This is a genomic window from Kribbella sp. NBC_01245 (genome assembly GCF_036226525.1).
In the GTDB taxonomy this organism is placed as follows: domain Bacteria; phylum Actinomycetota; class Actinomycetes; order Propionibacteriales; family Kribbellaceae; genus Kribbella.
The window spans coordinates 2,589,472-2,820,157 of sequence record NZ_CP108487.1; the positions used below are offsets into that span (position 1 = coordinate 2,589,472).

202 protein-coding genes and 2 pseudogenes (2 of these 204 running past the window's edge) are annotated in these 230,686 nt (G+C 67.4%); 96 read left to right on the forward strand and 108 right to left on the reverse strand.

Annotation, left to right across the window (positions count from 1 at the left end):
• A protein-coding gene (locus OG394_RS11390) for a Gfo/Idh/MocA family protein (RefSeq protein WP_328995155.1) crosses the window boundary here: on the reverse strand, positions 1-395 show its beginning. Its footprint begins 607 nt before the window's first position; 395 of the gene's 1,002 nt are visible here — the first part of the coding sequence; it begins with the start codon at positions 393-395; its stop codon lies off the left edge, out of view.
• A gap of 128 nt (positions 396-523) precedes the next feature.
• Between OG394_RS11390 and OG394_RS11395 the strand changes: the two genes are divergently transcribed.
• Positions 524-1,264 (forward strand): GntR family transcriptional regulator, encoded by a 741-nt coding sequence (locus OG394_RS11395; RefSeq protein WP_328995156.1) that lies wholly within the window; start codon positions 524-526, stop codon positions 1,262-1,264.
• On the opposite strand, the gene OG394_RS11400 is transcribed toward OG394_RS11395, so the two are convergent.
• The 6 genes from OG394_RS11400 to OG394_RS11425 all read right to left on the reverse strand — a co-directional run bounded on the left by OG394_RS11400 (position 1,261) and on the right by OG394_RS11425 (position 7,987).
• Positions 1,261-2,376: a glycosyltransferase family 4 protein gene (locus tag OG394_RS11400; RefSeq protein ID WP_328995158.1), complete on the reverse strand. Its 1,116-nt coding sequence runs from the start codon at positions 2,374-2,376 to the stop codon at positions 1,261-1,263. The genes OG394_RS11395 and OG394_RS11400 overlap by 4 nt on opposite strands.
• Positions 2,373-3,632, reverse strand: coding sequence for a M48 family metalloprotease (locus tag OG394_RS11405; RefSeq protein ID WP_328995160.1), 1,260 nt, complete (start codon positions 3,630-3,632; stop codon positions 2,373-2,375). The genes OG394_RS11400 and OG394_RS11405 overlap by 4 nt, the downstream gene beginning before the upstream one ends.
• 18 nt (positions 3,633-3,650) lie before the next feature.
• On the reverse strand, positions 3,651-5,018 hold the full coding sequence (locus OG394_RS11410) for a hypothetical protein (protein ID WP_328995161.1): 1,368 nt from the start codon (positions 5,016-5,018) through the stop codon (positions 3,651-3,653).
• 49 nt (positions 5,019-5,067) lie between these two features.
• A complete protein-coding gene (locus OG394_RS11415) occupies positions 5,068-6,147 on the reverse strand; it encodes a C40 family peptidase (protein ID WP_328995162.1) in 1,080 nt (359 codons plus the stop codon).
• A 204-nt stretch (positions 6,148-6,351) separates the two neighbouring features.
• Entirely contained in the window at positions 6,352-6,633 is a 282-nt protein-coding gene (locus OG394_RS11420) for a hypothetical protein (protein ID WP_328995163.1), read from the reverse strand.
• Positions 6,634-6,676: 43 nt separating this feature from the next.
• A complete protein-coding gene (locus OG394_RS11425; RefSeq protein WP_328995164.1) occupies positions 6,677-7,987 on the reverse strand; it encodes an NYN domain-containing protein in 1,311 nt (436 codons plus the stop codon).
• 189 nt (positions 7,988-8,176) lie between these two features.
• Between OG394_RS11425 and OG394_RS11430 the strand changes: the two genes are divergently transcribed.
• The 3 genes from OG394_RS11430 to OG394_RS11440 all read left to right on the forward strand — a co-directional run bounded on the left by OG394_RS11430 (position 8,177) and on the right by OG394_RS11440 (position 12,286).
• On the forward strand, positions 8,177-9,958 hold the full coding sequence (locus tag OG394_RS11430) for a DEDD exonuclease domain-containing protein (RefSeq protein WP_328995165.1): 1,782 nt from the start codon (positions 8,177-8,179) through the stop codon (positions 9,956-9,958).
• A 63-nt stretch (positions 9,959-10,021) separates the two neighbouring features.
• The gene (locus tag OG394_RS11435; protein WP_328995166.1) at positions 10,022-10,309 is read left to right on the forward strand and encodes an Lrp/AsnC family transcriptional regulator; all 288 of its coding nucleotides are present in this window, start codon (positions 10,022-10,024) and stop codon (positions 10,307-10,309) included.
• A 72-nt stretch (positions 10,310-10,381) separates the two neighbouring features.
• Positions 10,382-12,286, forward strand: coding sequence for a DUF2510 domain-containing protein (locus OG394_RS11440; RefSeq protein WP_328995167.1), 1,905 nt, complete (start codon positions 10,382-10,384; stop codon positions 12,284-12,286).
• 955 nt (positions 12,287-13,241) lie between these two features.
• On the opposite strand, the gene OG394_RS11445 is transcribed toward OG394_RS11440, so the two are convergent.
• Positions 13,242-14,195: a hypothetical protein gene (locus OG394_RS11445; RefSeq protein ID WP_328995168.1), complete on the reverse strand. Its 954-nt coding sequence runs from the start codon at positions 14,193-14,195 to the stop codon at positions 13,242-13,244.
• A 231-nt stretch (positions 14,196-14,426) separates the two neighbouring features.
• Here OG394_RS11445 and OG394_RS11450 point away from each other — a divergent pair, with 231 nt between their 5' ends.
• The gene (locus tag OG394_RS11450; RefSeq protein ID WP_328995169.1) at positions 14,427-15,131 is read left to right on the forward strand and encodes a hypothetical protein; all 705 of its coding nucleotides are present in this window, start codon (positions 14,427-14,429) and stop codon (positions 15,129-15,131) included.
• A gap of 30 nt (positions 15,132-15,161) precedes the next feature.
• On the opposite strand, the gene trpD (OG394_RS11455) is transcribed toward OG394_RS11450, so the two are convergent.
• From trpD (OG394_RS11455) to OG394_RS11465, 3 genes are read right to left on the reverse strand one after another with little or no spacing between them, the layout of a single operon-like run.
• Positions 15,162-16,208, reverse strand: a complete 1,047-nt coding sequence (trpD, locus tag OG394_RS11455; protein ID WP_328995170.1) for an anthranilate phosphoribosyltransferase — start codon at positions 16,206-16,208, stop codon at positions 15,162-15,164.
• 17 nt (positions 16,209-16,225) lie between these two features.
• Positions 16,226-16,654, reverse strand: a complete 429-nt coding sequence (locus OG394_RS11460; RefSeq protein ID WP_328995171.1) for an Rv3143 family two-component system response regulator — start codon at positions 16,652-16,654, stop codon at positions 16,226-16,228.
• Positions 16,655-16,673: 19 nt separating this feature from the next.
• Positions 16,674-17,591, reverse strand: coding sequence for a cytochrome c oxidase assembly protein (locus tag OG394_RS11465; protein WP_328995172.1), 918 nt, complete (start codon positions 17,589-17,591; stop codon positions 16,674-16,676).
• Positions 17,592-17,622: 31 nt separating this feature from the next.
• Between OG394_RS11465 and ctaE the strand changes: the two genes are divergently transcribed.
• Genes ctaE through qcrB form a run of 4 tightly spaced genes read left to right on the forward strand, consistent with a single transcriptional unit; the run spans position 17,623 to position 21,958 of the window.
• Positions 17,623-18,336, forward strand: a complete 714-nt coding sequence (gene ctaE / locus OG394_RS11470; RefSeq protein ID WP_442914284.1) for an aa3-type cytochrome oxidase subunit III — start codon at positions 17,623-17,625, stop codon at positions 18,334-18,336.
• A 41-nt stretch (positions 18,337-18,377) separates the two neighbouring features.
• Positions 18,378-19,226 carry a cytochrome bc1 complex diheme cytochrome c subunit gene (gene qcrC, locus OG394_RS11475; RefSeq protein WP_328995174.1) on the forward strand — a complete coding sequence of 283 codons (849 nt, stop codon included), beginning with the start codon at positions 18,378-18,380 and terminating at the stop codon, positions 19,224-19,226.
• Complete coding sequence (qcrA, locus tag OG394_RS11480) at positions 19,216-20,244, forward strand: cytochrome bc1 complex Rieske iron-sulfur subunit (RefSeq protein ID WP_328995175.1); 1,029 nt, start codon at positions 19,216-19,218, stop codon at positions 20,242-20,244. The genes qcrC and qcrA overlap by 11 nt, the downstream gene beginning before the upstream one ends.
• Before the next feature lie 4 nt (positions 20,245-20,248).
• Complete coding sequence (qcrB, locus tag OG394_RS11485) at positions 20,249-21,958, forward strand: cytochrome bc1 complex cytochrome b subunit (RefSeq protein WP_328995176.1); 1,710 nt, start codon at positions 20,249-20,251, stop codon at positions 21,956-21,958.
• Positions 21,959-22,444: 486 nt separating this feature from the next.
• Here the strand turns inward: qcrB and OG394_RS11490 are convergent, their stop codons facing one another.
• The 6 genes and pseudogenes from OG394_RS11490 to ctaC all read right to left on the reverse strand — a co-directional run bounded on the left by OG394_RS11490 (position 22,445) and on the right by ctaC (position 28,066).
• Positions 22,445-22,921 (reverse strand): hypothetical protein, encoded by a 477-nt coding sequence (locus tag OG394_RS11490; RefSeq protein ID WP_328995177.1) that lies wholly within the window; start codon positions 22,919-22,921, stop codon positions 22,445-22,447.
• 145 nt (positions 22,922-23,066) lie between these two features.
• A pseudogene (locus OG394_RS40050) lies at positions 23,067-23,264 on the reverse strand (discoidin domain-containing protein); the annotation flags it as partial.
• 386 nt (positions 23,265-23,650) lie between these two features.
• Complete coding sequence (locus OG394_RS11500) at positions 23,651-24,907, reverse strand: L,D-transpeptidase (protein ID WP_328995179.1); 1,257 nt, start codon at positions 24,905-24,907, stop codon at positions 23,651-23,653.
• Between the two features lie 149 nt (positions 24,908-25,056).
• A complete protein-coding gene (locus OG394_RS11505; protein WP_328995180.1) occupies positions 25,057-25,452 on the reverse strand; it encodes a cytochrome c oxidase subunit 4 in 396 nt (131 codons plus the stop codon).
• Positions 25,449-27,221 carry an aa3-type cytochrome oxidase subunit I gene (gene ctaD, locus OG394_RS11510; RefSeq protein WP_328995182.1) on the reverse strand — a complete coding sequence of 591 codons (1,773 nt, stop codon included), beginning with the start codon at positions 27,219-27,221 and terminating at the stop codon, positions 25,449-25,451. Before ctaD ends, OG394_RS11505 begins: the two co-directional genes overlap by 4 nt.
• Complete coding sequence (ctaC, locus tag OG394_RS11515) at positions 27,218-28,066, reverse strand: aa3-type cytochrome oxidase subunit II (RefSeq protein WP_328995183.1); 849 nt, start codon at positions 28,064-28,066, stop codon at positions 27,218-27,220. The genes ctaD and ctaC overlap by 4 nt, the downstream gene beginning before the upstream one ends.
• A gap of 105 nt (positions 28,067-28,171) precedes the next feature.
• Here ctaC and OG394_RS11520 point away from each other — a divergent pair, with 105 nt between their 5' ends.
• From OG394_RS11520 to OG394_RS11540, 5 genes are all read left to right on the forward strand, one after another.
• On the forward strand, positions 28,172-29,299 hold the full coding sequence (locus tag OG394_RS11520) for a cysteine desulfurase family protein (RefSeq protein ID WP_328995184.1): 1,128 nt from the start codon (positions 28,172-28,174) through the stop codon (positions 29,297-29,299).
• Entirely contained in the window at positions 29,296-29,514 is a 219-nt protein-coding gene (locus OG394_RS11525; RefSeq protein ID WP_328995185.1) for a sulfurtransferase TusA family protein, read from the forward strand. The genes OG394_RS11520 and OG394_RS11525 overlap by 4 nt, the downstream gene beginning before the upstream one ends.
• 14 nt (positions 29,515-29,528) lie before the next feature.
• Entirely contained in the window at positions 29,529-30,266 is a 738-nt protein-coding gene (locus OG394_RS11530) for an SIR2 family NAD-dependent protein deacylase (protein WP_328995187.1), read from the forward strand.
• A 42-nt stretch (positions 30,267-30,308) separates the two neighbouring features.
• Positions 30,309-30,854, forward strand: coding sequence for a GNAT family N-acetyltransferase (locus OG394_RS11535; protein WP_328995189.1), 546 nt, complete (start codon positions 30,309-30,311; stop codon positions 30,852-30,854).
• A 180-nt stretch (positions 30,855-31,034) separates the two neighbouring features.
• Complete coding sequence (locus OG394_RS11540) at positions 31,035-31,238, forward strand: hypothetical protein (RefSeq protein WP_328995190.1); 204 nt, start codon at positions 31,035-31,037, stop codon at positions 31,236-31,238.
• A gap of 343 nt (positions 31,239-31,581) precedes the next feature.
• Here the strand turns inward: OG394_RS11540 and OG394_RS11545 are convergent, their stop codons facing one another.
• A complete protein-coding gene (locus tag OG394_RS11545; RefSeq protein WP_442914290.1) occupies positions 31,582-32,736 on the reverse strand; it encodes an IS30 family transposase in 1,155 nt (384 codons plus the stop codon).
• Positions 32,737-34,295: 1,559 nt separating this feature from the next.
• Between OG394_RS11545 and pulA the strand changes: the two genes are divergently transcribed.
• Positions 34,296-40,007 carry a pullulanase-type alpha-1,6-glucosidase gene (gene pulA / locus OG394_RS11550; protein ID WP_328995191.1) on the forward strand — a complete coding sequence of 1,904 codons (5,712 nt, stop codon included), beginning with the start codon at positions 34,296-34,298 and terminating at the stop codon, positions 40,005-40,007.
• Here pulA and OG394_RS11555 read toward each other — a convergent pair.
• On the reverse strand, positions 39,981-40,706 hold the full coding sequence (locus OG394_RS11555) for a M50 family metallopeptidase (RefSeq protein ID WP_328995192.1): 726 nt from the start codon (positions 40,704-40,706) through the stop codon (positions 39,981-39,983). The genes pulA and OG394_RS11555 overlap by 27 nt on opposite strands.
• Before the next feature lie 177 nt (positions 40,707-40,883).
• Here OG394_RS11555 and OG394_RS11560 point away from each other — a divergent pair, with 177 nt between their 5' ends.
• The 3 genes from OG394_RS11560 to OG394_RS11570 are packed head-to-tail and all read left to right on the forward strand — an operon-like array spanning position 40,884 to position 44,336.
• Positions 40,884-42,242: a serine hydrolase domain-containing protein gene (locus OG394_RS11560; RefSeq protein WP_328995193.1), complete on the forward strand. Its 1,359-nt coding sequence runs from the start codon at positions 40,884-40,886 to the stop codon at positions 42,240-42,242.
• A gap of 33 nt (positions 42,243-42,275) precedes the next feature.
• A complete protein-coding gene (locus OG394_RS11565; protein WP_328995194.1) occupies positions 42,276-43,463 on the forward strand; it encodes a M20 family metallopeptidase in 1,188 nt (395 codons plus the stop codon).
• A 9-nt stretch (positions 43,464-43,472) separates the two neighbouring features.
• The gene (locus OG394_RS11570) at positions 43,473-44,336 is read left to right on the forward strand and encodes an exodeoxyribonuclease III (RefSeq protein ID WP_328995195.1); all 864 of its coding nucleotides are present in this window, start codon (positions 43,473-43,475) and stop codon (positions 44,334-44,336) included.
• On the opposite strand, the gene OG394_RS11575 is transcribed toward OG394_RS11570, so the two are convergent.
• The gene (locus OG394_RS11575) at positions 44,326-46,143 is read right to left on the reverse strand and encodes a glycoside hydrolase family 76 protein (protein WP_328995196.1); all 1,818 of its coding nucleotides are present in this window, start codon (positions 46,141-46,143) and stop codon (positions 44,326-44,328) included. The two genes, OG394_RS11570 and OG394_RS11575, sit on opposite strands and share 11 nt — an antisense overlap.
• 1 nt (position 46,144) lies before the next feature.
• On the reverse strand, positions 46,145-48,946 hold the full coding sequence (locus tag OG394_RS11580; protein ID WP_328995197.1) for an AbfB domain-containing protein: 2,802 nt from the start codon (positions 48,944-48,946) through the stop codon (positions 46,145-46,147).
• 205 nt (positions 48,947-49,151) lie between these two features.
• Here OG394_RS11580 and OG394_RS11585 point away from each other — a divergent pair, with 205 nt between their 5' ends.
• The gene (locus OG394_RS11585) at positions 49,152-50,090 is read left to right on the forward strand and encodes a LysR family transcriptional regulator (RefSeq protein ID WP_328995198.1); all 939 of its coding nucleotides are present in this window, start codon (positions 49,152-49,154) and stop codon (positions 50,088-50,090) included.
• Here the strand turns inward: OG394_RS11585 and OG394_RS11590 are convergent.
• Positions 50,035-51,579, reverse strand: coding sequence for an MFS transporter (locus tag OG394_RS11590; protein ID WP_328995199.1), 1,545 nt, complete (start codon positions 51,577-51,579; stop codon positions 50,035-50,037). The two genes, OG394_RS11585 and OG394_RS11590, sit on opposite strands and share 56 nt — an antisense overlap.
• A gap of 139 nt (positions 51,580-51,718) precedes the next feature.
• Positions 51,719-52,741 (reverse strand): class I SAM-dependent methyltransferase, encoded by a 1,023-nt coding sequence (locus OG394_RS11595; protein WP_328995200.1) that lies wholly within the window; start codon positions 52,739-52,741, stop codon positions 51,719-51,721.
• An 88-nt stretch (positions 52,742-52,829) separates the two neighbouring features.
• On the opposite strand from OG394_RS11595, the gene OG394_RS11600 reads away from it, so the two are divergent.
• Both OG394_RS11600 and OG394_RS11605 read left to right on the forward strand, forming a co-directional pair.
• On the forward strand, positions 52,830-53,426 hold the full coding sequence (locus OG394_RS11600) for a helix-turn-helix domain-containing protein (RefSeq protein ID WP_328995201.1): 597 nt from the start codon (positions 52,830-52,832) through the stop codon (positions 53,424-53,426).
• 240 nt (positions 53,427-53,666) lie between these two features.
• The gene (locus OG394_RS11605) at positions 53,667-54,827 is read left to right on the forward strand and encodes an NAD-dependent formate dehydrogenase (protein ID WP_328995202.1); all 1,161 of its coding nucleotides are present in this window, start codon (positions 53,667-53,669) and stop codon (positions 54,825-54,827) included.
• 93 nt (positions 54,828-54,920) lie between these two features.
• On the opposite strand, the gene OG394_RS11610 is transcribed toward OG394_RS11605, so the two are convergent.
• Positions 54,921-55,688 (reverse strand): class I SAM-dependent methyltransferase, encoded by a 768-nt coding sequence (locus OG394_RS11610; protein WP_328995203.1) that lies wholly within the window; start codon positions 55,686-55,688, stop codon positions 54,921-54,923.
• Positions 55,689-56,096: 408 nt separating this feature from the next.
• Between OG394_RS11610 and OG394_RS11615 the strand changes: the two genes are divergently transcribed.
• A complete protein-coding gene (locus OG394_RS11615; protein WP_328995204.1) occupies positions 56,097-57,131 on the forward strand; it encodes a hypothetical protein in 1,035 nt (344 codons plus the stop codon).
• Positions 57,132-57,155: 24 nt separating this feature from the next.
• Here OG394_RS11615 and OG394_RS11620 read toward each other — a convergent pair whose 3' ends face one another.
• From OG394_RS11620 to OG394_RS11630, 3 genes are all read right to left on the reverse strand, one after another.
• Entirely contained in the window at positions 57,156-58,019 is an 864-nt protein-coding gene (locus OG394_RS11620) for a hypothetical protein (RefSeq protein ID WP_328995205.1), read from the reverse strand.
• 171 nt (positions 58,020-58,190) lie between these two features.
• Positions 58,191-58,553 carry a HesB/IscA family protein gene (locus OG394_RS11625; protein WP_328995207.1) on the reverse strand — a complete coding sequence of 121 codons (363 nt, stop codon included), beginning with the start codon at positions 58,551-58,553 and terminating at the stop codon, positions 58,191-58,193.
• Positions 58,554-58,730: 177 nt separating this feature from the next.
• Positions 58,731-59,825, reverse strand: coding sequence for a glycerate kinase family protein (locus OG394_RS11630; protein WP_328995208.1), 1,095 nt, complete (start codon positions 59,823-59,825; stop codon positions 58,731-58,733).
• Positions 59,826-59,920: 95 nt separating this feature from the next.
• Between OG394_RS11630 and OG394_RS11635 the strand changes: the two genes are divergently transcribed.
• Together OG394_RS11635 and nadA are read left to right on the forward strand one after the other, a co-directional pair.
• Positions 59,921-60,547 carry a hypothetical protein gene (locus OG394_RS11635; RefSeq protein WP_328995209.1) on the forward strand — a complete coding sequence of 209 codons (627 nt, stop codon included), beginning with the start codon at positions 59,921-59,923 and terminating at the stop codon, positions 60,545-60,547.
• Between the two features lie 56 nt (positions 60,548-60,603).
• Positions 60,604-61,794, forward strand: a complete 1,191-nt coding sequence (gene nadA / locus OG394_RS11640; RefSeq protein WP_328995210.1) for a quinolinate synthase NadA — start codon at positions 60,604-60,606, stop codon at positions 61,792-61,794.
• Here nadA and OG394_RS11645 read toward each other — a convergent pair.
• The 5 genes from OG394_RS11645 to OG394_RS11665 form a co-directional block, all read right to left on the reverse strand.
• Entirely contained in the window at positions 61,763-62,929 is a 1,167-nt protein-coding gene (locus tag OG394_RS11645) for a glycosyltransferase family 4 protein (RefSeq protein ID WP_328995211.1), read from the reverse strand. The two genes, nadA and OG394_RS11645, sit on opposite strands and share 32 nt — an antisense overlap.
• 237 nt (positions 62,930-63,166) lie before the next feature.
• Positions 63,167-64,612 (reverse strand): right-handed parallel beta-helix repeat-containing protein, encoded by a 1,446-nt coding sequence (locus OG394_RS11650; protein ID WP_328995212.1) that lies wholly within the window; start codon positions 64,610-64,612, stop codon positions 63,167-63,169.
• A gap of 192 nt (positions 64,613-64,804) precedes the next feature.
• The gene (locus OG394_RS11655; protein ID WP_328995213.1) at positions 64,805-66,190 is read right to left on the reverse strand and encodes a mannitol dehydrogenase family protein; all 1,386 of its coding nucleotides are present in this window, start codon (positions 66,188-66,190) and stop codon (positions 64,805-64,807) included.
• On the reverse strand, positions 66,187-67,089 hold the full coding sequence (locus OG394_RS11660) for a PfkB family carbohydrate kinase (RefSeq protein ID WP_328995214.1): 903 nt from the start codon (positions 67,087-67,089) through the stop codon (positions 66,187-66,189). Before OG394_RS11660 ends, OG394_RS11655 begins: the two co-directional genes overlap by 4 nt.
• 14 nt (positions 67,090-67,103) lie before the next feature.
• Positions 67,104-68,087 (reverse strand): LacI family DNA-binding transcriptional regulator, encoded by a 984-nt coding sequence (locus OG394_RS11665; protein ID WP_328995215.1) that lies wholly within the window; start codon positions 68,085-68,087, stop codon positions 67,104-67,106.
• A gap of 114 nt (positions 68,088-68,201) precedes the next feature.
• Between OG394_RS11665 and uxaC the strand changes: the two genes are divergently transcribed.
• Positions 68,202-69,581: a glucuronate isomerase gene (gene uxaC, locus OG394_RS11670; RefSeq protein ID WP_328995216.1), complete on the forward strand. Its 1,380-nt coding sequence runs from the start codon at positions 68,202-68,204 to the stop codon at positions 69,579-69,581.
• Positions 69,582-69,984: 403 nt separating this feature from the next.
• Positions 69,985-71,145: a glycosyltransferase family 4 protein gene (locus OG394_RS11675; protein ID WP_328995217.1), complete on the forward strand. Its 1,161-nt coding sequence runs from the start codon at positions 69,985-69,987 to the stop codon at positions 71,143-71,145.
• Here the strand turns inward: OG394_RS11675 and OG394_RS11680 are convergent.
• Genes OG394_RS11680 through OG394_RS11690 form a run of 3 tightly spaced genes read right to left on the reverse strand, consistent with a single transcriptional unit; the run spans position 71,142 to position 72,821 of the window.
• Entirely contained in the window at positions 71,142-71,558 is a 417-nt protein-coding gene (locus OG394_RS11680; RefSeq protein ID WP_328995218.1) for an adenylyltransferase/cytidyltransferase family protein, read from the reverse strand. The genes OG394_RS11675 and OG394_RS11680 overlap by 4 nt on opposite strands.
• 7 nt (positions 71,559-71,565) lie before the next feature.
• Positions 71,566-72,393 (reverse strand): CDP-alcohol phosphatidyltransferase family protein, encoded by an 828-nt coding sequence (locus tag OG394_RS11685; protein WP_328995219.1) that lies wholly within the window; start codon positions 72,391-72,393, stop codon positions 71,566-71,568.
• Positions 72,390-72,821, reverse strand: a complete 432-nt coding sequence (locus tag OG394_RS11690; RefSeq protein ID WP_328995220.1) for an adenylyltransferase/cytidyltransferase family protein — start codon at positions 72,819-72,821, stop codon at positions 72,390-72,392. The genes OG394_RS11685 and OG394_RS11690 overlap by 4 nt, the downstream gene beginning before the upstream one ends.
• A 569-nt stretch (positions 72,822-73,390) precedes the next feature.
• On the opposite strand from OG394_RS11690, the gene OG394_RS11695 reads away from it, so the two are divergent.
• Entirely contained in the window at positions 73,391-75,127 is a 1,737-nt protein-coding gene (locus tag OG394_RS11695; RefSeq protein ID WP_328995222.1) for a right-handed parallel beta-helix repeat-containing protein, read from the forward strand.
• Between the two features lie 146 nt (positions 75,128-75,273).
• Here OG394_RS11695 and OG394_RS11700 read toward each other — a convergent pair whose 3' ends face one another.
• Complete coding sequence (locus OG394_RS11700; RefSeq protein WP_328995223.1) at positions 75,274-76,437, reverse strand: glycosyltransferase family 4 protein; 1,164 nt, start codon at positions 76,435-76,437, stop codon at positions 75,274-75,276.
• Positions 76,438-77,065: 628 nt separating this feature from the next.
• Here OG394_RS11700 and OG394_RS11705 point away from each other — a divergent pair.
• A pseudogene (locus OG394_RS11705) lies at positions 77,066-77,677 on the forward strand (right-handed parallel beta-helix repeat-containing protein); the annotation flags it as partial.
• Between the two features lie 190 nt (positions 77,678-77,867).
• Here OG394_RS11705 and OG394_RS11710 read toward each other — a convergent pair.
• Positions 77,868-79,262 carry an O-antigen ligase family protein gene (locus tag OG394_RS11710; protein ID WP_328995224.1) on the reverse strand — a complete coding sequence of 465 codons (1,395 nt, stop codon included), beginning with the start codon at positions 79,260-79,262 and terminating at the stop codon, positions 77,868-77,870.
• Positions 79,259-80,875 (reverse strand): Wzz/FepE/Etk N-terminal domain-containing protein, encoded by a 1,617-nt coding sequence (locus tag OG394_RS11715; RefSeq protein ID WP_328995225.1) that lies wholly within the window; start codon positions 80,873-80,875, stop codon positions 79,259-79,261. Before OG394_RS11715 ends, OG394_RS11710 begins: the two co-directional genes overlap by 4 nt.
• Positions 80,876-81,171: 296 nt before the next feature.
• Here OG394_RS11715 and OG394_RS11720 point away from each other — a divergent pair, with 296 nt between their 5' ends.
• Together OG394_RS11720 and OG394_RS11725 are read left to right on the forward strand one after the other, a co-directional pair.
• A complete protein-coding gene (locus OG394_RS11720) occupies positions 81,172-83,373 on the forward strand; it encodes a LamG-like jellyroll fold domain-containing protein (protein ID WP_328995226.1) in 2,202 nt (733 codons plus the stop codon).
• Between the two features lie 147 nt (positions 83,374-83,520).
• Positions 83,521-85,062, forward strand: a complete 1,542-nt coding sequence (locus tag OG394_RS11725) for a fibronectin type III domain-containing protein (protein ID WP_328995227.1) — start codon at positions 83,521-83,523, stop codon at positions 85,060-85,062.
• Here OG394_RS11725 and OG394_RS11730 read toward each other — a convergent pair.
• The 7 genes from OG394_RS11730 to OG394_RS11760 form a co-directional block, all read right to left on the reverse strand.
• Positions 85,035-86,222 carry a hypothetical protein gene (locus OG394_RS11730; protein ID WP_328995229.1) on the reverse strand — a complete coding sequence of 396 codons (1,188 nt, stop codon included), beginning with the start codon at positions 86,220-86,222 and terminating at the stop codon, positions 85,035-85,037. The two genes, OG394_RS11725 and OG394_RS11730, sit on opposite strands and share 28 nt — an antisense overlap.
• 68 nt (positions 86,223-86,290) lie before the next feature.
• Entirely contained in the window at positions 86,291-87,073 is a 783-nt protein-coding gene (locus tag OG394_RS11735; protein WP_328995230.1) for a WecB/TagA/CpsF family glycosyltransferase, read from the reverse strand.
• Position 87,074: 1 nt separating this feature from the next.
• Positions 87,075-88,061 (reverse strand): GDP-mannose 4,6-dehydratase, encoded by a 987-nt coding sequence (gene gmd / locus OG394_RS11740; RefSeq protein ID WP_328995231.1) that lies wholly within the window; start codon positions 88,059-88,061, stop codon positions 87,075-87,077.
• Positions 88,058-89,002, reverse strand: coding sequence for a GDP-L-fucose synthase family protein (locus OG394_RS11745; RefSeq protein WP_328995232.1), 945 nt, complete (start codon positions 89,000-89,002; stop codon positions 88,058-88,060). Before OG394_RS11745 ends, gmd begins: the two co-directional genes overlap by 4 nt.
• On the reverse strand, positions 89,002-90,546 hold the full coding sequence (locus OG394_RS11750) for a sugar transferase (protein ID WP_328995234.1): 1,545 nt from the start codon (positions 90,544-90,546) through the stop codon (positions 89,002-89,004). Before OG394_RS11750 ends, OG394_RS11745 begins: the two co-directional genes overlap by 1 nt.
• A 255-nt stretch (positions 90,547-90,801) precedes the next feature.
• Entirely contained in the window at positions 90,802-91,077 is a 276-nt protein-coding gene (gene pspAA / locus OG394_RS11755; protein WP_328995235.1) for a PspA-associated protein PspAA, read from the reverse strand.
• Entirely contained in the window at positions 91,077-91,883 is an 807-nt protein-coding gene (locus OG394_RS11760) for a PspA/IM30 family protein (protein WP_328995236.1), read from the reverse strand. Before OG394_RS11760 ends, pspAA begins: the two co-directional genes overlap by 1 nt.
• A 174-nt stretch (positions 91,884-92,057) precedes the next feature.
• Here OG394_RS11760 and OG394_RS11765 point away from each other — a divergent pair, with 174 nt between their 5' ends.
• The 15 genes from OG394_RS11765 (at position 92,058) to OG394_RS11835 (ending at position 107,708) form a co-directional block, all read left to right on the forward strand.
• Complete coding sequence (locus tag OG394_RS11765) at positions 92,058-92,645, forward strand: DUF3043 domain-containing protein (RefSeq protein WP_328995237.1); 588 nt, start codon at positions 92,058-92,060, stop codon at positions 92,643-92,645.
• Between the two features lie 17 nt (positions 92,646-92,662).
• Positions 92,663-93,673, forward strand: a complete 1,011-nt coding sequence (locus tag OG394_RS11770) for an aldo/keto reductase family protein (protein WP_328995238.1) — start codon at positions 92,663-92,665, stop codon at positions 93,671-93,673.
• Positions 93,670-93,882, forward strand: coding sequence for a hypothetical protein (locus OG394_RS11775; RefSeq protein ID WP_328995239.1), 213 nt, complete (start codon positions 93,670-93,672; stop codon positions 93,880-93,882). Before OG394_RS11770 ends, OG394_RS11775 begins: the two co-directional genes overlap by 4 nt.
• An 81-nt stretch (positions 93,883-93,963) precedes the next feature.
• Positions 93,964-94,635: an SCO2322 family protein gene (locus OG394_RS11780; RefSeq protein ID WP_328995240.1), complete on the forward strand. Its 672-nt coding sequence runs from the start codon at positions 93,964-93,966 to the stop codon at positions 94,633-94,635.
• Positions 94,636-94,639: 4 nt separating this feature from the next.
• Complete coding sequence (locus tag OG394_RS11785) at positions 94,640-95,743, forward strand: CbiQ family ECF transporter T component (protein ID WP_328995241.1); 1,104 nt, start codon at positions 94,640-94,642, stop codon at positions 95,741-95,743.
• Positions 95,740-97,353 carry an ABC transporter ATP-binding protein gene (locus tag OG394_RS11790; protein WP_328995242.1) on the forward strand — a complete coding sequence of 538 codons (1,614 nt, stop codon included), beginning with the start codon at positions 95,740-95,742 and terminating at the stop codon, positions 97,351-97,353. The genes OG394_RS11785 and OG394_RS11790 overlap by 4 nt, the downstream gene beginning before the upstream one ends.
• Entirely contained in the window at positions 97,350-98,168 is an 819-nt protein-coding gene (locus OG394_RS11795) for an ECF transporter S component (protein WP_328995243.1), read from the forward strand. Before OG394_RS11790 ends, OG394_RS11795 begins: the two co-directional genes overlap by 4 nt.
• Positions 98,161-98,862 (forward strand): bifunctional adenosylcobinamide kinase/adenosylcobinamide-phosphate guanylyltransferase, encoded by a 702-nt coding sequence (locus OG394_RS11800; RefSeq protein ID WP_328995244.1) that lies wholly within the window; start codon positions 98,161-98,163, stop codon positions 98,860-98,862. The genes OG394_RS11795 and OG394_RS11800 overlap by 8 nt, the downstream gene beginning before the upstream one ends.
• A 116-nt stretch (positions 98,863-98,978) precedes the next feature.
• The gene (locus OG394_RS11805) at positions 98,979-100,289 is read left to right on the forward strand and encodes a jacalin-like lectin (RefSeq protein ID WP_328995245.1); all 1,311 of its coding nucleotides are present in this window, start codon (positions 98,979-98,981) and stop codon (positions 100,287-100,289) included.
• Between the two features lie 137 nt (positions 100,290-100,426).
• Positions 100,427-101,233: an adenosylcobinamide-GDP ribazoletransferase gene (locus OG394_RS11810; protein ID WP_328995246.1), complete on the forward strand. Its 807-nt coding sequence runs from the start codon at positions 100,427-100,429 to the stop codon at positions 101,231-101,233.
• Between the two features lie 100 nt (positions 101,234-101,333).
• Positions 101,334-102,509 carry an ROK family transcriptional regulator gene (locus OG394_RS11815; protein ID WP_328995247.1) on the forward strand — a complete coding sequence of 392 codons (1,176 nt, stop codon included), beginning with the start codon at positions 101,334-101,336 and terminating at the stop codon, positions 102,507-102,509.
• Positions 102,510-102,910: 401 nt separating this feature from the next.
• On the forward strand, positions 102,911-103,969 hold the full coding sequence (locus tag OG394_RS11820) for an ABC transporter substrate-binding protein (protein WP_328995248.1): 1,059 nt from the start codon (positions 102,911-102,913) through the stop codon (positions 103,967-103,969).
• 318 nt (positions 103,970-104,287) lie between these two features.
• Positions 104,288-105,112 (forward strand): ATP-binding cassette domain-containing protein, encoded by an 825-nt coding sequence (locus OG394_RS11825; RefSeq protein WP_328995250.1) that lies wholly within the window; start codon positions 104,288-104,290, stop codon positions 105,110-105,112.
• Positions 105,109-106,392: a sugar ABC transporter permease gene (locus tag OG394_RS11830; RefSeq protein ID WP_328995252.1), complete on the forward strand. Its 1,284-nt coding sequence runs from the start codon at positions 105,109-105,111 to the stop codon at positions 106,390-106,392. Before OG394_RS11825 ends, OG394_RS11830 begins: the two co-directional genes overlap by 4 nt.
• An 86-nt stretch (positions 106,393-106,478) precedes the next feature.
• Complete coding sequence (locus OG394_RS11835; RefSeq protein ID WP_328995253.1) at positions 106,479-107,708, forward strand: low temperature requirement protein A; 1,230 nt, start codon at positions 106,479-106,481, stop codon at positions 107,706-107,708.
• 386 nt (positions 107,709-108,094) lie between these two features.
• On the opposite strand, the gene OG394_RS11840 is transcribed toward OG394_RS11835, so the two are convergent.
• The 10 genes from OG394_RS11840 to gcvT all read right to left on the reverse strand — a co-directional run bounded on the left by OG394_RS11840 (position 108,095) and on the right by gcvT (position 121,295).
• Entirely contained in the window at positions 108,095-108,661 is a 567-nt protein-coding gene (locus OG394_RS11840) for a DUF1707 and FHA domain-containing protein (RefSeq protein WP_328995254.1), read from the reverse strand.
• An 85-nt stretch (positions 108,662-108,746) separates the two neighbouring features.
• On the reverse strand, positions 108,747-109,427 hold the full coding sequence (locus OG394_RS11845) for a TNT domain-containing protein (RefSeq protein ID WP_328995255.1): 681 nt from the start codon (positions 109,425-109,427) through the stop codon (positions 108,747-108,749).
• Between the two features lie 143 nt (positions 109,428-109,570).
• Positions 109,571-110,596, reverse strand: a complete 1,026-nt coding sequence (locus tag OG394_RS11850) for an ABC transporter ATP-binding protein (protein ID WP_328995256.1) — start codon at positions 110,594-110,596, stop codon at positions 109,571-109,573.
• An 8-nt stretch (positions 110,597-110,604) separates the two neighbouring features.
• Entirely contained in the window at positions 110,605-111,699 is a 1,095-nt protein-coding gene (locus tag OG394_RS11855; RefSeq protein WP_328995257.1) for an ABC transporter ATP-binding protein, read from the reverse strand.
• A gap of 11 nt (positions 111,700-111,710) precedes the next feature.
• Entirely contained in the window at positions 111,711-112,700 is a 990-nt protein-coding gene (locus OG394_RS11860) for an ABC transporter permease (protein WP_328995259.1), read from the reverse strand.
• A 92-nt stretch (positions 112,701-112,792) separates the two neighbouring features.
• Entirely contained in the window at positions 112,793-114,541 is a 1,749-nt protein-coding gene (locus tag OG394_RS11865; RefSeq protein WP_328995260.1) for an ABC transporter substrate-binding protein, read from the reverse strand.
• Between the two features lie 40 nt (positions 114,542-114,581).
• Positions 114,582-115,595: an ABC transporter permease gene (locus OG394_RS11870; RefSeq protein WP_328995261.1), complete on the reverse strand. Its 1,014-nt coding sequence runs from the start codon at positions 115,593-115,595 to the stop codon at positions 114,582-114,584.
• Between the two features lie 313 nt (positions 115,596-115,908).
• Positions 115,909-118,746 (reverse strand): AfsR/SARP family transcriptional regulator, encoded by a 2,838-nt coding sequence (locus tag OG394_RS11875; protein ID WP_328995262.1) that lies wholly within the window; start codon positions 118,744-118,746, stop codon positions 115,909-115,911.
• Positions 118,747-118,748: 2 nt separating this feature from the next.
• The gene (locus OG394_RS11880) at positions 118,749-119,957 is read right to left on the reverse strand and encodes an AfsR/SARP family transcriptional regulator (RefSeq protein ID WP_328995263.1); all 1,209 of its coding nucleotides are present in this window, start codon (positions 119,955-119,957) and stop codon (positions 118,749-118,751) included.
• A 231-nt stretch (positions 119,958-120,188) separates the two neighbouring features.
• Positions 120,189-121,295, reverse strand: coding sequence for a glycine cleavage system aminomethyltransferase GcvT (gene gcvT / locus OG394_RS11885; RefSeq protein WP_328995264.1), 1,107 nt, complete (start codon positions 121,293-121,295; stop codon positions 120,189-120,191).
• A 138-nt stretch (positions 121,296-121,433) separates the two neighbouring features.
• On the opposite strand from gcvT, the gene OG394_RS11890 reads away from it, so the two are divergent.
• Positions 121,434-122,927: a leucyl aminopeptidase gene (locus OG394_RS11890; protein WP_328995265.1), complete on the forward strand. Its 1,494-nt coding sequence runs from the start codon at positions 121,434-121,436 to the stop codon at positions 122,925-122,927.
• A 51-nt stretch (positions 122,928-122,978) separates the two neighbouring features.
• On the opposite strand, the gene OG394_RS11895 is transcribed toward OG394_RS11890, so the two are convergent.
• Positions 122,979-123,296: a hypothetical protein gene (locus OG394_RS11895; RefSeq protein ID WP_328995266.1), complete on the reverse strand. Its 318-nt coding sequence runs from the start codon at positions 123,294-123,296 to the stop codon at positions 122,979-122,981.
• A 145-nt stretch (positions 123,297-123,441) separates the two neighbouring features.
• Here OG394_RS11895 and lpdA point away from each other — a divergent pair, with 145 nt between their 5' ends.
• The 3 genes from lpdA to OG394_RS11910 all read left to right on the forward strand — a co-directional run bounded on the left by lpdA (position 123,442) and on the right by OG394_RS11910 (position 127,784).
• The gene (gene lpdA / locus OG394_RS11900; protein WP_328995267.1) at positions 123,442-124,830 is read left to right on the forward strand and encodes a dihydrolipoyl dehydrogenase; all 1,389 of its coding nucleotides are present in this window, start codon (positions 123,442-123,444) and stop codon (positions 124,828-124,830) included.
• Positions 124,831-124,950: 120 nt separating this feature from the next.
• On the forward strand, positions 124,951-126,864 hold the full coding sequence (gene sucB / locus OG394_RS11905; RefSeq protein ID WP_328995268.1) for a 2-oxoglutarate dehydrogenase, E2 component, dihydrolipoamide succinyltransferase: 1,914 nt from the start codon (positions 124,951-124,953) through the stop codon (positions 126,862-126,864).
• 14 nt (positions 126,865-126,878) lie between these two features.
• The gene (locus OG394_RS11910; RefSeq protein ID WP_328995269.1) at positions 126,879-127,784 is read left to right on the forward strand and encodes a TIGR01777 family oxidoreductase; all 906 of its coding nucleotides are present in this window, start codon (positions 126,879-126,881) and stop codon (positions 127,782-127,784) included.
• Positions 127,785-127,875: 91 nt separating this feature from the next.
• On the opposite strand, the gene OG394_RS11915 is transcribed toward OG394_RS11910, so the two are convergent.
• Both OG394_RS11915 and OG394_RS11920 read right to left on the reverse strand, forming a co-directional pair.
• Positions 127,876-129,624, reverse strand: a complete 1,749-nt coding sequence (locus OG394_RS11915) for a DUF222 domain-containing protein (protein ID WP_328995270.1) — start codon at positions 129,622-129,624, stop codon at positions 127,876-127,878.
• A gap of 84 nt (positions 129,625-129,708) precedes the next feature.
• The gene (locus tag OG394_RS11920) at positions 129,709-131,076 is read right to left on the reverse strand and encodes a protein kinase domain-containing protein (protein ID WP_328995272.1); all 1,368 of its coding nucleotides are present in this window, start codon (positions 131,074-131,076) and stop codon (positions 129,709-129,711) included.
• Positions 131,077-131,176: 100 nt separating this feature from the next.
• On the opposite strand from OG394_RS11920, the gene lipB reads away from it, so the two are divergent.
• Both lipB and OG394_RS11930 read left to right on the forward strand, forming a co-directional pair.
• Positions 131,177-131,905 carry a lipoyl(octanoyl) transferase LipB gene (gene lipB / locus OG394_RS11925; protein WP_328995273.1) on the forward strand — a complete coding sequence of 243 codons (729 nt, stop codon included), beginning with the start codon at positions 131,177-131,179 and terminating at the stop codon, positions 131,903-131,905.
• 25 nt (positions 131,906-131,930) lie between these two features.
• On the forward strand, positions 131,931-133,502 hold the full coding sequence (locus OG394_RS11930; protein WP_328995274.1) for a hypothetical protein: 1,572 nt from the start codon (positions 131,931-131,933) through the stop codon (positions 133,500-133,502).
• 248 nt (positions 133,503-133,750) lie between these two features.
• Here the strand turns inward: OG394_RS11930 and OG394_RS11935 are convergent, their stop codons facing one another.
• The 6 genes from OG394_RS11935 to OG394_RS11960 form a co-directional block, all read right to left on the reverse strand.
• Positions 133,751-134,716, reverse strand: a complete 966-nt coding sequence (locus tag OG394_RS11935; RefSeq protein ID WP_328995275.1) for a LysR family transcriptional regulator — start codon at positions 134,714-134,716, stop codon at positions 133,751-133,753.
• A gap of 108 nt (positions 134,717-134,824) precedes the next feature.
• Positions 134,825-136,048 carry an ABC transporter permease gene (locus tag OG394_RS11940; protein ID WP_328995276.1) on the reverse strand — a complete coding sequence of 408 codons (1,224 nt, stop codon included), beginning with the start codon at positions 136,046-136,048 and terminating at the stop codon, positions 134,825-134,827.
• Positions 136,045-136,944: an ABC transporter ATP-binding protein gene (locus OG394_RS11945; protein WP_328996826.1), complete on the reverse strand. Its 900-nt coding sequence runs from the start codon at positions 136,942-136,944 to the stop codon at positions 136,045-136,047. Before OG394_RS11945 ends, OG394_RS11940 begins: the two co-directional genes overlap by 4 nt.
• A 58-nt stretch (positions 136,945-137,002) precedes the next feature.
• On the reverse strand, positions 137,003-137,128 hold the full coding sequence (locus OG394_RS11950; RefSeq protein WP_328995277.1) for a hypothetical protein: 126 nt from the start codon (positions 137,126-137,128) through the stop codon (positions 137,003-137,005).
• A 108-nt stretch (positions 137,129-137,236) separates the two neighbouring features.
• Entirely contained in the window at positions 137,237-137,935 is a 699-nt protein-coding gene (locus tag OG394_RS11955) for a response regulator transcription factor (RefSeq protein ID WP_328995279.1), read from the reverse strand.
• Positions 137,932-139,263, reverse strand: coding sequence for a sensor histidine kinase (locus tag OG394_RS11960; protein WP_328995280.1), 1,332 nt, complete (start codon positions 139,261-139,263; stop codon positions 137,932-137,934). Before OG394_RS11960 ends, OG394_RS11955 begins: the two co-directional genes overlap by 4 nt.
• Positions 139,264-139,331: 68 nt before the next feature.
• Between OG394_RS11960 and lipA the strand changes: the two genes are divergently transcribed.
• Genes lipA through OG394_RS11975 form a run of 3 tightly spaced genes read left to right on the forward strand, consistent with a single transcriptional unit; the run spans position 139,332 to position 142,272 of the window.
• A complete protein-coding gene (lipA, locus tag OG394_RS11965) occupies positions 139,332-140,267 on the forward strand; it encodes a lipoyl synthase (protein ID WP_328995281.1) in 936 nt (311 codons plus the stop codon).
• Positions 140,268-140,304: 37 nt separating this feature from the next.
• The gene (locus OG394_RS11970; protein WP_328995282.1) at positions 140,305-141,003 is read left to right on the forward strand and encodes a DUF4191 domain-containing protein; all 699 of its coding nucleotides are present in this window, start codon (positions 140,305-140,307) and stop codon (positions 141,001-141,003) included.
• Between the two features lie 9 nt (positions 141,004-141,012).
• Positions 141,013-142,272, forward strand: a complete 1,260-nt coding sequence (locus OG394_RS11975) for a cyclopropane-fatty-acyl-phospholipid synthase family protein (RefSeq protein WP_328995284.1) — start codon at positions 141,013-141,015, stop codon at positions 142,270-142,272.
• A gap of 5 nt (positions 142,273-142,277) precedes the next feature.
• Here OG394_RS11975 and OG394_RS11980 read toward each other — a convergent pair whose 3' ends face one another.
• Complete coding sequence (locus OG394_RS11980) at positions 142,278-142,739, reverse strand: RDD family protein (protein ID WP_328995285.1); 462 nt, start codon at positions 142,737-142,739, stop codon at positions 142,278-142,280.
• A 169-nt stretch (positions 142,740-142,908) separates the two neighbouring features.
• On the opposite strand from OG394_RS11980, the gene glnA (OG394_RS11985) reads away from it, so the two are divergent.
• From glnA (OG394_RS11985) to OG394_RS12000, 4 genes are all read left to right on the forward strand, one after another.
• Positions 142,909-144,333 (forward strand): type I glutamate--ammonia ligase, encoded by a 1,425-nt coding sequence (gene glnA / locus OG394_RS11985; protein ID WP_328995286.1) that lies wholly within the window; start codon positions 142,909-142,911, stop codon positions 144,331-144,333.
• Positions 144,334-144,564: 231 nt separating this feature from the next.
• The gene (locus OG394_RS11990) at positions 144,565-144,924 is read left to right on the forward strand and encodes a YciI family protein (protein ID WP_328995288.1); all 360 of its coding nucleotides are present in this window, start codon (positions 144,565-144,567) and stop codon (positions 144,922-144,924) included.
• Between the two features lie 134 nt (positions 144,925-145,058).
• Positions 145,059-145,424, forward strand: coding sequence for a hypothetical protein (locus OG394_RS11995; protein WP_328995289.1), 366 nt, complete (start codon positions 145,059-145,061; stop codon positions 145,422-145,424).
• 44 nt (positions 145,425-145,468) lie between these two features.
• Positions 145,469-146,170, forward strand: a complete 702-nt coding sequence (locus OG394_RS12000; RefSeq protein ID WP_328995291.1) for a class I SAM-dependent methyltransferase — start codon at positions 145,469-145,471, stop codon at positions 146,168-146,170.
• Here OG394_RS12000 and OG394_RS12005 read toward each other — a convergent pair.
• A complete protein-coding gene (locus OG394_RS12005) occupies positions 146,167-146,820 on the reverse strand; it encodes a 2'-5' RNA ligase family protein (protein ID WP_328995293.1) in 654 nt (217 codons plus the stop codon). The genes OG394_RS12000 and OG394_RS12005 overlap by 4 nt on opposite strands.
• Before the next feature lie 78 nt (positions 146,821-146,898).
• On the opposite strand from OG394_RS12005, the gene OG394_RS12010 reads away from it, so the two are divergent.
• Positions 146,899-147,270: a nuclear transport factor 2 family protein gene (locus OG394_RS12010; RefSeq protein WP_328995294.1), complete on the forward strand. Its 372-nt coding sequence runs from the start codon at positions 146,899-146,901 to the stop codon at positions 147,268-147,270.
• A gap of 24 nt (positions 147,271-147,294) precedes the next feature.
• Here the strand turns inward: OG394_RS12010 and OG394_RS12015 are convergent, their stop codons facing one another.
• Positions 147,295-148,068 carry a phytanoyl-CoA dioxygenase family protein gene (locus OG394_RS12015; protein WP_328995295.1) on the reverse strand — a complete coding sequence of 258 codons (774 nt, stop codon included), beginning with the start codon at positions 148,066-148,068 and terminating at the stop codon, positions 147,295-147,297.
• 301 nt (positions 148,069-148,369) lie between these two features.
• Between OG394_RS12015 and OG394_RS12020 the strand changes: the two genes are divergently transcribed.
• Both OG394_RS12020 and OG394_RS12025 read left to right on the forward strand, forming a co-directional pair.
• Complete coding sequence (locus OG394_RS12020) at positions 148,370-149,122, forward strand: N-acetylmuramoyl-L-alanine amidase (RefSeq protein ID WP_328995296.1); 753 nt, start codon at positions 148,370-148,372, stop codon at positions 149,120-149,122.
• Positions 149,123-149,347: 225 nt separating this feature from the next.
• Positions 149,348-151,585 carry an RICIN domain-containing protein gene (locus OG394_RS12025; protein ID WP_328995297.1) on the forward strand — a complete coding sequence of 746 codons (2,238 nt, stop codon included), beginning with the start codon at positions 149,348-149,350 and terminating at the stop codon, positions 151,583-151,585.
• Here the strand turns inward: OG394_RS12025 and OG394_RS12030 are convergent.
• Entirely contained in the window at positions 151,582-152,103 is a 522-nt protein-coding gene (locus tag OG394_RS12030; protein WP_328995298.1) for a GNAT family N-acetyltransferase, read from the reverse strand. The two genes, OG394_RS12025 and OG394_RS12030, sit on opposite strands and share 4 nt — an antisense overlap.
• A 25-nt stretch (positions 152,104-152,128) precedes the next feature.
• Between OG394_RS12030 and OG394_RS12035 the strand changes: the two genes are divergently transcribed.
• On the forward strand, positions 152,129-152,653 hold the full coding sequence (locus tag OG394_RS12035; protein ID WP_328995299.1) for a hypothetical protein: 525 nt from the start codon (positions 152,129-152,131) through the stop codon (positions 152,651-152,653).
• A gap of 395 nt (positions 152,654-153,048) precedes the next feature.
• Here OG394_RS12035 and OG394_RS12040 read toward each other — a convergent pair whose 3' ends face one another.
• Positions 153,049-153,273 carry a hypothetical protein gene (locus OG394_RS12040; RefSeq protein WP_328995300.1) on the reverse strand — a complete coding sequence of 75 codons (225 nt, stop codon included), beginning with the start codon at positions 153,271-153,273 and terminating at the stop codon, positions 153,049-153,051.
• A gap of 177 nt (positions 153,274-153,450) precedes the next feature.
• Here OG394_RS12040 and OG394_RS12045 point away from each other — a divergent pair, with 177 nt between their 5' ends.
• From OG394_RS12045 to OG394_RS12055, 3 genes are all read left to right on the forward strand, one after another.
• On the forward strand, positions 153,451-153,852 hold the full coding sequence (locus OG394_RS12045; protein WP_328995301.1) for a hypothetical protein: 402 nt from the start codon (positions 153,451-153,453) through the stop codon (positions 153,850-153,852).
• Between the two features lie 108 nt (positions 153,853-153,960).
• Positions 153,961-154,317 (forward strand): helix-turn-helix domain-containing protein, encoded by a 357-nt coding sequence (locus tag OG394_RS12050; protein WP_328995302.1) that lies wholly within the window; start codon positions 153,961-153,963, stop codon positions 154,315-154,317.
• Positions 154,318-154,325: 8 nt separating this feature from the next.
• Complete coding sequence (locus tag OG394_RS12055; RefSeq protein ID WP_328995303.1) at positions 154,326-154,865, forward strand: endonuclease V; 540 nt, start codon at positions 154,326-154,328, stop codon at positions 154,863-154,865.
• 505 nt (positions 154,866-155,370) lie between these two features.
• Here OG394_RS12055 and OG394_RS12060 read toward each other — a convergent pair.
• The 4 genes from OG394_RS12060 to OG394_RS12075 all read right to left on the reverse strand — a co-directional run bounded on the left by OG394_RS12060 (position 155,371) and on the right by OG394_RS12075 (position 157,848).
• The gene (locus OG394_RS12060) at positions 155,371-155,784 is read right to left on the reverse strand and encodes a HEAT repeat domain-containing protein (RefSeq protein WP_328995304.1); all 414 of its coding nucleotides are present in this window, start codon (positions 155,782-155,784) and stop codon (positions 155,371-155,373) included.
• A 54-nt stretch (positions 155,785-155,838) separates the two neighbouring features.
• Positions 155,839-156,156 (reverse strand): hypothetical protein, encoded by a 318-nt coding sequence (locus OG394_RS12065; RefSeq protein ID WP_328995305.1) that lies wholly within the window; start codon positions 156,154-156,156, stop codon positions 155,839-155,841.
• Between the two features lie 343 nt (positions 156,157-156,499).
• Positions 156,500-156,844, reverse strand: coding sequence for a DUF7674 family protein (locus OG394_RS12070; protein ID WP_328995307.1), 345 nt, complete (start codon positions 156,842-156,844; stop codon positions 156,500-156,502).
• Complete coding sequence (locus OG394_RS12075; protein WP_328995309.1) at positions 156,841-157,848, reverse strand: RHS repeat-associated core domain-containing protein; 1,008 nt, start codon at positions 157,846-157,848, stop codon at positions 156,841-156,843. Before OG394_RS12075 ends, OG394_RS12070 begins: the two co-directional genes overlap by 4 nt.
• On the opposite strand from OG394_RS12075, the gene OG394_RS12080 reads away from it, so the two are divergent.
• Complete coding sequence (locus OG394_RS12080; RefSeq protein ID WP_328995311.1) at positions 157,747-158,262, forward strand: ATP-binding protein; 516 nt, start codon at positions 157,747-157,749, stop codon at positions 158,260-158,262. The genes OG394_RS12075 and OG394_RS12080 overlap by 102 nt on opposite strands.
• 335 nt (positions 158,263-158,597) lie before the next feature.
• Here OG394_RS12080 and OG394_RS12085 read toward each other — a convergent pair whose 3' ends face one another.
• Genes OG394_RS12085 through OG394_RS12095 form a run of 3 tightly spaced genes read right to left on the reverse strand, consistent with a single transcriptional unit; the run spans position 158,598 to position 163,514 of the window.
• Entirely contained in the window at positions 158,598-158,981 is a 384-nt protein-coding gene (locus tag OG394_RS12085; protein WP_328995312.1) for a hypothetical protein, read from the reverse strand.
• A complete protein-coding gene (locus tag OG394_RS12090) occupies positions 158,966-160,681 on the reverse strand; it encodes an RHS repeat protein (protein WP_328995313.1) in 1,716 nt (571 codons plus the stop codon). Before OG394_RS12090 ends, OG394_RS12085 begins: the two co-directional genes overlap by 16 nt.
• Positions 160,665-163,514 carry a golvesin C-terminal-like domain-containing protein gene (locus OG394_RS12095; RefSeq protein WP_328995314.1) on the reverse strand — a complete coding sequence of 950 codons (2,850 nt, stop codon included), beginning with the start codon at positions 163,512-163,514 and terminating at the stop codon, positions 160,665-160,667. The genes OG394_RS12090 and OG394_RS12095 overlap by 17 nt, the downstream gene beginning before the upstream one ends.
• A 193-nt stretch (positions 163,515-163,707) precedes the next feature.
• On the opposite strand from OG394_RS12095, the gene OG394_RS12100 reads away from it, so the two are divergent.
• On the forward strand, positions 163,708-164,034 hold the full coding sequence (locus OG394_RS12100) for a pyrophosphatase (RefSeq protein ID WP_328995315.1): 327 nt from the start codon (positions 163,708-163,710) through the stop codon (positions 164,032-164,034).
• Positions 164,035-164,077: 43 nt separating this feature from the next.
• Here the strand turns inward: OG394_RS12100 and OG394_RS12105 are convergent, their stop codons facing one another.
• The 6 genes from OG394_RS12105 to OG394_RS12130 all read right to left on the reverse strand — a co-directional run bounded on the left by OG394_RS12105 (position 164,078) and on the right by OG394_RS12130 (position 169,566).
• The gene (locus OG394_RS12105) at positions 164,078-164,938 is read right to left on the reverse strand and encodes a GDSL-type esterase/lipase family protein (RefSeq protein WP_328995316.1); all 861 of its coding nucleotides are present in this window, start codon (positions 164,936-164,938) and stop codon (positions 164,078-164,080) included.
• A gap of 453 nt (positions 164,939-165,391) precedes the next feature.
• Entirely contained in the window at positions 165,392-166,234 is an 843-nt protein-coding gene (locus tag OG394_RS12110) for an HAAS signaling domain-containing protein (RefSeq protein WP_328995317.1), read from the reverse strand.
• Positions 166,231-166,560 (reverse strand): PadR family transcriptional regulator, encoded by a 330-nt coding sequence (locus OG394_RS12115; protein WP_328995318.1) that lies wholly within the window; start codon positions 166,558-166,560, stop codon positions 166,231-166,233. The genes OG394_RS12110 and OG394_RS12115 overlap by 4 nt, the downstream gene beginning before the upstream one ends.
• Positions 166,561-166,643: 83 nt before the next feature.
• Entirely contained in the window at positions 166,644-168,284 is a 1,641-nt protein-coding gene (locus OG394_RS12120) for a DUF6297 family protein (protein WP_328995320.1), read from the reverse strand.
• The gene (locus OG394_RS12125) at positions 168,281-168,910 is read right to left on the reverse strand and encodes an ABC transporter ATP-binding protein (RefSeq protein WP_328995321.1); all 630 of its coding nucleotides are present in this window, start codon (positions 168,908-168,910) and stop codon (positions 168,281-168,283) included. The genes OG394_RS12120 and OG394_RS12125 overlap by 4 nt, the downstream gene beginning before the upstream one ends.
• Positions 168,907-169,566, reverse strand: a complete 660-nt coding sequence (locus OG394_RS12130) for an O-methyltransferase (RefSeq protein WP_328995323.1) — start codon at positions 169,564-169,566, stop codon at positions 168,907-168,909. Before OG394_RS12130 ends, OG394_RS12125 begins: the two co-directional genes overlap by 4 nt.
• Before the next feature lie 105 nt (positions 169,567-169,671).
• On the opposite strand from OG394_RS12130, the gene OG394_RS12135 reads away from it, so the two are divergent.
• Complete coding sequence (locus OG394_RS12135) at positions 169,672-170,655, forward strand: carbohydrate kinase family protein (protein ID WP_328995324.1); 984 nt, start codon at positions 169,672-169,674, stop codon at positions 170,653-170,655.
• Here the strand turns inward: OG394_RS12135 and OG394_RS12140 are convergent.
• Positions 170,645-172,144 carry a methionine--tRNA ligase gene (locus OG394_RS12140; RefSeq protein ID WP_328995326.1) on the reverse strand — a complete coding sequence of 500 codons (1,500 nt, stop codon included), beginning with the start codon at positions 172,142-172,144 and terminating at the stop codon, positions 170,645-170,647. The genes OG394_RS12135 and OG394_RS12140 overlap by 11 nt on opposite strands.
• Before the next feature lie 899 nt (positions 172,145-173,043).
• Here OG394_RS12140 and trpD (OG394_RS12145) point away from each other — a divergent pair.
• Positions 173,044-174,054: an anthranilate phosphoribosyltransferase gene (gene trpD / locus OG394_RS12145; protein WP_328995327.1), complete on the forward strand. Its 1,011-nt coding sequence runs from the start codon at positions 173,044-173,046 to the stop codon at positions 174,052-174,054.
• 22 nt (positions 174,055-174,076) lie between these two features.
• Here trpD (OG394_RS12145) and OG394_RS12150 read toward each other — a convergent pair whose 3' ends face one another.
• Together OG394_RS12150 and OG394_RS12155 are read right to left on the reverse strand one after the other, a co-directional pair.
• Complete coding sequence (locus tag OG394_RS12150) at positions 174,077-176,611, reverse strand: polynucleotide kinase-phosphatase (protein ID WP_328995328.1); 2,535 nt, start codon at positions 176,609-176,611, stop codon at positions 174,077-174,079.
• Positions 176,608-177,999 (reverse strand): 3' terminal RNA ribose 2'-O-methyltransferase Hen1, encoded by a 1,392-nt coding sequence (locus OG394_RS12155; protein ID WP_328995329.1) that lies wholly within the window; start codon positions 177,997-177,999, stop codon positions 176,608-176,610. Before OG394_RS12155 ends, OG394_RS12150 begins: the two co-directional genes overlap by 4 nt.
• Positions 178,000-178,061: 62 nt before the next feature.
• Here OG394_RS12155 and OG394_RS12160 point away from each other — a divergent pair, with 62 nt between their 5' ends.
• The 3 genes from OG394_RS12160 to ybaK all read left to right on the forward strand — a co-directional run bounded on the left by OG394_RS12160 (position 178,062) and on the right by ybaK (position 179,637).
• Positions 178,062-178,553: a suppressor of fused domain protein gene (locus OG394_RS12160; protein WP_328995330.1), complete on the forward strand. Its 492-nt coding sequence runs from the start codon at positions 178,062-178,064 to the stop codon at positions 178,551-178,553.
• Positions 178,554-178,775: 222 nt separating this feature from the next.
• On the forward strand, positions 178,776-179,096 hold the full coding sequence (locus OG394_RS12165) for a hypothetical protein (RefSeq protein WP_328995331.1): 321 nt from the start codon (positions 178,776-178,778) through the stop codon (positions 179,094-179,096).
• A 43-nt stretch (positions 179,097-179,139) separates the two neighbouring features.
• Entirely contained in the window at positions 179,140-179,637 is a 498-nt protein-coding gene (ybaK, locus tag OG394_RS12170; protein WP_328995333.1) for a Cys-tRNA(Pro) deacylase, read from the forward strand.
• On the opposite strand, the gene OG394_RS12175 is transcribed toward ybaK, so the two are convergent.
• Both OG394_RS12175 and OG394_RS12180 read right to left on the reverse strand, forming a co-directional pair.
• Positions 179,532-180,149, reverse strand: coding sequence for a hypothetical protein (locus tag OG394_RS12175; protein ID WP_328995335.1), 618 nt, complete (start codon positions 180,147-180,149; stop codon positions 179,532-179,534). The genes ybaK and OG394_RS12175 overlap by 106 nt on opposite strands.
• A 36-nt stretch (positions 180,150-180,185) precedes the next feature.
• Positions 180,186-180,869: a hypothetical protein gene (locus tag OG394_RS12180; RefSeq protein ID WP_328995336.1), complete on the reverse strand. Its 684-nt coding sequence runs from the start codon at positions 180,867-180,869 to the stop codon at positions 180,186-180,188.
• 60 nt (positions 180,870-180,929) lie between these two features.
• On the opposite strand from OG394_RS12180, the gene OG394_RS12185 reads away from it, so the two are divergent.
• The 3 genes from OG394_RS12185 to OG394_RS12195 are packed head-to-tail and all read left to right on the forward strand — an operon-like array spanning position 180,930 to position 184,446.
• Complete coding sequence (locus tag OG394_RS12185) at positions 180,930-182,858, forward strand: sensor histidine kinase (RefSeq protein WP_328995339.1); 1,929 nt, start codon at positions 180,930-180,932, stop codon at positions 182,856-182,858.
• Positions 182,849-183,490 (forward strand): response regulator transcription factor, encoded by a 642-nt coding sequence (locus OG394_RS12190; protein ID WP_328995340.1) that lies wholly within the window; start codon positions 182,849-182,851, stop codon positions 183,488-183,490. Before OG394_RS12185 ends, OG394_RS12190 begins: the two co-directional genes overlap by 10 nt.
• Positions 183,487-184,446, forward strand: a complete 960-nt coding sequence (locus OG394_RS12195; protein ID WP_328995341.1) for a hypothetical protein — start codon at positions 183,487-183,489, stop codon at positions 184,444-184,446. The genes OG394_RS12190 and OG394_RS12195 overlap by 4 nt, the downstream gene beginning before the upstream one ends.
• A gap of 1 nt (position 184,447) precedes the next feature.
• On the opposite strand, the gene OG394_RS12200 is transcribed toward OG394_RS12195, so the two are convergent.
• Both OG394_RS12200 and OG394_RS12205 read right to left on the reverse strand, forming a co-directional pair.
• Positions 184,448-186,529: a phosphocholine-specific phospholipase C gene (locus tag OG394_RS12200; RefSeq protein ID WP_328995342.1), complete on the reverse strand. Its 2,082-nt coding sequence runs from the start codon at positions 186,527-186,529 to the stop codon at positions 184,448-184,450.
• A gap of 198 nt (positions 186,530-186,727) precedes the next feature.
• Complete coding sequence (locus OG394_RS12205) at positions 186,728-187,798, reverse strand: 3-deoxy-7-phosphoheptulonate synthase (protein ID WP_328995343.1); 1,071 nt, start codon at positions 187,796-187,798, stop codon at positions 186,728-186,730.
• Positions 187,799-188,197: 399 nt separating this feature from the next.
• Here OG394_RS12205 and OG394_RS12210 point away from each other — a divergent pair, with 399 nt between their 5' ends.
• The 4 genes from OG394_RS12210 to crcB all read left to right on the forward strand — a co-directional run bounded on the left by OG394_RS12210 (position 188,198) and on the right by crcB (position 190,072).
• Positions 188,198-188,692 (forward strand): hypothetical protein, encoded by a 495-nt coding sequence (locus OG394_RS12210; protein ID WP_328995345.1) that lies wholly within the window; start codon positions 188,198-188,200, stop codon positions 188,690-188,692.
• Between the two features lie 70 nt (positions 188,693-188,762).
• Complete coding sequence (locus OG394_RS12215) at positions 188,763-189,305, forward strand: histidine phosphatase family protein (protein WP_328995346.1); 543 nt, start codon at positions 188,763-188,765, stop codon at positions 189,303-189,305.
• Positions 189,298-189,693: a fluoride efflux transporter FluC gene (locus OG394_RS12220; RefSeq protein ID WP_328995347.1), complete on the forward strand. Its 396-nt coding sequence runs from the start codon at positions 189,298-189,300 to the stop codon at positions 189,691-189,693. The genes OG394_RS12215 and OG394_RS12220 overlap by 8 nt, the downstream gene beginning before the upstream one ends.
• A gap of 31 nt (positions 189,694-189,724) precedes the next feature.
• Positions 189,725-190,072, forward strand: a complete 348-nt coding sequence (crcB, locus tag OG394_RS12225; protein WP_328995348.1) for a fluoride efflux transporter CrcB — start codon at positions 189,725-189,727, stop codon at positions 190,070-190,072.
• 42 nt (positions 190,073-190,114) lie between these two features.
• Here crcB and OG394_RS12230 read toward each other — a convergent pair whose 3' ends face one another.
• Positions 190,115-190,741 carry a TetR/AcrR family transcriptional regulator gene (locus OG394_RS12230; RefSeq protein WP_328995349.1) on the reverse strand — a complete coding sequence of 209 codons (627 nt, stop codon included), beginning with the start codon at positions 190,739-190,741 and terminating at the stop codon, positions 190,115-190,117.
• A 152-nt stretch (positions 190,742-190,893) separates the two neighbouring features.
• Here OG394_RS12230 and OG394_RS12235 point away from each other — a divergent pair, with 152 nt between their 5' ends.
• Together OG394_RS12235 and OG394_RS12240 are read left to right on the forward strand one after the other, a co-directional pair.
• Entirely contained in the window at positions 190,894-191,877 is a 984-nt protein-coding gene (locus OG394_RS12235; protein ID WP_328995350.1) for an alpha/beta hydrolase family protein, read from the forward strand.
• A gap of 202 nt (positions 191,878-192,079) precedes the next feature.
• Complete coding sequence (locus tag OG394_RS12240; RefSeq protein ID WP_328995351.1) at positions 192,080-192,373, forward strand: WhiB family transcriptional regulator; 294 nt, start codon at positions 192,080-192,082, stop codon at positions 192,371-192,373.
• Between the two features lie 264 nt (positions 192,374-192,637).
• Here OG394_RS12240 and OG394_RS12245 read toward each other — a convergent pair whose 3' ends face one another.
• The 6 genes from OG394_RS12245 to OG394_RS40055 all read right to left on the reverse strand — a co-directional run bounded on the left by OG394_RS12245 (position 192,638) and on the right by OG394_RS40055 (position 197,464).
• Positions 192,638-193,174: a PLD nuclease N-terminal domain-containing protein gene (locus tag OG394_RS12245; RefSeq protein ID WP_328995353.1), complete on the reverse strand. Its 537-nt coding sequence runs from the start codon at positions 193,172-193,174 to the stop codon at positions 192,638-192,640.
• Between the two features lie 243 nt (positions 193,175-193,417).
• Positions 193,418-194,311 carry an ABC transporter permease gene (locus tag OG394_RS12250; protein ID WP_328995354.1) on the reverse strand — a complete coding sequence of 298 codons (894 nt, stop codon included), beginning with the start codon at positions 194,309-194,311 and terminating at the stop codon, positions 193,418-193,420.
• Positions 194,298-195,176, reverse strand: coding sequence for an ABC transporter ATP-binding protein (locus OG394_RS12255; protein ID WP_328995355.1), 879 nt, complete (start codon positions 195,174-195,176; stop codon positions 194,298-194,300). Before OG394_RS12255 ends, OG394_RS12250 begins: the two co-directional genes overlap by 14 nt.
• 97 nt (positions 195,177-195,273) lie before the next feature.
• Entirely contained in the window at positions 195,274-196,329 is a 1,056-nt protein-coding gene (locus tag OG394_RS12260) for an ABC transporter substrate-binding protein (protein ID WP_328995356.1), read from the reverse strand.
• 85 nt (positions 196,330-196,414) lie between these two features.
• Positions 196,415-197,323, reverse strand: a complete 909-nt coding sequence (locus OG394_RS12265) for a sulfite exporter TauE/SafE family protein (RefSeq protein WP_328995357.1) — start codon at positions 197,321-197,323, stop codon at positions 196,415-196,417.
• Positions 197,324-197,377: 54 nt separating this feature from the next.
• Positions 197,378-197,464, reverse strand: a complete 87-nt coding sequence (locus tag OG394_RS40055) for a putative leader peptide (RefSeq protein WP_442914302.1) — start codon at positions 197,462-197,464, stop codon at positions 197,378-197,380.
• A gap of 241 nt (positions 197,465-197,705) precedes the next feature.
• Here OG394_RS40055 and OG394_RS12270 point away from each other — a divergent pair, with 241 nt between their 5' ends.
• Both OG394_RS12270 and trmB read left to right on the forward strand, forming a co-directional pair.
• Positions 197,706-200,936, forward strand: a complete 3,231-nt coding sequence (locus OG394_RS12270) for a family 78 glycoside hydrolase catalytic domain (protein WP_328995360.1) — start codon at positions 197,706-197,708, stop codon at positions 200,934-200,936.
• 50 nt (positions 200,937-200,986) lie between these two features.
• Positions 200,987-201,679 (forward strand): tRNA (guanosine(46)-N7)-methyltransferase TrmB, encoded by a 693-nt coding sequence (gene trmB, locus OG394_RS12275; RefSeq protein ID WP_328995362.1) that lies wholly within the window; start codon positions 200,987-200,989, stop codon positions 201,677-201,679.
• 37 nt (positions 201,680-201,716) lie between these two features.
• Here trmB and OG394_RS12280 read toward each other — a convergent pair whose 3' ends face one another.
• Both OG394_RS12280 and OG394_RS12285 read right to left on the reverse strand, forming a co-directional pair.
• On the reverse strand, positions 201,717-202,730 hold the full coding sequence (locus OG394_RS12280; protein ID WP_328995364.1) for an SGNH/GDSL hydrolase family protein: 1,014 nt from the start codon (positions 202,728-202,730) through the stop codon (positions 201,717-201,719).
• Between the two features lie 192 nt (positions 202,731-202,922).
• Positions 202,923-205,829 carry a bifunctional [glutamine synthetase] adenylyltransferase/[glutamine synthetase]-adenylyl-L-tyrosine phosphorylase gene (locus OG394_RS12285; RefSeq protein ID WP_442914303.1) on the reverse strand — a complete coding sequence of 969 codons (2,907 nt, stop codon included), beginning with the start codon at positions 205,827-205,829 and terminating at the stop codon, positions 202,923-202,925.
• A gap of 125 nt (positions 205,830-205,954) precedes the next feature.
• On the opposite strand from OG394_RS12285, the gene OG394_RS12290 reads away from it, so the two are divergent.
• Positions 205,955-206,323, forward strand: coding sequence for a hypothetical protein (locus OG394_RS12290; RefSeq protein WP_328995366.1), 369 nt, complete (start codon positions 205,955-205,957; stop codon positions 206,321-206,323).
• Between the two features lie 237 nt (positions 206,324-206,560).
• On the forward strand, positions 206,561-207,244 hold the full coding sequence (locus tag OG394_RS12295; RefSeq protein WP_328995367.1) for a peptidylprolyl isomerase: 684 nt from the start codon (positions 206,561-206,563) through the stop codon (positions 207,242-207,244).
• A gap of 86 nt (positions 207,245-207,330) precedes the next feature.
• Here OG394_RS12295 and OG394_RS12300 read toward each other — a convergent pair whose 3' ends face one another.
• The gene (locus OG394_RS12300; protein WP_328995368.1) at positions 207,331-208,722 is read right to left on the reverse strand and encodes an aminotransferase-like domain-containing protein; all 1,392 of its coding nucleotides are present in this window, start codon (positions 208,720-208,722) and stop codon (positions 207,331-207,333) included.
• Here OG394_RS12300 and OG394_RS12305 point away from each other — a divergent pair.
• Together OG394_RS12305 and OG394_RS12310 are read left to right on the forward strand one after the other, a co-directional pair.
• Positions 208,721-209,947, forward strand: a complete 1,227-nt coding sequence (locus OG394_RS12305; RefSeq protein WP_328995369.1) for an aminotransferase class V-fold PLP-dependent enzyme — start codon at positions 208,721-208,723, stop codon at positions 209,945-209,947. The genes OG394_RS12300 and OG394_RS12305 overlap by 2 nt on opposite strands.
• Complete coding sequence (locus OG394_RS12310) at positions 209,944-211,197, forward strand: MFS transporter (RefSeq protein ID WP_328995370.1); 1,254 nt, start codon at positions 209,944-209,946, stop codon at positions 211,195-211,197. Before OG394_RS12305 ends, OG394_RS12310 begins: the two co-directional genes overlap by 4 nt.
• Here the strand turns inward: OG394_RS12310 and glnA (OG394_RS12315) are convergent.
• A complete protein-coding gene (gene glnA / locus OG394_RS12315; protein ID WP_328995371.1) occupies positions 211,194-212,534 on the reverse strand; it encodes a type I glutamate--ammonia ligase in 1,341 nt (446 codons plus the stop codon). The genes OG394_RS12310 and glnA (OG394_RS12315) overlap by 4 nt on opposite strands.
• Before the next feature lie 137 nt (positions 212,535-212,671).
• On the opposite strand from glnA (OG394_RS12315), the gene OG394_RS12320 reads away from it, so the two are divergent.
• Together OG394_RS12320 and OG394_RS12325 are read left to right on the forward strand one after the other, a co-directional pair.
• Positions 212,672-213,073, forward strand: coding sequence for a thiol-disulfide oxidoreductase DCC family protein (locus OG394_RS12320; RefSeq protein ID WP_328995372.1), 402 nt, complete (start codon positions 212,672-212,674; stop codon positions 213,071-213,073).
• Positions 213,074-213,210: 137 nt separating this feature from the next.
• The gene (locus OG394_RS12325; protein WP_328996827.1) at positions 213,211-213,609 is read left to right on the forward strand and encodes a hypothetical protein; all 399 of its coding nucleotides are present in this window, start codon (positions 213,211-213,213) and stop codon (positions 213,607-213,609) included.
• Here the strand turns inward: OG394_RS12325 and OG394_RS12330 are convergent.
• Together OG394_RS12330 and OG394_RS12335 are read right to left on the reverse strand one after the other, a co-directional pair.
• On the reverse strand, positions 213,541-214,470 hold the full coding sequence (locus tag OG394_RS12330; protein ID WP_328995374.1) for an HTTM domain-containing protein: 930 nt from the start codon (positions 214,468-214,470) through the stop codon (positions 213,541-213,543). The genes OG394_RS12325 and OG394_RS12330 overlap by 69 nt on opposite strands.
• Positions 214,467-214,946: a hypothetical protein gene (locus OG394_RS12335; protein WP_328995376.1), complete on the reverse strand. Its 480-nt coding sequence runs from the start codon at positions 214,944-214,946 to the stop codon at positions 214,467-214,469. Before OG394_RS12335 ends, OG394_RS12330 begins: the two co-directional genes overlap by 4 nt.
• Before the next feature lie 51 nt (positions 214,947-214,997).
• On the opposite strand from OG394_RS12335, the gene OG394_RS12340 reads away from it, so the two are divergent.
• The 4 genes from OG394_RS12340 to OG394_RS12355 all read left to right on the forward strand — a co-directional run bounded on the left by OG394_RS12340 (position 214,998) and on the right by OG394_RS12355 (position 220,657).
• The gene (locus OG394_RS12340; RefSeq protein ID WP_328995378.1) at positions 214,998-215,651 is read left to right on the forward strand and encodes a peptidoglycan recognition protein family protein; all 654 of its coding nucleotides are present in this window, start codon (positions 214,998-215,000) and stop codon (positions 215,649-215,651) included.
• Positions 215,652-215,691: 40 nt separating this feature from the next.
• Positions 215,692-217,464: an NAD+ synthase gene (locus tag OG394_RS12345; RefSeq protein ID WP_328995379.1), complete on the forward strand. Its 1,773-nt coding sequence runs from the start codon at positions 215,692-215,694 to the stop codon at positions 217,462-217,464.
• Positions 217,465-217,646: 182 nt separating this feature from the next.
• Positions 217,647-220,013 (forward strand): 3-methyl-2-oxobutanoate hydroxymethyltransferase, encoded by a 2,367-nt coding sequence (panB, locus tag OG394_RS40060; protein ID WP_442914285.1) that lies wholly within the window; start codon positions 217,647-217,649, stop codon positions 220,011-220,013.
• Positions 220,014-220,141: 128 nt separating this feature from the next.
• Positions 220,142-220,657: an NUDIX hydrolase gene (locus OG394_RS12355; RefSeq protein WP_328995380.1), complete on the forward strand. Its 516-nt coding sequence runs from the start codon at positions 220,142-220,144 to the stop codon at positions 220,655-220,657.
• A gap of 40 nt (positions 220,658-220,697) precedes the next feature.
• On the opposite strand, the gene OG394_RS12360 is transcribed toward OG394_RS12355, so the two are convergent.
• Positions 220,698-220,874 (reverse strand): hypothetical protein, encoded by a 177-nt coding sequence (locus OG394_RS12360; protein ID WP_328995381.1) that lies wholly within the window; start codon positions 220,872-220,874, stop codon positions 220,698-220,700.
• Between the two features lie 56 nt (positions 220,875-220,930).
• Positions 220,931-221,686 carry a helical backbone metal receptor gene (locus OG394_RS12365; RefSeq protein ID WP_328995382.1) on the reverse strand — a complete coding sequence of 252 codons (756 nt, stop codon included), beginning with the start codon at positions 221,684-221,686 and terminating at the stop codon, positions 220,931-220,933.
• 1,003 nt (positions 221,687-222,689) lie between these two features.
• Between OG394_RS12365 and OG394_RS12370 the strand changes: the two genes are divergently transcribed.
• Positions 222,690-223,358 carry a histone H1-like repetitive region-containing protein gene (locus OG394_RS12370; protein WP_328995384.1) on the forward strand — a complete coding sequence of 223 codons (669 nt, stop codon included), beginning with the start codon at positions 222,690-222,692 and terminating at the stop codon, positions 223,356-223,358.
• Positions 223,359-223,424: 66 nt separating this feature from the next.
• Here the strand turns inward: OG394_RS12370 and OG394_RS12375 are convergent, their stop codons facing one another.
• A complete protein-coding gene (locus OG394_RS12375) occupies positions 223,425-223,616 on the reverse strand; it encodes a hypothetical protein (RefSeq protein WP_328995385.1) in 192 nt (63 codons plus the stop codon).
• Between the two features lie 123 nt (positions 223,617-223,739).
• Here OG394_RS12375 and map point away from each other — a divergent pair, with 123 nt between their 5' ends.
• Positions 223,740-224,588, forward strand: a complete 849-nt coding sequence (map, locus tag OG394_RS12380) for a type I methionyl aminopeptidase (RefSeq protein ID WP_328995386.1) — start codon at positions 223,740-223,742, stop codon at positions 224,586-224,588.
• Here the strand turns inward: map and OG394_RS12385 are convergent, their stop codons facing one another.
• Both OG394_RS12385 and OG394_RS12390 read right to left on the reverse strand, forming a co-directional pair.
• The gene (locus OG394_RS12385) at positions 224,589-226,091 is read right to left on the reverse strand and encodes a S10 family peptidase (RefSeq protein WP_328995387.1); all 1,503 of its coding nucleotides are present in this window, start codon (positions 226,089-226,091) and stop codon (positions 224,589-224,591) included.
• Positions 226,092-226,106: 15 nt separating this feature from the next.
• Positions 226,107-227,675, reverse strand: coding sequence for an alkaline phosphatase D family protein (locus OG394_RS12390; RefSeq protein ID WP_328995388.1), 1,569 nt, complete (start codon positions 227,673-227,675; stop codon positions 226,107-226,109).
• A gap of 319 nt (positions 227,676-227,994) precedes the next feature.
• Between OG394_RS12390 and OG394_RS12395 the strand changes: the two genes are divergently transcribed.
• On the forward strand, positions 227,995-229,581 hold the full coding sequence (locus OG394_RS12395; protein ID WP_328995390.1) for a TROVE domain-containing protein: 1,587 nt from the start codon (positions 227,995-227,997) through the stop codon (positions 229,579-229,581).
• A 4-nt stretch (positions 229,582-229,585) separates the two neighbouring features.
• Here OG394_RS12395 and OG394_RS12400 read toward each other — a convergent pair whose 3' ends face one another.
• Positions 229,586-230,686, reverse strand: partial view of a winged helix-turn-helix domain-containing protein gene (locus OG394_RS12400; protein ID WP_328995392.1) — the 3' portion only. The gene runs 201 nt beyond the window's last position; the window shows 1,101 of its 1,302 coding nt (coding positions 202-1,302); the start codon falls outside the window, past its right edge; the stop codon is at positions 229,586-229,588.

The following is a 230,686-nucleotide window of genomic DNA, read 5'->3' on the forward strand; positions in this document are numbered from 1 at the left end:
GCCGCGGCCGCCTTGCGATAGCCGAAGTCGAACCGCCGCTGGAACCCGATCTGCACCAGCACGTCACCGGCCTCGACCGCCTCGACGACGGCCTTGGTCCCGGCGAGATCGACCGCGAGTGGCTTCTCGCAGAACGTCGTGATGCCCTTGGCCAGCCCCTTGCCGAGCAACTCGGCATGGGCGGACGTGGCCGCCGCGATGACGAATCCGTCCAGTCCGCTGGTGAGCAACGAGTCCACGTCCGGGGCGAACTCGGCCCCCAGTTCCTTCGCCACCACCTCGGCCCGATCGGGATCCGCGTCGGTGATGACGACCTGATCGACCGCGGCCAATGCTGCCAGTGTCGCTGCGTGGAAGGCGCCGATCCGGCCGGCACCGACCAGTCCGATTCGCATACTCCGATTACCTCTCGCCGAAGGGCTGACTGGCGTCAACACTGGTGGGCCGTGACAGTGATGTCAATAGTTTGTTAGAACATCTTCACGTCGTGACATACATACCCTCGAGATGTAACCTCATCGCCATGGCAGCCCTCCCGGTGCGCATCGATCGGACCAGTCCGGTGCCGCTCTACCACCAACTGGCCGAGCAACTCGAGGCCGCGATCAGCGGCGGCGTCCTCAAGCCGGGCGACGCCTTCGAGAACGAGGTCGCACTGGCCGACCGCCTCACGCTCTCCCGGCCGACCGTGCGCCGGGCCATCGCCGAGCTCGTCAACCAGGGCCTGCTGGTCCGCCGTCGCGGCGTCGGCACCACCGTCGCCAACCGGATGGTGCACCGCCGCGTCGAGCTCACCAGCCTGTACGACGACCTGGTCCGCGAAGGCCGTACCCCTCGGACCGAACTGCTCAGCCTGCAATCCGACGCCATCCACGAACCGGCCGCCCTCGCCCTGGACCTGCCGGCCGATACGCCGCTGGTTGCGATGGTCCGCCTGCGCTACGCCGGCGACGCCCCTCTCGCGATCCTGCGGAACTGGCTGCCCGCGTCGATCGGCGCGGGTCTGACGCCCGAGGGGTTGTGCGCGGACGGCCTGTACGCGCTGCTCCGCGAACAAGGCATCCGCCCAACCGTCGCCCGCCAGCGAATCGGCGCCCGCAACGCCACCGCGGCCGAGCGCCGCCTGCTGCACACGTCAAAAGCCGAACCGCTACTCACGATGACCCGCAGCGCGTACGACTCGGACGGCAAGCCAGTCGAATACGGCAACCACTGCTACCGCGCCGACCAATACGCCGTCGACGTCATGGTCTCCGAACGCTAACGGAGCAGTAGTTGCAGGGTCTGAGCCGTCATTGGCCAGGTCCAGGAGTGGTGGATTCGTTGGCGGCCTTGTTCGCCCATTGCTTTGGCCTTGATCGGGCTTTGCAGTAGCTCGAGCAAATGCGCGGTGAGGTTATCCGCGGTCACCACGTATCCAGTTCGCCCGGCCTCGACGGTTTCCGGCGCGCCTCCAGAAGAACCGATCAACACCGGTTTTCCACAGGCCGCGGCCTCCAGCGCGACAATTCCGAGCGCTTCCGGCTCTAAACCCAACCGCCTCGTGCGGCAAGGTAAAGCGAAAACGTCCGCCGCGTCCTGATAAGGCGGAATCTCCGCAAACGGAACCGGCCCGGTAAAAATCACCGACTCCCCCACGCCGAAACGCTCGACCAATCCCTCGAGCCGTCCGCGATCTGGCCCGCCGCCGACGAGCAGCAAGACCGCATCCGGCACCACGGCCAGCACCTCCGGCCAGGCCCGGATCAACGAGTCCTGCCCTTTGCGCGGCACCAGCCGCGATACGCAGGCGACCACCGGCCGGTTGCCCAAGGCAAGCTTCGCGCGAACCTCGGCTCCACCACACCCCGGATAGAACCGCCGAACGTCCACCCCTGGCCGCAAGCGCTGCATCCGCCCACGCGCCTCCACCGACAACGCAGGAGCAATACGAGACGCACACCAGTCGGACACAGTCGTCACCACGTCGGCCGAATTCCCGATCCGCCGCAGCGCCTGCCGCGATCCGGGGAGCGCGGCCCACCACGTCTCGTGCCCATGCGTGATCGCGACGATCTTCCGCGCCCCCGCCTTCCGAAGCGCCGGCCCCATCAAACCAAGTGGAGCGGCAGCACCGAAGATGACCCGATCCGCCTGATACTCCCGCAGTACGTCGGCCGCGTGCCGTCTGACCCGAGGCGTCGGCACCAGCATCGTCGTACGGTCGCGCACGACGGGGAACGGCAGGCGCGCGTCGTACGCGCGATCGCCCGGCATCGTCGACGTGAAGACGACCAACTCGTCGCTGGGCAAGTAGTCGCACAGCGCCCGTACGAACGTCTCGATGCCACCTTGGCGAGGCGGGAAGTCGTTCGTGACTACGAGGATGCGGCTCATTTCGGGACCAGCGGCGGTACCTGGATGCCGTTCTGCGCACCCCAGGCACGACTCATCGCGATCCGCTCGGGCGGTGTCGGATGACTCGCGAACAGGATGTACCGCCAGCGGGCGGGTTCGAGGCCCGACAGGTTGGTGATCGACAGGCGGTGTTGCATGTCGGCGAATCCGGCCGGGTCCCTGGTCAGGTTGAGCGAGTGCAGATCAGCGCGGGCCTCGATCCGCCGGCTGACCAGATTCTGCACCGGCCCGGCGAGCGTCGTACCGGCGGTGATCATGGCCAGCAGCAGCGCGGTCCGGCGCGGATCGGCGATCCTTGCCCCGAGCAACACCCGGAGCAGGACGATCGCGAAGGCAGCGGCCAATGCCCCGATCAGGGTGCCGTGCAGTACGTCGTCCTCGGCCGCGTGCCCGAGTTCGTGCGCGACGATCAGCCGGACCTCTTCCGGCGGCGCCGCCTTGAGCAGCGTGTCGTAGACGACCAGGCGACGAGTCGAGCCGAAACCGGATACGTAGGCGTTCAGTGACGTCGTACGACGGGATGCGTCCGCGACGAGCACGTCCTTGACCGGCACACCGTCATCGGCCGCGAGCTTCATGAACGCATCGCGCTGTGCCCCGGCCGGCATCGAGGTGAACTCGTTGAACTGCGGCTCGATCAGCACCGGATAGGCGAACGAAACGACGATCACCAGCAACGCCGCCAACGCCGCCGCGGGCGCCCACCACCAACGGCGCCACTTCCGCGCCAACGCGACGACGATGAGCAGCACGATGATCACGCCCAACGTGCCGATGACCCAGCTGACCGCGCGATCCCGGGTCCACGAACCCCAGTCCTGCGTCGACAGACCCCAACGACGTAGCACCCGCTCACCCGCGATGTCGGTCGGCAGAGTGATGACGTTGGCCAGCAGACCCAGTACGACGGCCACGAGCGGGAGTACGACGTACCAGCGCTTGAGGCGGATCGTGTCGTAGATGCGCCGGCCGAGCGGGGTGAACCCGATGACAAGCGGTACGAGCAAGGAGAGGATCCACGATACGGTTGACAGCGGCAACAACTCGGACCGGAACCGCTGCTGCCGGTCGATCTCCTGGGCGGTGAAGTCGAGCGCGGCATCCGCAGGCGGTATCCCCTTCAGCGAGACCCAGGGCGTGGTCCAGACGATCACCGCGACCAGGGCGATGGCCAGGGCTAGTGCGGCCCACCTCGGCGCGTTCCGGTCTTTGGCGACGGGGGCGGCTGATGTCATGCGGCCTATTCTGCGGCCTCAGCCGCCGGCTAGACGCTCCAGGTACCGCTGCCAGTCCTGCACGAACTCCTGCTCGGTAGTCCCCAGCACATCCTTAAAGGCCTTCGCCAGACCGTCCTGGCTCTTGGAGGCGTGCACTGCGCGGTAGAACTGGACCAACTTCGCCTGACCTTCTGTCTCGGCAATAAGTCGGCAAGCGAGCCAGCTCGACTCGTAGGCGACAGCAAGATCCGCAGACGCCGCTGCGAAGGCCTCAGGGGAAGGAAGGCTCTTGGGCCCCTTGCCGGCTCGAACCGCCTTGAAAAGCTCGGCGGCCGCAGAATCCGTATTGACGTCCACTGCGGTGAATGCCACGTAGTCGGCGAACCCCTCGGCCAACCAGAGCGGCACTGGCGAAGCGGTCGCGTTCGAGGCGATGTGAGTCGTCTCGTGCGTGAGGACGATCCGGCGCCCCTGGCGGCCCAGCTCGCCGAAGAGCTTTGGATTCGCGACCATCCGGACCGGCGCGTTCGGCGTTGGTTGGTCGAGCTCGGCCATCGTCACCGCGGCGATCTGCCCGTAGGTGTTCGCCTGGGCGCCGAGGAGTTGCTCCATCTGGACCTGCTTGGCCGGCAGGAAGAGCACGGCCTTGCGCCGCCACTTCCGCCCCCAGACCTCGGTGACCGAATCGACCGCCTGGTCGACCAGATTCGCATAGGCGTCGAGGTCGGCGGTCTCGTGCAGGCTGACCACCAGGCTGTGATCGCCCTCGACCAGATGCAGCTCCCCCATCGCCCAGATCGGCCGGCGCTGACCGCTGACGAACCGCTCCGAGAACGAGGCGGCGTACGTCGTCGTGCCGCGCGTCACCATCGTCACGGGCAGAATCGCTCGCGCCGGTTTGGCGTCGAAACCCTGCAGCTGCCAGGTCACCTCGACCTGCGCGAGCCACGCCTCGGTGACGCCGAGGGCCTGCAAGCGATCCGGTTCGATCGCGCCCGGGTCGTCGCTGACGTAGCGCATCCGGAAGACGGCGAGTGGAAGGTCTCGCAGGTTGTTGTAGACGACGCGCGCCTCGTCGCGGAAGGCGTTCGAGCGTGGGTCGACGACGGCCAGGAAGCCCGCGCGATCTCCGTTGTCGACGGCATCCGCCATCGCCTGGAGCACCGCGCCGCCGACCGTGGCACGTCGTACCCCTTCAGCAGCCTCATCCGGCGAGCTGACCGTACTGGTCGGAGACGGCCCGGCTCCGGGTGGAGGGCTGTCCTGGTCCCGGCCGATCTGCCGGATGCCGACGTACCCGGCCGACGCCGCGAGGCCGATGGCCAAGCCGAGCGCGACCCGTCGGGTGAGCAACCCGACGGTGGCGCGGTCAGCTGTGTCCTGCTCGTCGATCACTTCCGTCACTGTAAAGCGTCCTCCGGACAGTGATCGCCAACGGCCTGCCGCTGGCGGACTAGCCCGGACGGGTGGCGCCGGCGTAACCGCTCATGTAGTCGATGTCGTCGATCGCGACCGGTTTGCCCGGACGCGGCGCGTGCACCATCCGGCCGTTGCCGATGTACATGCCGACGTGGTGGATCGGGCTGCCGTAGAAGACCAGGTCACCAGGCATCAGCGCGCTGCGCCTGACCCGACGGCCTTCGCTGATCTGTGCCCGCGAGGAGTGCGACAGCGAGACGCCGGCCTTGCCCCAAGCGGTCATGGTCAGACCGGAGCAGTCGAACGAGCTCGGACCATCGGCGCCCCAGACGTAGCGGTCACCGAGCTGGTCCATCGCGTACTCAACGGCGATCTTGGCGCGGCCGGACGCCGGGATGTTGATCTCTTCGCCCATCCGGCCCTTGTCGCGGCTGGCGCGCAACTCGCGGAGCTTGCGCTCTTCCTCCCGGGCCTCGGCCGCGAGCTTGTCGCGCGCGGTCTTGTCGAGGCGGGCGACGACCTGCTCGGCGTCGGCCAGTGCCTTATCGGCCTGCGCCTTCAGCTGGTCCTGCTTGGCCTGAACGCTCTGCAGGGCGGCGAGCTCGGTGCGCTCACCGGACTGGAGATCGGCCAGCTTGCCCTGCGCGGTCTGGAAGCGCCGCAGCGTGGCGGACTGCTGACCGGCGAACGCCTGGGCCGTGGAGGCCTGGGCGAGGAACGTGTCCGGGTCGTCGGACAGAAGCAGCTGGGCCGTCGTGGTCATACCGGTCTGCTGGTAGCCGGCCACCGCGAGGGCGCCGATCTGAACCTTGATGCCGTTGACCTGGGCCTGCTGCTTCTTAATGCCGGTGGAGATCGCCTTGACCTTGCGCGTCGCCGCCTTGATGTCGTCGCGCAGATCGTTCGCAGCCTCTCCGGCGATTTCAGCCTTCTCTTGGAGAGCGGCGACCTGAGCGCGAGCCTGCTCCAGTGTCGGCTGGGGTTCGGCGGCGGCCGAGCCCGGCACGAGCATGACTCCGATCAGTGCGGTGCTGGTGATGGCGGCGAGGGCGAGACCTCTGGTGCGGTACGTGCGGCCGGTGGACACAGCCCGGTAGGTTCCCTTCCGACTCATGCCGTCCCCGTAGGCCATCACCGCTCGGTGGCCCAACATCGGCGTTTGCTACCCGGCCTCCCCGGGAATGGGGAGGCGCCAGCGAGTAACGAGTGGTAACAGTAGTAACCGATTCGTGACCGGGGCAATTCGGCCCCCTGGTTTGATGGAAACTTAACGCTCCAGGGGCACCGAAGGTCACGGTCAGCTCACGGAAACCTTTGTCTAGGCGTGGCGGCGGGTCGGGCCGTGCTCCGGGGTGTCGTCGTAGTCGAGGGGGTTGTCCACCGCGTGCACCAGGCGCAGGGGTGGGACCAGCCCCGATTCGGCCAGCGCGTCCAGGGCGGCCAGCTCCTCGTCGTCGATGACCAGGCTCTGATGCCGCTCGGCGTGCAAGCCGAGCACCACACTGACCACGCAGTCCCGGCACTCCGGGCCTCTCATCACACAGGCGTCGCAGTCGATCAGCATGTCGTCCTCCAAGGTGGGGAAGGACCGGAGTTGCATCCGGTTGAGAAGGACGCTAAAGACCCCCACCGACAGTTTTCGTTCAGCCGCGGGCTAGGCGAGCTGTAAGGGTGCTGGCGGCGAGCGCGCGGGCGCCCATCGCGATGATGCTGTCGGCGACTTCGCGATCGCTGGACACGACGACGACCGGGCGGCCCGCGGGCTCGGCGCGAACCAGTTGCCGGATCACCTCATCGGCCGTCACCCCGGCCGGGCTGAACCGCACCCGGACGCCACGGGGTGGATTGAGCTGAACCGGCCCGGACAAGGTCGCCCCGTCGAACACGGCCGTCACCTCGATCCGCCGCTGGGCCACCAGCGCGCCCAGTGCCGTCACAAGGCGCTGCCGCTGGGAGTGCAGGGGCGCACTCGGCCAAGCGGTCTTGGTGACGTTGTAGCCGTCGACAACGAGATGCACCTGCGGTAGCGCGAGTAGCTCGTCCAGGAGGCTGGGGTCGTCGTCGGGCGCAGAACGGCCTACAGACTCCACAGACGGCTCAACGCCTGCAACTGTGTCTGCCGGCCGGAGCTCTCCCCCAGGTGGCAGCGCCAGCTCACGACGCAAACCGCTCGCGGCCTCGATAACCGTGTCCAGCAAGAGCCTCGTGCGTACTGATGCGAACTCCCGCTCCTGCCCCGCCGTACGACGTGCCGCATGCTCAATCGCCTCAAGCTCGGTAATCCGGGCCCGGAGCTTGCGTAGCTCGCGCTCTGACTCCGCACGGGCGGCGTCGACCCGGTCGTCGGCGGTGTCGGCGGCAACCGTTCGATCGGCGAGGTCCGACTGGAGACCGGCGATGCGCTGGCGGGCTTCGTTGAGTTTGCGGCGCAGGGTGACGTTTTCGGCCTTCACCTCGGCCAGCTGTTCCCGAAGGCGTTCGCGGACCTGACGCGTCTCCGTACGGGCCTGGTCGAGCTGCTCACCCAGCCGCGCGATGGCCTCGTCATCCGCCTTCGGCTCGGCCTTGGGCAGGTCGGCGGCCTCGGCCACGCGGGCCTGCCAGTCGTCCGGCCTGAGCAGGTACGCCAGGGCGGCCACCTCGGCCGGGTCGGCGGACGGAGTCGGCACGGCCTCCGCGACGGCATCGCCGAGCTCCGGATGCTCGCGACGGACCTCGAACGCGATCAGCCGGCGGAAATGCTCGTCGGTGTCCAGGATCGGCCCGAGCACCGACGCGGACAGCTTGGCTCGTTTGGCCGGGGCGAAACTCGCGAACCGTCGCAAGGGCGCGGGGATATCCGTCGCCGGCATCGCGCCGAGCGCCTGCGCGGCCAGCGCCAGCACTCGCTGGCGGACCGGTTCGGGAAGAATCGTGGCGTTGGACCCGGCGTTGGCCGCTACCTCGGACACCATGCCTCGTGCCAACCGTGGGTCCCCCGAACGCGGTTCCCCCAGGGCACAGCGCGGCCGGCACGAGACGGCGGACGGCCTTGCGGCCGGGCCGATCGAGCGGTGAACACGCGTGTACCCATGCAGAGAGCGTAGTCGGTCCCGGCCCGTGTCTCGCGAAGATTGTCGGTGGCACCCTCTACGGTCCTCGCCATGAGCAGTCCAGGCGCACCGGCGGCGGCCGCACAGACACGGATTCGCGGCGTCCAGCCGAGCTTCGACGAGCTCGGCACCCCGCTGCGCGACGTGACCTTCTGCGTGGTCGACCTGGAGACCACCGGTGGCGCACCCGGCGATTCGGGCATCACCGAGGTCGGCGCGGTCAAGGTTCGGTCGGGCGAGATCCTCGGCGAGTTCCAGACCCTGGTCAATCCGCACGACCCGATTCCGCCGTTCATCGCGGTGCTGACCGGGATCACCAACGCGATGGTGGCGACGTCACCCCGGATCGGGTCGGTGCTGCCCGCGTTCCTGGAGTTCGCGCAGGGCTGTGTGCTGGTGGCGCACAACGCGCCGTTCGACGTGGGCTTCCTGAAGCATGAGGCGCAGGCGCACGGGTTCGCCTGGCCCGATTTCGCGGTCGTCGACACGGCCCTGCTGGCCCGGCGGGCGCTCGGCAAGGACGAGGCGCCGAACTGCAAACTCGGCACCCTCGCGCGCTACTTCCGCTCCGGGACGACGCCGAACCACCGCGCCCTGTCCGACGCGCGTGCCACCGTCGACGTACTGCATGGGCTCTTCGAGCGGGTGGGCTCGCTCGGGGTGCAGACACTGGAGGACCTGCATTCGTTCTCGTCGCGGGTGACGACCGCTCAACGTGGCAAACGGCATCTCGCGGAGCCGCTGCCGCATGCGCCTGGCGTTTACCTGTTCACCGACGACCGGGGCGAGGTGCTGTACGTCGGCAAGTCGAAGGACCTGCGCACCCGTGTGCGGAACTACTTCACCGCATCCGAGACCCGGACCCGCATGGGCGAGATGATCGGCATCGCCACCGCCGTGCGCGGGATCGAGTGCGCGACCCCGCTGGAGGCCGAGGTGCGGGAGCTGCGGCTGATCGCCGAGCACAAACCGCGCTACAACCGGAAGTCCCGGTTCCCCGAGCGGCAGCACTGGCTCAAGGTCACGGTCGAGCCATTTCCGCGGCTGTCCATGGTGAAACAGGTGCGCGATGACGGCGCCGGCTACCTCGGGCCGTTCAGCCGCAAGCGCACGGCCGAGCGGGCGATGGCCGCGCTGTACGAGACGTTCCCGATCCGGCAATGCACCGAGCGGATGTCCCGGCACCCCAACCGCAGCACCTGCGTGCTGGTCGAGATGGGCCGCTGCGTCGCGCCGTGCGACGGCCGGATCGACATGGCGGCGTACGGCGTGTTGGTGGCCGAGTTGCGCGCGACGCTGGCCGTTGACCCGACACCGGTGGTGCTGGCGCTGACCGCTCGGATCGAACGGTTGTCGGCCGACGAGCGGTTCGAGGACGCGGCCGTGCACCGGGACCGGCTCAGCGCCTTCGTCCGCAGCAGCGCCCGGATGCAGCGGATGGCCGCGGTGACGAGTTGCGCCGAGATCTGCGCTGCCCGGCGGCTGGACGACGGCGCCTGGGAGCTACACGTCATCCGCCGGGGCCGGCTGGCCGCGGCGGGGGTCAGCCCGGTCGGGACCCATCCACGCCGCGTGCTGGAGATGCTGCAGGCGTCGGGAGAGACCGTGCTGCCCGGGATCGGCCCGGTCGCGACGGCCTCCCCGGAGGAGATCGAGACGGTGCTGCGCTGGCTGGAATCACCCGGAGTAAGGCTGGTGGAGCTGGACGGCGAGTGGACCAGTCCGGCCACTGGTGCGGGGCGGTACCTGCGCCGACTGGACAATGCCCGCGCCGGGGCCGATCATCACGAACCGGGCGAACGACGGCGTGCGCTGCGCCCGGTCGGGCCGTAGTGGCCTGCGCCTGGGCGGGAGCGCCTATGCTCAGCGCCAAAGCAATCCGGACGAGAGGACGACATGGTCACCGCGATCGTGTTCATCAAGGCCGATGTGGCCAGGATCCCCGAGGTCGCCGAGCAGGTGGCCGCCATCGAGGGCGTCAGCGAGGTCTATTCGGTGACCGGATCGCTCGACCTGATCGCGATGATCCGGGTCGCGCACCACGATGACCTGGCCACGGTCATCCCCGACCACGTCAACCGGGTGCCCGGGGTGCTCAGCACCGAGACCCACATCGCGTTCCGCACTTACTCGACCCACGACCTCGAGGCGGCCTTCAGCCTCGGTGCGGATGACGGGATCTGATGCATTTCAGGCGGGCCTGGCCAGGCCCGCAAGAGGCCAACGCCTGACACGAGCCTTGGATACGGTGAACCTATGAGTAATCCTCCCGCCGGTTGGTACCCGGATCCCACCGGGCAGCCGAACACCATTCGCTGGTGGAACGGGACTCAGTGGACCAATAAGACGGAGAAAGAGGACAGCGCCGGCACCACCCCGGCCGCTCCCACCGCCAAGTCCACCAAGAGCACTACCGCCGCCGCGGGCGGGTCTGCCACCGCCGGGACTGCCGCCGGGAAGGTGACAAGCAGCACATCGGGCGCTGCCGCGGATAAGGCCGCCACTACGCAGAGTGCGGGCAGCTCGCAGGGCGGCGCGAAGGCCGCGGCGAAGGCGACCACTCCGGCGAATAGCTCGGCGGCCTCCTCGGCGACCGAGGGCAAGAAGGTCGTGCAGGAGCCGGCCAAGGCTGAGGTGAAGGCTGACTCCAAGGCGGCTGACGCGGGTAAGGCCGAGCCGGCCAAGGTCCAGCCGGTCAAGGCGGAGGCTGCCAAGACGGAGCCGGCCAAGGTTGAGCCCAAGGCGGAGCCGGTTAAGGCGAAGGTGACTCCGGTTAAGGCGGTTCCGGCTGAGCCGGTGGCCAAGGCGGAGGAGAGCAAGTCGGCTGCGGCTAAGGGTGATGAGACCAAGGCTGCTGAGGCCAAGGCGGCTGAGAGTAAGCCGGCGGTCGCCAAGCCTGTCGCGGCGGATGCGGCCGCGAAGGCCGTACCGGATGTTGCGGCGGACAAGAAGCCGGCCGCGAAGAAGCCGGCGGCCAAGGAGCTGGTCGAGAAGGACTCGGGTGCCGAGGACGACGAGCTGGAGGGCTCGGAGGAGTCGGGCAAGGGTGTGACGAAGGCTTCGCCTTGGTCTGGCGGGGCCGCTACGCCGTGGTCTAGCGGGGGTAGTGCGTGGACTCAGCCCGGGAAGGATACGGACGACTCGACGCTGCAAGGCGACGCGACGACCGGTGCCGCGGCTTCGGCCGGCGTGGGAACCGGTGCGGGCGAGAAGGCCTGGACGCCGACTGCCGACAGCGCGACGCCCTGGAACCAAGGGGCTGCCGCTCAAACCAAATCCAGCACCACTGAGCAAACGACCGGCCAGGGTGCTGTTGGGCCTTGGGATCAGGGCGGGGAGCAGTTCCACGGGCAGATCCCGGTGCAGCCGGTTCCGACGACTCAGCCGCCGTTGTCGCCTTTGTCGCCCCCTTTCCAGCGGCCGGATCGGTCCAAGGAGAAGGGCTTCCCGCTCATCCCGGTGATCGCCGGGACCGTGGTCGCGGTGCTCGTCATCGTTGCCGGCGTCTGGTACCTGTTCGGCCGTGGCGACGGTAAGCCCACCGCCGACCCGACCAGCAGCTCCTCAACGCCAGGTCAGACGACGGGGACTCCGACCGGTACGCCGACCAGTGGCGAGTCCATCCCGCCCGGCCAGTCGCGCAATCCCGCCATCCACCAGGGCAACCGGATCGCCTCGAACGCGATCTCGTTCCCGCGCTTGCGCCCGCCGTGGTCGGACCGGCTCCGCTTCGTCTCGCAAGTGGAGGACTCCAACGGCCAGCGCGTGCTGCTGCAGGCCAAGTTCGACGGCACCAACGACTGGTACGCGAACATCTTCGTCGGCGCGCTCAGCACCGCCGTGCTCTTCAACGGCAACCCGCAGGCGAGCGCGTCAGACCTGGCGCTGCAACTACGCAGCAGCCTGTACGGCGACATCCCGATCACCGCGAAGGTCACTCGCAACGGCGCGATCACCCGGACCGGTAAGCAGGGGTGGTTCGTCCAGCAGACCATCACCGCGTCCTCGTCCAAACTGACCTCGCCGACCCTGCTGCTGACCGTGGCGGTGTTCGATCTCGGCGATGGCACGGCGGTCGCGTACGTGAGTGACGTCCCGACCAACCGCAACGACCTCAAGGTCTTCGAGGGCCTTGTCTACAAGGCGGTCAACGTTGGCTGAGCATTCCGAAATCGTCCCCGAATTACCCGACCCACCGGCGGAACCGTCAATCCGGCCGGTGGGCGAAGGCCGTCGCGCTCCCGCACACCGAGCGCCCGGTCCCGAACGGCTGCCCGCCCAAGACCCGTCCCCGCCAGGCGGCGGTACGGACGCAGGCGGCGCGGATACCGGCAACACGACTGCGGCCCAGGCCGCCGTCCAACCACGCCCCACCGCCCGCCACAGCGCCCCGATCCCCGGCTCCCCCATGCCCACTGCGCCCGCTACAACCCCAGCCTCGATGGGCCCAGCTTCGGCGGAATCCTCGCCTGGCCCAGTCGGTTCGGCCTCCACGCCCGCCCGCTCCGGCGAGGACGAGGTAGGCGCCACCGAGCCGGTCCGCCTGCGCCTGGCCCCCGAGCCGACCCCTGAGTCCGAGCCAACCGTGGCTGGGAATGCGGCGGCTGGGGTTGGTTTTAGTGAGGTGGAGGTTGAGTCGAGTGAGGTTACGCCGCGGCGTAAGGAAGTGCTGACTCGCGGGCAGCGCCTTGCCCAGCAGCGGCAGGGCCAGGGCGCCCAGGCGGCCATCCCGCGCGGCCCGTTGCCGAACCAGGAGCACGTCTCCCGCACCGAATCGCCCTCGCAGACTTCCACGCACAACCCGATCCGCGATCCGATCCCGACCTCCCTCCCGAACCTGAGCGATACCGGAACCCAGCAGGCAGTCCCCGCGTACGAAAGCTCCCCTGCCGGGATCACCTCGGCGGAGCTGCCCAAGGCGCCGGAGCTGCCGTCCGGACCGCCGAGTTCCGGGTTGCCCGCAGCCGCGGGTGCGTTGATCTCGCCGTACGACACGGGTTCCCTCGCCAACCTCGCGGCCTCGTCCGCAAACGACCCTCTCGCCGCGCAAAGCCCTCCCCCAGCACCACAACTCCCGCTCAACCCAGCGGAAGCAACGGCCCCGCAGACCCCGGCTTCAGCCGGTAGTCCCGCGGCTCATGTCGGAGAACCTGCGGCCAGTACGGCGGCGGCTGCTGCCGGTGGACGGCCTGCGGATGCGACGGCGGGTGCGCCCGTGGCAGGCCGCGCGCAGGAGGTTCGACCAGGCGCGGCGGTTACACCTCAGCAGGTCGTACCGCCGCAGGCTCAGAGCCCAGCCACCGGTATGCCGTTGAGCACCGAGCCGCCTCGGCCAGGTGCACCAGTCCAGTCCGGACCGCCTCGGCCGGACGTACAGCCTCAACTTGGCGGGCACGTTCAGCCTGGCGGGCAGGCTCAGGGCGGTCCGGGGGCGCAGCCGGGTGGAGTGCGACCGGGGAATCTCGCAAGACCAGTCCAGACCGGCCCACCAGCTTCCGCGGGAGCAGCGATTCCCAACCGAATGCCCGCGCAAAGTACGCCAGCGCAGGGAACGCCCGCACAAGCCCCACCCCCAGGCCAGGTCCACCCAACCAAGCCGGGCCAACCCGTTCAGCCGGTAGCCGGTGCGCCGATGGGTCCGGGTAGTCCCGGACGTCCGGGTCCGGCCGGTCAAGCAGGTGGGCCTGCGGGTCCTGGCGTACCGCCTCAGGTGCCCGGACAGCCCAGGCCCGCGCAGGCCGGTATGCCTGGCGCTGCTCAGCCTGGCATGCCTGGGGCGGCTCAGGCCGGTATGCCGGGGGCGGGTCAGCCTGGCATGCCTGGATCGGGTCAGCCTGGTCAGGTTCGTCCGCCGGTTCAGCCGGGACAGCCGGGACAGCCGGGGGCGCCGGTTCAGGGTGGTCCGGTTGGGATGCAGCAGGGCGCGATGCCCGGTGGGCGTCCGCCGGTAGCCGGGCCTGGGCCTGGTGTCGGCGTACCGGGCGCTCAACCGGCAAAGCGACAGAACTGGCAGCAGTCCGGCCCGCAGCAGCCCGCCACGCAGGCGATGGCGCCGGCTCCTGGCGGTCAAGGGACACGTCCGCCCGCGGGTGGGCAGCAGCCTTGGCAAGGCCAACCGCAGAATCCGCAACAGCAGCCCCAAGGCCGTCCGCTCGCCTGGCAGCCAACCGGCCCGAGCGGTCAACCAGGCCCAGGCGGTCGCGGCCCAGATGGCGGTGGCCCCGGCGGATACGACCCCAGCGGTAGTGGGCCGGGCGGTAGTGGGCCGGATGGGAGTGGGGAGGTTGTGCGGCGGTGGCGGGTGCCTGGGTTTGCCGGGGCGCTCGGGATCTTGGTGGCGGCGGCGGTCGCGACGATCATGGTCGTCTCGTGGATCTGGACCAAGACCGACGAGTTGACGCCGGTTTCGTTGCCTTCGGCAAAGGGCACGCCGCTGCAGACGCTCGACCCGTCCGCCAAACCGACGATTCCGCCGGAGCCCGAGGGCAACTACGTCGGCTCGTACATGGTCGCGTGGAACAACGACAAGATGGCAGGGATGTCCTCGGCTTGGAAAGAGGACTACAACCGCATCAGCCTGTACGGCGGTACGGGGCTCTGGCTCACCGTGCACACGAAGTACGACGGCAAGTCCGACTGGGGTAACCATGTCGCCTTCGGCGGCCTGCCGAAGAACATCCCGTACAAGTCGACCCCGGCCGGGATGCGGGAGGCCGCGGCGCAGGTCGGCGGCCGGCTGCTGAACCGGTTGTACCCGGGCGACAAGACCAAGCCGACCAACGTCGTCCACAAGTCGACCCTGGTCAACGGGCGTCGCGTCCACGAGATCACCGCGCGGTTCCCGGTCAAGGTGCCGAAGCTCAAGGAGACGTACTCGATCATCGCGATCGCGGTCGTCGACCGGGGCGACGGTACGGCGATGGTCTCGATCGCGGACCTCTGCGGCACCACACCGCAATGGCTGACGGTCTGGCGTCAGCGCGTCGCCGCGATGATCATCAACTAACTCGCGATGGTCATCAACTAGCTGAAGGACCTACCGGACCTCGGCGCAGGCCGCGATCCAGCGCGTCAGGGCCGACTTGGCGGCGCCGGAGTCGATCGACTCGGCCGCCCGGTCGAGCCCGGCGCGGAGGCGCTCGGTGATCGGGCCGGTGCTCGCGTCGTAGGCGGCGAGGGCCGCGGCGGAGTTCAGCAGTACGACGTCCCGAACCGGGCCGCGTTCGCCGTCCAGCAAGGCGCGAACGACCTTCGCGTTGTACGACGCGTCGGCACCCTTGAGCGCCTCGGCGGGCACGGCCTCGATACCGAGTTCGCGCGGATCCAGCGTGACCGGCCCCTCGACGGCACCACCCGAAACCGACCAGATCTGCGAAGTGGTCGTCGTGGTGAGCTCGTCCAATCCGTCATCGCCATGGAACACCAGCGCGTCGATCCCCCGCCGGGCCAGCACGCCCGCGATCAGACCGGCGACCCGGCCATCCGCAACACCGACAGCCTGGGCCGACGGGTTGCCCGGGTTCGCCAGAGGCCCGAGGAAGTTGAACGTGGTGGGGATTCCGAGCTCCCGACGCGGTACGGCGGCGTGCCGTAGCGCGGGGTGGAACGCAGGGGCGAAGCAGAAGGTGATGCCCGCGCGCTCCGCGACCGCTGCCACCTGCGCGGCCGAGAGGTCCATCGGAATACCGAGCTCCTCGAGCACATCCGCCGTACCGCAGGCCGATGAGGCAGCGCGGTTGCCGTGCTTCAGGATCTTGGCCCCGGCCCCCGCTGCGACCAGAGCCGACATCGTGGAGATGTTGACCGTGTGAGCCTGGTCTCCGCCGGTGCCGACCACGTCGAGCGTGCGGCCGGGAACGTCGATCGGAGTGGCGAAGGCGCGCATGGTCGCGACCAGGCCCTCGATCTCGCCGACCGTCTCGCCCTTGGTCCGCAGCGCGATGACGAACCCGGCCAGCTGAGCCGGGGAGGCGGACCCGGAGAGGATCTCCCCCATCGCCCAGGCGGTCGCGGCCGGTTCGAGCTCGTGCCCGCGAACGAGCGGGCCCAGCACCTGCGGCCAGGTGTACGACGCGTCAGACATGGCGGGCCCCTACTGGATCAGGTGGTCGCGGGCAAAGAGGCGAGCCGGGTGCGCAGCAGACCGGCGGTCGCCTCGGCCAGCCGGATCGGGTCCAGCGGGTGCGAGACGGCGGCCTCGGCGCGGGACCAGGTGGCGAGCCACGCGTCCTGCGGGCGGCCGGTCAGCACCAGCACCGGCGGGCAGCGGAAGATCTCGTCCTTGAGCTGACGGGCGATTCCCAGGCCACCGGCGGGCACGGCCTCGCCGTCGAGGATGGCCAGGTCGATACCGCCGGCGTCCATCTGCTTGATGACGGCGGGCTCGGTGGCGCACTCGACGTACTCCAGCTCGGGCAGGTCGGCGGCGGGCCGCTTGCCCAGTGCCAGCCGGACGGCTTCCCGGGTCGAACGGTCGTCGCTGTAAACCAGCACCTTCAGCGGACGCGCTGCACTCGTTGACTCAGTCACGAGGCAGATCGTACCGGTGTCAGGGCTTCGTCTGGCCAGCGCGTCGGGCCTGTTCCTCCAACCGGTCCAGGCGCCGGTCCTCCCGCTTGGCCTCGCGCTGGGACTGCTGGACCCATTGCACGAACAGCACGCCGAAGAACACCAGCCCGACGATGTCGCCCGAACCCCACAGCAGACCGCCTGCCAGGTACTGGTCGTCGAGCGGGCTCGGCGGCCAGGAGCGGCCGAACGCCGTGTACCAGTCTTCGGCGATCAGCTTGGTCGAGCTCATGATCGTGATGCCCAGGAAGGCGTGGAACGGCAACGTCAGGAACGTCAGGATCAGCCGGAACGGGTAGATCACGCGCCCAGGCACGGGGTCGAGCCCGAGCAACGGCCAGAAGAACAACGCGCCGACCGCGAGGAAGTGCACGTGCAGCAGGTCGTGCAGCACCGTCGAGCGCAGGCTGGCGTCGTACCAGCCGCTGAAGTAGAGCACCCACGGGCTCAGGATGAAGAAGACGAAGCCCACCAACGGGAAGCAGATGATTTTCGCAAAACGCGAGTGCAGTAAATAAAGCAGCCATCCTCGCGGCTTCAGCGGAAGGGTGCGCAGGGCAAGCGTCACCGGCGCGCCGAGCGCACAAGCCAGTGGCGTGAGCATCGAAAGGATCATGTGCTGCACCATGTGCACGCTGATCAGGACCGTGTCGTAAGTGCCCAGGGCCGATTGGGTGGCGATCACCGCGCTACCGAGACCAACGCCACAAAAGGCGAACGTGCGGGCCCTCGACCAGGAGTCGCCACGCTTGCGCAGGCGGTGAACCCCGTACAGATAAAGGGCTCCGACCACCAGGATCGCGATCAGCAGCACCGGTTCGAAGGTCCACGCGGTCAGGAGACGCGCGGGCGTGAACGGTTCGATCTGGTCGCCGGGCTGAGCGTGAGTTGGGAGCACACCCCCACATTAGAAAGGTGATGTCAACGACATGCCCGGGGGTGGTCGTGCTGTCAGACACCGGGACCGACATAATGACCGCGTGGCCACCGCAACAGCACTCCCAGCGTCTCGTGAACACGGACATCACGACCGTCCCAGCATGGTCAGTGTCGGAACGATCGTCTGGCTCTCGAGCGAACTGATGTTCTTCGCCGCCCTCTTCGCGGCGTACTTCACGATCCGATCGGTGACGACCGCCTTGGCGGCGCCCGGGGTGGACCCGTTGTGGCAGCAGTCCACAGCGATGCTCAACATCCCGTTCTCCACGGTGAACACCCTGATCCTGGTGGCGTCCTCGTTCACCTGTCAGTTCGGTGTGTTCGCCGCGGAGGCCGGACGGGCCGGCCGAACCTCCTCGCTGCTGAACGTCCGCCGCTGGGGTATGCGTGAGTGGTTCTCCCTCACCTACCTGATGGGCGCGGTCTTCATCGCCGGGCAGGTCACCGAGTACGCCGAGCTGATGCACGAGGGCCTGACCATCGCCTCGTCGCCGTACGGCTCGGTCTTCTACCTGACCACCGGGTTCCACGGTCTGCACGTGACAGGCGGTCTGATCGCCTTCCTGTTCGTGCTCGCCAGGACGTTCCTGGCCCGCAAGTTCACCCACGAACAAGCCGTCTCCGCGATCGTCGTGTCGTACTACTGGCACTTCGTCGACGTCGTGTGGATCGCCCTGTTCGCGACCATTTACCTGCTCAAGTGAGAGTCCATTTGAAATCCTCAGCCGAGAGGACCGCTAAATCCATGGCTTCGTCACCGGCGCGGTTCCTATCCGCGCGACGGCGACACCGTTCGGCCGGTCTGGTCGTGTTGCTCCTCGGGCTTCTTTCCGTGGGTGCCGCCTATACCGCCTTGGTGCCCGACAACGCTGCCGTCGCGGACGACGCCGCCCAGTCCCAGAAGATCGAAGAGGGCCGCAAGCTCTTCACGGTCGGCTGCGCCAGCTGCCACGGCCAGAACGCCGAGGGCAGCACCGACGGTGAGGGCCGCGTGGTCGCGCCCTCGCTGATCGGCGTCGGTGCCGCGGCGGTCGACTTCCAGGTCGGTACCGGCCGGATGCCGGCCCAGCAGCCGAACGCCCAGGTCCCGCGCAAGAACGTCGTCTACTCGCCGGCGGAGATCGAGGCCCTGGCGGCGTACGTCGCCTCGCTCGGCCCCGGCCCGGCGATCCCGAACGCCGACGCGTATGACGTGAGCAAGGCGACCGACGAGCAGGTGACCCGCGGTGGCGAGCTGTTCCGCACGAACTGCACCGCCTGCCACAACTTCGCCGGCAAGGGTGGCGCGCTGCCGAACGGCCGCTACGCCCCGTCGCTGATGGGCGTGGACGCCAAGCACATGTACGAAGCGATGCTGACCGGTCCGCAGCAGATGCCGGTCTTCTCCGACCAGGTGCTGACCGAGCAGGACAAGCGGGACGTGATCGCGTACCTGAAGGCACTGGAGACCCAGCAGGACCCGGGTGGTTTCGGACTCGGCCGACTCGGCCCGGTGTCCGAGGGCCTGTGGGGCTGGCTGGTCGGAATCGGCATCCTGGTCGCCGTTGCCGTCTGGATCGGCGCCAAGGGAGTGAGGGCCAAGGATGAGCACTGACGACAAGAACCTCCCGGCCACAGTGGTGGCCGACCCGATCGCCGATCCCGGCATCGAACCGCACGAGCACCGCATCACCGATATCGACCCGAAGGCGGCCGACCGGGCCGAGCAGCAGGTCGCGACCATGTTCGGCCTGGCCACGCTGCTGATCCTCGGATCCTGTGTGGCGTACTTCGCCATCCCGCGGGACGACATCCTGGTCTTCGGGCCGCTGACCGGTAACGCGAACAACATGGTCATCGGGCTCTGCCTCGGGATCGCGCTGTTCCTGATCGGCGCGGGCGCGATCCACTGGGCCAAGAAGCTGATGGTCGACAACGAGATCGTCGAGTACCGGCACCCGGCCGGTTCGTCGGACGAGGACATCGCCGCCACCACCGAGGTCTTCCAGACCGGTGTCGCGGAGTCCGGTTTCACCCGGCGCAAGATGATCCGGCGCTCGCTGATCGGTGCGATGGCCGCGCTCGGGTTGCCGGCCGTCGTCCTGCTGCGCGACCTCGGTCCGCTGCCCGGTCGTACGCTCTACACGACGATCTGGGCCGATGGCATCCGGGTTGTGAACGACGTCACGCTCCGGCCGATCAAGCCGTCGGACCTGGTCGTCGGGCAGCTGGTCAACGCCGCGCCCGCCAACCTGGCGGAGATCCTGACGGAGAGCGCGGTCGAGTACCAGAACGCGCGGGCCAAGGCCGCGGTGATCGTGGTCCGGATCGAGCCGGACCAGATCCGCGTCCCGGCCGGCCGGGAGAACTGGGGCATCGACGGCATCCTCTGCTACTCGAAGATCTGCACCCACGTCGGTTGCCCGATCTCGCTGTACGAGCAGACCACGCATCACGTGCTCTGCCCGTGCCACCAGTCGACGTTCGACCTGGCCGACGGCGCGAAGGTGATCTTCGGCCCTGCCGCCAGGCCGCTTCCGCAGTTACCGTTGAGACTGGACTCCGAGGGGTACCTGGTCGCGCAGAGCGACTTCACCGAACCGGTCGGACCTAGCTTCTTCGAGCGAGGGTGAGGTAATGGCTACCAAGGAACTGCCGCCGCCGGTCAAATGGGCCGACGATCGGCTCGGACTGGCCAAGATGGGCAAGAAGAACCTGCGTAAGGTCTTCCCTGACCACTGGTCCTTCATGCTCGGCGAGATCGCGCTCTACAGCTTCATCATCCTGATCCTGACCGGCATCTTCCTGACCTTCTGGTTCCGTCCGTCGATGGCCGAGGTCGAGTACCAGGGCTCGTACAGCCTGCTCAAGGGCCTGCACATGTCGGAGGCGTACGCCTCGACGCTGGACATCTCGTTCGACGTCCGCGGTGGTCTGCTGATGCGGCAGATCCACCACTGGGCCGCCGTGCTGTTCGTCGCGTCGATGATGGTGCACCTGCTCCGGATCTTCTTCACCGGTGCCTTCCGCAAGCCGCGTGAGCTCAACTGGGTGATCGGCTTCAGCATGTTGTTCCTCGGCATCATCGAGGGCTTCATCGGCTACGGCCTGCCGGACGACCTGCTCTCCGGTACCGGTCTGCGCATCACCCAGGGCATGATCCAGGCCAGCCCGATCATCGGTACGTACCTGACGTTCTTCATCTTCGGGGGCGAGTTCCCCGGTGACGACATGGTCTCGCGGTTCTTCACCGTGCACGTGCTACTCATCCCCGGCCTGATCCTGGCGCTGGTGACGGCTCACCTGATCCTGGTCGTCTACCACAAGCACACCCAGTACGCCGGTCCCGGCCGGACCGAGAAGAACGTCGTCGGTTACCCGTTGATGCCGGTCTACATGGCCAAGGCGGGCGGCTTCTTCTTCATCGTCTTCGGCGTCACCGCGGTGATGGGCGCGCTGCTCCAGATCAACCCGGTCTGGCTGTACGGGCCGTATAACCCGGCAGAAGTCACGGCAGGCTCCCAACCCGACTGGTACATGGGCTGGCTGGAGGGCTCTGTGCGCCTGATGCCGGGACTCGAGTCCTCGTTCTGGGGCATCACGCTCAGCTGGAACCTGATCATCCCGGCCCTGCTGATCCCGCCGGCGTTCGTCACCTTCGTGGCCCTCTACCCGTTCATCGAGCAGTGGATCACCGGCGACAAGCGCGAACACCACCTGCTGGACCGGCCGCGCAACGTGCCGACCCGGACCGGTATCGGTGCGGCGATGGTGACGTTCTACGCGCTGCTGTGGATCGGTGGTGGTAACGACCTGATCGCCACCCACTTCGGCGTCTCGCTGAACAACGTGACCTGGTTCCTCCGGTTCGCGGTGTTCCTCGGCCCGGTGATCGCCTTCTGGGCGACCCGCCGGATCGCGATCTCGCTGCAGCGGGCCGACCGGGAGCGGCTGCTGCACGGTCTGGAGACGGGCATCATCGTCCGCTCCCCCGACGGGTCGTACAGCGAGCGGCACGCGCCGATCTCCGAGTTCGAGGCCTACACCCTGACCGCGCACGACCGGCAGACGCCGCTCGAGCTCGGCCCGGAGACCGACGAGAACGGCGTCGCGGCACCGCGCCGGGCCCTGAACAAGCTCCGCGCCAAGCTGTCGGCCTTCTACTTCGCGGACGCGGTGCAGAAGCCGACCGCCGCGGAGCTCGAAGAGGCCCACTCCCACGGCCACGACGAGCCCGGCGAGGCTCCCGCGGTCCCAGGCTTGACCGGCACTGTCGAACTCGACGAAGAATCCGCCGCCAAGTCCGCCGCGACCCCCGAGGACCAGGCCGCAATCGACACGAAGTAGCACCACCGCACAACGAAGGGCCCCGGCACTCAACGCCGGGGCCCTTTCGCCTTCCCACCCAGCTAGAGCCGGGGCTGGCTAGTCAGTGGCAGGTGGTGGTCGGGGAACTGTCCAGTACGGCGTTGTTCAGACCGATCAGCTGGCTGGTGAACGAGTTGTCGGTCATCGTCAGCTTCAGCACGCCGTGCGTTTTCGCGATGATCTTCTCGGTTCGGGTGACCGGCCTTGCCCTGCGGCCTGAAGCGCTCGTAGTGGTGGTCGTGCCCGTTCAGCACGAGGTCGACGTTGTTGTCCACCAGGATGCCCCACATCGTGGTCATGTTGGGGTTGTCCCCATGGGCACCGGAGCTGAAGCGCGGGTGGTGGTAGTAGGCCGCGACGCACTTCTTGGTGTTAGCGGCTAGATCTGCCTTGAGCCAGGTGTGCTGTGCCGATTCGGCCAGCCCCGTCGAGTCCTCAGTCGAGTCCAGTGCGATGAAGTGCCAGTTACCGCGTTCCCCAGCTGTAGTACCGCTTGCCGTTCGGGCGGGCGATGGCGCCGAAGTACCAGTGGTAGCCGTCGTACGGCGGAGATGCGTAGGTCTCGTGGTTGCCGACCGAGGGCTGCATGATGCTCTTGAACCGGCCCCAGGACGTGTTGAAGTACTTGGTGAAGTCCGAGTAGAGCGCGTCATCGTACTGGTTGTCGCCCATGGTGATGACGTTGACGGGATTGATGAAGTCGACGACCTTGGCCGTTTTCGGGTGGATGCATTCACTGCTGGACGCGGTGCACTGGTCGGCGATGTCGCCGGCTGCCGCGAGCACGAACTGTCCCGTGGGACCGGCTGCGGTCGTGGCCGTGATCGGCGCGCTCTGCGCCGACTTGTTGTTGTTCGGGTCCTTGGCCAGCACGGTGTAGGTGTACGCCGTTTGCGGGGTGAGCCCGGTGTCGTTGAACGTGTTCTCCGGCACGGATGCCACGAAGTGGAGCCGCTGACGCCGAAGACTTCGAGCTCCCACAGCGAGTAGCCCCACGTGGTGCCTCGCTGGGTGCCGACGACGCGGAGTAACGGCCGTTGGCGGCCAGGCCGGTGTGGTCGTCGATGCCACCATCCCCCGTGGTGATGGTCTTGAGCGTCCGGAAGTTCGCGCCGTCGTCGGAGATCTCGATCCGGTACGACTTGGCGTAAGCCGCCTCCCAGTTGAGCTTCAGCCGGTTGACGGACGACGGCTGGCCGAGGTCGACCCGGATCCACTGCGGGTCGATACCCTCCACGCTGGCCCACCGGGTCGTCGTACTGCCATCGACCGCGAACTTTCCCATGTACGCGGCGTCCTCAATGGTGGACGTGTCGATGAACGCGTTGCGGGACAACAACACATCGGCGGCGACGCCGGAGCTGGATTGAACGCCGATAGTGGTCGCAATCGCAGTACGACGACGGAGATCATCGGGACTTTGAGTCTTTTGAGCGGGAACATGTCGCACTCCTGCGGTGGCTCGGGGACGCCTGGGGCGGGCAGACCGAATTGGAAAGTAATTTAACAATTGGTTAGTTCAACCCAACTCCCCCGTACTGGCCACGCAGAACGACCAGCAGAATCACTTTCCGTGCCGATTCGGAGTCAATCGGTAACGAGCGCGCAGAAGGGCCCCGACTGCCTGGTGGCGGTCGGGGCCCTTCTGGAGGCGTCTAGTGGTGGTGTGGGTCAGCTCAGGGCGGAACCCTTCTGGTACTCGGACCAGCTGAGGTTCCAGTCGGCCCAGCCGTTGCCCATCTCCATCTTGCGGTTGGTCCCGGTCACGACGACGGGGTCGCCGCGGGTTGTCTGCTGGAAGTACCAGGCGGCGTCCTGGAGGCTCATGCCGACGCAGCCGTGGCTCACGTTCGCCGTACCCTGGCTGCCGGTGGACCAGGGCGCGCCGTGCACGAACTCGCCCGAGCTGGTGACGCGTTGCGCGAACTGGACGTCGTGGATGTCGTAGTACTCCGGGTCGCCGGGCTGGATGCCGACCGTCCGGGCGTCCATCCGCTTCACCCGGAACTTCTCCATGATCACCTTGGTGCCGCTGCGGGTGGTGAAGCCCGACTTGCCGGCGGTGATCGGGATGGTGCGGGCGACCTTGCCGTCGATGCGAACGACCATCGTGTGCTTCGGCACGCTCACGTTCGTGACGACCGACTTGCCGATGTTGAACGTGATCAGGCGGCTGGCCGCGCCCCAGGTGTCGTTCCCCGCGTTGACGCCCTGGATGCCGATGTCGACGGTGACCTTGGTGCCCGACGGCCAATACGCCTTGGGCCGGTAGTGCACGGTCTTACTGTCCAGCCAGTACCAGCTGCCCTCGACCGGGACCGAGGTCTTCACCGACAGGCGCTTCTCGACGGCGGCCTTGTCCTTGACGGCCTTGTTCCAGTAGATCTGGATCGGCATCGCGACGCCGACGGTCTCGCCGTTCAGCGGAGCCATCGAGGCCTTCAGCCGGTTGGCGGCGCTCAACGTCCGGAAGGTGGACTTGACCGTCACGGGCTTGCCGTCGGTGCCGGTCGCCTTGGTCAGCACGGTGTACGTCGTACTGGGCGCGAGCTTCGGCTCGGACGTCCAATTGGTCTTGGCGTCGTCCAGCTTGCCCTCGACCTCATCGCCATCGCCATCGGTCACCTTGACCGAGTCGATCTTGCCGTCGGCGGCGCTGACCTGGACCGGCTGGTCAGGCTTGACCGACTTCGCGTTGTTGGGCGGCGTAACGGCGACCTTGGCCGCGCCTGGCTCGGAGCTGCCACCAGGCGTCTCGGTGCTGCCGGGGGTGGTCGTTGGTGCCGAGCTCGACGGCGTGCCCGTTGGCGACTGGCCACCGGCACCCGGGCTGCCCTCCGTATCACTGCAGGCAGTGCCCAACAGCGCGACCGCGGCCAGCACTGCCACGACGCGACCGCGTTTCCTCACCGAAACCGAACTCAGCATTCCCCGAACTCTCCCCTGTTTACTGGACCGTCGCCCAGCGTACCCGGCACCCAGACCAGCCACGAAAAGCCGAAATCAGCCTGTGGATAAAGCCGAAGAACCCTGGGCCACAGGGCCGCAGGGTTCTTCGAAGACAGACAGCAGGTTGATCAGTGCGCGTGGTCGCCGCGGTAGTACTCGAAGATGAAACCGGACAGCGTCAGGATGCCGATTCCGCTGCCGATGATGAACAGCCACCAGCCGAAGACGACGCCGAGCACGATCACCGCCAGGGTCAGCCCGCACCACAGCGGCCACCAGGAGTATGGCGGGAAGAAGCCCTGCTCACCGGCGCCTTCCACGATCTCCGCGTCCTTGCGGTCCTCCGGACGAGCGTCCATCCGCTTGCCGGTGGCGCCGAGGTAGAACGCGACCAGCAGACACAGGAAGAACGTCATCACCAGCGCGCTGGTGCCGGTCGGGTCCTTCGACATGAACCAGTAGACAGGCGTCACCAGGACGACGAACGCCGTCAGGATGCCGAAGAGCCAGGCTTCCGCCTTCATGCCTTGTCTCCGTCCACGTTGTCGCGGCCGCCGGCCAACTGTTCGAGATGTTCCGTTCTACCGTCGTCGTCACCCGCATCGAGCAGGTTGTCTCGCGCCGCCCCAGTGGCCGGATACTCCGCGAGGGCCAACTCCGGGTGGTGCAGGTCGAACGCCGGGCTCTCCGACCTGATCCGCGGCAGCCGGATGAAGTTGTGCCGCGGCGGGGGCGAACTGGTCGCCCACTCCAGCGAACGGCCCCAGCCCCACGGGTCGTCGACGTTCACCATCGGCGACTTGCGCGACTTGTAGACGTTGTAGAAGAACGGCAGCATCGAGACGCCGAGCAGGAAGGCACCGATGCTCGAGACCTGGTTCAGGGTGGTGAAACCCTCTTCAGCCTTGTACGTCGCGTAGCGCCGCGGCATGCCCTCGACACCGAGCCAGTGCTGCACCAGGAAGGTGGTGTGGAAACCGAGGAACAACAGCCAGAAGTGCAGCTTTCCGAGCCGCTCGTCCAGCATTCGCCCGGTCATCTTCGGCCACCAGAAGTAGAACCCGGCGAACATCGCGAACACGACCGTGCCGAACACGACGTAGTGGAAGTGCGCGACCACGAAGTACGAGTCGGACAGCTGGTAGTCCAGGGCGGGCGAGGCCAGGATGATGCCGGTCAGACCACCGAAGAGGAAGGTCGTCAGGAAGCCGACCGACCACAGCATCGGGGTGTCGAACGACAATGACCCGCCCCACATCGTGCCTATCCAGTTGAAGAACTTCACCCCGGTGGGCACGGCGATCAAGAAGGTCATGAACGAGAAGAACGGTAGATTCACCGCTCCTGTCACATACATGTGGTGAGCCCACACCGCCACCGACAGGGCGCCGATCATCAGCGTCGCGGCGACCAGACCGATGTAACCGAAGATCGGCTTGCGGCTGAACACCGGCAGGATCTCGGTCACGATGCCGAAGAACGGCAGCGCGATGATGTACACCTCAGGGTGACCGAAGAACCAGAACAGGTGCTGCCACAGCAGTGGTCCACCATTGGCCGCGTCGAAGACGTGTGCACCGAGTAGTCGGTCCGCCTCCAGCATCAGCAGCGCGCCGGCCAGGATCGGGAACGCGATCAGCACCAGGATCGACGTCACCAGGATGTTCCAGGTGAAGATCGACATCCGGAACATGGTCATACCCGGCGCACGCATCGTGATGATGGTGGTGACGAAGTTGACCGCACCGAGAATGGTGCCCAGACCGGCCATCCACAGACCCATGATCCACAGGTCGCCACCGACGCCCGGCGAGCGGACCTCGTTGGACAGCGGGGCGTACGCGAACCAGCCGAAGTCGGCCGCGCCACCCGGGGTGAAAAAGCCGCTGATCGTGATCAGACCGCCGAACAGGAACAGCCAGAAGCTGAACATGTTGAGCCGCGGGAACGCGACATCGGGGGCACCGATCTGCAGCGGCATGATCACGTTCGCGAAGCCGACGAACAGCGGCGTCGCGAACAGCAGCAGCATGATCGTGCCGTGCATCGTGAAGAGCTGGTTGTAGACCTCTTCGTTCACGATCTGCAGACCCGGCTTGGCCAGCTCGGCGCGGATCAGCAGCGCCATCACGCCGCCGATCAGGAAGAAGGCGAACGAGGTCAGCAGGTACAGGTGACCGATCAGCTTGTGATCGGTCGTCGTCAGCCACTTGACCGCGATCTGTCCCTTGCTCCGGCGGCGCGGCACGGCACCGACGGCCGGGATCGCGCTCCGCTCGGCGAAGTCGGTCACTTCTCGCCTCCGTGCTCTTGTGCGTGCTCACCGTTCGGGATGGTGTTCGCGTCCTGGCCGCCGGTCGCGGCGCCGGTCTGGCCCTTCGCGGCCAGCTGCAGCAGGTGCGCGTCGTACTCGGCGCGGGTGACCACGCGGACGTTGAAGGTCATCCGGGTGTGGTACAGACCGCACAGCTCCGCGCACTTACCCGCGAACGTGCCGGTCTTGGTCGGCGTCAGCTCGAACGAGCTGGCCCGGCCCGGGATGATGTCGCGCTTGAAGTAGAAGGAGGGCACCCAGAACGAGTGGATGACGTCCGGCGAGCTCAGGTCGAAGCGGACCGACTCGTTCACCGGCAGCCACAGCTCGGCGGGCTTGGCGAAGGATCCGGTCTCCCAGACACCCTTCTCGCTCTCGCCCTCGACCTGCTCGTCGTAGTTGAAGACCCACTGCCACTGGAAACCGACCACCTTGACGGTGTGGTCCGGGGTGGCCGACATCTCGTCGATCTTGTTGCCGTTCTCGATCGTGTAGAAGAACAGCGCGCCGATGATGGCGAACGGGGCCAGCGTGTACAACGCCTCCAGGGGCAGGTTGTACCTGACCTGGCGGGGCGCGTCCTCGTTACGCCGCCGGTACCGGACCACGACGTACAGCATCAGGCCCCAAACGGCGAAGCCGATGATGAGCGCGGCGATCCACGCCCCCATCCACAGACTGTGCATGTACTCGGTCCGGTCCGAGGCGCCCTCGGGCAGGCCTAGCCGCTTCCACTGCTCAGTGGTCTCGGCGGAACAACCGGTTGCCAGGAGCAATCCTGCGGCACTGATGGCCGCTACTCCCAGGCGTCTCTTCGAACCCACGGGGCGCCTTTCCCTTCCCAGGTGAGACTGACGACAGAACACTACTGGACAGGTATCCCCGAACTGCGCACAGGTAGGGCTTACTCGGTGAGTAAGTTGGGCAGTGTGACCAACCGCTCGTATCTGGACGCCGCTTCGTCGGAATCCCTGCATCCGGCCGCACGCGAGATTCTGCTGTCCGCGCTGGACTCCGGCTGGGCGGATCCGGCCCGCCTGCATCACGAGGGGCGGACCGCCCGGCTGCTGTGGGACAACGCCCGCGAAGTGGTCGCGGAGGCCGTCGGCTGCCGTCCCGACGAGCTGTTCTTCACGTCTTCCGGCACCACGGCCATCCACACCGGAGTGACCGCCGCGGCCGCCGCGCGTCGCCGTACCGGTGATCGCGTGGTGCACGGCGCGGTCGAGCATTCGGCGGTGCTGCACGCCGCGGCCGTGGCGGGGCAGCCGATCGAGGTCGGCGTCGACATCCTCGGCCGCATCGACCTTTCGGCGTACGGCGATGCTGTGGCGCAGCCCGGCGTGGCGCTGGCCGCCCTGCAATCGGCCAACCACGAGGTGGGTACGCGGCAGCCTGTCGCGTTGGTCGCGGAGGCGTGCGCTTTCGCGGGTGTACCACTGCTGGTCGACGCGGCGGCCACGCTCGGTCACGAGGAGGTGCCGTCCGGGTGGTCGTTGCTGGCGGCAAGCGCTCACAAGTGGGGTGGACCGGCCGGTGTCGGCGTGCTCGCCGTGCGCAAGGGCGTGCGTCTGCTCCCCCGCTGGCCGTTGGAGGAACGCGAGCAAGGCCTCGCGCCCGGCCACCCGAACATCCCGGCCGTGCTGGCAGCCGCCGCCGCGCTGCAGGCCCGTCGTACCGAGGCTGCGGCGTTGGACGGCTCGCACCGGGCGTGGATCGCTTCGTTGCGTCAACGGCTCCTGGCCGACGTACCGGATGTAGAGGTGGTCGGTGATCCCGACGACCGGTTGCCGCACATCCTGACGTTCTCCTGCCTGTACGTCGACGGGGAGACGCTTGTGACCGCGCTGGACGCCGAGGGCTTCGCCGTGTCGAGCGGCTCGGCCTGTACGGCGAGCACGTTGCGGCCGTCGCACGTCCTGGCGGCGATGGGCGTGCTTACGCATGGCAATGTGCGGGTCTCGCTGGGGCGCGATACGACGTACGACGAGGTGGACCGGTTCGCGCAGGTGGTGCCGAAGATCGTGCGGGACATCCGGGCGCAGGTGGGGCTATGACGGCTGACTTGGAGTTGGATTGCCGTGGCATGTTGTGCCCGTTGCCGGTGATCATGCTGGCCAAACGTCTTCCGGAAGTCGCCGTCGGCGAGACGGTCGCGGTGCTCGCGGACGACCCGGCCGCGGCGGTGGACATCCCCGCCTGGTGCCGCATGCGGTCGCAGGAGCTGGTCCTGGCCGACGGCGAGCTCTATTTGGTCCGGCGGCTTTCCTGACTACTGTCGGGTAGATGGACGCATACGAGCTGGTCGCCAAGGCGCAACGGATCACCGTCCTGACCGGAGCGGGTATCTCGACGGAGTCGGGTATCCCGGACTTCCGCGGTCCGCAAGGCTTGTGGACCACCCAGCCGGCCGCGCAGGCCATCTTCGACATCGACAGCTACCTGGCCGATCCGGCCGTCCGGATCCAGGCCTGGAAACAGCGCCTCATCACCCAGCCGTGGACCGTCGAGCCGAACGCCGGCCACCACGCCCTCGTCGAGCTGGAACGCCAGAACCGGCTGTGCGCCATCGTCACGCAGAACATTGACGGGCTGCACCAGAAGGCTGGCTCTTCCCCCAGCCTCGTGCACGAGCTCCACGGGACCGCGCTGAACGTCGTCTGCATGAGCTGCGACCGCCGCCTCCCGATGGCCGAGCTGCTGCCGCGGTTGGAGGCGGGCGAGGACGACCCGCCCTGCGAGCTCTGCGGCGGCATCCTCAAATCGGCAACGGTGTCGTTCGGCCAGTCACTCGATCCCGACGTGATGGACGCAGCACTCGACGCGGCCCGCGACTGCGACCTCTTCATGGCCATCGGTACGTCGCTACAGGTCTACCCGGCAGCCGGCCTCTGCGACGTGGCCCAAGGACTCGGCGCCCGCCTGATCATCATCAACGCCGAACCCACCCCGTACGACGCAGCCGCCGACGCCCTCGACCACTCCCCCATCGGCCAGGTCCTGCCGGGCCTGGTCTCCGTTTAATCGAGTCGCCTTCCGGGTGAGGGTCGGGCAGACTCACGGATCGTGACGGATTTCGCAACCAAGCCGACGCTGGTCGGCGAGAAGGTGACGCTCCGCGTTCTCACCGAAGACGACTTCGAGCCGATGTGGGCCGCCTTCCAGGACCCCGAAGTGATGCGCCTGACCGGCAGTCATACTGAGATCACGGCTGAAACCGCGCGGGAGTGGCTACGGACTCGCGCCGACCAGCCCGACCGCCTGGACCTGGCGATCGTCGACAACGAGACCGGGCTGTGCGTTGGCGAGGCTGTTCTGAATGAGTGGGACTCGGATAACGAGTCCTGCAGCTTCCGCATCCTCATCGGCCCGACCGGCCGTGGCCGCGGTCTCGGCACCGAGGCGACCCGCCTGATCGTCGGCTACGGCTTCGAAAAGCTCGGCCTGCACCGAATCAGCCTCGAGGTCTACGCCTTCAACCCCCGAGCACGCCGAGCCTACGAAAAGGCCGGCTTCGTCCCCGAAGGCACCATGCGCCACGCCCTCCTCTGGAACGGCGAACGCATCGACGCCACCCTAATGTCCATCCTCGCCCCCGACTGGCCCGCCTAGTTCGCCCGCCTCGGTGTCAACCTTTGGGCCTGGTTTTCGGTGGGCACCCGTCCCCCTGAGTTCTTCCGAATTGTCAGGCGAACCCGGGCCGCGTCAAGGGCTCCATCACCTAACGGTGACGCTAACGCGCCCTTGACCCGACCCGGCTCCACCAAAGGCAGCGGGCTATCAGGGGGACGGGTGAGGCCTGCCCGATTGCTACACCTGGTGCCGTTCACGACTGGCCAGGTCATGCCGTTCACGAATGGCCGAGTGGTGCCGTTCACCGCCGGCCGAGTGGCGCCGGTCACGGACGGCCGAGTGGCGCCGGTCACGGACGGCCGAGTGGCGCCGGTCACGGACGGCCGAGTGGCGCCGGTCACGGACGGCCGAGTGGTGCCGTAGTCGGATGGCGAGCGGTGCCGTTCGCGGATGGCCAGCTGATGCCATTCACGGGTGGCCGGACGATACCGCTCGCGGATGGCCGAGTGGTGCCGTTCGCTGGCGAGTCCTGCCCTGCTCAGATAGCGCGTGGTGCCTTCGCCGATAGCGTGTGGTGCGTTCGCGGATGGCGCGTGGTGCGTTCGCGGAAGGCGAGGCGTGCCGTCGCGGATGGCCGGGCGGTTCCCTCTCGGATGGCGCGTTTCGTCGCGGAATGTTCTCGCCTGGCGATGGGTAGCCACCGTGCGGGCGGGTTCCCACCTCGGAATGGCGGTTTCGAGGGGTCGTTGCAACACCGGGTTGGTTTCTAGGTGGTGAGTAGATCACGTAGGCGTTCGGCTGGGGTGTCCCAGTCGAGCGTTTTGCGTGGTCGCCCGTTGAGTTCTTGGGCGACGTGTTCGAGGTCTTCGGGTCCGTGGATGCTCAGGTCGGTGCCCTTGGGGAAGTACTGGCGCAGTAGTCCGTTGGTGTTTTCGTTGGTGCCGCGCTGCCAGGGGGAGTGCGGGTCGCAGAAGTAGACGGCCATGTCGGTGGCGATGGAGAACTGTTTGTGTTTGGCCATTTCGCAGCCCTGGTCCCAGGTCAGCGAGCCGCGCAGATGGCCGGGCAGGGTTTTCATCGTCGCGATGAGACCGTCGCGGACCTGTTCGGCGTCGTGGCCGCCGGGCAGGTGGACCAGCATCGTGTAGCGGGTGGTGCGTTCGACCAGGGTGGCGATCGCGGACCGGTTGTTCTCGCCCATGATCAGGTCGCCTTCCCAGTGGCCGGGAACCGCGCGATCGTCGGCCTCGGCGGGCCGCTCGGAGATCATGATCATCTCCTCGACGAACCGGTGCTGGCGCTGGCCGGGCTGGCGTTGTGGTTTGCGGCGGGTCCGTCCGGTGCGCAGCGCGGTCTGGACTTCGCGTTTGAGGCCGCCGCGGGCCTGGAAGTAGAGCGCCTTGTAGATCGTCTCGTGGCTCACGCGCATGCTCTCGTCGTCGGGGAAGTCCTTGACGAGCCTGTTCGAAATCTGCTCCGGCGACAACTTCCGCTCCAGACCCAGCTCGACCTGCTCACGCAACGCGGGATCGGTGACCAGCTTTGAGGTCTTGGGCCGGGCCCTGGCGGCCGCAGCGTCGCGGTGGGCCTGGTGGGGCAGGTAGGTTCCTTCAACACTGTGGGCGCGGATCTCACGAGAGACTGTGGACTTGTCCTTGCCGATGCCGGCCGCGATCGCGGTCAAGGTGAGTTTGTTGACCCGCCCATCGGCGATCGCCAGCCGCTGGTCCAGGCACAGGTAACGGTCGCTGATCACCGCGTCAGCTGATGGGGTCATGGAAGTGGAGTATCGGGTTGTGGTGCCGTAGTCCACGACCCGCCCATCGGGATAGACCCGCGTGTTGCCCACCCTGCGGACCCCGTGATGCCAGTCCCGCGCAGTACCCGGATGCACGCCCACCTCCTTGGCTGCGCGCGTGATGGACCAGCCCGCCTCCAGCAACTCCTCGAGGCGGACCCTGGCCTGGGTCTTGCGTTTCACGGCCCGCACCGCGGGAACCAGCCCGGCCACGACAAGGATCCGCCGGGCAGTGTCATGCCTCAACCCGCAGGCCGAACCCGCGCCAGTGATGTTCCCCGATTCCTTGAACACCGCGATGACCTGCTCCCGCAACGCATCAGTGATCACCGTGCGCGGACGCGAACCACGGCCACGAGCCCGCAAGATCTCATAGCCACGACCACGCCCGATCCCCAACGACTCACACGCAGCCGCTACCCCGACCCCCGAATCCACCAGCCGCAACAAGGCAGCACCGTGACGCTCGTTGTCCTCCACAAACGACATAACCATCACAACTCCTCAAATCGAGGTGTTGCAACAACCACGTGAACCCGCCAATCCGGGGTGGTAACCCACCTCGCGAATGGCCAGCCACTCCCAGCACCAACCGCTCCCGCCCACGCCACCGGCCGTCGCCCTATTCCGCAGGTCGACCCTCGGAATAGGGGGTGGACTCGCCAAACTTGGCGGGTCGACCCCCCATTCCGGACGCCGACCCTCGGAATAGGACGGGCACGTCCCGATGTGAAGCCGCGCCCACCAACGTGAAGCCACGCCTGCCGATTTGCAGGGTTGACCCGGCATCTCGGGGGTTGACGTCTGAGATTCCGGGTTCCGGGCCGGTTATTCGGCACCGGAACCCAGGAGGTCAGGGGATAACGGCCGATTTGCGGGCGGCGAACCGCCGGGAAGGCCCGCGCGGGCGTCCTTGTAGTCCGCTGGACGTTTCGGGGGCCGGGAAACGTCCGGCCCGCTCACTAAGACTGCGATCAGACCAATAGCCCGACGACTCGGTGGGCATCGACGGCGGCTCGGCGCGCATTGACCGCTGCGGGTGCGTCTTCCTGAGCGGACTGGACGTTTTCGCGGCCGGAAAACGTCCAGTCCGCTCGGGAAGATGCCAGCCGGGTGCGGGATAACTCGGCAGTCGTGCTCGAGGACGGACTCGCCATCCGTGCACGGCGCCACCTCGCCATCCGTGAACGGCACCACCCCGCCATCCGTGAACGGCGCTAACCGCGGTCCGCGGGCGGCAACACCCGACCATGCGTGAATGGAAGGCGTGATGCAAACGGGCAGACCTCACCCGTCCCCCTGATAGCCCGCCGTACTTGGCCGGTTCGGGTCGGGTCAAGGGCGCGTATGCGTCGGCGTTAGCCGATGAAGCCCTTGACGCGGCCCGGACCGGCCTGACAATTCGGAAGAACTCAGGGGGACGGGTGCCCACCAAAAGCCCGGCCAAAAGTTCACACCTGGCAGGCGATTAGCGTTGATTCGTCCGCATCCGCCCGCCCGCGTTGCCGTACATCTGACCCGCCGCACAAAGGGGCGAGCGGATGCAGACGAATCAGCGCAAGGGAAGAGGTGGGCGGGGTGGGGGTGGTGAGGTCTTCCGAATGGGCTGCTGGCGGGTTAGCGTCCGGGCTGTTCGTTGGGCTTCGGGAGGGGTTGCGATGTCGGTGTTCTCGCGTTCTCGTTTGATCGTTCCAGCGGCTGTCGCCGTGGTTGGGTTGGTCGCCAGCGGGGTGACGCCAACGGCTGTTGCCGACGTACGGGCTGAGCGGGTCATCACCGTGGCCGGGTCGGTCCAGTCGGAGTTGGGGTGCCCAGCAGACTGGCAGCCGGATTGCGCTGCGAGCCGCCTGGTAAAGGGCGCGGGTACGTCGTACAGCCGGACCTTTGACGTACCAGCGGGCGCGTATGAACTGAAGGTGACGGTCAATGGCTCGTGGGACGAGAACTACGGCGCCGGTGGTGTCCGGGATGGCGCGAATATCCCGCTCCGGATCGAGGGGCCGGCCAAGCTCCGGTTCGACTACGACGATACGTCGCACGTGCTCAAGGTCGCCCCGACCGACCTCGCCGGAGGCCTGAATACCGCCGACAAGCAACTGGCGAGCCCGAGTCTGCGGGAGAACCTCACCAAGGAGCGGTTCTACTTCGTGATGGCTGACCGGTTCGCCAACGGCAACACGGCGAACGACGCCGGCGGACTGACCGGGGACCGGCTGACCACGGGGCTGGACCCGACGGACAAGGGGTTCTACCACGGCGGTGATCTGACCGGGATCATCCAGAAGCTCGACTACATCAAGAACCTCGGTACGACGTCCATCTGGCTGACACCGTCGTTCAAGAACCGGCCGGTGCAGGGGTCCGGCGCCGACGTGAGCGCCGGGTATCACGGCTACTGGATCACCGACTTCACCCAGATCGACCCGCATCTCGGCACCAACGAGGACATGCGCAAGCTGATCGACCTGGCGCACGGCAAGGGGATGAAGGTCTTCTTCGACATCATCACCAACCACACCGCGGACGTCATCGCGTACCAGTCCGGGCAGTACGGCTACATCCCGAAGGCCACCAGCCCGTACAAGGATGCCCAGGGCAACGTCTTCGACGACAAGACGTATGCGGGTGGCACCACTTTCCCGGAGCTGGACCCGAACACGTCGTTCCCGAACGTGCCGGTCTTCCGTACGCCGGCGGACCAGACGGTCAAGGTTCCGGCCTGGCTGAACGATCCGACGATCTACCACAACCGCGGCGACTCGACGTTTGCCGGTGAGTCCAGCGAGTACGGCGACTTCGTCGGGCTGGACGATCTCTTCACCGAGCAGCCGAAGGTGGTCGACGGGATGACCGAGGTCTACAAGACCTGGGCCGATCTCGGGATCGACGGCTTCCGGATCGACACGGTCAAACACGTGAACATGGAGTTCTGGCAGAAGTTCTCTCCCGCCGTGCTCGAGCACGCGCGCAAGGGTGGCAACGCGGACTTCTTCATGTTCGGCGAGGTGTTCGACGCGGATCCGCGGCTGATGTCGCCGTACACCACGAAGGGCAAGCTCCAGGCCACGCTGGACTTCGGCTTCCAGTCGAGCGCGGTGGCGTTCGCGCAGGGCAAACCGACCAGCCAGCTGCGGGACTTCTACACCGGTGACGACTACTACACCGACGCCGATTCGAACGCGTACCAACTGCCGACGTTCCTCGGCAATCACGATATGGGCCGCGTCGGCACCTTCCTCAGGAACGCAGGGGCCCAGGGCAACGAATTGCTTGCCCGGGACAAGCTTGCGCACTCGTTGATGTTCCTCACCCGCGGCCAGCCGGTCATCTACTACGGCGACGAGCAGGGTTTCACCGGTCCGGGTGGTGACAAGGACGCCCGGCAGGACATGTTCGCCACGAAGACCAGCGAGTACGCCGATGACGAGGTCGTCGACGGTACCGGGACGACGACGATCGGCAGCAAGGACCGGTACGACACGACGTCGCCGATGTACCGGCATATCGCGGCGATGCAGAAGCTCCGGGCGGCGCATCCCGCGTTGTCCGACGGCACGCAGATCCACCGGTACTCGTCCAACGCAGGCGGTCTGTTCGCCTTCAGCCGCCTCGGCAAGGACAAAACGGAGTACCTGGTCGTCGCGAACAACTCGGCCACCACGCAGACCGCCACCATCCCGACGTACAACGCGTATGGCCTGCTGAAGCCCATCCACGGAACGACGCAGGCGATCCAGACCGATCGGGAGGGCCGCGGCAAGGTCTCAGTCGCGCCTCTTTCGGTGAACGTCTTCCGCGCGACCGCGCCCATCCGACCCCGCGCAACCGCGCCCAAGGTCTACCACCAGGCGCCGGAGCCGGGTGACACGGTCGGCGGCCGGGCGGAGATCGCCGCGGCGGTGCCCGAGAACGCGCCCGTCACGGTCACCTTCGGCTATCGCCCGGTCGGTACGACGGCCTGGCAACGGCTCGGCGCCGACGACAACGCGCCGTACCGGGTCTTCCACGATGTGACCGGATTGCCGAAGGGCACACTGCTCGAGTACCGGTCTGTCCTGAAGGATGCCTCGGGCAACTACTCGGTGTCCGGCTCGTACGGTGTGGTGGGCGATCCCGCGCCGACGGGCGGAGGCGGTGGCGGCACGGGCCCGGTGGTGCAGCCGGCGAACGTGAGCGTGCCGGGTGACCACAACAGCGAGATGGGTTGTTCGGGCGACTGGCAGCCGGACTGCGATCAGGCGCAGCTGACGCTCGACCCCAAGGACAAGGTCTGGAAGAAGGAAGTCACCATCCCGGCGGGCGAACACGCCTACAAGGCCGCGATCAACAAGTCGTGGGACGAGAACTACGGCGCGGGTGGGGTGCCGAACGGCGCGAACATCTCGTACACGGCGCCGACCGGCCCGGTGACGTTCTACTACGAACACGGCAGGCACTTCGTCACGTCCGACGCGCAAGGTCCGATCGTCACCGTGCCCGGCTCGCTGCAATCGGAGCTCGGTTGTCCGGGTGACTGGCAACCGGACTGCATGCGGCCCTGGTTGACGGACGAGGATGGTGACGGCAAGTTCACCTGGTCGACGAGTGAGATCGGAGCGGGCAGTTATGAGGTCAAGGTCGCGCACGGTCTGTCGTGGGACGAGAGCTACGGCGCCGGCGGCAGCCCGACCGGTGGCAATATCGCCGTCACGATTCCGGCCGACGGGCTCGTCGTCACCTTCACGTACGACCTGGCGAGTCACGTGCTGACCGTCACCTCGACCAAACCCGGCGCGCAGCCCGACCTGACCAAGGCGAAGGCCTACTGGCTCGGCCGCGACCTCCTCGCCGTACCGGCCGTGGCTCATCCGGAGCGCTCGCGGTGGCGGCTGCACTGGTCGCAGACCGGTGGTCTGGCGGTTGACGCCGAGGACATCGGTGGGTCGTCGTCGGCCTTGCGGTACGACGCGGGCGGGCTGCCGGATTCGGTTCTGCAGCGCTTCCCGCACCTCAGCGGGTACACGGCGTTGCGGCTCGACCATGGTGATGCGCGCAAGATCCTGACCGGCCAACTCGGCCTCGCGCAGTACGACGATGTCGGGCGATTGCTCGATGCGACGGGCGTGCAGATCCCGGGCGTGCTCGACGATCTGTACGGCGATGCCGCGCACCGGTCGTACGGGGTGACCTTCAGCGCGGGCGTCCCCCGTTTCACCCTGTGGGCGCCTACCGCGCAGAGCGTCACGCTCCTCGCCGGCCCGGCCAACGAGCGCGTCACGATGCGCCGCAACGCAGACGGCTCGTGGTCCGCGGAAGGCCGTCGCGCGTGGAGGAACGCGCGCTATCGCTATGAGGTGAAGGTCTACGCACCGAGCACTCGCAAAGTCGAGACGAATCTGGTCACCGATCCGTACTCCGTTGCCCTGAGCACCGATTCGACGCACTCCGTTGCCGTCGACCTCAATGATCCCGCGGGTAAACCGTCGCTCTGGGCAAAGACGCCCGCGCCGCGGTTGGCGCGATCGGTCGACTCGACGATCTACGAGTTGCACGTGCGGGACTTCTCGATCAACGACCCGACGGTGCCTGAAGCCCATCGCGGCACCTACTTGGCGTTCGCGGATGAGGGCAACGGGACGAAGCACCTGCGCCGGTTGGCGAAGGCCGGGCTGAATACGGTGCACCTGCTGCCGACGTTCGATATCGCGTCAATCCCCGAAGGCGTACAGGAGAAGCCGGCGTGCGACCTCGCGTCGTACGGGCCTGCCGCTGAAGAGCAGCAGGCCTGCGTCACCGCGGTGGCGGCGAAGGACGGGTTCAACTGGGGGTACGACCCGTTCCACTGGCTGGCGCCAGAGGGGTCGTACGCGACGCGTAAGGAGGGCCTTGACCGGGTGGCGGAGTTCCGGACGATGGTGGGCGGTCTGCACCAGAGCGGGCTGCGCGTCGTACTGGATCAGGTCTTCAACCACACCCCGGCCGCCGGTCAGGCGCCGACGTCGGTGCTCGACAAGGTGGTGCCCGGGTACTACCAGCGGCTGAACGCGGAGGGCTCGGTCGAGACGTCGACGTGCTGCAGCAACATCGCGACCGAGCACGCGATGGCCGAGAAGATCATGGTGGACGGGACGGTGTCGTGGGCGCGGAACTACCGCGTGGACGGGTTCCGGTTCGACCTGATGGGGCATCACAGCAAGGCGAACATGCTCAAGGTTCGCGCCGCGCTGGATCAGCTCACGCTGGCCCGTGACGGCGTCGATGGGAAGAGCGTCTACCTCTACGGCGAAGGCTGGAACTTCGGCGAGGTGACCGACGACGCCCGCTTCGAGCAAGCTCGCCAGGGGAACCTCGGTGGCACCGGGATCGGCACGTTCTCGGATCGCCTGCGGGATGCCGTACGTGGTGGTGGGCCCTTCGACGACGACCCGCGGATGCAGGGGTTCGGCTCCGGCGCGGCAACCGACCCGAACGGCGCTCCCGTCAACGGCACTCCGGCGGAGCGCGCGGCCCGGTTGGCGCATGACACCGACCTCGTCCAGCTCGGGCTCGCGGCGAACCTGCGTGGGTTTACCTTCCGATCCGCCTCGGACGGTACGACGGTGCGTGGTGACGGCGTGGACTACAACGGATCGCCCGCGGGGTATGCGGATGAGCCTCAGGAGGTCATCACGTATGTCGATGCCCACGACAACGAAACGCTCTGGGACGCGCTGACGTACAAGCTGCCGCAGTCGTTGCCGATGGCGGACCGGATCCGGATGAACTCGTTGTCGCTGGCAACGACCGCGTTGGCGCAGACGCCGTCGTTCTGGCACGCGGGCGCCGATCTGCTGCGCAGCAAGTCGCTCGACCGCAACTCGTACGACTCGGGCGACTGGTTCAACACCCTCGACTGGACGGGTGCGGACAACGGCTTCGGCCACGGTCTGCCGCCGAAGCCCGACAACAACGCCAAGTGGGACTTCATGCGCCCGCTGCTGGCCGATACCGCGCTGAAGCCGAGTGCCGCGCAAGTCGCCACCGCCTCGGCACAGGCGGAAGACCTGCTGAAGTTGCGCTTCTCGACTCCGTTGTTCCGGCTTGGGTCCGCGGCGTCGATCAACCAGAAGGTGTCGTTCCCGTTGAGCGGTACGCCGGGCGCCGTACCGGGTGTGGTGGTGATGCGCATCGACGACACGGTCGGCCCGGACGTCGATCCCCGCCTGCGCGGTCTGGTCGTCGTCTTCAACACCACGGGTAGTCCGGTCTCGCAGACCATCCCGGGGTTGGCTGGCGCGGCGTTGACGCTGTCGCCCGTACAGGCCAATGGGTCGGACCCGGTCGTCAAGCAGACGAGTTGGGATGCGGCGACGGGTACGGCGGTCACGCCCGCGAGGACGGTCTCCGTGCTAGTTGAAGGTGGGGATGAAGGGTGACAGGGCCGGAACGGTGAAGTAGATGCCGACGAGTAGCGCGGCCGTGGTGACGGCGGTGAAGACGAGGACCCAGAGCAGCGCCGGTACGCCGGTGAGGTGGGCCAGTTGGTCCGCGTCCGAGTTGCTGCCCGCGCCGCGGCGACGGCTGCGCTGGAGCTCGCCGACTGCGCGCGGGGCGGCCAGCAGCAGGAACCAGGTCAGCAGGTAGGCGAAGGCCGACTGGACCTCGGCGGACGCCCACCAGGTGACGGCGAAGACGGTGGCGCCGAAGGCCAGGACGGACCAGAGGCCGAAGAGGTTGCGGATCTGGAGCAGGAGTACGACCAGGGCCAGGAGCAGCGACCAGAGCAGGGCGACGGCGTAGCCGCGACTGAGGACGAAGGCCGCGGCCAGGCCGAAGATCGCCGGGCCGAGGTAGCCGGCCAGCAGGGTCGCGATCATGCCGGGGCCGGATGGTCTACCGCGGGAGACGGTCAGGCCGGAGGTGTCCGAATGCAGCCGGATCCCGGTCAGGCGCCGGCCGGCTAACGCGGCGACGAGACCGTGCGCGCCTTCGTGGGCGATGGTGACGACCTGGCGCACCTGCCGCCAGACGGGTCGCCACGTCACCAGCACCGCCGTCATTACCGCGATCGCGATCAGCACCCGCCCCGACGGCGCCGGCTGCACGGCCGTCAGGTTCTTCCACACCTCATCCATCGCGCCATCCTCCCAACCCCGTCAAATCGCACCCCTCTATTTGTCGTTCATTCGTCGCAATCCGCCCTCTTAGCACAGCGGACCAGTACAGGTCGGCGGCGAGCAGAGGGCGGATTGCGACGAATGAACGACAAATGCGGTACCGCCTGCCTTCCCCGCACGGATAGCGTTGTCCGCATGACGAGGCTTGAGCGTGGTGGGGTTGCGGAAGCGGGTATCGGGGCCGGGCGGTTGGCGGCGTTCATCGAGGCGTTGGCGGCGTGTGGGCAGGAGGTGCAGACGTTGATGCTGGTCCGGCACGGGAAGGTGGTGCTCGAGCACGAGTGTGCGCCGTACCGTCTCACCGACCGGCACGCCGTTTACTCGATCTCCAAGAGCTTCACCTCGATGGCGATCGGTCTCGCGATCGAGGACGGACTGCTCGCACTGGACGATCGCGTCGTCTCGTTCTTCGACGAGCGCGACCTGCCGTCGCAGATCGGCGACAACCTCGCCGCGATGCGCGTGCGCGACCTGTTGACGATGACAACGGGGCACGCCGAGGACACCGTCGAGCGGATTCACGGCGACCGGATGGTCCAGGCGTTTCTCGCGCTGGACGTCGAGGAGAAGCCCGGCACGCTCTTCGTCTACAACTCGGGCGCGACGTACATGCTCTCGGCCATCTTGCAGCGCGTGACCGGCGAGAAGCTGCTCGACTACCTCAAGCCGCGTCTGTTCGACCCCATCGGCGCTAGCGAGGCTCGCTGGGAGGAGACGCCCGAGGGCATCAACACCGGCGGCTGGGGCCTGGAGGTCAACACTGAGAGCCTTGCCGTCTTCGGGCAGCTCCTGCTCAACAAGGGCGGGGACGTCCTCCCGGCCCACTGGGTTGAGGCCGCGACCTCCGGCCAGGTGCCGAACGACAACCAGGACAACGTCGACTGGAAGCAGGGGTACGGCTTCCAGTTCTGGCGAAGCCGCCACAACTCGTACCGGGCCGACGGCGCCTTCGGCCAGTACGTGCTGGTCTTGCCCGAGCAGGACGCCGTACTCGTCATCACCAGCGCCTCCCCCGACATGCAGGCCGTGCTCAACGTCGTCTGGCAGCACCTGCTCCCCGCGTTCGAAGGCCCGGACGACGGCACGTACGCGCCCAACGTGTCCTTTGAGCTCACACCGCCTGCGACCGGCAAGCCCGCAGCAGGCCACGGCACGACGTACAGCTTCGAGCAGAACCCGTTCGGGCTGACGAAGGTACGGCTCGATCCGGATGGCAGTGGCACGTTCACCTACGACTTCGGCAGTGGCGAGGCTCAGGACGTGGTGTGCCGGGAAGGCGACTGGCAGGCGGACCAGTGGCGGTTGGGCTGGCTCGGCGATCAGCTGGTGACCAGTGCGACCGGAGACCCGTTCACGGCGAGTATGCGGTTCACGGAGACCCCGTCGCTCTACACGCTCACCTGCCGGCCTGATGGCGACACGATGACCGTCGACGTACTGCGGAACGTCGGCTTTGGCCCCGGCGACGCCACCCTGACTGGGCATGCCTTGTGAGGTTTCGAGGCGGCGCGGTGTCACTCTTGAGACATGATCACTCCTGCCGAACAGACCGTGCTGGACCTGGTCAACCGCGATGACCTGATCAAACTCACCACCTCGTTAGTCCGGGCTCGCGGCGAGAATCCGCCCGGTGACGAGGGCGACACCGTTGCCGCGCTGGCGGCCGGTTGCGTGCAACTCGGGCTCGACTTCGAGGCGGTGCGGGTCGAGGAGCCCGGCCGCGACAACCTCAGTGCTGTCCTGGCCGGTGGCAACGGGCCGGGTTTGCTATTGCTCGGTCACAGCGACGTGGTCAGGGTCGGCGAGGGCTGGACGGTGGATCCGTTCGGCGGCGAGATCCGCGACGGCCGGATCTACGGTCGCGGCGCGTCCGATATGAAGGGTGGTCTGGCCGCGTGTGTGATCGCGATGGCCGCGCTCCGGGCGTCGGGCGTGAACTTGAGCGGGCCGGTCGAGCTCGCGGCCGTGGTGGACGAGGAGGAGACCGGCAAGGGCATCCACCAGTTCGTCACCGATAGCGCCGATACGTCGTACCTGGCGTGTGTGGTGGCCGAGCCGACCGACCTGCAGACGATCATCGGCGCCCGCGGCGATTCGTACCTGCGCGTCGTCGTCACCGGGCGCGCTGCTCACGCGGGCAATGCGGCCGACGGCGTCAACGCGATCTACGGCGCGACGGCCGTCATCGCCGAGATCGAGCGCCTGCACGCGGAGCTCACGCGGAACCCGCACCCGCTGCTCGGGCCTGCCAGTTGGAGCGTGGGCGAGATCCACGGCGGTACGGGTGCCTCGATCGTGCCGGCCGAATGCGTGCTGATGGCCGATCGCCGCCTGCTGCCCGGTGAGGTCCCCGCCGAGGTGGTCGAGGATCTGCGCCGCCGGATCGAGGCGCTGGGGTTGACCGAGCGCGGGCTGACGATCTCGGCGGAGATGCCGATGGAAATGCCCGCTTTCGAGACTCCTTCGGACGCGCCGTTGGTGGTCGCAGCCGAGCAGGCCCTCGCGGATGCGGGTGGTCCCGGGCTGCCGTTCGCCGGGTGGACGGCCGCGTGCGACGGTGGTTTCGTGGCCCGCGACCTCGGCGTACCGACCATCGTGCTCGGACCGGGCTCGGTCACCGACCAGGCTCATCGCGCGGACGAGTCCGTCTCGATCGACGAGCTCTTCACCGCCGCCCGCACGTACACCCTGCTCGCGCTCCGGCTCCTCAGCTAGGGTCGGAGGGTGCGAATCGCCACCTGGAATGTGAACTCGGCCAAGCAGCGACTGCCCCGGTTCTTGCCGTGGCTGGATGAACGGCAGCCCGACGTCGTCTGCCTCCAGGAGACCAAACTCGCGAACGACGCCTTCGCGGATCTGTTCGAGGCCGAGCTGAACGAGCGCGGCTACCAGGTCGCGCTGAACGGCGAAGTCCAGTGGAACGGCGTCGCGCTGCTCTCGAAGGTCGGCCTGGACGACGTCGTGACCGGCATCCCCGACGGCCCGGGCTTCCCGCATCAGGAGGCGCGGGCGATCTCGGCGACCTGCGGCGGCATCCGGGTGTACTCGCTCTACGTGCCGAACGGGCGGGTGCCGGATTCCGACCACTACCAGTACAAGCTGGAGTGGCTGGAGGCGTTGCGCAAGCAGGTCGCGGCCGGACCGGCGGAGACGATCGTGCTGGGCGATATGAACATCGCGCCCACCGATGCGGACGTCTTCGACCCGCAGGCGTTCATCGGCCAAACCCACGTCACCCCGGCCGAGCGGGAGGCGCTCGCAGCCCTGCAGGCGCTCGGCCTGCACGACGTCGTCCGGGAGCACTGGCCCAACGAAACGGTCTTCAGCTATTGGGACTACCGCGCCGGGATGTTCCACCAGAACCTCGGCATGCGGATCGACCTCGCCCTCGCCAGTACGCCGGTTGCCGAGCGGGTCAAGGCCGCCTGGATCGACCGGCAGGCGCGGAAGGGCACCGGGCCGAGCGACCACGCGCCGGTCATGGTCGACCTCGACGAGGCCCCAGACGGCGACATCGGCCCGATGGTCCCACCACCGTCCGCCGGCCGCCCGCGCCGAGGAAAGAAGCTCCCGCAATCTAAGGAGTGAGTACGGCGCTGAGGGCGCTGGCCTGGGTTCGCCAGTCGCGCGGGTTGTTGGTGGCTTGCCCGGTCCAGCTGACGCCGACGCGGTTGAGCGAGTCCTTGCCGGCTTGCCAGATCGTGTCGGACTGGCGTTGGGCGTACGTCCGGTAGGTGGTCGATTTGGTCGCGGCGGCGAGGTCCGTCAGGTAGCGCATGAAGATGCCCTTGAACTGCTTGGCGTTGTCGTCGCAGCTCGTCGCCTCGCAGGCCTCTCGAAGTACGCCGTTCGGGCTTAACGTCGGTGAGTTGATCGCGGCGTCTGCGAGCTGGCGGGACGCGGTGAGGTGTTCCTGGTTGTTGGTGGCTCGGTAGAGCTCGAGCGTGCCGCCGACGGCCAGGCCCTGGTTGTACGTCCAGACGGTGTCACCGTTGCTCTGGCAGGTTGAAGTGTTCAGTCCGTCGTTCACCAGGCCTTGCGCGTTGATCATCCCGCTGGCTTTGAACCAGTTCCAGCCCGTCGTAGCTCTTGTTAGCCACGTGGTGTCGCCGGGGAGCCGGTTGTGCAGCGCTGCCGTCAGCCGGATGTACAGGCCGTTGGTCACCGCGTTCTTGTACGTACGCTCGCGGTCCCACCAGACGCCACCGCCGCAGGTGTTGTCCCAATAGCCGTGGACGTAGTTCGCGATCGTCACCGCCATGTCGCGGTACTTCGTCTGGCCGGTCAGGTCGTACGCCTGGACCCACGCCAATCCCCACCAGGCCACGTCGTCGATGGCGCGGCTGATGAAGTTGCCCTCGATCGGGTCGCTGCTCTTCACTCCGGCCGGGAAGACGCCCTTGTTCACCTGGAACGTCCGGTCCACCACCCAGAGGTAGTCGGTCCGGCCAGTCTGCTTCAGGTAGTCGATGACGGTTGTGACGGCCACTGCCGAGTTCCACCAGCTTGACGGCCACCACGCGGTGTCTGGGTTGTACGAGTACATCAACGCATCAGCAAGGTTTTGAGGTCGGCTGTGCACGGGACGAGCCCACGCCGTACAGCTGCCGCTTGCGCCCTCCACTGCCCGGCCGCAAGCCCGTACGGCGCCGCCGTACAACTTGGATCGCGGATCCGTCGTTGCGTAAAGGGTGGTGCTAGTGAAGGTTGCACCTGTTGGTACGGCGCGACGGCCGAGGGACGAACCGCCCGGCCAGGAGACGCCTTGGTCCCATGAACGGTCTAGCCAGACTTCATCCCCGGCACGGCCTGCAGTGAGCTCTGCCCAGGCCATACCCCGGTTATCCAGGTGTACGGCGATGCGGCGGCCGCTAAGGGTTGTAGCCGGCACTGGTTGGTTGTCCCCGGTAGGACCGGTTGAGCCGTCGCAGGCCGCGTCGCAGACCTTGAGGTGGACCCAATCCGTACAGACCACACCGCTGGCGTCACCGCAGGCACGGATCATGCCGCGCTTGTGGTTCGCCGGATCGGCCAGGTTGTACATGAGCGTCCTGGTGCCGGTCCACGTACCAGGGATGCTCGCCTTACCCAGCAGGCCGTCCCAGCTCGTACCGTCGGTCCACGTCCGATCGAGCCACACCGCGTTGCCGGTAGTCCCGTTGTCGATACTCCCCCACGCCATCGCGTCGACATTCGAGACGTGCAAGACGATCCGCCGGCCGTTGACGTTCTTCTCCGCGACAGGGAACGTCTCCTCCTTGGCGAGAGACGGATCGCGAGTATCGCAGTACACGGAACACACCGTCGCGGCGGCCGCCTTACCCGGCACTACGGGCGTAGGGGCGGTACCGAGTGGAAGTACGACCGCCACGACGGTGAGCAGGTTGACGAACATGTCAGCCTCCTAGTGGTGCGGAGTTGGCCCAGGTCGTATCGGCGTCGTAGCTGGTAGCGCTGTCCCACGCATTACCGCCACCGCTTACCGCGATGTAGACCAGGTCGCTGGCATGACGCACGTGGTACGTCGGGTAGTTGAAGGACTCGAGCGACACGTTCCCTGGTGTGTTGGCTGAACGCGGCTGCTGCGCGCAGAACGTCGCATCCTTCGCGTACGTCGCCGTGCCGTCGTTCGGGTCCTTGTAGAGCCGGTAGCCGCGATGCCGGAGGAACTGGCCCGGGAAGTTCCGAGACTCCAGTGAGTAGCACGTCGCGTCAGCAAGACCTGCGCGAACGATGTACGTCGCATCCTGGCGTGCCACCTCAGGACTTGCAGAGTTGATCACGTCGGTCCTGAGGCCGGCATCCAGGTGGCGGAGGTACCGATCGGTGTAGCCCGCGGTAGTCACCCGGAATGACCTGGCCTGCCCCTCCGGTAGGTCCGCGCCACTGCGCCACCAGGGCGATACGACGTTCCAGGTCGCGTCTTGGGCGAAGGAGCCTCCAGTGTTGGGCTCCACCCACAGCTCGGCGTTCCGGTGCCTCAGGTATGACCCGGGCACGCTGAAGGCTTCTAGCGAAGTGGCGCCGCCGGAAAGGCCCTCGCGGGCGCAAAAGGTGGCGTCGGCGTTGAAGGTCGTACCCGATGCCGCCTCTTTGTAGACGCGGGAGGCGCGATGGCGGAGGTACTCGCCGGGGAAGTTCCTCGACTCGAACGAGTAGCAAGAGGCGTTCGCGAGGCCTGGACGTACCCAGAACGTGCTGTCCTTCTTGAGGCCGGGAGCGCTGTTGCCGTCGACCACTTCGGTGGTCGCGACGCCGTTGATGTGACGGAGGTACCGGTTAGTGAGGTTGGTCGTGGTGACCTTGAATGAGGCCAGCTTGCCGACCGGGAGGACCGTGCCCTTGGCTGCGGCGATGACCTTGAGGTTCACCTCGCGTACCCGGGCGAAGTCCATCTTGCGAACCTGCCGGTCGTACGTGAAGAACCCGTTGATCTCGTCCTCGACGTCCGTCGGCTCGGTGTAGATCGACGCGGACAGCCCCTTGGCGGAGATGAGGTCCGTCAATTGGCTGGTGATCTGGACATACCGCGTCGTCAAGGCCGTGGGCGTCGGCAACATCTCGTAGGCGAACGCGCTCGTCGACCACTCGTGCCCATCGACGTGCAACCCGAGACCGCCGTACTCCCCGAGCACGAGGACGCGCGTGCTCGACGGCTCCCGCGCCACGCCGGGTCCGACGTACATGTGGTCGTCGATCACGTCGCCGTTGCCGGGATCGGGGTCGGACTCGCAGCAGTTCGAGCCGGAGTTGTGGTTGACCAGACGAGTCGGATCGAGGGTCTTCACCAGGTCGGCGATCCGGCCGGCGTCGAACTCACCCCAGCCCTCGTTGAACGGGATCCACTGCACGATCGAGGTGATACCGCGATGGTTCTCGATCATCCGGCGCAGCTCGGCCTCGTAGCGCGCCTCCCCCGCGGCCGTGGCGTTCCGCCCGTTCGGTAGCGACGGCATGTCCTGCCAGACCATCAGACCGAGCTTGTCGGCCCAGTAGAACCAGCGATCGGACTCGACCTTGATGTGCTTGCGGACCATGTTGAAGCCGAGGGCCTTTTGCTGTTCCAGGTCGAACCGCAATGCCTCGTCCGTCGGAGCCGTGTAGAGGCCGTCGGGCCAGTAGCCCTGGTCAAGCGTCCCTAGTTGGTAGACGAACTTCCCGTTGAGGGTTGGCCGCAGTACGCCGCCAAGCATCGCTTTGCCGACCGAGCGCATCCCGAAGTACCCACCGACGGTGTCGCCGCCACCTGTCCCCTTGAGCGTCACGCGTACGTCGTACAGGTAGGGGTCGTCGGGAGTCCACAAGCGGGCGTTAGGCACTGGTACGCGTATCGGCGAGCCGATGGCGCCAGTGTTCTGGCCGACGACCTGTGTGCCGTTTAGAACCTCTACCCGCGCACTCTGGCCGGAGATGCCTGCGCCTCGCACGGTGAGGTCTAGCGCTCCGGCGGCCAGGTTCGGGATTGTCTCGAGTCTGGTGATGTGGGCGGGCGCGGTCGGCTCTAGCCAGACTGTATGCCAGATACCCGAGGACGGGGTGTACCAGATGCCGCCGCGGTTGAGCCGTTGCTTGCCGATAGGGATGTCCTGAGCGTCCACTGGTGCCCAGACGCCGACGATGATCTCGTTCGACCCGGCGCGGAGTGCACTGGTGATGTCGTACGAGAACGCGTCGTACCCGCCGTCGTGCGTACCGAGCAGCGTGCCGTTGACCCAGACCTTCGACTGCCACATGACGGCGCCGAAGTTCAGCTGTACGCGTTGGCCGTTCCAGTCGGTTGGGACGGTGAAGGCGCGGCGGTAGTACGAGAAGTTCTCGTGCCGCTCGATGCCGGACAAGGCCGACTCGATCGGGTAAGGGACCAGAACCTCCTCGCTGAGGTTCTGGTTGATCGGTGGGGTGTTGAGATTCGCTGCGCCGGCGAACTGCCAGATGCCGTTCAGGCTTTGCCACTGGGTGCGGGTCAGCTGGGGGCGCGGGTATTCCGGCAGCGGGTTTGTCGTCGACACCTGGTTGCTCCAGGGCGTCGGCAACCTCGGCGGCTTCGGGTCGAACTGCGCGCCGTCCTGCTGGGCCTGCTGGGCCTGTGCCGGCGCCTGGGCTGCACCTGTGAAGCCGGCCAGGGCGATCGCGGCGGCGAGCAGTAACGCCAGCAGACGGAAGCGATCTGCGGGCAGGCGGAAGCGCGGCACGGGCATGGCGATCTCCTGGGCGGTAGGAGCAGTTGTCACAGAATGTGTGACTTTGTTCGAGCGTGTGAGCGCTCTCTCGTCAGAAAGTAGCGGTCGCCTCACGGTCCGTCAATGCCATGGAATCGTTTCAGTCCGCGACCGCCTCTGGTCTGCGCAACCGCGTCCAGGCATACTGAATACAGTGTGCCTTCTGAGTGGACGGTGAGCGCGGATGATGCGGCAGCTGGAGTACCTGGTGGCGTTGGCCCGGGAGGGGCACTTCTCCCGCGCTGCCCAGGCCTGCCATGTCTCGCAGCCCTCGCTCTCCGCGGCGATCCGCAAACTCGAGCATGAGCTGGACGTGCCGATCGTGCGACGCGGCAACAAGTACGACGGCCTGACGCCCGAGGGCGAACGCGTCCTGCTCTGGGCGCACCGGATCCTCGCCGAGCGGGACGCGTTGCGCCAAGACCTCTCGATGTTGGAAGACGGGCTCAGCGGAGTGCTGCGAATCGGCGCGATCCCGACCGCCCAGACCGTCGTACCGTTGCTCACAACGCCTTTCTGCCAACGGTATCCGCGCTCGCGAGTATCGATCGCCTCACTCTCGTCGGCGGAGATCAGTCACGGTCTGACCGAGTTCGAGCTGGACGTCGGCATGACCTACCTGGACGGCGAACCGCTCGGCCGGGTGCGGACTTTCCCCTTGTACAAGGAGCGATACCTGCTGCTGGTGCCGGGCGACAGCGAATTGGTCGAGCGCGAACCGGTGAGCTGGGCAGACGCCGCCAAACTGCCGTTGTGCCTGCTGTCCGAGCAGATGCGGAATCGCCGGATCCTCGACGAGATGTTCGCGACCGCCGGCACCATCGTCGTACCGGCTGTCGAAACCGACACCGTCGCCGCCCTGTACTCGCACATCGCCTCGCTCAACTGGTGCAGCGTCATCTCCCACGCCTGGCTGCACATGTTCGGCGTACCCGCGGGAATGCGCGCGATCCGCCTCGAACACGTCGGCCCCTCCCCCCGCATCGGCCTCGTCTTCGCCGATCGCGAACCCGAGTCCATCCTCGCCCGCGCCCTGCTCGACGTAACCCGTCACCTCGACGTCCGCACTACCCTCGACGGCTCAGCCGCCTCCCACGTAGGCCTGACCGAAGCACGTAGATGAACAAGATCGCCATGACCGCGAAGCCTGCCCACATGGCCTGCCGCCAACCGTCGACGAACGACTCCTGCGCTGCGCGGATCAGCGCCGCCGCCTGAGGGCCTTCAGCGGCCGCGAGCGCGTTGGCTATGCCGTCGCGGGCGGCGTCGGGGACATCGGGTGTTTCGGCGAGCCGGGAGTCGATGGCGCTGCGGTAGCCGGCGGACAAGATCGCTCCGAGCAGCGCGACGCCGAGCGCCGTACCGAACTCCCTGGTGACGTCGTTGAGAGCAGACGCGACTCCTTGCCGCTCGCGCGGTAACGCGCTGGTGATGGCCTCGGTGGACGGGGTCATCGACAGGCCCATGCCGAGTCCCATGGCCAGCATTCCGGGCAGCACCGAGAGGTAGCCGCCTTCGACGGAGACGAAGGTGGCCATCAGCGCCAGGCCCACGGCCCCGAGAGCTATGCCGACGGCCATGGTCGAGCGGCCTCCGATGCGCGCGGCCACTCTCGGGGCCAGACCGGAGGCGAACATCATCAGCAGCGCCATGGGCATCAGCGCCAGGGTCGATCGCAGTCCGGACCAGCCGAGCACTGCCTGGAAGTACGGGAAAAGGACAACGAAGATCCCCGCCTGTACGCCGAAGACGGCCAGGAGCGATACGGAGCCAGTGGCGAGGCCGCGCTCCCGGAAGAGGCGGACGTCGAGTAGCGGAGCCCGTTGATGCAGCTCCCACGCGACGAAGCCGATGGCGGCGATGACGCCGACGAGCAGACTCAGGAGTGTCGCGGGCGCCGTCCATCCGTTCTCGGGGCCTTCGTGGAGAACGAAGATCAGCCCGAGTACGGCGACCACCGAGGTCAGCGAACCAATGAGGTCGAACCCGTGCTCAAAGGCTTCACGCGAGTTCGGGACTGACCGCAGAGCCATGACGACGGCGGCGATGACGAGCGCGACAGGCAGGACGAAGAGCCAGCGCCAGGTTGCAAGGTCGACTAGTACGGCCGAGAGGTACATCCCGAGGATGCCGCCACCGCCAGCGACTCCAGTCCACACGCCGATCGCCTTGGAGCGCTCCTCGTCGGGGAAGGTCGAGGTGATGACGGCGAGGGTGACCGGCATGATCATCGCCGCGCCTACGCCGCTGAGGAACCGCGCGGCGAGCATGACCTCGGTCGAGGTGGCGAGGCCGGCCACCGCGCTCGCCACTCCGAAGACCGCCAGGCCGGTGAGCAGCACGGGCTTGCGGCCCCACCGGTCGCCGATCGCGCCTAGCGGCAGGAGCAGCGCCGCAAGGCTGATCGTGTAGATGTTGATGATCCACAGGACGGTGCTCTGCGAGGCGCCGAACTCGATGGCGAGCTCCGGCTGGGCGACGTTCAGCCCGGACACCGAGGCGATGACGGCCATCAGGGCAATGCAAACCGCGATCAGAATCGCGCGACGTTGGCGCGGGTCGCGGATGGTCGGATCCGCGCAACCCACCTGGGCAGGCTGGTTAGTACTCATGCATTTCCTCTCACGAAGGCAGGGGGTACCGGCGCCCGAGCGATCGCTCGGGCGCTGACAGACCACCGAGGCGTACGGCACAGGGCCGTGCGCTGGTGCTGGTGGACGCCGTGCGCTGGTGCTGGTGGTGGTGAGGTGGTTAGTTGCGGCGGGTGGCGCGTACGACGACGTCGTGAAGCGGGACCTCTCGGCCACCAGGGCCGGCGAGAGTACGGTGACGCTCTTCGGCGGTGACGATCACCCACGCGGTGTCGTCCAGGCGTGCCGTAATGGCCGCAACGGTCGCCGACGCCTCGACGGGAGGTTGGTGACCATCCCCATCGCTCCGGCCGCCATCCGTGGCACTGTCGCCGCCGCCGTCGGCCGTTTTACTGTGGCCGTCGGCCGTTTTGCCGTGGCCGTGGTCGTCGGCCGTCTTGCCGTGGCCGTGGGCGTGGGCCGATTTACCGTGACTGTGGCCGTGGGCGTCGGTCGGGGCGCTATGGGTGTGTAGGTGGCCAACGATCAGCAGAGTGCCACCAGGGGCCACCCACTCGGCGATGCGGTCGTAGAACTCCAGCTGCGGCATCGCCGGGTGGGCGTAATGAGTCGTGACCAGGTCGAACCGCGTCCCCGGGTCCCAGACGCTCAGGTCCGCCTCGACCCACCGCACCCGCTCCGATACTCCACTCATCGCCGCACGGTCGGCCGTCTCGCTCGTTGCCGCACGGTCGGCCGTCTCGCTCGTTGCCGCACGGTCGGCGGACTCGCTCGTTGCCGCACGGTCGGCGGACTCGCTCCTTGCCGCATGGTCGACGGCCCCGCTCACTGCCGCACGGTCGGCGGACTCGCTCATTGCGGCGTGGGCGGCGGACTCGCTCGTTGCGGCGTGGGCGGCGGATTCGGTCGTTGCGGCGTGGGCGGCGGCGCGGGTGAGGGCTTCGGTTGAGAGGTCGGCTGCGGTGACCTGCCAGCCTTGCGAGGCGAGCCAAATGGCCTCGGTGCCCGCGCCGCAACCCGCATCCAGCGCCGTACCCGGCATCAGGCCGCCGACCTCACGGACAAGGTGCGGGTTGGGCGGGTTCGTGCCCATGGATCCGGGACTGCCGGTTCGGTTCTGTTGCCAGTGCTGCTCCCAGTACTCCTTGTCGAAACCGTGGTGTGTTTCTGCCTGCTCCGCCATGTCCAAGTCCTCCAGATGGGTTCCTTGACGATGGTGCGACCATGGGAACGATCGTGCAAACATCGTTGCCGAATGGAAAATTGACCTCATGGATGACTCGCTGGACCACACCCTCGACGCGGTCGGGCCGAGGCTGAAGCAGCTCCGGCAACGCCGCGACGTCACGCTCGTCGACCTCGCGGAGGAGACCGGCATCTCGACCAGCACCCTGTCCCGGCTCGAGGCAGGTCTACGACGCCCCACGCTGGAACAGCTGCTCCCGCTCGCCCGCGTGTACGGAGTCACACTCGACGAACTCGTCGACGCTCCACCCACCGGAAATCCACGCATCACCGTGCGGCCCATCTCCTGCGACGACGGCTCGCTCATCCTGCCCCTGACCCGCCGGCCCGGCGGGATCCAGGCCTACAAGTTCGTCCTTCCGACCGGTAACGACGATGCCGAGCCCGAGTTGCGCACCCACGAGGGCTACGACTGGGCCTACGTTCTCAACGGCACCTTGCGCCTCGTCCTCGGCGAGCACGACCTCCTCCTCAACCCCGGCGAGGCCGCGGAGTTCGACACCCGAACGCCGCACTGGTTCGGGGCCACCAGCTCCGGCCCCGTCGAGTTCCTCAGCCTCATCGGCAAGCAAGGCGAACGCGCCCACGTGCGCGTATCCCCCAAGGCCCGTTCGTCAAAGTAGTCGACCCACTCGGGCAGACGCACGCGGTCGAGTTGACGCACGTGGTCCGGTAGACGCATGCGGTCGGGTAGACCTATGCGGTCGGGTTGGCGCACGCGCTCGGGTGGACGCAGGCGGTGAGCGGCCGAGCGCCTCACGCGATAGGCAAATCCTCTTGCCGGATAGAAACTTTCGCTTTGACCGTCTTCTCCGCAGGGCTCAGGGTGGTGAGAGAAGCCCTTATATTTAAGGAGATCCGCCATGGCGAAGGTGCTCTGCGTACTCTATGACGACCCGATCGACGGCTACCCGACCAGTTACGCGCGCGACGATCTGCCCGTGGTCGCGGGCTATTCCGATGGGCAGACCCTGCCGACGCCGAAGGGAATCGACTTCACGCCCGGGCACCTGCTCGGCAGCGTTTCGGGTGAGCTCGGATTGCGCCCGTACTTGGAGAGTCTTGGGCACGAGCTCGTCGTCACCTCCGACAAGGAAGGCCCGGACTCGGTCTTCGAGCGAGAGCTCGCGGATGCGGAGATCGTCATCTCCCAGCCGTTCTGGCCCGCGTACCTCACCCCCGAGCGGATTGCGAAGGCGCCGAACCTCAAACTGGCCGTGACCGCCGGGATCGGGTCGGACCACGTGGACCTGGCGGCCGCGATCGAGCGCGGTGTCACCGTGGCCGAGGTGACCTTCTGCAACAGCATCAGCGTTGCCGAGCACGTCGTGATGATGATCCTCTCGCAAGTCCGGAACTACCTCCCCTCGTACAAAATCGTCGTCGACGGTGGCTGGAACATCGCGGACGCGGTCTCCCGCTCGTACGACCTGGAAGGCATGCACGTCGGCACCGTCGCCGCCGGCCGGATCGGCCTCGCGGTGCTGCGCCGCCTCGCGCCGTTCGACGTACACCTGCACTACACCGACCGGCACCGCTTGCCCTCCGAGGTGGAGGAGGAGCTCGGTCTGACCTGGCATCCGAGTACGGCGGAGATGGTGCCGCACCTGGACGTGGTGACGATCAACGCGCCGTTGCACCCGGAGACCGAAGGCCTGTTCGGCGACAAGCTGCTCAGCACGATGAAGCGCGGCGCGTACCTGATCAACACGGCCCGCGGCAAGATCGCTGACCGCGACGCGATCGTCCGTGCGCTGGAGAGCGGCCAACTCGCGGGATACGCGGGCGACGTCTGGTTCCCGCAGCCCGCCCCGGCCGACCACCCGTGGCGCACCATGCCCCACCACGGCATGACTCCGCACATCTCCGGGTCCTCGCTGTCCGCCCAGGCCCGCTACGCCGCCGGCACCCGGGAAATCCTCGAGTCGTACTTCGACGGCACCCCCATCCGCGACGAGTACCTCATCGTCGACGGCGGCGCCCTCGCCGGCACCGGCGCCCACTCCTACTCCACCACCAAGTAGTCACTCCCCTTCCACACAAGGCCTGTCGGGGCTAGGCCTTGCGTGCCAATGTCTGTCGGAGGGCTCGGCCTTGCGTGCCTGTGCCTGTCGGTATCAGCGGTCGGTGTGGGCGATGACGAGCAGTTCACCATCGCTGGCACCGACCGATTCGCGGTTCCAGCCGCCGTAGATGTCCTCCACGACGAACCCGGCTGCGTCCAAAGCCGAACGAATGGCCTGCTCAGAGCGGAAGCGCAACGTCGCAGTGCTGAGAAGCTCCTCTCCGTCGTGAAACGTGCAGTGGTGCGTGAAGTCGACAGCCCCGTCATCGACCGATGTCACCTCAGTCCAGGCGTCGACGACGCTGCCGTCGGGCATAGTGATGCGATGTCGCGAGTCGATCGGGTTCCACCGTTCCCACCCGCGCGCGTCGGGATCCCTGCTGTCGAACGCCAACCGTCCACCCGGCACCAGCGCACGTCGAAGATCGCTGAGCGTACGACGCCACTCGTCCTCCTCTACGAAGAACTGCGCGACATGACTGGTCATCACCGCAACGTCGTACGCCGAGTCGCCCAGCACCGGCGACGTACCCTCAATCCACGTGACGCGCTCGGCCCCCGCCTTGCCACGGGCCCGCCGCAACGATGCCGCCGCCGGATCGACACCCGTCACCCGATGGCCGAGCCTGGCCAGCCCGATCGCCAAACGGCCGGTCCCGCAGCCCAGATCGACCACCCGTCTGCCCCCAGGTGCCAACTCCCCGCCCGACTCTTCGGCCGCACTGACCGCGGAGACGAAGAAGTCGTCTTCCCTGGACCAAGGACATTCGGCGTCGTACACCTCGACCAGACGAGGATGGTTGAACTCGGCTTCCCGCATCCACGGATGCTATTTCGTGGTCCCACTCGCTGGCGACGGAGTAATCCGATGGCGCTGGTTCGGGCCAACGGCGATGATGTTGTCATGATTTCTGGGCCGGCTGCTGCCGCGAAGTGACTCACGGGTTTCCCGTGCGTAGTCCCTTCGTCGGTCAGTCATGCCCAGGAGCCCTCACAGATGCATATATCCAGCCCAATTCCGCCCTTTCTCACTGGCGAGCCCGGCCCAGAACCACCTGATACCGGCCCTGCTGCCACCGGGCCATCCGTGACCGAACCACGCGTCGCGGAACCACGCGTTGCCGGACCACACGTGACCGGAGCGCGCGTGACCGGACCACACGCGACCGGGCCAGGTGCCACCGGGTCGCCGGTCAGCCGGGTCGGATCTCAAGCCGTCGGGGCGGTTGTGGAGATCGCGGGCGACGAGTCGGGGTTTTCCGGTACGAACATGCTTGATCCGGATAGCCGCGTCTTTAGCCACGCCACGGTTGAACTGGATCTCGAGTCAGCCGCGCGCTGTGTCGAGGTGGCGCGGCGATCCGTGCCTTATGCGGGGGATGAGTTCAAGGCGAACCACCTTCTTCGAGTACGGCAGCGTCCGACGCTCGCCTGGTTGCTGGGGGCTGATGGACCCATTTACGGCAAGGCGCGGGTCCATCTTGTTGATAAGACCTTCTTCGTTGCGGTGCGGATGGTTGATGTCCTGATCGCCGAACCGACCTACTCCGCTGGTACGAGCCTCGATCCGGATGGCCGGGCCATGGCGTTTGCTCTTCACCGGGAGGGGCCGCGGGTCTTCGGCACGGCTGGCTGGGACGACGTACTGATGGCATTCACCACGTTGATGCGAGCCAAGTACTACAGCCAGGTCGAGCCTTTGACCGATGAACTGTTCCAGGTGTTGCAAACCAACGACACCGCTGGCTTCGGAGACAACGGCAGCAGTGGCAGTGGCACGATCGTCGAAGGGTTGCTTGCTGGTCGGGACCGGATCGAGCCGTATATGAGGCAGGTGCTTGATGAGCGGTCGACGCTTCCGCCACTTGAACCGTTGATGCCTGCTTTGGTTGAGACGGCTCTCACTTGGGGTGCGGATGGGCGGCGGGTTTCGGTGATCCATGACGAGCAGAGTTCGCTTACGCCGCATCGACTCGGGCAGATCGAGCTGGTGTTGGCGCAGGCGTGGCCCGGTCGTGGTGGGCCGTTGCTGTCGCTTAGGCAGGTGGATTCGCGTACGGATCCACGGGTCCAAGTGGCCGACTTGTTGGCCGGGGCCGCTCGGCGTATCGCGACCAACGAACTCTGTGGTGAAGGTGATCCCGAATTGGCGGAGCTTTTGAGTCCCTACATTGATTCCTCCTCGATTTGGGCTGATGAGGGCAGCTGGGCTCGGTTGACCGATCGCCAGTACGGCCAGGGACTGTCGGCGGCCAGTTGGTGAATCTCGTCGGCTAGGTGGTGCGGTTTACCGCTCGCGTTGGGGGACGCGGGCGGTGAGTTGGTCGAGTGGAGCCAACTTGAGGTGGCGGGTGCCTGCGGCGAAAGCCAGGTAGACGTGGGGGCCCGCTTTGGTCAGGCCTTGGCTTTGGCTCGGTATGAGGAAGGTGGAGCTCAGGCCGCTGGACCGTCGTTGGATCGTGAACAGGCTCGATTCCTCGGGACCGGCCGAGCGGCTGAAGAGGAAGTGGGTGGACGTCACGATTGCGCCGGCGACTCGGGCCGGCGTTTCGATCCACGAGGCCGATGAGGCCCCCGAGTCCGAGGGGGCCGGCGAGTCTGGTGAGGCTGGCAGTGGTTTCAGCTGGCCCGAGGGTGAGACGTGGTAGCGGTAGAGGCGGGATGTGCCGCCTACGAAGAGGGTGGATCCGTGGGTGGCGACGTAGCGGGAGGCCGCGACTGGGAATGCGGCGTCGGGGGTGAGGGATGAGCCGTCGCGTGCGTTGAGCAGCTTGGGGAGGCTGAAGCGGCGGATGTAGTGGCGATCACCGGCGGCGTGGGTGATCCATAGGTGTTTGGAGATGGCGACTCCGCCGGCCTCGCTTGCCTGGAGGGCGAGGGTCTTCAGCCGGCGGCCTGAGCTGTGGTCGATGACTGAGAGGATGCTGCGACGTTGCGCGCTGTCGAACGAGTACAGGATCAGCCAGTCGCGGGATGGCAGATAGCCAAGGCCGCGCGGCTGATAAGTGGCCGAATGCGGGATATCAGGCCCGCGAACGAACTGGTCCGTGCAAACCGCGGTCGGCGCCACAGCGGTCGGCGCCACACTGGTTGGACCGGTGAGCAGGCTGGAGAACAGTGCTCCGGTCGCGAGGAAGCATGAGGTGTACATCCGGGTCCCTCCCTAGGTTGAACGATGCGCAGGGAAGGTACGGCTTCAGGCCCGCCGAAATCAGACGACTTCAGGACCTGTGGACAACGCGACTACGAGGCCGGGAAGAGGGCGGGAAACACGGAAACCCCCGTCACCCGGGAAGGGGTGGCGGGGGTTTCGTGCGGTGGTTCAGTTGAACGAGTCGCCGCAGGCGCAGGAGCCGGTGGCGTTCGGGTTGTCGATCGTGAAGCCCTGCTTCTCGATGGTGTCGACGAAGTCGATGGTCGCGCCCTTGAGGTAGGGAGCGCTCATCCGGTCGGTGACCACGAACACACCGTCGAAGTCGGCCCGCACGTCACCATCGAGCTGACGCTCGTCGAAGAAGAGCTGGTAACGGAGGCCGGAGCAACCACCCGGCTGCACGGCAACGCGCAGCGCGAGGTCATCGCGACCCTCCTGGTCCAGCAGCGCCTTCACCTTGGCGGCGGCGCCGTCGCTCAGCTGAACGCCGGTGGCCGTGGTGGTGGCCTGCTCGGTCTGCGCTTCAGTCATTCCTGACTCCAGTCATCTGTGATGTCAGCACTCGGCCTCAGGGCAGCCGACCGGGTGCGAAATTCCGCTGTCACCTCGGGCAACAACCTCTCTCCCGAGCGCATTCCCATGGTCGCACACCAATTCCAGCCACTCCAACGAACGCCCCGGCAACAACACCCCCGAAATCACGCAAAGTCACCGAGCCCACGTCTTGGCAACACGCTCCGCGACGGTGGCCAGCGAGCCGTAAGCGTCCGCGAAGGCCTTCTCCTCGCCAACCGCGTCCACCAGCGAGTACGCCGACTCGACGCCCATCGTGCGCATCTCCCGCGAGCCGATCAGCACCTTGCCGGCGAGTACGACGCACGGCCGCATCGCGTCGTTCGCCACCTTCGCGACCCCGGCGATGACCTTGCCGTCGCGGGACTGGAAGTCGAACGCGCCCTCGCCCGACAGCACGAGATCCACCTGACCCGCCTTGGCCCGTAGATCGGTCAGATCCGCCACCAGGTCGATCCCTGAGACCCGCGTCGCACCGAGCAGCAGCAGGGCATAACCAAGCCCACCGGCAGCACCCGCTCCCTTGGCGTCGGCGGTCTTCCGCCCGGCCAGCGTGGCGAACCCGGTGAGCAGCCCATCGACGGCAGGCTTGCGCTCGTCCGTGATGCCCTTCTGCGCGCCGAAGACGTTGGTCGCGCCGCGCAGCCCGAGCAGCGGGTTCTCCACGTCACTCGCCGCGACCAATTCGACGCCGTCCAGCTTGGCCAACGCAGGCGCAAGATCGACCGAGGTCAGTCCCTCCAGGCCGGCAGCACCCGCGTCCAGCACACCACCCACACCAGTAGCGCCAAGGGCCGCGAGCAGACCAGCGCCCGCGTCGTTCGTACCGGATCCGCCAAGGCCGAGGATGACCCGCTTGGCGCCCGCCTCGACGGCCGCGGCGACGAGTTGACCCACGCCGTACGTCGAACCGTCTTCCGGGCGGCGGTCAGCCGGTTCGACCAGGTGCAATCCGCAGGCCTGGGCGGTCTCGATGTACGCCGTCTCGCCCGCCAGCAGCACCGTCGCCGGCACCTCCTCGCCGAGCGGACCCCGCGCCGTACCGGACAGCAGGGAGCCGTCGACCACGGCGGAGAGCACGTCGATGAAGCCCGGGCCACCGTCGGCCATGGGTGCCACCAGCACCTCCGCCTCCGGATCACGGCGGCGCCAGCCCTCCTCGATCGCGGCCGCGGCCTCGACCGCGGTCAGGGTGCCGGCGAACTTGTCCGGGGCAATCAGCACGCGCATGCGGACATCCTTGCGCACCGGACCGCCATCCGCCGCAACGACCATGGTCCGAGACGGCGATACTCTCCACTGCCTCCTACCAGAAAGCCTTCACCGTGCCTCGTACTGCCCGCGCCCTGGCCGCGACCGCCCTCGCCCTCGCCGTCCTCGTCACCAGCACAGCCTGCAATGGCGACAAGGACCCCAACGCCAGCCCCGAAACTCCTGGCGGCACCTTCGCCAGCCAGCCGACCCCCTCTGCTCAGCCGGACGGCCTGACGCTGGTGATCGACAACCTGAAGCCCGGCCAGTGCGTGAGCTTCGCCTATACCGGCCCCGTGGTCGAGGTGACGAACCCACGCGTCGTCACTTGCACGAGCAAGGATGCGAAGCAGAAGTTCGCCCGCTGGGTCGACGGCAAGGACAAGGCCGGCGAGGAGGCCTGCGGCCACCTGGGCGAGAGCGCCTACCTCGGCACCAACGAGGAGAAGTTCCTTTGTCTTGACCATCTCTACCGGGCCGGCGAGTGCGTCAAGGCGGACGTCGACGGCACCCGGATCATCGGCGTATTCCTCAATTTGGTTGTGCCGTGCAACAAAGCCGCGGCGGGCGCCGGCACCTCCAAGGTCAAGGTCGTGAAGGTGGTCGGCAAGGCCAAGCCCAAGGCCAAGTACTGCGGCAAGAACGCCCAGTACGACCTCGCCCATCGAGCCATCGCGCTCTGTGTGACGACAGCGGTGTAGATCACATAGTGGGCGGACGGATAAGGCTGGGCTGAGCTGCTGTGGCGCGTGGCACGATGGTTGATGTGACGACAACCGCGGATGCGCCGAAGTCCCTGCCACTGCTGTTCCTCGGGCGTGACACGGACCCGCACTCGGAGCGGGGCGTGGAGTGCCCGGGCGCGCTGCCGCCTGCCTCCGACCCGGACCTGGTCGAGCGGGCCACGAAGGCCAAGGCCGCGCTCGGCGACCAGGTCTTCGTGCTGGGCCACCACTACCAGCGCGACGAGGTGATCCAGTTCGCGGACGTCACGGGTGACTCGTTCAAACTCGCGCGTGACGCCGCGGCCCGCCCCGACTCGCCGTACATCGTGTTCTGCGGTGTGCACTTCATGGCCGAGTCCGCCGACATCCTGACCAACGACGACCAGACGGTGATCCTGCCGGACCTCGCGGCCGGTTGCTCGATGGCCGACATGGCCCGGATCCAGCAGGTCGAGGCCGCTTGGGACGCGCTCGCCGACGCCGGGATCGCCGACGTCACCGTGCCGGTCACCTACATGAACTCGAGCGCCGACATCAAGGCGTTCTGCGGCCGCAACGGCGGTGTCGTCTGTACGTCGAGCAACGCGCAGGTGGCGCTCGAGTGGGCCTTCGAGCGTGGCGAGAAGGTGCTCTTCCTGCCGGACCAGCACCTCGGCCGCAACACCGCCGTGCTGGAGCTCGGGCTCAGCCTCGACGACTGCGTGGTGTACGACCCGCACAAGCCGCATGGCGGTCTGACCAGCGAGCAGCTCGCGGCGGCCAAGATGATCCTGTGGCGCGGGCACTGCTCGGTGCACGGCCGGTTCACCGCCGCGTCGGTCGACGACGTGCGCGCCCGCGTTCCCGGGGTGAACGTGCTGGTCCACCCCGAGTGCCGTCACGACGTGGTGACCAAGGCGGATCTCGTCGGCTCGACCGAATACATCATCAACACCCTGGACGCCGCCGAGCCGGGCAGTTCCTGGGCCATCGGCACCGAGCTGAACCTGGTGCAGCGGCTGGCCAAGGCGCATCCCGACAAGAACATCGTGTTCCTGGACAAGGCCGTCTGCTACTGCTCGACGATGAACCGGATCGACCTGCCGCACCTGGTCTGGGCCCTGGAGAACCTTGTAGCCGGCGTGGCCATCAACACGATCAAGGTCGACGCCGAGACGGAGAAGTTCGCCAAGATCGCGCTGGACCGGATGCTCAGCCTCCCTGGGAAGTCTCTTCGCGACTGACCGCCGCCGTGCCGCAATACCACCCGGCGAGTACGTCGCCGAGGTGGTCCGGCGCCCAGCGGTCGACCGGCTCGATCCGGCCATGCAGGCTCGCGAGTCCAGCCGCGAGCGCGCGGGGCAGATCGCCACGCCAGTCGACGACCACGCCTTCGCCAGGTCCGACCAGGACCGAAGGCGCTCCGCGGTCCAGGCACACGACCGGGCAACCACTCGCCAGCGCCTCGGCAACGGCCCAGCCGGCCGAATCGCCAAGCGTTGGTGAGAGGAGCGCGTCCGCACGGCCCATCGCCTTCAGTACGTCGGCCCGCGGCAGTTCACCGAGGAACTCGACCCTGTCCCGTACGCCAAGGCGATCCGCGAGGCGATCGGCCCGACGCCACTCCGGCCCATCGCCGATGACGCGCAACTCCCAGTCCGCGGCATCCGGTCGGGCCAGCGTGGTGATGGCCGGGATCAGTCCTCGGGACGGGATCAGCCGGCCCACGAACAATGCCGTACGGACGCTCGAGTAGTCGCGTCCCTGCTGGCCTCCGCTGTTCAGGCGCGGCACGACGACCGCGGGGTGGATCGCGACCTCGCCGGTGCCGCGATAGGCGTGCGCCGCTTCGTGATCGCGCGCCACGACCAGGTCGACATCGCGGCTCAGCCGGTAGTTCGCGACCCGCCGAGCCGGGCCGGTGCAGAGCCGCCGCAGCAGCTCGACCTCCAGCGCGGGCCCATCCAGCCAACGGGTCAAGGCCACCGGCACCGGTTCGGACGCCCCCGCCGGGCCCCAGATCACGCGCGCCCCGCTACGCCGTACGAGGCCGACGGGATGCCGATCGGTGTCGGTGGCGAGCAAGTGGATCACGTCGAAGTGCTGCTCGGCGTGCAGCCGCCGAATGGTGCGGGCCGCCTGCCGCCCCCAGGTGAGGCGCCGGAGAGCGGGCAGGTCGACCCCGATGACGGTAAGGGAGGGTAATGGTCGCTGGGACAGCTCGGCCGTAATGCGCCGGGCCGACCCAACAGTGGTGACCAGATGGACGTCATGAGTCGCCGCAGCGGCTCGGCACCATGCCCAAGCCGCTTCGGCATCGCGGTCACCCTCAGGGTGACAAGCGTTGGCACTGATCAGGACCTTCGCCGTTGAGATCACGGCGGCCCCTCAGCAGCGTCCACCCGCCGGTTCGAGCCCGGGCACCCGCCAGCGCCCACTCTTGCCCACGAAATCATGCCGTCGCTCTGCGATTCCCATCGCGGAACCCCCAGTACTCCCCCAGTTGGCTGGATATAGCCGACCGTCCTCGCCCTGAGAGTAAGCCAGTAATAGCTGTGTTGCCTAGAGTCCTACGGCGATAGAAAGTTGCACAAAACAGCAGGATTACGCGGAAACTTACGGGATCGCCACCGCGGTTCCGCCCGCGTCCTGCGCGTCCGTGCCGATCCAGGTGGACCACGTGTGCATGTAACTCCCCTTCCACGCATAACGTTTCGCGGCGAGACCACCATCGGCCGCAGGGATGCGGTAGTCGTTACCGATGAACAGATTGTCACCAGTGCTGTCGAATGCGTGACCCCAGTACTCCGGCCGGTCCGCCTTCTGGTTGCTCACAACGCCTGTGAGACCAAGGCCGAAGCCGTTCGCACAACGAGTGCTGGTGACGTTGTTGTCGATCACACGGAGGTGCTGGAGGTGTAGCTCGCGCCCCTGCCGCTCTTGTCCGCCGATGGCGTTGTGGTTGCCCGAGACAGTGTTGCCGGAGATCTCGACGTTGACCGACGAGTTCACGTCGATCCCGGCACCGTCGTACAGACCGCCTTCGGTGACGCCACGGCGGCCGAGTAGGTCACAACCGTTGCCTGTGACGGTGTTGCCCGAGATCTTGCCGTTGCTGCTGATCTCGAAACGGATGCCGTCGGCGGAGTTGTTGGTGATGGTCGAGTTCCGGAACTCCAGCGAGTTCGTGATCGCCGGATCGCCTGCCTGGCCGTCGGCCCAGAGCCCGATGCCCAGGTTGTCGTGGACGAGGGCGGCGTCGATCACACCGGTCGCGCCAGTGGTGAGTTTGATGCCGCCGGACTCCCAGTCTGCTACCCAGTACAGGCCTTGGTGGTTGTTGTGGTCGACCTCCACGTTGGCAACGGTGAAGCGGTCGCCCTGGTAGATGCCGCCGCCGAGCTGACCGTTGTACGACGCACGCCCAGCCGTGAACGAGGCGTCGTTGCCGATGATCTTGAAGCCGAGCGCGTGGTTGTAGCTGACGTCCGTGCTGAAGACCTTCCAGCGGGTGCCGAGCTCGATCGCGCCGGCCTGGCTCAGCGACGCGAAGTGCCGCACACCGATGCCGCGGATCGTCACGTCTGTCGCGCCACCTGACGGCAGCGCAGTACGGGTGCGGCCGACCAGCATCGTCGCCGTGGTCGGGTTGTCCCGCACGTACACGCGGTTGGCGGCGTAGTCCGGGTAGAACTTGCCCGGGCCGAGGTCTGCCAGGCTGGCAACGCGTACGAGCTGCGTACTGCCGCGGAAGACGTCCTCGGACTTCCGGCAGAGGTTGGCCACGTTGTTCTCGCACTGGCCGTTCGAGTCGGTGTAGGCCGCGGGAAGTACGCCGTTGACGTACCAGTTGGTGCCGGAGGCGGTCCAACCTGTGGCGACGACGGCTCCCGAGAGCATCGTGCCGCTCGTGGGCGACGGGCCCGCGCCCCACAGGGTGTCGCCGGTCTTGAGTTGTAGTGGTGCCGTCAGCCGGTAGACGCCGGCCGAGAGGCAGTACGTCGTACCGGCCGGGTTCGCGTTCACCACGGACTGGATATTGGTGCCGAGGGCAACGTTCACCCCGGCGCAGGTATCGGCGGAAGCTGGTTGCGCTCCTACGATCACCGCCGCCGGTGCCGCCAGGATTAAGGCGGCGAAACCCCTCCAACGTTTGCTGGACATCGCAAAACCCCCATCGTTTGGTCTCCGGCCGACGCTAGATGGAGGTCTTGCCAAGGGCACAGGGTTCTGAGCTGCAACAACCTGCAAGCTTTATGCGGACAACGCGGCGAGCTCCGTCACCAGCAGCGCACGGAACGTCGCATTCTCGCGAAGGTCGGCCGCGAAAACCTGCTCCACACCGAGCAACGCCTCGACCAACCCCGCGGGTCCGGCCTTCGCCTCGCCGACGACCGTCCGCAGCTTCTCGGCCAGTGGATCATCGATCTCAGAGGCCGTACTGACGTAGCGCATCCACGCCGCCACGGCCAACGCGGCATGGCGCGGTTCGGCGCCGGCCGCGAGGCGATCGCGAATCGTGCCGAGCAGGCGAACCGGCAACTTCACCGACCCGTCCATCGCGACCTGGGTGGTCCGGTGCTTCAACGCCGGATTGGCGAACCGCTGCAGCACACTCTCCCCGTACGACGTGAGGTCCAGCCCGGCCGGCGGGTCGAGCGTCGGTACGACGTCCTCGGTCATCAGGTCCTGCGCCAGCCGTGCGAGCTCTTCGTCCCGGACCGCCTCGGCGATCGTCGCGTAGCCGCGCAGCGCACCGAGGTACGCCAGCAGCGAGTGGGTCGCGTTCAGCATCCGGAGTTTAGCCTGCTCCCAGGGCGCGACGTCATCGGTCAGGATCGCGCCGGCCTGCTCCCACGCGGGCCGGGCCGCGGCGAAGTCGTTCTCGATCACCCATTGGCGGAACGGTTCGGCCACCACCACGCCCTCGTCACGCCAGCCGAGCAGGCGTTCCGCGTCCACGCGATCGGCGTCGGTCGTCGCGGGCACGATGCGATCCACCATGCTCGACGGGAACCTCGCGGCCGCCAATTGCTCGGTGGCACAGCCCTTGGCTTCGGCGAACTCGTGCACCAGCCGCTTCAGTACAGCCCCATTGCCGACGAGGTTGTCGCAGGAGAGCAGCGTCAGCGGACCAGCGCCAGAACGGGCTCTGGCCTCTAGGCCGGCCACTAGCTGCCCGACAACCGTGCGAGGTGTTGCTGAGGCCAGATCCGCCTGGATGCCCTCATCGGCGAAGTCGAGTCCTCCGCCGGGCGCAGCGCGGTAGCCCTTCTCAGTGACGGTCAACGTCACTACCGACACGGCTGGATCGGCAATGCGCTCTACGACGCCTTCTGGCGCTACCAGCAGCTCGCGGACGCTACCGATCGCCTGGATCGTCGGGTCGCCGAGTCCGCGCTCTAGGACCGAGTAGAGCCCGTCCTGCGGCGCTAGCTGGTCCCGCACGGTCGTAGAACGCTGGCTGACTCCTGAGATCCCCCAGGTCGTCTCGCCAGTCGCAGCCGCCGCTAGTTCCGTATAGACCGCCTGGTGAGCCCTGTGGAAGGCGCCGATCCCCAGATGGACCAGGCCGATCGACAACTCGTCAGGGTTTACCGCGGTAGCGACCTTGCTGTCGCGTGAGAGTCGCTCGGTCATGAGTGAACCGCCAATGCGTGGGCGCGGACTTCTTCCAGAGTGGCGACGTATCCCGTGCCACCAAGACCTCCAACGGACAGAGAGGCCGCAGCCACTCCTAGCTGGATCGCCTGGTGTAGGTCGTCCCCAAGGGCAAGACGTGCTGTGACGGTCCCGGCGAACGAATCGCCCGCACCGGTCTGGTCGACGACTCGAGGCGCTGGCACCGCTGGAACTTCGGTGCCGTCGTCCAGCAACACTCCATCGGCACCACGCGTCATTGCGACCGCTTGCGCCCCGAGCTGCCTCAACGTCGTACAGGCTGCATCGGGGGTTTCCCCGACCAGTTGTGCCTCTTGCGGCCAGGCTGGGGTCATCAGTCGCGCGTACGGCGCTAGGAGGCGGAGGTGTTCGGCGGCGCCTGCGGCGTCGACTAGGCGTGGCCGCCAGTTCGGGTCGTACACGAAGCACGTAGAGAGGGCTGCGGCCTTTCGGACGGCCGCAGCGGCTGATGCCGAGATGGCGCACGCGATGCCGCTTGCCAGGACTGCGCCGAGCTTGTCGGGCACGTCCTCGGGGCTAAGGCCTGAGCCGGCACTGCCCTTGCGTACGTAGAGGAACTCGCGTCCACCGGTCGGATCGGCCTGCTGCAGGTAGAGACCGTGTTGCCCGGGCACGCGCACCACCCGGCTGCTGTCGATCCCGAGATCGTTGACGCGGGCAATGAGCCGGTCGCCGAGGTCGTCGTCCGGGACTCTCGCCAGCAAGGCGGTGTGCGCCCCTGCGGCGGCAGAGGCGGCTGCGGCGTTCAGGGCGTCCCCCGAGAAGGCGAGGCGCATCGTCGTACCGGTGTCGAGTGGTTCGGTCGCGGTCAGTTCGACCAGGACCTCGCCCAGTACGAAGACGTCGGGGGTGGTCACTAAGACTCCTCCAGTCATGGGGTAACGCCAGTGGAGCCGCGCACGATCAGCTCACCGGGTAGCTGCCGGCCAGGACCGGCCACGCCGTCGGGGTCGTCCAGTAGCGCCAGCAGAAGCTCCACCGCGACCCGGCCCGCCTGCTGCTTCGGGAGGCTCACGGTGGTCAGAGCGGGCCGGGCCATCCGGGACATCGCGATGTCGTCGATGCCGACCACGCTGAAGTCCTTCGGCACGGATATTCCGCGAGCATCCAGACGGGCCATCAAGCCGATCGCGACCAGGTCGTTGTAAGCCACCACGGCGGTGGCTCCGGAAGCGACGACCTGGTCGGCGGCGGCGAATCCCCCGTCGTAGTGCGGCGGGAAATGCCCGATCTTGACCACCTCGAGCCCGGCTGTGGCAGCGGCCTCGGTCAGACCCCGGGCCCGCTCACCTTCGGACCAGGACGTGGCCGGGCCACCGACCCAGGCGATCCGGCGATGCCCGAGCGCGGCCAGATGACCGACCGCCTGGCGCATACCGTCGGTGTTGTCGAACGTGACCGAGCCGATGTCCGCTGCGACCCGGTTGACCAGCACGACCCGGGTCTCGGCGGCGAACCCGACCAGCTCGTCGAGACTAGCCCGTGGCGAGCAGAGGATCATTCCGTCGACCTGCTTGGCCAACGCCCGGACTAAGCCCACCTCGACAGCCGGGTCCTCGTCGGCATCAGCCAGGAAGACCGCGAGGTCGGCCGCCCTGGCCCGTGCCTGGATGCCCTTGACGATGCTCGGGAAGAAGGGGTTCGCGAGGTCCGGCACGACCAGGCCGATGTTGCCGGTGCGGCCCGTGATGAGACCGCGGGCGGCCCGGTTCGGGGCGTAGCCGAGGCGGTCGGCGGCGGACTGCACGCGCGCCCGGGTCTCGACGTTCACCATCTCGGGCATCGAGAGCGCACGCGAGACGGTCGACGCCGAGACACCGGCCAAGCGGGCGACGTCGCGAATGGTCGAAGGCACATGCGGAGTTTGCAGCCTGTTTCATCGAGGTGTCAACAGCCGGGCCTTGTGCCTGTGTTGTCGGACTGCAATCCTTTGCAGTGTCCGTTTCATTCGATGCGTCCTGGAGATCTTGTGCCGAAGCTGCTGCAGCCTCATCCCGATCGCGCCCTGCCCGCCGGCGAGGCCCGCGACATCGCCCGGCGGATCTATGAGTCGGTCCGGGAGTTGCCGCTGCTGTGCTTCCACGGCCACGTCGACGCCGCGCTCTTCGCTACCAACGAGCCCTTCGGCGATCCTGCGGACCTGTTGGTCGTTCCGGATCACTACGTCACGCGCATGCTCGTGTCGCAGGGTGTGCCGCTTGAGAGCCTTAGTGCGGGCGGGGATCCCCGGGAGATCTGGCGGGCGTTCTGCTCGCATTGGCACCTCTTCCGCGGCACACCTAGCCGGTACTGGATCGAGCACGAGCTGGCCGAGGTACTCGGTGTGAAGCTCGCGCCTTCCGCAGAGACGGCTGACGAGCTGTACGACGAGATCAGCGCGCGCCTGGCCGAGCCGTCGTTCCGCCCGCGTGCTCTGCTCGACTCGTTCCGGATCGAGGTCATCTCGACGACGGACGCTGCAACCGACGACCTGGGCCACCACAAGGCCCTCGCTTCCTCGATGCCGGGACGAGTGATTCCGACGTTCCGACCGGACGCTTTGGTGTACGTCGATACGCCCGGCTGGGTTGAAGCCGTGCGGCTGTTGGGCGAGATGGCGGGGACGGACACGTCGACGTACGACGGGTATCTGGAGGGTCTCCGGGTACGTCGACGTGCGTTTATCGAGGCGGGCGCGCTTGCTACGGATCACGGTCATCTCAGTGCATCGACCGAGCCATTGAGTGATGAGAAGGCTCGGGCCATCTATGCGGACGCGCTACGTGGTGAGGCTGGTGCGGCCGCGGAGACGTTTGCTGGGCACATGTTGTTCCAGATGGCGGCTATGTCGGCGGAAGACGGTTTGGTGATGCAGTTGCATCCGGGCGTGCTTCGGAACCACAACACCGATGTGCTGGGGCGGTTCGGGCGTGACCGGGGGTATGACATTCCTGTCCGTACTGAGTTCACTCGGTCGTTGCGGCCGTTGTTGGAGCGGTTCGGGCATGCGGAGGGATTCGGGCTGGTGCTGTTCACGGTGGACGAGACCGTCTACTCCCGCGAGTTGGCGCCGCTTGCCGGGGTCTACCCGACTGTGCGGCTCGGAGCGCCGTGGTGGTTCCTGGACAGCCCGGACGGGATGCGCCGGTTCCGCGAGCTGGTGACCGAGACGGCTGGTTTTGCGAATATGTCGGGTTTTGTCGACGACACGCGGGCGTTCCTGTCCATCCCGGCCCGGCACGACCTCGCCCGCCGAATCGACGCGGGCTACCTCGCCAAGCTCGTCACCGAACACCGCCTCGAGGAAGACGAAGCCCTCGAGGTGGCAGCAGACCTCGCCTACAACCTCGCCTCCACGACCTACCGCTAACCGCCGAAGCACTCCCCCACGGCGTCGGGTGCGAGTGGTGCCCGCGCACGGCGGCAGGCGGTGCACGACGACTGACGTCCGAGTGGTGCCGCGACGGGTGCAACCCGACGAAGGGCGTCGGGTGGTGCACAAGACTGCGACGATGTCTTGAGTAGGCGTACGCCCCTGGCCTGAGTAGGCGCGCGCCTTCGGTCTTGAGGAGGCGTGCCGCCTTCGGTCTTCGTAGGCGCGCGGCCTCCGTCTTGAGTAGGCGCGCGGCCTGCCTTCTTTCGTTCATTCGTCGGAATCCGCCCTCCCAGCGGCGCGGGCCTGTGCAGGCAGACGACGGGAGGGGGCGGATTCCGACGAATGAACGAAAGAAAGTACCGATAGGCTTTGCGCCTGAGTTGAGGGGGTGCGGGGAATGAAGGTGTTGATCAGCGCCTATGCGTGTGGGCCGGATGAGGGGTCCGAGCCCGGCGCGGGGTGGGCGTTTGTGCGGGCGGCGGTTGAGAAGCATGAGGTTTGGGTGGTTACCCGGCGGCGGTTCGAGGAGTCGATCGAGCGGCGTCGTGCGGCTGATCCGGTGTTGCGCGAGCGGTTGCACGTGACGTACCACGATCTGGCCGATCCGTTGCTGAAGGCAAAGAAGCGCCCGCGCGACGTGTACTGGTACTACGCCCTCTGGCAGCGCGACCTCGGCAAGATCGCCTTGAAGTTGCACCGGGAGGTCGGGTTCGACGTCGCCCACCACGTCACGTTCGCCGCTGACTGGCTGCCGTGCGGTCTACGCCGCCTCCGCGACGTACCACTCGTCTGGGGACCCGTCGGCGGCGCCACCCGGCCGCCGTGGCGGCTCGCCCAGCGCTGGCTCGGCACGCGCGGCATCGTCGGCGAGTTGATCCGCACCCCCTTCACCGAGCTCGCCCGACGAGTCTGGGGCGACCCGGTGGCACGTCAGGCCGGCTTGACTGTTGCCTTGAACGACGACGTGGCGCGACGATTCCGCCGGGCCCGCCGGGTGGTGGTTGAACCGAACTCCTCGATCGACCTCTCAGACGTGCCTCCCGCATCCCCCAATCGCGACGACAACAAGCGCGCAGTGTTCGTGGGGCGACTCGTCGGCTGGAAGGGCGTACGGCTCGCGGTCGCCACCATCGCGCACCCCGACGCCGCCGGTTGGACCTTGGACTTCTACGGCTCTGGGCCCGAGCGCGGCGCGTTGGAGGCCGAGGTGGCCCGCCTAAACCTGGGCGACCGCGTGCGCTTCCTAGGGATGCGGCCGCGGGATGAGGTGCTCGCGGCTCTGCGGGATGCCGACGCGATGCTCTTCCCGTCCCTGCACGACTCGGCGCCCTGGGCGGTGGCCGAGGCCGCGACACTCGGCTGCCCGGTGGTCTGCCTCGACCTGGGCGGGCCGCCACTCCTGGCCGGAGCGGCCGGGCGCGTCGTCGTACCCACTGGAGACGTGATCGGCGAGCTGGCGAGAGCACTCGACGTCAAGGACAGGCCCGAGCCGACCCTGCGCTGGTCCCCCGAAAGACTGCCGGGGGTCGTGGACGACTGGTACCAGTCGGTGGTTTAGTGCGCGCCGTCTAACAGGCGGCGCAGGCCCGTGCTCGAGGTCGAGGCGGTGTAGGGGAAGTAGTGCACCCGGGCACCGACCTCGCCGAGGAGTTTCTCCAGGCGGATGGCCTTCTCGGTGCCCTTCCAATCGTCTCCCTTGAACAGGACGTCGTACTTCAGCTCTTTCCACATCTCGAACTTGTCGCTGGACCAGTCGCTGACGACCTTGTCGACCAGGTCGATCGCCCCAACGACCTCCATGCGCTCGTGATGCGGGACCACCGGGCATCGGCCCTTGATCGCGGCGACCACGTCGTCCTCGACCACACCCGCGATCAGGAAGTCGCAGTTCTCCCGGGCCCGGCGCAGGATGTTCAGGTGGCCGATGTGGAACATGTCGTACACACCGGGCGCGTAGCCGATCACGGTCATGCGGACCTCAACCTCGGGCGGAGACTTCGGGCGGAGTCTGGGGCGGCAATTCGGACGTGGCGCCCAGACTAGTCAGTTCGCGCCACCACTTGGTCACCGCCGCCACGAGAAGTAGCAGATTGACTGCCATCAGTAGGCCGTACAGCGTGACGAAGACCGTCGGCCAGGCCAGGGTGATGAAGACCAGGCAGAGCACGCCGTAGTCGCTCGGCGCGATCAGCAAGGACTTGAGCACCGATTCGCCGCGCGGATTCGGCTTGGCGGCGGCGTTGTTGCGGCGCAGCTGCTCCATCAGGATCAGGCCGAAGAACGTCACCGAACCGACCACCACGTACATCATCGGGATCAGCAGCACGAGGTCGGACTTGAACCAGCCGAAGCGGAAGAGCCCGACCAGCACCGCCAGATGCAGCGTCGCGATCTTGGTGCAGTCGATCATGTGGTCGAGCCACTCGCCGACCGGGCTGCCGCCGCCGCGCAATCGCGCCACCTGGCCGTCGGCCGAGTCGAGCGCATAACCGAGGACCAGCAGCAGGGTCACCAGGACGGCGACGTTGAACGTCGGCCAGGCCAGGGCGATGACGGCGATACCCGCGAAGGAACAGAGGGCGCTCGCCGCGCTCACCTGGTTCGGCGTGGCACCTAGTTTGTACGCCGCGGCGGCGAGGTAGCGGCCGAGGCGCCGGTTGATGAAGCGTGAGTACGCCGGGGTGCCGGCGGCGGGCTTTTGGGCGGACGACAGGGCCGCGACCAATTCGCTGATCGAGCTCGCCTGGCTCGGGCGCGGGCTCTGGTCCGCGCTCGGGCTGTGGCTCGCGGGCGGGCTCTGGCTCATGCGACCGAACTGCGGGTGACCCGCTGGTCGAGGGCGGCACGGAGGATGTCGCTGTCGGTGCTCCGGGCGACGTCGAGGTGCCGGACGGCCGGAGCCGCGACGGCCAGGGCCGAGGCCGCCGGAACGACCGCACTCTCCAGGCCGGGGCCGGTGAAGACCAGGTCGACGCCGAGGGCGCTGAGCACGTCGGCGCTGGCGCCGTTCGTCACCACGACCTCGTCGACACAGCGCAACCGGCTGATGATCTGCTGGCGCTCGATCAGCGGCACGAACGGCCGCACGCCCAGGTGCTCTTCGGCCCACTCGTCGGTCAGCACGCCGACGACCAGCCGGTCACAGCCGGCCCTCGCCTGCTGGAGCAGCTCCAGATGCCCGACATGGAACAGGTCGAACACTCCGGACAGATATCCGCCCATTGAAACAGCCACCACGGTCCCCCCACCGAGCCCTGTGGGCTCACGCCTCGCGCCCCCCGGCGCCCCAACCTGGTCCCGCGAGTCTCGCGCCGCTCTGCGCTCAACCCGGAAACACACTGCACAGACCTTACACCCGGTAACCGGCGACACCTAGCGATGACGCTCGGTCGAGATCCGGCGAACAACACCCGAATTTACCGGGAATTCCCTGACGAAACAATAAATCGTCTAATTCATTCAGTTGTTTGACTCACGGCCGCTATTCGGGCGCAATAGGTGATCAACGTTAAATCCAGGCTAGATTCCGGTGATTACCGAGACGGCGTCGTCCGTAACCGTACGCAGTCATAACCGGCATAAGCCCAGGTGACAGGGCGAACGCATCGTCAATTCACGGCAGCGGAGTGTGCAAACGGGCCTTTCAACGGCGTTCAGCGCCCGTTCGGACGACTTGACCGCCAAGTAACGATCTTGCAACATGACGATCCGCACGAGGGCGCCCATTCAAACGGGCGGAGGGAATTGACCAGGCCGCTACTGGGGACATAGTGCGCCAACATCAGCCTCGGAGGTTGTTTCACTTGAAGAAGTTGCTGTACGCCGCACTCATCGCGGTGCTCGTCTCCACCGTTACGGTCTGGGTCACCAAAGGAGGTCCGTCCGACAGCGCCGCGGCGTCGTCGAAGTCGACCCCTGAGCGCGGTGCCGGCTACTGGCAGGGCAAGAAGCCAACCCACTGGCCCACCAAATGGCCGCGCCCGACCGTGACGCCGACGGTCACGCCGACCACGACGGTCAAGCCGACCACCAGTACGACGACGACCACGAGCACGGCGCCGACGCAGCCGACCCCGACCGCCACCTCGAGCACGACGAACCCCCCGGTGCCGCCGCCCACCACCACGGTGCCGACCACCCTAACGACCGGCCCGTCCATCGCCGGCGCGTGTTCCGGGACCACCATCAACCCCGGCCAGGACCCGCAGACCGTGCTGAACTCGAAGCCCGAGGGCACGACGTTCTGCTTCGCCGCGGGCGTGCACCGCATCACCAAGACCCTCCGGCCGAAGGCCAACCAGGTCCTGGCCAGCTCCGCCCGGGCCGTACTGAGTGGCTCCGTTCGGCTGGGCGACAGCTACTGGAAGACCAGCGGCGACAAGTGGGTCGTGCGCGGCGCGTTGCCGGCGGCGTACAGCAAGGTCGGCCAGTGTGAGGACAACGTCGCCAATATCTGCGACCTCCGCGAGCAGCTCTTCTTCGACGGCAAGCACCTGACCCGGGTCGGGTCGCTGAGCCAGGTCACGCCGACCAGCTTCTACGCCGACTACGCGGCCAACGCCATCTACATCGGCCGCACTCCGGTCGGGCACGCCATCGAGATGTCCAAGACCAACCAGGCCATCGGCACCGGTGGTACCGGCGTCATCGTGCGCGGTCTGACCATCGAGCACTTCGCCAGCCCGGCCCAGACCGCCGCGGTCGAGATCGGCGCCGGCTGGCAGGCCATCGCGAACGAGTTCCGCGACAACCACGCCGTCGGCCTCAAGCTCGCTCGCGCCGACCGGGCCATCGTCCGGGCGAACCGGGTGACCCGCAACGGCCAGCTCGGCATCAGCCAGTGGCGTTCGCAGGGCGCGCAGATCCTGCGCAACGAGATCGACAACAACAACACCGACGGCTTCTGGATCGCCGACTGGGAGTCCGGTGGCATCAAGTCCACCTGGTCGTCCGGTCTGATCGAGGCGAACCACGTGCACGACAACCTCGGCATCGGCGTCTGGTCAGACATCGAGGAGAACAACAAGGTCATCAAGGGCAACCGCATCGACCAGAACGCGGCCTGCGGTATCCGCTACGAGATCAGCTACAACGGCACGATCATCGGCAACACCGTCACCAACAACGGCTTCGGCGTACGACGTACCGGCGCCGGCGGTGGCCGGAGCCTCTTCGACGGCGGCGGCATCAACGTCAACACCTCGTCGAACGTGCGCATCGAGGGCAACACCCTGACCGGTAACCGCAACGGCGTCGCGGTCCAGTCCCGCGACCGCGGTACGGCCACCGGCGGCCAGGGCACCTTCCTGCTCCGCAACGTCAAGGTCGTGAACAACAAGATCGGCATCGACTCGGGCACCGCCACCAACGGCGCGGTCTACCTGGGCAGCGCGACGATCCCGGCCGGCGCGGTCGTCTTCACCGGCAACCAGTACAACGTGGACAGCCTGTCCGCGACGCGCTTCAACTGGATGAACAAGTTGATGACCACCGCCCAGTGGAAGGCCGCCGGCAACGACACCACCGGCTCCTTCAGCTAGTCACCACCCCTCCAACAGGCCGGTCCCCCACCAGGGACCGGCCTGTTCGGCTTTGCCGGGCTCGGCCTTCCCGCCGCAGGTGTGGCTAGCTAGCCACGGCCCAAAGTCCGTACCTCGCAGGCGATGAAGAGGTGGCGGTCCGAGGGTCACTGGTGGAGGAGCGAGGTGTAGAGGGCCTCGGTGGCTGCTAGGTCGGCTTCGGGGGTGAAGCGGGAGAGGTAGGAGGCGCGGGCGTTGGCGCCGAGGGCGTCCGTGTTGGCGGAGACCTTGGCGAGGGCGGTTCGGAGGGCGGGGATGTCGCCGGGGGTGAAGGCGGCGCCGTTGCGGCCGTCTTCGACGAGTTCGGCTAGGGCGCCGATCTGGGCGGCCACTACCGGGACGCCGTGGGCGAAGGCCTCGACGATGACCATGCCGAAGGTTTCGTACCAACGGGCCGGTACGACGAGCAGCGTGGCGCGGGCCATCAGGTCCATGCACTCCTGCCACGGCACGGCACCGACGTACGAGATCGAGCCCGACGACGCGGCTTCGGCCCGCAGGACGTCGTCACGCAACGGCCCGTCCCCCGCGATGACCAGCTTGCCGAGCGCGGGGTCCCACGCCTCGAGGAGGTCGAGCAGGCCCTTCTCCGGTGCGAGGCGGCCGACGAACAGCACGTGCTCCCCGGATCCGGAACGGACTCCGGCCGGGTGCGGGACGGAGTGCGGTTTGACCGTGATCCGCGCCGGGTCGTACCCGTCCTTGATGAACGTCTCCCGCACGAAGGCCGACGGCGCGACGAACCTGGTGACGTACTTGTGCCAGGTCTTGAGCCCACGGTGCAACTGGATCCCGGCCGCGAGCGGCACGCTGGCGATCCGCGAGTCCCGGTAGCACCCGTGCCGCACGCCCGCCCACGGCGACGTACCGACGCAGTCCTCGCAGGGGGCGCCGTCGCGCTGCAGGAGCCCGTTCGCGCACATCAGGCGGAAGTTGTGCAGCGTCGCCACCACGGGCACGTCGGCGGCCGCGGCAGCCTTGAGCACCGACGGGCTGATCAGTGGAAAGGTGTTGTGGACGTGAATGATGTCCGGACGCCGTACCGTGATCTCAGACGCGAGCGAACGCTCGTCCAACCTCGACCACAATGACCGGACCGGCACCAAGGCCCGGCCCAGCACCGGCAGTTCGGCGATATCGTCGCTCGACCGGGAGTAGAGCTCGACGTCATGACCACCCGCCCGTAAGACGTCGACGTGCTGCGAGACCACGACATTCTCGCCGCTCGGCTGAGCCGATCGGTACCAGTTGTGCACCACGAGCACTCGCATAGGGTGCAACAGTAGATGGGCGGCGGACATGACGCGATCGATCGAGCGGCGCATACCCCCGCAAAGCCTGATCGCGGTCGCCCTGCTGCTCACGGGAGTGCTGACCGGCTGCACCTCCAACGACGACACAGCGTCAGCGACCGCACCTCCCCCGGCCGGTCCGACCACACCGATTGCCGCGGGCATCGACCGTGCCGGCCCCTGCACAGGGGTGCAGGTCGAGCCCGGTGCCGATGTGCAGCGCGTGCTCGACAGCCACCCCGCCGGTACGACGTACTGCTTCGGCCGTGGGCTGTTCCGGATCGGCAAGCCGTTGAAACCGCAGCCGGGTGACACCCTCGCGAGCAGCGCGGGCGCCATCATCTCCGGGTCCCGGATCGTCAAGACCTGGAGCCGGGAAGGCGCCCACTGGGTCGCGCGAGACCTGCTGCCGGCGCCGTACGGGCGAGTCGGCAAGTGCGAGGACAACCGGGCCAACCCGTGCCACCAGGGCGAGCAGATCTTTGTCGACGGCAACCACCTCGCCCGCGTCACCACCAAGGCGAAGCTTGCGCCAGGCAAGTTCTTCCAGGATTACGAGCGGGACCTCACCTACCTGGCCGACGATCCGGCCGGGAAGCTGGTCGAGATGTCGCACGCCCACAGCGCCACGGATGGCAACGTGCCCCGCGTGACCGTGCGCGGGCTGACGATCCAGCACTTCGCGAGCCGCCCGCAGAAGGCGGCCCTGACCGTTGGCGACGACTGGCTGGTCGAGGCGAACGAGGTCCGCTGGAACCACGCCGTCGGCATCCTCGTGGCCCGCGGCGATCGGGCCAGGCTGCTGCACAACAAGGTCGTCCACAACGGCCAGCTCGGGATCAGCCAGCACCGCTCGGAGCACGTGCTGATGGCGGGGAACGAGGTGTCCCGCAACAACACCGACGGCTTCTGGGTGATCGACTGGGAGTCCGGCGGGATCAAGTCGACTCGATCGTCCGGCGTGATCGAGAACAACCTGGTCGAGGCCAATCTCGGCAACGGCATCTGGAGCGATGTCGCCGACTACGACCGGCACATCCGGACCAACCGGATCATCGACAACGCGGCCGACGGCGTTCGTTACGAGATCAGCTATGAGGGCACGATCGAGCGGAACCTTGTCGTCGGCAACGGCTTCTTCGGCGGCCGCGGCTCCGGCCCGACGCTGCTGGACGGCGCCGGGATCAACGTCAACACCTCAACGGGTGTGACCATCACGGGCAACGTCGTGGCCGGCAACCTGAACGGGATCTCGCTGCAGTCCCGGCCGCGCGGCAATGGCCCGCGCGGCCCTTACGTACTGCGCAACATCACTGTGAAGGTCAACCGGGTCACGATGACCGAGGGCTCGGCGCAGACCGGGGTCGCACAGCTCGGTGATGCGGACATCCCGGCGGGCACGCTGAAGTTCAGGAAGAACTCGTACGACCTGGAGAGTCCGGAGGCGCGCCGGTTCGAGACGCAGGGCCGGGATCTGACGCCCGCGCAATGGCAAGCCGCAGGCTTCGATCCGGATGGCCGGTTCGACTAGCGGATTCGGCTCGACCAGCGGATTTGGATCGCCAGCGGTCGGCATCGGCGACGGCCGCCGCGGCCAGCAGGTGCACGGTCATCGAGCTCAGGTCGCTCAGGCCGCTCTCGTTGATCGAGGCAAGGGTCAGGTAGCCCATCAGCATCGCCGTGGAGGCACGGATGTACGGCGTGGGGGCGCGCACCACGGCCACCCAGGCGAGGATGAACGCGATCGCGATCAGCGCGACGCCGAGCAGACCCGTCTCCCAGTAGAGCCCGAGCCAGCTGTTGTCGATCGGCTGGACGTCGATATCACCTTCACCGCGGCGGAGCAGCACCCGTTTGTTGCCCAGGCCGTGCCCGATCAACGCGGTCTGCGGGGCAACCTTCTCCTCGATGATGTACGACCAGGCGAGTGTCCTGCCGCTGAGTGACTCCAGCTGTTTCGTGCCCTGGCCCCGCAACAACCAGCTATGCAGGACCGGCACGACGAGGAAGACGCCCACCACACCAAAGGGAGCCAGAACGGTCGCGAACCGGCCGAGCCAGGTCTTGCGGGTAAGGAACAGCGCGAGCACCAGACCGATGCCGAGCGCGGCCGCCGCCGTCCGGGTCTTGCTCAGGGCGATCAGGGTGAGGCCGCCGAAGACCAGCATCGTCCCGGGGATGGGTTTCATCCGGCGATTCAGCACAGCGATCAGGGCCAGGCCACAGACCAGCGCGCCGACCTCACCGACCCGTGGCGGCAGCATCGGCAGGATCACGCCCTGCAGCCGATAGCCCGCCCCGAGCGAGCTGATCTGCCGCCAGGCCTGGCTCGGCGAGACGAGAACACCCACCGCGATCAGGCCCGCCAGGAAGACGTGGGCGTACAGGTGCGCCTTGACCAGCCGCTCGGGCACTGACAGCAGCGGACGCCAGATGACCATCATCAAAAGCAGGCCGGTCGCCAGCCGGACGAGGCGCAGCAACGGGGTCATCGGCTCGGCCAGCAGGAAGCCGGTCGCGGTCGCGAACAGCACGTAGCCCAGGTACATGAACGTCGTCCCGGAGACGCGGGTCCGGAAGCCCGGCTTGGTCGAGACCAGCGCCAGCAGGAACACCCCGCCGAGCAGCGCCCCCTTCAGCAGGCTGTTGCTGGCATCGGTCGATCCCTGCGGCGCGCTCGGCCGGGAAGACCACGGCTGTACGTCGACGACCAGCAGCGTCCACAGCACCACCCACAACCCACCGGGAGCGAAGTCGGCCAGCCTCTTCCGTGAGGAGTCCGCTGGCGCCGCTGTGGCAGTCACGGCCTGGCGGACTCGATCAAGTGCCCGTTCGCGTCGAGCGGGATACCGAGCGTCTCGTCATCGCGATGGGCGCCGATCAGCACCACTCCGAGCACGGGTGCGCCGGCGAACTCCAGAGACGCGCACAGCCGGGACACCCGGCTCTGCCGGTCATGCCCGCACTGCACGACGAGCACGCAGCCGTCGACCGCGGCGGCAAGCGGCGCCACCCCGTGGTTTCGGTCAGCCGCCGGCCCGTGCACGACCAGGGTTTCCGCCGAGGCGCGCAGGTCGGCCACGATGCCGGGAACCAGCGCCGGCGCGACCGTCAGGGCCTGCTCGTCTCCCCTGCCGGGCAGCAGCAACTGCAGGTCGGGCGTGGGCCCGGGCACCAGCAGCTTGCGCGCCTTGTCGTTGCGCGAGTGAGCCGGCTCCGCGACCAGGTCGACCAGGCCTTCCGGGTTCTCGGGGGCGCCCCGGCCGAGCTTCACTTCCGGCCGGGGACCGCGGACGTCCGCGAAGACCAGCACGGTACGACGGCCTTCGCGCGCCGTGGCCGCCGCCATCGCGAGCGCCACGCCATCGGCGTTCGGGCTGGGTGATGCCGACAGCACCAGCACGGCGCCCTCGCCGTCCGCGCTGTAACCGCGATGGGCGATGGCCGAGACGACCTCCGTTCCCAGGGCCGTCAGCTCGGCGCTGTCCAGCCGGCGGGCGGTGCGATGCCACCAGCGGCGCCCGGTCGTCGACGCGGTGAGCACCGGCGCTCCCGCACTCCGGGCGGCCTCGTCGCGGGTGGCGACAAAGGGGCTGAGATGGGTGCTGGCGAGGGCGAGACCGATCCCGAGGACGAGGCCGAGGACCCCGCCGACGATGGCGTCGCGGGCGATCTTCGGCGAGACGGTGGCCGACTGGGTGGAGGCCGGCGTGACCACACTGCTGGTGCTGCCCGCGGAGTCGGCCGCCTCGCGCAGCGCCTTCGCCTTGTCCTTGAAGTCCACCGAGCTGGTGCGCAGATCGACCTGCTTGTCCCGCAGCGAGGAGGCGAGGCCGTCCTGCGAGCGGCTCAGGGCGTTGTCGATCGAGCGCTGCAACCCGTTGGCCTGGGTGGACGTGGTGGTGGCGCGCTGCTCGTTCTGCACCGCGAGGGTGGCGAGCACGCTCTGCGCGGCGGCACGGCGCTGCTCCAGGTAGACCCGGGCGATCATGTTGGCCCGGCGGACGGCTTCCTCGGCGGTCGGCCCGTCGGTGGTGATGACATAGGAGTTGTCGGTGACGGCCTTCACCCGGGTCACGGCCGAAAGCTTCTGCACCTCGTCATCGGCGCTGGACAGTCCCAGTTTGGCGGCCACCAGGCGCATCGTCGACGGGCTCGCGACCACCCGGGCCTGCGTCTCGGCGGGCAGGTCGAGGCCGAGCGGACCGGTCTTGTCCAATCCCGCGGGCAGGTCGAGCAGCGCCGGCGGCACGGCCGGGCCGACCAGGATCTCGCTGGTCGCGGTCCAGCGGGCGGTCTGCGGCAGAGCGAAGGCGAAGGCGCCGGCTACACCCAGCAACATGCAGGCGCCGATCAGCAGGCGCCGTCGCCACAACGACTGCACCGCGTCGCGCCAAACCATCGTGCCCGGTTCCATCTCGTACCCCCAACTTCCTGCACAAATCCAATGGTCGCTCCACCGATCGCCGCCGGCGGCCCCCGTGACCAGTCGCTCCAGCTTGCCTCAGCACACCAGGGTCGCGGCCGATCTCCAACAGTTTGATGGCCAACGACTACGAATGGTTACCAAGACTGCGAGTTCCATAGCATATCGGCAACTAATTGAGCCTTTGACCTTGCGGACCATCACGCTGCGTGCTCTGATTCGGCTGGGGGAAATCTCGGGGTGGGCAAGCGCGGTGGGGTGCCGCGCTCTTTTATGGGGGTTACTGCATGAGAAAAGTATGCCTTTTCGTGCTCGGAGCGTTACTGGTGGCATTGCTGCCGGCACTGCCTGCGCAGAGCACGGGAGCATCGCTGGGCGCCATTGCTCAACCGATCTGGCAGACCAACGCCGAAGTCCGCATCCTCGCGGTCAGCGGTGGCAAGGTCTACGCAGGCGGCCGATTCACCTCGGTCCGCCCGCCCGGATCGCCGGCGGGGACCAATGAGGTCGCCCGAACCTATCTGGCGCGTTTCGACGCCGCCACCGGAGCCCTGGACATGGGCTTCAACCCCGTCCTGAACGACGCGGTCCACTCGATCGCGGCGTCGGCGGACGGCACCAGAATCTTCGTCGGTGGCGACTTCACCACCGTCAATGGCTCCTCTCGCCGCAAGCTCGCGGCCTTCGATGCGGCAACAGGTGCCTTGAGCAACCAATGGCGCCCGTCCGCGTCGTGGCGGGTCAAGGCGATCGAGGTGCGCGGAAACACTGTGTACCTTGGCGGTTCGTTCAGCCTGGTCAACAACATCGACCGGCTCCGGCTCGCGGCCGTGACCGCCGACACCGCGACACTGTTGCCTTGGGCACCGGTTCCGAACAACGAGATCTACGCGATGGCGCTGTCCGACGACGGCACCAAGATGTTCGCCGGCGGGCCCTTCACCAGCGTGGACGGCACACCCGCGAACACGGCCGTCAGCCTCGACCCGAACACCGGCGCCGTGCAGCCGTTCCCGGCGGGATCGGCCGTTCCGCAGCCGAGTGGGTCGTGTGTCTCGCGCGTTCGCGACATCAGCACGCACGGCAACCAGGTGTTCTTCGCGAACTCCGGTGACGGTGGCGGTTGCTTCGACGGCACTTTCGCGGCGGCCGTCGACACCGGCGCACTGCTGTGGAAGAACCAGTGCCTGGGCGCGACCGAGGCCATCGAGTACGTGAACGGCTGGCTCTTCAAGGGCTCGCACGCGCACGACTGCGCCTACCAGGGCGCGGGCAACTTCCCGCAGGGCGCGGGTTACCGCTTCCTGCTCTCGCAGGACATCAACACCGGCGCGATCGGCCCATGGACGCCGAACACCGACGCCGGACCGCCCACCGAGGTCGGCCCGCTGGCGATGGCGACCGACGGCAGCAACCTCTGGGTCGGCGGCGACTTCCGCACCGTCAACGGCACCGGTCAGGCGGGCATCACCCGCTTCATCTCCAGCGGCCCGGGTGCGGCACCGGCCAAACCGGCTGCGCCGAAGGTCTTCAGCGCGAAGCCCGGTGAGGTCAAGATCAACCTCCAGACGGTGTACGACATGGACGACACCACGCTGACCTACAAGCTGTACCGCGGGTTCAACAAGGAGCTGATCCACACCTGGAGCGGCTTCTCCGAGTGGTGGCGTAAGGAGCAGTTGACCTACACCGACACGGGTCTGCCGGTCGGGTCCGACCAGATCTACCGGGTCGAGGTGAGCGACGGCGCCAACGTGGTGCTGTCGAACTACTCCGCACACATCATCGTGTCGGGCACGACCGCCAACTACTTCGGTCAGGTCCTCGCGGACAACCCGGCCAACCTGTACTGGCGACTCAACGACGCCTCGGGCTCGCTCACCACCGCCGACTCGTCCGGCTTCGCCAACACCGGCAACTCGTCGTCGACCGGCATCACGTACAACCAGACCGGTCGTACGGCGGACGGCAACAAGGCGGCGTCGTTCACCAGTTCGGGCCGGATCACCGGTTCGAAGCCGTCGAACTCGGACGCGGCCGTCTCGGTCGAGGCCTGGGTGAAGACCAGCTCGTTCCTCGGTGGCCGGATTCTCGGCTTCGGCAGCGGCCTGACCGGCAGCAGCACGACCTCGGACCGCCAGCTCTACGTGGACAGCACCAACCGGGTCAAGTTCGGTATGCGCGTCAACGGTGTCAGGACGACCATCACGTCGCCCAGCGCGATCAACAACAACCAGTGGCGCCATGTCGTCGGCACGTTCGAGCCGGGCAGCATGAAGCTGTACGTCGACGGAGCGCTGGTGGCGAGCGCGGCCACGCCGGGCACCGCGGATGTCTATCGCGGTTACTGGCGAGCCGGCAACGACAGCCTGACCAACTGGCCGAACCGTCCGCTCTCCGCGGGTCTGTCCGGCACGTTCGACGAGCTCGCGGTGTACCCGTTCGCTCTGACCGATCAGCAGGTTCTGACGCACTACCAGACCAACTGACCATTCAAGAAGACTCGGCTCTGCTCGAAACGAAGAAGCTCGGGTAGATTGCACCGGTCACCGGTGGGAGGCGGGCGATCACGCCCCGCCAGGCGGTTCGCCTCCCACCTACCCAAACGGGGGACTTACTCGAGGGACAGAACCATCGTGAGGAAGTTGTGGTTACTCGCCGTCGGGCTTTTGCTCGCCGGCACCATCCAGGCACCGACCGCACATGCCACTGGCACGCCGCTCGTCGCGCTCGCCAGCGCGGCCTGGCAGACGAACGCACCGGTCCAGGCCGTGCACGTCGCCAAGGGCAAGGTCTACGTGGGTGGGAAGTTCACCAGGGTCCGGCCGCCAGGAGCGGCAGCCGGTACCAACGAAACGGCTCGTAGTTATCTGGCCGTCTTCAATGCCACCAGTGGCGGCCTCGACCCGATGAACCTGATCCTCAACGAGGGCGGTCAGATCTGGTCGATCACCTCCACGCCCACCGGGTCCCGGGTGTTCATCGGTGGCGATTTCACCACCGTGAACGGCCAGGCCCACAACCGGATCGCCGCGATCGACACCACCACCATGAAGCTGATCCCTGGCTTCGCGACGCAGGTGGACTGGCGGGTCAAGACGATGGCCAGCTACGGCAACGTGCTGTACATCGGCGGCTCCTTCAACAACGTAACTGGGACAGGCCAGACTAAGGCGCCCCGCAAGCGCCTGGCCGCCCTGAACAACGCCACCGGCGGTCTACTCTCCTGGACGCCCACGACCGACGACGCCGATGTGCACGCGATCGACGTCGCCGACAACGGTTCCCGGGTGCTGATCGGTGGCGACTTCAACACCGTCAACGGCACCAGCAGGTACGGCCTGGCCAGCCTCACGCCGTACCCGAACACGAAGGGCACCCTGCAGGCGTTCAAGGCATCCGCCGCGATGCCCCAGCCGACCAACTCCTGCGTCTCCCGGGTCAAGGACATCGAGACGTACGGTGACCGGATCTACGTCGCGGCGGCGGGTGACGGCGCCGGGTGTTTCGACGGCACCTTCGCCGCCACCGTCAGTGGTCTGGGTGAGCTGGTGTGGAAGAACTACTGCCTCGGAGCCACCGAGGCGATCACGTACGTCAAGGGCTGGTTGTACAAGGGCTCGCACGCGCACGACTGCAGCAAGAACGGCGATTTCCCCGAAGGACCGTGGGGCAACCGCTTCCTCCTGGTGCAGAGCATCACGACCGGCAGGATCGGCCCGTGGGTGCCCAACACCAACGCCACCGGTGACACTCAGGTCGGGCCGTTGGCGATGGCGACCGGCGGTGCCGATCTCTGGGTCGGCGGTGACTTCACCACGGTGAACGGCAAGGGCCAGCAGGGTCTGACCCGCTTCACCGGGCTCGGCAACGGCGCGGTTCCGACCAAACCGGCCAAGCCGACCGCCACCACCCCGAGCTCCAGGCGGGTTGACGTGAGCATTCCCGCGGCGGCCACCGACAACGACGACACGATCCTGACCTACCGGTTGCTGCGCTGGACCGTGGGCCAGCTGGTGACCAGCAAGCAGGTCGTCTCGACGTTCTGGTGGAAGCCGAAGGTCACGCTGACCGATACCAGCCTGAGTCCGGGCACGAAGGTGCAGTACCGGATCGAGGTCACGGACGGCAAGAACACGGTGCGCAGTGACTACTCCAACATAGTCACGGTGAAATGACCGGTCCGCACCGCGCGGTCCGCCTGCCACCACCACAGCAGTAGCGTCACCGAGGCCGCGATCGCGAGTGCCCAAGCAGCACCCAGGGCGCCCGCGGTCGCGGCCCCGCCGATTCCGGCGATCACGAACAGCACCGACGAGACGATCCGGATCGACAAGCCGCGATTCGCCGCGGCAGTCGCCCGCAGGATCGCGAAGGCGCCCGCGTTGGCCGCGCCGAACGCCCACAGCAGGATCACCGGCACCAGAACGGGCTTGGCCTCGGCCCAGACGGCCACCCCGAGCAACTCCCGGCCGACGGCGTCCGGCAACAACAGGAAGACCGCTCCCCAAGCGAGTGCGCCGGCCCCGACGAAGGTCGTCACCGCCAGACCGACGAGCCGCAACCTTCTGGTCGAATGCTTCAGCGCGCGAGCCGCCTCGGGCACGGCGAAGGCGCGAATGCCCTGGTTCAGTACGTTGACCGGGCCCATCAGGATCTGCGCGCCACGGATACCCGTGACGGCCGCGATCCCGGTCACCGCGGTGATACCGATCATGTAGACCTGCACGGTGCCGCTCATCAGCACCATCTCCGCGACGTACTTCGGGGTCAGATCGCGGTGCGCGTGCAGCCAGCTCTTCACGGCTCTGAGCCGCGGCCGTACGCCGGACTGGTAGCGACCGAAGAACGCCGCGATCAACGCGCCTGCGCCCCAACCGAAGACCAGCAGCGTCGCGGACGCCATCCCGGTGGCGTAGAGCAGGCCGAAGATGGCGGTCATCCCGACGAGCCAGACCAGGTCGCTGAAGAACGCCTGCCGACCGCCGCCCACGACGAAGAACGCCCAGCGCCACGCGTCCTGGACCAACAGCCCGGGCATCATCACGGCGAAGGCGATCAGCACGCCACGCGCCGGTATACCGGGCCAGAGCGCGATGGCCAGACCCACGACCATGGCCAGGACGCCGACGGCCAGAGCGGTCGCCGTACTGGCCCGGATGGCATCGCGCCAGGCCGGCGTACGGCTGCCTGAGTGGCGGACAGCCAACGGCTCGGTGGCGACAGCCCGGGACATGTTCAGGGCGATCGTGTAACCGCCGAAGGCCAGTGCGTAAACGCCGAACTCCGCGACCGTACTGCTGCGGGCCACCAGCACGCCGACGACGAGGTTGCTCAAGCTGGACAACGCTTGGTCGGCCAGCCCCCAGCCGGCTCGCTGCGCCGGACCTACCAGCTTCTGCAGTTTCAGCGGGAGCTCACCCCTGGTACGGCGGACAGCACCGGGCGCGGACGGCGCAGCAGGATGCCGAGGCCGAACCGCGGAATGCCCAGCACATACCGCCGCCACAACCGGCGCGGCTCCTTCGCCAACCGGAACGCCCACTCCAGGCCCGAACGCTGCATCCAGCGCGGAGCCCGGTCGAGCCGTCCGGTGTGGAAGTCGAACGCAGCGCCCACACCGATCAGCACCGGCGCGTTCAACCTGGCACGGTGCTCCGCCATCCAGCGCTCCTGCTTCGGCGCGCCCAGTCCGACCCAGATGATGTCAGGTGCGGCCGCGTTCAGCCGGTCGACGATCTCGTCATCCTCGGCCTCGGTCAACGCCCGGTACGGCGGTGAGTAGACGCCTGCCACCTTGAGGCCCGGGTGCTTCGCGGTGAAGTTGTCGCGCAACAGCTCGGCGACGCCGTCGGCACCACCGTAGAAGTACTGCGACCAGCCGCGCTCGACCGCCTCGGACATCACCCGCTCGATCAGGTCCGGCCCGCAAACCCGTTCCATCGTTGGGAATCCGGCCATCTTGCCGGCCCAGACCAACGGCATTCCGTCGGCCAGCGTGAGGCCGGACGTGTTGTAGACCTTGGTGAGCTGCTCGTCCGCGCGGGCATGCAGCAACGCGTTCATATCGGACACGCAGACCAGGTGCCGCTCCCCCGCGGCGATCCACTGCCCGAAGGTGTCGACGGTCGCGTCCATCGTGGTGACGCTGACGTGAATCCCCAGTACGTCGACGCGGCCGCCGGTCATCTCAGTCCTCCTTGCGGGTGATCTCGGCCAGATCGGCGTCGACCATGATCTTCACGAGCTCCGGCACGTGCACCTGCGCCTTCCAGCCGAGCTCCGCGTGCGCCTTCGACGCGTCACCGATCAACGAGTCCACCTCGGTCGGCCGCTCGTACCGCGCGTCGTAGTCGACGAACTCTTCCCAGTCGAGCCCGACGTGCGAGAAGGCCAGCTGAACGAAGTCCTTCACCGAGTACGACGTACCGGTGGCGACCACGTAGTCGTCCGGCGAATCGTGCTGCAACATCCGCCACATGCCCTCGACGTACTCCGGGGCGTATCCCCAGTCGCGGCAGGCGTCCAGGTTGCCCAGGTAGAGGCGCTTCTCCCTGCCGAGGTGGATCCGCGCGACGGCCCGGGTGATCTTGCGCGTCACGAACGTCTCGCCCCGGCGCGGGCTCTCGTGGTTGAACAGGATGCCGTTCACCGCGAACAGGTCGTACGCCTCGCGGTAGTTCCGGGTCATCCAGTACCCGTAGAGCTTCGCGGCGCCGTACGGCGAACGAGGGTAGAACGGGGTCTGCTCGTTCTGCGGGGGCGGCGTCGCGCCGAACATCTCGGAGCTGCTCGCCTGGTAGAACCGGCAGTTCAGGCCGATCATCCGGATCGCCTCGAGCAGTCGCGTCGTACCCATGCCGGTGGTGTCACCGGTGTACTCGGGTTCGTCGAAACTGACCCGGACGTGGCTCTGCGCGGCCAGGTGGTAGACCTCGTCGGGCTGGATCGCGGCCAGCAGCGTGACCAGGCGCGACCCGTCGGTCAGGTCCCCGTAGTGCAGGAACAGCCGCTTGTCCTCGGCGTGCGGGTCCTCGTACAGATGGTCGATCCGGTGCGTGTTGAACGTGCTGGCGCGGCGGATCAGGCCGTGCACCTGATATCCCTTGGCGAGCAGCAGCTCGGCCAGGTACGACCCGTCCTGACCGGTGATCCCGGTGATCAAGGCCTTCTTCATGCATCCCCCCTGCTGTTCTCGAGGTACCAGGCGTAGACACTCGCCACGCCATCCTCGAGGTCGATACCGGGCTTCCAGCCCAGCGCGCGCAGGCGGCTCACGTCGAGCAGCTTGCGCGGAGTCCCGTCCGGTTTGGACGGGTCGGTGCCGATCGCACCGGTGTAGCCGACCGCCTTCGCGATCGTCTCGGCCAGCTCCCGGATGGTCACGTCCGTCCCGACGCCGACGTTGATCGTCTGCGGGTCGTCGTAATGCTCCAGCAGGAACAGGCACGCGCTCGCCAGGTCGTCCACGTGCAGGAACTCCCGCCGCGGCGTGCCGGTCCCCCACAGCACGACTTCGGCGGTGTTGTTGAGCTTGGCGTCGTGGAACCGGCGCATCAGGGCCGGCAACACGTGCGACGAGGTCAGGTCGAAGTTGTCGTTCGGCCCGTAGAGGTTGGTCGGCATGGCCGAGATCCAGGGCAGGCCGTACTGCCTTCGGACCGCTTGGACCTGCATGATGCCGGCGATCTTGGCGATCGCATACGCGTCGTTGGTGGGCTCGAGCTCACCGGTGAGCAGACTCGATTCGCGGATCGGCTGCTCGGCGAACTTGGGATAGATGCAGGACGAGCCCAGGAACAACAGCTTCGGGGTCTCGGTTGAGAGCGCCGCGTCCATCACGTTGACCTGGATGCGCAGGTTGTCGCTGAGGAACTCGGTCGGGTGGTCCCGGTTGGCCAGGATGCCGCCGACCTTGGCGGCCGCGTCGATCACCACCTCCGGCCGGTGCTCGGCGAAGAACGCCATCGTCGCGTCGCGATCGCGGAGGTCCAGCTCCTTGGAGGTGGCGCCGATCAGCCGGGTGAAGCCCTCGGCCTCGAGGCGCCGCCAGACCGCTGAGCCGACCAGGCCGCGATGGCCCGCCACATAGACGCGGGCGTCCCGGTCGAGGCGCATCAGTACGCCCCCGAGCCGTAGAAGACCGCGCGGAACGTCTTCCAGAGGATGAGCAGGTCCAACGTCATCGACCAGTTGTCGACGTACCGCAGATCGAGCCGGACCGACTCCTCCCACGACAGGTCGCTGCGGCCGCTGACCTGCCACAACCCGGTCAGACCGGGCTTGACCAGCATGCGCCGGGTGTCGTCGGCCGCATACAGCGCGACCTCCTGCGGCAGCGGCGGACGCGGGCCGACCAGCGACATCTCGCCGCGCAACACGTTGAACAACTGCGGCAGCTCGTCCATCGAGAAGCGCCGGATGATCCGGCCGAGCGGTGTCACCCGGGGATCGTCGCGCATCTTGAACATGACCGTATTACCGTCGCTGAGCGCGTGCAGATCACCGAGGCGCTGCTCGGCATCGACGTACATGCTGCGGAACTTGAGCATGTTGAACTCGACCCCGGCACGGCCGACGCGGCGCTGGCGGAACAGCACCGGGCCCCGGCTGGTCAGCTTGACCGCGAGGACCAGACCGAGCAGCGGCAGGGCGAAGAAGATCACCAGCGCGAGCGCGACGACCCGGTCGAAGACGCTCTTCAGCAGGTGCGGGCCGCCGCTGACCGACGGGCGCTCCAGGTGCAACAGGGACAGGCCGGCGACCGGGCGGACCGAGATCCGCGGCCCGGCGACCTCGATGATGCCCGGCGACACGATCAACTCGACGCCACGCTGTTCCAGGGCCCAGGACAACCGGCGCAGCGACTGGCCGGCGAGCTCGGGATCGGAGGCGATGGCGACCACGTCCACGTCGTGGCGGTCGACGGCGGACATGATGTCCGACTCGTCCAGCTCGTCCGAATCGCCGACGGGCTTGCTGTTTCTCGGCAGGCAGGCGGCGACCACCCGGAACCCGTCGGACGGGCGCTTCTCCAAGTGCTCGCTGAGCGTGGAGGCCTGATCGTTGCGGCCGACAACCAGCACCCGGCGCATACAACGCCCGCGCTGGCGATGGCGGCTCAGGTCCTTGCGGAGGCCATACCGCAGCAGCAGCGCCAGCACCACGGTCGCCGGAATCGCCAGTACGACAAAACCGCGGGCGATCTCGCTCTTGGTCGCATACGACACGACGGCCACGACCGCGGTCAGGCCGACGCCGGAGCGCAGGATCGACCGGAACTCGTCCGGGCCGGCGCCGAAGAAGCGCGGCTCGTAGCCCTTGGACAGCGCGACGGCCGCCACCCAGGCCAGTGGCAGCAGGCTGCCGAACAACAGATAGCTGGTGCCGACCTGGTAACCGAACCGGGTCAGCAGGGCGATGGAAACGCCCATCACGGCGGCCAGCAGGTCACCGCCGAGCGCGGCCCAGCGATAGACGCAGACCCACTGCGGCTCGGTCAGCCGGGCCGAACGCGGCACGATCGCCGGAACCTGGTCCGGCACAACCCAAACCGGACCACGCCGGTCGAAGAACTCGGCCGGCGTGATCGGAGTAATCGGCGCACTTGTCGTCGGCGTCGGCGGCAGAGCCGACGCACCCGACAGGTCGGTGGTCTTCATTTCAGGCACAGCATCCCCCATGACGGCTCGATCCGTCACCCTCAGTCACCCCCCGGTGAATACCTCAGAGCCCACAGCCACTCTGTACAGCGTTTTCCGACAAGCCGAGTTCCCCCCTCGGCGCTGGTTTGGCCAAGGGTACAACGAGTGTCGGTGTGTCGGGTAGCGCCAACTACAGCCTGTTGTCTTCTGAAGATCCACCGGCGTTCACCGGAAGATGCTGTGCCGTTCACCGGGCGGGTGTGAGCGGCGGCGTCAGCCGGCGATCAGACCGTCGCCGCTGATCAGCTCCCGCATCTCCGACAGCGTGCTGTCGGCAGGCGGCAGGATCACGTCGGAGTCGTGCAGCACGTCGTCCGGCACCTTCTCGCCGCCACGGACCAGGTCCAGCAACGCGGCGAACGAGGTCTTGAAGCTCTCCTCGTCATTACCGGAAACGGCCTGCTCCAGCTTGCCGTCGACCTCGTTCAGCTGGTCCAGCTTGTCGTCGGCAAGGTTCCACTGGCCCTCGCCCATGATGCGAACGATCATCACTGCACTCCGTCCTGCGGGCGGGCCTGCTGGGGCTGGGCGGCCGGCTGCTGCTGCTGCTGCGGCTGGCCGGTTTGGTCGGTCGCGATCTGCTTGGGCGCTTCGGCCGGGGCCAGCTGGGCCTTCAGCTGGGCGAGCTCGTCCTCGACCACCGAGTTGGACGAGAGACGCTCCAGCTCGAGGGTGATGTTGTCCTTGCTGCTGCCCGAGGCGTCGTCGAGCGCGCCGGAGGCCAGCAGCTCGTCGATCGCGCCCGCACGGGCCTGCATCTGCTGGGTCTTGTCCTCGGCCCGCTGAACCGCCAGACCGACGTCGCTCATCTCCTCGGAAATACCGGAGAAGGCCTCGTTGATCCGGGTCTGCGCCTCGGCCGCGGTGTAGGTGGCCTTGATCGTCTCCTTCTTGGTACGGAAGGACTCGACCTTGGCCTGCAGCCGCTGGGAGGCCAGCGTCAGCTTCTCCTCCTCGCCCTGGAGCTGGGCGTGCTGCGTGGTCAGGTCGTCGATCTGGCCCTGCAGTCCGGACTTGCGGGTGAGGGCCTCGCGAGCGAGATCCTCCCGGCCCATGCCGAGCGCCTTCTGTGCCTGATCGTGCAGTTTCTGCGACTGCGACTGCAATTGGGCCGCCTGCAGCTCGACCCGCTTACGGCTGGTGGCGACGTCGGCCACGCCCCGCCGTACCTTCTGCAGCAGTTCGAGCTGCTTCTGGTACGAGTAGTCAAGGGTTTCGCGAGGATCTTCGGCCTTGTCCAAAGCCGTATTGGCCTTGGCCTTGAAGATCGTCGACATCCGCTTGAAGATGCTCATCGATATCCGTACCCCTTCTGCGCCGGCGAGTGGACCCGGCGTGCGTCAACCACCCTATGTCGCGATGGGTCACGGCACCATCAGGACCGGCCCGGATAAAGTGGTGAAACGTCCGGGGACCACCCCGAGTGCCGGTTATCAATAGCGAACAGCCGAATGAGGTCATCAGTCCCCGTGTTCCGTCGAGCCAAGTCCGAGACAGCCCCGCAGCCTGCGTCGAGTACCGACCGCACCCCGAAAGAAGGCGGCAAGGGCCGTCCGACGCCGACCCGGAAAGAGGCCGAGGCCGCCCGGAAGACCGGGCTGAAGAAGCCGAAGAACCGCCGCGAGGCGACCGCCATGCGGCGGGAGAAGCAGCGCGCCGAGCGGATCAAGGTCCAGGAGGCGATGAAGACCGGTGACGATCGGTACCTGCCTGTAGCCGACAAGGGCAAGGTCCGCCGGTTCGCCCGGGACTACGTCGACGTGCGCTGGTCCGTGATGGAGTACGCACTGCCCGTGCTGCTGGTCTTCTCGTTCGCCGGCATCCTGCTGTCCGGTATCACCTGGGTGCCCGGCGCGGTGAACATGGTCTTCCTCGCGATCATCCTGGCCATCGGGCTGGACTGGTTCCTGCTCACCCGCGGTCTGCGCAAGGCCGTCGCCGCGCGGTTCCCGGACGAGCCGACCAAGGGCCTCGGCTTCTACGCCGTCCGACGGACCATGCAGATGCGCCGCTGGCGGCTGCCGAAGCCGATGGTGCAGCGCGGCGCGAAGCTCTAGCACGTAGGGTCGGCGGTATGGACTTTCGCTATCTAGGAAACAGTGGCCTGAAGGTCAGTGAGATCTCCTACGGCAACTGGCTGACGCACGGCTCCCAGGTGGAGAACGAGCAGGCGAAAGCCTGTGTGAAGGCCGCGCTCGACGCGGGGATCACCACGTTCGACACCGCGGACACCTATGCGAACACCAAGGCCGAGGCCGTGCTGGGTGAGGCTCTCGAGGGCGTGCGGCGCGAGTCCGTCGAGATCCTCACCAAGGTCTACTGGCCGACCGGCCCGGCCGGGCCCAACGACACGGGCCTGTCCCGCAAGCACATCCACGAGTCGATCAACGCTTCGCTGACCCGGCTGAAGACCGACTACGTGGACGTCTACCAGGCGCACCGCTACGACACCGAAACGCCGCTGGAAGAGACGATGGAGGCCTTCGCCGACGTCGTCCGCGCCGGCAAGGCGCTGTACATCGGTGTCTCCGAGTGGACCGCCGACCAGCTCCGCGAGGGCCACCGCCTGGCCCGCGACCTGCGCATCCCCTTCGTCTCGAACCAGCCGCAGTACAGCATGTTGTGGCGAGTGATCGAGGGTGAAGTGGTGCCGGCCTCGGCAGAGCTCGGCATCGGCCAGATCGTCTTCTCGCCGATCGCCCAGGGTGTGCTCACCGGCAAGTACCTGCCCGGTCAGCCGGTGCCCGAGGGTTCGCGCGCTACGGACACCAGCGGCGGTGCGAACTTCATCAAGCGATTCCTCACCGACGACGTACTGACGCGCGTCCAGGAGCTCAAGCCGATCGCGGATGAGGCCGGCCTGAGCCTGGCCCAGCTCGCCGTCACCTGGGTGCTGCAGAACCCGAACGTCTCCTCCGCGATCATCGGCGCCTCTCGTCCCGAGCAGGTCACCGAGAACGTGAAGGCGGCCGGCGTGAAACTCGAGGAGGCCCAGTTGAAGCAGATCGACGAGGTGCTCGGTTCCATCATCGAGCGCGACCCGGGCAAGACCGCCCAGAACGCGCCCCAGACGAGGCCGGTATGAGCTGGTCCTGGCGGTTCGAGACCGCCGCCGGTGAACCCGCCGACCCGGGCGACCTCGCCACGGCCGAGTTCTCCGCCCAGGGTGACGCCGAAAGCTGGCTCGGCGAGTTCTGGCGCGAACTGGCCGAAGCCGGCGTAGCCCAGGTCCGCCTCTTCGAAGACGGCCGCGAGGTCTACGGCCCCATGAGCCTCGCCGCCCAACAGGAGTAACCCTGGTCCGAGCGAAGGAGGCGGCATACCTGGCGGTAGCATCCGGGGGCTGTCTCCCTCGTTTAGTAAAGGATGAACTTCGTGCGCCGGATCGTGCTCGTGTTGCTCGGTGCCCTGCTCTTCGCAGGTGCGACCGCGACCGTCGCCCAGGCGGCGGACTTCCGCTTCTGGGGTTACTACCAGGCGGCTGACGGGCAGTGGGTTTTCGCTCCCAAGGGGCCGAACGAGATCGTGCCGAAGGACGGTTCGGTCGAGGGCTGGCGGTACGCCGTGGGTGGCGCGAAGCCGCGGATGCCTCGCGCCGCCGGGGACTTCAACGCGATCTGCGGAGCGACCCCGGCCGAGACCGGCAAGAAGCGGGTTGCCGTCGTCATCGACCCGGGTACGGCCGAAGACTCGGACGACAAGTCGACTCCGCCGGCCGCGACCGGGACCTGCGTGGTGACGGCTCCGGCCTCCACCGGCGCCCAGGTGCTCGCCGCGATCGCGCCGATCCGGATCGAGAAGGGCCTGACCTGCGCGATCGACGGCTACCCGGCGACCGGTTGCGGTGGTGAGGTCAAGAACGCGACCATTCCCGCGACGGACGCGCCGGTCCAGCTCGAGATCAAGCCCGCCGTCGGATCGTCCGCTCCGGCTCCGGCCGCTGAGGAAGACGGCACGCCGTGGACGCCGATTGTCATCGGGGTGGCCGTGATCGCGCTGCTCGGCACCGGTGGACTCGTGCTGAGCCGCCGTCGCTCGGCAAACTGATCAGGTGAAGGCCGTCCACAATCCCGCGCTCCCCCGGGCCCTGCACCCGGGCGCGTGGTGGTTGTGGGCGATCGGCCTCGCGGTCGCCGCCAGCCGTACCCGCAATCCCTTGTTGCTGCTGCTAATCCTCGTGGTCGCCGGATTCGTCGTCGCGGCCCGTCGTACGGACGCGCCCTGGGCGAACAGCTACGTGGCATTCATGAAGCTCGGACTGGTCGTCATCGCCGTCCGGATCGTGTTGCAGGCGCTGCTCTCGACCCGATCCCAGGGCAACCACATCCTGTTCACCATTCCGCAGGTCCCCCTGCCGGACTGGGCCAGCGGCGTGAAGCTCGGCGGCATCGTCACCGCCGAGGCGGTGCTCACGGCCTTGTACGACGGAGGGCAGCTCGCGGTGATGCTGTGTTGTATCGGCGCGGCGAATGCCCTGGCCAGTCCCAGGCGGCTGCTCAAGTCGTTGCCCGGGGCGCTTTACGAGATGGGCGTCGCGTGCGTGGTCGCGTTGACCTTCGCGCCTCAACTGGTGACGGACAGCCGGCGGATCCGGGCGGCCCGCAGGTTGCGCGGTAAGACCCGCGGCTCGTTCCGGACCACGGCCATGCCGGTGCTGGAGGGCGCGCTCGACCGTTCGGTGGAGCTCGCGGCCGCGATGGACTCTCGCGGGTACGGCCGGACCGCCCAGGTGCCGCAGCGGCAGCGCCGGATCACGGGCGCGTTCGTCCTGCTCGGGCTGCTGGGGATGGCCCTTGGCGTTTACGCGTTGCTCACCGACTCCATGTCCGTGCCCGTCGCGGCGACGGCGTTGGCGGTCGGCGTACTGCTTGCGGTCGTGGCGATGGCCGTCGGGCGTCACCGGGTGGCGCGAACGCGGTATCGGCCGGATCCGTGGGCGTTGCCGGAGTGGCTCGTCACGTTGTCCGGTGCGCTGGTCGGCGGTGCGTTGATCGTTGCCGCCGGCACCGGTGTGGCCGGGCTGATATTGCCTGGTCCGATGGTGGTACCACCGTTACCGTTGCTTCCGGCAACTGCCATCTTGCTTGGACTGCTGCCGGCGATCGCGGCCCCGCCGCCGAGCGTTGCGGTACGACGGGAGGCGGTGCCGGCATGATCGAGTTCGACCGGGTCACGGTGACCTATGACGGGCAGCCCGAACCGGCCCTGCGGGACGTCTCGTTCGAGATCCCCGAGGGCGAACTGGCCTTGGTGATCGGGCGGACCGGCTCGGGCAAGTCGACGCTGCTGCGCGCGATCAACGGGCTGGTGCCGCATTTCACCGGTGGCACGTTGTCCGGGCGGGTGACGGTCAACGGCCGCGACACCCGGTTGCATCGGCCGCGCGATCTGGCGGATGTCGTCGGCATCGTCGGCCAGGATCCGCTCGCCGGGTTCGTCACCGACACCGTCGAGGACGAGCTGGCGTACAGCATGGAGTCGCTCGGTGTCCCGGCCGACGTGATGCGCCGCCGGGTCGAGGAGACGCTCGACCTGCTCGGTCTGGCCGACGTACGGGACCGGCCGTTGACGTCGCTGTCCGGCGGCCAGCGGCAGCGTACGGCGATCGGTGCGGCCCTGACCGCCCATCCGTCCATCCTGGTGCTCGACGAACCGACGTCCGCGCTCGATCCGCAGGCCGCCGAGGAAGTGCTCGCGGCCCTGCAACGACTCGTGCACGACCTCGGCGTCACCGTCGTACTGGCCGAGCACCGGCTCGAACGCGTCATCCAGTACGCCGATCGCGTCATCGAGGTGCCAGGCGGTAGCGCCAGCGTCGCGACCGGTGATCCCGCCGCCCTGATGGCCACGGCCCCGGTCGCGCCGCCGGTGGTCGAGCTCGGCCGGTTGGCCGGGTGGTCGCCGCTGCCGTTGTCCGTCCGCGACGCCCGGCGTGCTGCGGTTGCCTTGCGCAATGACCTCTCGGCGCTGGCGCCCGTTCGGCCGGTGCCGTCGTCGGGCGGGAAGGTGCTTGCCCGATGCAACAACCTGGTCGCCGGCTATGGGGCGACGATCGCCTTGCGTGGTTTGACTCTGGAGATCGCGGCCGGCGAAGTCGTCGCGCTGATGGGACGTAACGGCGCGGGCAAGTCGACTCTGCTCAACACCCTCGTCGGCCTGGTCAAACCCCGGTCCGGCTCGGTCGACGTTGAAGGCCTGGCGCCGGGGAAGGCGCGGCCGAAGGACCTGATTCGCGCGGTCGGGCTGGTGCCGCAAGAGCCCGCTGACTTGCTGTACGCCGCGACTGTGGCGGACGAATGCGCCCACGCGGACCGCGACTTCGGCGTACCCGCGGGCTCGTGCCGGGAATTGCTGCGACGCCTGTCCCCCGAGGTCGACGAGGAGATGCATCCGCGCGACCTGTCCGAAGGCCAGCGGTTGTGCCTCGCCCTGGCCGTCGTACTCTGCGGTGCTCCCCCGCTGGTCCTGCTGGACGAACCGACGCGCGGGCTCGACTACGGCGCCAAGCGAAGGCTCGTCGCGATCCTGCGTGAACTCGCCGCCGCCGGTCACGCCGTACTGCTGTCGACCCATGACGTCGAGATGGTCGCCGAGGTCGCGACCCGGGTGCTGGTACTGGCCGATGGCGAGTTGGTCAGCGACGGGCCGACCGCGACGGTGATCGCCGGTTCGCCCGCGTTCGCTCCGCAGGTCGCGAAGATCCTGGCGCCGCTGCCGTTCCTGACCGTCGGCGAGGTCGCGACCGCACTGGGCCGCGCCTCATGACCGGTTTGATCACCTTCCGGCCGCGATCGGCGCTGACGCTGGTGCTCGCGTCGGTGGTCGGGCTGCTGGCCTTCGGCTGGCCGTTGCTCTGGTCGACCGATCAGGCCGGGGCGAGCGCGATCGGGCACACCACCGACGCGCCCTGGCTCTTCGTACTCCTGCTGCCCCTGCTCGTCGCCGTGGTCCTCGCCGAACTCTCCGAGAACGGCGTCGACGCGAAGGTGATCTCCCTGCTCGGCATGCTCGCGGCCGTTGGTGCGGCCCTGCGCGCGCTCGGCCCGGGCGCGGCCGGTCTCGAGCCCGGGTTCTTCCTCCTGGTGCTGGCGGGACGGGTTTTCGGCGCCGGGTTCGGGTTCGTCCTGGGCGCCATCTCGCTGGCCGCCGGGGCGTTGATCAGCGGTGGGGTCGGCCCGTGGATGCCGTTCCAGATGCTGGCCTGCGCGTGGGTCGGTTGCCTCGCCGGGTTGTTGCCGCGGGCAAACGGCCGCGGTGAGATCGCGATCCTTGCCGGCTACTCGATGATCGCGGGCGTGCTGTACGGCGTGATCATGAACCTGTGGTTCTGGCCGTTCGCGACCTTCGGCAGCGACTTCTCGTTCATCCCGGGCGAACCCCTCGCGGAGAACCTGCACCGCTACTTCCTCTTCGTCGCCGCCACCTCGCTCGGCTGGGACATCCCGCGCGGCGTGTTGTGCGCCGGCATGGTGCTGGTCTTCGGCCGGCCCATCCTGACGGCCTTCCGCCGAACCGCCCGCAAGGCCGCGTTCGACGTACGACCCGTCTTCGAACCACTCCCGGAGAAGGCCGATGGCTGACCTCATCACCGACGACGCCGGCGCCCTCGTCAACGGCGTACTCCGCCTCGGCTTTGACGGCCACCTCGCCGTCGCCGGCTACACCGTGACAACCGCGCGAACGCCAGACGGCGTCAGGTACGACGTACGAACTCCTGATGGCGAGCTGGTCTCGTGGACGGCGCCAATTGCGGGCGAACGGACGTTGGTGCTCGGTGGAGCGCGGTCCGGCAAGTCCACCGCCGCCGAACGCCTACTGGCCGGCACCCCCAACACGCTGTACGTCGCGACGGGGTATGCCGCCGAGGGTGATCCCGAATGGGCCGAGCGAATCGCGCTACACCAGGCCCGCCGACCGTCGACCTGGGATTCGGTCGAGACGATCGACCTGGTGCCGTTGCTCGCGACCGACGGCCCACCCCTGCTGATCGACTGCCTGACCCTCTGGCTCACCCGCACCATGGACGCGGCCGACGTCTGGACCTCTCTGGACCGCGTGACGGAGGTTGAACGCCAAATGGACGCCCTCGTCGGAGCCTGGTCCACCACCCGCCGCCGAGTGGTTGCCGTAAGCAACGAAGTCGGCTCGGGCATCGTCCCCGCCGACGCGCCGACCCGCCTCTTCCGCGACCTGATGGGCCGCCTCAACACCACGCTCGCCCATCACGCGACCACCGTCCTCTGGTGCACCGCCGGCCGTACCCTCGCGCTCTGAACCTGCACCGAGCCGCCATCCACCGTTCTCGCCCGGGACATCGCGTTACCGGAGGACGGAAGTTAGCGTGAACATTCTTCACGTTTCTTCCGATGCGAGCACAAGGGATACGCCTTATGCATAGATCGATCCTGGCCGGCCTGTCGGCCATTCTGCTGACTTCCGGCGCCCTGGCCGCCACGGCTCCAACGGCCCAGGCAGCGGTGAACTCCTTCTCGGTCCTGACCTACAACGTGGCCGGGCTACCCGACGGGATCTCGTCCGGCGACCCGGAGAAGAACACCCCGTTGATCAGTCCCCGGCTGGCCTGCTACGACGTCGTCGCCGTCCAAGAGGATTTCAACTACCACGCCGCCCTCTATGCGGGTGACAATCACCCCTACCGGACCCCAACGAGCGGCGGCGCCGCGTTCGGCGACGGCCTCAACACCTTGTCCCGGTTCCCGTACGACGACTTCAACCGGATCAAGTGGTCGAGCTGCAACGGTACGGACTGCCTGACGCCCAAGGGGTTCAGCCTCAACCGGATCCGGCTGGCCGACGGCGTGTACGTGGATCTGTACAACCTGCACCCGAACGCGGGCGTCTCGACCGCCGACCTGGCGGCTCGACGGGCCAACATCACTCAGCTCACCCAGTACATCGCCGCCAAGTCGGCCGGCAACGCCGTGATCGTCATGGGCGACACCAATACCCGCTACACCAGAACCGAGGACAACATCCGCGAGCTCACCACGGGCGCAGGCCTGACCGACGCGTGGGTCCAGCTGATTCGCGGTGGCCAGGCCCCGCCCATCGGCAGCCCTGCTCTGGTGTGTGATCCCGCCGCGGTGACCAACTCGTGTGAGGTGGTCGACAAGGTTCTCTACCGCGGCAACAGGTTCATCAATCTCACCGCGACCCAGTACAACAACGAGAACTCGAAGTTCCTCGACAGCGCTGGGAAGCCGTTGTCGGATCACTATCCCCACCTGGTCCGGTTCAACTGGACGCTCAACGACGGCATCCGGATGAGTGACCAGTTCGGCGGCCCGCATGGGGATCCGTTCACCGATGTGGACAAGGTGGCCGGGGCCACCAGCGTCCGGTCCGTTCGCCTGCGTGGCGGTGCACGCCTTGACCGGATCGGGCTGACGCTGGCCAACGGCACCGTGCTGGCACATGGCGGAAGCGGCGGATCAGAGACGGAGCTGACTCTCGCCACGGACGAGCGCATCGTCGCGATCACCTTGACCCGAGGCCAGTACAACGGGCGCACGAGGATCTTCTCGGCCGTCGTCACCACTAACCGCGGCCGGACGCTGTCGACCGGCACGCCGACGGCTGACAAGGTCACCTACACCGCCCCGACCGGATGGCAAATCGTCGGTTTCACCGGGCGTTCCGGTGACGGAGTGGACAAGCTCGGCGTGATCTACCAACCCTGACCGCGCGCTGCAGGTTGTCCAGAGCGTTCATCGGGCCTTTGTGACGGGGCGTGTCGGGGTTCATCGGGCTCTTGTGACCAAAGGCCGCACGCCGAGATGTGATAGACGGGTACGACGAATTCGGGGCTGGAGGGGTTTTGGGCGACGGGGTGCGGTTGGCGTTCGGCACGCTGTCGGTATTGCCGGCCGGGGTGCCCGGACAAGTGGACCGGAAGGTCGCCGGTCGGGCGATGATCCTGGCGCCGCTGGTCGGGCTGGTGATCGGGGGGATCGCTGCCGGGGTTGTCGCAGGCGTATCGCAGTTGCGCCCGGATGCACCCCTGCTGGCCGCCGTACTTGGTGTCGTCGTACTGATCGCCTTGTCCGGCGCACTGCATCTCGACGGGCTCGCGGACATGGCGGACGGCCTCGGCAGCCGCCGTGACCGCGAGACCATGCTCGCGATCATGAAGAAGGGTGATGTCGGCCCATTCGGTGTCGCCACGATCATCGCCGTACTGCTGATCGACGTCGCTGCCCTCACCGCCTGCGTATCGGCCGGTCTCGGCTGGCAGGCCATCCTGGTCGCCGCGGTCGCGAGCCGCTTGACGCTCCCGTGGGCCTGCCGCACCGGCGTACCCTCGGCCCGCCCCGACGGCCTGGGCGCCATGGTCGCCGCCACCGTTCGGCCGCTCTACGCCGCCCTCGCCACGCTCGCCGTACTAGTTGCAGCCGTGGGCCTGGTCGTCATCAGCGCCCCAACGCTGTCGTACGAGCAGAAGCTGTCGGAACCGGAAGCGCTCGGCCTGGTGGCGGGTGGCGGGGTGTTGGTGGCGGTTGGGGCCGGGTTGCTGGTGGTGCGGCGGGCTCGGCGGGCGTTCGGCGGCATCACCGGGGACGTGCTCGGCGCCGGGGTGGAAGCCGGTTTTGCGGTGTGTCTGATTGTTATCGCGCTTTCCCTCTGATTTCAGGCAGGATGGGGCAGCAAGTCCGGACGAGGGAGAAAGGTGACGAGGCGGAGCGTGAAGCGGTGACCAACCTGCGCACATCCGTTATCTTTACGTAATGAACCCAACCCGTCCGGCGCCTGGCTCGCAGGCTTCGCTGCGCGAAGCCAACCGTGAGCGGGTTCTGGACGTCGTTCGCCAGCTCGGACCGCTCACCCAGGTCGAGATCGCCGAGGCCTCGGGCCTGTCCGCCGCGACCGTGTCCAACATGGTGCGCGAGCTCGACCGGTCCGGCTCGGTCGGGCTGTCCCGCAGCATCCGCAACGGCCGCCGCGCCGTACTGGTCTCCCTCGCCTCCGGCGGCGGCCTGCTCGCCGGCGTGGCCTTCGGCGAACGCGACGTCCGGGTGGCGATCGCGAACGGCGCCGGCGAGATCCTCGGCCAGCAGTACATGCCGCTCCAGGCCGACCACGTCGCCGACGACGGCATGGAACGGGCCGCCCGCCTGCTGGCCGACCTCGCCGAGGACGCCGGGCTCGGTGTGGAAGACGTCGAGGCGGTCGGATTCGGACTGCCCGCGCCGGTCGATTCGGTCACCGGCGAGGCCGGGTCGGACGCCGTGCTGCCCGGCTGGCGCGGGGTGAACGTGGCCGCCGCGATGGCCGGCTACCTCCGCGCCCCGGTCGCCCTCGACAACACCGCGAACCTGGCCGCCCTCGGCGAACTCCGCAACGGCGCACTGCGCGGAGTCCGGCACGGGTGCTACATCAAGTTCTCGTACGGCGTGGGCGCGGGCATCGTGATCGGTGGCGAGATCTTCCGCGGCAGCGCCGGTACGGCGGGCGAAATCGGCCATCTCACGATCGACGAGAACGGGCCGATCTGCCGCTGCGGTAACCGCGGCTGCCTCGACACGTTCGTCGGATCGCGCGCGCTGCTCAGTTCGCTGGCCGCCTCGCACGGGCCGATGCGCCTGGGCGACGTGATCAAGCGTGCGCTCGCGGACGACCTCGGCTGCCGCCGCGTGCTCGAGGACGCGGGTCGCCGGGTCGGCGTCGCCGTCGCGGGCCTGGTCAATCTGTTCAACCCCGAGGTCATCGTCGTCGGCGGGCGAATGGCCGAAGCCGGCGAACTCGTCCTCGGCCCCCTCCGCGAAGCCCTCGACCGCTGCGCCATCCCCAGCGCGGCCGCCACGGTAGAACTCCGCCCCGCCGAACTAGGCGACGAAGCCGACGTAATCGGCGCCCTCTCCCTAGCCGCCACCCTCGCCCACACCAAAGCCACCACCCGCTAGCCCTCGCACACCTCCCGCGCCCGGCACCCCGCGTACGCCGTACAGGCCGCTGGTGGATCCCGCCGCGGTAGGCATTCATTCGTCGGAATCCGCCCTCTCAGCCGCCGCGGACAGGCACAGGTCAGCAGACGGGCGAGGGCGGATTCCGACGAATGAATGCAAGGCGAGGTGGTCTGAAGGGACCGATGAAGCCCGACACGCCGCGTCACTACGGCCCGATGAACGGGAAAGTGGGGTGGAGGGTGAGGTGAGAGGGAGGTGGGCGGTGGCCGAGGTGGTGGGCGTGACGATCTCGTGACGTTCTAATGTCTATTTCTTGAATTCAACTCTTGACGCCAAGGTGGGTTGTCTCTTTAATCGGGTGATGGCCCGCCGGGCCCATACGTCTTTAGGAGTACGACATGTCACGATCCCCCGTTCGGCTGCTAGGCCTGGGCGTCACCGCCGTTGCGATGGTGTTCTCACTGGCCGCCTGTGGCTCCGACGAACCGGCCGCCGAGGGCAAGAAGATCGCCCTGCTGCTGCCCGAGTCGAAGACCGCCCGCTACGAGGCGCTGGACCGCCCGCTGTTCGAGGCCGCGCTGAAGGCGTCCTGCCCGAACTGTGAGGTCATCTACAGCAACGCCGACCAGGACGCGGCGAAGCAGCAGCAGCAGGCTGAGGCCGCACTGACTCAGGGTGCGGACGTGCTGGTGCTCGACCCGGTCGACGGCAAGGCCGCCGCCGCGGTCGTGAACAGCGCCAAGGGCCAGAGCGTGCCGGTAGTGGCGTACGACCGCTTCATCGAGGGCGCGAACTACTACGTCTCGTTCCAGAACGAGGCCGTTGGCAAGCTGCAGGCGCAGACCCTGGTCGACGAGCTGAAGAAGGCCGGTAAGACCTCCGGCAACATCGCCATGATCAACGGCGCGCCGACCGACCCGAACGCGGCCCAGTTCAAGGCCGGCGCGCACAGCGTGCTGGACGGCAGCGGCTTCAAGATCGCGGCCGAGTTCGACACCCCGGACTGGAGCCCGGACAAGGCCCAGTCGTGGATGGAGGGCCAGCTCTCCGCCATCAAGTCCGGCCTCGTCGGCGTGTACGCGGCCAACGACGGCACCGCCGGTGGCGCCATCGCCGCGCTCAAGGGCGGCGGCGTGAACCCGCTTCCCCCGGTCACCGGTCAGGACGCCGAGCTCGCCGGCATCCAGCGGATCGTCGCCGGCGACCAGGCGATGACCATCTACAAGGCCGTCAAGCCGCAGGCCGAGGACGCCGTCAAGGCCGCGCTGGCGCTGGCGAACGGCCAGAAGCCCGAGGCGAAGACCGACGTCCAGGGCGTGCCCTCCACGCTGCTCGACCCGATCGCCGTCACCAAGGCGAACATCGCCGATACAGTCGTCAAGGACGGTATCTACAAGGTGACGGACATCTGCACCGCGAACTTCGCCGCCGCCTGCACCGCTGCCGGCCTGAAGTAACTCCTCTCTCCGAGAGACTGATTCGGTTCTTGACGTCCTCCCCCGCCAGCAGGCGGGGGATTTCACCCCAACACCCGAAGGTAGCGAGATGAGGTTCGCGGATCGTAGCCGTGCCTTACTGCGCAAGAAGGCTCACCGCGCTGCCACGGCCCGTCCGGCCGCAGTCACTGCAAGGTGTAACTGTGGTGCTGGTGCTGGTCGCTTGGTTATCGCTGGCCAGCACCGCAAAACCTACTCGACGCCTCCGACAAAAACCGAAAGGAGGGACCGGCGTTTACTCCCCGCCCTGAAGGACGGGGTTTCCACGCCGGACAATCGATGAGTGTCACCCCCAGTCAGGTCGCGACCGGCACGGTGCTGTCGCTGCAGGGCATCTCCAAACGGTTCGGCGCCGTCCAGGCGCTGAAGAACGTCGACCTGGACGTCCGGGCCGGTGAGGTGCTCGCCCTGGTAGGCGACAACGGCGCCGGCAAGTCGACGCTGGTCAAGACCATCGCGGGGGTTTACACACCCGACGACGGCTCGGTCACCTTCGACGGGCGCCAGGTCCACGTGACCAGCCCCGCCGAAGCGCAACGACTCGGCATCGCCACCGTCTTCCAGGACCTCGCCCTGTGCGACAACCTCGATGTCGTCGCGAACCTCTTCCTCGGCCACGAGCTGCTCCGGGGCAGGGTTCTCGACGAGATCGAGATGGAGCGGACGTCGTGGGAGCTGCTCAAGCAGCTGTCCGCGAAGATCCCCTCGGTCCGTATCCCGGTCGCCAGCCTTTCCGGCGGCCAGCGGCAGACGGTGGCGATCGCCCGGTCGCTGCTCGGCGATCCCAAGGTGGTGATGCTGGACGAGCCGACCGCGGCCCTGGGCGTGGCCCAGACCGCCGAGGTGCTGAACCTCGTCGAGCGACTCCGCGAACGGGGTCACGGGGTGATCCTGATCAGCCACAACATGGCCGACGTGATGGCGGTCGCCGACCGCGTGGCGGTGCTGCGGCTCGGCCGGAACAACGGCGTCTTCACCGTCGCCGACACGAGCTCGCAGGACATCATCGCCGCCATCACCGGCGCGACCGACAACGCCGTGTCGGAACGCGCGGCGCGCCGGGTCCAGGACACCACCAGTAAGACGGAAGGGCTCGAGTCATGACCACCCCGGTCAAGGGATCACCAGCCGAGGTGGTCGCCGTACAGGACCCGGCCGCATTGCCGGCCGACCTCCAGGACGAGCGGCTGATCGCCAGCCGCGGTATCGGCGGCGCCTGGGCCGTGTTCGTCGCCAAGATGCGATCGGGCGATCTCGGCTCGATCCCGGTGGTGATCGGCCTGATCATCATCTGGGGCGTGCTGCAGGCGTCGAACGGCTCGTTCCTGTCCAGCCGCAACCTGGTCAACCTCACCCTGCAGAGCGCCGCGCTCGGAACGATTGCCCTCGGCATCGTTCTGGTGCTGCTGCTCGGTGAGATCGACCTGTCCGTCGGTTCGGTCAGCGGTCTGTCCGCCGCGGTCATGGCGGTCACTTTCGTCAACCAGGATTGGCCGATCGCGCTGGCCGTGCTCGGCGCGGTCGCGGTCGGCGTACTGGTCGGGCTCTTGTACGGCGCCTTGTACACCAGGTTCGGGGTGCCGAGTTTCGTGATCACCCTGGCCGGTCTGCTCGGGTTCCTCGGTTTGCAACTGCTTGTCCTGGGCAAGGATGGCTCGCTGAACCTGCCGTTCGACTCGGCCCTGGTCGGTTTCGCGCAGCGCAGCTTCCTGCCGACACCGCTGGCGTACGGCCTGGTCGTCGCGATCGTCGCGGTGTACGTCCTGAGCCGGGTCCGCGCCCGCGGCAGCCGGATCAAGGCCGGGCTGTCGGCCAGCCCGAACTCGATCATCCTGGTCAAGGCGGCAGCGCTGTTCGCCGTCCTGGTCATCCCGGTGATCGTGCTCAGCCAGGACCGTGGCGTGTCGACCATGTTCGTGTTCTTCCTCGCGCTGGTCGTCGTGATGGACTTCGCGCTTCGCAAGACCCGCTGGGGCCGCTCGGTGGTGGCGGTCGGCGGCAACGTCGAGGCCGCACGCCGGGCCGGTATCAACGTGCGCGGGATCTACCTGTCAGTGTTCGCCCTCTGTTCCACCCTGGCAGCGGTCGGCGGCCTGCTCGCCGCCTCCCGGCTCGCCGCGGTGAACCAGAGCAGCGGTGGCACCGACTGGAACCTGAACGCCATCGCCGCCGCCGTCATCGGTGGCACCAGCCTCTTCGGCGGTCGCGGCTCGGCGTACTCCGCGCTGCTCGGTGTGCTGGTGATCCAGTCGATCACCAACGGGCTCGCGCTGCTAAGCCTGGATTCCAACGTTCGCTACATGGTCACCGCGGCCGTGCTGCTGCTGGCGGTCACGATCGACTCGCTCAGCCGTCGTACCCGCGTCGCCAGCGGTCGCGCTTAACCCCTGACGAGGCCCCGGTTGCGCCCTCGGCGTACCCGGGGCCTTTGCGGTGGCCGCGACCTGTGCTCTTGTGCAAAATAAGGCCCATGACAGAGCACAAGCCGCCGATTCGCGTGCAGGCCACCAGCACCGATCAGCCGGTGACCACCCTCGAGTTGTTCTTCGACCTGGTCTTCGTCTTCGCCATCACCCAGGTCACCGCGTTGATGGCGCACGACCTGACCGCGCACGGCATGATCCGGGGCATCCTGATCATCGGGCTGCTCTGGTGGAGCTGGATCGGCTATTCCTGGTTGTGCAACCTGGTCAAGGCCGACGAGGGATCGCTGCGGCTGGTGATGCTCGCGGCGATGGCTGCGATGTTCGGGATCGCGCTGGCCATTCCGGAGGCGTTCCACGACCTGCCGGGCGGTCTGTCCGGACCGGTCGTGATCGCGGTCGCCTACTTCATCTTCCGGGCGTTGCACCTCGTGCTCTTCTGGCTCATCGCCGACGGGGACGCCGTACTGCGTCGTACGTTGCTGAGGTTCGCGCCTTCCATGCTCGCCGGTACGGCGTTGCTGCTGGCCGCCTCGCAATTCCACGGGCGGACGCAGACCCTGCTCTGGGGCGCGGCGCTGCTGGCCGACTATGGCGGCACCTTCCTAATCGACGCGCGCGGCTGGCGCTTCAATTCCGCGAGGCATTTCGCCGAACGGCACGGCCTGATCGTCATCATCGCCCTCGGCGAATCGATCGTCGCGATCGGCGTCGGGGTCACCGACCTGCCGATCTCCTGGCCGATCGTGATCGCGTCCGTGCTCGGGCTGGCGGCCTCGGCGGCATTGTGGTGGATCTACTTCGACGCCACAGCCATCTCCGGCGAGCACGCTTTGGTGAACGAGCCGGAGGAGACCCGGCCGAAGCTCGCGCGGGATGCGTATACGTTCCTGCACTTCCCGATGATCGCGGGCGTCGTACTGCTGGCATTGGGGTTGAAGAAGGTCCTGGAGTACGTCGGCGACACCGAGCACCACGAGCTCTCGGATCCCCTGAAGGGCATCGGGCTCTACAGCCTCTTCCTGGGCGTCGCGATCTACCTACTCGGGCACGTCGGCTTCAAGTGGCGTACGGCGCACCAGGTGGGCGTAAGCCGATTGGCCGCTACCGCTCTAGTCATCGCAGCCATCCCGCTGGTGGCGAAGGTGCCCGCCCTGGGCCAACTCGGCGTACTGGTCGCCATCCTCATAGCGTTGATCGCCTACGAGTCAATCCACTACGCCGCCCACCGCGAAGAACTCCGCCACGGCCCCCACTCATCCCCTTCGCCCGAGTAATACGTCCGCGCTCCGTCTCCAGTCATGTCCGCTCGGGAAGATGGGCGCGGGCCTTCGCAGTGGCGTCGAGTCGTGGATTGGGGCGGCAGGAAAGGCCTTGCCGACCGCGAAAGGCCACGACTCGGCGAGTTGGCGGACCGCCACGCAGGGAAAGGTCGCGCGGCAGCGTCCGGCAAGCGCCGAACCCGGTCAAACTTCACCCGTCTGCCCCCGAATACCCCGGCCCAAACGTCCATACCGGGCCGGCCTTTAGCGTTGATTCGTCCGAATCCGCCCGCCCACGTAGGCGACCAAACGTCCGCAGTAGGGAAGGGGCGAGCGGATACAGACCAATCAACGCAGCAAGGGGACGTGGGCGAATCAACGCAAAGTGGGGCGCAGGCGGGTCAGCGGGTGAGGGTGGTGGTGGCTGACGGGCTGGTCCAGTGGAGTTGGAAGTCGACGCCGCCGAAGCGGACGTGGTCGCCGGGGCGGACTTCGACCGGGCTGGTGATGCGCTGGCCGTTGACGAAGGTGCCGTTCATGGAACCGACGTCGGCCAGGACCCAGGTCTCCCCCGTCAGCTTCAGCTCGGCGTGGCAACGCGAAACCGAGTCGTCCGCGAGGCGGAAGTTGGCGGCATAGCCCCGGCCGATGCGGACCGGGACGGCGTCCGGGCCGGGTAGCACCAGGCTCGGCACGACCGGCATCGGGCGGTACGGCGTGACCGTCACGCGCGGGAGGCGCCTGGCGATCCGGCGCAGCAATTCCCGCACACGGCCTTCGCCGCCGGGGAGGTCGCGGGTCGCGTCGGCCAGTTCGCCTCGGCTCTTCGCGCGCAAGACGAAGTGCAGACGTCGTACGAACGTGTCGTGCGAGATGCGCCCACTACCAGCGCCCTCGCGCAATACCTGGACGGCCCGATCGCGCTCGGCATCCGAGGGCCGGGTCGTCTGCAACCGCACGGAGGTCATTCGTGGATTGTCGGCTGACCGCCCGCACTCTGTCCAGCACGATCCTCGCGAGCGTGCTGGACAGAGCCGGTCCGAGGTCAGGGAGTTAGGAGACCGGGGCGCGGTCGAGGGGCGGGAGGATCGACTCGGCGAAGGTTTGCGGCGGGCCGATGACGCGCTGCAGGTAGCCGTTCTCCAGCAACCACTTGACCGTCAGCGGCGACGGCGCGCCAGGGACGTGGGCGCTCTTCAGCACGTACTGCCAGCCGTACCCGGTCTGCTCGAACCAAGGCGCGATCGGACCGGAATCGACGGTGAACGTCTTCAGCACCTTGTAGCCGCGGTAGTTGCAGAACCCGGCCGGCGTACTGACCAGACTCTGCGGCGGGATCGCCCGAGCCGAGTACGACGTACCGAGGGGTGCCAGGAACTGGCCGAACTCGCTGCCGTAACGATCGACCAGCTGGCCGGGACGGAGCTTCGACGGCACGATGATCGGCTTGCCCTGGGGATCCAGCAGATAGCCGTCGAGCGGCGGGTACTTCCACCAGGCGGCGGCCGGGTCCCAGTACTTGTCGAGGAACTGCTGGGGCGACAACGAGCCGGTACGGCGGTACCCGAACAGCCCGGCGGCGACGATTCCGCGCGTCGGCAGGGTCTCCGGACCGAACCGGCGATCACCCAGGTGGAACGTCTCCGAGCACTCAGTCGACGACTGCGACGAGGCCTGGGGCTGAGACTTCGGCTGAACCGAAGCGGGCCGGGCGATCGCCGACCCGGCGGTCAAAGAAAAGAGCGCGATACCTGCGATAAGTGTGGACAGGACACGATTGCGTGCTGACGGAACATGCATGGTCACGAAACGTAATGGGATTCCCGAGTCCCCGCAAGATCCCTACCGCCGCCGATCAGCGGCGGTAGGGCAATAACCTAAGCAGTCTCGGCGATCAGGTGCTCGCGCGGCTCCGCGAAGTGGCACGCGGCGAGATGACCTTCGCCCGCCTTGGTCGGCCGGATCAGCAACGGCTCCTCAGAGGCGCAAATGTCCTGGGCCTTCCAGCAGCGAGTGCGGAAGCGGCACCCACTCGGCGGATCGATCGGGCTCGGCACATCGCCGACCAGCCGGATCCGCTCCTTCGGCGGCGTACCGCGGATGACACCCAGATCAGGTGCCGCCGACAACAACGCCTGCGTGTACGGGTGCTGCGGCGCGCCGTAGATCTCGTCCTTGGTGCCGATCTCGACGATCTTGCCGAGATACATCACCGCGACCCGATCACAGAAGTGCCGGACCACGCCGAGGTCGTGCGCGATGAAGACGAAGGCGATGCCGAGATCCTTACGCAGGTCGTCCATCAGGTTCATCACCTGGGCCTGGATCGACACGTCCAGCGCGCTGACCGGCTCGTCGGCGATGATCACCTGCGGTTCGACCGCGAGCGCCCGGGCGATACCGATGCGCTGGCGCTGACCGCCGGAGAACTCGCTCGGGTAGCGGTTGTGGTGCTCGGGGTTGAGACCGACGCGCTCCAGTAGTTCCTGGACCCGCTCGAGCTCCTGGCCCTTCTTCACCAGATTGTGCACGCGCAACGGCGTCGAGATGATGTTGCTGACCGTCTGCCGCGGGTTGAGCGAGCTGTACGGGTCCTGGAACACGATCTGCAGTTCGCGCCGGAACGGGCGGAGCTGCTTCTCCTTCAGCTGGGCGATATCCGTGCCCTTGAAGTTGATCGAGCCCGCGGTCGGCGTGAGCAACCGCGTGATCATCCGGCCGGTGGTCGACTTGCCACACCCGGATTCGCCGACCAGGCCGAGACTGCCGCCGGCCTCGAGGTCGAAGCTGACGCCATCGACGGCCTGGACCACCTTGCGGTGCCGGGCCAGCCCCGCGGTCTCCTTGATCGGGAAGTGCATCTTGAGGTCCTTGACCTCGAGCAACGGCACTGTGTTCGTCATCGTTCTCCTCAGCCCAGTCTCGGCTCGACCTCGGCCTCGTAGATCGAGGCCTTGTCGGGTAGGTGGCACCGGGACGTATGCGTACCGGCACCGTCGACGGGCAGCAGGTCGGGCAGGTCGGTGAAACAGCGCTCACCCTTGACCCGCTCGGGGTAGGGACAGCGCGGGTTGAACGAGCAGCCGGACGGCAGGTTCAGCAGGCTCGGCGGCAACCCCTTGATCGGGCGCAGGCGCTCGCTCTCGGCCGAGACGACCGGGATCGACTCCAGCAGGCCCCACGTGTACGGCATCCGCGGCCGGGCGAGCACGTCCTCGGCCGTTCCGTACTCGACACAGCGACCGGCGTACATCACCAGTACGTCGTCGGCCATCTCGGCCACGACGCCGAGGTCGTGCGTGATCATCACGATGGCCGAGCCGAACTCCTTCTGCAGGTTGTTCAGCAGGTCCAGGATCTGCGCCTGCACGGTCACGTCGAGCGCGGTGGTCGGCTCGTCCGCGATCAGCAGTTTCGGGTCGTTGACCAGCGACATCGCGATCATCGCGCGCTGCCGCATACCGCCGGAGAACTCGTGCGGGTACTGCTTGAAACGGCGCTGCGGGTTGGGGATGCCGACCAGGTCGAGCATCTCGATCGCGCGCTTCTTCGCGACGTCCTTGGAGACCTTGTGGTGCACCCGGTACGCCTCGGTGATCTGCGCGCCGACGGTGTACAACGGATGCAGCGACGACTGCGGGTCCTGGAAGACCATCGCGGCCGTCTCACCACGCACCTTCTGCAGGTCCCGCTCCGGCAGGCCGACGATCTCGGTACCACCGAGGCGGATCGACCCGGTCATCTTGGTACGGCGCATGTCGTGCAGGCCCATCACGGCCATACTCGACACGGATTTGCCCGAACCGGACTCACCGACGATCGCCAGCGTCCGCCCGAGCGGTACGGCGTAGCTGAGGCCGTTCACCGCGTTCACCAGACCATCAGCGGTCGGGAACTGGACGGTCAGGTCTTCGACGATCAGGAATGCCTCTTCGCCGGACGGCGTGAGTGCTGTGCTGCGCTTCTCGCGATGCACGGTGGTGGGTGTGGTGCTGGGTGTGCTCATGGTTTCGCTCATCACAGCCTCACTCTCGGGTCGAGCACGCTGTAGAGCACATCGACCAGGAAGTTCATGAACACCAGCAGCACCGAGCCGACCAGGACGACGCCCATGATCACGGGCAGGTCGAAGTTCTTCAGGCTGTCGAGAGCGAGTTTGCCCATGCCGGGCATATCGAAGATGTACTCGGTGAAGATGGTGCCGCCGAGCAGACCGGCCATATCCAGACCGAAGATCGTGACGACCGGGATCAGCGCCGAGCGGAGCGCGTGCTTGTAGGTCACCTTGCGATCGGACAGACCCTTCGCGCGGGCCGTCCGGATGTAGTCCTCGCTCAGCGTCTCGACCATGGAGCCACGGGAGAACCGGCTGTAGGAGGTGGAGTTGTAGATGCCCAGCACCAGCCAGGGCGTGATCATGCCGACCAGCCAGCCGCCGGGACTTTCCAGCGGTGAGACCCAGGCACCACGCGGCAGGATGGCGTAGTAGATGGTGAGGTAGAGCGAGATCATCAGCGCGACGATGTAGTACGGGATCGAGCTCATCACCAGGGTCGACGACATCAGCATCCGGTCGCCGGTGGTGCCACGGCGTTTGGCCGCCATCGAGCCGATCGTGACCCCGAAGACCAGGAAGACGGCCGCGCCACCGAGGGCCAACGACACCGTCACCGGGAAGCGGCTCTTGATGATCTCGAGCACGGACTGGTCGAACTTGAAGGAGTAGCCGAGGCACGGCGCCTTGCACTCACGGATGGCGCCCTGCGACTCGAAGTCGCGTCCGGCGACCAGACCGCCCATGTACCCGGCGAACTGCTGCACCTTCGGCTTGTCCAGGCCCAGGCTGCGCTGGATGTCCTGGTACCGGTCCGCGGTGCACTGACGCTCACCACAGATCGCCGCGGCCGGGTCGGTCGGGGCGACGAAGAACAACACGAACGTCGCGACCAGAGTGGCCAGGACGACGGTGACGGCGCTCAACGCTCGCCGCGCGACGAAATACAACACCGATTACTCCTTTGGCCGACCGTGCCGGCGACCGGGCGTACTGCCCGGCCACCGGCACGGATCGATCGAACTTTGTCAGATGGACCGAGCCGTTACGGCTGCTTCAGGAACATCCGGACGAAGTGCGGCATACCGAAGGCGGTGTCGACCTCCGGGTTGCCGATGTTCTTGCCGACCACGAAGGCGACGTTGGAAGTCCGGATCGGCAGCGCCGGGAGGTACTCCTCCAGGATCTTCCGGTCGAGCTTGCTCCACTCCTTGTTCTTCAGCGCCTCGGCCGGGTCCATCGCCTCGACGCGGTCGATCTCGGCGTCCAGTTCCTTGTTCTCGAGCTGACCGACACTGTTGCCCTCGGCAATGGCCTGCGACTTGAACAGGACCGAGAACCAGCTGGTCGGGGACGGCCAGTCGGAGCACCAGCCGGCCGGTGCCTTGCCCATGTTGACCGGACCGTTCTGGTCGCCGGTCAGCTTGCGGATGTTGGCCTGCGGAACACCGATCGGCTTGGTCTTGAAGCCGGCCTTCTCCAGCGCCTGGGCCCGGGCCTGGCTGACCTGGGTGGCGATGTTGTCGTCGTTGGAGTAGTACCAGCTGAGCTCAAAGCCCTCCTTGCCGGCGGCCTTCAGCATCTCCTTGGCCTTGGCCGGGTCGCCGTCACCCTTGCCGTTCAGGCCGGGGATCTCGAACTTCTCGTAGCCGGGCACAGCGGCGGGCAGGATCGTCGACGCGGGCGGGTCGGCGAAGTCGGTGTGACCGGAGATCTTGCGGAGTGCGTTGTACGGGTACGCCGCCGCGATCGCCCGGCGAACCTCGATCGGAACCTTGCGGCTGTCCATGGTCCAGAACACCTGGCAGTTGCCCGCGCCCTTGACCAGCTGGTCCTTGTTCTGGTCCGTGATCAGCGGCAGCAGGGTCGAGTCGAGGTTGCTGTAGTTGAGCGCGCTCGCGTCCGGGCCGGAGCTCGCGATCACCTGGCGCTGCACCTTGACCGGGTCAAGGCCGAACTTGAAGACCCAGTTGTCCACGTTCTGCAGGCGGACCGGGTCGGTGTTCGGGTCCCAGTTCGGGTTCTTCGTCAGCTTGAGCTCGGTGCCGGGCGCGTACGACTTGACCATGTACGGGCCGGTCGCCAACGGCGCCTTCTCGTAGTTCTGCCGGGTGTCCTTCGCCTTCGGGATCGGCGTGAACAGCGGGAAGCTCACGTAGTACGGAAGGTCCTTCCACGGCTTGTCGAGCTTGATGACCAGCGTGCTGTCATCGGGAGTCTCGACACCGGCATAGGCGTCGCCGCCGGCCGCGTACGGGCCCTTGTACTTGTCGTGGTCCTTGAAGTACGCCAGCTGGTACGCCGGGCCGTCGCTGAAGATCTCGTGCGCGAAGGATCGCTTGATCGCGTACGCGTAGTCCTCGGCCTTGACCGGGGTACCGTCGTGGTACTTGATGCCCTTCTTGAGCTTGAAGGTCCAGCTCAGACCGTCCTCGGACTCCTTGCCCAGGTCCTCCGCGAGATCCGGCACCAGCACGGGCGCGCCGTTGCGGATGTCGTACTGGGTGAGCGCGCGGAAGAACAACTTCTGAATCGCGCTGCCGTCGACGTAGTACGTGTTCGTCGGGTCCATGGTGCCCGGCGTGACATCGGACAGAATCGTCATGGTGCCACCCTTTTTGGCACCATCGACCGGCTTTGCCGGACCCTTCGCCGCGGCGTCGGCGACCTGCGCCTGCGCATCGTTCTTGATCTCGTTGCCGCTGTTGTTACCGGAACTCCCAGACGGGCTCCCGCACGACGCGACGCCGAGGGCGGCGACGGCCGCAAAGGCGGTGATCCGTTTCCAAGCCATTAGTCGGTTCTCCTTTTCTGCCACGAAGGCAAACACCAGCTCAGCGCTGGCGGGTCTTGGGGTCGAAGGCGTCGCGGACGGCGTCCCCGAGCAGTGCGAGCGCCAGGACGAGAATGGTGATACCCACCACTGGAATCCACAGATAGAGCGGGAAAGTCTGGAAGTAGTTGGTCGCCGACGCGATCGTCTGGCCCCACGAGGGAGTCGGCTCGACCAGCCCGACACCGAGGAAGGACAGACCCGCCTCCGCCGCGACGTACGCCGGCAGGGCGAGCGACAGCGAGATCACGATCGGGGCGACCAGGTTCGGCAGCAGTTCCTTGATCAGCACCCGGTGGGTCGGTACGCCGATCGCCTTCGCGGCCAGCACGAATTCGCGCTCGCGCAGCGACAGCACCTCACCACGAACGATTCGCGCCAGCCCGGCCCAGCCGAAAAAGGCCAGCACGAAGATCAGCACGTAGAACCGGATATCGGCCTGCTCGGACGGCGAGAGGTTGAACGAACCACCTCGCCAGGACTCCACGATCGGCACCATCGCGATCGCGAACAGCAGGAACGGCAGGCTGAGCAGGAAGTCGATGATCCACGAGATCACCCGGTCGACCCAGCCGCCGAGGAAGCCGGCCAGCAGGCCCATCGTGACGCCGACGACACCACCGACGATGGTCGCGACGAACGAGACGATCAGCGACGGACGGGCGCCGTACACCCAGCGGGCGAACAGATCACGGCCGCTGCGGGGCTCGACGCCGAACCAGTGTTCCGAGTTCGCCGCGAAGTCCGGCAGCAGGGTGGAGCTGCTGATCAGCTCGGTGTGGTTCGTGTACGGGTCCTGGCCCTCGATGGCGGCCAGCACCGGCGCGAAGATGGCGACCAGGATGAAGAACAGGATGATCACGCTGCAGACGACCGCGACCTTGTCCTTGCGCAGCCGGCCGAGGGCGATCCGGGTCGGGGACTTGCCGTGCGCCACGACTTTCGGGCGGGCTTCGGCGATCGGTGCCGGAGTCTCCTCCGCTCCGACGCTCGAGTCAGGTGCCCCAATGGTCATGCGCACTCCGTCAGCTGGATCATGGGTCAGGACAGCGCTTGCCGAGATCCCCAATCGGCAAGCTCTTTGCAGATAGCTGCAGGTTCGCCTAAACCACTTGACAGGCACCTCGCAACCGGGCAGAAGCCTGCACCAAGCCTGTGACGTCAGACCAGCAGTGCGTCGTCGCAGTGCACAAATCGTTACCCGAACGCGTATCTCGCCGGTACATTGGCGGCTTTTCATCACATTAAGCGATCAATCCCCCGCGTTCCGTATAAAGTGCAACTTGGTGTCAATGGCACTAAACGGTCAGTAATGCGAAAGTGATCCCTTATTTAACGATTTGGTTCAGGGCTTGCCGGCAGCGCCAGGCGGCGAGCGGAAAGCCTTCTGCGTCAGCTTGTTCGATACCGTCGAGCAGGACCTGGCGGGCCCGTTGCGGATCGCCGTCGGCGAGCTCCAACTCGGCCCGGTAAAGGGTGATCCACTGCGTGCCGCTGAAATCGGGATGACGTTCGAGAATGTCCTCTGCCTGAGCCAGCAGGCGGCGGCAATCCCCTGTGTCACCACGGAGCAGGACGAGTCGCGCCCGGGCCGTGAGGATGTGGGCCTTGCCCAGTTCGTCACCCAGTTCGGTGACGAGGCGATCGGCCCGCTCGACGGCTTCGGCCATCTCGTCGACCAGGCCGGCCAGTGCCAGCGCCTCGGCCAGATTGCGCAGGATGATGGCCTGCCGCCGGGGTGCATCCTCCGCAAGTCCGGCGGCCTCGCGGTACATCGCGATCGCGCCGTTCAGGTCACCGTGATCACGCCGCAAGGTGGCGATGTTGGTGAGTTCTCCAGACCGTAAATCGGCTAATTCCGGCCGCGATTCCAGCAGGTCCAAACTGGCCTGATACGTCCGGCTCGCGGCGTCGATGTCACCCGCCCAGTGCAGGTAATGCCCGAGATATGCGAGCGACAAAACCTGCAGCCGGGGATTATCGACCCGGCGCGCCGCCTCGACGGCCCGTTCAGCCTGTCCCCGCAACTCCGCCGCGAAGGCGTCGCCCTGTGCCATCGCGCCGGCGATCGCCAGCTCCACCCGCGCGCTCAGCTCACCCAGATCCGTCCGCCCTGCGATGGCCTCCCGTGCGATTCGCAGTACGGCGTGACGGGCGTCGCGGTCATGCCGTACGGCGAGGTGGCCGTTGAGCCGTAGCGCGAGCGTCGCCGCCAGCTCGGGCTCGTTCAACGCGGCGGCCCGCGATACGGCGACGACGATCGCAGGGGTCTCGAGATCGAGCCAGCCTGGTTCGACGGCGTCCGCCTCGGCCTTTGGCAAGGCATCGCCCGGCGGAGCGGTCAGGCCCTCGGCCGGGCGCATGCTGTGGGAGAGGTCTTCGTCGGCTCTCGTGGTCAGCCGCAGCAAGGCCTCCAGGTAGCGCCGTTCGGCCTGGGTATCGGTGTTCTGCTCAGCCGCGTAGGCCCGGGACAACCCGTGCATGCCGAATCGCCGCGGCTGGATCCGCCGTACCTGCAGCATGCCGAACTCGGCGAGACGTTCGATCGCGCGCTCGGCCGACGCCTCGTCGCAGGCCAGCAGTGGCGCCGCGACCCAGGGCGAGAACTCGTCGACGTGCAACAGCGACAGCCGGGCGAAGAGCGTGCGGGCTTCCGGGTCGAGGGCGCCGAACGCGATATCGAGGCTGGTCCGGACGGCCAGGTCACCCGCCACCAGCGAGTCCAGCCGGCGCGCGTCATCCGCGAGGGCCGCGGCCAATCGGTCAGCCCCGGCACCTCCGGCGAAAGCCAGTTGCAGGCCGACGATCCGCAGGGCGAGCGGTACGCCTGCGCAGTACCGGACGATCCGCTCGTAGACGTCATCCACCTCGGCCGCACCGGTCAGCTCCGCCAGCAGACGCCTCCCCCGCGACTCGTCCAGCGCGCCGAGCTCGTGCTGCTCGACCTCGGTGAGGCCGGGCAGGCGGCGCCGCGAGGTGATGACGACACCGCAGCGAGCGCCATCCGGCCGGAGCGCCTGGACCTGGTCGGCGTCCATCGCGTCGTCCAGCACCACCAGCACAGCCCGATCGGCCAATGTCGTACGGAGCAGGTCGATCCGCTCGGCCTCGTCTTCGGGAACGGCCGGCGCCGGAATGCCCAGCGAACGCAGCATCCGGCCCGCCGTCAGCCGCGGCGGTACCCGTTCGCCGTCGGGTGTCTGCAGGCGGGCGAACAACTGACCATCGGGGTACGCCGACGCGACCAGGTGCCCGAGCCGGGCCGCCAGCGCGGACTTCCCCATGCCCGCGCCGCCGTACAGGCAGACCATTTTCTTGACGGGCTCTTTCAGTGTGCTCACGAGGTCGGCGATGAGTTCGTCCCGGCCGGCCAGCACGGTGATGTCCGCTGGTAGTTCCCTTGGTGTCGCTGGGTTTTTGGGGTCAGGCCCAACGTCGTCTCGCTCGATCGCGTCCCGGAGGTCCGTGAGCGCGCGGCCCGGGTCGAGCCCGAGCGACTCGGCCAACTCGGCCGCGCAGACGTCGTACACCTTGAGGGCCTCGTCGCGTCGCCCGCAACGGTACAACGCGAGCATCGCGCTCCGGGCCAGCCGCTCATCGCCTGGGTCATCGGCTGTCAGTGCGGTGACCTCGTCGACCAGTTCTTCGTGCTTCCCGAGACCGAGTCCGGCGTCGACACGTGCTGCGACCGCGGCCCGTCTGGTCTCCTGTAGCCCGGCACAGACTTGTCTGCGGAGTTCCATCGGCGCTACGTCTTTGAGAGGTTCTCCTCGCCACAAGGCCAGTGCCTCGGTCAGGAGGGCCGTACGGCGTTCCAGGTCGTCTGTGCGGCCGGCTTCTTCTACCAGGGCAGTGAATCGGCCCGCGTCCGTATCGGCTCGATCGACCTTCAGGAGGTAGCCGTCGGCCGTACTGATCAGCGCGGGCGGTTCATCGACGTACGACGCCAGGGCGGCTCGCAGGCGGGATGCGTACACCTGAAGGGTTTGGCGGGCTTTGGCCGGAGGTGCTGTTGGCCAGAAGCTTTCGATCAAGTCCTCGGTTGGAACCAGTTGGCCTGGGCGTAGGAGTAGTAGGGCAAGGAGAAGTCGCTCTTGTCGTCGGGAGAACTGCACCCGCGTTCCGTCGGCCCAGACCTCGACCGTCCCCAGGAGCCGGAATTCCACACTCAGACCTTACTGACCTCGATGTGTGTTGCATCCTCCAGACCAATCAGTGGCAGCTGTGAGGTGATCAGGACGGCACACCTCCCAGTAGCCGGTAGGAGCGGTCTGATCTGGGCGACGTTGTTGCAGTTGTCCAGGAGCAACAGAACAGCCCGGTCGGCCAAGTGGCTGCGGAACAGCGCCGAACGTTCTTCGACGCTGTCCGGTGGCTCGACTCCCAGTGAACCCAACAAGCGGCCCAGAGCATCTCTCGGCGACACTGCCGTCTCTAGGTTTTGGTAAAGCTGCCCATCTGGGTAGACGCCCACTACCCGGTGGGCCAGCGCTATGGCGATTGAGGACTTACCGACACCCGCAGCGCCGTACAAGCAGATGATGGTTGGGACACCGCCAGGGCTGTTCTTTTCCAGTCCGACGGCGAGTTCGTCCAGGAGTGCGTCGCGGCCCTTGAGCGCTGCAGGCGCCTCCGGAAGGTCGTGCGCGCCCGGGAGGTCCAGTGCCGGGTCTTGGCGCAGGATCGCGACGTGGAGTTCGCGGAGTTCCGGACCCGGCTCAGACCCGAGCTCATCCGCCAAGTACAGCGCGAATTCGGCGTACGCCGCGATGGCGTCGGCCTGTCGCCCGGACCGGTATAGCGCCAGCATGCGTGCGGCCGCGAGGGCCTCCCGGGTGGGCTCGGCCGAGGTCAGACTCGCCAGCTCGGGCAGGATCGACTCGTGCCGGCCGAGGGCCAGTTCGGTTTCGAAGCGCAACTCGACCGCGGCCCGTCGAGACTCCTCGAGCCCCGCGCACAACCTCCGCCGTACGTCCTCCGAGGCCACGTCCGCCAGCGCGGGACCACGCCACAGCGCGAGGGCCTCGCCCAGAAGGCGGGACCGCTCGGGCAGGTTCGGCTCGGTTCGTGCGCGCTCAAGCAGCGCGGCGAAGCGCGCAACGTCGGTCGCGCCCGCGAGCTGGTATCCGTCATGACGACTGGTGAGCAGCTCCGGGCCCAGGACCGCCCGCAGCCGAGAGGCGTAGACCTGCAGCGCACGGCGGGGATTCGCGGGCCGGTCCTCCGGCCAGAGCAACTCGATCAGCCGGTCGATCGGCACGGTCCGGCCCGGCTCGAGCAGCAGGATCGCCAGCAGTAATCGCTCCGGGCGGCGCTTCAGCGCGACTTGGTTGCCGTCGGCCCAGATCTGCACTGGCCCCAGCAGCCGGAACTCCACGCGGTCAGGCTAGCCGAGTGGTAAGTCCCGGGTAACACCCCCGCCGCAGGCTCAGCACATGCGACCGCTGGACGACCGGATTGCGGCAGTAATGGTGACCATCGCGATGCTGACGGCGGGTTCCCTCCCGCAGCGAGGCTGGTGCTCCGCTGCGGCCCCATCAGCCAATTGCCGGCAGCTCGGCCCCCTCCCCTCAGGAGCCGAGCAGCCGGTCGTCCGGCGGCGCCGGAGTCAGCTTTCGCGGACGTGGACGGTGACGAAGGGGGGCTTCACGACGTCGAAGAGCTCCTGGCGGCCGCGGATGTCGACCGCGACCTGGTCGCCTTCCTTGATGGTGGCGTCCAGCAGGGCGAGCGCCACACCCTTCTTCAGGGTCGGCGAGAACGTGCCCGACGTGACCTCGCCGAGAGTGGTGCCGTCGGTCGAGACGACGGTCATGTGCGGACGGGGAATGCCCCGGCCGACTGCGCGCAGACCGCGCAGCAGGCGAGTCGGGCCCGCCTCCTTCTCGGCGCGAAGGGCCTGGTCGCCCCAAAACGCCTCCTTCTTCCAGCCGACGGCCCAGCCCGAACGCGCCTGGACCGGCGTGATCTCGGGCGAAATGTCCTGGCCGTGCAGCGGGTACCCCATCTCGGTGCGCAGGGTGTCGCGCGCGCCGAGGCCGGCCGGGACGATGCCGTACTGCTCTCCGGCCGCGAGAAGCGCGTCGAAGATGGCGACCGCGGCCGCGTTCGGCACGACCAGCTCGTAGCCGCGCTCACCCGTGTACCCGGTGCGGCAGACGACTACCGGCGTACCGTCGAAATCGGCCACCGCGAACGCCATGTAGTCGTGGCCGGTCGGCAGCCCGATCGCCTGGACGACCTCGTCGCTCTTGGTGCCCTGGACCGCCAGGATCGCGTAGTCGTCGTGGGTGTTGACGACCTCGATCCCCTCCGGCGCCTGCGCCTGCAAACGTCGTACGACCTCGGCGGTGTTCGCCGCGTTCGGGATCAGGAAGACGTCGTCGTCGGCGTGCAGGTAGGCGATCAGGTCGTCCACCACGCCACCGTCATCCGCGCAGCACAGCGTGTACTGGGCCTGGCCGGGGCCGATCTTGTTCAGGTCGTTGGTCAGACAGGCGTTCACGAACGCCGCGGCGCCCGGGCCCTTGACGGTGGCCTTGCCCAGGTGGCTGACGTCGAAGACCCCGACGGAGGTACGCACGGCCGTGTGCTCGGCCACCACGCCGCTGTATTCCAGGGGCATCTCCCAGCCGCCGAACTCGGCGAACTTGGCTCCCAGCGCGACATGCCGCTCGTGCAGCGGGGACTTCTTCAGGACGGTGGAGTCGGTCATGCAGCGGAACTTACCGCACCGGATAGCGAGGCTGACTCGTTGATCGCAGGCTCACTCCGCGTAGCATGCGCGGGAGCAAGCCAATCGCGATCGTCAGGATCCGGCGTGATCCGCCGGTCTGGGAGGACTGAGTTACCCGTGAGCAGCGTGAGCCTGAGCAAGTCCGATGCGGCCAACGTCAAGACCGACGTGGTGGTCATCGGTGTCGTCAAACTCGACTCCGGGCTCACCCTGCCCGCCGGCACCGAGTCACTGAACGCCGCGTACGGCGGCAAGCTGGCCCAGGTGCTGGCCGACCTCGGCGCGACCGGCCGCGCCGGTGAGGTGACGAAGGTGGCCGGCGCCAAGCCCGGCCGTTCCGCCATGTTGATCGCCGTCGGCCTGGCCGCCGGTGCCGATGGCAGTCTGAAGACCGAGGACCTGCGTACGGCGGCCGGGATCGGCGTCCGTGCCGCGAAGGGCCCGCAGTCCGTCGCGCTGGCGCTGCCCGCCCCCGACGCGGAGGCCGTTCGCGCCATCGCCGAGGGCGCGCTGATCGGGCGGTACTCCTTCACGACGTACAAGTCCGAGGCCGGTACCGACGAGCCCGGCACGATCACGATCCTGACCGACCTCGCCCGCAGCAAGGACGCGAAGGCCGCCCTCGAGCGCGCGGAGGTCGTGGCCGCGGCCGTGCACCAGACCCGCGACTGGGTGAACACGCCGCCGTCGGACCTGCACCCGGTCGAATTCGCCGAGCAGGTGACGAAGCTCGGCAAGGAATACGGCGTCAAGGTCGAGGTGATGGACGAGAAGGCGCTCGCCAAGGGCGGGTACGGCGGCATCCTCGGCGTCGGCCAGGGCTCGGCCAACCCGCCCCGGCTGATCCGCCTCAGCTACACCCCGCGCAAGCCGGTCACGCACCTCTCGTTCGTCGGCAAGGGCATCACCTTCGACTCGGGCGGCCTGTCGCTGAAGACGGCCAACGGCATGATCACGATGAAGGCCGATATGGCCGGCGCCGCCGCCGTGGTCAGCGCCACGCTCGCGATCGCCCGGCTCGGCCTGCCGGTCCAGGTCACCACGTACGCCGCGATGGCCGAGAACATGCCGTCCGGTTCGGCGGCCCGGCCCTCCGACGTACTCACCATGTACGGCGGTAAGACGGTCGAGGTGCTCAACACCGACGCCGAGGGTCGCCTGGTGCTCGGCGACGCGCTGGTCCGTGCCTCCGAAGACGGGCCCGACTTGATCGTGGACGTCGCTACGCTGACCGGCGCCTGCGTCGTCGCCCTCGGCAACAAGGTGGCCGGCGCCTTCGCCAACGACGACACCGCCCGCGACCGGGTGGTCGACGCCGCCACGGCCGCCGGTGAGGCGATGTGGCCGCTGCCGATTCCGTCCGAGATGCTCGACAAGCTGCAATCGCACTCGAAGATCGCCGACCTCGCGAACATCACCGGCGAACCGTGGGGTGGCGCCCTCGCGGCCGCGGCCTTCCTCGGCCAGTTCGTCGGCGAGGGCATCGACTGGGCCCACCTCGACATCGCCGGCCCGGCGTTCAACGAAGGCGGCGCCTCCGGCTACACCTCCAACGGCGGCACCGGCTACGGCGTCCGCACGCTGGTGGAGCTGGCCGCCTCGGCGACCTGATCGCTTCTTTGAAAGCCCCCTGGCCTTTTCGGCTGGGGGCTTTCAATTGGCTTAGCTGAGGCCGTTGCGCTTTTGGCGGGCGTTGTACTCGCGCATGCGCGGCGGATAGCCGACCACGGCCGCGTCGTACGACGGGATGCCGAGTTTGTTCGCGAAGTTGTGCGCCCACTCGACCGACGGGACCCGGCGGCGGGTCCACTCGCCGTCGATCGCGACCAGCAGCAGCGTGTAGTCGGTCACCGCCGTCCGCGGCTCGACAAAACCCTCGACGCCTTGCCGGGTCTGGGCGAACTCGCGCAGGTGCGCCTGGTCGGGGTTGTCCGACTTACGCAGCGTGCCCGGCTTGTGCCGGCGACCGAACCACTTCATAGAGGCAAGTGTCCACTATCACCGCAAATCCGGCCCGGAGGGCACGCGTCGGCCGGGCGGTGACAAGATGACGCTGACATACGGCCTCCCGCCGCGATCCGGAGGGTGGCCGTTCCACCCGCTCGGCGCACCGGAGGAGACCCCTGTGACGAACACCTACGACCTGTTGATCCTCGGCGGTGGCAGCGGCGGCTACTCGGCCGGCCTGCGGGCCGCGACCCTCGGGCTGTCGGTCGCGCTGGTGGAGAAGGACAAGCTCGGCGGCACCTGCCTGCACCGCGGCTGCATCCCCACCAAGGCGCTGCTGCACGCGGCCGAGGTGGCCGACTCCGCCCGCGAGGGTGAGCAGTTCGGCGTCCGCTCGAGTGTTGAGGGTGTCGACATGGGCGGCGTCAACAAGTACAAGGACGGCGTGGTCGACCGGCTGTACAAGGGCCTGCAGGGACAGCTCAAGTCCCGCGGCATCACCGTGATCGAGGGTGAGGGCCGCCTGACCGGCGCCAACACCGTCGAGGTCAACGGTACGACGTACACCGGTAAGAACGTCATCCTCGCTTCCGGTTCGTACTCCCGCTCCCTGCCCGGCCTCGAGCTGGACGGCGACCGGGTGATCGCCAGCGAGCACGCGCTGACGCTGGACCGGGTGCCGGAATCGGCCGTGGTTCTCGGCGGCGGCGTGATCGGTGTCGAGTTCGCTAGCGCCTGGACGTCTTTCGGCACCAAGGTGACCATCGTCGAGGCGCTCGAGCGGCTCGTACCGTCCGAGGATCCTGACTCGAGCAAGGCGCTGGAGCGGGCATTCCGCAAGCGCAAGATCGGCTTCAAGACCGGGACGCGGTTCCAGTCCGTCGAGGTGACCGACTCCGGCGTCAAGGTGACCGTCGCCAGCGCCTCGGGCTCAGGTGAGCCTGAGGTGATCGAGGCCGAGGTGCTGCTGGTCGCGGTCGGGCGCGGCCCGAATACGGCCGGCCTCGGGTTCGAGGAGGCGGGCGTCGTACTCGATCGCGGTTTCGTCACCACCGACGAGCGGCTGCGCACCAACGTGCCCGGCGTGTACGCCGTCGGCGACATCGTGCCCGGGCTCCAGTTGGCCCACCGCGGCTTCCAGCAGGGCATCTTCGTCGCCGAGGAGATCGCCGGCCTCGCGCCCGCGCCGATCGACGAGATGGGCATTCCGCGAGTCACCTACTGCGAGCCCGAGGTCGCGTCCGTCGGACTGACCGAGGCGCAGGCGGTCGAAAAGTATGGCGAGGTCGAGACGGTCAACTACCCGCTCGGCGGTAACGGCAAGAGCCAGATCCTGAAGACGACCGGTTTCGTGAAGCTGGTCCGGGCCAAGGACGCCCAGGTGGTCGGCGTGCACATGGTCGGTTCGCGAGTCGGCGAGCTGATCGGCGAGGCACAGCTGATCTTCAACTGGGAGGCCTACCCCGCGGACGTGGCCCAGCTCGTGCACGCCCACCCCACCCAGAACGAGGCCATCGGCGAGGCACATCTCGCGCTCGCCGGTAAGCCGCTGCACTTCCATGACTGACTGACCTGACAACGTCTGACAGCCTCCGGGCCGTTTCGCCGTGACCCAGATCCCATCGCGTCGCGCGGCACCGTAGGCTGGCCACGAGACTTCGAAAGAGACGAAGGAGCAACCACCGTCATGCCGACCTCTGTATCCCTGCCGGCCCTCGGGGAGAGCGTCACCGAAGGAACCGTCACCCGCTGGCTCAAGCAGGTCGGTGACACGGTTGCCGTGGACGAGCCCCTGCTGGAGGTCTCGACCGACAAGGTCGATACCGAGATCCCCTCCCCTGTCGCCGGCACGCTGCTGGAGATCAAGGCCGCCGAGGACGAGACCGTCGAGGTCGGCGCCGAACTGGCCGTCATCGGCGACGCCGGCGAGAGCACCGGTTCGTCCGACGCTCCCGCTGCCGAAGCGCCTGCCGCTTCGGAGGCCCCCGCCGAGGCCCCTGCCGCCGAGGCCCCCGCTGCTGAGGCCGCCGCGCCCGCTGAGGCTCCCGCTGCCGAGGCTCCCGCTGCGCAGGCACCCGCTGAGGAGGCTCCTGCCGCTGAGGCGCCGGCTGCTGAGGCCGCGCCTGCTCCGGCCGCTGGTGGCTCGGGCTCTGGTGGCGGTACGTCGGTAGTGCTGCCCGCCCTTGGTGAGAGCGTCACCGAAGGCACCGTGACCCGCTGGCTGAAGCAGGTCGGCGACGACGTGGCGGTCGATGAGCCGCTGCTCGAGGTCTCGACGGACAAGGTCGACACCGAGATCCCGTCGCCGGTCGCCGGCAAGCTGCTCGAGATCAAGGTCGCCGAGGACGAGACCGTCGAGGTCGGCGCCGAGCTGGCCATCGTCGGTGCCGCTGGTTCCGCACCGGCCGAGGCCGCGCCCGCCGCCCCGGCCGCACCTGCCGAGTCCGCTGCTCCCGCTCCCGCTGAACCCAAGCAGGAGGAGAAGCCCGCACCGGCTCCGGAGCCCACCCCGGCTCCCGCCGCCGCTCCGGCTCCCGCTGCCGCCGCTCCCGCTCCCGCCGCTCAGGCACCTGCCGCACAGGCTCCCGTTGCTCAGGCACCTGTGGCCCAGGCTCCCGTTGCGCAGGCTCCGGCCGCCTCGACCGCCTCCTCGAACGGCGCTGCCGGTGACGGTCAGAACTACGTGACCCCGCTGGTCCGCAAGCTGGCCGCGGAGCACGGCGTCAACCTCGACTCCGTTGAGGGCACCGGCGTCGGTGGCCGTATCCGCAAGCAGGACGTCATCGCCGCCGCCGAGGCGCAGAAGGCTGCCGCCGCTGCCGCTCCGGCCGCTTCAGCTGGTACGGCGACCGCGCCCACCGCGGCGAAGGCCTCGGTCGAGGTCAGCCCGCTGCGCGGTACGACCGAGAAGATGAGCCGGATCCGCAAGGCCATCGCGAACCACATGGTCAACTCGCTGCACGTCTCGGCGCAGCTGACCACCGTGGTCGAGGTCGACGTCACCGAGATCGCCAAGCTGCGCAACGCCAAGAAGGCCGAGTTCGAGGCCCGCGAAGGCGTCAAGCTGTCCTTCCTGCCGTTCTTCGTGCAGGCGGCCGTCGACGCGCTCAAGCAGTACCCGAAGCTCAACGCGTCGATCGATGACGAGAAGGGCGAGGTGACCTACCACGGCGCCGAGCACATCGGCATCGCGGTGGACGCCGAGAAGGGCCTGATGGTCCCGGTCGTGCACAACGCCGGTGACATGAACATCGCCGGCCTGGCCAAGAAGATCTCCGACCTCGCCGAGCGCACCCGGACCAACAAGGTGCTGCCCGACGAGATGGCCGGTGGCACGTTCACGATCACCAACACCGGTAGCCGGGGCGCGTTGTTCGACACCCCGATCCTGAACCAGCCGCAGGTCGGCATGCTCGGCACCGGCGCCGTCGTCAAGCGCCCGGTCGTGCTGACGGACCCGAAGCTCGGTGAGACGATCGCGATCCGGCAGATGGTCTACCTGGCGCTGACCTACGACCACCGCCTGGTGGACGGCGCCGACGCGGCCCGCTACCTGACCGCGGTCAAGCAGCGGCTCGAAGAAGCCCAGTTCGACGTCTGATTCAACCGACACAAATGAGCAGATACCTGCTGGCCGGTGCGTCCGGCTTCCTGGGTACGGCGCTGACGAAGGACCTGATCGCGGACGGCCACGAGGTCGTCCGCCTGGTCCGGCGCAAACCCAAGAGGCCGGACGAGCTCCGCTGGGACCCGGCCGCAGGTGAACTCGACCCGTCGGCCCTCGACGGCGTGGACGTCGTCATCAACCTGGCCGGCGCCACCATCGGCCGCCCGTGGACCCCGACGTACAAGTCCACCCTGCGCGAATCCCGCGTCACCACCACCGCCACCCTCGCCCGAGCCATCGCGGCCCAGGCCAGTGCTGGGGGTAAAGCGCCGGTGTTCCTCGTACAGAACGGGGTCGGTGCCTACGGCAAGGATCGCGGCGACGAGATCCTCACCGAGGAGTCGTCCACCGGCGACGGCTTCCTCGCGGGCCTGACCGAGCTCTGGTCCGGCGCGGCGGATCCCGCCCGCGAGGCCGGTGCCCGGGTCGCGATCCTGCGGACGGCGGTGGTTCTCGACAACAAAGCCAGGGCGTTCCAGCTTCTCTCCCTGCCGTTCCGCCTGTGCGTTGGCGGTCGCCTCGGCCCAGGAACCCAGTACTTCCCAGTCCTCTCCCTCACCGATTGGCTGCGAGCAACCCGTTTTGTCGCCGACCACGACGAGATCTCGGGCCCGGTCAACGTCGGCATCCCGAACCCGCCGACCAACGCCGAACTCACGAAGGCCTTAGCCGCCGCCCTCCACCGCCCGGCGGTCATCCCCATCCCCGCCTTCCTGATGACGACCGCACTCGGCGAATTCGCCTGGGAACTCCTCGGCAGCAAACGCGCCGAACCCACCGTCCTCCTCAACGCCGGCTTCACCTTCAACCACCCGACGGTCGAAGCCGCGGTTGCCGACGCCCTGGCTCACTAACACGCCAGTACCCCCACCTCTAGGCCGCACCCCACCAGATGGCGGCTGAGGTTTGCGTCGTCCTTGCTCTCTCCGACGAGCGGAGACACAGTCAGGCAATGTCATCGGGCAACTCCCCTGCTCCAAGCCCAGTCCGGCTCGGACAGTTCTTGCCAGCCTTCTTCCCAGACATCCCGACAGCCGCCTTCCCCGCGGTCTTGCTGGTGTTCATGTCAGCCGGCGCTGCTCCTCTGTGCCGTGGTGGTGGCGTGAGTTCGCCAGTGGTGAGGTTGACCTGGCCGAGGTAGCGGGTGCCGTTGTCGTCGACCAGGTACCGGGCTCCACGCGGGGTGGTCCATTCGACGCTGCCGTCAGGCAGCAGGGCATTACGCAGGCCACCGTGGGTTTTGGCCCGGTGGGGCGTGCGTGTCACCGGCAACAGGTTCCGGGTACTGGTTTGTCCCGGTGGACCGTTCTTGTCGTAGGGCACGACGTGGTCAAGGTCGGTGGAAAAGGTGGTTTCGCCAGTGGACCACGGCTCCATCGGCGTCGGGTAGCGCAGCTTCACCCATTCCCTGATCCGCTGCGGCACCACGTAGTCGTCAGCACTACGGTGTTCGCGCAGGTCGATGACTGGCTTGAGGACCACGGCTTCGTGGCCGATGAGTTCTTTCAGTTGCGACACCAGCAGCGGGCCGATGCCCTCGACCCACGCGACACCGTCACCGCTGGCCAGTGCCTCCTGCGAGATTCGCACGTAGAACGGATGTGGTGCCCGGGTGCGGTTGGGGTTGCGGGCCTTGAGGCCGGCGAGGAGCTGATCCAACGGCACATCCACGGCACTGTCGCTTTCGGTGCCGTACGCGTCGCCCTCGCCGCCGCTGTCCCCCTCGCCGCATTCGCCGCATTCGCCGCCCTCGCCGTCGTCGCGGTCGGTGCCGTACGCGTCGCTCTCCCCGCCGCTGCCGCCCTCGCCGTACTCGCCGTACTCGCCGTCGTCGTTGCTGTGGTGGGCTGCGGCGTCCGGGGTGGCGTTCTTGCGGGCTTTGCGGCGGCCGTGTTCGCGCAGCTCCAGGGCCACGGCCGGGTCGGCCAGCAGGCCAACGGCCTTGGCGCGGAGTTGCTGGTGGGAGCCGGGCTCGCCCTCCTGGGCCATGATCTCGGCGAGTTCGTCGACGGCGGCATCGAAACGGATGGCGTCGCCGGTCGCGGTGCGGGCGATGACGGATTTGGTGCCGTGGTCGTTGGATTGGCCCAGCCACACGCCGCGTTGGCGGGCGTAGAGGTCGGCGTCGGCTTGGGCTTTGGCGGGGTCGGCCTGCATTTTGGCCGCCTTCACGAACACCTTCAGCCGTGACGGGGTGACGGTGTTGATGATGGCGTGGATCTTGGCGTCCACGATGCCGGCCGCGGCCAGGGACAGGGATAGGCAGGTGCGGGCGATCGAGCGGGCCCGCCAGGCTTCGGCGTTGCCGGCCAGGACCTGGGCGAGGATTTTCGGGAACCGGTGGCGCAGTGCGAGGGCTTCGCCGAGGTAGGCGGCCGCGGCGCCGTGGGACATGCCGAGGCGCCAGCCGAATTCCTGGGCGCAGAATTCGGCGATCGGCGGGCAGCCCTCACCGCCGTACACGCGCAGCCGTTCCACTCCCGGCACGATCTCGCCGCCGGGTGGGGGGGCGACGGTGGCGTTGAGGTCGGTGTAGTGCAGGGCGAGCAGCAGCGACTCGGCCTCATCGGCCGCGATGCGGGCGCGCGAGGCGGCGGCGCGGTCCAGGGTCTGGTCCACGTCGAGCTCATCAACACCGATATCGAACATACTAGCGATTATACAGACCGAGAAGCCGCCATTCCCGTTATCCACAAGGGAAAATCGCTACCTGGCCGAAGAGAAGAGACGAAGCTCCCGCGCGCACCAGGTTGGCGCCTTCCGTGCGCGCGGGTGAGGTCAGACAGTGGTGATGTTGTTGATGCGCCACTGCGTGCCTTGCTGGGTGAGGGTGATGAGGCGGGTGGTCGGTTGCCCAGTTGGCAGGAGTGTTCGATGGCCGGCGGTGTCTTTCAGCACACCGCCGGCGAGGTGGTCAATGACGCGCAGGACTGCGGTGGTTGCGGCTTGGCGTTCTATCGCGACACCCTCGATTTTCATCGAGAGGCCTTGCACGGTCAGGCCGCTTCTTCGGTAGGCGGCCAGCATCGAGCGGTCTGCCAGCCACGGCCTGCTCCCCCGCACATAGATGGCATCCAGTGCCGAGAAATCCAACGTGGCAAAGGAAATCGCCCGTTGGCGATCGAGTGCTCGCAACATCGCCAGCCAGTCCGCGACAGTGCGCGCGCCGCCTCCCCGCGCCACCGGCGGGCCAGTCGTCGTACGGGCTGGTGTGTTGGAGAACGAGGGAGCGGCACCCGGTGACGGCGGTTGGGCTAAAGGAGGCGATGTCGCGGGGGCTTCGGCGGCCGCGGATGAGCCGCCGCTATGGCCGATGAGCAGCACACCGGTGATCAGGAGTGCTGTCGCGAAAAGCGCCGCGAGCCCGAGCAGGACCACTCGGGCGTCCGGCCGCGGCAAGGCGGGTAGCCGCCGTCCCACCTTCGGTTTCCGCCTTCGGGCTTGCGGGACGCCCGCCGCTCGCGACTTCGCAAGCCCACCGATGGGCCGCACTTCCCTTCCCCAGGCGGGCTGTACATCCGATGCTGTGGGCGCTTCGAAGGCGAGGTCGATGGGCGCTGGTTCGGACAAGGCCAGCAAACACCCAGCGAGGCTGGGGGCGTCGGTGAATAGGGCTGGGGTGAAGGTCGTGGGTGAGCCGCCCGCGAGGAGGGCCAAGTCACGCAAGGCGTTCAGGTCCGCCTCGGCACCACTGCCCTCGTAGGAGTGGAGGCCGAGGTCGGTAAGGATTGGGCGGCCGTCGGCGGTGAATAGAATGTCGCCGGCGCCGAGGTGGCAGTGGTGGAGGCCGATTTGGTGGGCGGCGGCCAGGGCTTGGGCGATGGGCACGAGGAGAGTGACCAGCTCGGCGACGGCGAGGCGGCCGCGACGGGCGAGCAGATCGGCGAGGCTGCCGGCCGGGTAGTACTCAGTCAGGACGAACCACTCGTGCTCGGTACGCCGTACGTCCAACTGGCGCGCGACATGCGGATGGGAGAAGCCGGGCGCGAGCCGCTGCCGGAAGGCATGCTCCGACGGCACGCGCTCGACCGGGACGCGTTTGACCACGACGAAGCGGCCGGTCGCGTGATCGCGCACCAGTTGCACCGTGCCGATCGAACCCGCGCCGAGCGTCCGCCGTACTGAGAATCCAGCGAATTCCTCCATGCCAGAAAGAGTGCACCAACTCGGCCGACGACCCCCGAAGTTATCCACAGGCCCGGACGCTGCCCGCCGACGGAGCAGGCGACCGACCTACACTCGGAGGGTGAGAGAGATCGAATACGTGCTGGCCGGGTTCGGGACCGACGCTGTCGCCTACGAGCAGGCCTGGGCCGAGCAGCGCCGTCTGCACGAGGGCGTCGCGGCCGGGACCGCGGGTGACACAGTGATCCTGCTCGAGCACCAGGCGGTCTATACGGCCGGCAAGCGCACCGAGCCGCACGAGCGACCCTTCGACGGGACACCGGTGGTCGACGTCGATCGTGGCGGCAAGATCACCTGGCACGGTCCGGGCCAGCTCGTCGGCTACCCGATCGTCAAGCTCGCCTCACACGTTTATGTGGTGGATTACGTCCGCAGGCTGGAGGAGGCGCTGATCGCGGTCTGCGCGGACTTCGGGGTCAAGACCGGCCGGATCAAGGGTCGTTCCGGCGTCTGGGTCGCGGCGGACGAGCGCGGCCGTGACCGCAAGATCGCCGCGATCGGCATTCGCGTCGCCCGCGGTGTGACGATGCACGGATTCGCCTTGAACTGCGAGAACGACCTGGCCGGGTTCAACCAGATCGTGCCGTGCGGCATCCCCGACGCGGACGTGACGACGTTGTCGGCCGAGCTCGGCCGACAGGTCCCGATCGCCGAGGTGCTGGATTCGGTCCGTCGCCATCTCGACGAATTCCTTGCCTGGGGCGACTATCAGCGCAGCCCCGATCTCGATCAGCCGGAGGAAGCTCCGGCAGGGATCACCTACGGCTTGGCTGTGTCGCCACTACCCTGAGCAGAAACGTCGTTACGGTTGGGCCATGACCAAGTTCTTCGGTTTCCTGCTCGGAGTAGCCGTCGCATGTGCCCTGCCCGCCGCATTCGGGGTTCTAGTCGCCGAGGGTGGCGTCGAGCTGAGCACCAAAGAGCTGGCCCTTGCCTACGGCATCGGTGCTCTGGTCTTCTGGGGCGCGATTTCGATCGCCACGGGCGCTGCGGCGCTTGGTGCGGCCCTTGCCTTCGGCACCATGATCTACGCGGTCCACTGGATCCCCAACAGGACCAACAACTTCCTCAACGACGTGCCGGGTGTAACGACCGGCATGATCGAGGGCCTGCGGGCGAACGTCCTTAGCGGCCTCATCCCCGTCCTGGCGGTCATAGCGCTGATCTACTCGATCCAGCAGATAGTGCAGGCCGTACGACGTCGCCGCGCGCGTAAGGCCGAAGAGGCCCGTCTAGCGCAGGAGCAGGCTGCAGCTGGTGAGACCCCGCAGTACGGCGACCCGTACGACCAGCCGATGGAGAGCCACACCCACGGCTTCGTCGAGCAGTACGACCAGCCGTACGACCAGTACGCCGACCACGCGCCAGTGGAGTCCACCCGGGAGTTCGCGCCCGTATACGAGCAGACTGCACCCATCCCCGTGCAGGAGCCTGCGTATGCCGGGGAGCAGACCGAGATCCAGGGTGCGGACGAGCAGACCACGCAGTTCGCGACAGCCGACGCGAGTGACGACGAGAGCCGGGACGAGACGGTCCAGTTCGCCGCCACCGGTGAGACCGAGACTGCCGAGCGCGATGAGGTCGCCGATGCGGCGGCTAGTGCCTCCCCGGAAGACGAGGCTGTGGAGGACAACGCTTCCGAGATCACCCAGGTCGCGGACGAGGACCGGAAGGCCGAATCGCCTGTGCTGGAACAAGATCCCCTGCCGCTGACCCCGCCCATGTCAACGCGTACGACGCCCCCGGCCGCCGAGCCGACGACCAGCGCGGCCACCCCCGAGCCCGTCGAACCTGAGCCCGCCAAACCCGAGGCTGCCAAGCCCGAGGCCGCCGAATCCGAGGCCTCCGCTCCCGATCGGGACGAGCCGTCGACTGGCGAACGCCCCTCGACGCCGTCCGGCCCCACCGCCTCGGCAGGCATGGGCATGGGCATGGCTGGCGCCACCGGTGCAGCCGCTGCGGGCATTGGCGTAGCCGCCGGCGGAACGGCCGCCGCGGCGCCCCTGATCCCGTCGGCCCCCGTGCCCGCGACTACCCCCGTACCCACGACGCCGTCGACGCCAGTGCCCCCGGTTGCACCTGCGCCGGTTACGCCGTCGGAGCCGATGACCGAGGCGTTCGTACCGGCCGCGCCGAACGGCCTCCAGACCTCGGGCGCGACGACCGCCTGGGGTCAAACCGACGAGCAGACGGTGACGGCCCGCCAGGTCGAGGCGGATGCGCAGACAGCGCAGTTCGAGTCGGCGGCCGACGCGGCCGGGATCTACCGCGAACGCATGGACGAGCCGGACACCGGATGGAACCTCCGCGCCATCCCGGCCGAAGACCCGCCCGGCGAAACCCACCCCGGCGCACCCACCTTCCGCCCGGCCCCCGGCCCGGCCTGACCTACTGACGTAAAAAGAGAAGCCCGGGCCCACCAAGGCCCGGGCTTCTCCATGTCACAAGGTCCATCTTTTCCTTTGCACTCATTCGTCGGAATCCGCCCTCTTCCACCGCAGATCTGTCCACGCACGCGGTGCTCAAGGGCGGATTTCGACGAATGAGTGCAAAGGAAAGGGCCGCTGGCGTGGTCGCAAGGGACCGATGAAGGGCGACTCACCGTGTCACGAGGGCCTGATGAACGGGAAATCCGTTAGGCGACGTGCATTTGGGGGTGGTGGCCTAGGCGGGCGTGGGCGGCCAGGGCTTCGGCGTAGGCGTGGCTGGCCATTTGGCAGACGTCGGGGGCCATGGCGGCGCGCGGGGAGTCGGTACTCCAGGCGAGCATCAGTTTGCGGTGGATCGGGTCGCCCGCGAGGGGCCGGGTGGTGAGGCCCGGGCTGAGCATGCGGTACGACGTGGGCGAGACGAGCGCGACGCCCTGGCCGCTGGTGACGAAGCCCATCTGGACCGACGTATCGACCGAGTGATGCTCGACCCGCGGCGCGAACCCGGCCTGCTCACACGCCGCACGGAAAAGCACGTGGAAGCCACTGTCGTCCGGTGGTTCGCCGATCCACTCCTCGTCGGCCAAGTCGGCCAGGTCGACCTCGCCACGATGAGCGCTGGCGATGGCGAGCGGGTGATCGGTCGCCATCACCACGTACGCCGTTTCGGACTCGACGATCGTGCACGCGTCGACGCCCGGCGGCAGCCGTACGTCGAAACCGGGGAACTCCCGCAGCAAGGCGAAGTCGAGCCGGCCCGACTCGAGCTGCTGGAGCAAGACCGAGGTGGCCCACTCGACCTCGATGCTGACCTGCTCGATCTCGCAGTGGTCGCGCAGCCGGCTGGCGATCCCCGACATGGGCGCGGTCGGGAAGCCGCCGAGCCGGACGGCGCTGGGCTGGACCTCGGTCATCGCGCTCACAGTGGCGGCGAGGTGGTCCACGTCGACGAGGATGGCGCGGGCCCGATCGACCGTGTAGCGGCCCAGTGCGGTCGGTTTGACCCCCGTGCGGGAGCGCTCGAACAGCTCGCCGCCGAAGGCCGCCTCGATCCGCTTCAGCTGCGCGGTCAGGCTCGGCTGGCTCACCTTGAGCCAGCGGGCGGCGCGACCGACCGAGCCGGCCTCGGCGACCAGCACCACGACTCTGAGGTGACGCAGCTCCACGTTCATGCGCCGAAACCGTAGCCGAGTAACCGGCTCCGCACACAGCGGAAGCGTATTGCGGTTAAGTAACAGACCTCAAAAAGTCTGTAACGCTCGCCGAACCTGTCCGATGTATCACCCCGCCTTGAGCTTGAGCGCCTCCCGATAGCCCAGCTTCCGGCCGGTCTGCAGCAGCGTCCGCTCGTACAGCCGGGCGCCCACCCGGATGATCACCATCGTGGTCAGCAGCAGGATCCCGATCGCGGCCAGCGGCTGCCACAGCGGCACGTCCTCGGTCAGCATCCGCCCCGGCATCGCCATCGACGAAGCGATCGGGATGAACGACGCGATCTCCTTCGGCCCCGGCCCAGCGAACGCCGAGAAGAAGAACGGGATCATCAGCAACATCTGCCCCGGCAACGTGGTCGAACCGAGATCCTCCTGCCGAGTGGCCAGCGAACCCGCGACCGCCCACAACCCGGCCAGCGCGACGAACCCGAGCACGAAGAACACGACGAACCAGCCCGCCACCGGCGCGATCACGTCGAGCAGCTCGCCCTTGCCGGTGAGCATCAACCCTGCCAGCGCGGCCGCACCGATCACCACGATCTGGCCGAGCGCGAGGATCGAGTTGCCGATCACCTTGCCCCAGAGCAGCGCTCGGATCGGCACCGCGGCGGCCAGGATCTCGACCACCCGGCTCTCCTTCTCCTGCACCACGCTCTGCGCGATCATCATGCCGAAGCCGAGCGCGGTCACGTAGAAGATCAACGCGAGACCGATACTCGCGAAATCCGCGACGACGTCCGGCAGCGGCCCCGGATTGAGCAGCCGTTCCTCGACCGTGGTGCCGGCCCGAAGCTCGGCCGGGGAGAGGCCTGCGCGCTGCGCGTTCTTCTCCATCACGTCGTTCGAGACGGCCTCGCGCAGTTGGCCGACGAGGCTCGAGTCGATCCGGTCGTCGCCGACCACGGCATAACCGGCCTCGGTCGGCACCAGCGCGGCCGCGACTTCGCCATCCGTGACGAGTTGCGAGGCGTCCGCGGGCGAGGCCACCCGTCGTACCTCGAAAGCTGTGCCGCCATTGACCGCGTTGGCGCGCTGTACGACGGAAGCGCCGGCGTCGTTGACCACGGCGATCTTGTCCGGGCTGTCGTTGCCCGCGATCAGCGACGGGATGAAGATGCTCGCGATCACCAGCACCAGCATGAACACGGTCGACCCGACGAAGGTCTTGTCCCGCAGTTTGGTGACGACCTCCCGCTCGGCGACCAGCTGCCACGGGTGCCGCAGCCCGCCGCCCACCGGCGTACCAGTCGACGTCTCCAAGGAAGGCTTGGCTTTCAGGTCCGTGCTCATCGGGTCGCCTCCCGGAAGATGTCGCTGAGGGCCACGCGCTCCGGTGTGAACTCCAGCACCGGGCCGCGGCTGATCGCCTGCCGCAGGATGTCCTGCTCACGCCCGGGATGATCCAGGTCGAACGACGCCGTACCGCCGTCCACATCGCGCACGGTCACGCCGTCCACATCGCGCAGCCAACCCGCATCGACAGGTACGGCGTCCCCGGCGCCCATCACCAAGCGGTACGTCGACCCGGGCGGGCCGCCGAGCTCGGAGACCGGCCCGGCCGCGACGACCTTGCCCGCGGAGAGTACGACCAGGTCGTCACAGAGGCGTTCGACCAGGTCGAGCTGGTGACTCGAGAACAGCACCGGCACGTCGGCCGAGACCTCTTCGCGCAGCAGGTCGACCATCGAGTCGACGGCGAGCGGGTCGAGCCCGCTGAACGGTTCGTCCAGCACCAGCGCGACCGGTTCGTGGATCAGCGCGGCGGCGATCTGGACCCGCTGCTGGTTGCCCAGCGACAGCGTCTCCAGCGTGTCCTCGGCGCGCTCGATCAGGCCGAGGCGGTCGAGCAGCCGGTTGGTCCGGTCCAGCGCCCGGCTCGGGGTCTGGCCGTGCAGCCGGCCGAAGAAGACGAGCTGGTCGCGGATCTTCATCTTCGGATAGAGCCCGCGCTCCTCCGGCATGTAGCCGAAGTCGCGCCGGCCGGTCGACGTCAGCGGGGCGCCATGCCAGCGCACCTCGCCGAGGGTCGGGGCCAGTACGCCCAGGATGATCCGCATGGTCGTGGTCTTGCCCGCGCCGTTCGCTCCGACGAACCCGGTCATCCGACCCGGCACCACGTCGAAGGTCACGTCATCGAGTGCCACGTGATCACCGAACCGCCGGGTCAACCCAGCAACGCTCAGCATCCCGCTCACCGTTCCTTTACTAGCTCTGCCCCCACCTTCGTCGAAGGCTTGGCCAAGGCTAGTCAACAGCGCACGTCCGTACGTCGGCCCGCAGTGGGACCGCCCGCGTCATCCGTACGACGGACCCGCGCCCCACGCCGTACGACAGCTCAGCCGCGGGCGCTATCTCGCATTTGTCGTTCATTCGTCGCAATCCGCCCTCAGCGGTGCGCTGACCTGTACAGGTCAGCGGCGGGTTGAGGGCGGATTGCGACGAATGAACGACAAATATCCAAGCGACGGGTGGTTGGCGTTAGCCGCGGGCGTCGGAATTGGTGGCGCCGTCGTCGCCGGGGATGACCAGGCCGCACTCGTACGCGAAGACCACCGCCTGGACCCGATCACGCAGACCGAGCTTGAGCAGCACGCGAGACACGTGCGTCTTGACCGTCGCCTCCCCCACGAACAGCTGGCGGGCGATCTCGGTGTTGGTCAGACCGCGCGCGATCAGGCCGAGCACCTCGCGCTCCCGCTCGGTCAGATCGGCGACCAGGTCCGGCCGGTAGACCCGCTCGCCGCCACCGGCAAAGCGCTGGATCACCCGGCGGGTCACCTCCGGCGCGAGCAGGGCATGGCCGGAATGCACCACCTGGATGGCCTCGACCAGGTCCTCGGGCGCGGTGTTCTTGAGCAGGAACCCGCTCGCGCCCGCGCCGAGTGACTCGAACAGGTAGTCGTCGCGGTCGAACGTGGTCAGGATGATGACCTTGCCCGCGCCCGCGTCGACGATGCGCTGGGTGGCGGCGATGCCGTCGAGCCCGGGCATCTGGACATCCATCAGTACGACGTCGGGGCGCAACTCGTTGGCGAGCTGGACCGCGCGTTCGCCGTCCGCCGCCTCGCCGACCACCTCGATATCGGGTTCGACCGAGAGGATCATCCGGAAGCCGGCCCGAACAAGGTCCTGGTCGTCGACGAGCAGGATCCGCATCGGCGTACCAGTGTCTGTCACAGCTGCTGCTCCTTCACCGGGAACCGGGCGCGAACCCGGAACCCACCGACCGACCGTGGACCAATCTCACTCTCGCCGCCGAGCAGGGCCACCCGCTCGCGGATACCGACGTGGCCGAGGCGGCTGCCGACCGGCGCGTGCTTGGGCCGGCCGTCGTCGATCACCTCGATCTCGACCGCGCCCTCGTCCAGATAGCGCAGGGTCACGTTCGCGGTCCGGGCGGTCGAGTGCCGCCGGACGTTCGTGAGCGCCTCCTGCACGATCCGGTAGACCGATACCGACACGGTCTCGGGCAGCTTCACCGGCGTCCCGATCCGGTGGAAGCCGACAGACAACTGGTCACCACTTGCGTCCGCCACTAGCGCCGGTAGGCGGTCCACGTTCGCCTGAGGCGCCTTGATCGACGGAGTCCCGACTTCCTCGTCCAAGTCGGGATCGGCCGCACGAAGCATTCCGAGTAGCTGCCGCATCTCGTTGACCGCCGTACGGCTTGAGTCCTCTATGACGCTCAGTGCGCCCTTGGCCGCCTCCGGGTCGGTCTCCATCACCCGGCGCGCTCCCCCGGCCTGTACGCCGATGCTGCTGATGTGGTGCGCCACTACGTCGTGCAGCTCTCGGGAGATCCGTAGACGCTCGTCGATCACAGCGCGGCGAGCGTTGGCTTGTTGCTGCTCAGCCAGTTCAACCGCCTGTCGCTGCAGCTCGTCGTGTTGCCGGGCAGTGCGCCAAGCGGTCAGACCCCACAACCACGCGCCGACGAAGTACGCGACGTTGATACAGATGTTGAGGATCACGTACGCGACGTACGGCGACAATAGGCCCTTCGCGGCCGACCCTTGGATCTCGTCGCTCTTCAGCGCCTCGTAAAAGCCGTAGGCCAGCCAGATGAACATGCCGACCACTACGACGATGATCGCGATCTGGAACCGCTTGCGGTCCTGGGCCCACGCGGCCCCCGTGTAGATGGCCATGAACAGTGAGACCTGGGTCACAAGGTTGGCCCCGGCGATCATCGGCAGACGCTCTCCCACGATGAAGAACAGCACAGAAGTCGCGAGCAGCGTCAGGAGCGGGAAACGCCGCCGGACGCACAGCGCCAGCGGTACGACAGCACTGAGGAAGTAGCCCTCGACACCGCCCGCACCCATGTCGATCGGCTCAGGCGAGGCGCTGCGGAGGAGTTCCGCCGCAAGGACCCCCGCGACCGCCAGACCCAGGCCTAGCCCGATATCGGTTCGTGCGGCGGCCTGCGACGGGCCTGGGCGGCGCCAGGCCGACGTACGCGCTGGTTCCGCCGAAGCCAGGCTGACGGGAGGACTTGTAGACACAAGTGCTCACCCTAGTAGTCGTGGGACTCGTGCCCGGGCGGTGTGAGCGGCGGCGTACTCTGGTGGCCGTGACGATCGCCCCAGAAGGACGGAAGCTGCTCAGACTCGAAGTGCGCAACGCGGAGACCCCGATCGAGCGCAAACCCGAGTGGATCAAGACGCGCGCCAAGATGGGCCCTGAGTACCAGAAGCTGCAGAAACTCGTGAAGGACGAGGAGCTGCACACGGTGTGCCAGGAGGCCGGCTGTCCCAACATCTTCGAATGCTGGGAAGACCGCGAGGCCACCTTCCTCATCGGTGGTGACCAGTGCACCCGGCGCTGCGACTTCTGCCAGATCGACACCGGCAAGCCCGAGGCCCTGGACCGCGACGAGCCGCGCCGTGTGGCCGAGTCCGTCGTGAAGATGGGCCTGCGGTACGCCACCGTCACCGGCGTGGCCCGCGACGACCTCGAGGACGGCGGCGCCTGGCTGTACGCCGAGACGATTCGCCAGATCCACGCGCTCAACCCGGGCACCGGCGTCGAGATGCTCGCGCCCGACTTCAACGCCGTACCGGAGCAGCTGGCCGAGGTGTTCTCCTCCCGGCCGGAGGTGTTCGCGCACAACGTCGAGACCGTGCCGCGCATCTTCCGCCGGATCCGCCCGGGCTTCCGCTACGAGCGTTCGCTGGACGTCATCACCCAGGCCCGCGACTACGGCCTGGTCACCAAGTCGAACCTGATCCTCGGTATGGGCGAGACCCGCGAGGAGGTCAGCCAGGCGCTGGCCGACCTGCACGGAGCGGGTTGCGAGATCATCACGATCACCCAGTACCTGCGCCCGTCGCTGCGGCACCACCCGGTCGAGCGCTGGGTCCGGCCCGAGGAGTTCGTCGAGATGCAGGCCGAGGCGGAGGCGATCGGTTTCGCCGGTGTGATGTCCGGACCGCTGGTCCGTTCGTCTTACCGGGCCGGTCGGCTGTACCGTCAGGCGGTGGAGTCGCGGATGACCGCGAACTCCTGACGAGTCCGCTCCGAGCAAAAAGGCAGAACCAGGACCGATGGCGAAGAAAGACGCAGCCTCCGAGAAGAAGCAGGGCCGGCTCAAGCAGATCCGGTCGGCCTACCAGTTGACCAAGAAGTCCGACCCGAAGATCGGGCTGATCCTGGCCGGCATCTTCATCGCGGTGGTCGCCGTGTTCGTCGCGGTCGGTCTGCTGGTCGGTCCCTGGTTCGTGTGGATCGGTCTCGGCGTCCCGCTGGCGCTGCTCGCCACCACGGTCGTGTTCGGCCGCCGGGTCGAGAAGGCGGCGTACAGCCAGATCGAGGGCCAGACCGGCGCCGCGGCGTCCGCGCTGCAGACCCTGCGCCGCGGCTGGACCGTCACCCCGGCCATCGCCGTCACCAAGAACGCGGACATCGTGCACCGCGTGGTCGGCCGGCCCGGCATCATCCTGGTCGGCGAAGGCCAGCCCAGCCGGTTGAAGAACCTGCTCACCGCCGAGCGCAAGAAGCACGTGCGCGTGGCCGGTGGCGCCCCGGTGATCGAGATCGTGGCCGGTGACGGCGAAGGCGAGATCGGCATCCGCAAACTGTCGAAGCACGTGATGAAGCTGCCGGCCGCCCTGCAGCCCTCCGAGATCACCGACCTGCTGCAGCGGCTCAAGGCGCTCGACGCGGTCCGTCCGCAGGTGCCGATGCCCAAGGGGCCGATGCCGTCCAACCTCAAGGGTGCGCGGCAAGCCATGAAGGGCCGCTGACCAACGGCAATGGCGGGGGATCTCAAGACAGCGCCCGCTGGTTGGGCGAAGGTCAGTCAGCCACGCACTAATCCGGTACGACGCGCGGCCGCGGCCGCCGCCGTCCGCTATGTCGCGCGGGATATGACCGCCACCATCGAGCTGGACGGTAAGCAGCTCGGCCAGGGTGGCGGTCCGGTGATGAAGGTGCATCGCGCCGGGCAGTTCCTGGACCGCCTCGGCAGCGACGCGGGCACCGGCTTCGGCGAGGCCTACCTGGCCGGCGACTGGGATCCGGCGCCGGGCACGGACCTGGCCGATCTGCTGCTGCCGTTCGCGGAGCGCTTCAGCTCTGAGAAACAGACCAGCCTGGTGCCGAAATGGGCCCAGTCGCTGCGCTGGCTCGCCACCCGCAGCCAGCCTGCCGGTGCCGACAACGATCGCCACCAGGCCCAGGAGAACGTCAGCGCGCACTACGACTTGAGCAACTCGATGTTCGCCGAGTTCCTCGATCCTTCGATGACGTACTCCTCCGCGCTCTTCGAGCCGGGACGCCAGGACGTCGCGACGTACGGCGATCTCCAGGCGGCGCAATTGCGCAAGCTGGACGCCGTACTCGACGCCGCGGGCGTGCAGGCCGGATCGCGGGTGCTGGATATCGGCTGCGGCTGGGGCAGTCTCGCCATCCGCGCGGCCCAGCGTGGCGCGTGGGTCACGGCCATCACGATCGCCCCGCAGCAGGCGTTGCAGGCACAGGGCCTGGTCGACGCGTCCGGCTATGGCAGCCGGGTGAAGGTGGCACTGCGCGATTACCGCGACCAGATCGGCGAGTTCGACGCCGTACTGAGTGTGGAGATGATCGAGGCCGTCGGCGAGAAGTACTGGCCGGTCTACTTCGGCGCGATCGAACGACGGCTCGCGCCCGGTGGCGTGGCCGTCATCCAGGCGATCGTGATGCCGCACGAGCGCATGCTGGCCACCCGGAACACCTTCACCTGGGTCCAGAAGTACATCTTCCCCGGCGGACTACTGCCCTCGGTCCAGGCGATCGAGCAGGTCACCGGGCAGCACACCGGCCTGAGCGTCGAGGTGCTGCGCCGGATGGGCCCGGACTACGCGGCCACGCTGCGGATCTGGCGGCGGCGATTCCTCGAGCGCTGGCCGGCCATCGCGCAGGGTGGTTTCGACGACACGTTCCGCCGGATGTGGGAGTTCTACCTGGCCTACTCCGAGGCCGGATTCCGGTCCGGATATCTGGATGACGTGCAGATCCGGTTGATCCGGCGTTAACAAAGTCAGCGTTCCAGTACGACTGTGCCGGCCGCCCGATCGTGCAGCCCGCGGCGGTCGGTGTCGAAGACCACGGCCGGGATCAGCAGGCAGATCAGCAGTGACCGGGTGGTGCCTTTGAGTAGCCCGACCGGCGCCGTACTGACCAGCTTGCCCTCGACCTGACCGACCCGCAGGCCGCAGATCCGGTGACCGATGGTCGAGCCGGCCAGTCCACTCAGAATCGCCGACATCGCGAAAAAGATGGTCAATTGGGCGAGATTCGTGTCATTGCCCCCAGCCCACAATGGTTTGCTCGTCACCGCGGACGCCACCAGACCGGCGATGATCCAGTCGATGAACAGAGCCAGGAAACGCCGGCCCCACCCGGCCACGGAGCCCGCGCCCTGCTCGGGCAATCCGAGACGACTGCCCGGATAGCGGAACTCGCCGCTGGGTTGTGCGCCGGACGGCGCAGTCGATGCCATGATGACCAGGTTACCGAGCGGCCTGCGAGCTCTCACCGGCCCGGGGTCAGCGCCGATCCTTATCGACTGGGCACGCTGGGCGTAACATCCGCGAAACATTAGGGTCACGGCCGAGTAATGGGCAGGCCCTACGGTCAAGGCAATCTCTGAGCCACCCCGAGGAGTACGTATGTTTTCCAGCGCTGAGGAGCTGCTCGCCTACGTCAAGGACGAGGGCGTCGCGTTCATCGATGTCCGATTCTGCGACCTGCCGGGCATCATGCAGCACTTCACCGTCCCGGTGTCGTCGTTCGGTCCTGAGGTCTTCGAGGACGGGCTGCAGTTCGACGGCTCGTCGATCCGTGGCTTCCAGCAGATCCACGAGTCGGACATGTCGCTGCTGCCCGACCCGACCACGGCGTACATCGACCCGTTCCGCCGGGACAAGACGCTGATCGTCAACTTCTTCGTGCACGACCCGCTGACGGGCGAGGCCTACAGCCGCGACCCGCGCAACATCGCGCGCAAGGCCGAGGCGTACCTGAAGTCGACCGGTATCGCCGACACCGCGTTCTTCGCGCCCGAGGCCGAGTTCTACGTCTTCGACGACGTGCGCTTCGAGACCAAGCAGAACGAGAGCTACTACCACATCGACTCCGTCGCCGGCGCCTGGAACACCGGCCGGGTCGAAGAGGGTGGTAACCGCGGTTACAAGGTCCGCTACAAGGGTGGCTACTTCCCGGCCCCGCCGGTCGACCACTTCGCCGACCTGCGCAACGACATCACCAAGCACCTCGAGACCAGCGGCCTGCTCGTCGAGCGCGCCCACCACGAGGTCGGCACCGCGGGCCAGGCGGAGATCAACTACCGCTTCAACACCCTGCTGACCGCGGCCGACGACGTGATGAAGTTCAAGTACATCGTCAAGAACACCGCTTGGGACGCCGGCAAGACCGCGACCTTCATGCCGAAGCCGATCTTCGGTGACAACGGCTCGGGTATGCACTGCCACCAGTCGCTGTGGAACGGCGGCGACCCGCTGTTCTACGACGAGTCCGGCTACGGCGGCCTGTCCGACGTCGCCCGCTGGTACATCGGCGGCATCCTGAAGCACGCCCCGTCGCTGCTGGCCTTCACCAACCCGACGGTCAACTCGTACCACCGCCTGGTGCCGGGCTTCGAGGCGCCGGTCAACCTGGTCTACTCGCAGCGCAACCGCTCGGCCTGCATCCGGATCCCGATCACCGGGTCCAACCCGAAGGCCAAGCGGATCGAGTTCCGCTGCCCCGACCCGTCCGCCAACCCGTACCTGGCCTTCTCGGCCCAGCTGCTGGCCGGTATCGACGGCATCCGCAACAAGATCGAGCCGGCCGACCCGATCGACAAGGACCTCTACGAGCTGCCCCCGGAGGAGCACGCCTCGGTCAACCAGGTCCCCACCTCGCTGCCGGCCGTGATCAACTCGCTCGAGGCCGACCACGAGTTCCTGCTCGAGGGCGACGTCTTCACCTCGGACCTGATCGAGACCTGGATCGACTTCAAGCGCGAGAACGAGATCGCCCCGATCCAGCTCCGCCCCCACCCGCACGAGTTCGAGCTCTACTACGACGTGTGATCCGTAGGTCTTCCTGACCTGCGACCGTTCGCCAAACGGCGGCTGACCTGGGCAAACGTCCTCTCGACGTTGCTCATCGTCAGCCGCCGTTTTGCGTCGCCCTCGTGTGGTCCCAGGTGGTCGCGTGTGGTCCCGTGAAAATCTTTGCCGCGAGCCTGTCGGATCCACCGGACGCCGTTCGTAGCGTAGGTGGAGGCGGACAGCGGGTCCGCTCGAGCCGAAGGAGCAGACATGCCCGAGTACCTCATCTACTTCAACCAGCAGTGGGTGGGCGACCACACTGAGGAGTGGTTCGGCGGGCGCGGTCCACTCGCCAGAGCGGTCGTGGACGAGATGAAGGCTGCCGGCGTTTACGTCTTCGCTGGCGGGCTGGAAGAGGAGGACGGCCCGGTCTACAGCGCCGACCCCACCAGTGGCGACGTGTTGATCACCGATGGACCCTACGTCGAGTCCAAGGAGTTCCTGGGCGGATTCGCTCTGGTGAACGTGCCCGATGACGAGACCGCCAAGCTGTGGGCGGGCAAGATCGCGGAAGCATGCGGTTGGCCCCACGAGATCCGCCGCTTCAAGCCACAGCCCCAGCCCAAGTGACTCCACGCGACCTCGTCGTGGAACGGCAGCCGTTCCACCATGAGGTCCCCCAGCAGCCATCAAAGGATAGGTATCTAACCTTTAACGGGCACTCGGTCGATTAAAGGAAACCCTCCTTCGGGCAGACTCGCCAGGTGAGCGATCGTGAACCCACTGCCGCCGAGCGAACCTTTTACGAGGACCTCTTAGTACGCCTACCCGAGCTCCACGATTGGTACCACGAGGACCCCGATGGCCGGCCGTGGATGATCGTGTCCCGCGACTTCGTGGTCGATCGGTGGATTAGGGCCACACTCCGCGTGGACTATGACGGCCAGGATCTGCGCGGTGGCTGGAGTCCCGCCAGCCTCAATTGGGACGACGGCGTACGTGCGGCCGATGCTTCGATCGACACCAACCCACCGGACGGCCTCAGCAGGGATGGCGTGGCACCGCGCATCGCGGCGGCGATCGCCGGGCAATGGTTCGCCGAGCACATTGCCCGCTGGGGGCGCGGCTGAAACCGACCGGCCGCGCTGTTGTGTCGTTCTACTAGGTTTGGGTTATGGGTGTGGAGGCGCGGTACGACGGGGTGGCGGGCGAGTACGACGCGTGGGTGGGGGTGGAGTTGGCCGACCCCGTGTTCGAGGAGCTGGTTGGTGGGGTGGCCGGGCAGGAGGTGTGCGCGGTCGCGTGTGGGCAAGGGCGTGAGGCGCGGTATCTGGCGAGTCAGGGTGCGGTGGTGACGGGCGTTGATCTGTCCGAGAATTTGCTGGCCATCGCTCGCGAGCGCGAGGAGGCTGATCCGCTCGGGATCACCTACCTGCAGGGAGATGCGCACACGCTCGACGGGCTTGCCACGGAGTCGTTCGACGGGGTCGTCTGCTACATGGCGCTGATGGACATTCCGAGTCTGGATCGCGCGTTGCAGTCCATCGCTCGCGTGCTCCGGCCGGGAGGCTGGTTCGTTTTCGCGATCACGCATCCGTGCTTCAAGACCCCGGCGACCGGCGATCTCGTCGACCATACGAACAACACCATTCGGCGTACCGTCGGGCGCTATTTCGACGAGGGCTACTGGGACGGGCCCGGCCAGGTCCAGCCAGCCCTTCCGATCGGCGCCTACCACCGGATGCTGAGCACGTACGTGACCGAGCTGAATCGCGTCGGCTTCGTCATCGACCAACTGCGCGAGCCTCCGTTGGACCACAAGCCGGTCTGGCTGGAAGTCCCCTGCCTGCTTTACGCCCGCTGCCGCTTGGCTTAACGCTTGCCGAGGGCAACGGACTCGACGGTTTGCCATTCGTACATGCGGTTGTCGCGGTGCATCTCGATCAGGGAGACGGCGCTGATGGTGGTTTCGGCGGGCGCGGATTCGACTTGGGAGATGGCCTGTACGGCGAGGTGTGCGGGTCCTTCGGCGTTGACGTAGGCGAGGCTGATGTGGGGGCGGTAGCCGTCGGCGTCCTCGGTGACAGCGTCGGGGCCGACGACATCGCCAATGGCAGAACGTACGGCGGTGCGCAGCTGGTCGAACGGCTCGAGCGGGTTCGGCGGCATGATGACCGCTTCCGCTGTGACGACGGGCCGTTCGAAGTGCGCGACGACCGGGTCGATCTTGCCGAGGCGGTTGCGGGCCGCGGCGCGGATGGCCTCCAAGCGCTCAGGCCGTACGTCCTCGACGAAGCCGACGCCTTGCATGGTGAGGTGCAACCAGTCGCGCGGAATCAGGTCCAGGCCCGGTACGCCGCTGAGCTCTGCCTGGTAGACGTCGACGAGTTCGTGCAAGCCGGGTTGGTCGTCCACGGTGATGTGCCAGGCGTAGAAACGCGTACCGACCTTCCAGCCGGGGCGCCACCACCAATGGTCGCGCAGCTGCTCGTGATGCCGGTGGGTCCACTCGGGTCTTGACGTCATGGTCAGCATTCCGATCTGGCGTCGTACGCGGGCGAAAACCCAATCTAGTGCCCCGCCACAGATCGTAGGGTTGGCCAGATGAACCAGTTGCGGGCCTATATCGACGGATGGCGTCGCCACGACATCCCGGCTGTCCTCGCCACGCTCACCGACGACTGCGTCGCGATCGAGTCGTACGGACCGGTCTATCGCGGCAAGGAGCGCGTCGAGCAGTGGATGCGCGCTTGGTTTGACGCCGGCGGCTTTGTCGACGGATGGACGATCACCGCTGAGATCGCGACCGGCGACTCGCTCGTCGTGGAGTGGCACTTCGAGTGCACCTGGAAGGGCAGCCCCGGAGCATTCGACGGCTCCACGGTCGCAAGGCTCGAGGACGGACGGATCAGCTACCTCAGGGAGTACGCGACGACCGCGCCGCTGTACGACTGGACCGGCACGTGGCGCGACTGATACAGCTCTGGCAGCTCGGCTAGGTCAATCGCCGAGGGCGTCCAGGATGGCCGCTTCTACGGGATAGGCGGCGCTTCGGTCTGTCAGGGGGAACGGCTCCAGCAGCTGAATGCCCGGCTGGGCGATGATCCGCGGACTGTTGCCGCGGTGTGGCCACGAGGCTGCGTGGACCAGAAAAGGGTGGCAGAGGTAGACATCACCCGCGGCACCCGTCGCCTCGGTGACCGGTCGATCGGCGCTTGCTTGCACGATCGGCGGACCCGCCTCGGCCGGAGCGAACCCGTCGTCGCCTCCGGGAGCCAGTACGCGGGCGGCGTCTGCGTGGGAGCCGACGCGGATCCGTGTCGGGGCGTCGTCGGGACCGACATCGGTGAGAAGGAAGATCGCGAGCAGGCCTCGCTCGCGACTCCGGATGTTGGCCCGCCAATCGCTGCCATTCCAGTAGCTGCTCTCGATGTGCCAGCCCGCGTCCTTCGGATCAGCCGGATGCGGGAAACGAACGGGAATCGTCCCGCCCACCCCTGCACGCTTCCACCATTTGTCCGGCCCGATCAGCTGGTCGTACGCCTCCCACAACACACCGGCGGTCCCCGCCTCAGCGAACGACCGACTGTCCGGACAATCGATCCGCACTACTGGTGCCGTCCAGGACCCAGCGTCGTCCCGCCCGACGCCTCGCCCCTCCAGCTCCGCCCAGATCACATCCGCACACGCCTCCACCACTGGGCGGGGCACGGCGCCCCGAACCGCCACGACCCCGTCCCGCACGAACGACGCGACTTCTGCATCCGACAGCATGCCAAGGACCTTCGGCCATCCGCCCCTGTCCGTCAAACCAATTCCCGTCCCGCCGAACGCCAATCGCTACTGGACGAGGGCGGGGTTGTTCAGGGGTGGGGTGCCTAGGGCGTGGCCGGTACGTCGACCGCGGCGGCCGGGTCGGTCGCTCGCAAGCACACACGCGCCGAGCACCTTCCGCACCGGCTCGATCCCCGCCTGAGCTGCGGCTGTGATTGCATGGACTTCGAGCTACCCTGGATGACTCTGTGTAGCTCGACGATCTCCGACAGACACGAGGCAGTCTGAAAAGGAGCCGAAGATGAGGCTAGTCACGCGTGCACAGTGGGGCGCACGCCCACGTGGGTCAGGATCGGCCACGCCATTCGATCCACGCGGGGTTTGCGTCCACTGGGAGGGCACCGGCTGGGCCTCCCCCTGGTCGCACACCACCTGCGACGACAAGGTGCGCGGTATCCAGGCGTACCACATGGACGGCCGCGGCTGGTCGGATATCGCGTACAACTTCCTCGCCTGCCCGCACGGGTATGTGTTCGAGGGCCGCGGCCTGAATCGCCGGTCGGCCGCCAACGGCGATACCGACGTGAACACTTATTGGTATGCGGTCCAGTGCATGTGGGGCAGCCGCAGCGGTTCAGCGCCGCCGGCGTTGCTGACCGCCTGCCGCGATGCCATCGACTACTGCCGAAGCAGGGGTGGCGCCGGCGACGCTCTGCGCGGCCATCGCGATATGCAGCAGACCGACTGCCCCGGCGACCAGCTGTACGCCTGGACGCGCCGAGGCGCACCCCGCCCAACTCCCCCGGAGGACGATATGCCACTGACCGACGCGGACATCTTCAAGCTGCTCAACTTCCGCCTGGGCACCACCGACCAGCACGGCCAGCCGGTCACCATCGGAGACGCGCTGCGGAAGGCGGCCTGGCTCGCCCAGGAGTTCCAGGAGCGAGGCGCCCTCGAAGAACAGCTCGACCGAATCGAGGCAAGGCGCACCACCGCCGCCGCGGGCGAAGCCGACCCCAATCCCGAGCCCGGCGGAACCGACCCCGCCTGACCCGCCGCCGCCCGGCCGACTATGCGTCGCCGTTTTGCGGCATAGCAACACGCACTTAATCTCCCTCTTGAATTAAGTAGAGAAGTTAGCTTTCCTTAGACCGACCTCGTTGGCGCCCCTGCCCCGCGGCGTCATCCGGCCCTGCCGGAGAGCGACTTCGTTTACCTCGACCGGCCCGGTTCGCACGCTGAACCGAGCCGTCCCGCCCTTCAAGAGGAGAACTCCATGACTACAGGCGAAGACCAGCATCGCCCGCCCCCGCGCCGCCGTACGGCGTGGATCGCCATCGCCTTCACCGTCCTACTCGCCGTCATCGCCACCGGCCTGACGGTGACCATGGGCGCCAGTCCGGCGAACGCCGCCATCTCGCCGACGGACTGGCATACCGCGGTGAACAAGAACAGCGCCAAGTGCGTGGATGCACGGGGAGGAGCGACCGCCAACCAGACGGCCGTTCAGCAGACCGCTTGCAACAACAGCAACGCCCAGCAGTGGCAGTTCCAGCCGACCAGCAACGGGTATGTGCGCGTCAACCTGCGCAGCAACGCGGCCCAGGTCATGGATGTCGCGAACGTCTCCAACGCCGACGGCGGTCTGATCCACCTGTGGACGTACGGCGGCGGTAACAACCAGCAGTGGCTGCCGGTCGAGGAGGCCGACGGCGCGTACCACTTCGTCAGTCGGCACAGCGGCAAGTGCCTCGACGTACCCGCCGCCTCCACCGCGGACGGGGTCCAGTTGCAGCAGTACACCTGCAACGGCACGGCCGCTCAATCGTTCAGGATCAACCCAGTGGATGGAACGCCCCCGACCAATCCCCCGGGCACTCCGGACTTCGGCCCGAACGTGTCGATCTTCGACCCCTCGATGTCGAACGCCACGATCCAGAACCGGCTCACGCAGGTCTTCAACCAGCAGGAGGAGAACCAGTACGGCGAACAGCGGTACGCCTTGCTGTTCAAGCCCGGCACCTACAACGTCGACGCGAACGTCGGCTTCTTCACCCAGGTCGCCGGCCTCGGTCTGCACCCGGACCAGGTCACGATCAACGGCGGCGTACACGTCGAGGCCGACTGGTTCCCGCCGCAGAACGCGACGCACAACTTCTGGCGTGGCGCCGAGGGCCTGAGCGTCAATCCGCCGAATGGGCTGGACCGCTGGGCCGTTTCGCAGGCCTCGGCGTACCGGCGGATGCACGTGCGCGGCAACCTCGCCCTCGACGATGGCGGCTGGGCGTCCGGCGGTTTCATGGCCGACAGCAAGGTCGACGGCCAGGTGCGTTCGGGCAGCCAGCAGCAGTGGCTTTCGCGGAACACCAACTGGGGCAGCTGGACCGGCGACAACTGGAACATGGTCTTCCTCGGCGCACTCAACGCCCCGGCCGGCAACTTCCCGTCGCCGCACTACACCCGCGTCGCGCAGACCCCGATCATCCGCGAGAAGCCTTACCTGTACGTCGACAACGGCGGCGCGTACAACGTGTTCGTGCCGGCGTTGCGGACGAACTCGGCCGGTACGACGTGGGAAGGCGGCACGCCTGCCGGCCAGTCGCTGCCGATCAGCCAGTTCTACATCGTCAAGCCCGGCACCCCGGCCGCGACGATCAACCAACAGCTTGCCGCGGGCAAGGACCTGATCTTCGTACCGGGTATCCACCGGGTGTCGGAGCCGATCCGCATCACCCGCGCCAACACCGTCGTACTCGGCCTGGGTCTGGCCACCATTCTGACCGAGAACGGTTCGATGGCGATGTCCGTCGCGGACGTGGACGGCGTCAAGATCGCCGGTCTGCTGATCGACGCGGGCCCGACCAACTCGCCACTGTTGATGGAGGTCGGCGCGTCCGGCTCGTCGGCGAACCACGCCGCCAACCCGACGTCGCTGCACGACATCTACTACCGCATCGGTGGAAGTGCTGTCGGTCGGGCGACCGAGACGTTGCGGATCAACAGCAACAACGTCCTGCTCGATCACGCGTGGCTCTGGCGCGGCGATCACGCTTTCGGCGTCGGCTGGAACACCAACACCGCCGCGACCGGACTAGTTGTCAACGGCAACGACGTCACGGCGTACGGGTTGTTCGTCGAGCATTACCAGAAATACCAGACGATCTGGAACGGCGAACGCGGGCGGACGTACTTCTACCAGAACGAAATGCCGTACGACCCGCCGAACCAGGCCGCCTGGATGAACGGATCGACGCGCGGCTATGCGGCGTACAAGGTGGCCGATTCGGTCAATACGCATGAGGCCTGGGGATTAGGCAGCTATTGCGTATTTACGACCGACGCGAGCATTGCCGCGGATCGGGCGTTCGAGGTGCCGGTCAAGGCGGGCGTGAAATTCCACAACATGATCACCGTGTCCCTTGGTGGGCGCGGCACAATCCAGCACGTCATCAACAACACCGGCGGCCCGTCCAACTCGAGCCAGAACGTGGCGACGTGGGTGAATTTCCCTTAGCGATATTCGGCCAATAGACCGAAGAGCAGGTCGTCGGTCCATTCGCCTTTAGCCCAGGTATAAGCGGGGCGGAGGCCCTCCTGCTGAAAGCCAAGCCGCTTCAGCAGGCGGGCCGACGCCGCGTTCCTCGCATCGCACTCGGCCGAAACGCGGTGCAGCCTTTGCGTCGTGAACAGATGATCCAGCAGGGCTGCGACGGCCTCGGCGGCGTACCCCTTGCCCTGGTACGCCGGAGCCAACGTGAATCCGAGATCGGCCTGCATCAGGTTGTCGTGGAGACGGATGCCGATATCGCCGATGAGCTCGCCTCGCAGGTCGACCGCGTACTGGAACCACCCGGGCCTCGCCGGATCCCCATTCGCGAACGCTTCCACGGCGGCCCGCGCCTGCTCGATCGGGTACGGCGCGTCCCACCCCTGATACCGCGCGACCTCCGGCTCCGACCGATACGCCGCAAACGCCGCCGCGTCCTCGCCCCGAAACCGCCGGATCACGAGTCGCTCGGTGGTGATCTCCATTTCCGGATTATGTCTAACCTGTCCTGTGGAGAACTACTGGCAGGGCCCTTCCGGCGAGGCGTTGGCCTCGATGCTCCGCGAACGGGCAACCACTCTTGGCGTCCCGGTGGACGTGCGCGTGCATTCGTGGGAAGAGCCGGGCGCGTACGGCGTCCAGGCGTCCTGGGGTGCCGACGACGTCATGTTCGAGGTGGTCGACTGGTCCAAAGCGGTGCGCATCCTCGACCCATCCGGCGAGGACGTCGCGCTCACGGATGCCCTCCAGTACTTCGCCCTCCGCGCCACCGGCAGCACACCTGACGAGGCGTTCACGGGAATCGCTCCCCCACGCCTCAGCTTCCTCCGCCGCCTACGCCGCTGGCGCCTCCACCTAACCCTCGGCGCCTGCACCGCCTGCGGCCACACCTGGTCAGAACACCCAGGCAGCCCCCTGGACCCTGACCTTGAGTGCTGCTGCGAATGCGACTACGAAATCAGCCACGGCTTCGACAACGCCCCCGCAGCAGCATGCCGGCTGACGCGCCCCACCCGCCCGGACTGGACCACCTAACCGAGCTGCGGCCTCGGCCACTTCAGGCCTGGCTCGAGACGGCTGCCCGCTAGAGCTTCCCGGCTGAGTTCCTGCCGCGGATCCCTTGAGGAACGTGAGGAACTCGGTCCAGCGTTATACGGTCGCGGAACCGGGCCCGGTGGTCAGGTCCGGCGCGGCGGATAGGCGCACTCCGCCGGCGCGGTTGCAGGTCGCGCGCAGCCGGGCCGGTCGCCAGCTGGGGAAGCAGCGCGCCCGCGCCGGGCTTGCAGGTTCAGCGGACCGAACTCGTCGGCACACAGCACGCGCCCGTCGGCTCATGAACCGGGGGCCGAACCTCACCGCCGACCCTCGCTCCATTTTGGGCCCAACGCCACGAACCCCTGCTCGTTAAACGCGTGAATCACCTCCCGCGTTTACTGCGGCGTTGCCGCACATATCGCCGCTACCTCGGCCGCGCTGCGTCCTGAACCGACGCCAGCACGATCCCGGCCCGGCGAAGCCGCTCTCGTGGCCCGCGTGATCTTCACCAGACGCTGCGCTTCCTCGGGTTCCAGCGAGCGCACGAACACTTCAGCCTGTCGAGCTATCACCAATTCCACCACCAGCAGCACGCCTTCAAACTCACCACCGGAGGTCACCCCGACGCGGTTATGACCCCAACGTTCTTAAGAGAGAGCACTAGTCTTCGGGCTATGACCATGCACCCCGGCGTCCGGCCGCCCGTGAGCCGCCGGCCCCTGCTGTGGATCGCCGTCGCCTGTTTCGCTGTGGGCCTGGTTGTGAGTGGGATCTCTATCTTGCAAGTGGTCAGGACGATGCCGCACGAACCGGTGCCGCTCGGGGACGGTGTGATCCGGCTGAACCATGACGGCCTGACCATCTCGACAACCGCGCTCGGCCAGACCCCGAGTTGTCAGGCCAAGGACGCCACCGGAGCCGACATCCCCCTGAAGGCTCCGCTAAAACGCGAGAACTACTCCGTGGGTGGCCCGAGCTACTACGTCATCGCTCACTCCAGGTCCGCCGTTCCACCCCAGACCGTCACAATCATCTGCACCAACGCCGATAACACCATCCCGTACTACGTAGGCGATCGCGCCGCCGTCGACACCATGCTCCCCGCCGTCGCAAGTGCCCTCGGATCCTTCGCCCTGGGCACTCTGCTCAGCATCATGCTGATCAGCATCGACTTAACCCGACGGCGCCGAGCCCGCTAACGCCAAACTCCCGCCGCACGACACGCTCTGGCGCATCAACGACATCCGAAGGTGGCTCCAATGGTTTCCGCAGACCTCACTCCGCTGCATGCCCCCGGAAGCGAGCCCGTGACCGACACCAACTTCGCCCCCCGCCTCGTCGCGGCACGCAAGCCACAGTCGCTCACCCAGCAACAGCTCTCCGACCGCTCCGGCGCTCACGGCACCCAGATCCGCCGCTACGAAGCCGGCACCAGCCAGCCCACCCTCGACGTCCTCCGCTCACTGGCGCTCGCGCTCAACGTCAGCGCTGACTCGCTCCTCTTCGACGCTGACGAACACGGCCCCACGAACCCCACGCTCCGGCTCAATCTCGAAGCCGTCGACCAGTTCACCCCCGAAGAACAAGAACACGTCGCAGCCTTCATCGAAGGCGCACCCCGACGCCACCACGCCCGCCAAGCATTCAGCGGCCAAACCAGCTGAGTCGGCCCGTGAACCAAGACGCGAAGTTCGGCGCTGTGGACGTCCACTACGACAACCTGGGACAAGCGAAGGCAGCACTGGTCGTCTGCCGAGAGCTGACCTTCTCAACGGTCGTGTCCGAGCACGTCGCCGACATCGCCAGAACCGAGCCATACGAGCCAGGCAAGCTCTACAAGCGCGAACTCCCATGCATCCGAGCGGCCCTGGCACTTGGCCCGCGACTTGAGCTGCTGGTCATCGATGGCTACGCGACCCTTGACCCCCAAGGCCGCCCAGGACTCGGGGCGCGTACCGCGGACGCGCTGGGCATCCCGGTCATCGGCGTCGCAAAGACGCCATTCCGCACCTCGACACACGCAGCCGAGGTGATCCGTGGTGCGGCGACCAGGCCCCTCTACGTCACGGCTGCCGGAGGGCTCGAGATCGCCGATGCGGCGCGGATCGTTGCTGCGATGGCGGGGCCAAATCGACTCCCAGCCATGCTTGCGAGGGTGGACAACCTCGCCCGTGGCCGCGTTCGACCGATCATCGATCGACACGACACCTGACCTTCAAGGCCCGTCGCTTTCGCAGGCAAGGGGGAGTTCAGCGCTCGGCCATCGCCGAGCGTATGAGTTCGACGCGGTCCGGCGCGATGACCTCGATCGTCTCCAAGGCTTTGTCTCGCGCCCACCCCTCGTGAGCAAGAGCCCATCGCACAAGCAGCCAGAGCCCTCCGCGTGCACGATCCCCTGCAGCGGCCTTGCAAGGACGAGTCCGTCACCGAATTGCCCCTCACGATGAAGAACAAGAGATCCAAGATCCGTCCGCTACGCCACGACGGCTGGTCCCTATCAGCGCCGCAAGCATGAGTGGGTGGTCCGCGCTCGGTGGTGACGCCCGTCAACGTCGCGGTGGCCGTCGTAATCGTAGGTCTGGACGAGGGACGGCGGCTCCGCAAACACCGAATTTGGCGGGCATCGTCAGACCGAACAACCCCGCGATTAGGGCAATGACTGGTCGAGAGAGCGCGGCTCATCGAAACGTTCCTGACCGAGCCAGCCAGTAGCTTCATCATGGCTCGCCCGAGGTTCGCGCCCTGAGAGCCTCGTCCGCTGCCTGTCTGACGACCCACGATTCGTCGATGCGCAGCGCAATCAGCAAATCCGTACTCGCGCGTGGGTGGCGGGCGACCCTGACCCGCACACTGTCGTCGCTGTCCGAAGCCAGAAGCCGGAGAACTTCAGTATCCAGTTTCCGCTTTCCGGCCACTTCCCATCGGACGGCGGGATCGGGGTCGGATGCAAGCTTGTGGAGGACCTCGCTTGGGACGGTCTTGTTGTGAGCGACCCACTGCCGCATTGACGGATAGGTCGCCACCACTTCGAGCCAAACCGAGACGTCTGCCCTATCTCGGGTCGCCCGCTCCTGGTCGACGGGGTCTTCGCTCGTGCGCAGTGCAACGAACTCTTCTGCCGAGGTGATCAATGGAGCTCCTTCCACGGAATGAAGGTTCCAATGTTCGACGGCCTGCCTGAATGGTCACCACCGATACTTCAACAACCCTTCGCTGTAGTAGCGCACCTTCGCCTCCCCCTCCAGCTCAGCGTCAATGCGATCAGCGAGCTTCAGGCCCTCGCTATCCAGGGAATCGATAAGCGCTGATGCAGAAGGCGATGAGCGTTCGGCGACCTCCCGGGGAATGATGGTCTGGTATCGCTCGTTCCAGTAGCTTAATTCCCCCACGAGCGTCGTTGTGAGCGCCAATTCGTCGATGGTGACGGGTCCCGTCTGCTCGTCTCGTAGCGACGACTCCAAGTGGTCGGCCGCCAAAACGAAATATCTCATCACGACCGCCATTTTCGGTGGATGGTTCCGGACCCGGGTTCAGCGCCGGACGCGTCTCGACTGGGTCGTCCGATCTCACCCAGAACATCAAACTGACAAGCCCGGCTGTCATGAAGAGCGCCAGAGCATCCGGCGAATCAGGCGCCCCAAGTGACGTCATAGCGCCGGTTGGACCACGCGAACGTGTCGGGCCCGATCGTCCTCGACATGCGCGTTCACAACCCGCTTGAGCGTGGTGTTCACCCGCCCGATGGGGCCGGATCGACAAAGACGGCATGCCGCGGAGAGAAAGCCTAGCCCAGATCGGACTGGGCAGGAACAGGTTGCGATGACACCCCACTGCAGACAAGTGAGATCAGGCGAGCCACGGATCGACCCTTCGAAGCTCAGGTCCGAGCAACTCGCGGAGCTCGGCGCCAGGCTGCCCTGGATCCGGAATCATCTCAACGCCGCTGACAGTGATGAGTCCTCGAACGTCATCGGGGCCGCGAATGAACTCGCGTTCAAGCCAGTCCAAGACTGATCGGCATACCTCGGGCCGCGAGCGACGGTTATCCACCAGCCAGCGCACGATGTCCGCCATGACCAGATGCGGGAGGACTTCGCCGTCGTTGTCGACGAGATGCTCGTCGAGGATCGGTGTCAGCTCTCGGTGTGCGTCGATAACTGCTCCGATAGCGGCGACGGTGGCGGCGCTCATCGGCCGCCTCGAAGTACGAGCGACAATTCGTCGGTGAGGCTCTGCGCGACAAGTCTGTCGTAGTACGCAGCGTCGGGGTTTCGGCGCAACCAATTTTTGAGTCCGCTCAGTGTTTCTTTGCCCTTGGTCATATGCATTCGGCCGCGAGTGGGCACACCCATGGCGATCTCGTTCAGGATGGCGTCCATGGTCGTACCGTTGCCCACTCGGTTGGGGTTGGTCGTTCCCGTGTACAGATTGTCGACGAGGTTCTGCAACTTCGTGCTGCCGACCTGCGGCGTAGGCAGGATGTTATCAACGGACTTTGCGGCCGGAGCGAGCTTGGCAGCTTGCGTTGCTCTAATCGCAAGCACGCCGCGTGTTGCTCCACCTCCGGGGAGACCGAAAGTACTGAGTAGGAAAACGAAGTCCGCGCCTTTGTCGCCAGTTGTTTTGACGTACGGGCCGTAGCCGTCGTCGCCGAGGGCCTTGAATCCGCCGACTGGGAGGCTGCAGCCAAAGCGTTGGCCGTGGCTGCAGCCGTCGCCCATCTCGAGGATTCGGTCCGGGTGGGAGCGTGCCGGGGTCCGGTAGTCGGAGACTGAATCGTCTTCCGATGAACCTGCACCTGTGTCGCTCGCAGCCGGGGGGACGTAGATTTCGTAGTTGGCGTTGGTGTCGCAGCCGCCTTCGTCGGCCATGGGGCAGTGGCCGTCGTATTCGATGCCGGTGATGGGGTTGCCGCCGGCGAAGGCGTAGCGGTTGCCGGTCCAGGGGTCGGAGCCGAGGCGCAGGTCGGATAGGGCGCCGTTGTACATGTCGCGGGTGAGGAAGCGGTTCAGGCCGGGCGAGTAGTCGCGGAAGCCCATGTCGTAGCCGCCCGTTGCCGGGTCCCAGCGCTTGGAGTTGAACCGGTACGGGTTGTGCGCCTCAACCTCAGGCCCACCCGTAGCAGTCGCCTTGTCCTTACCCGAGAAACCAGCGCCATCGTTATCGCCGGACCATCCGGCACCGGCAAGACCCACTTCATCGAAGCCCTTGCACACAAGGTCATCGACGCCGGCATGCGGGTCTCCTGGTTCACCCTCGAATCGCTGACCGCCGCGATCGGCCGCGCCACCGTCGACGGATCGGTGAGCAAGACCATCGCCAAGATCACCCGAGCCGAACTCATCGTGATCGACGGCATCGGTATGCTCCCCGCCGGACAAGCCGCCGGCGAAGCGTTCTACCGCGTCGTGGACGCCGCCTACGAACGCCGCAGCCTCGCCGTCACCAGCAACCTGCACCCAAGCGGATTCGACACGATCATGCCCAAAACCCTCGCCACCGCAACCGTCGACCGGCTCCTGCACCACGCCCACGTCGTGCGCACCGAGGGCACCTCACTACGCCTGTCCGAGGCCACCGCAGGACGACGAGTGATTGCCCTGAACTAACACCACACGGTGATCAGTTGTCCGCGGACAGGGAAAGAACTGTCCGCCCACAAGGAAGTCCGGCTGTCTGTTGACACCGACCCGTGTTTGCGGCCACACCGCTAGCCACGACGAAACCGGCCATCGGACCGGCTTCTCCTCGCCGCTGACCCGCGGCGATGCGTGTCGGCGGACCCCTCGGCCGCGACGTCTTGAGCGCCGACGCGAGTTTCAACTCCGACAGCCGATGCGGCGAGTGCGGTAGCGCCGAACAGCACCCCGACAGGGCAGGGATCAGCGCCACAAAGACAGACTGGCTCCAACGCACGAAGAGTTGCTGCCGACCTCCCTGGACTTCACTGCAGAGCCACCTCGATGATCGACGAGACGATCTCCATCCTGCCCCAACCGCCTTCCAAGAGTGCTCCAGAGTCATCCCATTCGAAGCTATCGATCTGCCCGTAGTCCTCCTCTCCCGACGAATCGACGGCCGGCGGATTGCCGGAGTTCGACCAGAGGAGCCGAGTAACGCCCTTGAACACCAGCGAACCTCGGCGGAAGCAGTACTGCTCACCCGGCGCGGGTGGCCGATACTCCGCATGATCGGGAGTGAGGACCAGGTCAAGCTCAAACCTCACCGCACCCGGAGTCGCCGCGATGTCCAGCACGTAGCTCTCTTCCAGCAGAACTTCGCGCAACTGGGAGATCTCGACGTAGGGGCGCATCACGGCAGATCCCATGTGATCGGAGTGTGGTTGCCTGGGCTCTTGCGACTGACCACGTTACCGTACGGGTCGACGCGCTGGCCGGAGGCGTTTCGGATAGCCACGTGGGGGAAATTGCTCCCTGGCGTGCGAGCTGTGCCTCGTTTGATGACCAAGCGTTCAATGCCGTTCGAGTCCACGTACTTGAGTGGACCACCTGACGATTGCACCGCCTTCCAACCCTGCGACTCGGCGACGTCTACGAGTCCGGAGGCCGTGCCACGCCCGCCCTTGGTCAGCTGCCCGATCGCAAAGTCGGCGTCGTACTTGACGAGCGCTCCGCCAGCCTTTGCGGCAGCACCTTCACGCCCGTGGAACATCATGGCGCCAGCCATCGCCATGATCGCTCCAATGGAGCCACCCGTATCCCCACAGGTCATTCCGGGCTGTTCGCACATTGTCTTGCCGAATTCGGTCGCATGCATTAGCAGGCCGCCACCGCACGTAGAGTTGCCGCCAAGGAGCTGATCCACCGACTTGCAAGTCTCCCAGCCGGGAGTTTGGCCGGTGTTCCAGCCGCGGCGCTCGAATTCCTCACTAGCAAGGCCCTTAGCCTTCAAGTACGTCTCGCCGTCGGGTGCGATAACGCGGGTCACTCCGACGTTTTCTGAGACCTGATCGCCGGTCTCGGTGCCCCCGGTACTCGCCGGGGGGACGTAGATTTCGTAGTTGGCGTTGGTGTCGCAGCCGCCTTCGTCGGCCATGGGGCAGTGGCCGTCGTATTCGATGCCGGTGATGGGGTTGCCGCCGGCGAAGGCGTAGCGGTTGCCGGTCCAGGGGTCGGAACCGAGACGCAGGTCGGACAGGGCGCCGTTGTACATGTCGCGCGTGAGGAACCGGTTCAGGCCGGGCGAATAGTCGCGGAAGCCCATGTCGTAGCCGCCCGTGGCCGGGTCCCAGCGCTTGGAGTTGAAGCGGTACGGGTTGTAGGCCTCCACCTCGGGCCCACCGGTGGCGGTGGCCTTGTCCTTGCCCGAGAAACCGGCGCCGTCGTTCTCGCCGTATCCGGTGTAGCGGTACGTCGAGCGCGTGTTGCCCGACTCAGACGTCAGAGTCTCGACGTCGGTGTGCGGGTTCACCCCGTAGTAGCTCGTCTCCGACGCACCACCAGCTAACGGCGACGTCGTCTGCGAAATCCGCTCACCACCCGGCCCGTACGTATACGTAGCCGTCGTCTTCGCCACGCCACCCGCACCAGGATCAGGCTGCTCTTCGCTGATGATCTGGTCCGACATACCCAGATGCGTGAACGTCGTCGTCTTCGCCGTACCCGTGCCGACCTGAGTCGACTCCTGCGTCGTCCGGTCCAACGGGTCGAAGGCGGTCGTCTGACCCGACTTCAGCGCACCAGTGGCCGGATCGTACTTGCGATGCGAGACCACTCGATCGAAACCGTCATACCCATAACGCTCGACCAGCTTGTCGTTCGACGTCACCGTGTCCAACCGGCCGAACGCGTCGTAGTTGTAGTTCGCCGACCCCGCTGCACACGGGTCCGTGCTGGTAGTGCCAGCACACAACAGCCGGTTCCGGTCGTACTTATACCAAGTGTCAGCAGCACCCCTCCGCTGGAAATTGACGTTCCCCGCGGCATCGTACGAATACCCCTCATACGCCCCGGGACTCGAACCCGACTTGGTGATCCAGCGCAGCCGGCTGTCATTCGTGTAAACCATGTTCGCCGTCTGAGTCAGGTACGCCGACGGCGAATCCGCATTCTGCACCTTCGAGGGTATCGGACGACTTGTGCCCATCCAGGTTGTACGCCAACTGGTGCGAGCTGATCAGCGTGCCATCCGCGCGCGTCTCGACCTGCGAGCGCAGCGAGCCGTCCTCGACGTACCGATACGCGACCTTGTTGAGGTTCGGCTTCACTTCACCCGCACGCTGACCGCGCGAGGTGTAGGTGAACGACGTCGTCTTCGGCGCAGGATCAGTGGCCGATGTGCCCGTCTTCACCGACTCGAGCATGTCCCGTACGTCATAGGTGTACGCCGCGAACTGGTCCGTCTCCGGCGCCACCTGATCGTCAGCGAACCACGACGCCAGGTTCGAGTTCGCGTCGTACCCGTAGGTGGTCGTCGACCGCGGCACGCCCGCCTTCAGCTCCCGCACCTGGTCGGCCCGGGACAGACCGTCGTACCGGATCTCGTAGGTATCGGTAAGCGCGGTCGGGGTGTTGTCCCGCAGCGACGTCAGCTGCCCGCCCACGTCATAGCTGTACGTGAAGTCCTTCGCCGCACCAGGCGTCGCACCGCTACGGACCATCTTCACCGCGTCCGCGACCACCGTGCCGGTCGCCGGAACCGCGAGGGTCACCTTCTTGTCGACACCTTCGGCGTAGGTGTAGCTACCGAGCGACACCCAGGGCGAGTCCGCCGTACATGCAGACTGGTTCACGGTCTTGGGCGTCGATCCAGCGCTGTGCTGCACGGTGTAGACCGCAGCTGTCGCCGTACCCACGCCCTGGGGACAACGAGCGAACACCTCGTAGGTACCGGCCGCCGGAACCCGCAGCTTCCAGCCGAACGTGTCGGTAGAGCCCGAAGCTCCCGCATGGGTCCGGTAGTCGTACCCGACCTTGGTCGCTGCGGTTGTACCCGTCGCCCAAGTGCCAGTCACCGCGACGTTCTGGCCGTCGGAGTTGTCGACCAGCACCTCTTCCAGGCCGGCCAGCGGTGCGGTGTCGCCGCGGGACTTCATCGAGCCGTCCGGCCAGAAGTCCCACACCATGGTCCGTTTCGCGTCGCCCGCGGCACTGGTCAGCGTCCGCGAGGTCTGCAATCCGAGCAGGTTGTAGTCGTACGACGTACCGATGCCCCAGGGATCAACGCTGGTACGCGGCTGGCCGTTGTCGAACCAGGTGAAACTGGACCAATCCCGTGCCGCGGCTGCCGTCGTCGCGTACGTCGGTTCCGATTGGCGCGACACGTTGCCGACCGCGTCGTACTGGTAGAACGTCCGCGCCGGGTTCGGGTAGGTGACGTCGGTTGAGTCGTACGGCGCGATCCGCTCGATGACCCGGTTGTTCGCGTCGTACACCATCCGCACGATCGAGTCGCCGGCCTTGGCCGTAGTGCTCACGCCTTGCGGAGACTCGACCGCGGTCCCGTTACCGTTCTCGTCGTAGGTATAACGGGTGATCCGCTGGATCGTGGCGCCTCCCGTCGGCGTGTGCGGCACGCTGACCTGCGCCACCTTGCCTCGCGCATCCTGGACGATCGTCTTCTTGTTGCCATCGGCATCGATTTGCCCGACGACCAGGCCATCGCGGTCGTACTGCGTGCGAGTGGCGTAACCGGCGGCGTCGACGGTGGTGATCGGCCGGTGGTTCAGGTCGTACGACATCGTCGTCTTGGCGTCGTCCTCAGGCGTGTCGTTCTTCCGAGGATCGATCTGCTTGATCAGGTTGCCCACGGTGTCATAGACGTACGACGACTTGTAGCTGGAGCGACTGTCGAATGGCGTCACGACATCCGTCAACTGACCGATCGGGTCGTATGTATACCTGGTGACGTAATCGTCGGGATTGCCGGTGGTCAGGTTCCCCAACGGCGTGGTCGTCTGGAGCAGCCTGCCGAGGTCGTCGTAGCTGTAGGTCGTCTTGCGTTCATCGGCCGCCCCGTTCGACGGAAGGATCGACGACTCCTGCTCGTCCGCCGCGTTGTAGGTGTGCGTCGAGAACGCCCCGTTGGGCGCGATCACCTTGATCGCGTTGTCGTTCAGGTCGTACTGCGTCTCGGTGGTTTGCACACGTCCGCCCGCCGCATCGACCGGCGTCGTCTGCTTGGTCGGACGGCCGAATGCGTCGTACTCCGCGATCGTGTCCTTCAAACGCGCGTCAGTCACCTTCACCACCTGGCCGCGCAGGTCGTACTGGAACGTCGTCGACTTGCTCAGCGGATCGGTGATGGTCCGCGGGTAACCGTTCTGGTCATAGCTGCTGTAGACCGTCGGCGCGTTGCCGTTGGCGTCGAACACCTTTACGAGTTGGCCGACGGTGTCGTAGTCGTACGTCGTCTGGTAGTCGCCGACTGCCGGACTCGCGACGCCGAGTGGATCGGTGACCGCCTTCAGGTTTCCCTGCGCGTCATAGCCGAACTGCCACTTCCTGCCTTGGGAGCTCGTCTTCTCGGTGAGCACTCTGACCGGCGCGGTCGTGCTCGTGCCCGCCGTCGTCGTGTAGGTCAGCGTCGTACCCGGCGTGCCGTTCTTGTTCGCCATGGCGTCCCGGATGAGGGTTGGATATCCGGTGTTCGGCTCGTAGGCCCACGTCGCGATCGCATGGTTCGCCTCCTCCATGCGGATCACGTTGTTCTCACGATCCCAGCCGAGCGAGGTCGTCTCGTTCTTGGCGTTCTTCACCCTGATCGCGCGCCCATACGCGTCCATCGTGTAGACCGTCGGGAAGCGCTTGGTCACGCCGCCCTCGACGAGAACACCGGTGACCGTGGCCTCGAACAAGGGATCGGGCTCCCCGCCCACATCGTTATAGGCGAACTCGGTCACCTTGCCCCGGCGGTCGGTCAGAGTCTGCAGACGACCGGCCCAGGGGCTCGCGTAATAGGTGAGCTTGGTCTCCCCGTTCCGCGGGTCCTTGACCGAGGACAGCCGACCTTCGGCGGTGTAGGCGAACTTGAACTGGTGAGCGGTCCGGCAAGCGCCTGAGTGGACTGTCGGTGGGGGCTGGTTGGGTGGGGGGATGGAGATTGGGGCGTTGGGTGAGCGGCTTGAGGTGTTGTCGGGGCGGTATGCGGAGTACGTGGGCTTCGAGCGGGATGACGACTGGTTCTTGTTAAAGGTCCAGGAGGAGGTTGGCGAGTTGACGCAGGCCTACCTCCAGCTCACTGGGCGGGCTCGGGCGAAGGGAAGCTCGCCGGAGGAGATACGGGCGGGCTTTGAGGCCGAGTTCGCTGACGTTATTTGCCAACTCTTGCTCTTCGCCCGGCATCACAAGGTCGACGTCGAGCGCGAGATCGAGCGGAAGTGGCTCGCCCACGAACTACCTGGCACGCCGTACGACGGCTGAAAGCGTGGTGGTGGGGCTTGCGCCAAGCCCCACCACCACGCGGCTATTTGAGGTAGCTCAAGAGGGCGATTCTCTGGTCGCGTACGGCCTTCGCGACTACCCGTGCGATGCGGTCCGCGCCGGCGGCTTCGAAGTGGGTGTGGTCGTTGCAGAAGAACGCGCCGACTGCGCCCTGGGAGTAGTCCCCGTTGTTGGGGCACAGCTTGAGCGAGTTGTACAAGGTGTAGCTCAGCTTGTGCAGGTCGATTACCGGCACTCCCGCGGCGGAGCCCGCTGCGAACGTCTGCGAGAGGAACCCCCGAGTTCCGACGGCTGTACTTCCGCTGCAGCGGATTGCCGAAACGGGCGTTAGCAGAACCGCGTGAACGCCTCGGCTCTTGGCGGCGTTGACCATTGTGGTGAGCAGGCTCTGGTAGAGCGCCGGTCCGACGTGCCGTGGGCAATTCGGGTCGCCGTCGTTGATACCGAACTGGATGAACAGGTAGTCGCCTGCCTTCATCCCGGTGCTGGTGTTGAGCATGTCCAGCCACCGCTGGCTATAGGTCCTCGGGCTCACCACGCATTCGCCGGCGGAGTCCTTGGTGCCGGTCACGTTCGACTCGTACAGCCAGGTCTGGATACTGCGGCCGCCCACGGCCTTGTTCACAACGACGACCTGGTCATTGAACAGCGCGTCGAACTTGTTCCCCCAACCGACCGGGCAGGCGGCTCGCGGATCCGCCATAGTCGAGTCACCGGCCATCCACACCTTGACCGTGGCGGCGGCCGTCGCGTTCGCCGCAGGGCGTGCCGTAGCGCAGCCCGGAGCGGCGACGACCTGGTCGATCGAGGCGCTTGCCGTCGGGCTAGCCGTCAACATCGGTGCCGCGATCACCATCGCGACCGTAAGAATCAGTTTCCTCAAGGCAGTCTCCAGTTCGGGGGCGTGGGCGGTGGAGATACCTGTTAGCGCTAACAGTTCGCTCAGAGTAGTGACTCACGCACGCGCTGGCAACACCCCGAACCATCACGCCCAGCAGGAGTCCGATAGCGGCCAGAACCTACGACCCACCGGCCCTGAAGGTCAGCTCGCGCGATCCCGGTCTGGCGGTGCGGATGAGGTGGGTGGTGGTGAGGAGGGGCGGGAGGATGAGGAGGGTTAGGGCCGGGAGGCTTAGCCAGAGGGGGACGTCTAGGCCGACGCAGACGTCTGAGGCCGGGACTTCTGGGGTGCCTTTGGGTCCGCTGCAGACGTTCGACGGCCAGATGGCGATCAGGTAGGCGGGCACGTAACCGAAGTCCCTGTCTCCCTCACCCGACAGTGCCGTCGAGAGAATCTACCGAGGCGAGGGAGCTTGGGAGCGGGAAAACCTAGTTGTCAGTTGGCGCGGTTGGGGGCGGCTCGGCGGATGAGGAGGCCGGCTACGGCGAGGGGCGCGAGGATGAGGAGGATGAGGATCGGCACACCCATCCAGATCGGGAAGGCGAAACCGCTGCAGACCTCGGGGAAAGGCACCCCGTTGTCGTCGGTGCCGCCGCCGGTGCAGACCTGTCCCGGCATGGTGCTGAAGACCACGACCGAGGCGTAGCCGAACGGCCAGATCAAGGTGCCGAGCAGCTTCTCCTTGGTGGTCCAGCGGTTCGATGCCCAGAGCAACAACACGCCCGCGAACCAGCCGATGACGAAGACGAAACCACCGAAGAGCAGCAGCAACATCGCGGCCACCTCGCGAACCCGCAACCGCGGTTCGGGCGGTCCGTCGTACGACATGCCCGGTCGCGGAGCGCCGTACGTCGAACCGGGCGGCGGCGGGCCGTACGTCGACCCGGGCGGCGGCGTTCCGCCGTACGTCATGTGCGGTTCTGGATTTCCGTACGTCATGCCTGGTCGCGGAGCGCCATACGTCATGCCCGGCGGCGGAGTCTCGTATGTCGTGGGCGCCGCGCTCGCGTTGTACGTCGCACCAGGCGGCGGGGTCGGGTAGGTCATGTCGTACGCCGCGGCGGTGACGATCTCCGTCGGGGTGCCGAGGCGATCGAGTACGTCGCGGACTTCCGCCTCGCTGACCGCGCCCTCGGCCCGGGCCTCGTCGATGTGCGCCGCCACCTCGGTGCGCAGGTCGTCGCTGCGATCGGCCGGCAACCCGGCGGCGGCCGCGGCCTCGGCCAGGCGGTTCAGATAGGCGCTGACCAGCGCGTCGACCTCGTTCACGACCGTCATCCTTGTCTCCCCAGAATCTCGTCGACCGAATCGCGGAATCGCTCCCAGTCGCCGACGAACTCCGCCAGGGCCCGGTGCCCCGCCTTGGTCAGCCGGTAGTACCGCCGCGGCGGGCCCGAATCGGACTCGCGCCACGTCGTTTCGACCACCCCATCGCGGCGCAATCGCGCGAGCAACGGGTAGATCGTGCCCTCGCTGGTCACCAGCCCGTCGACCGAACCGAGGGCCTTGACCAACTCGAAGCCATACCGCTCCTCGTCTCGCAACAAGGCCAGAACGCAGAACTCCAGCGCACCCCGCCGGAGCTGGGTGAAACCAGCTACCATGCACCACAAGGTACTCCCCCAAAGGGTCACCAGCAACACCAGCTTCAAGGCTGACGAGGGCGGCAGAAAAGAAGGAAGGCTGGTCAGCGGCGTTGAGGGATGACCGCTATGACGAGGGTGAGGACGGCCGTGGGGATGGCGAGGAGCCAGGGGGTGGGGAGGTTGAAGAGGACGGGTGCCAGGGAGATGAGGACTACGTCGACGCCGCGGAGGGGTTGGGAGAAGAGGCCGGGTGGGACGGCGCCCATCGGGGTCGAGACCAGGACGCCGTCGTACTTCGGGGCCGGGGCGACGGCATAGCGGATGACGCCCGCGAGTACGCCGATTGCCAGCGCGAGCGCGACCGGCGCTCCCGCCCAAGGTGACGACAGGCCCGCACCAATGCCCGGATCCGCGACTGCTAGTTGCTGGGCAATGGCTTCCGGAGTCATCAGTGAGCTGTAGCCGGACAGGGTGCCTTGGGCCGTGGAGGGATCCGCTGCCGGTCCGAGAACCGGTGCGGCGAGGAAGAACCAGATGAAGACGAAGATCCCCGGTACGACGGCCATTGCCGCCCGCAACGTTCTTGGCGGCAAGCCGATGGCGCGACTCAAACCCGCCGAACGCCCGACCGCGCGTAGGCCGTCGCCGAACGGCCTGGCCGCCGCGAATCCCGCGAGCGCCGTCACTACCGGAACGACCGCGCGCCACCCGATCTCGTGCGACAAATACGGCAACAACAACAGCGCGAACCCGACGACGAACCGCCGCGGCCAACGCAGTACGCGGACCATTTCCCGCATCACCAGAGCCGGAGCGCCAACGAAGAACCCGCGCCGCGAGCGTCGTACGGTCGCCCGCTGTCGCCAGTGCCGGTTGACCGCCATGTCCGAGATCAACGCGAGGTCGAGCGACGCCGCCGCCCCGGCCAAACCGGCCATGGCCTCTCCCCCGGCCACCACCGCCGTACGACTCAATCGGTCCAACCGGCGAGCAGTGAAACGCAACAACGGCACCAACGCGACGAGCAGGCCGAGCCCGATCAACGTTGGGGTGTAGCCGAGAAGCTGCTCCGAGAAGGTCCATTCGGGCTCGATAGCGAAGGCGTGGACCGTGATCACGCGAGCGCCTTCGGTCGAACTACGCCACTCGATCGACGTCCAGATCTCATACGCGGCAGGGATTGCCGCGAGGACGAGAAGCGCGTCTGCCAGCCAACGCGCGTGCCGGGAGTTCCAGTACCGCTGCCGAGGCCGTTGCGCCAGCACCGCCAGACAGGCCGTCAACGCCAGCAACGCGCTCATCAGGATTCCCGCGCCGAGCACCTCCGCCCAGTCCGAACCGAGCGCGGCCCAACCCACCAACGCGACGAACGGCCCGAACAAGGCGGTGATCGCGATCGTTACGAGGTACGACGGGCGCAACAGCACCGACCGGCTCATCGGCGTGCCGAGCAGCCAGAACCCGGTCGCCGGTGATGCCGCGATCGGGCCGAAGCTCACCAGCAGCCGCAACGCGACACCGAGAGCCAGCGGTACGACGATGGGCTGCAGCGTCGACGGGTACAACGAGCCGGTGACGCGTGCGTTCAAGTTGAGGATGACGTTGCCCGCCATGGCGCCGAAAAGCGCGACCGCGAACAACCACATGTACGCGTCTTCGAACTGTTGCCAGATCGACCTATCCGCATGCGAACGCCGAATGCCCCGCAACCACCGCCGGATCTCCCGAGCGTCAGCCGTCATGGAAGCGGATCAAGCGTCACGGTGGAATCCGCGACCGCCTCAACGAGTTCCGGATCGTGGCTCGCGAACAGGATCGCCGTACCCGACTCCTTTTCGGCAATGAGCCGCTCCCCCAGCCAGCGCACGCCGGCCGTGTCGAGGCGTTGCTCGGGCTCGTCCAGCACCAGCAACCTACGAGGCCGGACGAACGCCGTCGCCAACGCGAGGCGGCGGCGCTGCCCGGACGACAACGAGCCGGGTAATTGGTTGGCCGCCGCGGCCAGTCCGACATCGACGAGCAGTTCGTCGACGAAGGCCTCCGGATCGGCGTTCCCGTGGGCCCGGGCGAGCAGGTCGAGATGCTCGGCCGCGCTCAGGTCCGGGAAGAAGTCGAGGTCGTCGAGCAACGTCGCGACGTCCCGCCGGATGGCCGGATCCCGCTCGTCGACCGCGGTGCCGTTGAGCGTGATCGTGCCCTCAGCCGGTTCGGCCGAGCCCACCACACAGCGCAGCACCGTGGTCTTGCCGGCGCCGTTCGGCCCGAGCAGGGCGACCGCCGCACCGGGTTCGACGGTGAAACTCAGCCCGTCGATCACCGGCCGGTCGGCGTACAGATGGCGCAGGCCCTCGACGACCAGACCAGTCATCGCTTGCGTACGAGGGTGAGGCCGTCGCCGATCCCGAGAATCACCACGTCGACCCGCTCGTCCTTCGCGACGTACGCGTTGAACTCCTTGCGATCGACCGGGTCGTGCTCGTGCTGGCCGACAACGCGGCCGCCGGCCAGGGTGTTGTCGAACATCAGCAATCCGTTCGGGCGCAATCGCCGTACGATCTGCTCGAAGTAGTCGATGTAGCCGGGCTTGTCCGCGTCGACGAAGCCGATGTCGAACAACTCGTCCTCGGGCAGTTCGGCCGCGCTCTTGTGTGCGTCGCCGATCCGGACCTCGATCTTGTCCGCGACGCCGGCCCGCTCCCAGTAGCGGCGGCCGATCGACGTCCACTCGTCCGACACGTCGAGGCAGATCAGCGAGCCGTCGTCGGGCAGGCCACGGGCGATCGCCAGCGCGCTGAAACCGGTGAAGGTGCCGATCTCGATCGCCCGGCGGGCCCCGGTCAGGCGAGTCAGCATCGTGAGCAGGGCCGCCTGGTCGGGCGTGGTGAGCATCTCCGACTCGTCACCGAGCGCGTTCGTCTCGGCGACGAGCTCCGCCGCGATCTCGTCCAGCGGCGTGCCGTGCTCGATCATGTAAGCGTGCAACTCACGCGTGACGTTCACCTGTCCACCCATGGGATCCGCCATCTCCTTCGCCGTACTTCGCTGTTTTGAGTAGGCCCTAGTAGTCTCTTGAGGCCGTCCCATGCAATCACGCCGCGAGTTCGCACCCATCGCCGAGGAGAACCCCCAATGCAGATCGCCGTCGCCGGATCGATCGCGACCGACATTCTGATGACGTTCCCGGGCCGCTTCAAGGAGCAGTTCCTCGAGGAACAGATGCACAAGGTGTCCCTCTCGTTCCTGGTCGATGAGCTGGTCGTGCACCGCGGTGGCGTCGGCGCGAACATCTGTTACGGCATGGCCCAGCTCGGTCACCGCTCGGTGCTGGTCGGCGCCGTCGGCCCGGACTTCGCCGACTACCGCGCGGCGCTGGACGCGGCCGGGGTCGACACCTCGCACGTGCGCGTCTCCGCGACCCAGCACACCGCCCGCTTCACCTGTACGACGGACCAGGACGCCAACCAGATCGCGTCGTTCTACACCGGCGCGATGGCCGAGGCGCGCGAGCTCGACCTGGCCGCCATCCACGCGGCCGCGGGCGGTATCGACCTGGTGCTGATCGGCGCGGACGACCCGGACGGCATGCTCCGGCACACCCGGGCCGCGAAGGCCGAGGGCATCTCCTTCGCCGCCGACCCGTCGCAGCAGCTGGCCCGGATGGACGGCGAGCAGATCCGCGAACTGGTCGAGGGCGCGGAGTACCTGTTCACCAACGAGTACGAGAGCGGTCTGCTCTGCCAGAAGACCGGCTGGAGCCCGGCCGAGGTGATCGAGCGCGTCGGCGTGCGCATCACCACCCACGGCGGCGACGGCGTCGTGATCGAGAACGGTGGCGGCATCATCGCGAAGATCCCCGCCGTGACCGCCTCGGCCGTGGTCGACCCGACCGGTGGCGGCGACGCCTTCCGCGCGGGGTACCTCACTGGCCGCGCGGCTGGTCTCGACCATGAGCCGGCCGCCCAGATCGGCTGCACTCTTGCGACCACCGTGCTCGAGACTGTTGGTACGCAGGAGTACACGCTCGACCACGCGTCGTTCCTTACGCGCCTCACCACGGCGTACGGTCCCGAAGCGGCGACGTCTGCTGCGACCGCGTTGAACCTCACGCACTGAGCCGTTCGAAAACGGGCACGGGCGGTGGTAGGTGGCCGGCCGTGGCGGTGCATTGGCGGGTGATTCGGGCGGCGGCGTCTGGGAGGAATACGGCTAGGAGTTCGGCGGTTGTCCGGCAGGCGATCAGGACGTCTTGTAGGACGGCGTCGAGGTCGTCGCTCCGGGCTGGGTCTTTGGCGAGCGTCCAGGGTTTGGCCTGGTTGAGGTACCGGTTGGCCTCGTCGACGATCGACCAAACCGCCGACGTGGCACGACGGAAGTCGAAGTCGTCGAGCGCCTCGTCGACCGCCGGCCCCGCCTGTCGGCAGGCCGTTTGGAGAGCCGCTGCTTGCCGTACGGCGTCCTTTGATTGCTGTACGGCGTGCGCGGGCGCCGCGGTGGGGTCGGCCCCGGCGCGGTATCGGTGGATCATCGAGACGGTCCGATTCACGAGATTGCCCAAGCCGTTGGCCAGTTCGTCATCCGCCCGGGCGATCAGCCGGTCGACGGTGAAGTCCGCATCCCCCACTCGCGGCACCTCCCGCAGCAGCCACCACCGCACCGCGTCCACGCCGTACTGCTGGACAAGCGCGACGGGATCGACCGTGGTGCCGTCGGACTTGCTGATCTTCCGACCGTCGACGGTCAAGTAGTCGTGTACCAGCAGATCAGTCGGCAGCGCCTCGCCCGCGGACAGCAACATCGCCGGCCAATAGACCGCGTGGAACCTCAGCACCCCCTTACCCAGCAGGTGAATCCGGCGCTCTGACTCCGTCCACCAGTCGTGGTGTCGCCCGGTGCCGTAGTCCAGTGCCGTCAGATAGTTGCCGAGGGCATCCCACCAGACGTAGATCACCTGGTCGGCGTCATCCGGCACCGGAATCCCCCAGCCCCTGGCCCGCTGGACCGATCGCGACACGGAGAAGTCGTCCAGTCCACCGGCGAGGAAGGCGAGCACCTCGTTCCGCCGTTCGGCCGGCTCGATCCGTAGCTCGCCCGTACTGATGAGCCTCTGGAGCTGCTCGGTATACCGCGAAAGCCGGAAGAACCAGTTCTCCTCCGAGATCACCTGCGGCTCGGTGCCATGGTCCGGGCAACGGCCGTCGCGTAACTCCGCTTCGGCGTAGAACTGCTCGCACCCAACGCAGTACAACCCTTGATAGTGCTTGCGATAAAGGTCCCCCGACTCGGCACAAGCCCGCCACAACCGCTCGACGCCCGGCCGGTGCCGTGGATCCGCGCTCGTCCGGATCACGTCATCGACGGACAGCGAGAGTGGTCCCGCCAGCGCGACGAACGCGGCCGCATTCGCATCGACGAACTCCTGCACGCCGACGCCGGCCGCCTCGGCCGCCAGCACATTCTTCAGCGAGTTGTCGTCAGTACCGGTCTGATAGCGGACCGCATCACCTCGTCGCCGGTGCTGCCGCGCAAGCACGTCGGCCTGCACGAGCTCGAGCGCGAACCCGAGATGCGGCCGCGCATTGACGAACGGAATCGTAGTAGTCACATACGTACGCGATCTGGTCATCGTCACCTCCGGAATACGGGGCTCCGACAACAACCGAGGCCCCAGAACAGGGCCTCGGAAACGTTCATCCGTGCAGCATCAGCGGCCCCACAAACGGGCCATCATCCCCAACCGCACCAACGTCTCCATCCCCCCAAACTACCAACCCAGCCCCACCAGCGCCCGCGATTAACGCCCACCCATGCGACGGTCGGACGCGGAATGCGCCATTTGTGGATAACCCTCCCGCGAGGTGCCTTGTCATGTCGCGCGCGTGCAAGCACAACAAGGCACCTCGCGGGAGGGTTGTCCCCAGATAACGCGAATGCTGTGCGGACAGCAGACAAGGTGAGGCGGCCCGTACGGCTCCACAGTCGGACGCGGTTTCACGCGTCCGACCGTCGGGGACGGTTTCTCGCGTCCGACCGTCGGGGACGGTTTCTCGCGTCCGACCGTCGGGGACGGTTTCTCGCGTCCGACCGTCGGGGACGGTTTCTCGCGTCCGACCGTGGAGGACGGATTCTCGCGTCCGACCGTCGGGGAGGTGTCCACGAGGCCCACACTTCGAGGCACTTCGCGGGAGGGTATTCCACAAATGGCGTATTTCGCGTCCGATCGTCGTTGGGAGGTGGTAGCCGGTTGGCGTGTTCGAGTGTGGGCGAGGCGTCGAGATCTGGGCGTGTAGGGTTTGGCTATGCATTTGCGCTTGAATCTGTGGTGGGTCGCTTAGGCGGCCGGCTGATTCCTGCGCGAAATAGACGCGGCCGCCTCGGTGAGGCGGCCGTTGTGGTGTCTGCGGGCGGCAGCCTCGTCCGGTGGTCCTGAGCTGAGGGACTGCGATGACAACCACTTTGAGTGAGAGCGAACCTACTTCTGCGGCCGCGGTGACGTGGGCTGGGGTGATTACGCGGCTGTTGGACGGGCGGGATCTGCGGGCGGTCGAGACCGAGTGGGCCGTGGCGCGGATGATTCGCGGTGAGGCGACGTCGGCGCAGATCGCGGGATTTCTGACCGCGTTCCGGGCCAAGGGCGAGACGGCGTCCGAGGTCGGCCAGCTCGTCGACGCGCTGCTGGGCGAGGCCGTTGCCATCACGATTCCCGGTACGACGGTTGATATCGCAGGCACAGGTGGTGATCGGACGGGCGCGGTCAACGTCTCGACCATGGCCGCAATCGTCGCCGCCGCGGCTGCGCCCGAAGGGGTGACGGTGGTGAAGCACGGCGGGCGGGCGTCGAGTTCGCAGACCGGCTCGGCCGACATGCTCGAACAGCTCGGGATCTCCCTCGAACCAGCGTCCGACCAGGTCGCGCGGACAGCGGTTGAGCTCGGCATCACCTTCTTGTTCGCGCCGCGGTTCAACCCGGGCCTGCGCCACGTTTCCGCCGTACGACGTGAGCTGGCGACACCGACCGTCTTCAACCTGCTCGGGCCGTTGATCAACCCCGCGCGGCCGACGCATCAGGTGATCGGGGTGGCCGATCGGAGGATGGCACCGTTGATCGCGGAGGTGCTGGCGTCGCGCGGCCGTTCGGCCCTGCTGGTGCGCGGCTCCGACGGCCTCGACAAACTCACGACCACGGCCGCCTCGGAGGTGTGGATCGTCCACCAAGGTACGACGACCCGGACGGTCGTGGAGCCGCTCGACCTCGGCATTCCCCGGGCCGCACCGGCCGAGTTGCGAGGCGGTACGGCGATCGACAACGCCCGCATCACCCGCGAACTACTCGCAGGCCAACGCAGCCCGATCCGCGACGTCGTACTCCTCAACGCCGCAGCCGTCCTCGTCGCGGTAGACCCAACCATCGAGTCCCTCGCCGAACAACTCCACCACGCGATGACGTACTGCGCCGAGGCCCTCGACTCCGGCGCCGCCAACGCACTACTCGACCGCTGGATCCTCCGGGCCTAGCGGCGAGCCGGAAAGGAAAGACCTAGAGGCGAGGGTCGATGGGGTCGGACTCCAGGGCGAGTACGGCGAAGACGCATTCGTGGATTCGCCAGAGGGGTTCGCCGCGCGCGAGTCGTTCGAGGGCTTCCAGGCCGAGGGCGTACTCGCGAAGGGCGAGCGAGCGTTTGTGGCCGAGGTTGCGATTGCGGAGGCGGTCGAAGTTGGCCGGTTCGGTGTAGTCCGGGCCGTAGATCAGCCGCAAGTACTCCTGCCCGCGCACCTTCAACCCCGGCTGCGCGAGCCCCTTCCCGGTCCGCGTCAGGTTGCCCGCGGGCTTCACCACCATCCCCTCGCCACCCGCACCGGTGAGCTCCTCCCACCACGCCGTCGCGGCAGCGCGCGACGACTCGTCAGCGAGGTCGACGTACACCCGGCGAGTCGGCGCGATCAACGAAGGTTCAACCGCGACCAGGCGATCCGCGAGCTCGAGGTGCCACGCGTGCGGCCGATCGTGGTACGTCGTACCCTCCGACGCGAGGACCTGAAATGGCGCAAACCGTACGCCGTCCAGGCCATCCGTCGGCCAGCAATAACGCCGATACGCCTCGGTGAACCGATCGGCGTTCGCCGCGCGAGCCCGCAACCGCCCCAGCAGGCCGGCCACCGCATCGCCTTCGGCCAGACCGCGAGCCGCGACGGCCTCGAGCGCAGCGATTGCCGGAGGCAACGACGTACGGGCGGCCGCGCCAACGGCGGCGTACTGGTTGCGCAGCAAGTCGCCGGCCTTCGCGCTCCATGGCAGGAGTTCCGCGTCAAGCAACAGCCAGGACGTATCGAGGTCGTCGAACAACCCGGCCTTCGCCACCACCTCCCGCAAGGACGCCAGGAAGGACGAAGTCGTCGCCACGTCAAAGAAGGAACGCCCAGTCCTCGTGTACAAAGCGCCAAGCCCGGGCAGGCCGAATCGCTCCGCCAGGTCATCCCGCCCGAGGAGTACGACGGCCCGCGAGCCCATATGCTTCTCCTCGCAAACCACCTCCGCGACGCCCATCCCGGCGTACGCGTCGAACGCCTGCGCCGGGTGCTCGAGCAATCCCGGGATCGGCGAGGTCGCGACGGGGCTCATCGTCGGCGGCAGGTACGGCAGCAGCCGCGGGTCGATCGCGAACCGGCTCATCACCTCCAGCGCGGCGGCCGCGTTCTCCGCCTGAACGCTAAGCCGGCCATGGTGCGCGGTCTCGATCACCCGGCGACCGGACACATCGCCGATATCCAGCACATCCGGCGCACGACCGGTCGACGTGGTCAGCGGCTTGGCCGGCTCGTAGTACTGCTCGCGCGCCGGCGTCGAAACCAGCTCCTTCGACGGATACCGCAATGCCGTCAGGGCACCACCGAAAACGCAGCCGGTATCGAGGCAGATCGTGTTGTTGATCCATTCCGGCACCGGCGTCGGGGTGTGCCCGTAAACCACCATCGCGCGCCCGCGATAATCGTCAGCCCACGGATAACGCACCGGCAGGCCGAATTCGTCGGTCTCCCCCGTCGTCTCGCCGTACAGGCAGAACGCGCGCACCCGGCCGGACGCACGACCGTGCATTCGCTCAACCAATCCCGCGTGCGAGACGACGAGTTTGCCGCCATCAAAGACGTAATGCGAAATCAGCCCATCGATGAAGTCCGCGACCTGGGCACGGAATTCGGGCGTTTCCGCGGCGAGCTGCTCCATCGTCTCGGCCAGACCGTGCGTTTGCCGAACGTCCTTACCGCGCAGGGCGCGCAACAATTTCGCCTCGTGATTTCCGGGCACACAAAAAGCGTTGCCCGAGGCAACCATGCCCATCACGAGCCGCAGCACACCCGGCGAATCCGGCCCACGGTCAACCAAGTCGCCAACAAAGATCGCCCGGCGCCCTTCAGCAACCGCATCAACAGCCTGGCCGTCAGCTGAGCGAATTACCTTGTAATCAAGGAGTTCCAGCAAGGTCTCGAGCTCAACACGGCAGCCGTGAATGTCACCGATGATGTCGAACGGCCCGGTCTGATCCGTGAGGTCGTTGAACAGCTTGGTCCGTTCGATGCTGACGGCATCGATCTCCTCGACCGCCGACAGCACGTGCACATTCCGGAAGCCCTCGCGCTTCAGACTGCGCAGCCCTCGCCGCAACTGCTGCCGCTGCCGCGCGACCACATGCGCGCCGAACGACCGGTCCGGGCGAGCCTCGTTACGGTCGAGACAAACCCGCTCCGGCGGATCCAGCACGATCGCGACAGGCAGTACGTCGTGCTCGCGCGCCAGGGCCACCAACTGCTTACGCGCTTCCGGCTGCACGTTCGTCGCGTCGATGACGGTCAACCGCCCGGCCGCGAGCCGTTTGCCCGCGATGTAGTGGAGTACGTCGAACGCGTCCTTCGTCGCCGCCTGCTCGTTCTCGTCATCGGCGACGAGCCCGCGGCAGAAGTCGCTAGAGATCACCTCAGTTCCGAGAAAGTGCCGCCGCGCGAAAGTCGATTTGCCCGAGCCGCTGGCGCCGACCAGCACGACCAGGCTCAGCGCCGGTACGTCGATCGTGGTCATGCCGCCACCTCCTTCCGGGTGAAGAGCGCGAGCTGCGTCGGAGCGCCCATCGAGGAGACAGGTCCAACCGGCCGCAACGCCACGTCGTACCCATAAGAGATCGCCACCTCCGAGGTCCAAGCGGCGAACTCCGCCCGGGTCCACTCGAACCGGTGATCCGGGTGCCGGTAGCCGCCCAGCAATGCCGGGTAGTTCACGTTGTACTCGGCGTTCGGCGTCGTCACGATCACCGCGCCGAACCGGGCCGCACCGAAGACGGCCTGCGCGAGCGCGGGCAGCCGCGGCGGATCGACGTGCTCGACCACCTCCATCAGTACGGCGGCGTCCAGCCCCTCCAACCGGTCATCGGTATACGTCACGGACGACTGGAACAACCGCAGGCGCTCGCGCTGACGGTCGGACATCTCGGCCACGTTCAGCCGCCGCTCAGCGAAAGTCAGCGAACGGGACGACACATCGGTCGCGACCACCTGGACGAACGCCGGATCGGCCAGCATCGCGGCGACGAGAACGCCTTCGCCGCAACCGAGGTCCGCGACCCGGCGGGCGCCGATCTCGTGCAGCACCTCCAGCACCGTCGTACGGCGTTGCGTGGCGAGCGGGACGACCCCGCTCTCGTCGCCGACCTCTTCCAAAGGCGCATCCGAGTCCGAGACCTCAAGGCGTTCCAAAGCGGAAGCGGCGAGGCGGCCCTGGTGCGCGAGATAGCGGCGCGAGATCTGCGCCTTCTCCGAGTGGTCCGCGAGCCAGCCCGTCCCCGCCCGGATCAGCTTGTCGACCTCGTCCGAGCCGACCCAGTAGTGCTTGGCGTCATCGAGAACGGGCAGCAGGACGTACAGGTGGTTCAGCGCGTCCGCGAGCCGGATCGTCCCGGTAAGACGCAGGTCGACGTACCGCGCGTCATCCCAGCCGAGGGCCGGGTCGAGCGGCACGGGCCGGGCGTCCACCTGCCAACCGAGTGGCGCGAACAACGCGGTCACCAACTCGGCGCCGCCCCGCACCGCGGGAACGTGAATCTCCAGATCGATGGGCTTGGCCGCGAGCTCGGGCCGCGCATCGCAACGACCCGTCATCGCCGTGCGGAAGAGCTTGCCAAGGGCGACGGCCAGCAGGCTCGACGCGGCGTACGGCCGGTCGTTCACGTATTGGCCGAGCGTGAACCCCTCGGTCGCCTTGCCGCGGCCGGCCCGGACCAGGCCGATCGGGTCGATCTCGAGCAGGAGGGCCGCCGTACAGCGCTCGTCGGTGGCCTCCGGGTACACCACGAACGCCGTACCGCCGGCAACGTCGATCGACTGGGGTCGGCCCGGGTTCTTGTGCAAGAGGAAACCGAGGTCGGTCGCAGGGGCGCCGAGGCCGGACGAGGTCGTGGTGAGGGAGAGGAACACTCTCGCATTCGACCACGCGACCCGGCCAAGGCGCAGACATTTACGGACGGGACAATGTCCGGATGGAACTCACCGATCACCTCGCCACCCATCTCGGCCCGGGCACACCGGACCAGCGGCTTTGGCGATTCGAAGGGCCGGAGTTCGTGAGTTTCGCCTCGGCCGAACGGTTTGGACAGGTGCTGGTTTGTTCGGTGCGGCCCGGGCAGGACGTCGCGGCGCGCTTCCTCGTCACCGCGGCACTGGACCTGGTCGAGAAGGGCGAGCGCGGTTTGGATTACCTGCAGATCATCCGGAACAACCAGCCACTGCTGGCCCGGACCGCAATCACTGGTCTTTTGGCCGCCAGCCATCCGTACTTGCCGGCGGAATTCAATAGCGCCGACGGCGTCGAGATCCGCACGTTGATCCCGCTGACGGATCCCGAGATCTTTCTCGCGGATGCCTACGGTGCCGACGTTTTGACGGGATTGTTCGAACAAGAAGGCCCGGATCTACTCGATGTCACTCGCGGTCCGGTGTTCGATAGGCGGTCGGAGTCGGCCGAAGATTGAGACACGTGCGCCGAACGCTGGCGTGTCCTGGCTATTTGGCTCTAGCGTTGCCCTCACGCAAATCGCTACAGACCGTTCTTCCCCGCTGACTTTGTGTACTGGTCTCCAGGCCTGTGGCGAACCTTTGGGCTGTACACGGCCGCCACGTCGAGACGGGGAAAGGACAATGGATAACTCCGGTTACTGTTTCCAAACAGCTCTCTTTGAGGCCGAGGTCCTGCGGTGAAACCCCAGACCTTCGAGCTAGTTCGTTACACCGACATCAGCGGCGTCTCCGGCACCGGCACGGTCGCCGAAGGCTGCGTGTTCACCGACGGCTCGGTCGCCCTGCGCTGGCACGGTGCCAACCCGTCGACCGCGGTCTGGCCGGACCTCGACTCGATCATCGCCGTGCACGGCCACTGCGGCGCGACCGTGGTGCGCTGGCTGGACGTCTCCGAGATGGAGCCCGTCCCCGGCACGGACCTGCTGCCCGGCGAACTCGCGCACATCCTCGCGACCGGTAGGCAGACCCGGCGCCCCAAGTTCGCCACCACCGCTTGACCGCACCAGCTTTCGCGTCATCGCGGGCATTAGGCTGCGCGGCATGGCTCGCGCGAAACAATCGGCCGGTACGCCGGCGACCGTCGCTCTGACCAAGGCCGCGGTGCCGTTCACCGTGCACGCGTACGAGCATGACCCGGCCGCGGCGTCGTACGGCCTCGAAGCCGCCGCCGCGCTCGGGCTCGAACCGGGCCAGGTGTTCAAGACGCTGCTGGTCGAGGCCGACGGCAAACTCGGCGTGGGCATCGTGCCGGTCGATCGCCAGCTCGACCTGAAGGCGATCGCCACCGCGCTCGGTGCGAAGAAGGCCGTGATGGCCGACCCCGCCGCGGCCGAACGCACCACCGGGTACGTCGTCGGCGGTATCAGCCCGATCGGCCAGAAGAAGGCGCTGCCGACCGTGCTCGACGACAGCGCCCTCCTCCACGACCACGTCTACGTCTCCGGCGGCCGCCGCGGCCTGGACCTCGGCCTCGCCCCCACCGACCTCGTCGCCGCGACCAAGGCCGGCGTCGCCCCGATCGCCCGGGTGGCGAGGTAGAGCCAGGTCGGACCCCAGAGCAGTCCGAGGAGCGGGAAGTGCACGGCGGTTGCCGGGGTGTAGAAGGATGCGGCGACGAAGCCGGCCAGGAGAACGACGAAAGGCAGCAACCGGTCGACGCCGCCGAGGATGTGTGCGCGGACCGTCGCGACGCCAAGGACGGCAAGCCCGCCGAACATGAGGAGCATGCTCGCGACAATGGCGCCGTCGGCCGCCGCGTTGGGATCGGCGATGAGCAGAACCGAGACCGCGAGCCGGACGAACCCGCCGACCGCGACAAGGCCCGCACCGATCACCGCTGCCCTTCGGGGCCGCGCGAAATCCGCTGCCGCCCAGGCGATTGCGCCGGCGGCCATGCCGATGATCGCGACACCCCAGATGGCTTCGTAGCCGCGGGTTTCGACAATCGCCGGGTACCCCACCACGAGTGCGATCACGCCGTACGCGATCTGCACGACGGCACCGGCGGCGCCGATGACACCGGCAAGCCGTACAAGTTGGGATCTGGACATGTCGCCACTCTCCTTTGTCCTGGGTGAGCACAGAACTCAGGCGTTGCGGGCGGTGAAGCCCACGACGGAAATCGACGCCCCATAGATGCCAATTGCCAGCGCCATCACGGGCGTCAAGATCAGCCCGAGCAGGGCCGCCGTCACCACGCCAGAAGCAAGTACGGCAACGCTGAAGGGCGTTCGACGGGCTCGGACCTCCGCGATGCCGGCCACCAGCATGGCGAGGGCGGAGACCAGCGTGCCGAGGCCGAAGAGCAGCCCGGTGACCAGGCCGACGGTCGGGTCCTCCAGCAGCCGATCGCGCATCGGGATGCTCGCGATCTCGCCCGCGAAAAGGAGCAGCGTGGCACCGGCCGCCAGCGTGAGCCCACCCCGGCCGGCCGCGGTGCGGGCTCGGTCGCGCACAGCCCACAGGCCATAGGCGATGAGCACGTGCAAGACGGCGTAAAGAAGGGACACCCAGATGAGAGCAGTCGACGACCACGGGGAGGAGAAGCGGTCGTCGGAGACATCCGTGAGCGGGATCGCGACAACCTGGACGGCAACTCCGCAGACCAGGGTGAGAATGCCGCCCGCGACGAGGTGCGGGACAACCGTGCGGGTCGGGGTGAGCTGGGTGGACATGATGACCTCCGGATCGGTGAACGTGAGGTCCAGCGTCGCCCCGGGGCCCGGCTTCACACATCGGTCAAGACCCGCGTTCGCACTACGTGCCAGCACCTACCGCGAACGAGGCCGAACCCGCTCCCCCAGCCGACGTTCTACTGCCACACTCGCACCATGGCAAAGGGCATCGTCGTGGTCGTCGTGGCGCTCACCGTGGCGTGCGAGGTGGCCGCGGTGTCCCTCGCCACCGACTCGGCCGTCGTCCGCGTCGCCTACGCGGTGTACGCCGTCACTCAGGCCGTGGCCGGAGCCCTGATCGTGTGGCGGCATCCCCGGCACGTGATCGGGTGGCTGCTCGCCGGCTTCGCGCTCTGGAACGCTGCGGTCTCGGACGCTGCCCTCGCGTACGGCCAGCGGGCGGCCGTCAACGGATGGCCGCTCGCGGACCTTGCACAGCTGACCGGGCTCGTGTCGTGGATCATCGCCGGGGCCGGCCTCTGGGCTCTGTTCGTGCTGTTCCCGGATGGGCGGCTGCCCGGGCGGCGCTGGTGGGTGGTCCCGATCGGCTGGGCCATCGGTGCCGCGCTGGCCATCCCGGGCTGGTCGTTCAACCCGGCGCTGGGAAGCGAGTTCGAGTCGGGCGTGAACCCCTTCGCCCGCGACGACCTCCCGACCGGCCCGATGTTCGCGGTCGGGGCCGGCCTGGTCGGCGGCAGCCTCGTGTTGTCGGTGCTGGCGTTGGCGCTGCGTTTCCGGCGTTCCCGTGGCGTCGAGCGTCAGCAGATCAAGTGGGTGTTGCTTGCGGCCGGGGTGCTCGGCGTCCTCTTGCCGGTCTCGTCGGCACTGTGGACCACGTGGCCGCCGATCCAGGTGATCGTCGCGCTCACCTTTCCGCTGCTACCCATCGCCGCCTGCGTCGCGCTGCTGCGCTACCACCTGTACGACATCGATCTGGTGGTCAGCCGCACGGTCAGCTGGGCGCTGCTCACGGTGACGCTTTTCGGAGGCTACGCCGCGGTGGTGCTGATGGCGGGTCTGGTGTTCGCTTCACCCGCCTCGGCCGCGCTCGGAGCCTTGGTCGTGGCGGTGGCTTTCCGTCCCCTGCGTGACCGGTTGCAGAACGCGGTCGACCGCAGGTTCCGGCGTGCTCGCTATGAGGTGCGCCGGGCGATGTCCGACTTCGTTGATCGGGTACGCCGAGGCGAGGCCGCGGCGGACGACGTCGAACAGGCGCTGCGGTCGGCGGTGGGCGACCCCGACCTCGAACTCGTACTCCGGCCACGCTCGACGTACGACATCCCGCCCGGTCGTACGGCACTGACGGCAGGCCCTGCCATCGTGATCCACCGCGTCGAGGACTCCGGTCTGGTAGCCGACGCCACCAACGCGGGGCGGCTGGCGATCGAGATCGCCGCGCTGCAAGGCGAACTCCGGCATCAGCTCACCGAGCTCACGGCGTCCCGGTCGCGCATCGTCGCCGTCGCCGACGAGGAGCGCCACAAGATCGCCCGTGACCTCCACGACGGCGCCCAGCAGCGGCTGATCGCGATCGGGCTGGTCCTGCGGCATGTCCAGCACCGGCTGCGGGACAGCCAGTCCGAGGACGTCAGCCGAGACCTGGACGTCAGCCGGGACCTGGACGGCGATGTCAGCCGGGACCTGGACGGCGCGGTCGCCGAGCTCACCAACTCCATCACCGAGTTGCGCTCCCTGGCCGGCGGCCTCCGGCCCGCCGCCCTCGAGTCGGGTCTCGGCGCGGCCCTGCGGGACCTCGCCGCCCGCACGCCCGTCACCACCACGGTGCGCACGACCAACGAGCGGTTCCGCCCGGACCTGGAGGCGGTCGCCTGGTTCGTCGCCTGCGAAGCGGTGACGAACGCGGTCAAGCATGCCCAGGCCGCCGCCCTCACCGTCGAGGTGAGTCGCGACGGCGACAACCTGCTGGTCGCGATCGGCGACGACGGCCGCGGCGGGGCCGAGATCGGCCGAGGGTCCGGCCTGCTGGGACTTTCCGACCGGGTCCTCGCCCGCGGTGGCACCCTGACGGTGCACTCGCCGACCGGTGCCGGGACCCGACTGGAGGCGAGGCTGCCATGCGAGTGATCGTGATCGAGGATCAGGCGCTGCTGCGCGAGGGCCTGGCCCGGCTATTCACCGACGCGGGGCATGAGGTTGCGGGCCGGGCCGGTTCGGCCGAGGGCCTTGACGAGCTCGTGACCTCTGGGCGGCCCGATCTTGTCGTCCTCGACATTCGGATGCCACCGACGTTCACCGACGAAGGGCTCGTCGCGGCCCGGCGCCTCAAGGCCCGCGACGATCCGCCGGGAGTCCTCCTGCTCTCGCAGCACGTCGAGACCGGCCACGTCGTCGACCTGGTCCCACACCCCGGGTTCGGCTACCTGCTCAAGGACCGCGTGCTCGAGGTCGACGAGTTCGTGGCGGCCGCCGAGCGGGTTGCGGCCGGCGGGTCAGTGCTTGACCCCCAGGTCGTCTCCGCGCTGGTCGCTCAGCGCGGACCCGGCCCGCTCGACCGGCTCTCCGAACGGGAGCGCGATGTGCTGGCCCTGATGGCGGAAGGCCTCAACAACGCCGGCATCGCCGACCGGCTGGTACTCAGCCCCCGCACGGTCGAGGCCCACGTGGCTCACGTGCTGACCAAGCTCGACGTCCCCGAGTCCAACGACTCCCACCGGCGAGTGCTGGCAGTACTCACCTACCTCCGAGCCGCACCGTGAACGCGCGCTGGCGGCTGCCGCTCGCCGGCGGCATCGTTGGGCTCACCTGGGCCGCGGGCTTCCGCGGCTGGATGGTGGAGCTGATCGGCGCGGACTCCACGTTCAGCTGGATGACCATCACGCTGATCCTGCTGCCAGGCGCCCTCATCGGGGTGCTGCTCGGACTGGCCGCACAGGCGCAAGAGGCGGGCGTAGTACCCCACCGTGCGCTTGTCTGGGCACCGATGCTGTTCGCTTCGGCATTGCTCGATCCGCGGATCCTCCGGTGGCTCGTACGAACTGGCGAGGGTAGTGGCTCGCTCATGGTGGTGGCCACGGCTCTGTGCACCGGCTACGTCGTGACGCACTGGCGCCTCACCTGGCGCACCTCGCTGTGCGCGCTGGTCGCGGCGAGCGGGACGCTCGTGCTCGGCTTGATGGGGACGATGACCATGCCGCTGAGCACCCCTCGTGGGGCGTGGGTGTGCCTGTACGCCATGTCGTTCATGGTGGTGCTGGGGCTGGCGTCCGCCCTTCCCCATCGCCGGCTCCCTCGCCCCGGCCGGGCCGCGATCGTTGCTATCGGTGCCACCTGCGGCCTGGCCTGGGCATGCGCTCTGCGCAGCTTCATGGTCGCGGTCGCCGGCGACGAATCCACGGTCACGTGGATCAACACGTTCGTCTGGATCCTGCTGATGGGGGCACTCGCCGGCGGTCTGCTGGGCTGGGCCGAGCACCTCCGCCGAAGCGGCCGCCCACGACGCGGGCTGGTGGCGGCGCCACTGCTGTTCGCGGGCCTCGTTGCCTGGGCACTCACCGCAGTCGGCGACTCCACCTTCGCGCTCGACACCGCGCACGGCATCTGGGTGACGACCTTGTTCTACGGCCTGATGGTGACCCTCGCCCTCGGAACCTCGATCCCGCTGCGTCCCGAGAGCGTCGTCACCACCCCGGTCGAGCAGAACGCTGCCGGCTGAGTCAGGGCGTTACACCGGGGCGGCCGGTTTCGACGTGGCCGGTTAGGCGGCGGCGGTAGGACGGGTCTTGCGGCGAGGTGACCTCGACGTCGTACCAGCCCTGGTCGGTCGGCCAGCTCAACGCGCGCGTCTGCCGTCCGCGCAGTTCCACCCGCTGGTCCTTCGCGCCGAAACCGAGGGACTTGACCCGTACGGCGATCGGCCGGGGGCTCGTATTGACCAGCAACAGCTCGAGCCCACTTCGACCCCAGACGGTCCCGAGCCGTACGTCGAGCCCGGCCGCGTCACCCGTGGTGGATCCGGCCAGCTCGAGCCAGAAGCGGTTCGGCCCCTGCACGGCCAACTCGTACGGCCCGGTGACGGCGATCTCCTCGACCCGCTCACCCCGTACGTCGAGGTGGGCCGGCGCCACGAGCTCACCGCCGTACGGGTAGATCGCGAAGTGCGCGGCGGCCGTCCCCCGGTTCGCGAGGCGGAGTCGCAGGGTCTCGCCCGCGAGCACACCCGAGGCCTCCGGGCGGTATGGCAAGGCGCGCGCCGGGCGACGACCCTGCTCCTGCTTCGGCACGGCCTGCGTGCTCGGCGGGACCGGGCGCCAGCGCTCGATCGGCGCCGGGATGGAACCGGGCGTCTCGATCGACGGGCGTCGGCCCGGCCGGTGGAAGTCGAAGATCGAGGTCAGATCGCCACACGCGGTACGGCGCCACTGGCTGATGTTCGGCTCTTGTACCCCGGTCCAGCGCTCGAGCAGCCGAATCACCGAGGTGTGGTCGAACACCTCCGAGTTCACGTGACCGCCGATGGTCCACGGCGAGACGACCGTCATCGGCACGCGCGGGCCGAGGCCGATCGGCTTGCCGTTGTACCAGTCGTCCCCGGCGCCCGACGGCGGCTGCGGCGCGACCGGTGGCGGCACGTGATCGAAGTAGCCGTCGTTCTCGTCGAAGTTGATCAGCAGCACCGTCTTCGACCAGACCTCCGGGTCTGACGCGATGGCGTCGAGCAGGTCGTAGACGAGGTTCGCGCTGCCGACCGGGGTCGACGTACTCGGGTGTTCCGAATCGATTGCCGACGGCACCAACCAGCTCACCCGCGGAAGGTTGCCCTCGGCAATGTCCTGGCGGATGCGCGGCACCAGCGTCTCCGGCTCCGACCGGTACATCGCCTTGCGGAAAAGGGCTTTCTCCTTGCTGGGAAGGGCTTCGACCGCGAGCTCGAACTGCGCCAGCGCGGTCTTTCGCTCGTCCGGCGTCTTCGCGAAGAGCTTGTCGTAGAACTCCTCGGTGGTCCGGTATCCCCCGTCGACCTTCGCCAGGATCTTCTTGCCGATGGCCTTGAAGGTGGCGAAGTACTCGACGGCGTTATCGGTGAAGTTGTCCCACTCCTGGTAGATCTGCCACGACACCCCGGCCTGCTCCAGCCGCTCCGGGTAGGCCGTCCACTGGTAGCCCTTGTGGTCATAGGAGTACGCCGCGTTGGTCACCGCGCGGGCCGTCGTACCGGGCTCGAAACCGGTGGTGCCCGACATCAGGTAGTTCCGGTTCGGATTGGTCGAGCCGTTGACCGAGCAGTGGTAGGCGTCGCAGATCGTGAAGGTCTCCGCAAGCTCGTACTGCAGGGGAATGTCCTGGCGCTCGTAATGCGTCATCGAGGCCGCCGTCTTGGCCGCGATCCAGTCGTCGTTCCAGCCCTTCGACCAGGCCTGGGTGGCGTCGTTGAAGCCGTGCGGCAGGGCGTCGAGGTACTGGATGTCGCCCGCGTCGCGGCCCGAGGCCTCGGCGGCCTCCCGGATCGAGAACGGCAGCACCTCGCCGCCACCCGGCTTCGGCTGGTTCCAGATCGGTTTGCCGTTTCGCTGCCGCAGCGGGGTCTTGTCGCCGTACCCCCGGACGCCGCGCAGCGTGCCGAAGTAGTGGTCGAACGACCGGTTCTCCTGCATCAGGACGATGACGTGCTCGACGGCGGCCAGTCCCCCGGGACGCATCGGCCGCGCCATCGCGGCATGGACCGAAGGCGGCAGCAGCGACAACGCAGCCCCTCCGGCGACGGACCCGAGCACCTGGCGACGCGTGACCTCACTCATGACCCGCACCCTAAAACGACTTCGCGCCGCCTGTCGCCGCACAGCGCGTTGCGACGCCTGCCCTTCCCCAGAAGTTCACCGCCAAGGTTTTTGCGTTCATTCGTCGGAATCCGCCCTCTTCCGGCCGCTCACCTGTACCGGTCCGCTGAGCTGAGAGGGCGGATTCCGACGAATGAACGCAAAAACCTGGACCGGAGGTCAGCTGGTGGTGCGGCGCTTCAGGGCGGCGGCGTGGAGGTTTTCCAGTACGGCTTCGGTGGTTTCCCAGCCCATGCAGGCGTCGGTGACGGACTGGCCGTAGGTGAGCTCGCGGGTCGGGTCGAGGTCTTGCCGGCCCTCGACCAGGAACGACTCCAGCATCACGCCGGTGATCGCCTTGTTGCCCGCGGCAACCTGTGCGCCGATCTCGTCGGCAACGGTCGGCTGGCGACGGTGGTCCTTGCGGCTGTTGCCGTGGCTCGCGTCCACCACCACGCGCTCGGGCAGACCCGCCTTGCGCAGCAGCTCCAGCGCACCCTCGACCGAGGCGGCGTCGTAGTTCGGCCCACCGTCCGCGCCGCGCAGCACCAGGTGGCAGTCGCCATTGCCGCGAGTGTGCAGGATGGCCGGCCGGCCGCTCGCGTCGATACCGGTGAAAACATGCGGTACGGCGGCCGCGCGGATGGCGTCGACGGCCGTCGCGATACTGCCGTCCGGGCGGTTCTTCATGCCGATCGGCATCGACAGACCCGAGGACAACTGGCGGTGCACCTGGCTCTCCACCGTGCGAGCGCCGATCGCACCCCAAGCGACGGTGTCCGCGATGTACTGCGGGGTGATCGGGTCGAGGAACTCGCAACCCACCGGCAGACCGCGCGACAGCACCTCCAGCAACAGCGTGCGGGCCGTACGCAGACCCGTGTTCACGTCACCCGAACCGTCCAGCGCGGGGTCGTTGATCAGGCCCTTCCAGCCCAGCGTGGACCGCGGCTTCTCGAAGTACACCCGCATCACCACCAGCAGCCCGTCGGACAGTCGCTCGGCCGCGACCCGCAGCCGGTCGGCGTACTCCAGAGCGGCCGTGGCGTCGTGCACCGAACAGGGGCCGACGACAACCATCAGGCGGTCGTCCGTGCCGTCGAGCACGTCCGTGACCGCTCGACGGCCGGCCAGCACCGTGTCGGTCAGCCGTTCATCGAGGACGTGGTCGGCGAGTAACTCGGACGGGGTGACGAGCGGCACGACCTTGTCGATGCGGCGGTCGACGACGCTGGCTGGGGTGGTGTTCACGAGATTCATTGTGGGTGCCTTTCCGCCGGCGGCCACGGAAAGACCCGAGATCAGCGCCGGCTGGGAACGAGAAAAGGCAAGGACGGTTGTCCTTGCCTCGAGCCGGCTTCAGTGATCTTGGGGCGTCAGCTTGCAGCTGAGTCGCCCGGCACCGAGGCCGGCCACTCAAAAAACTGCCAATAGCTGCGCTTCACGTCGAACAGAGTACACGAAACGAGATGGCCGTCTCACGGGAGTAACCAGTCCGGCCGGTTCGTCGTTGAGGTCGTAAGCCGGACAACCCTGGGTCCGGCACCCGTCCGTGAAGGGACACACCGCCGTGGTACTTCGGCTTGGGGGCCGGCATATTCCGCACGAATCCGGTCCATTCGTGACCGCCTCGATCTGGGCCGGCAGGTGATGCCCCGGACCTTCGAGCTGGTTCGTCATGCCGACCTGAGTGGCGTCTCCGGTACCGGGGTGGTGGCCGAGGGATGCGTGTTCACCGACGGCTCGGTCGCGCTGCGCTGGCGCGGCGACAACCCGGCCACGGCCGTCTGGCCCGACCTCGACTCGGTCCTGGCCGTGCACGGTCATCACGGCGCCACCGAGGTGAACTGGCTCGACGCGATCGACCGCAGCGCCTTCCGCGCCCCGAACCTGCCGACCCTCCCGTCAGTTCAGGAGGCATCGGTGTCAGTTGAGGAGGTTGCGGTTGAGGATGTCGCGGTTGAGGCCGAGCCGGAGTGGGTCGATGTCGTGGATCCGGCGCCTCTTGGACATCACCGTGGTGAGGACATCTGGGGCGATCTGCTGAGCGGTCGACCCAGTCACGGTTTCCGGCCCTCGACGCCGGCCGGATCGTTCGTTGGTGAACCCTCTCCCCGGGCCCGCGGCCGCCACTTCCGGTCATGATGCCGATGACCGCGGGTGACCGACACCTGACCAGGAAGCGAACCACGGGTTTCTCGGGTAGAACTGCCTCGTGACACTGATCTACCTGGTCCGGCACGGCGAGCCGGACTACGAACCGATCGACAGCCGCGGTTGGCCCGGCCTGTCCGCCGGACTCGCCACGTTGACCCCGGTCGGCATCAAACAGGCCCAGGCCGTAGCCGACGAGCTCAGCGGCGTCGGCGCGAACTACTTGGTCACCTCGCCGTACACCCGGGCCATCCAAAGTGCCAGCGTGATCGGGCATCGGCTGGCGCTCGGCGTCCGGGTCGACTTCGATTTCGGCGACTGGTTGCCCGATACCGCCGGCAGCTGGCGCGGTCCGGCCGACGTACGGGCCGCCGCCGCGGAGCTGACCGAGTTCGACGGCGAGTGGCCCGACGGCGTACCGCGTAATTGGGAGCCGCTCTCCCGCGTCCGCGAACGCGCTCGCGCCGCCATGCGGCGCTGCACCACGATCACCGACGGCCCCATCCTGGTCATCACCCACAACCGCGTAATCCAGGCGATCACCGGCGAAGCCAACACACCGCACGGCGGCCATCACCGCCTCTGGTTCGACCCGGATGCCTGACCCCCCACGGCTGTCGGCCACTCTCACGGTGATCGCCGTCGGCGGTGCGGTCGGTGCCGTCTGCCGGTACGGGCTGGCCGAGGCGATCCCGCATTCCCCGGGCGCCTTCCCCTGGGCGACCTTCGCAACGAACGTCCTCGGGTGCCTGCTGATCGGCGCGCTGCTCGCCTGGCTCCATGATTCTCGCCGCGATCGGCCGCTGCTCGCCGCCTTCGCCGCGACGGGGGTGCTCGGCGGTTTCACCACCTTTTCGACGTACGCCGTGGAGACGCGCGGCCTGCTTGCGGACCACCCGGTGACCGCCTTCGTCTACCTGTTCGGCACCCTTGCCGCCGCACTGATCGCAGTATTCGCCGGCGGATCAGCCGTTCGGGCGACCCGACGATGATCCCTCGTACGGTCCCTCTGGTGGTGAGGGGATGAGCCTGCTGCTGGTTGCTGCCGGTGCCGCGGTCGGCGCGCCGCTGCGCTATCTGGTGGATCGCTGGATCACGCGGCTGACGGGCGGCTCGTTCCCGTGGGGAATCCTGCTGGTCAACGTGCTGGGCAGTTTCGTACTCGGCCTGACCGCCACCCATTCCGATCGAGTGGTCTCGCTGCTGATCGGCGTCGGCTTCTGCGGCGCCTTCACGACGTACAGCACCTTCGCCGCCCTCACCGTCGGCCTCGCCGAGTCGCAACGCCCGCGCGCCGCCCTCGCCAACGCCCTCCTCAGCCTCACCGCCTGCCTACTAGCTGCCCTCCTCGGGCACGCCCTCAGCACCTAACCGGGTCCCCGGCGCCGTGGGCTTCGACCACTCGCGGCGGTGTTATGGCTGGGGTTGCCGGAGTCCTTGGAGGAGTAGGGCAACCAAGCGGCGGGGGTCGTAGCGGGGGTCGCTGTCGTGTCCGATGCAGAGGTTGCCGACGCCACGCATCAGCTCGTACGGCTGCAGACCTGGCCTGATCTCGCCCGCGTCGACCGCGGCGTCGAGCAGCTGCGCGCAGACGGGCAGCAAGCGGTCCAGGAAGTAGGTGTGGAGCGCGGCGAATCCGCTGCTGTCCGGTTGCAGCGCGTTGGCAAGTCCGTGTTTCGTGACCAGGAAGTCGACGAAAAGCTCGATCCACTGCCGGAGCGCCGTGAGCGGATCGGCGCTGTTGGCCAGCAGGACCGGCCCGGCCTCGGCGCAGGCCTCGACCTGGTGACGGTAGACGGCGACGACGAGATCCGCCCGGGTCGGGAAGTTGCGGTAGATCGTTCCCGTCCCGACGCCTGCCTTGGCCGCGATCTCACGGATCGGCGCATCGATGCCGGAGCTGACGAACACCTCAGCGGCGGCAGCCAGGAGCTTCTCCTGGTTGCGCATCGCGTCGGCCCGCTTGCCCCGGGCCTGCCGAGCTTCGGTCTGCCGAGCTTCAGCAGGCTCGGCTACAGCGGGCCGGCCTTTGGTGGGCATCACGCTCTCCTCTGGAACATGCGGAACATCGTGCCAGTTGATAAGCGGAACAGCGTTCCGTATATTAACCGGGACATCGTTCCGCTTAATCACTGTAGCTTTAGGCGGGCGTTGATCCCCGCAGTTGTGACCCTCGAAGGGAAAGACGTTTCATGAATGCATCGGCTGCCACCACCGGCACCTTCGGCTCGCCCACGCCCGTCATCTCGCTCAGCCCGGTAGCGCTCTCCGTACCCGGGCGCCCCGTCGACCTTGAGGTGCGCGTCTCCGCACCCGCGACCGGAACCGATCTACCGGTCATCCTCCTGTCACACGGCCACGGCGGTTCGAACCACCTCTCCTCGCTCAACGGCTACAGCCCGCTCGCCAACTATTGGGCGGCGTACGGCTTTGTCGTCATCCAGCCGACCCACCTCAGCTCCGCGACGCTGAGCCACCTGGTCGCCGACGCCCCCGGCGCGCCCTACTTCTCGCGTTCGCGCGCCGAGGACATGACGCACATCCTTGACCAGCTCGCCGTGATCGAGAACGCCGTGCCGCACCTCGCCGGGCGCATGAACCACGACGATATCGCCGTTGCCGGGCACTCGCTCGGCGGCCTCACCGCCAGTCTCCTGCTGGGCGCCCGCATCACCGACCCGGACGATGGGGAGGAAGTGACTTTGCTCGAGCCCCGGATCAAGCGCGGTGTGCTGTTCGCCGCGCCCGGCCGCGGCGACGTACTGAACGGCTGGATGGCCGACGTCATCTCGTTCATGCGGACCATCGACTTCTCCACCATGACCACGCCCGCGCTGATCGTTGCCGGTGACAAGGACGATTCCCAGCACTTCACGGACATGGGCCCGGACTGGCACGCCGATCCGTACCACCTCGCTCCAGGCCCCAAGAGCCTGCTCACCGTGTTCGGCGGGGAGCACCTCCTGGGCGGAATCACCGGGTACGACGCCGCCGAGACCACCGACGAGAACCCCGAACGGGTCGCGGCGATCGGGAAGCTCACGTCGGCGTACCTCCGCACCCAGTTCCACCCCGGCGACAGCGCCTGGCAAGTGGCGCGCGACGAGCTGACGACCGGCGCCGACGCGCTCGGACGAGTCGACTCCAAACCAGCCATCGACGCACCAGCCCGGTAAGGATCGGGCTGTTTCGAGGAGCCTTCGGGATTTCGTTCATGCGTTTGAAAACTGAAGGTTCACGCTTGAACTGAGGGATTTTCAGCACAACGCGATAACAAACCGACCGAAGGTTGAGACAACGAGGGTTGAAACGGCGGTCCTTTGAGCATAGTTTTCACCGAGCGCCCGTCCGCGCTCACGGTGAGTCAAGGAGGTTGCCATGTCGAGAGGGATGCCTCGCCTACCCGCGCCGCTCATGGATCTCTGGGACTGGCAGTCCCAAGCTGCATGCAGGGACGTCAACCCGGAGCTCTTCTTTTCCCCCGAGTCCGAGCGGGGTGTGCGCAAAAGGGCACGCGAAATGGTGGCCAAGTCGCTTTGCGGCACCTGTCCGGTCCAGCCCGAGTGCCGGCAGCACGCGCTGTCCGTGGGCGAACCGTATGGGGTCTGGGGTGGAACCACCGAATCCGAGCGGGACAACGTGATCCTGCCCGAACACCGCAAGTCCGCCTGACCCAAGAAACCCTGACAAGCCGGCAGTCCCTCCAGGGGCTGCCGGCTTGTCTACCCAGGCAAAGTCCCGCCGCCACCCCAAGCCGACGGCGGGTCAGGCCGAACTGCCGCGCGAGCAAGTCCTGTCGTGTCGGCACATGCTGCCGCGCGGGCAAGTGCTGACGTGTCGGCACATGCTGCCGCGCGGGCCGGTGCTGTCGGCGCGTTCGTAGGCGTGTTGGCAGGCGTCCGCATGACTTCAACGGGCGGGCACTGCCGGCTGACTTCAGCGGGCGGGGCTGCCGGCTTCGCCGTCGTCGGGGTCGGTCGTGTCCGTCGGCTTGTCGGCCCTCGGATCCCGCGGCGGATCACTCTTGCCGCCAGTCGGCTTGCCGCCACCTTCGGCGCCGGGCTTGCCGCCTGACTTGCCGTCCTCGCTGCCGGTCTTGCCTGACTTGCCTAACTTGCCGTCGTTGGCGCCCGGCTTGCCGTCCGTCCGGTCAGTCGGGCGATCGGACGCCGGGCGGTTCTTGGCCAGCCAGGCGAGGAACTCGGGATCATCATCCGGCGCGACCGAACGCGGCGCGGGCCGTCGTGGCCCAGCACTCGGATGCCCAGCCCGCCCCGGCACCTGCTGCTTACGCAGATGCGCCCGCGACATCAGGATCCAGGTAATCGGCCCCACGAATGGCACCAGCACGATCAGGACAATCCAGATCAGCTTGGGCAGATGCGGCACATCCTCATCCCGCGTCTGGATGCAGGAGAAGAGCGCGTAGATGCTGAGCACCAGGCTGATCAAAAACGGCAGAATTCGGACCACACCCCAACACTACGGGTCGCACCCGCCCAACTCCCGCCGACGCGACACATCCACGCGCCGCCACACACCACGACGCCACCCCAGCCTGCCACCCCACCCCAACTCCGCCCCGATTCCCAGGCCCCATTCCGGAGGTCGACCCTCGGAACGGGGGGTGGACTCGCCAAACTTGGCAGGTCGACTCCCCATTCCGAGGGTCGACCCTCGGAATAGGGAGGGGGCGCGGGCCGAAGGGACGTGGGGTTAAGTGGTGGAGCGGGTTAGGCCTCGGGATTTGAGCACCGAGTTCTCGAGGGGGCGGAAGATGGCCAGTTCGATGCCGACGCCGACGATGAAGATGAGCAGTACGCCGGCGAAGACGAGGGAGATGTCGGACAGGGACATCGCGTTGTGGAGGTATTGCCCGAGACCTTCGCCCAGGTCGGGCGAGGTGGCGATGAGTTCGGCCGCCATCAGCGAGCGCCACGAAAAGGCCCAGCCTTGTTTGAGTCCACCCAGGAATCCGGGCAGCGCCGCCGGGAGCAGGATGTGCCGGATGCCGCTGATTCGGCCGGCGCCGAGGACCTTGCCGACGCGGGGCAGGATGGGCGGGACCTGGTCGAGGCCCGACACGAGGCCGTTCGCGATCGACGGTACGGCGCCGAGCAGCACGACCCAGTAGATGGCCCGGTCGTTCAGGCCGAACCACAGCACGGCCGCCGGGACCCACGCGACCGACGGCAGGCTTTGCAAACCCGAGACGAGCGGTCCGACGCCGCGTCGTACGAGCTGGATGTTCGCGATCGCCAGACCCAGCGGGATCGCGATCAGCAGGGAGATGGCGAAGCCGATGACAGCCCGGTGGACCGATACCCAGAACAGGCCGAGGATCTCGCCGGTCGTGACCAGTTTCCAGATCTCGGCACCGACGGCCGCGGGTGCGGGCAGCTTGAACTCGGGCCAGATCGCGGCCGCCCAAAGCGCCTGCCAGATCAGGACGAGTACGACGATGACGAGCACCGGCGGCAGCGCCTTGCCGGCAATTCGCGCCAGCCGATCCCGGCCCGACTGGTCCTGACCCGAGACCGGCGCGTCGAGCGCATCGAGGCCCGCCTCGACCGCCGCCGAGTCGGACAGAGCCGTATCAAGCCGCGGCATGACTGCTGATCACCTTTCGCAACGCGGTGTTGACCTCATCGATCGCGGCGGTCTCGGCGGCACCGGTTAGGCCGTCGACGGTCCACTCCTGTACGACGCGACCCGGGCGGGACGAGAGCAGCACCACGCGCTGGCCGAGTCGTACCGCTTCGCGTACGTCATGCGTCACGAACAGGATCGCCGTACCGGTCGCCGCCCAGATCCGGAGCAACTCGGACTGCAGTACGTCGCGCGTGATCGCGTCCAACGCGGAGAACGGCTCATCCATCAACAACAACGACGGCCGCCCCGACCGATCAACGTGATCCGCCCCATCAACGCGGCCCGACCCGTCAACCCGGCCCGACCCGTCAACCCGGCCCGACCCGTCAACGCGGCCCGGCGCATCGACGTGGTCCGCGGTTGACGCCAGAGCCCGGGCCAACGCGACCCGCTGGCGCATACCGCCGGAGAGCTCGTGCGGCCGCTTGTCCCCGACACCCGCAAGCCGTACCAGCTCCAGCAACTCCAACGCCTTCGCCCGCCGTACCGCCTTGGACTGGCCGGCCAACCGCAGCGGCAGTTCGACGTTGCCCGCGGCCGTCAGCCACGGCATCAGCGCCGGCTCCTGGAACACCACGGCCGGGCGCGACGAGTTGAGTTCGATCGAGCCGGTGGTCGGTTCGTCCAGCCCCGCGACGAGGTTCAGCAGGGTCGTCTTCCCACAACCCGAGGCGCCGAGCAGGCAGACGAACTCCCCCGCCTCCACCTGCAGGTCGACGCCATCCAGCGCTGTCACCGCCCGGCGCCCCCGTCCGAACACCTTGCCGACCCCGTTGAACCGAACCGGGCTCCCCACCACACTTCGAACGACCGTCGCGGTCATCGCCATCGCCTGCCCTCTACGTCGATAGTGTCGATCAGCGGTCATGAAACGGGCCGGGAAGAGGGTCGTTGCGGAGAACCCGCCTCCCGGCATCGGCCTACTTCTGGTCCAGCCCCGCCGCGTCGACGATGGGCTTACCTGCTTTGGCCAGTACGTCGTTCAGCGGTCCGAGGTCCGCGAATCCCGCGACGGCCGGCGCGTTCTCGGCGATACCCGCGGTGACCTGGTCCTTGGCCAGCTGCGGGAACTGGGCCGCGACCGGATCGGCTGTCACCGTGATGTTGCCGAAGGCCCGGTCGATCACCGCCGGCTTGAGCGCTTTACCGGTGAGGTCCTTCAGCTGTTTGTTGATCGACTCCTTCGCGGCGGCCTTATCCGCATTGATCGCGTCGATCGATCCGACCAGGCCAGCCAGCAAGGCCTGGACCGTCTGCGGGTGCTCCTGCAGGAACTGCGTCCGCACGATCAGCACGGTCGTCGGGAACTTGCCTTCCGGCCAGAGGGTCTTCTCGTCGAGCAGCACCATCGCGCCCGCGTCCAGCACCAGTCGAGACGACCACGGTTCGGGCAACCAGGCCGCATCCACCTCGCCCTTCTTGAAGGCGTCGAGCGTCTGGGCGTTCTCGAGGTTGGTGACCTTGACCTTGCCGGTCAGGCTCTTCTCGGCCAACCACTTCTTCAGCGAGACGTCTTGCGTGTTGCCGAGCTGCGGCGTGACCACGGTCTTGCCGACGAGGTCTTCGGGCTTGGCGATTCCATCCCGTACGACGAGCTGGGCGCCGCCCGACGTGGCACCGGCGATCAGGCGGACCGCCTCGCCGTTCGACTTCGCGTACGCGTTGATCGCCGGACCGGAGCCGATGAACGTCGCGTCGAGCGAACCACCGAGCAACGCGCCAACGGCCTCGGGCCCGGCGTTGAACTTGGTCGGCACGAGCTTCGTATCACCGAGCTCCTTGGCGTACAGGCCCTTATCGAGGCCGACGAGCGCGGCGGCGTGCGTGACATTCGGGAAGTAGCCGAGTCGCAGTTCGGCGGCCGCACCTTTGTCGGTCGCGGCATCGGGCGAATCGCCGGCATCGGCCCGGGAGCAGCCAACGGCCAGCAGCGTCACGGCAGCGGCTAAGGCGGTAAGGCGGAGTTTGCTTCGCATAGGAGATTCACCTTCAGAGGTACTAAGTCAGGGGATTTAGTGTTGTTTAAGGCAACAAAAAGAACCGCGGGCAGAGCGGGAGCGATCAGCGGCGAGCCGCGGACTCCAGCTCGGCCAGTTCGGCATCGAGGTCAGCGGTGGCGGAGACGCGCTCGGTCTGGAAGCCGCGCAGGACGACGACCGCCCAAGCGGCCAGCACTCCGGCGTACACCAGGTAGCGGTAACCGTCCGCGACGCCGAGACCGTTCAGCAGTGTGCGGCCGTTCGTGAGGATCAGCACGCCGGCGACACCAACACCCAGCCAGCGGGTGGGCAGCCGGGACACCAGCCAGGCCGCGAGCGGCGCCGCGATCACACCGCCGACGAGCAGAGCGGCGACGATGCCGAACGGGATGTTCTCCTTGCCGAGCCCGATCAGGAAGCCGACGCTTGCCGCGATCGCCACCACGAACTCGGCCGCGCTGACCGACCCGACGGTCTTGCGCGGTTCGAGCTTGCCGCTGCTGAGCAGTGACGAGGTCGCGACCGGACCCCAGCCGCCACCGCCCGTCGCGTCGATGAAGCCCGCGACCAGCCCGAGCGGGCCGAGGAATCTACCGCCGACCCGGCCCTGAACGACTGCCCGGACCCTGCCGGTCGCGAACCGCACCAGCAAATAGACGCCGAGCAGGGCGAGCAGGAACGCCACCCAGAGCGAGGCCGATTCGGTCGACAGGCCGGACAGGAAGGTGGCACCCGCGAAGGCGCCGACCCCACCGGGCAGGCCGATCAGCGCGACCACGCGCCAGTCGATATTGCCGAAGCGCCAGTGCGATAAACCGGAGGCGAGAGTCGTGCCCACCTCGGCGAGGTGAACCGACGCGGAGGCGACGGCTGGGGTGATACCGGTGATCAGCAGGGCGGTGGTGGCGGTGACGCCATAGGCCATGCCGAGGGTGCCGTCGACGAGTTGGGCAAGGGAACCGAGCAAGGCGATCAGGACGAGACGACGCACGGAAGTGATCCTTCGGGCGGAGGGAGGACTGGGGTCCGGGTAAGGCGCCGAAGGTCAACAGCCAGACGAATTCACGCGCAACAGGTCCACGTGCCGACGGCGCGTGAGCGCGTCGGCGGGACGGTTGGCGGTGATTCGCATGCCTCTATGAAAACCGACAATGTCCACTCAGATGCTCAGGTATCAGCATCCGAGACACAAAATCGCTATCCGAGACAATTTCCGTTCATCGGGCCCTTCTGACGCGGATACAGGAGGCCCGGTGTCGGTGGGATGGCGTTTGCCCGGGGAGTGGGTGTCCGGTTGAGGTCAGAATCGTTGCTTCGGCGGGTGGGGGCTGCATAGCGTCGCGGGACCGTCACCGCTTGCTGAGGAGTTCCGCATGCCTGAAGACGCGCGCCCGAGCCGTCGGTTGGTGCTGGGATCGGTGGCTGCTACAGCCGCTTCCGCCTCGGTGGTGAGCGTCCCGGTTGAGGCTGCCGCTACAGAAGAGCAGTGGCCGGTGGGTGGGCCGTTGTCGGTGGGGCGGCTCACGGTCGAGTACGCCGACGAGCCGCTCGGGCTGGACGTCGAACGTCCGCGGCTCGCGTGGATCGCGACGGCTCCCGGGTACGGCGCGACGCAGTCGGCGTACCAGGTGCTTGTCGCCTCGCGGCCCGAGCTGCTCAAACCCGGCCAGGCGGACGTGTGGGATTCGGGCCAGGTCGAGACGTCGCTTTCGATCGGAGTCCAGTACGGCGGACCAGCGTTGGCCGCGCGGACGCGGTACCACTGGCGCGTGCGTCTTTGGGATGGCCGCGGCCGGGCCGGGGGATGGAGCAAGCCGTCGTGGTTCGAGACCGCGCTGCTCGACGAGGGCTTCGGTACGGCGTCGTGGATCGGCGCTCCCCCGGCCCAAGTCTCGGACCTCGCCGGCGCCACCTGGATCTGGACCGCGTCATCGCCGGCCGGTTCGCGGTGGTTCCGGCATCGCGCGGCCGTGCCCGCCGGAGTGACGAGCGCGCGGCTGGTCGCGACGGCCGATGACGACTTCACCCTCTGGCTGAACGGCGAACAAGCCCTGACCGCGCCCCAGCAAACCGACGGCTGGCGCCTTGCACGGACAGCCGACGTCACCCACCTAGTGACAGACACGATCACCCTGGCGGCGGTGGCGACCAACCGGCCCGGCCCATCGGTCAACCCCGCCGGCCTGCTGGTCAAACTCGTGCTGGATACCCCAAACGGTCCCGTGGTGATTGCCACTGGCAACAACTGGCGCGTCTTCGAGAGTGAGGTTCCGGGCTGGACCACCGAAGCCTTCGACGACTCATCGTGGCCTGCGGCAACAGCCATCGCGCCGTACGGGCAAGGGGCCTGGGGCAACAACGTGACCGTGGCGCGCGAACAGCCTGCGCCCTTGTTGCGAAGGGCTTTCGAGCTGGCGAAACCGGTGCTCAAGGCAAGGTTGTACTCGTGCGGCCTCGCCTACCAGGAGCTGCGCGTCAACGGCAGGCCGGTCGGCAACGCCGTACTCGATCCGGGTTTCACCGACTACGACACCACGCTGCTGTACGTGACGCACGACGTGACGGGTCTGCTGCGTAAGGGCCAGAACGTGCTCGGCGCCGAACTCGGGCGCGGCTTCTACGGCCTCACCACGCCGAACGTGTGGCGCTGGCACCAGGCGCCCTGGAACGGCGAACCGCGGCTGATCGCGCGGTTGGTGGTGGACCATCCGGACGGCACGAGTACCGAGATCCGGTCGGACCAGGACTGGCGTGTGACGGATGGGCCGACGGTCTCCAACTCGTTGTACTCGGGCGAGACGTACGACGCGAGGCTGCTCCCGGCCGGCTGGGATACGACCGGCTTCGACGATTCGGCGTGGTCCGGGGTGGCACCACTCCCTGCACCCCAAGGCGTACTCAAGGCGCAGCAGCACGAGCCGATTCGCGTGATCGAGACGGTTGCCCCTAGCAAGGTTTCGGAGGTCAAGCCCGGGGTTTGGGTGGTGGACTTCGGCCGGACGACCGCGGGTTGGACCCGGCTCAAGGTGTCTGCCGAGGCCGGGACGAAGGTCAGCCTGCTGCACGGCGAGACCGTGCGTGCGGACGGCACCGTGGTCTCGATCAATCCGCATGTGCAGGTGCCGCGATTCCAGCTCGACGAGTTCATTGCCTCGAGCAACGGTGTCGAGGAGTGGGAAGCACGCTTTTCCTACAAGGGTTTCCGGTACGTCCAGGTAGAGGGCCTTGGGCAACGACCTGACCTGGTGATGCGGGTGGCCCATTCCGACGTACGCGAGGTGACGGAGTTCAGCGCGAGCCAGCCGCGGTACGAGCTGCTCGAAAAGACGATGCGGCGAACCGTGCTGAACAACCTCCACGGCATCCCGACCGACACCCCGACGTACGAGAAGAACGGCTGGACCGGTGACGCCCAAGTCGGCGCGCCCACGATGGCCGCGACGTTGGATATGGCCCGCTTCTTCACCAAATGGCTCGGGGATCTGCGCGACAGCCAGGTGGAGTCGGGACAACTGCCGGTGATCGTGCCGAGCGGCGGCTGGGGCTATCGCGAACTCGCGCCGGCGACCGAATGGACCACGGTCTACCCGTTCGTGCTGCGGGAGATGCACCGCTGGTACGGCGACGAACGGCTGCTCGCGGAGCACTGGCAACCGGTCCTGCGTTATCTCGACTGGGAGCTCGGCCGGGTCGTCGACAACCTGTCGCCGACCGTGCTCGGCGACTGGATTCCGCCCGGCTCGGAAGGACCGCCGCCGGAGGACCCGCGGATCACGGCCACGTCGTACCTGCATCGCGCGCTGATCGCGATCGCCGAGGTGGGCGAGCTGACCGGGCGCGGGGATGACGCCTCGCGCTTGCGGCAGACCGCGGCGGGGTTGAAGGCCGGGCTCAACGCGGCATTCCTCGACACCTCGCGCGGGTTGTACCGGACTGATCGGGATCCCGAATACCGGCAGACCTCGAACGCCGTACCCCTTGCTTTTGGTTTGGTACCGGACGAGTTCGTACCGCGCGTGGTGGCGAACCTGGTCGCCGATATCACCGAGCGCGGGTACCACCTGAATACGGGATGCCTTGGCGTGGTGACGTTGTTGCCGGTGCTCACCCGGTACGGGCATGCGGAGGTGGCGGCGAAGCTCGCGCTGCAGCGGACGTACCCGAGCTGGGGGTATTGGCTCGACAACGGCGCGGACACGATGTGGGAGATGTGGGAGACCACGACCCGATCGCGGAACCACTACTTCCACGGCACGGTCGCGCAATGGCTGCTGGAGAACGTGGCCGGCGTGCGCAACGTCGCGGGTGGTTGGCAGAAGGTGGTGATCCGGCCGGACGCCCGCAGCCAGGTGACGTGGGCCGCACTGAAGACCGATACCGTGCGTGGTCGAGTGGCGGCGTCCTGGCGGCAAACCGGGCGCGTGCTGCATTTGGAGGCGCAGGTGCCGGTTGGTACGACGGCCGAGGTTCACATCCCGGCCGCGCGAGCCGCCGACGTCTCGGTCGTGCCCGCGCCGTACGCCGGACCACCTCGCTACGAAGCGGGTTACGCCATCTACACCGTCGGCTCCGGCCACTGGCATTTCGTCACCCGCTCAGCCTGATCCGACCACTCGCGGCAGGAAGAAGTCGGCGTGACCTTTACGCTTGGGCGGTGGAGACGAAGGAGCGGCGGCGGCTTGACGTCGTGAGTCATGTCCAGCGGAGTACCCGGATGACCGCTGGGCAGCAGCGCGCGTGGGCCGAGATCTGGCCGCAGATCGGCCGCCGGCTGGAGGAGATCCCGGCTGGACCGGTGGACTTCTCCGAGTGGTTCGGCCGGACCGCGCCGGTGGTGCTGGAGATCGGTTCCGGCATGGGCGAGCCGACGGCCCAGCTCGCGGCGACCGCGCCCGAGGTCGACCACCTCGCCGCCGAGGTCTACCAGGCCGGCCACGGTCAACTGATGCTCTGGGCCGAGCGCGGCGGCGTCTCCAACCTGCGCCTACTCCTGGGCGACGCGGTCATCTTCCTGATGGACCACGTCCCGGCCGGCTCATTGCACGGCGTCCGGATCTACTTCCCCGACCCTTGGCCGAAGAAGCGCCACCACAAGCGCCGCCTGATCCAGCCCGCCTTCGTGGCGCTGATCGCGTCGCGCCTCGCCCCGGGTGGCACCTTGCACCTGGCAACAGACTGGGCGCACTACGCGGACCAGATGCTCGAGGTCTGCACCGCCGAACCGCTGCTCACGAACCAGTACGACACCTGGGCCCCGCGCCCGGATTGGCGCCCGGTCACGAAGTTCGAGAGCCGCGCCCACCGCGAAGGCCGCCCCACCCGCGACCTCCTCTTCACCCGCCACTAACCGTTCATCGGACGCTTGTGACCCGGCGTGTCGCGGTTTATCGGACCCTTGTTGCCGCCAGACCGGTGGTGCTGGCGATGATCTCGGTCAAGCGGCGGGCGGCGCGGAGGTGGCCGACGACGAGGGGATGTACGCCATCCTCGAAGTCGGTCGGCTCGAGCCAATCGGTCGTGTCGACGTACGTCGTCTTGGCGTCGTTCAAAGCCTTGACGATCGCCTCGACCTCGGTCGCGTGGTAGCCACCAAACGGGCGCATCGCGAAGATCCAGGCGTTGGGATGCGCCGCGCGGATCTGGCCGAGATACGCGCTGTACGCCGTGCGGAAGGCCTCGGCGGGGAAGGCGGAGTCGTTCGTACCCTGGTTGACCACGATCACGTGCGGATCCCGCTCGGCCGGTGAGCCGTGGAAGTTCCAGCCGAAGGTTTCGTCTGCGGGCGGTACGCCGCCGGGGGCCACTGGGCGGAGTACGCCTTGGCCGCCGAAGCCGATCTGGTCCGCGTCCGCACCGAAGGCCCGGGCGGTGAGCGCGGCGAAACTCATCCGCCCGTCGGCGCCATGCGGGCCGCGGGCGAGGTTGAGCGCGCGCGAGCCCTGGGTGATGGAGTCGCCGAGGAACAGCATCCGTACGTCGCTCGCGGGTGGACCGTCGACGATTCGCGCGCCACGGTCGAGCTCGAAGCCGGTGACGATGATGCCGGAGTGCAAAGGCGTCTTCCACCGTCGGCCGTCAATGTCGACGTCCTTCACCGTGATCTCGACGGTATGCGGTCCGTCGTGGAGCCGTCGCGGAGCTAGCCGAATCCGGTCGGCATTAACCGTGCGCATCGTCGGCCGAGCCCCATCGACCGATATCCAGATCTGCCCGGGATGGCTGATGGTGCTGACGTCAAAACGCCCGGTCAACGTCCTACCGGTGAAGCCGAACACGACCCGGCTCCCCGAGTTGACCGTAGCTCGCGCAGCGACGTCGTACGCGCCCCACGAGCCGACGTACCGGATCCGCTGATCCGCCGCCGGCACCCAAACCCCACCCGACCGCACTCGTCGCACAACTACCCCTTCCCGAAGGTCCCCGGCAGTCTCCCCCGCCCGAGGCCCCAACCCCGCCCCTCTGACCGCCTTCGGCCACCGCGACTTTCTTTGCATTCATTCGTCGGAATCCGCCCTCCCCCGCCGCGGACCTGTGCTGGTCCGCTGTCCTAGGAGGGCGGATTCCGACGAATGAATGCAAAGAAATACCGTTTAGTCGTCCCAGAAGAGGTGGTTTACGGCGGCGCGGGCGCGGCGGGTTCGGCGGCGGTAGTCGTCGGAGAAGCGGCTGGTCTCGCCCGGCGGATAACCGCAGATCTGCGCAACTGCCGCCAGATCGCGTGGATCGCGCGGCAACGAATCACCTGATCGCGCGCGCACCAGCATGTTCGCGTTGCGTACGCGGGTCGCCATGCACCAGGCCGTCCGCAGTACGTCGGCATCACGCCGTACGACCAACCCCGCGTCGACCGCGGCCTCGAGTGCGGCCAGCGTGCGAGTGGTGCGCAGCTCCGGAACCCGCCGCGCCTCCCGCAACTGCAAGAGCTGCACGGTCCACTCGACATCGGCCAAACCACCCGGCCCCAACTTGGTGTGCGTCGCGGGATCGGCACCACGCGGCAGGCGTTCGGCATCCACGCGCGCCTTGACCCGGCGGATCTCGACCACATCGCGATCGGGCACGCCGTCGGCGGGATAGCGCAACGGGTCGATCAACTCGCGGAACGCCTCCCGCAACCCGGAATCCCCCACCAACGGGTCCGCCCGCAGCAACGCCTGCGCCTCCCAAACGGCAGACCAGCGCGCGTAGTACGACGCGTAGGAGGCGAGCGTCCGGACCAACGGCCCCTGGCGCCCTTCCGGCCGAAGGTCCGCGTCGATCGCGACGGCCGGATCCGCGCCGGGAATGGCCAACAGTCGGCGCAATTCGGTCGCCACCTGGGTCGCGAAATCCGTGGCGGTCCGTTCCTCGGCGCCCGGCAGCGGGTCGTGCACGAACATCACGTCCGCGTCGCTGCCGTACCCGAGCTCGTGCCCGCCGAACCGGCCCATCGCGACGATCGCCAGCCGCGTCGGCTCGTCCCCGTTGAAGACCGGGCCGGCCGCGACCGCGCGGCGCGCGACCTCCAGCGCGGAGCCGAGAGTGGCGGCCGTGATCACGGTCAATGCCTCGCCGACGGCCTCCACCTCGATCAACCCGGACAAGTCGGCGGCGGCTACCCGGAACAACTCGCGACGCCGTACGGCACGAATCGCGGCGATCGCGGTCTCGGGCGCGTCGTGGCGGCGGCCGGCCGCGAGCATCTCGTTGAGCAAGGCCTCCGATGTACGCGGGATCAGCTCGCGCTCATCGGCGAGCATCGCCGTCGCCTCGGGCGCGCGCTTCAGCAGGTCGACCGCATACCGCCCACTCGCGAGCAGATGCGCGAGCCGCTCGGCCGAGGCGCCTTCGTCGCGGAGCTGGCGCAGGTACCAAGGGGTGGAGCCGAGCGAGTCGGAGATGGTCCGGAACGCGAGCAGACCCGCATCCGGATCGGGCGATTCCGCGAACCAGCCGAGCATCGCCGGCAACAGCGCGCGCTGGATCGACGCCCGCCGCGAAACCCCTTCGGACAAGGCCTCGATATGCCGCAGGGCCGAGGCCGGATCGGCGTACCCGAGGGCGCTCAATCGTTGTTTCGCCGCCTCGGGCGTGAGCCGCACCTCCTCGCCGGGAATGCGTGCGACCGCGGCGAGCAACGGCCGGTAGAACAGCTTCTCGTGCAGGCGCCGAACCTCCAGCGCGTGCTTCTTCCAGGCGTTGGTCAGATCGGCGACCGGCTCCTTGGTGAAACCGAGCGACCGACCGAGGCGGCGCAGATCCGCGTCGTCATCGGGCACCTGGTGCGTCCGGCGCAAGCGGTAAAGCTGGATCCGGTGCTCCATCGACCGGAGGAACCGATAGGCGTCGGCGAGCACGGCGCCGTCAGTCCGGCCGACGTATCCCGAGGTGGTGAGCTGCTCAAGCGCGATCAGCGTCGTACCGCTGCGGACCGCGGAATCGCTCCGGCCGTGCACCAACTGCAGGAGCTGTACGGCGAACTCGACGTCGCGCAGACCGCCGGGCCCGAGCTTGAGCTGGCGATCGGCGTCCGCCGCGGGGATGTGGTCCACCACGCGTCGCCGCATCGCTTGTACGTCGTCGACGAACCCGTCCCGGTCGGCTGCGGACCACACCAGGTCGGCCGTCTGGTCGACGTACTGCTTGCCAAGCTCGAGATCGCCCGCGACGGGTCGCGCCTTGAGCAGCGCCTGGAACTCCCACGTCTTGGCCCAGCGGCGGTAGTACGCGAGGTGGCTGTCCAGCGTCCGCACGAGCGGTCCCGCCTTGCCCTCCGGCCGCAGCGCCGCGTCGACCGGCCAAAGGGTGCCCTCGGCGGTGTGCTCCGCGCAGATCCGCATGACGGTCGCGGCGAGTTGGGTTGCCGCCTTCAGCGCAGGCGCCTCCGGTTGGCCCTCGATCGGCTCGGCGACGAACAGAACGTCCACATCGCTTACGTAGTTGAGCTCCCGGCCACCACACTTGCCCATGGCAATGATCGCGAGCCGGCAATCGGCCGCCGCGGGATGCAGGTTCCGCGCGATCTGCAACGCCGCGTCCAACGCCCCACCAGCGAGATCGGCCAGTACGGCGGCCACCTCGTCGACCAGTAGGCCCTCGGCGAGATCGCGCGCCGCCAACCGCAACAACAAACGCCGGTACTCGATCCGCAAGGCGTCCAACGGTCGAGGCGCCTTGACCGCCGTCGCGAGACAGGCCGCGACGTCATCCGGGCTCGGGTGACTGGCGGCGAGCGCGGGATCGGCCAGGTCGTACCAATGCCGTGGATGCACCGCGAGGTGGCGGCCGAGCGCCTCACTCGCACCCAGTACGACGGTGAGGCGGTGCCGGAAGTCCGGGTCGAGCTCGAGGGTCCGGGCGAACGCCGCGATGTCGTGCCCACCGGCGACCAGCGCCTCGGCCATCCCGGCCAGACTCTGCAGGGCCAGATCCGGGTCAGCCGTCGCCGCCAACGCCGTCAGCAGGTCCTCGGTGGCCATCGGGCTGTGCCGATCGAGCTCGTCGAGTCGTTCGAACATCCGGGCCGCCCGCGCGGGATCCGCGAAGCCGAGCCGGACCAGTCGTCCCGCACTGGAGATGAGCCGCGATTCCGCCACGCCGCACAGGCTATCCAGTTCACCGCTATCGGGGCATCATTCCCTCCATGGTCGAGTTCACGGGGTCACTGGCGTTACGCGGGACAATCGTCTGGTTCACCCCCGACCAAGGTGGCCGCGTCTCCGGACCGCCCTTGCCGGACTACGACTACGACTACACGGCGACGGCGTACGTGCCACCTCGGACTGCCGACAACCTGCAGGCCGGGATCGCGCTGAGCCGTTTCGCACCCGGCGCCTGGCGCTCGCCGGCGGAAGGCCTGCTCGCCGCCTCGCCTGATGCGCGGGCCCAGCACATCTCCCCCGGCTCGATCGTCGTCATCACCGAAGGCACCCGGCCGGTCGGCCTCTTCACCATCGCCGAGGTCGAGCCCGTCGCCGCCATCCCCCTCACCACCGCAGCCCTCCCAGCCTGAAACTTCTTCGGCTTGCTCCCTATTCCGAGGGTCGACATCCGGAATGGGGGGTCGACACCCCAAATTTGACGAGTCCGCCCCCTATTCCGAGTGTCGACACTCGGAATAGGGGAGATGCGAGACGCGTGGTCGGGAGGCGTTGGCGCTGGGAGAGGCCGCCGCTCGCGAGATGTGCAGACGCATTCGCTGGCAGATTCCGACGGTCAAAGTGGGGGCGGAGGTAGTAAGTTGCCGAGCATGCGCATCTTCCGTCGTACGCAGACCCTGTCCGTCGCCGGTGCCCTCCTGCTCACCGGCCTATTCGCCGCCCCGGCCTCGGCGGCCCCCTCGCCGGTTACGCCTAGTGGGAGTCCGGTGATCCAGCACTGTGTGTTCACGCCGACTCCGGAGAACCCGGCGGCCCGGCCGGTCCAGCCGCCGTTCCCGTACGCGTTCGCTCGCGGGCACGTGACCGCGACGATCCAGACCAACCACGGCACCCTCAAGCTCCTGCTCGACCGCCGGAACGCGCCCTGCGCCGTACACAACCTGATCCACCTCGCGCAGAGCCGGTTCTACGACGAGACCGAGTGCTTCCGGCTCACCAACTCGGCCCGCCTCGGCGTGCTGCAGTGCGGCGACCTGATCAAGCAGGAGGTCGGTGGGCCCGGCTACAAGTTCGACGACGAGGTCACCGGCAAGGAGAAGTACCCGCGCGGCACGATTGCCATGGGCAACCAAGGCCCGGGCACCAACGGCAGCGAGTTCTTCATCGTGCACAGCTTCGCGAACATCTCGCCGAACTACACCGTGATGGGCCGGGTCATTCACGGCATGGACGTGCTCGACAAGATCGTTGCCGGCGGCATCATCGACGTGAACGGCCCGAACGACGGTCTGCCGAAACTCCCCGTCCACATCCTCTCGATCCGCCTCGGGTGACCGCCCAGCCCTGACCGAACGCCTGCCCTGACAGCACGCCGCCCCGGTTGCGCGAGCCACACGGCCGCAAGCCAGGCGGCGGCGAGTCAGATGGAGGCGAGTCGCCGGACCGCGTCGCTCAGGTCGGCGCGGTCGGCGGTCGCCGCGAACCCCATCCGCAAGTACGCCGCGGGTGCCTCCGCGGCGAAGTAGCGATGGCCGGCGCTGACCGCGACCGCCTGCCGACGGGCGGCGGACGCGGTCACCATGCTGCCGCCCGGACCGGTCGGCAGCCGAACCCACAGATGCAGTCCGCCGGTCGGCACGCGAGTGACCGACCAGTCGGGCCGTTCGCGCTCGATCGCGTTCGCCAGCTCCCGGCAACGCTCGCGCAAGGCCACCGCCAGCGTCCGCAAATGCCGATCCCACGCAGGGGCGCTGACCAGTTCGAGCGCCGCCTCCTGCAAGGGCCGACTGACGAAGAAGTCGTCGACGTGCCGAACCGCCCGCATTCGGTCCATCACCGGACCTCGCGCCACCAGCGCGCCGATCCGCAGACTAGGCGCCGCCGGTTTGGTGAGCGAGGTCAGCTGTACGACGGTGCCGTCGCGATCCTCGGCCAGCAGCGAACGCGGCATCGGCCCACCATGGCCGAGGTGCCTCGCGAAGTCGTCCTCGATCACGAACGCGCCTGCCGCCCGGGCCACCTCGACCACCTGGCGACGTCGCTCCGGCGGTAGCACCGCGCCGGTCGGGTTGTGATGGGACGGTTGGCAGTAGAAGACGCGCGCGCCGGTCATCGCGAACGCGTCGGCGAGCAGCTCCGGCCGCACCCCGTCGGCGTCCATCGGCACCGGGACCGGGCTGAGCCCCGCCGCCCGCGCCGCCGCCAACGCGCCCGGGTAGGTGGGCGACTCGACCAAGACCGGATTGCCCGGCCCGGCGATCGCCCGGAAGACGAGCGATAACGCGCTCTGCCCACCGGCGGTGATCAGCACATCGTCTGGCCCGATCCCTGGACCGGCAGCCGTCGCGAACACGGCACGCAGTGGCGCCAGACCGTTGACCGGCGCCCGGTCCCACGCATCCGGACGTCGCGCGGCGCGGGCCAGTGCCGCGCTCAGAGCGCGTACGGGCTGCAGGGAGCGATGCAGGTAGCCGCCGTCGAGCAGGATCGTGTCCGGCGACGGCTCTCCGAGTACGTCGATCAGCGGCCGGGTGTCGACGGCGCGATCGGTGAGGGCCACGGTCTGCCAGCCGGTGTCGGCCGGATCGCCTTTCGCCGATGCCTTGGGCGCCACGAAGGTTCCGCTACCGGGACGGGTGACGACGAGCCCCTCGGCGGTCAGTCGCGCGATCGCCCGCGCGACCGTGCCCGGGCCGACCTGATGTTCTGCCATCAGGTCCCGGCTGCTTGGAAGCCGGTCTCCCGGCAGCAGGTCACGGACGGTGGAACGAAGGGCCGCCATCAGCTCACCAGTAGTGCTACCGTTCTTCATGAGAGATAAGAATAGCGCTACTGTCACCAGCTCAACACCGCTACTGGACATCGCAGCGCTCCGCGCCGACACCCCGGGCACCCGCGAGTTCGTCCATTTCAACAACTCCGGCTGCGGCCTGCTCGCCACTCCCGTGCTGACGACAATGCTCGATCACCTCACGCTGGAAGCGCGGATCGGTGGTTACGAGGCGTCCGCCGCCCGAGCCACCGAAGTCCGGGAGTTCTACGAAGAAGTGGCCGCGCTGATCAATACCGCTGCCAGAAATATCGCCTTTACCAGTAGCGCTACCCACGCCTACTCCACCGCGCTGTCGGCCATCCCCTTCCAAGCCGGCGACGTCATCCTGACCACCAGGAATGACTTCATCTCCAACCAGATCGCCTTCTTGTCACTCCGGAAGCGCTTCGGCGTACGGATCGTGCACGCGCCCGACCTGCCCGAAGGCGGCGTCGACGTGGACGCGATGGCGGCGTTGATGCGATCGGAACGGCCGAGGCTGGTCGCGGCAACGCACATCCCGACCAACTCGGGCCTGGTGCAACCCGTCGCGGAGATCGGCCGGCTTTGCCGCGAGCTCCACCTGCTGTACCTCGTCGACGCCTGCCAGTCGGTCGGCCTCTACCCGATCGACGTCGATGAAATCGGCTGCGACCTGCTCACCGCGACCTGCCGGAAATTCCTCCGCGGACCGCGCGGATCGGGCTTTCTCTATGTCAGCGATCGCGTCCTGCAGGCCGGTTACGAACCGCTTTTCGTCGACATGCATGGCGCGCGCTGGGTCGAGCCCGGGCGGTACCAACCCGTCGACACCGCAGCCCGATTCGAGGAGTGGGAGATCCCGTACTCGACGATTCTCGGCTGCGCGGCCGCCGTCCGCTACGCCCGGCAGGTCGGCATCGAGGCCGTCGCCGAACGCTCCCCCGCCCTTGGCGCCCAACTCCGCGACCTGCTCGCCGAGATTCCCGGCGTGACTGTCCTCGAGCGAGGCCGGGTGCTCGGCGCCATGGTCACGTTCGCCATCGAGGGTTGGCAGCCGGAGCCGTTCAAGGCGGCGATGGACGCGCGCCGGATCAACTCGGCGCTCAGTTTCCGCAACTTCGCGCAGTTCGACTTCGGCGACAAGAACGTCGACTGGTGCCTGCGCTTGTCCCCGCACTACTACAACACCGAAGACGAAGTAGCACAGGTAGCAGCGGCAGTCGCAGAACTCGCCAGACCATGACGGCGGCCACGACTACCGACGTACAGCCCAGCCTTTGGCACAACCGCGACTTCCTGCGGTTCTGGCTCGGCGAGACGTTGTCGCTACTAGGCAGCCAAGTGACGAACCTGGCCCTGCCGCTGACGGCCATCCACGCCTTCAACGCGACCGACGAACAGGTCGGCCTACTGCGATTCCTCCAGCTAGTGCCGTACCTCGGCCTGGCTCTGCTCTTCGGGGTCTGGGTCGACCGGGTACGACGCCGCCCGGTGATGCTCGGCGCGAACCTGACCCGGATGGTGTTGCTCGCGTTGATCCCGGCGCTGTACTGGCTGGACGCGCTGAACCTCACCTCGCTCCTGCTGATCGCCTGCACGGTCGGCATCGCGTCGGTCCTGTTCGACGTGAGCTGGATGTCGTACCTGCCGGCGCTCGTCAAGGATCCACGGCACTACGTCGAGGCGAGCGCCAAGCTCGGGATCAGCTCCTCGGCGGCGGACGTGGCCGGCCCCGGACTGGCCGGTGCCCTGGTGAGCGCGGTCACGGCCCCGGTGGCGCTGGTCGCGGACGCCTTCTCCTACCTGGTGTCGACCATCTCCCTGCTGCTCATCCGCGGTCGCGAACCCGAGATCACCGCAACGAAACGGCACCTGCGGAGTGAACTGCGGGACGGCCTGCGCTGGGTGTTCGGCAATCCGATCCTGCGGGCGCTGGCGTTGATCGGATTCTGCTGCAACTTCTCGATGGTGACCGTGTGGACGATGTTCCTGCTCTACGGCACGAACGACCTCCAGCTCGAAGCAAGCACCCTCGGCGGCATCTTCGCGGCTGCCTCGCTCGGCGGGCTGATCGGCGCGACCGCCTCCCGCCGGATCATCGCCCGCTTCCCTCTCGGCCGTGTCTACTTCATCGCCCAGACAGCGCTATTGCTCGGCCCATCGCTGATCCCACTGGCCGACGGTCCCCGGCCGGTCATGGTGACAATGTTCGTCCTGTCATTCTTCAGCACGTATCTGGGTCTCGGCGTGGCCGGCGTCATCATCGTCAGCCTGCGGCAAACCGTCACACCCCAGTCGATGATGGCCCGCATGACCGCCGTCTTCCGCACGCTGCTCTTCGGCGGCGGCGCAATCGGCGGCCTGACCGCCGGCCTCCTGGCAGGCGCCATCGGCACCAGACCCGCCCTAACGGTGGCGGCCATCGCCTCCGCCACCGTCGTACTCGCCCTGGACCTCTCCCCCGTCACCCGCCTACGAACCCTGCCGACTTAGAGGACGGGGAGGAGTTTGTTCAGTTCGAAGGGGGTGACCTGTTTGCGGTAGTCGGCCCATTCGGCGCGCTTGTTGCGGAGGAAGAAGTCGAAGACGTGCTCGCCGAGGGTTTCGGCGACGAGCTCGGACTCCTCCATCGCGTTGATGGCCTCGGCGAGACTGGTCGGCAGCGGCTTGATGCCGAGGGCGCGGCGTTCCCGGTCGGTCAGGGACCAGACGTCGTCCTCGGCCTCGCGCGGCAGGTCGTACCCCTCCTCGATGCCCTTCAGCCCGGCCGCGAGCATCAGCGCGAAGGCGAGATACGGGTTCGCCGCCGAGTCCAGCGAGCGGAACTCCACCCGGCTCGACTGGCCCTTCTGCGGCTTGTACATCGGCACGCGCACGAGGGCCGAGCGGTTGTTGTGCCCCCAGCAGACGTACGACGGCGCCTCGCCACCACCGGCGAGCCGCTTGTACGAGTTGACCCACTGGTTCGTGACCGCGGTGATCTCGGCCGCGTGCCGGAGCAGACCCGCGATGAACGCGCGCCCCGTCTTGGACAGCTGGTACTGCGCGCCACCCTCGAAGAACGCGTTCCGGTCGCCCTCGAACAGCGACATGTGCGTGTGCATACCCGAACCCGGGTGATCGCTCAGCGGCTTCGGCATGAAGGAGGCGTAGATGCCCTGCGAGAGCGCGACCTCCTTCACCACCACCCGGAAGGTCATGATGTTGTCCGCCGTCGAAAGCGCGTCGGCGTAGCGCAGGTCGATCTCCTGCTGCCCCGGGCCGCCCTCGTGATGGCTGAACTCGACCGAGATGCCCATCGACTCGAGCATCGTGATCGCCTCGCGGCGGAAGTCGTTGCCGATGCCCTGCGGGGTGTGGTCGAAGTACCCGGACGAGTCGACCGGCTCGGGCACCGTCCCAGGCGCGCCGACGAGCGACTTGAACAGGTAGAACTCGATCTCGGGATGCGTGTAGAAGGTGAAGCCCAGATCCGCGGCTTTGGCCAGCGTCCGCTTCAGCACATACCGGGGATCGGCGTACGACGCGGAGCCGTCGGGCATGTTGATATCGCAGAACATCCGCGCGGTGCCCATGGTCTCACCACGCCACGGCAGGATCTGGAACGTCGAGGGGTCCGGCTTGGCCAGCATGTCCGCCTCGGTCACCCGGGCGAATCCCTCGATCGCCGAACCGTCGAACCCGATGCCCTCGGCGAAGGCGCCTTCCAGCTCGGCCGGCGCGACCGCGACCGACTTGAGGAACCCGAGCACGTCGGTGAACCAGAGCCGGACGAACCGTACGTCGCGCTCCTCGAGCGCGCGCAGCACGAATTCCTGCTGCTTGTCCATCGGCGTGGTCCGCCTTCCTGATCGGTATCGCTTGTTGTGGCGCGTCAGGCGCGATCATGCCATTGGCGCCTCACACAGTCTGCCGCGCCCGTGTTAACACGACGTTACTTCGCTTGAGTGAGCCGTAAACTGTTGACGTGGCCGAGCCCGAGACGACGACGAGACTGCCGATTCTGATCTTCGACGGCGACTGTGGTTTCTGTACGACGAGCGCTCGCTGGCTGCAGCGTCGCCTCCACACCACCGCGGCCGTCGACCCCTGGCAATTCACCGACCTGGCGGCATACGGCACCACGCCGGAGCGTGCGACGTACGAGGTGCTCTGGGTCGACGCCGACGGGCAGATCCATGGCGGCGCTCAGGCCTTTGCCCAATGGTTCATCTACACCGGCGGCCGCTGGTCGATCCCGGGCGTCGCGCTCACTCTGCCGCCGCTGCGCTGGATCGCGGCCGGCGTCTATCGCCTCATCGCGCGCAACCGCCAGGTGATGCCCGGCGGCACCCCCGCGTGCGCGATACCACGGTTACCGAAGCCTTAGAAGCCCTTGTAGACAACGCAAATCGGCTCCCCGCGGTATCGCAATCACGCCAGCTCGAGAGATATCGAAGACTGGCCGGATCGCAACCGGTTAGTGACCCGTGCCGCCCGGTACCGGCCTACTGTCGGGTCGTGCAGATGATCTTCCAGACCGCCCTCGGCATTGCCGCGATGATCTGCGTCTGGCATCTGTTCCAAACCATCCGCACTTCCGCCCGGAGCTGGCGATCAGGTCAGCCCGCGGTCGTCCCGGATTCGCTCGGCCGCCACTGGATCCCGATCCCGGAACTCGGGTTCGGCATGTTCGCGTTCTGCTTCACCGGGCTGGTGACGCTCGGCCTGCGCGCGGACGGCGAGACGATCCTGCCGATGAAGCAGGTGCTGTTCGCCGCGATCATCTTCGGGTACGCCGGAGCCGCGTTGTCCCGGGTCGTCCGTACGCCGGGCCCGGCCGGGCGTCGGGTGCGCCTACGCGCCGGCCTGCTGCTCGGCCTGCCGGCCCTCTTCGGCGTGGTCTTCGGCCTCAGCAGCGCCTGAGCCCTTAGTCGACCGGGCGAATAGCCGACGGCACCCCGGCACGATCTTCTCCAACGGCGCGAACGCGAGCCAGCACACCACCGTCGGCAGGAAGTGGATCAGCAGGATCGCCGTGTTCGCCACGTGGAACCCGATGAAGAACAGCGCCCCGATCAACTGCCAGCGCCCCTTCAGCCAGAGCACCACCGGCGACAGAATCTCCCCGATGAACCCGACGTACTGCATCACCTGCAGCAGCCACGGGTAGTTCAGCAGCCACTCGCCCACCGGATGCGGCCGCCGCACGATCGCCCACGTCAGCACGGCACTCCCCGGCCAAGCGAACGTCCACCCCGCGCCACGCACCTTCGCGACGGCCGACAGGAAGTACGTCGCGATCACCGAGATCTGGATGAACCGAATCGTCCACCCGGCCGACTCGCTCCGCCGCTGATCGTCGTACGGCGAACCCGCGCGCCAACCCCGGACGGCGCCAACCGTCGGCAGCAGCCACAACGCCATCACCAGCGCCATGTGGTCGTGGTCGACCTTGCCGTCGCTCATCCCGATCAGCACCCACCACGTGAACGCGGGCGCGATGACCCAGCCGGCGACTCGCGGCAGCACGTTCGCGGCACCGATGAGGCACGCCACGATCAGTACGACGTACAGCGTGGTGGTGATCGGCACGGACGGCTTGGGCAATTCGAAGAGCCGCGCGAGCCAAAGCGGCTGGTAGAGCCCGGGCGATTCACCCTTCAGCCGGGTATCCCGCACAAACGCGTGCATGTCGAGGATGACGAACAAGTAGAGGATCGTCCGCAACCACGCGATCCGCGCCAGCGCGATGGGCGCCGTGAACCAAGCGGCGACGCGGGTCATCGCCGCACCTGCCAGACGGCGAGCACCTTCGGCGTCGGCGGTCCGACGACCCGGCCGCCGACGAGTGTGGTGGTGTCGCGGATGAGCTCGAGCCGGACGTACTTCGGCTGGTCCGGATGCTTCCGCGCCCAGCCATCGGCAACGGCCTGCAACAACGACGGATCGGCCTCGATATTCGGTGTCCGCGCCTCGATCTCGGCCCGCGCGATACCCGCACCCTCGATATTGAGCGGTACGTCGACGGAGGTACCGGCGTCGGTCAGAGCCGTGATCCGGGTGAACGTGATCGACTCGTCGTCCGCGACCGTCATCGCGTACTGCGACATCGGGCCGAACGGCCACAGGTCATCGCTGCCGCGCACCGAACCGTGCACCAGCGCCACGATGCCGATCAGCGCGAGCGCCACCCGCACCGCCCTGCCCTTGTGCCCCAGCCGGATCGTCTCCGGGCCCTCCCGTGTCTCCACGCCGGTCATTACACACCAGCAAAGGTTTCAGTCCGACGTTGGTAGGGAATTTACCAATCCATGACGCCCTCCGAAAATAAGCACCACCTGACCCGTCGCGGGCTGCTTGGACTCGGAGGAGGGCTCGCGCTGGGAGCTCTCGCCGGCGCCGAGGCATACGCTGTCGCGGCGCCGCGGGTTTATACCCGGACGGAGTGGTCGGCCCGGCCGCCGCGCTCCGCGACCCAGGTGATCGCCAAACCCGATCACATCGTCATCCACCACACCGCGAGCAGTAACGTCACCGACTACTCGCTGGCCGCGGCGTACCGGGTCTCGCACTGGATCCAGGATCTGCACATGGACCGCAACGGCTGGATCGACGCCGGCCAGCAACTCACGATCAGCCGCGGCGGGTATCTGCTCGAGGGCCGCAGCAAAAGCCTTTCGTCGATAAACAATCGGTTGAACGTGCTGGGCGCGCAGACGGCCAACCACAACAGCCACACCATCGGCATCGAACACGAGGGCATCTATGTCACGGCAAACGTGACGACGGCGTTGTTCGAGAAGTCCGTTCTGACCTGTGCGTGGTTATGCCAGCAATACGGTCTAGACCCGCACAACGCGATCGTCGGACATCGCGATTACAACTCGACCCAATGCCCCGGAGACGTCTTCTATGCGCGGTTGCCGGAGTTGCGTGACAGGGTCGCAACAGCCTTAAACGCCTGACAAGGGCGAGCAGTCGGCCGGATCCCAGTAGGGTGCTTCCGTGCCTCAGTTACGGCTTGCCCTCGCCCAGCTCAATGTCACCGTCGGTGACCTTGACGGCAACACCGAAAAGATCGTCGCGTGGACCCGGAATGCGGTCGATCGCGGTGCCCATCTGGTCGCTTTTCCGGAGCTCGCGCTGACCGGTTATCCGGTCGAGGATCTCGCGTTGCGGCGATCGTTCGTGGACGCGTCGCAGGCCAAAATGACGAAGCTCGCGGGCCGTCTGGCGGACGAGGGCATGGGCGAGATCGTGGTCGTGGTCGGTTACCTCGACCGGGCCGGCGGTACGGCGATGGGCGTCGACCGCCTCGGCCGTCCGAAGGGCTCCCCCACCAACTGCGCCGCCGTGCTGCACAACGGCGAGGTCGTCACCAGTGCCGTCAAACACCACCTGCCGAACTACGGGGTCTTCGACGAGTTCCGGCACTTCGTTCCTGGTGACACTCTGCAAGTTGTCCGCATCCACGGCGTCGACGTCGCGATCGTGATCTGCGAGGACCTTTGGCAGGACGGCGGCCCGGTCGCGGCGACACGCGAAGCCGGCGCGGGTCTGCTTTTAGTTGTCAACAGCTCGCCGTATGAGGCCAACAAGGACGACGTCCGCGGTGAACTGGTCGGCCGCCGCGCCCGCGAGGCCGGTTGCCCGCTCGCCTACGTGAACCTCGTCGGCGGTCAGGACGAACTGGTCTTCGACGGCGATTCGCTGGTGGTCGACGCGGCCGGCTCGGTCATCGCGCGCGCACCGCAGTTCCAAGAAGGCGGCATGGTCGTCGATCTGGAACTGCCCGCGCCTGCCGGCACACCTGAGGGCACGGTCGACGGCATCCGGATCGAGCATCACGTCGTCCACGAAGAGCCCCTCGCGTCGTACGAGCCGATCCCCGCCGCGCAGGCGCCGCGGCTGTCGGACGAGGCCGAGATGTACGGCGCGATCGTGCTCGGGTTGCGCGACTACGTGCAGAAGAACGGGTTCAAGAGCGTGCTGCTCGGGTTGTCCGGCGGCATCGACTCTTCGCTGGTCGCCGCGATCGCCTGCGACGCGATCGGCGCCGAGCGCGTCTTCGGTGTCTCCAACCCGAGCGTCTACTCGTCCGAACACTCCAAGGACGACGCCGCCGAGCTCGCTGCCCGGACCGGATTGAACTATCGCGTGGTGCCGATCCAGCCGATGGTGCAGCCGTTCCTGGACACCCTCGGTCTGACCGGACTCGCCGAGGAGAACCTGCAGGCCCGGGTCCGCGCGGTGATCTGGATGGGCCTGTCGAACGCGGACGGCCACCTGGTACTTGCCTGCGGCAACAAATCGGAACTGGCCGTCGGCTACTCGACCATCTACGGCGACGCGGTCGGTGGTTATGCCCCGCTCAAGGACCTACCGAAGACGGCGGTCTGGCGGCTGGCGAAATGGCGTAATGAGGACGCCATCGCCAAGGGCAAGCAGCCGCCGATCCCGGAGAACGCGATCAGCAAACCGCCGTCGGCGGAGCTGCGTCCCGGCCAGGTCGACACCGATTCGCTGCCCGAGTACGCGCTGCTCGACGACATGCTCGACGACTACGTTGAGCTGGACGCCGGCTCGGCCGAGCTGGTCGCCGCCGGGTTCGACCCGGATCTGGTCAGCAAGGTGATCCAGCTGGTCGACCACGCCGAGTACAAACGCCGCCAGTACCCGCCGGGCCCGAAGATCACCCGGAAGGCCTTCGGCCGGGATCGCCGGCTCCCGATCACCAGCGCGTGGCGGGAAGACGCCAGGAAGGCGACTGAGACCTGACCTCAGCCTGGCGCCACCGCCGCGCCCCGCAGCGCCCCGTTCCGCCGACGGGTGTCACGAAAGCACCTCCGGCCCGCCCTGCGCTGCCCAGTTCTGGTGTGATCGCGCCCGCGGACAGCCCGCTGCCCGCGGCGCCGCAACCAGCCCCACCACCCCCGCAACCCGAGACGAAGGAGCCGGCCGTGAGCGATGCCTCACAACCAGGCGGTCTCGATCCTGCCTGGCAACGGTGGGACGATGAGCAGATGGTTGACAACTTCCTGTCGGCCGGTACCCACAGCGAAGAGGACGAACTGCCCTCTCCGTACGGGACCGGACCATCGAACCGGACAACCGAGCAGCCGCCGGACCACGTCGCCGACTACGGCAGCGAGTACGGCAGCGGGCCCTATGAGTACTCGGAGCGTTCGCGTGAACTGGCGGAGCGCTCCCGCGAGCTGACCGAACGCGCCCGCGAACTCGCCGAACGCCGTTCCGCCGACGCGCGTGGTGGGTCTAGTGCGGACCCGCGTGGTGCGTCGGATCCCCGCGGTACGTCGGAAGCGCGCGGGTCTTGGGAGTCTCGGGGGGACGGCGAGTCGGGGGATATCTCGCGGCCGTCTTATCTGCCGAAGCTGCCCTCACCACCTGGTCCGCCGCCGTTGCCGCGTTCCTCCGGGCCGTACGGCGAGGGGTCGTCGCTCGGTGACGGCAGTCCGTTCGCCCCGGCACCGCCGTCGTACGGGCCGCAGGGTGGACCGCCGTACGGGCAGTCGGCGCCGAACGGGCCTTCCGCCCGCATGCAGCCGCCTCCCGGTGGCGCCCCGGCACCTCCCAACGCGCCCGCCGCTCCTGGCGGTGCTGCTACTGGTGCGCCCGCTACTGGTAGTCCCGGCGCTGGTGGTCCCGGCGCTTCCGGTGTCTCCGGCGGTCCGGTGCAGGGTGGTGCGGGTCAGGGTGGCGTGGCGGGTCCGTCGCGACCGGGTGCTGGTGTGCCCGGGTCTGCGAACCAGGGTCCGCCCACCGGCTTCACTCCGGCCGGACCTGGCGGTACGCCGTACAACCCGGCACAGAACGGTCTGCGCGAAGGCCAACCTGCTCCCGGCCCTGCCGGCACTGGCCCGTCCGGTCCGGCTAACCCGGCTACTGGTCCGGGAGGACCTGGTAACGGCCCACAAGGGGTACCAACTGGGCCGGCGGCTCGGCGTGGTCCCGGCGGGTATGCCGGCGGGCCGGTTCAACCCGAGGCCAACGAGTTCGACGACGCGCCAGTGATCAGCCAAGCCCGTCGCGCCGCTGGCAGGCCCCGCCAACCCGCGCAACCCCCACAGCCCCAGTCACCCTTCGCGCCTTCCCCCTCAACAGCGCCGTCGTCTTCCCTGTCGCCGTCGTCTTCGCTGTCGCCGGAAGGGGCAGCGGTCGACGAGCAGCCCACCGCCGAACAGCCGGCGGCAACCGCATCGCAGCACCACGGCGGTCACGCGGCCCCTGGTCTGCTCGACCAGGCGTCACGTCTAACCGACGCTGGTTCATCGGGCCTTGGTACGGCGTCTCCAACGGGCTTCCCTGGCCCGGCCGGGGAAACCCACACCCTCGGCGCCTCGGGCGATCCGGCGGCAACGGGCTCCTTCGGCACACCGGCTTCGACTAGCGCGACCGCCTCCAACTCGACCGGCTCCACTGAGACCGGTGCGAGCGCGGCCGCGTCCGGCACGGGTGGTCCGGCTGCCTCCGGCTCGGCCGCCTCGGGTGGTTCGGCGCCTCGGTCCCGCACCGCGCGGCGGACGCGGGTACATCACCTGCGCGAGCTGAAGCAGCGTGGCGAGAAGTGGGCGATGCTGACGGCGTACGACCAGTACACGGCCGAGATCTTCGACGAGGCCGGTATCCCGGTCCTACTCGTCGGCGACTCCGCGGCGAACAACGTCTACGGCTACGAGTCGACCCTGCGGGTGAGCGTGGACGAGTTGATCCCGCTGTCCCGGGCGGTCGCGACGGCGGCACAACGCGCGCTGGTGGTGGCGGATCTGCCCTTCGGGTCGTACCAGGCGACGCCCGAGCAGGCGTTCCACACGGCCGTGCGGTTCATGAAGGAGGCCGGCGTCCACGCGGTCAAACTCGAGGGCGGGCGCAACGTCGTACCGCAGGTCGAGTTGCTCACCCAGTCGGGTATTCCGGTGATGGCGCATATCGGATTCACGCCGCAGAGCGAGCACGGCCTCGGTGGTTACCGGGTCCAGGGTCGGGGCGAGCAGGCGTCCGCGTTGATCGACGACGCGGTCGCGCTGGCCGAGGCGGGCGCGTTCGCCGTCGTACTCGAGATGGTCCCGGGTGATGTCGCGGCCGAGATCACCAAGCGGATCCCGATCCCCACGATCGGTATCGGAGCGGGCAGGGACTGCGACGCGCAGGTGCTGGTATGGCAGGACATGGCCGGGTTTCGCTCCGGCCCGATGCCCCGATTCGTGAAGCAGTACGCGGATCTGCGCGGGGTTCTCACCGGTGCGGCAGCGGCCTTCGCGGCGGATGTCGCCGCGGGATCGTTCCCTGCCGACGAGCACACCTTCTGACATCATCGCCCGAGCCGGCGTCGTCTGGACGCCGGCCGGGCGTGTCGGCATGAGACGCCCGGTCTGTTGAGTGAGACGCGCCGCATTGCAGGACGAACAGTGGCCTGGATCAACTAAATTCTCTGACTGTGAGCGATCCTCGACTGCCCAAGCCCGGCACCTTGATCCGGCGTACGACAGCCCGCGTGCTGCCCGTCCGCCCGGACAACAAGGTGTTGCTGCTGCACGGCTGGGATCCGGTCAAGCCCGAAGTGCCGTACTGGTTCACCATCGGCGGGGCCGTCGAATCCGGCGAGACGCTTTCCGAAGCCGCCAGCCGCGAACTCCGCGAAGAGGTCGGCATCACCCTCGCCCCCGAGCAACTCGGTGACCCGGTCGCCAGCAACGTGATCGAATTCGAGTGGGGCGGCTGCCCGATCATCCAGACCCAGACGTTCTTCGCGGTCGACGTGGACACCGTCGAGGTCAGCTTCGCCAACCAGGAACAACTCGAGCTCGAGACCATCAGCGCCCACGGCTGGTGGTACGCCGACGACCTGGAAAAGACGGGCCAAGCGGCCCACATCACCATCCCCGGCCTACTCCGCGCCGCCGTAACAGCCATCACCACCCGCCGCTACCCCGCCACCGGCGAAGCCGTCTAACGGGTCTTCTTGCATTCATCGGACCCTTGTGACCGAAGGGTCAGCGGGCGCGGGCGGCTTTGACGATCTTCTTCGGGACCTTCTTGTCGACCTTGTAGGTCGTCCGGTCGAGGCGCTCGGCGCAACCGGCGTCCGCGATCCGCTTCAGGACAACCGGGCACTTTTTGCAGCGCGGCTTGTCCTTGCAGCACTTTTTCTTAGCGGAAATCGTCGGCACGCCTGGAGTGTAGGTGAGCCTCACCTAACCGTCCATACGCCGCAGTGTGTCTCCGCTCACGGCCGCATCGGGTTTGCCAGCTGATCGGTGAGGATCCCCCGCGCCTCCACCAACGACGGCCCGTACCAAGTGAGGTGCCGCCCCGACACACATCGCGCCTCCCGCCCCGGAAACGCCTCCGGCCCATCACCCGGCGAAAACGCATAAGGCTCATCCGGCAACACCACCACGTCGTACGCCGGCAACGCGTCCAAGTCGATCCGCGGATACCGCTCCGGGTCATCCGCCAGCACGTTGTCGTACCCCAATCGCGCGAGCAAATCCCCCGCGAACGTCTCCCGCCCCAACGCCATCCAAGGCCGCCGCCAAATCGGCACCACCACTCGTCGCCGGTTCCCGACGTACGGCGCCTCCCAAACCGCGCGCGCCTGCCGCAACCAGTCCGGGTCTTCCCGACACCCGAGCACGGCGAGCATCCGGCCAAGGGACGCGAGCGCCTCCGGAACCGTCGTCGGCGCCGTAACCCAAACCGCCAACCCCGCCGACCTCAACCGCTCAAGATCTTCGTCGCGATTCTCTTCGGCATTCGCGATGACGAGATCCGGCGCGAGTTCAATGACGAGATCGACGTCCGGATTCTTCGTGCCCTTGACCCGCACCACGTCGAGGTCCACCGGATGCGAACACCAGTCCGTCGCCCCAACAAGCAACCCGCGATCCGTAGCCGCAACCGCCTCACTCAACGACGGCACCAAACTCACCACCCGCCGCACCACGCTGACGTCATGCTCCGCACCTACGTCATCACGCATAGGCCCATCACATCACGCGGACCGCCACGTCCACGCGGCGCCGCCAAACGGCTTGGATGACCCTTTCTAGGCCACCGGGTGGACCTGGCGGTCCGCTGTGGATAACCAAAACGGCGATCGGGCGAATTGCGCGACCATGATGCGATGGCCGATATCGTCGAGATTCTCCAACGGACCGGAGCATCGACCTTTACCGAGCTCCGGTCGCACGTATCGGCGCGAGCAATCCGGTCAGCGCTCGTGCCGCCATCGCCTGGGGATTCCAGGTGGTGACCAGACCCTTGGCCCCGCATGTGACGATCCGCTGCAACCGGCATCGCCGCAACACGCGGCTTCCTTGTGTATTGCATCGGCAGGACGTGCCTGAGCTGGATGGGTTGACCACGCCCCTGCGCACTGTTCTGGACTGTGCGCGCACCCTGCCTTTTGGTGAAGCACTCGCGGTGGCGGACTCGGCGCTGCGGCTCGGCGCTGTGTCGCGTTCCGAACTATCCGCCGCTGCGGGCAGGCGATGCGCGAACGTCCAGGTCCACACGACGCTCTGCAGAGTGCGGCTTAACCGGTTGCGGAAGGCTTCGTGTGGACGTGGCGGTCCGGCCTCCGTTGAAGGCATCCAGGCCGGGCGTTTGCAGACCATTCGAAGTAGTTGCCTTGGGCCTCTAATCGCGTTGCGGCGGAAACCTTCAGGGGTTGATGTGGTGGTTGGAGGTGAGGTGCGAGAGAGAGGTTGCCGGGGACAACTTGGTGGGAGTGGTGCGTCGGATGCGCGAAATTCGCTACTTTCGTGCGCGTGTCGCGAACTAGTTCTTGGGGTGGTTTGACGTACATAACGCGCGCGAAAAGGCCTTGTGCAGAAGGGTTTTCCGAGTCGTGCCGTGAAATCGTCGGCGTGGCGCCTTGTGTTCAGGGTCTTTCGGGTGCTTTACGTCGGCACCTTTGGTTGTCATCATCGAGAAGACGAGGAATCCACCGTGGTTTTCCTCAGCCGCACCAAGGAGGCAGAGTGCCAGCCAAGAAGGCAGCCGCAACGAAGGCGACAGCCACAAAGGCCGCGAAGAAGGCGCCGGCTAAAAAGGCCCCGGCCCGTAAGGCCGTAGCCAAGAAGGTCAGCGCCGCAAAGGCAACTCCGGCCCGGAAGACCGCTGTCGCCAAGAAGGCCGGTGCCGCGAAGACGACAACCGCGCGCAAGGTCACGCCGGCGAAGACGACGGCCAAGAAGGTCACCGCCAAGAAAGCCGTGAAGAAGACGACGGCGAAGAAGGCACCGGCCAAGGTCGCGGCGAAGAAAGCCCCGGCGAAGAAGGTCGTCGCCAAGAAGGTGACCGCTAAGAAGACAGCGGCCAAGAAGGCCACCACTGCGAAGAAGGCACCGGCGAGGAAGGCGGTCGTGAAGAAGACCGCCGCGAAGAAGGCGCCGGCCAAGAAGGCCACCGCGAAGAAGACCGTCGCGAAGAAGGCCCCAGCCAAGAAGACGACGGCTAAGAAGACCGCCGTCCGGAAGACCGTGGCCAAGAAGACGACGGCTCGTAAGGTCGTCGCCAAAAAGGCACCGGTGAAGAAGACCGTCGCGAAGAAGACGGTCGCGAAGAAGGCGCCAGCCAAGAAGGCCACCGCGAAGAAGACGGTGGCCCGCAAGGCACCGGCACGGAAGACGGCCGCTAAGAAGGCCTGACGAACGAAAGCCGAGAGGGGCGCCACCTATTCGGTGGCGCCCCTCTCGCATGTCCAGCAAAAGGACTCAGTCTTCGTCGTTCCAGCGCGGGTCGTTGTCCCAGGCCTCGTTACGCTCGTCGACCTTCTCCAAGGCCCGGGCCGCTTCCTCCTTGGAGGCGTACGGACCGAGGCGGTCACCGGCCTGACAACCCTGGTACGGCTCGACGGCGTGGTGTTTGGTGCAGTAGTACCACTCGTTGCTGTGATCCTCAGCCATAGCCGAAAACCACCTCCGATCTCTGCCTGCGGTCCGCGGACGTTCTCCGTGCGGTCCCGAATTTACCGTCGTCCCGCCCTCCACGCCGGTACCCGCGCGCGGCCTCACTACACTGGTGCCACCATGTCGCTTCTCAGTCCAGGCACTCTGTCGCCGCGCCGTCCCGTGCCCGCCTCCATTCCCCGCCCGGAGTACGTCGACAAGCCGGCGCCGACGCCGTTCGACGGGTCGTACGTCACTGACGCCGAGACGGTCGAGCGGATGCGAGTGGCCGGCCGCCTCGCCGCGCAGGCGCTGGAGGCCGTCGGCAAGGCGGTCGCGCCGGGTGTCACCACCGACGAGCTCGACGCGATCGGTCACGACTTCCTCGTCGCGCACGACGCGTACCCGTCGACCCTGGGCTACCGCGGCTACCCGAAGTCGCTCTGCACCTCGGTGAACGAGGTGATCTGTCACGGCATCCCGGACGATCGCCCGCTCGAGGACGGCGACATCGTCAACGTCGACATCACCGCGTTCCTCAACGGGGTGCACGGTGATACCAACGCCACGTTCCTGTGCGGCGACGTCGACGAGGAGAGCCGGCTGCTGGTCGAGCGCACTCGCGAGTCGCTGAACCGCGCGATCAAGGCGGTCAAGCCGGGTCGCCGCGTCAACATCATCGGCCGCGTCATCGAGTCGTACGCGAAGCGGTTCGGCTACGGCGTCGTTCGGGACTTCACCGGTCACGGCATCTCGACCGCGTTCCACTCCGGGCTGATCATTCCGCACTACGACGACGAGCGGTTCGACACTCTGATCGAGCCCGGGATGACGTTCACGATCGAGCCGATGCTGACCCTCGGCACGTTCGACTACGACCTCTGGGACGACGACTGGACGGCCGTCACCAAGGACGGTTCGCGCACCGCCCAGTTCGAGCACACCCTGCTCGTCACCGACACCGGCGCCGAAATCCTCACCCTGCCGTAGTCACCGGTTCGACGCCTTCTTCACGAACGCGGCCAGGTCCTTGGACTGCTGCACGCGGCTCTCCTCGTGCACGTACATCATGTGACCGGCCGGGTAGTACGCCGTCTCGATGTTCTCGCGCAGTTCGGCCGGGATCTGCAACCGGGCAAGCGTGTACTCGGTGGCGAAGTAAGGAGTCGCGCCGTCGTAATGTCCCGACGCCACATGGACCTTGAGATGCGGGTTGGCTCGCATCGCGGTGGCGAGTTTGTCCGCCACGGTGACCTGGCGATTCTCGAAGTCCTTGAACGACCAGCCCTCGTTCACGGTGTAGCTCAGAATCTCGTACGGCAGGTCGTTGTGGTATTCCAGCTCCGCGTGCACGTAGTGGTTCAGCGCGGCCGTGTACGGACCGAGGATCGCCGACATCGACGGATCCGCCTCGAAGTGCTCGCGCCCCGAATCCGCGTCCCAGCCGACGAACCGGCCATCCAGCCGCCCGACCACCCGACGCGATTCGCGCAACAACTCGGTCGAGAACCGGATGTGCTCGATGCGCAGATCCACCCGGTCGACGTACTCCTCGGTCAATCCGGCCAACGCGGCCGTCTTCGCCACCACGTCGGCCCGCTCGGACTCGGACAACCGGCTGCCACTCGCCAGCGCCGCGGCGTACGTCGTCGAGGCGAACTCCTCCGCCTCGGCAAGCACGTCCGCGAGCGGGCGATCGCCGTGCTTGCCGTGGTAGTGCGCGATCGCGGCGTACGACGGGAGGAACATCGCGTACGGCAGGTCGTTGCCGGGCGAGAATACGAGCGTGCCGAACTCCAGCACGCTCGAGATGAGCATGATGCCGTTCAGGTACATCCCGTAGCGGTCCTGCAGATGCGCCGCCAGCCCGGCCGCGCGCGTCGTTCCGTACGACTCCCCCGCCAAGAACTTCGGCGACATCCAGCGGCCGTTCCGCGAGGTCCAGAGCCGGATCACCTCGCCGACGGATTCCAGGTCGGGCGTGAAGCCGTGGTAGTCGCCCGCCTTCACACCGGTGGCCGGGCGGGAGTAGCCGGTCGACACCGGGTCGATGAAGACGAGGTCGCTGTGCGCGAGCAGTGATTCCGCGTTGTCGACCAGCCCGTACGGCGGCGGCGCGAGGTCTCCGGCGTCACCCGCCACCACCCGGCGCGGGCCGAGCACGCCAAGGTGCAACCAGATACTCGACGAGCCGGGCCCACCGTTGAACGCGAACGTCACCGGCCGCTGGGTGACATCCGCGCCGTCCAGCGTGTACGCCGTCAGGAACACCTCGGCCTGCGCCTGGTGACCGTCGAACGTGCCGTCGGTGACGACCTCCTTGCGCAGCACGATCCGCCCGGTGGTCGCGGTGTACTTCAGCTTGCGCCGGCCGACCGGCAGCACATGCAAAGTCGTGACCAGATCATCCGTCGGCTTCTCCGCGTCAGGCTTCGGCACGTCAGGCTTGGCGGTGTCGGCTGCGGGCGTTTCGTCCTTCTTGTCAGTCGGCATGAAGGAGAGATTAGTTCACAGCTGGTGAGCTCCCGGGCGGCCGTTCTCGACCACGAACGACGCGTACGTGTAGTCCGGTGCGTCCCGGCGGCTGACCGTGCGGACCATCCGCAGATCGGTGCGGAACTCGTCCCGGTCGAGCGTGCAGCGGACATACCCGCGCCGGTCGCCGTCGAAGAACTTGATGTGCGGGTTGAACGGGATCATCGGCCCGTAGTACGGCCCGTAGACCTCGCGATCGCCGTTGCTCGACAGCGACGTACCAACGAACTCCGTCGCGATAACCGGCGTGCCTTCGCGATCGAAGTCGGCGTGGATATCGTTGACGAACGTCGAGTGCCAGTCCCCCGTCACCACCACCGGGTTACGCGTCTTCGCCTCGCGCCAGGCCCCGATCAGCCGCTGCCGCGCGGCCGGGTAGCCGTCCCACGCGTCATGCCACAGCAGGTCTCCAGCCTTCCCGTCATGGTCTAGGCGTCCAACCATCACGTTGCTCGCCAGAACGTCCCACTGGGCCTTAGAGCGCTTCAGGCCGTCGTACAGCCACTGCTCCTGCTGCTGGCCCAACATCGTCACAGAGGGGTCGTACGCCGCTTCGCACGCGTCTGCCTCGCCCCAGCCGCACGGCGGCACGCTGCGGTACTGACGGCCGTCGACCACGTCGAACTGTGCAAGGTCTCCCCACTGCAAGCGACGGTAGATCCGCGGCCCCTGACCAGTAGGCCTTGCAGGACGTCGTACCGGCTGGTGCTCGTACCAGGCCTGGTACGCCGCTGCGCGTAGTTCCGTGATGTCGCCTTCGTACTGCGACTGGTGGTTCGCGTAGTCGTTCTGGACCTCGTGGTCGTCCCAGGTCACCATCCACGGAAAGCGCGCGTGTGCCGTCTGTAGGTCCGGGTCACTCTTGTAAAGGGCGTACTGCATCCGCCAACGGGCAAGACCGCGCGGAGCCTTCCGTAGAACCTCAGGCACCGGGGTCTTCCGGTAGCCACCATCGGCCGGGATACCGCCTTCGTAGACGTAGTCACCGAGGTGGAGAACTAGATCCACGTCTTCCTCGGCAAGGTGCTTCAGCGCCGAGTAGTAGCCGCTAGACCAGTCCTGACAAGACGCGAAGGCGAAACTCATCGAGGCGTTCCGCCCGGTCCACAGCGGCGTAGTTCGCGTTCTACCAACAGGGGAGATGTCCGAGCGGTAGCGGAACCGGTAGAACCACTCGCGGTCTGGAGCCAGCCCCTCGACCTCTACGTGCACGGAGTGCGCAAGAGCCGGTAGCGCCCACGACACACCTTCACGCACGACCTGCCGGAAGGAGTCGTCACGGGCGATCTGCCATTGCACCGGGACCTTCACGGCCGGCATGCCGCCGTCGGGTACGAAGAGGTCTGGCACGAGTCTGGTCCACAGCACCACGCCAGTAGGCGTTGGATCGCCGCTGGCGACTCCAAGCGTGAACGGATAGCCAGAGCCGGCAGGGCGGGCATTAGCGGGCCCAACCGGCATTTGGGCCAATAGGGCGAGACCGGCGACACCACCGGTCACTCCGAGGAAGCGGCGGCGGTCGAGTGAAGTAGGCGGAGTCACCTCGCGAAACTACCGCTGCCGGTTGAAGTCCGGATGTCCTGCGAGTGTCGAAAACCAGATGCGGGTGGTACCAGGGCGACCTATCGTCGTGGTACGCGCCCGGCTCTTCAAAGTGCCTCGCAGGCAAGCTGATCTCGGGCGCGTTCAGGTCAAGTGCCCGGTGCGACGGCAACGGTTACTTCTCACCACAGGTCGGGGGTTCGAGTCCCTCCCGGACGATTTTCACGTCCGGTAGCTCAGCTGAGAGCAGTGGACCAACACCGTTACCAACATGGTCTCGGGCGCTTCGGCCTGACCAGAAACCGACAAGGGGGAAGCAGTGTCCAAGTTCAACCGGGATGGTGTGCACGCTGCTGTCCCGAGCGTGGCTCGCAGTGTCGTCACCAGCGAGCAGGCGTCCAGCATTCGCACGGCTGAAGGCGCGCCCGGTTACCGGCGCGAGCCGAAGTCGGAGCTGTTCCTGCTCGCGATCTCGAACCTGGTCGGCGAGCACACGGCCTACGAGTCCGCGACCGATCGCGACCGCCGGTTCGTCCAGCTGGTCCACCACGTGGCCGTAACCGACATGGACTGGCTCAGCCGCTTCCTACCTTGGCTACGCCGTACGGCGAACTTGCGCTCGGCCCCACTCGTAGCAGCGCTCGAGGCTGCGCATGCGCGCCTAGAGGCAGGTCTGCCGGGCGAATCGCGCCAACTCATCTCAAGCGTCCTGCAGCGGGCAGACGAACCCGGAGAGGCCCTGGCCTACTGGACATCCCAGTACGGCCGGGCGATCCCGAAGCCCGTCAAGCGCGGCATTGCCGACGCGGTCACCCGCCTGTACGACGAGCGCGCACTGCTCAAGTACGACTCCCCTGCCAAGTCCTACCGATTTGGCGACGTGATCGATCTCGTACATCCGCGAGCCAACGACGAGCGCCAGGGCGACCTATTCCGGCATGCGCTGGACCGACGGCATGGGCGCGGCAACGCCATCCCTGACACGCTGGAACTGCTCCAGCGCCGAGCAGACCTTGGCGTCGTACCGCTGGAGTATCGGCGCTTCCTGCTGGACGACCACGCCGTACTGGCTGCTGCCGGGATGACGTGGGAGTCGTTGGCAGGCTGGCTACAGGCGCCTCTGGACGCTGCAGCGTGGGAAGGGATCATCCCGTCGATGGGGTATATGGCCCTGCTCCGCAACCTCCGGAACTTCGACGAGGCTGGTCTGTCCGACAAGGCGGCCGCAACGGTTGCAGCGCGGCTTACGGATCCTGTGCAGGTTGCACGGTCGCGGCAGCTGCCTATGCGCTTCCTGTCGGCGTACCGCGCTACAAGTCCGTCTAGCCGGTTTGCGACGTCTCGGTGGGCTCGGCCGCTCGAGCAGGCGTTGACGCTGTCACTGGCGTCAGTGCCGGCTCTACCCGGCCGCACGCTCATCCTGGTCGACCGATCGGGCTCGATGTTCCACGACTCGCTGTCCCGGAAGTCGGACCTCACGCGGGCAGACGCGGCTGCACTCTTCGGGACGGCTCTGGCGGTCCGTACGGAGTCTGCCGATCTGGTCGAGTTCGGAACGAAGAGCGCGCTCGTACGGCTTGGACGCGGCGAATCCGTCCTCAAGTCGCTGGGCCGGTTCCACGAGCTGGGTGGTACGAACACGGCCGACGCGGTCCGCCGCTGGTACAAGGGCCACGACCGGGTAGTGATCGTTACGGACGAGCAGGCGTGGGCCGGACGGGGTGCCGAACCGACGCGCGATATCCCGTGCCGGATCCCGGTCTACACCTGGAATCTGGCGGGCTACGAGGCCGGGCACGGGCCGTCCGGCGTACCTGGGCGGCACACCTTCGGCGGTCTCTCCGACGCCGCGTTCGCGATGATCCCGCTCATCGAGGCCGGGCAGCGCGCCGGCTGGCCGTTCTAACTGCTTAGAAGGTTAGGGCTCGACCGAGATCGCTGTCAGCAGTGACCAGCACTCGGTCGAGCTCCAGCCAGTCGGCCATCAGGTCGAGCTCGGCCGCCAGCGGCTCGGCGATATCGGCATCGGGAATGCCGGGTTCGGCGGTGATGGTCGGGACGACCAGGGCGGAATTCCGGCGATCAGCCTTCAAGTCGACCCGAGCGACGAGCCGGTCACCGAGCAGAAACGGCAGCACGTAGTAGCCGTGCACGCGTTGCGCCGCCGGCGTGTAGATGCCGATCCGGTAGAAGAAATCGAAGAGCCGGTGGGTCCGATCGCGGTTCCAGATCAGCGTGTCGAATGGCGACAGCAACGCGCGCGCCCGGACCGGCTGATCCTCGGCGTCCGACCACAGATAGCCCTGCTGTGGTACGCCTTCGACGCGCACCGGAACCAGCTCGCCGGTGTCCACCAACTCGCCGATCACGCGCTTGGCGGTTGCCGTGGGCAACGGAAAATGGCCGCCCGTGGCACCGCACAACTCGCGGGCGGTGGCGATCCCGAGGGACCGGGCGGAGATCCGGACCAGCTCCCGCCTTGCCTCGTCGGCTGTGGGTCCAGGGCCAGGCAGTACGTCGGCCGGCAGCACGCGTTCGGTGAGGTCGTACAGGCGCTCGAAGTTGCGGCGGCCCGCGATCGCGACCCGGCCCGTGCAGAAGAGGTACTCGATGGCAATCTTGGCGTCCTGCCAGTTCCACATCCGGCCGGTGGTCGGGTCAGGGTCCGGGTCGGTCCGCTTGCGGCGAAGGCCGTCGGGGTTCGCCTCGCCGGCCGTGAGTGGCCCGCGCTCGGTGACAATGGCCAGCACGTCCTCGACGAACCCGGGGCGTTCCACGCTCAGCCGGCGCATACCGGCGACGACCGACCATGGCGCCGTCAGGTCCGGGTCGAGCGGGGCGTTCCAGTCCTGCCGCTCGGCCGCGCGCATTCGCCATCGCATCAACGGGTAGCTGCTCAGCGGAAGCAGGCTCGCCTTGTGACCCCAGAAGTACTCGAACAACTCCCGCTTCGCGCCACCCCAGCACATCCGGTCCAGCGCCGTACGCGAGTAAGGCCCTAGCCGGGCGAA

Coding starts and splice junctions, on each gene's coding strand:
- OG394_RS11395 (WP_328995156.1), top strand. CDS start 524: ATGGCAGCCCTCCCGGTGCGCATCGATCGGACCAGTCCGGTGCCGCTC.
- OG394_RS11400 (WP_328995158.1), bottom strand. CDS start 2,376: ATGAGCCGCATCCTCGTAGTCACGAACGACTTCCCGCCTCGCCAAGGT.
- OG394_RS11405 (WP_328995160.1), bottom strand. CDS start 3,632: ATGACATCAGCCGCCCCCGTCGCCAAAGACCGGAACGCGCCGAGGTGG.
- OG394_RS11415 (WP_328995162.1), bottom strand. CDS start 6,147: ATGAGTCGGAAGGGAACCTACCGGGCTGTGTCCACCGGCCGCACGTAC.
- OG394_RS11420 (WP_328995163.1), bottom strand. CDS start 6,633: ATGCAACTCCGGTCCTTCCCCACCTTGGAGGACGACATGCTGATCGAC.
- OG394_RS11425 (WP_328995164.1), bottom strand. CDS start 7,987: ATGGTGTCCGAGGTAGCGGCCAACGCCGGGTCCAACGCCACGATTCTT.
- OG394_RS11430 (WP_328995165.1), top strand. CDS start 8,177: ATGAGCAGTCCAGGCGCACCGGCGGCGGCCGCACAGACACGGATTCGC.
- OG394_RS11435 (WP_328995166.1), top strand. CDS start 10,022: ATGGTCACCGCGATCGTGTTCATCAAGGCCGATGTGGCCAGGATCCCC.
- OG394_RS11440 (WP_328995167.1), top strand. CDS start 10,382: ATGAGTAATCCTCCCGCCGGTTGGTACCCGGATCCCACCGGGCAGCCG.
- trpD (WP_328995170.1), bottom strand. CDS start 16,208: ATGTCTGACGCGTCGTACACCTGGCCGCAGGTGCTGGGCCCGCTCGTT.
- ctaE (WP_442914284.1), top strand. CDS start 17,623: ATGCCCGGGGGTGGTCGTGCTGTCAGACACCGGGACCGACATAATGAC.
- qcrC (WP_328995174.1), top strand. CDS start 18,378: ATGGCTTCGTCACCGGCGCGGTTCCTATCCGCGCGACGGCGACACCGT.
- qcrA (WP_328995175.1), top strand. CDS start 19,216: ATGAGCACTGACGACAAGAACCTCCCGGCCACAGTGGTGGCCGACCCG.
- qcrB (WP_328995176.1), top strand. CDS start 20,249: ATGGCTACCAAGGAACTGCCGCCGCCGGTCAAATGGGCCGACGATCGG.
- OG394_RS11500 (WP_328995179.1), bottom strand. CDS start 24,907: ATGCTGAGTTCGGTTTCGGTGAGGAAACGCGGTCGCGTCGTGGCAGTG.
- OG394_RS11505 (WP_328995180.1), bottom strand. CDS start 25,452: ATGAAGGCGGAAGCCTGGCTCTTCGGCATCCTGACGGCGTTCGTCGTC.
- OG394_RS11525 (WP_328995185.1), top strand. CDS start 29,296: ATGACGGCTGACTTGGAGTTGGATTGCCGTGGCATGTTGTGCCCGTTG.
- OG394_RS11530 (WP_328995187.1), top strand. CDS start 29,529: ATGGACGCATACGAGCTGGTCGCCAAGGCGCAACGGATCACCGTCCTG.
- OG394_RS11555 (WP_328995192.1), bottom strand. CDS start 40,706: ATGGATGAGGTGTGGAAGAACCTGACGGCCGTGCAGCCGGCGCCGTCG.
- OG394_RS11560 (WP_328995193.1), top strand. CDS start 40,884: ATGACGAGGCTTGAGCGTGGTGGGGTTGCGGAAGCGGGTATCGGGGCC.
- OG394_RS11565 (WP_328995194.1), top strand. CDS start 42,276: ATGATCACTCCTGCCGAACAGACCGTGCTGGACCTGGTCAACCGCGAT.
- OG394_RS11575 (WP_328995196.1), bottom strand. CDS start 46,143: ATGTTCGTCAACCTGCTCACCGTCGTGGCGGTCGTACTTCCACTCGGT.
- OG394_RS11580 (WP_328995197.1), bottom strand. CDS start 48,946: ATGCCCGTGCCGCGCTTCCGCCTGCCCGCAGATCGCTTCCGTCTGCTG.
- OG394_RS11585 (WP_328995198.1), top strand. CDS start 49,152: ATGATGCGGCAGCTGGAGTACCTGGTGGCGTTGGCCCGGGAGGGGCAC.
- OG394_RS11590 (WP_328995199.1), bottom strand. CDS start 51,579: ATGAGTACTAACCAGCCTGCCCAGGTGGGTTGCGCGGATCCGACCATC.
- OG394_RS11595 (WP_328995200.1), bottom strand. CDS start 52,741: ATGGCGGAGCAGGCAGAAACACACCACGGTTTCGACAAGGAGTACTGG.
- OG394_RS11600 (WP_328995201.1), top strand. CDS start 52,830: ATGGATGACTCGCTGGACCACACCCTCGACGCGGTCGGGCCGAGGCTG.
- OG394_RS11605 (WP_328995202.1), top strand. CDS start 53,667: ATGGCGAAGGTGCTCTGCGTACTCTATGACGACCCGATCGACGGCTAC.
- OG394_RS11610 (WP_328995203.1), bottom strand. CDS start 55,688: ATGCGGGAAGCCGAGTTCAACCATCCTCGTCTGGTCGAGGTGTACGAC.
- OG394_RS11620 (WP_328995205.1), bottom strand. CDS start 58,019: ATGTACACCTCATGCTTCCTCGCGACCGGAGCACTGTTCTCCAGCCTG.
- OG394_RS11625 (WP_328995207.1), bottom strand. CDS start 58,553: ATGACTGAAGCGCAGACCGAGCAGGCCACCACCACGGCCACCGGCGTT.
- OG394_RS11630 (WP_328995208.1), bottom strand. CDS start 59,825: ATGCGCGTGCTGATTGCCCCGGACAAGTTCGCCGGCACCCTGACCGCG.
- nadA (WP_328995210.1), top strand. CDS start 60,604: ATGGTTGATGTGACGACAACCGCGGATGCGCCGAAGTCCCTGCCACTG.
- OG394_RS11655 (WP_328995213.1), bottom strand. CDS start 66,190: ATGACCGAGCGACTCTCACGCGACAGCAAGGTCGCTACCGCGGTAAAC.
- OG394_RS11675 (WP_328995217.1), top strand. CDS start 69,985: ATGAAGGTGTTGATCAGCGCCTATGCGTGTGGGCCGGATGAGGGGTCC.
- OG394_RS11680 (WP_328995218.1), bottom strand. CDS start 71,558: ATGACCGTGATCGGCTACGCGCCCGGTGTGTACGACATGTTCCACATC.
- OG394_RS11685 (WP_328995219.1), bottom strand. CDS start 72,393: ATGAGCCAGAGCCCGCCCGCGAGCCACAGCCCGAGCGCGGACCAGAGC.
- OG394_RS11700 (WP_328995223.1), bottom strand. CDS start 76,437: ATGCGAGTGCTCGTGGTGCACAACTGGTACCGATCGGCTCAGCCGAGC.
- OG394_RS11715 (WP_328995225.1), bottom strand. CDS start 80,875: ATGGAACCGGGCACGATGGTTTGGCGCGACGCGGTGCAGTCGTTGTGG.
- OG394_RS11720 (WP_328995226.1), top strand. CDS start 81,172: ATGAGAAAAGTATGCCTTTTCGTGCTCGGAGCGTTACTGGTGGCATTG.
- OG394_RS11735 (WP_328995230.1), bottom strand. CDS start 87,073: ATGACCGGCGGCCGCGTCGACGTACTGGGGATTCACGTCAGCGTCACC.
- gmd (WP_328995231.1), bottom strand. CDS start 88,061: ATGAAGAAGGCCTTGATCACCGGGATCACCGGTCAGGACGGGTCGTAC.
- OG394_RS11745 (WP_328995232.1), bottom strand. CDS start 89,002: ATGCGCCTCGACCGGGACGCCCGCGTCTATGTGGCGGGCCATCGCGGC.
- OG394_RS11750 (WP_328995234.1), bottom strand. CDS start 90,546: ATGAAGACCACCGACCTGTCGGGTGCGTCGGCTCTGCCGCCGACGCCG.
- pspAA (WP_328995235.1), bottom strand. CDS start 91,077: ATGATCGTTCGCATCATGGGCGAGGGCCAGTGGAACCTTGCCGACGAC.
- OG394_RS11760 (WP_328995236.1), bottom strand. CDS start 91,883: ATGAGCATCTTCAAGCGGATGTCGACGATCTTCAAGGCCAAGGCCAAT.
- OG394_RS11770 (WP_328995238.1), top strand. CDS start 92,663: ATGGACTTTCGCTATCTAGGAAACAGTGGCCTGAAGGTCAGTGAGATC.
- OG394_RS11775 (WP_328995239.1), top strand. CDS start 93,670: ATGAGCTGGTCCTGGCGGTTCGAGACCGCCGCCGGTGAACCCGCCGAC.
- OG394_RS11790 (WP_328995242.1), top strand. CDS start 95,740: ATGATCGAGTTCGACCGGGTCACGGTGACCTATGACGGGCAGCCCGAA.
- OG394_RS11795 (WP_328995243.1), top strand. CDS start 97,350: ATGACCGGTTTGATCACCTTCCGGCCGCGATCGGCGCTGACGCTGGTG.
- OG394_RS11800 (WP_328995244.1), top strand. CDS start 98,161: ATGGCTGACCTCATCACCGACGACGCCGGCGCCCTCGTCAACGGCGTA.
- OG394_RS11805 (WP_328995245.1), top strand. CDS start 98,979: ATGCATAGATCGATCCTGGCCGGCCTGTCGGCCATTCTGCTGACTTCC.
- OG394_RS11815 (WP_328995247.1), top strand. CDS start 101,334: ATGAACCCAACCCGTCCGGCGCCTGGCTCGCAGGCTTCGCTGCGCGAA.
- OG394_RS11820 (WP_328995248.1), top strand. CDS start 102,911: ATGTCACGATCCCCCGTTCGGCTGCTAGGCCTGGGCGTCACCGCCGTT.
- OG394_RS11825 (WP_328995250.1), top strand. CDS start 104,288: ATGAGTGTCACCCCCAGTCAGGTCGCGACCGGCACGGTGCTGTCGCTG.
- OG394_RS11830 (WP_328995252.1), top strand. CDS start 105,109: ATGACCACCCCGGTCAAGGGATCACCAGCCGAGGTGGTCGCCGTACAG.
- OG394_RS11835 (WP_328995253.1), top strand. CDS start 106,479: ATGACAGAGCACAAGCCGCCGATTCGCGTGCAGGCCACCAGCACCGAT.
- OG394_RS11840 (WP_328995254.1), bottom strand. CDS start 108,661: ATGACCTCCGTGCGGTTGCAGACGACCCGGCCCTCGGATGCCGAGCGC.
- OG394_RS11850 (WP_328995256.1), bottom strand. CDS start 110,596: ATGACGAACACAGTGCCGTTGCTCGAGGTCAAGGACCTCAAGATGCAC.
- OG394_RS11855 (WP_328995257.1), bottom strand. CDS start 111,699: ATGAGCACACCCAGCACCACACCCACCACCGTGCATCGCGAGAAGCGC.
- OG394_RS11865 (WP_328995260.1), bottom strand. CDS start 114,541: ATGGCTTGGAAACGGATCACCGCCTTTGCGGCCGTCGCCGCCCTCGGC.
- OG394_RS11870 (WP_328995261.1), bottom strand. CDS start 115,595: ATGACCATTGGGGCACCTGACTCGAGCGTCGGAGCGGAGGAGACTCCG.
- gcvT (WP_328995264.1), bottom strand. CDS start 121,295: ATGACCGACTCCACCGTCCTGAAGAAGTCCCCGCTGCACGAGCGGCAT.
- OG394_RS11895 (WP_328995266.1), bottom strand. CDS start 123,296: ATGAAGTGGTTCGGTCGCCGGCACAAGCCGGGCACGCTGCGTAAGTCG.
- sucB (WP_328995268.1), top strand. CDS start 124,951: ATGCCGACCTCTGTATCCCTGCCGGCCCTCGGGGAGAGCGTCACCGAA.
- OG394_RS11910 (WP_328995269.1), top strand. CDS start 126,879: ATGAGCAGATACCTGCTGGCCGGTGCGTCCGGCTTCCTGGGTACGGCG.
- OG394_RS11920 (WP_328995272.1), bottom strand. CDS start 131,076: ATGGAGGAATTCGCTGGATTCTCAGTACGGCGGACGCTCGGCGCGGGT.
- OG394_RS11930 (WP_328995274.1), top strand. CDS start 131,931: ATGACCAAGTTCTTCGGTTTCCTGCTCGGAGTAGCCGTCGCATGTGCC.
- OG394_RS11935 (WP_328995275.1), bottom strand. CDS start 134,716: ATGAACGTGGAGCTGCGTCACCTCAGAGTCGTGGTGCTGGTCGCCGAG.
- OG394_RS11940 (WP_328995276.1), bottom strand. CDS start 136,048: ATGAGCACGGACCTGAAAGCCAAGCCTTCCTTGGAGACGTCGACTGGT.
- OG394_RS11945 (WP_328996826.1), bottom strand. CDS start 136,944: ATGCTGAGCGTTGCTGGGTTGACCCGGCGGTTCGGTGATCACGTGGCA.
- OG394_RS11950 (WP_328995277.1), bottom strand. CDS start 137,128: ATGAACGACAAATGCGAGATAGCGCCCGCGGCTGAGCTGTCGTACGGC.
- OG394_RS11970 (WP_328995282.1), top strand. CDS start 140,305: ATGGCGAAGAAAGACGCAGCCTCCGAGAAGAAGCAGGGCCGGCTCAAG.
- OG394_RS11975 (WP_328995284.1), top strand. CDS start 141,013: ATGGCGGGGGATCTCAAGACAGCGCCCGCTGGTTGGGCGAAGGTCAGT.
- OG394_RS11980 (WP_328995285.1), bottom strand. CDS start 142,739: ATGGCATCGACTGCGCCGTCCGGCGCACAACCCAGCGGCGAGTTCCGC.
- glnA (WP_328995286.1), top strand. CDS start 142,909: ATGTTTTCCAGCGCTGAGGAGCTGCTCGCCTACGTCAAGGACGAGGGC.
- OG394_RS11990 (WP_328995288.1), top strand. CDS start 144,565: ATGCCCGAGTACCTCATCTACTTCAACCAGCAGTGGGTGGGCGACCAC.
- OG394_RS12000 (WP_328995291.1), top strand. CDS start 145,469: ATGGGTGTGGAGGCGCGGTACGACGGGGTGGCGGGCGAGTACGACGCG.
- OG394_RS12005 (WP_328995293.1), bottom strand. CDS start 146,820: ATGACGTCAAGACCCGAGTGGACCCACCGGCATCACGAGCAGCTGCGC.
- OG394_RS12010 (WP_328995294.1), top strand. CDS start 146,899: ATGAACCAGTTGCGGGCCTATATCGACGGATGGCGTCGCCACGACATC.
- OG394_RS12015 (WP_328995295.1), bottom strand. CDS start 148,068: ATGCTGTCGGATGCAGAAGTCGCGTCGTTCGTGCGGGACGGGGTCGTG.
- OG394_RS12020 (WP_328995296.1), top strand. CDS start 148,370: ATGAGGCTAGTCACGCGTGCACAGTGGGGCGCACGCCCACGTGGGTCA.
- OG394_RS12025 (WP_328995297.1), top strand. CDS start 149,348: ATGACTACAGGCGAAGACCAGCATCGCCCGCCCCCGCGCCGCCGTACG.
- OG394_RS12030 (WP_328995298.1), bottom strand. CDS start 152,103: ATGGAGATCACCACCGAGCGACTCGTGATCCGGCGGTTTCGGGGCGAG.
- OG394_RS12045 (WP_328995301.1), top strand. CDS start 153,451: ATGCCGCACGAACCGGTGCCGCTCGGGGACGGTGTGATCCGGCTGAAC.
- OG394_RS12065 (WP_328995305.1), bottom strand. CDS start 156,156: ATGGCGGTCGTGATGAGATATTTCGTTTTGGCGGCCGACCACTTGGAG.
- OG394_RS12070 (WP_328995307.1), bottom strand. CDS start 156,844: ATGAGCGCCGCCACCGTCGCCGCTATCGGAGCAGTTATCGACGCACAC.
- OG394_RS12085 (WP_328995312.1), bottom strand. CDS start 158,981: ATGGGATCTGCCGTGATGCGCCCCTACGTCGAGATCTCCCAGTTGCGC.
- OG394_RS12090 (WP_328995313.1), bottom strand. CDS start 160,681: ATGGTTTACACGAATGACAGCCGGCTGCGCTGGATCACCAAGTCGGGT.
- OG394_RS12100 (WP_328995315.1), top strand. CDS start 163,708: ATGGAGATTGGGGCGTTGGGTGAGCGGCTTGAGGTGTTGTCGGGGCGG.
- OG394_RS12110 (WP_328995317.1), bottom strand. CDS start 166,234: ATGACGGTCGTGAACGAGGTCGACGCGCTGGTCAGCGCCTATCTGAAC.
- OG394_RS12115 (WP_328995318.1), bottom strand. CDS start 166,560: ATGGTAGCTGGTTTCACCCAGCTCCGGCGGGGTGCGCTGGAGTTCTGC.
- OG394_RS12120 (WP_328995320.1), bottom strand. CDS start 168,284: ATGACGGCTGACGCTCGGGAGATCCGGCGGTGGTTGCGGGGCATTCGG.
- OG394_RS12125 (WP_328995321.1), bottom strand. CDS start 168,910: ATGACTGGTCTGGTCGTCGAGGGCCTGCGCCATCTGTACGCCGACCGG.
- OG394_RS12130 (WP_328995323.1), bottom strand. CDS start 169,566: ATGGCGGATCCCATGGGTGGACAGGTGAACGTCACGCGTGAGTTGCAC.
- OG394_RS12135 (WP_328995324.1), top strand. CDS start 169,672: ATGCAGATCGCCGTCGCCGGATCGATCGCGACCGACATTCTGATGACG.
- OG394_RS12150 (WP_328995328.1), bottom strand. CDS start 176,611: ATGACCACGATCGACGTACCGGCGCTGAGCCTGGTCGTGCTGGTCGGC.
- OG394_RS12160 (WP_328995330.1), top strand. CDS start 178,062: ATGGAACTCACCGATCACCTCGCCACCCATCTCGGCCCGGGCACACCG.
- ybaK (WP_328995333.1), top strand. CDS start 179,140: ATGGCTCGCGCGAAACAATCGGCCGGTACGCCGGCGACCGTCGCTCTG.
- OG394_RS12175 (WP_328995335.1), bottom strand. CDS start 180,149: ATGTCCAGATCCCAACTTGTACGGCTTGCCGGTGTCATCGGCGCCGCC.
- OG394_RS12185 (WP_328995339.1), top strand. CDS start 180,930: ATGGCAAAGGGCATCGTCGTGGTCGTCGTGGCGCTCACCGTGGCGTGC.
- OG394_RS12190 (WP_328995340.1), top strand. CDS start 182,849: ATGCGAGTGATCGTGATCGAGGATCAGGCGCTGCTGCGCGAGGGCCTG.
- OG394_RS12200 (WP_328995342.1), bottom strand. CDS start 186,529: ATGAGTGAGGTCACGCGTCGCCAGGTGCTCGGGTCCGTCGCCGGAGGG.
- OG394_RS12210 (WP_328995345.1), top strand. CDS start 188,198: ATGCCCCGGACCTTCGAGCTGGTTCGTCATGCCGACCTGAGTGGCGTC.
- OG394_RS12220 (WP_328995347.1), top strand. CDS start 189,298: ATGCCTGACCCCCCACGGCTGTCGGCCACTCTCACGGTGATCGCCGTC.
- crcB (WP_328995348.1), top strand. CDS start 189,725: ATGAGCCTGCTGCTGGTTGCTGCCGGTGCCGCGGTCGGCGCGCCGCTG.
- OG394_RS12230 (WP_328995349.1), bottom strand. CDS start 190,741: ATGCCCACCAAAGGCCGGCCCGCTGTAGCCGAGCCTGCTGAAGCTCGG.
- OG394_RS12235 (WP_328995350.1), top strand. CDS start 190,894: ATGAATGCATCGGCTGCCACCACCGGCACCTTCGGCTCGCCCACGCCC.
- OG394_RS12240 (WP_328995351.1), top strand. CDS start 192,080: ATGTCGAGAGGGATGCCTCGCCTACCCGCGCCGCTCATGGATCTCTGG.
- OG394_RS12250 (WP_328995354.1), bottom strand. CDS start 194,311: ATGCCGCGGCTTGATACGGCTCTGTCCGACTCGGCGGCGGTCGAGGCG.
- OG394_RS12255 (WP_328995355.1), bottom strand. CDS start 195,176: ATGACCGCGACGGTCGTTCGAAGTGTGGTGGGGAGCCCGGTTCGGTTC.
- OG394_RS12260 (WP_328995356.1), bottom strand. CDS start 196,329: ATGCGAAGCAAACTCCGCCTTACCGCCTTAGCCGCTGCCGTGACGCTG.
- OG394_RS40055 (WP_442914302.1), bottom strand. CDS start 197,464: ATGCGAATCACCGCCAACCGTCCCGCCGACGCGCTCACGCGCCGTCGG.
- OG394_RS12270 (WP_328995360.1), top strand. CDS start 197,706: ATGCCTGAAGACGCGCGCCCGAGCCGTCGGTTGGTGCTGGGATCGGTG.
- OG394_RS12285 (WP_442914303.1), bottom strand. CDS start 205,829: ATGTTCGAACGACTCGACGAGCTCGATCGGCACAGCCCGATGGCCACC.
- OG394_RS12290 (WP_328995366.1), top strand. CDS start 205,955: ATGGTCGAGTTCACGGGGTCACTGGCGTTACGCGGGACAATCGTCTGG.
- OG394_RS12295 (WP_328995367.1), top strand. CDS start 206,561: ATGCGCATCTTCCGTCGTACGCAGACCCTGTCCGTCGCCGGTGCCCTC.
- OG394_RS12305 (WP_328995369.1), top strand. CDS start 208,721: ATGAGAGATAAGAATAGCGCTACTGTCACCAGCTCAACACCGCTACTG.
- OG394_RS12300 (WP_328995368.1), bottom strand. CDS start 208,722: ATGAAGAACGGTAGCACTACTGGTGAGCTGATGGCGGCCCTTCGTTCC.
- OG394_RS12310 (WP_328995370.1), top strand. CDS start 209,944: ATGACGGCGGCCACGACTACCGACGTACAGCCCAGCCTTTGGCACAAC.
- glnA (WP_328995371.1), bottom strand. CDS start 212,534: ATGGACAAGCAGCAGGAATTCGTGCTGCGCGCGCTCGAGGAGCGCGAC.
- OG394_RS12325 (WP_328996827.1), top strand. CDS start 213,211: ATGATCTTCCAGACCGCCCTCGGCATTGCCGCGATGATCTGCGTCTGG.
- OG394_RS12330 (WP_328995374.1), bottom strand. CDS start 214,470: ATGACCCGCGTCGCCGCTTGGTTCACGGCGCCCATCGCGCTGGCGCGG.
- OG394_RS12335 (WP_328995376.1), bottom strand. CDS start 214,946: ATGACCGGCGTGGAGACACGGGAGGGCCCGGAGACGATCCGGCTGGGG.
- OG394_RS12340 (WP_328995378.1), top strand. CDS start 214,998: ATGACGCCCTCCGAAAATAAGCACCACCTGACCCGTCGCGGGCTGCTT.
- OG394_RS12365 (WP_328995382.1), bottom strand. CDS start 221,686: ATGCGTGATGACGTAGGTGCGGAGCATGACGTCAGCGTGGTGCGGCGG.
- OG394_RS12375 (WP_328995385.1), bottom strand. CDS start 223,616: ATGGCTGAGGATCACAGCAACGAGTGGTACTACTGCACCAAACACCAC.
- map (WP_328995386.1), top strand. CDS start 223,740: ATGTCGCTTCTCAGTCCAGGCACTCTGTCGCCGCGCCGTCCCGTGCCC.
- OG394_RS12385 (WP_328995387.1), bottom strand. CDS start 226,091: ATGCCGACTGACAAGAAGGACGAAACGCCCGCAGCCGACACCGCCAAG.